At 71.1% G+C, this 214,054-nt stretch carries 182 protein-coding genes, 3 tRNA genes, 7 pseudogenes and 1 CRISPR repeat array; of the genes and pseudogenes, 103 read left to right on the forward strand and 89 right to left on the reverse strand.

What is annotated here, in order from left to right:
- Positions 1–57: 57 nt before the first annotated feature.
- Entirely contained in the window at positions 58–930 is an 873-nt protein-coding gene (locus V7E46_RS00005) for a class I SAM-dependent methyltransferase (protein ID WP_333766453.1), read from the reverse strand.
- 229 nt (positions 931–1,159) lie between these two features.
- On the opposite strand from V7E46_RS00005, the gene V7E46_RS00010 reads away from it, so the two are divergent.
- Entirely contained in the window at positions 1,160–4,480 is a 3,321-nt protein-coding gene (locus V7E46_RS00010; RefSeq protein WP_333766454.1) for a discoidin domain-containing protein, read from the forward strand.
- Between the two features lie 595 nt (positions 4,481–5,075).
- Here V7E46_RS00010 and dnaB read toward each other — a convergent pair.
- Positions 5,076–6,536: a replicative DNA helicase gene (gene dnaB / locus V7E46_RS00015; RefSeq protein WP_333766455.1), complete on the reverse strand. Its 1,461-nt coding sequence runs from the start codon at positions 6,534–6,536 to the stop codon at positions 5,076–5,078.
- A 536-nt stretch (positions 6,537–7,072) separates the two neighbouring features.
- On the opposite strand from dnaB, the pseudogene V7E46_RS00020 reads away from it, so the two are divergent.
- Positions 7,073–8,397 (forward strand): annotated as a pseudogene (locus V7E46_RS00020) (MATE family efflux transporter).
- A 123-nt stretch (positions 8,398–8,520) separates the two neighbouring features.
- Here the strand turns inward: V7E46_RS00020 and rplI are convergent.
- Genes rplI through rpsF form a run of 4 tightly spaced genes read right to left on the reverse strand, consistent with a single transcriptional unit; the run spans position 8,521 to position 10,227 of the window.
- Positions 8,521–8,970 (reverse strand): 50S ribosomal protein L9, encoded by a 450-nt coding sequence (gene rplI, locus V7E46_RS00025; protein WP_329176973.1) that lies wholly within the window; start codon positions 8,968–8,970, stop codon positions 8,521–8,523.
- Between the two features lie 18 nt (positions 8,971–8,988).
- Positions 8,989–9,225: a 30S ribosomal protein S18 gene (gene rpsR, locus V7E46_RS00030; RefSeq protein ID WP_031512678.1), complete on the reverse strand. Its 237-nt coding sequence runs from the start codon at positions 9,223–9,225 to the stop codon at positions 8,989–8,991.
- Positions 9,226–9,266: 41 nt separating this feature from the next.
- Positions 9,267–9,878 (reverse strand): single-stranded DNA-binding protein, encoded by a 612-nt coding sequence (locus tag V7E46_RS00035; protein ID WP_329176972.1) that lies wholly within the window; start codon positions 9,876–9,878, stop codon positions 9,267–9,269.
- Between the two features lie 58 nt (positions 9,879–9,936).
- Entirely contained in the window at positions 9,937–10,227 is a 291-nt protein-coding gene (gene rpsF, locus V7E46_RS00040) for a 30S ribosomal protein S6 (RefSeq protein ID WP_327289944.1), read from the reverse strand.
- 267 nt (positions 10,228–10,494) lie between these two features.
- On the opposite strand from rpsF, the gene V7E46_RS00045 reads away from it, so the two are divergent.
- The 3 genes from V7E46_RS00045 (at position 10,495) to V7E46_RS00055 (ending at position 13,180) form a co-directional block, all read left to right on the forward strand.
- Positions 10,495–10,803, forward strand: coding sequence for a hypothetical protein (locus V7E46_RS00045; RefSeq protein WP_329176968.1), 309 nt, complete (start codon positions 10,495–10,497; stop codon positions 10,801–10,803).
- Between the two features lie 130 nt (positions 10,804–10,933).
- Positions 10,934–12,073, forward strand: coding sequence for a lipid II:glycine glycyltransferase FemX (locus V7E46_RS00050; RefSeq protein ID WP_333766456.1), 1,140 nt, complete (start codon positions 10,934–10,936; stop codon positions 12,071–12,073).
- 66 nt (positions 12,074–12,139) lie between these two features.
- Positions 12,140–13,180, forward strand: a complete 1,041-nt coding sequence (locus V7E46_RS00055; RefSeq protein ID WP_329176963.1) for an alanine racemase — start codon at positions 12,140–12,142, stop codon at positions 13,178–13,180.
- Here the strand turns inward: V7E46_RS00055 and V7E46_RS00060 are convergent.
- Both V7E46_RS00060 and V7E46_RS00065 read right to left on the reverse strand, forming a co-directional pair.
- Entirely contained in the window at positions 13,168–14,682 is a 1,515-nt protein-coding gene (locus V7E46_RS00060; RefSeq protein WP_333766457.1) for a glycosyltransferase family 87 protein, read from the reverse strand. The genes V7E46_RS00055 and V7E46_RS00060 overlap by 13 nt on opposite strands.
- 90 nt (positions 14,683–14,772) lie before the next feature.
- Entirely contained in the window at positions 14,773–17,523 is a 2,751-nt protein-coding gene (locus tag V7E46_RS00065; RefSeq protein ID WP_333766458.1) for a transglycosylase domain-containing protein, read from the reverse strand.
- A 341-nt stretch (positions 17,524–17,864) separates the two neighbouring features.
- Here V7E46_RS00065 and V7E46_RS00070 point away from each other — a divergent pair, with 341 nt between their 5' ends.
- The 3 genes from V7E46_RS00070 to V7E46_RS00080 all read left to right on the forward strand — a co-directional run bounded on the left by V7E46_RS00070 (position 17,865) and on the right by V7E46_RS00080 (position 21,034).
- Entirely contained in the window at positions 17,865–18,509 is a 645-nt protein-coding gene (locus V7E46_RS00070) for a PadR family transcriptional regulator (RefSeq protein WP_333766459.1), read from the forward strand.
- 23 nt (positions 18,510–18,532) lie between these two features.
- Complete coding sequence (locus tag V7E46_RS00075) at positions 18,533–19,615, forward strand: inositol-3-phosphate synthase (protein WP_333766460.1); 1,083 nt, start codon at positions 18,533–18,535, stop codon at positions 19,613–19,615.
- 111 nt (positions 19,616–19,726) lie between these two features.
- A complete protein-coding gene (locus V7E46_RS00080; protein WP_333766461.1) occupies positions 19,727–21,034 on the forward strand; it encodes an MFS transporter in 1,308 nt (435 codons plus the stop codon).
- A 38-nt stretch (positions 21,035–21,072) separates the two neighbouring features.
- Here the strand turns inward: V7E46_RS00080 and V7E46_RS00085 are convergent, their stop codons facing one another.
- Positions 21,073–22,539 (reverse strand): CCA tRNA nucleotidyltransferase, encoded by a 1,467-nt coding sequence (locus V7E46_RS00085; RefSeq protein ID WP_333766462.1) that lies wholly within the window; start codon positions 22,537–22,539, stop codon positions 21,073–21,075.
- A 176-nt stretch (positions 22,540–22,715) separates the two neighbouring features.
- On the opposite strand from V7E46_RS00085, the gene V7E46_RS00090 reads away from it, so the two are divergent.
- The 7 genes from V7E46_RS00090 to trxA all read left to right on the forward strand — a co-directional run bounded on the left by V7E46_RS00090 (position 22,716) and on the right by trxA (position 32,705).
- Positions 22,716–25,067, forward strand: coding sequence for a DUF6049 family protein (locus V7E46_RS00090; RefSeq protein WP_333766463.1), 2,352 nt, complete (start codon positions 22,716–22,718; stop codon positions 25,065–25,067).
- A gap of 26 nt (positions 25,068–25,093) precedes the next feature.
- Positions 25,094–27,562, forward strand: a complete 2,469-nt coding sequence (murJ, locus tag V7E46_RS00095) for a murein biosynthesis integral membrane protein MurJ (protein ID WP_333766464.1) — start codon at positions 25,094–25,096, stop codon at positions 27,560–27,562.
- Positions 27,563–27,702: 140 nt separating this feature from the next.
- Positions 27,703–29,625: a serine/threonine protein kinase gene (locus V7E46_RS00100; RefSeq protein ID WP_333766465.1), complete on the forward strand. Its 1,923-nt coding sequence runs from the start codon at positions 27,703–27,705 to the stop codon at positions 29,623–29,625.
- Between the two features lie 43 nt (positions 29,626–29,668).
- Positions 29,669–30,343, forward strand: coding sequence for an RNA polymerase sigma factor SigM (sigM, locus tag V7E46_RS00105; RefSeq protein ID WP_333766466.1), 675 nt, complete (start codon positions 29,669–29,671; stop codon positions 30,341–30,343).
- Positions 30,340–31,236 (forward strand): anti-sigma factor family protein, encoded by an 897-nt coding sequence (locus V7E46_RS00110; RefSeq protein WP_333766467.1) that lies wholly within the window; start codon positions 30,340–30,342, stop codon positions 31,234–31,236. The genes sigM and V7E46_RS00110 overlap by 4 nt, the downstream gene beginning before the upstream one ends.
- 145 nt (positions 31,237–31,381) lie before the next feature.
- Positions 31,382–32,332: a thioredoxin-disulfide reductase gene (gene trxB / locus V7E46_RS00115; protein ID WP_329176940.1), complete on the forward strand. Its 951-nt coding sequence runs from the start codon at positions 31,382–31,384 to the stop codon at positions 32,330–32,332.
- Positions 32,333–32,375: 43 nt separating this feature from the next.
- Entirely contained in the window at positions 32,376–32,705 is a 330-nt protein-coding gene (gene trxA / locus V7E46_RS00120; RefSeq protein WP_329176938.1) for a thioredoxin, read from the forward strand.
- Positions 32,706–32,794: 89 nt separating this feature from the next.
- Here trxA and V7E46_RS00125 read toward each other — a convergent pair whose 3' ends face one another.
- The 9 genes from V7E46_RS00125 to rpmH all read right to left on the reverse strand — a co-directional run bounded on the left by V7E46_RS00125 (position 32,795) and on the right by rpmH (position 39,559).
- Positions 32,795–33,412: a GNAT family N-acetyltransferase gene (locus V7E46_RS00125; protein WP_333766468.1), complete on the reverse strand. Its 618-nt coding sequence runs from the start codon at positions 33,410–33,412 to the stop codon at positions 32,795–32,797.
- Between the two features lie 75 nt (positions 33,413–33,487).
- The gene (locus tag V7E46_RS00130) at positions 33,488–34,582 is read right to left on the reverse strand and encodes a ParB/RepB/Spo0J family partition protein (protein ID WP_333766469.1); all 1,095 of its coding nucleotides are present in this window, start codon (positions 34,580–34,582) and stop codon (positions 33,488–33,490) included.
- Positions 34,579–35,703, reverse strand: coding sequence for an AAA family ATPase (locus V7E46_RS00135; protein WP_329176934.1), 1,125 nt, complete (start codon positions 35,701–35,703; stop codon positions 34,579–34,581). The genes V7E46_RS00130 and V7E46_RS00135 overlap by 4 nt, the downstream gene beginning before the upstream one ends.
- Positions 35,704–35,938: 235 nt before the next feature.
- Positions 35,939–36,682: a 16S rRNA (guanine(527)-N(7))-methyltransferase RsmG gene (rsmG, locus tag V7E46_RS00140; RefSeq protein WP_333766470.1), complete on the reverse strand. Its 744-nt coding sequence runs from the start codon at positions 36,680–36,682 to the stop codon at positions 35,939–35,941.
- 223 nt (positions 36,683–36,905) lie between these two features.
- Entirely contained in the window at positions 36,906–37,424 is a 519-nt protein-coding gene (locus tag V7E46_RS00145) for a Jag family protein (protein ID WP_333766471.1), read from the reverse strand.
- A 15-nt stretch (positions 37,425–37,439) separates the two neighbouring features.
- Entirely contained in the window at positions 37,440–38,687 is a 1,248-nt protein-coding gene (gene yidC / locus V7E46_RS00150; RefSeq protein WP_443053911.1) for a membrane protein insertase YidC, read from the reverse strand.
- Between the two features lie 2 nt (positions 38,688–38,689).
- Positions 38,690–39,007 carry a membrane protein insertion efficiency factor YidD gene (gene yidD, locus V7E46_RS00155; RefSeq protein WP_167981854.1) on the reverse strand — a complete coding sequence of 106 codons (318 nt, stop codon included), beginning with the start codon at positions 39,005–39,007 and terminating at the stop codon, positions 38,690–38,692.
- Complete coding sequence (rnpA, locus tag V7E46_RS00160) at positions 39,004–39,402, reverse strand: ribonuclease P protein component (protein WP_329176928.1); 399 nt, start codon at positions 39,400–39,402, stop codon at positions 39,004–39,006. The genes yidD and rnpA overlap by 4 nt, the downstream gene beginning before the upstream one ends.
- 19 nt (positions 39,403–39,421) lie before the next feature.
- On the reverse strand, positions 39,422–39,559 hold the full coding sequence (rpmH, locus tag V7E46_RS00165; RefSeq protein WP_030354375.1) for a 50S ribosomal protein L34: 138 nt from the start codon (positions 39,557–39,559) through the stop codon (positions 39,422–39,424).
- 391 nt (positions 39,560–39,950) lie between these two features.
- On the opposite strand from rpmH, the gene dnaA reads away from it, so the two are divergent.
- From dnaA to V7E46_RS00225, 12 genes are all read left to right on the forward strand, one after another.
- On the forward strand, positions 39,951–41,777 hold the full coding sequence (dnaA, locus tag V7E46_RS00170; protein WP_333766472.1) for a chromosomal replication initiator protein DnaA: 1,827 nt from the start codon (positions 39,951–39,953) through the stop codon (positions 41,775–41,777).
- A gap of 733 nt (positions 41,778–42,510) precedes the next feature.
- Positions 42,511–43,641 carry a DNA polymerase III subunit beta gene (gene dnaN / locus V7E46_RS00175; protein WP_329176923.1) on the forward strand — a complete coding sequence of 377 codons (1,131 nt, stop codon included), beginning with the start codon at positions 42,511–42,513 and terminating at the stop codon, positions 43,639–43,641.
- A 124-nt stretch (positions 43,642–43,765) separates the two neighbouring features.
- On the forward strand, positions 43,766–44,644 hold the full coding sequence (gnd, locus tag V7E46_RS00180; RefSeq protein ID WP_333766473.1) for a phosphogluconate dehydrogenase (NAD(+)-dependent, decarboxylating): 879 nt from the start codon (positions 43,766–43,768) through the stop codon (positions 44,642–44,644).
- A 57-nt stretch (positions 44,645–44,701) separates the two neighbouring features.
- Positions 44,702–45,850 carry a DNA replication/repair protein RecF gene (gene recF / locus V7E46_RS00185; protein ID WP_333766474.1) on the forward strand — a complete coding sequence of 383 codons (1,149 nt, stop codon included), beginning with the start codon at positions 44,702–44,704 and terminating at the stop codon, positions 45,848–45,850.
- Positions 45,847–46,395, forward strand: coding sequence for a DUF721 domain-containing protein (locus V7E46_RS00190; RefSeq protein ID WP_333766475.1), 549 nt, complete (start codon positions 45,847–45,849; stop codon positions 46,393–46,395). Before recF ends, V7E46_RS00190 begins: the two co-directional genes overlap by 4 nt.
- Before the next feature lie 358 nt (positions 46,396–46,753).
- A complete protein-coding gene (gyrB, locus tag V7E46_RS00195) occupies positions 46,754–48,754 on the forward strand; it encodes a DNA topoisomerase (ATP-hydrolyzing) subunit B (protein WP_329182468.1) in 2,001 nt (666 codons plus the stop codon).
- A 43-nt stretch (positions 48,755–48,797) separates the two neighbouring features.
- Complete coding sequence (gene gyrA / locus V7E46_RS00200) at positions 48,798–51,482, forward strand: DNA gyrase subunit A (protein ID WP_333766476.1); 2,685 nt, start codon at positions 48,798–48,800, stop codon at positions 51,480–51,482.
- 3 nt (positions 51,483–51,485) lie between these two features.
- Positions 51,486–52,178 (forward strand): DUF3566 domain-containing protein, encoded by a 693-nt coding sequence (locus V7E46_RS00205; protein WP_333766477.1) that lies wholly within the window; start codon positions 51,486–51,488, stop codon positions 52,176–52,178.
- Between the two features lie 72 nt (positions 52,179–52,250).
- Positions 52,251–52,324, forward strand: a tRNA-Ile gene (locus tag V7E46_RS00210).
- Between the two features lie 206 nt (positions 52,325–52,530).
- Positions 52,531–52,671 (forward strand): DLW-39 family protein, encoded by a 141-nt coding sequence (locus tag V7E46_RS00215; protein WP_200804389.1) that lies wholly within the window; start codon positions 52,531–52,533, stop codon positions 52,669–52,671.
- Between the two features lie 182 nt (positions 52,672–52,853).
- Positions 52,854–54,824 carry a vWA domain-containing protein gene (locus tag V7E46_RS00220; protein WP_333766478.1) on the forward strand — a complete coding sequence of 657 codons (1,971 nt, stop codon included), beginning with the start codon at positions 52,854–52,856 and terminating at the stop codon, positions 54,822–54,824.
- Positions 54,821–56,257 carry a hypothetical protein gene (locus V7E46_RS00225; protein WP_333766479.1) on the forward strand — a complete coding sequence of 479 codons (1,437 nt, stop codon included), beginning with the start codon at positions 54,821–54,823 and terminating at the stop codon, positions 56,255–56,257. The genes V7E46_RS00220 and V7E46_RS00225 overlap by 4 nt, the downstream gene beginning before the upstream one ends.
- A 57-nt stretch (positions 56,258–56,314) precedes the next feature.
- Here the strand turns inward: V7E46_RS00225 and V7E46_RS00230 are convergent, their stop codons facing one another.
- Positions 56,315–57,625: a serine/threonine-protein kinase gene (locus tag V7E46_RS00230; RefSeq protein WP_333766480.1), complete on the reverse strand. Its 1,311-nt coding sequence runs from the start codon at positions 57,623–57,625 to the stop codon at positions 56,315–56,317.
- A gap of 32 nt (positions 57,626–57,657) precedes the next feature.
- Positions 57,658–58,212, reverse strand: a complete 555-nt coding sequence (locus tag V7E46_RS00235) for a DNA-binding protein (RefSeq protein ID WP_333766481.1) — start codon at positions 58,210–58,212, stop codon at positions 57,658–57,660.
- A gap of 100 nt (positions 58,213–58,312) precedes the next feature.
- Between V7E46_RS00235 and V7E46_RS00240 the strand changes: the two genes are divergently transcribed.
- From V7E46_RS00240 to V7E46_RS00260, 5 genes are all read left to right on the forward strand, one after another.
- Positions 58,313–58,385: transfer RNA gene (locus tag V7E46_RS00240), tRNA-Ala, on the forward strand.
- 222 nt (positions 58,386–58,607) lie between these two features.
- Complete coding sequence (locus V7E46_RS00245; RefSeq protein WP_333766482.1) at positions 58,608–59,819, forward strand: helix-turn-helix transcriptional regulator; 1,212 nt, start codon at positions 58,608–58,610, stop codon at positions 59,817–59,819.
- A gap of 268 nt (positions 59,820–60,087) precedes the next feature.
- A complete protein-coding gene (locus V7E46_RS00250) occupies positions 60,088–60,435 on the forward strand; it encodes an ATP-binding protein (RefSeq protein WP_333766483.1) in 348 nt (115 codons plus the stop codon).
- A complete protein-coding gene (locus tag V7E46_RS00255; RefSeq protein WP_333766484.1) occupies positions 60,432–61,178 on the forward strand; it encodes a helix-turn-helix domain-containing protein in 747 nt (248 codons plus the stop codon). Before V7E46_RS00250 ends, V7E46_RS00255 begins: the two co-directional genes overlap by 4 nt.
- A complete protein-coding gene (locus V7E46_RS00260) occupies positions 61,175–61,435 on the forward strand; it encodes a hypothetical protein (RefSeq protein WP_333766485.1) in 261 nt (86 codons plus the stop codon). Before V7E46_RS00255 ends, V7E46_RS00260 begins: the two co-directional genes overlap by 4 nt.
- Positions 61,436–61,483: 48 nt before the next feature.
- Here the strand turns inward: V7E46_RS00260 and V7E46_RS00265 are convergent.
- Positions 61,484–62,897 (reverse strand): annotated as a pseudogene (locus tag V7E46_RS00265) (tyrosine-type recombinase/integrase).
- A gap of 267 nt (positions 62,898–63,164) precedes the next feature.
- On the opposite strand from V7E46_RS00265, the gene V7E46_RS00270 reads away from it, so the two are divergent.
- The 3 genes from V7E46_RS00270 to V7E46_RS00280 all read left to right on the forward strand — a co-directional run bounded on the left by V7E46_RS00270 (position 63,165) and on the right by V7E46_RS00280 (position 66,200).
- Entirely contained in the window at positions 63,165–63,380 is a 216-nt protein-coding gene (locus V7E46_RS00270; RefSeq protein ID WP_333766486.1) for a helix-turn-helix transcriptional regulator, read from the forward strand.
- A 654-nt stretch (positions 63,381–64,034) separates the two neighbouring features.
- Positions 64,035–65,348 carry a DUF3631 domain-containing protein gene (locus V7E46_RS00275; protein WP_443053927.1) on the forward strand — a complete coding sequence of 438 codons (1,314 nt, stop codon included), beginning with the start codon at positions 64,035–64,037 and terminating at the stop codon, positions 65,346–65,348.
- A 468-nt stretch (positions 65,349–65,816) separates the two neighbouring features.
- A complete protein-coding gene (locus tag V7E46_RS00280; protein WP_333766487.1) occupies positions 65,817–66,200 on the forward strand; it encodes a hypothetical protein in 384 nt (127 codons plus the stop codon).
- Between the two features lie 334 nt (positions 66,201–66,534).
- On the opposite strand, the gene cas2 is transcribed toward V7E46_RS00280, so the two are convergent.
- From cas2 to V7E46_RS00335, 11 genes are all read right to left on the reverse strand, one after another.
- Positions 66,535–66,798 carry a CRISPR-associated endonuclease Cas2 gene (gene cas2 / locus V7E46_RS00285; RefSeq protein ID WP_333766589.1) on the reverse strand — a complete coding sequence of 88 codons (264 nt, stop codon included), beginning with the start codon at positions 66,796–66,798 and terminating at the stop codon, positions 66,535–66,537.
- Positions 66,799–66,804: 6 nt separating this feature from the next.
- Entirely contained in the window at positions 66,805–67,785 is a 981-nt protein-coding gene (gene cas1b / locus V7E46_RS00290; RefSeq protein WP_333766488.1) for a type I-B CRISPR-associated endonuclease Cas1b, read from the reverse strand.
- On the reverse strand, positions 67,785–68,306 hold the full coding sequence (locus V7E46_RS00295; protein ID WP_333766489.1) for a CRISPR-associated protein Cas4: 522 nt from the start codon (positions 68,304–68,306) through the stop codon (positions 67,785–67,787). The genes cas1b and V7E46_RS00295 overlap by 1 nt, the downstream gene beginning before the upstream one ends.
- Complete coding sequence (gene cas3 / locus V7E46_RS00300) at positions 68,303–70,726, reverse strand: CRISPR-associated helicase Cas3' (RefSeq protein WP_333766490.1); 2,424 nt, start codon at positions 70,724–70,726, stop codon at positions 68,303–68,305. The genes V7E46_RS00295 and cas3 overlap by 4 nt, the downstream gene beginning before the upstream one ends.
- Entirely contained in the window at positions 70,708–71,418 is a 711-nt protein-coding gene (gene cas5, locus V7E46_RS00305) for a CRISPR-associated protein Cas5 (RefSeq protein ID WP_333766491.1), read from the reverse strand. Before cas5 ends, cas3 begins: the two co-directional genes overlap by 19 nt.
- A gap of 5 nt (positions 71,419–71,423) precedes the next feature.
- The gene (gene cas7i / locus V7E46_RS00310; protein WP_333766492.1) at positions 71,424–72,482 is read right to left on the reverse strand and encodes a type I-B CRISPR-associated protein Cas7/Cst2/DevR; all 1,059 of its coding nucleotides are present in this window, start codon (positions 72,480–72,482) and stop codon (positions 71,424–71,426) included.
- Positions 72,482–73,879 carry a hypothetical protein gene (locus V7E46_RS00315; RefSeq protein WP_333766493.1) on the reverse strand — a complete coding sequence of 466 codons (1,398 nt, stop codon included), beginning with the start codon at positions 73,877–73,879 and terminating at the stop codon, positions 72,482–72,484. The genes cas7i and V7E46_RS00315 overlap by 1 nt, the downstream gene beginning before the upstream one ends.
- Positions 73,880–73,911: 32 nt before the next feature.
- On the reverse strand, positions 73,912–74,526 hold the full coding sequence (gene cas6 / locus V7E46_RS00320; RefSeq protein ID WP_333766494.1) for a CRISPR-associated endoribonuclease Cas6: 615 nt from the start codon (positions 74,524–74,526) through the stop codon (positions 73,912–73,914).
- Between the two features lie 467 nt (positions 74,527–74,993).
- Positions 74,994–75,609: direct repeats of the CRISPR family, unit length 29 nt; unit sequence GTCGTCATCAGCCCTGGAGGGCTCGCAAC.
- 395 nt (positions 75,610–76,004) lie between these two features.
- Positions 76,005–76,205, reverse strand: a complete 201-nt coding sequence (locus V7E46_RS00325; RefSeq protein ID WP_333766495.1) for a hypothetical protein — start codon at positions 76,203–76,205, stop codon at positions 76,005–76,007.
- A 77-nt stretch (positions 76,206–76,282) separates the two neighbouring features.
- On the reverse strand, positions 76,283–77,512 hold the full coding sequence (locus V7E46_RS00330) for an IS256 family transposase (protein ID WP_333766590.1): 1,230 nt from the start codon (positions 77,510–77,512) through the stop codon (positions 76,283–76,285).
- 428 nt (positions 77,513–77,940) lie between these two features.
- Complete coding sequence (locus V7E46_RS00335) at positions 77,941–78,846, reverse strand: 8-oxoguanine DNA glycosylase OGG fold protein (RefSeq protein ID WP_333766496.1); 906 nt, start codon at positions 78,844–78,846, stop codon at positions 77,941–77,943.
- Positions 78,847–79,116: 270 nt separating this feature from the next.
- Here V7E46_RS00335 and V7E46_RS00340 point away from each other — a divergent pair, with 270 nt between their 5' ends.
- Positions 79,117–80,391, forward strand: coding sequence for a DNA cytosine methyltransferase (locus V7E46_RS00340; RefSeq protein ID WP_333766497.1), 1,275 nt, complete (start codon positions 79,117–79,119; stop codon positions 80,389–80,391).
- Positions 80,392–80,436: 45 nt separating this feature from the next.
- On the opposite strand, the gene V7E46_RS00345 is transcribed toward V7E46_RS00340, so the two are convergent.
- Both V7E46_RS00345 and V7E46_RS00350 read right to left on the reverse strand, forming a co-directional pair.
- Positions 80,437–80,928 (reverse strand): very short patch repair endonuclease, encoded by a 492-nt coding sequence (locus tag V7E46_RS00345; protein WP_333766498.1) that lies wholly within the window; start codon positions 80,926–80,928, stop codon positions 80,437–80,439.
- On the reverse strand, positions 80,925–81,878 hold the full coding sequence (locus V7E46_RS00350; RefSeq protein ID WP_333766499.1) for a NaeI family type II restriction endonuclease: 954 nt from the start codon (positions 81,876–81,878) through the stop codon (positions 80,925–80,927). The genes V7E46_RS00345 and V7E46_RS00350 overlap by 4 nt, the downstream gene beginning before the upstream one ends.
- A 67-nt stretch (positions 81,879–81,945) precedes the next feature.
- Here V7E46_RS00350 and V7E46_RS00355 point away from each other — a divergent pair, with 67 nt between their 5' ends.
- Positions 81,946–82,134 (forward strand): AbrB/MazE/SpoVT family DNA-binding domain-containing protein, encoded by a 189-nt coding sequence (locus V7E46_RS00355; protein WP_333766500.1) that lies wholly within the window; start codon positions 81,946–81,948, stop codon positions 82,132–82,134.
- 21 nt (positions 82,135–82,155) lie between these two features.
- Here V7E46_RS00355 and V7E46_RS00360 read toward each other — a convergent pair whose 3' ends face one another.
- The 3 genes from V7E46_RS00360 to V7E46_RS00370 all read right to left on the reverse strand — a co-directional run bounded on the left by V7E46_RS00360 (position 82,156) and on the right by V7E46_RS00370 (position 86,134).
- Positions 82,156–83,862 carry a DEAD/DEAH box helicase gene (locus V7E46_RS00360; protein ID WP_443053929.1) on the reverse strand — a complete coding sequence of 569 codons (1,707 nt, stop codon included), beginning with the start codon at positions 83,860–83,862 and terminating at the stop codon, positions 82,156–82,158.
- A gap of 129 nt (positions 83,863–83,991) precedes the next feature.
- A complete protein-coding gene (locus V7E46_RS00365; protein ID WP_333766502.1) occupies positions 83,992–85,410 on the reverse strand; it encodes a transcriptional regulator in 1,419 nt (472 codons plus the stop codon).
- A gap of 40 nt (positions 85,411–85,450) precedes the next feature.
- Positions 85,451–86,134 carry a hypothetical protein gene (locus tag V7E46_RS00370; protein WP_333766503.1) on the reverse strand — a complete coding sequence of 228 codons (684 nt, stop codon included), beginning with the start codon at positions 86,132–86,134 and terminating at the stop codon, positions 85,451–85,453.
- A gap of 311 nt (positions 86,135–86,445) precedes the next feature.
- Between V7E46_RS00370 and V7E46_RS00375 the strand changes: the two genes are divergently transcribed.
- Positions 86,446–87,123 (forward strand): helix-turn-helix domain-containing protein, encoded by a 678-nt coding sequence (locus V7E46_RS00375; protein ID WP_333766504.1) that lies wholly within the window; start codon positions 86,446–86,448, stop codon positions 87,121–87,123.
- A gap of 1,068 nt (positions 87,124–88,191) precedes the next feature.
- Here the strand turns inward: V7E46_RS00375 and V7E46_RS00380 are convergent.
- Positions 88,192–88,548: a S1 RNA-binding domain-containing protein gene (locus tag V7E46_RS00380; RefSeq protein ID WP_333766505.1), complete on the reverse strand. Its 357-nt coding sequence runs from the start codon at positions 88,546–88,548 to the stop codon at positions 88,192–88,194.
- A 5-nt stretch (positions 88,549–88,553) separates the two neighbouring features.
- Positions 88,554–88,679: pseudogene (locus V7E46_RS00385) on the reverse strand (S1 RNA-binding domain-containing protein); the annotation flags it as partial.
- On the opposite strand from V7E46_RS00385, the pseudogene V7E46_RS33750 reads away from it, so the two are divergent.
- Positions 88,647–88,937, forward strand: a pseudogene (locus tag V7E46_RS33750) (8-oxoguanine DNA glycosylase OGG fold protein); the annotation flags it as partial. The pseudogenes V7E46_RS00385 and V7E46_RS33750 sit on opposite strands and share 33 nt — an antisense overlap.
- Before the next feature lie 377 nt (positions 88,938–89,314).
- Here V7E46_RS33750 and V7E46_RS00390 read toward each other — a convergent pair.
- The 4 genes from V7E46_RS00390 to V7E46_RS00405 form a co-directional block, all read right to left on the reverse strand.
- On the reverse strand, positions 89,315–90,130 hold the full coding sequence (locus V7E46_RS00390) for a DUF899 domain-containing protein (protein ID WP_333766506.1): 816 nt from the start codon (positions 90,128–90,130) through the stop codon (positions 89,315–89,317).
- A gap of 120 nt (positions 90,131–90,250) precedes the next feature.
- Positions 90,251–90,484, reverse strand: coding sequence for a hypothetical protein (locus V7E46_RS00395; protein WP_333766507.1), 234 nt, complete (start codon positions 90,482–90,484; stop codon positions 90,251–90,253).
- Positions 90,485–90,540: 56 nt separating this feature from the next.
- Positions 90,541–90,765: a tautomerase family protein gene (locus V7E46_RS00400; RefSeq protein ID WP_329176900.1), complete on the reverse strand. Its 225-nt coding sequence runs from the start codon at positions 90,763–90,765 to the stop codon at positions 90,541–90,543.
- Positions 90,753–94,646 carry an amino acid adenylation domain-containing protein gene (locus V7E46_RS00405; RefSeq protein WP_333766508.1) on the reverse strand — a complete coding sequence of 1,298 codons (3,894 nt, stop codon included), beginning with the start codon at positions 94,644–94,646 and terminating at the stop codon, positions 90,753–90,755. The genes V7E46_RS00400 and V7E46_RS00405 overlap by 13 nt, the downstream gene beginning before the upstream one ends.
- A gap of 229 nt (positions 94,647–94,875) precedes the next feature.
- Here V7E46_RS00405 and V7E46_RS00410 point away from each other — a divergent pair, with 229 nt between their 5' ends.
- From V7E46_RS00410 to V7E46_RS00435, 6 genes are read left to right on the forward strand one after another with little or no spacing between them, the layout of a single operon-like run.
- Positions 94,876–95,859, forward strand: coding sequence for a PLP-dependent cysteine synthase family protein (locus V7E46_RS00410; protein ID WP_333766510.1), 984 nt, complete (start codon positions 94,876–94,878; stop codon positions 95,857–95,859).
- Positions 95,856–96,500, forward strand: a complete 645-nt coding sequence (locus V7E46_RS00415) for a serine O-acetyltransferase (RefSeq protein WP_333766511.1) — start codon at positions 95,856–95,858, stop codon at positions 96,498–96,500. The genes V7E46_RS00410 and V7E46_RS00415 overlap by 4 nt, the downstream gene beginning before the upstream one ends.
- Positions 96,490–97,791, forward strand: coding sequence for an ATP-grasp domain-containing protein (locus V7E46_RS00420; protein WP_333766512.1), 1,302 nt, complete (start codon positions 96,490–96,492; stop codon positions 97,789–97,791). Before V7E46_RS00415 ends, V7E46_RS00420 begins: the two co-directional genes overlap by 11 nt.
- Complete coding sequence (locus tag V7E46_RS00425; RefSeq protein WP_333766513.1) at positions 97,788–99,116, forward strand: ATP-grasp domain-containing protein; 1,329 nt, start codon at positions 97,788–97,790, stop codon at positions 99,114–99,116. Before V7E46_RS00420 ends, V7E46_RS00425 begins: the two co-directional genes overlap by 4 nt.
- Positions 99,113–100,378 carry an MFS transporter gene (locus V7E46_RS00430; protein WP_333766514.1) on the forward strand — a complete coding sequence of 422 codons (1,266 nt, stop codon included), beginning with the start codon at positions 99,113–99,115 and terminating at the stop codon, positions 100,376–100,378. Before V7E46_RS00425 ends, V7E46_RS00430 begins: the two co-directional genes overlap by 4 nt.
- 5 nt (positions 100,379–100,383) lie before the next feature.
- Positions 100,384–101,055 (forward strand): TRM11 family SAM-dependent methyltransferase, encoded by a 672-nt coding sequence (locus V7E46_RS00435; RefSeq protein ID WP_333766515.1) that lies wholly within the window; start codon positions 100,384–100,386, stop codon positions 101,053–101,055.
- Here the strand turns inward: V7E46_RS00435 and V7E46_RS00440 are convergent.
- Both V7E46_RS00440 and V7E46_RS00445 read right to left on the reverse strand, forming a co-directional pair.
- Positions 100,988–101,947, reverse strand: coding sequence for a LuxR family transcriptional regulator (locus V7E46_RS00440; protein WP_333766516.1), 960 nt, complete (start codon positions 101,945–101,947; stop codon positions 100,988–100,990). The two genes, V7E46_RS00435 and V7E46_RS00440, sit on opposite strands and share 68 nt — an antisense overlap.
- An 889-nt stretch (positions 101,948–102,836) precedes the next feature.
- Complete coding sequence (locus tag V7E46_RS00445) at positions 102,837–103,481, reverse strand: FMN-dependent NADH-azoreductase (RefSeq protein WP_333766517.1); 645 nt, start codon at positions 103,479–103,481, stop codon at positions 102,837–102,839.
- An 85-nt stretch (positions 103,482–103,566) separates the two neighbouring features.
- Between V7E46_RS00445 and V7E46_RS00450 the strand changes: the two genes are divergently transcribed.
- Together V7E46_RS00450 and V7E46_RS00455 are read left to right on the forward strand one after the other, a co-directional pair.
- Positions 103,567–104,109, forward strand: coding sequence for a MarR family winged helix-turn-helix transcriptional regulator (locus V7E46_RS00450; protein WP_333766518.1), 543 nt, complete (start codon positions 103,567–103,569; stop codon positions 104,107–104,109).
- Between the two features lie 423 nt (positions 104,110–104,532).
- Positions 104,533–104,980 (forward strand): annotated as a pseudogene (locus tag V7E46_RS00455) (AfsR/SARP family transcriptional regulator).
- 295 nt (positions 104,981–105,275) lie between these two features.
- On the opposite strand, the gene V7E46_RS00460 reads toward V7E46_RS00455, so the two are convergent.
- On the reverse strand, positions 105,276–106,061 hold the full coding sequence (locus V7E46_RS00460) for a DUF5324 family protein (protein ID WP_333766519.1): 786 nt from the start codon (positions 106,059–106,061) through the stop codon (positions 105,276–105,278).
- 215 nt (positions 106,062–106,276) lie between these two features.
- Here V7E46_RS00460 and V7E46_RS00465 point away from each other — a divergent pair, with 215 nt between their 5' ends.
- Both V7E46_RS00465 and V7E46_RS00470 read left to right on the forward strand, forming a co-directional pair.
- A complete protein-coding gene (locus tag V7E46_RS00465) occupies positions 106,277–106,807 on the forward strand; it encodes a peptidylprolyl isomerase (RefSeq protein ID WP_329176882.1) in 531 nt (176 codons plus the stop codon).
- 92 nt (positions 106,808–106,899) lie between these two features.
- Entirely contained in the window at positions 106,900–107,754 is an 855-nt protein-coding gene (locus V7E46_RS00470; RefSeq protein WP_333766520.1) for a rhomboid family intramembrane serine protease, read from the forward strand.
- Positions 107,755–108,023: 269 nt separating this feature from the next.
- On the opposite strand, the gene crgA is transcribed toward V7E46_RS00470, so the two are convergent.
- Positions 108,024–108,278 carry a cell division protein CrgA gene (gene crgA / locus V7E46_RS00475; RefSeq protein WP_033175597.1) on the reverse strand — a complete coding sequence of 85 codons (255 nt, stop codon included), beginning with the start codon at positions 108,276–108,278 and terminating at the stop codon, positions 108,024–108,026.
- A 229-nt stretch (positions 108,279–108,507) separates the two neighbouring features.
- Between crgA and V7E46_RS00480 the strand changes: the two genes are divergently transcribed.
- The 5 genes from V7E46_RS00480 (at position 108,508) to V7E46_RS00500 (ending at position 112,372) form a co-directional block, all read left to right on the forward strand.
- Positions 108,508–109,221, forward strand: coding sequence for a DUF881 domain-containing protein (locus tag V7E46_RS00480; RefSeq protein WP_443053916.1), 714 nt, complete (start codon positions 108,508–108,510; stop codon positions 109,219–109,221).
- Positions 109,222–109,354: 133 nt separating this feature from the next.
- Entirely contained in the window at positions 109,355–109,531 is a 177-nt protein-coding gene (locus V7E46_RS00485) for a hypothetical protein (protein ID WP_329176879.1), read from the forward strand.
- A complete protein-coding gene (locus tag V7E46_RS00490) occupies positions 109,528–110,166 on the forward strand; it encodes an aminodeoxychorismate/anthranilate synthase component II (RefSeq protein WP_333766521.1) in 639 nt (212 codons plus the stop codon). The genes V7E46_RS00485 and V7E46_RS00490 overlap by 4 nt, the downstream gene beginning before the upstream one ends.
- Positions 110,163–111,515, forward strand: a complete 1,353-nt coding sequence (locus tag V7E46_RS00495) for a class E sortase (RefSeq protein ID WP_443053917.1) — start codon at positions 110,163–110,165, stop codon at positions 111,513–111,515. The genes V7E46_RS00490 and V7E46_RS00495 overlap by 4 nt, the downstream gene beginning before the upstream one ends.
- Before the next feature lie 152 nt (positions 111,516–111,667).
- Positions 111,668–112,372 (forward strand): class E sortase, encoded by a 705-nt coding sequence (locus V7E46_RS00500; RefSeq protein WP_333766592.1) that lies wholly within the window; start codon positions 111,668–111,670, stop codon positions 112,370–112,372.
- A gap of 37 nt (positions 112,373–112,409) precedes the next feature.
- Here V7E46_RS00500 and pknB read toward each other — a convergent pair whose 3' ends face one another.
- The 6 genes from pknB to V7E46_RS00530 form a co-directional block, all read right to left on the reverse strand.
- A complete protein-coding gene (gene pknB, locus V7E46_RS00505; protein ID WP_333766522.1) occupies positions 112,410–114,395 on the reverse strand; it encodes a Stk1 family PASTA domain-containing Ser/Thr kinase in 1,986 nt (661 codons plus the stop codon).
- A gap of 211 nt (positions 114,396–114,606) precedes the next feature.
- Positions 114,607–116,067 carry a peptidoglycan D,D-transpeptidase FtsI family protein gene (locus V7E46_RS00510; RefSeq protein WP_333766523.1) on the reverse strand — a complete coding sequence of 487 codons (1,461 nt, stop codon included), beginning with the start codon at positions 116,065–116,067 and terminating at the stop codon, positions 114,607–114,609.
- Positions 116,064–117,449: an FtsW/RodA/SpoVE family cell cycle protein gene (locus V7E46_RS00515; RefSeq protein ID WP_329176871.1), complete on the reverse strand. Its 1,386-nt coding sequence runs from the start codon at positions 117,447–117,449 to the stop codon at positions 116,064–116,066. Before V7E46_RS00515 ends, V7E46_RS00510 begins: the two co-directional genes overlap by 4 nt.
- A 22-nt stretch (positions 117,450–117,471) precedes the next feature.
- Positions 117,472–119,028: a Stp1/IreP family PP2C-type Ser/Thr phosphatase gene (locus tag V7E46_RS00520; RefSeq protein ID WP_333766593.1), complete on the reverse strand. Its 1,557-nt coding sequence runs from the start codon at positions 119,026–119,028 to the stop codon at positions 117,472–117,474.
- Between the two features lie 57 nt (positions 119,029–119,085).
- Entirely contained in the window at positions 119,086–119,610 is a 525-nt protein-coding gene (locus V7E46_RS00525) for an FHA domain-containing protein FhaB/FipA (RefSeq protein ID WP_329176869.1), read from the reverse strand.
- A 10-nt stretch (positions 119,611–119,620) separates the two neighbouring features.
- On the reverse strand, positions 119,621–120,571 hold the full coding sequence (locus V7E46_RS00530; RefSeq protein WP_333766524.1) for a DUF3662 and FHA domain-containing protein: 951 nt from the start codon (positions 120,569–120,571) through the stop codon (positions 119,621–119,623).
- Between the two features lie 423 nt (positions 120,572–120,994).
- On the opposite strand from V7E46_RS00530, the gene V7E46_RS00535 reads away from it, so the two are divergent.
- Both V7E46_RS00535 and V7E46_RS00540 read left to right on the forward strand, forming a co-directional pair.
- A tRNA-Leu gene (locus V7E46_RS00535) sits at positions 120,995–121,078 on the forward strand.
- A gap of 558 nt (positions 121,079–121,636) precedes the next feature.
- Positions 121,637–122,212, forward strand: coding sequence for a TerD family protein (locus V7E46_RS00540; protein ID WP_329176811.1), 576 nt, complete (start codon positions 121,637–121,639; stop codon positions 122,210–122,212).
- A gap of 126 nt (positions 122,213–122,338) precedes the next feature.
- Here the strand turns inward: V7E46_RS00540 and V7E46_RS00545 are convergent, their stop codons facing one another.
- Both V7E46_RS00545 and V7E46_RS00550 read right to left on the reverse strand, forming a co-directional pair.
- Entirely contained in the window at positions 122,339–122,773 is a 435-nt protein-coding gene (locus tag V7E46_RS00545) for a MarR family winged helix-turn-helix transcriptional regulator (RefSeq protein ID WP_333766525.1), read from the reverse strand.
- A gap of 83 nt (positions 122,774–122,856) precedes the next feature.
- Complete coding sequence (locus V7E46_RS00550; RefSeq protein WP_333766526.1) at positions 122,857–125,712, reverse strand: SpoIIE family protein phosphatase; 2,856 nt, start codon at positions 125,710–125,712, stop codon at positions 122,857–122,859.
- A gap of 156 nt (positions 125,713–125,868) precedes the next feature.
- On the opposite strand from V7E46_RS00550, the gene V7E46_RS00555 reads away from it, so the two are divergent.
- From V7E46_RS00555 to V7E46_RS00565, 3 genes are all read left to right on the forward strand, one after another.
- On the forward strand, positions 125,869–127,398 hold the full coding sequence (locus tag V7E46_RS00555; protein ID WP_333766527.1) for a DUF2252 domain-containing protein: 1,530 nt from the start codon (positions 125,869–125,871) through the stop codon (positions 127,396–127,398).
- Complete coding sequence (locus tag V7E46_RS00560; RefSeq protein ID WP_333766528.1) at positions 127,395–128,222, forward strand: hypothetical protein; 828 nt, start codon at positions 127,395–127,397, stop codon at positions 128,220–128,222. Before V7E46_RS00555 ends, V7E46_RS00560 begins: the two co-directional genes overlap by 4 nt.
- Before the next feature lie 103 nt (positions 128,223–128,325).
- A complete protein-coding gene (locus tag V7E46_RS00565; RefSeq protein WP_329176802.1) occupies positions 128,326–128,658 on the forward strand; it encodes a rhodanese-like domain-containing protein in 333 nt (110 codons plus the stop codon).
- Positions 128,659–128,706: 48 nt separating this feature from the next.
- Here V7E46_RS00565 and V7E46_RS00570 read toward each other — a convergent pair whose 3' ends face one another.
- Genes V7E46_RS00570 through paaA form a run of 5 tightly spaced genes read right to left on the reverse strand, consistent with a single transcriptional unit; the run spans position 128,707 to position 132,342 of the window.
- The gene (locus tag V7E46_RS00570) at positions 128,707–129,768 is read right to left on the reverse strand and encodes a 2Fe-2S iron-sulfur cluster-binding protein (protein WP_333766529.1); all 1,062 of its coding nucleotides are present in this window, start codon (positions 129,766–129,768) and stop codon (positions 128,707–128,709) included.
- Positions 129,769–130,293: a 1,2-phenylacetyl-CoA epoxidase subunit PaaD gene (gene paaD, locus V7E46_RS00575; protein ID WP_333766530.1), complete on the reverse strand. Its 525-nt coding sequence runs from the start codon at positions 130,291–130,293 to the stop codon at positions 129,769–129,771.
- Complete coding sequence (paaC, locus tag V7E46_RS00580; RefSeq protein WP_333766531.1) at positions 130,287–130,988, reverse strand: 1,2-phenylacetyl-CoA epoxidase subunit PaaC; 702 nt, start codon at positions 130,986–130,988, stop codon at positions 130,287–130,289. The genes paaD and paaC overlap by 7 nt, the downstream gene beginning before the upstream one ends.
- Positions 130,985–131,287 carry a 1,2-phenylacetyl-CoA epoxidase subunit PaaB gene (paaB, locus tag V7E46_RS00585; RefSeq protein ID WP_329176794.1) on the reverse strand — a complete coding sequence of 101 codons (303 nt, stop codon included), beginning with the start codon at positions 131,285–131,287 and terminating at the stop codon, positions 130,985–130,987. The genes paaC and paaB overlap by 4 nt, the downstream gene beginning before the upstream one ends.
- A complete protein-coding gene (paaA, locus tag V7E46_RS00590) occupies positions 131,284–132,342 on the reverse strand; it encodes a 1,2-phenylacetyl-CoA epoxidase subunit PaaA (protein WP_333766532.1) in 1,059 nt (352 codons plus the stop codon). Before paaA ends, paaB begins: the two co-directional genes overlap by 4 nt.
- A gap of 226 nt (positions 132,343–132,568) precedes the next feature.
- On the opposite strand from paaA, the gene V7E46_RS00595 reads away from it, so the two are divergent.
- Genes V7E46_RS00595 through V7E46_RS00605 form a run of 3 tightly spaced genes read left to right on the forward strand, consistent with a single transcriptional unit; the run spans position 132,569 to position 135,493 of the window.
- Positions 132,569–133,234 carry a DUF5819 family protein gene (locus V7E46_RS00595; RefSeq protein ID WP_333766533.1) on the forward strand — a complete coding sequence of 222 codons (666 nt, stop codon included), beginning with the start codon at positions 132,569–132,571 and terminating at the stop codon, positions 133,232–133,234.
- Positions 133,231–134,637, forward strand: a complete 1,407-nt coding sequence (locus tag V7E46_RS00600; RefSeq protein WP_443053918.1) for an HTTM domain-containing protein — start codon at positions 133,231–133,233, stop codon at positions 134,635–134,637. Before V7E46_RS00595 ends, V7E46_RS00600 begins: the two co-directional genes overlap by 4 nt.
- Positions 134,638–134,686: 49 nt before the next feature.
- Positions 134,687–135,493, forward strand: a complete 807-nt coding sequence (locus tag V7E46_RS00605; protein ID WP_333766534.1) for a TrmH family RNA methyltransferase — start codon at positions 134,687–134,689, stop codon at positions 135,491–135,493.
- Positions 135,494–135,516: 23 nt separating this feature from the next.
- Here the strand turns inward: V7E46_RS00605 and paaN are convergent, their stop codons facing one another.
- Positions 135,517–137,199 carry a phenylacetic acid degradation protein PaaN gene (paaN, locus tag V7E46_RS00610; protein WP_333766535.1) on the reverse strand — a complete coding sequence of 561 codons (1,683 nt, stop codon included), beginning with the start codon at positions 137,197–137,199 and terminating at the stop codon, positions 135,517–135,519.
- Positions 137,200–137,365: 166 nt separating this feature from the next.
- On the opposite strand from paaN, the gene V7E46_RS00615 reads away from it, so the two are divergent.
- Complete coding sequence (locus V7E46_RS00615) at positions 137,366–138,889, forward strand: 3-hydroxyacyl-CoA dehydrogenase (protein ID WP_333766536.1); 1,524 nt, start codon at positions 137,366–137,368, stop codon at positions 138,887–138,889.
- Complete coding sequence (locus V7E46_RS00620; RefSeq protein WP_333766537.1) at positions 138,886–139,473, forward strand: TetR/AcrR family transcriptional regulator; 588 nt, start codon at positions 138,886–138,888, stop codon at positions 139,471–139,473. Before V7E46_RS00615 ends, V7E46_RS00620 begins: the two co-directional genes overlap by 4 nt.
- A 210-nt stretch (positions 139,474–139,683) precedes the next feature.
- Here V7E46_RS00620 and V7E46_RS00625 read toward each other — a convergent pair whose 3' ends face one another.
- Entirely contained in the window at positions 139,684–140,166 is a 483-nt protein-coding gene (locus V7E46_RS00625; RefSeq protein ID WP_329176781.1) for an Lrp/AsnC family transcriptional regulator, read from the reverse strand.
- Positions 140,167–140,347: 181 nt separating this feature from the next.
- On the opposite strand from V7E46_RS00625, the gene pdhA (V7E46_RS00630) reads away from it, so the two are divergent.
- From pdhA (V7E46_RS00630) to V7E46_RS00655, 6 genes and pseudogenes are all read left to right on the forward strand, one after another.
- Positions 140,348–141,448: a pyruvate dehydrogenase (acetyl-transferring) E1 component subunit alpha gene (pdhA, locus tag V7E46_RS00630; RefSeq protein ID WP_333766538.1), complete on the forward strand. Its 1,101-nt coding sequence runs from the start codon at positions 140,348–140,350 to the stop codon at positions 141,446–141,448.
- A complete protein-coding gene (locus V7E46_RS00635; RefSeq protein ID WP_333766539.1) occupies positions 141,445–142,476 on the forward strand; it encodes an alpha-ketoacid dehydrogenase subunit beta in 1,032 nt (343 codons plus the stop codon). The genes pdhA (V7E46_RS00630) and V7E46_RS00635 overlap by 4 nt, the downstream gene beginning before the upstream one ends.
- On the forward strand, positions 142,476–143,939 hold the full coding sequence (locus V7E46_RS00640; protein WP_333766540.1) for a dihydrolipoamide acetyltransferase family protein: 1,464 nt from the start codon (positions 142,476–142,478) through the stop codon (positions 143,937–143,939). The genes V7E46_RS00635 and V7E46_RS00640 overlap by 1 nt, the downstream gene beginning before the upstream one ends.
- Positions 143,940–143,989: 50 nt before the next feature.
- Positions 143,990–144,894: pseudogene (locus tag V7E46_RS00645) on the forward strand (DUF6457 domain-containing protein).
- Positions 144,891–146,306 carry a molybdopterin molybdotransferase MoeA gene (locus tag V7E46_RS00650; RefSeq protein WP_333766541.1) on the forward strand — a complete coding sequence of 472 codons (1,416 nt, stop codon included), beginning with the start codon at positions 144,891–144,893 and terminating at the stop codon, positions 146,304–146,306. Before V7E46_RS00645 ends, V7E46_RS00650 begins: the two are co-directional and overlap by 4 nt.
- Entirely contained in the window at positions 146,303–147,394 is a 1,092-nt protein-coding gene (locus V7E46_RS00655) for a potassium channel family protein (RefSeq protein ID WP_333766542.1), read from the forward strand. Before V7E46_RS00650 ends, V7E46_RS00655 begins: the two co-directional genes overlap by 4 nt.
- A 17-nt stretch (positions 147,395–147,411) precedes the next feature.
- On the opposite strand, the gene V7E46_RS00660 is transcribed toward V7E46_RS00655, so the two are convergent.
- From V7E46_RS00660 to V7E46_RS00690, 7 genes are all read right to left on the reverse strand, one after another.
- Positions 147,412–148,005, reverse strand: a complete 594-nt coding sequence (locus tag V7E46_RS00660) for a GTP-binding protein (protein WP_329176770.1) — start codon at positions 148,003–148,005, stop codon at positions 147,412–147,414.
- A complete protein-coding gene (locus V7E46_RS00665; protein ID WP_333766543.1) occupies positions 147,986–148,333 on the reverse strand; it encodes a DUF742 domain-containing protein in 348 nt (115 codons plus the stop codon). Before V7E46_RS00665 ends, V7E46_RS00660 begins: the two co-directional genes overlap by 20 nt.
- Positions 148,334–148,352: 19 nt before the next feature.
- Entirely contained in the window at positions 148,353–148,781 is a 429-nt protein-coding gene (locus tag V7E46_RS00670) for a roadblock/LC7 domain-containing protein (protein ID WP_329176768.1), read from the reverse strand.
- Between the two features lie 14 nt (positions 148,782–148,795).
- Positions 148,796–151,561: a nitrate- and nitrite sensing domain-containing protein gene (locus V7E46_RS00675; protein ID WP_333766544.1), complete on the reverse strand. Its 2,766-nt coding sequence runs from the start codon at positions 151,559–151,561 to the stop codon at positions 148,796–148,798.
- A 237-nt stretch (positions 151,562–151,798) separates the two neighbouring features.
- Positions 151,799–152,983: an NAD(P)/FAD-dependent oxidoreductase gene (locus tag V7E46_RS00680; RefSeq protein WP_333766545.1), complete on the reverse strand. Its 1,185-nt coding sequence runs from the start codon at positions 152,981–152,983 to the stop codon at positions 151,799–151,801.
- A gap of 76 nt (positions 152,984–153,059) precedes the next feature.
- Positions 153,060–154,646, reverse strand: coding sequence for an amino acid adenylation domain-containing protein (locus tag V7E46_RS00685; RefSeq protein ID WP_333766546.1), 1,587 nt, complete (start codon positions 154,644–154,646; stop codon positions 153,060–153,062).
- Positions 154,643–156,583, reverse strand: coding sequence for a beta-ketoacyl synthase N-terminal-like domain-containing protein (locus tag V7E46_RS00690; protein WP_333766547.1), 1,941 nt, complete (start codon positions 156,581–156,583; stop codon positions 154,643–154,645). The genes V7E46_RS00685 and V7E46_RS00690 overlap by 4 nt, the downstream gene beginning before the upstream one ends.
- Before the next feature lie 848 nt (positions 156,584–157,431).
- On the opposite strand from V7E46_RS00690, the gene V7E46_RS00695 reads away from it, so the two are divergent.
- The 5 genes and pseudogenes from V7E46_RS00695 to V7E46_RS00715 all read left to right on the forward strand — a co-directional run bounded on the left by V7E46_RS00695 (position 157,432) and on the right by V7E46_RS00715 (position 162,497).
- Positions 157,432–158,466, forward strand: coding sequence for a GAF domain-containing protein (locus V7E46_RS00695; RefSeq protein ID WP_333766548.1), 1,035 nt, complete (start codon positions 157,432–157,434; stop codon positions 158,464–158,466).
- Between the two features lie 171 nt (positions 158,467–158,637).
- Complete coding sequence (locus V7E46_RS00700) at positions 158,638–159,603, forward strand: NAD(P)H-quinone oxidoreductase (protein ID WP_333766549.1); 966 nt, start codon at positions 158,638–158,640, stop codon at positions 159,601–159,603.
- Between the two features lie 766 nt (positions 159,604–160,369).
- Complete coding sequence (locus V7E46_RS00705) at positions 160,370–160,729, forward strand: hypothetical protein (protein ID WP_333766550.1); 360 nt, start codon at positions 160,370–160,372, stop codon at positions 160,727–160,729.
- 290 nt (positions 160,730–161,019) lie between these two features.
- A pseudogene (locus V7E46_RS00710) lies at positions 161,020–161,684 on the forward strand (PadR family transcriptional regulator).
- A gap of 252 nt (positions 161,685–161,936) precedes the next feature.
- On the forward strand, positions 161,937–162,497 hold the full coding sequence (locus V7E46_RS00715) for a bacterial proteasome activator family protein (protein ID WP_329176752.1): 561 nt from the start codon (positions 161,937–161,939) through the stop codon (positions 162,495–162,497).
- A 198-nt stretch (positions 162,498–162,695) separates the two neighbouring features.
- Here V7E46_RS00715 and V7E46_RS00720 read toward each other — a convergent pair whose 3' ends face one another.
- Positions 162,696–164,408 carry a protein kinase domain-containing protein gene (locus tag V7E46_RS00720; RefSeq protein WP_333766551.1) on the reverse strand — a complete coding sequence of 571 codons (1,713 nt, stop codon included), beginning with the start codon at positions 164,406–164,408 and terminating at the stop codon, positions 162,696–162,698.
- Between the two features lie 279 nt (positions 164,409–164,687).
- Between V7E46_RS00720 and V7E46_RS00725 the strand changes: the two genes are divergently transcribed.
- Complete coding sequence (locus V7E46_RS00725) at positions 164,688–166,280, forward strand: protein kinase domain-containing protein (RefSeq protein ID WP_333766552.1); 1,593 nt, start codon at positions 164,688–164,690, stop codon at positions 166,278–166,280.
- Positions 166,281–166,369: 89 nt separating this feature from the next.
- Here V7E46_RS00725 and V7E46_RS00730 read toward each other — a convergent pair whose 3' ends face one another.
- A complete protein-coding gene (locus tag V7E46_RS00730) occupies positions 166,370–167,404 on the reverse strand; it encodes a phosphotransferase (protein WP_333766553.1) in 1,035 nt (344 codons plus the stop codon).
- Positions 167,405–167,570: 166 nt separating this feature from the next.
- Positions 167,571–168,242 (reverse strand): response regulator transcription factor, encoded by a 672-nt coding sequence (locus V7E46_RS00735; protein ID WP_333766554.1) that lies wholly within the window; start codon positions 168,240–168,242, stop codon positions 167,571–167,573.
- Between the two features lie 416 nt (positions 168,243–168,658).
- On the opposite strand from V7E46_RS00735, the gene pdhA (V7E46_RS00740) reads away from it, so the two are divergent.
- The 7 genes from pdhA (V7E46_RS00740) (at position 168,659) to V7E46_RS00770 (ending at position 176,091) form a co-directional block, all read left to right on the forward strand.
- The gene (pdhA, locus tag V7E46_RS00740) at positions 168,659–169,834 is read left to right on the forward strand and encodes a pyruvate dehydrogenase (acetyl-transferring) E1 component subunit alpha (RefSeq protein ID WP_333766555.1); all 1,176 of its coding nucleotides are present in this window, start codon (positions 168,659–168,661) and stop codon (positions 169,832–169,834) included.
- A 2-nt stretch (positions 169,835–169,836) separates the two neighbouring features.
- A complete protein-coding gene (locus V7E46_RS00745) occupies positions 169,837–170,814 on the forward strand; it encodes an alpha-ketoacid dehydrogenase subunit beta (RefSeq protein WP_443053920.1) in 978 nt (325 codons plus the stop codon).
- A gap of 21 nt (positions 170,815–170,835) precedes the next feature.
- Positions 170,836–172,236, forward strand: a complete 1,401-nt coding sequence (locus tag V7E46_RS00750) for a dihydrolipoamide acetyltransferase family protein (RefSeq protein WP_333766595.1) — start codon at positions 170,836–170,838, stop codon at positions 172,234–172,236.
- Positions 172,237–172,507: 271 nt separating this feature from the next.
- The gene (locus tag V7E46_RS00755) at positions 172,508–172,702 is read left to right on the forward strand and encodes a hypothetical protein (RefSeq protein ID WP_329176734.1); all 195 of its coding nucleotides are present in this window, start codon (positions 172,508–172,510) and stop codon (positions 172,700–172,702) included.
- Between the two features lie 84 nt (positions 172,703–172,786).
- On the forward strand, positions 172,787–173,458 hold the full coding sequence (locus V7E46_RS00760; RefSeq protein ID WP_333766556.1) for a GntR family transcriptional regulator: 672 nt from the start codon (positions 172,787–172,789) through the stop codon (positions 173,456–173,458).
- Positions 173,455–174,768 carry an MFS transporter gene (locus tag V7E46_RS00765; RefSeq protein WP_333766557.1) on the forward strand — a complete coding sequence of 438 codons (1,314 nt, stop codon included), beginning with the start codon at positions 173,455–173,457 and terminating at the stop codon, positions 174,766–174,768. Before V7E46_RS00760 ends, V7E46_RS00765 begins: the two co-directional genes overlap by 4 nt.
- Before the next feature lie 93 nt (positions 174,769–174,861).
- A complete protein-coding gene (locus tag V7E46_RS00770) occupies positions 174,862–176,091 on the forward strand; it encodes a cytochrome P450 (protein ID WP_333766558.1) in 1,230 nt (409 codons plus the stop codon).
- 141 nt (positions 176,092–176,232) lie between these two features.
- Here V7E46_RS00770 and V7E46_RS00775 read toward each other — a convergent pair whose 3' ends face one another.
- The 6 genes from V7E46_RS00775 to V7E46_RS00800 form a co-directional block, all read right to left on the reverse strand.
- Complete coding sequence (locus V7E46_RS00775) at positions 176,233–177,408, reverse strand: cytochrome P450 (RefSeq protein ID WP_333766596.1); 1,176 nt, start codon at positions 177,406–177,408, stop codon at positions 176,233–176,235.
- 65 nt (positions 177,409–177,473) lie between these two features.
- Positions 177,474–178,097: a GTP-binding protein gene (locus V7E46_RS00780; RefSeq protein ID WP_443053922.1), complete on the reverse strand. Its 624-nt coding sequence runs from the start codon at positions 178,095–178,097 to the stop codon at positions 177,474–177,476.
- Complete coding sequence (locus tag V7E46_RS00785) at positions 178,078–178,455, reverse strand: DUF742 domain-containing protein (RefSeq protein ID WP_333766560.1); 378 nt, start codon at positions 178,453–178,455, stop codon at positions 178,078–178,080. Before V7E46_RS00785 ends, V7E46_RS00780 begins: the two co-directional genes overlap by 20 nt.
- Positions 178,452–178,919 carry a roadblock/LC7 domain-containing protein gene (locus V7E46_RS00790; protein ID WP_329176724.1) on the reverse strand — a complete coding sequence of 156 codons (468 nt, stop codon included), beginning with the start codon at positions 178,917–178,919 and terminating at the stop codon, positions 178,452–178,454. The genes V7E46_RS00785 and V7E46_RS00790 overlap by 4 nt, the downstream gene beginning before the upstream one ends.
- Entirely contained in the window at positions 178,916–180,622 is a 1,707-nt protein-coding gene (locus V7E46_RS00795) for an ATP-binding protein (RefSeq protein ID WP_333766561.1), read from the reverse strand. The genes V7E46_RS00790 and V7E46_RS00795 overlap by 4 nt, the downstream gene beginning before the upstream one ends.
- A 366-nt stretch (positions 180,623–180,988) precedes the next feature.
- A complete protein-coding gene (locus V7E46_RS00800) occupies positions 180,989–181,813 on the reverse strand; it encodes a maleylpyruvate isomerase family mycothiol-dependent enzyme (RefSeq protein WP_333766562.1) in 825 nt (274 codons plus the stop codon).
- 134 nt (positions 181,814–181,947) lie between these two features.
- Between V7E46_RS00800 and V7E46_RS00805 the strand changes: the two genes are divergently transcribed.
- Entirely contained in the window at positions 181,948–182,766 is an 819-nt protein-coding gene (locus tag V7E46_RS00805; RefSeq protein ID WP_333766597.1) for a carbon-nitrogen family hydrolase, read from the forward strand.
- On the opposite strand, the gene V7E46_RS00810 is transcribed toward V7E46_RS00805, so the two are convergent.
- Positions 182,753–183,235: an LURP-one-related/scramblase family protein gene (locus V7E46_RS00810; protein ID WP_333766563.1), complete on the reverse strand. Its 483-nt coding sequence runs from the start codon at positions 183,233–183,235 to the stop codon at positions 182,753–182,755. The genes V7E46_RS00805 and V7E46_RS00810 overlap by 14 nt on opposite strands.
- A gap of 40 nt (positions 183,236–183,275) precedes the next feature.
- Between V7E46_RS00810 and V7E46_RS00815 the strand changes: the two genes are divergently transcribed.
- Entirely contained in the window at positions 183,276–185,105 is a 1,830-nt protein-coding gene (locus V7E46_RS00815) for an NHL domain-containing thioredoxin family protein (RefSeq protein ID WP_333766564.1), read from the forward strand.
- Here V7E46_RS00815 and V7E46_RS00820 read toward each other — a convergent pair.
- From V7E46_RS00820 to V7E46_RS00830, 3 genes are all read right to left on the reverse strand, one after another.
- Positions 185,099–185,335: a hypothetical protein gene (locus tag V7E46_RS00820; RefSeq protein ID WP_329176717.1), complete on the reverse strand. Its 237-nt coding sequence runs from the start codon at positions 185,333–185,335 to the stop codon at positions 185,099–185,101. The genes V7E46_RS00815 and V7E46_RS00820 overlap by 7 nt on opposite strands.
- A 121-nt stretch (positions 185,336–185,456) precedes the next feature.
- Entirely contained in the window at positions 185,457–186,752 is a 1,296-nt protein-coding gene (locus V7E46_RS00825; RefSeq protein WP_333766565.1) for a M18 family aminopeptidase, read from the reverse strand.
- 79 nt (positions 186,753–186,831) lie between these two features.
- A complete protein-coding gene (locus tag V7E46_RS00830) occupies positions 186,832–188,658 on the reverse strand; it encodes an acyl-CoA dehydrogenase (RefSeq protein WP_333766566.1) in 1,827 nt (608 codons plus the stop codon).
- A gap of 172 nt (positions 188,659–188,830) precedes the next feature.
- Between V7E46_RS00830 and V7E46_RS00835 the strand changes: the two genes are divergently transcribed.
- The 6 genes from V7E46_RS00835 (at position 188,831) to V7E46_RS00860 (ending at position 193,996) form a co-directional block, all read left to right on the forward strand.
- A complete protein-coding gene (locus tag V7E46_RS00835) occupies positions 188,831–189,274 on the forward strand; it encodes an SseB family protein (protein WP_410169979.1) in 444 nt (147 codons plus the stop codon).
- Between the two features lie 191 nt (positions 189,275–189,465).
- Complete coding sequence (locus tag V7E46_RS00840; RefSeq protein ID WP_329176709.1) at positions 189,466–190,428, forward strand: pirin family protein; 963 nt, start codon at positions 189,466–189,468, stop codon at positions 190,426–190,428.
- Positions 190,429–190,661: 233 nt separating this feature from the next.
- Positions 190,662–191,126, forward strand: coding sequence for a hypothetical protein (locus tag V7E46_RS00845; protein WP_333766567.1), 465 nt, complete (start codon positions 190,662–190,664; stop codon positions 191,124–191,126).
- 15 nt (positions 191,127–191,141) lie between these two features.
- Positions 191,142–192,986, forward strand: coding sequence for an alpha/beta hydrolase (locus tag V7E46_RS00850; protein WP_333766568.1), 1,845 nt, complete (start codon positions 191,142–191,144; stop codon positions 192,984–192,986).
- 33 nt (positions 192,987–193,019) lie between these two features.
- Positions 193,020–193,472, forward strand: coding sequence for a hypothetical protein (locus tag V7E46_RS00855; RefSeq protein WP_333766569.1), 453 nt, complete (start codon positions 193,020–193,022; stop codon positions 193,470–193,472).
- The gene (locus V7E46_RS00860; protein ID WP_333766570.1) at positions 193,469–193,996 is read left to right on the forward strand and encodes a hypothetical protein; all 528 of its coding nucleotides are present in this window, start codon (positions 193,469–193,471) and stop codon (positions 193,994–193,996) included. Before V7E46_RS00855 ends, V7E46_RS00860 begins: the two co-directional genes overlap by 4 nt.
- 50 nt (positions 193,997–194,046) lie before the next feature.
- Here the strand turns inward: V7E46_RS00860 and V7E46_RS00865 are convergent, their stop codons facing one another.
- The 3 genes from V7E46_RS00865 to V7E46_RS00875 form a co-directional block, all read right to left on the reverse strand.
- Positions 194,047–195,360 (reverse strand): hypothetical protein, encoded by a 1,314-nt coding sequence (locus V7E46_RS00865; protein WP_333766571.1) that lies wholly within the window; start codon positions 195,358–195,360, stop codon positions 194,047–194,049.
- A 148-nt stretch (positions 195,361–195,508) separates the two neighbouring features.
- Entirely contained in the window at positions 195,509–195,700 is a 192-nt protein-coding gene (locus V7E46_RS00870) for a hypothetical protein (protein WP_333766572.1), read from the reverse strand.
- Between the two features lie 11 nt (positions 195,701–195,711).
- Complete coding sequence (locus V7E46_RS00875; protein ID WP_333766573.1) at positions 195,712–196,392, reverse strand: DUF5753 domain-containing protein; 681 nt, start codon at positions 196,390–196,392, stop codon at positions 195,712–195,714.
- Between the two features lie 236 nt (positions 196,393–196,628).
- Between V7E46_RS00875 and V7E46_RS00880 the strand changes: the two genes are divergently transcribed.
- Positions 196,629–197,018 carry a type II toxin-antitoxin system VapC family toxin gene (locus V7E46_RS00880; protein WP_333766574.1) on the forward strand — a complete coding sequence of 130 codons (390 nt, stop codon included), beginning with the start codon at positions 196,629–196,631 and terminating at the stop codon, positions 197,016–197,018.
- Positions 197,019–197,231: 213 nt separating this feature from the next.
- Here V7E46_RS00880 and V7E46_RS00885 read toward each other — a convergent pair whose 3' ends face one another.
- Entirely contained in the window at positions 197,232–199,283 is a 2,052-nt protein-coding gene (locus V7E46_RS00885) for an ATP-binding SpoIIE family protein phosphatase (RefSeq protein ID WP_333766575.1), read from the reverse strand.
- A 201-nt stretch (positions 199,284–199,484) separates the two neighbouring features.
- On the opposite strand from V7E46_RS00885, the gene aspS reads away from it, so the two are divergent.
- From aspS to V7E46_RS00900, 3 genes are all read left to right on the forward strand, one after another.
- Positions 199,485–201,239, forward strand: a complete 1,755-nt coding sequence (aspS, locus tag V7E46_RS00890) for an aspartate--tRNA ligase (protein ID WP_333766576.1) — start codon at positions 199,485–199,487, stop codon at positions 201,237–201,239.
- Positions 201,240–201,409: 170 nt separating this feature from the next.
- Positions 201,410–201,919, forward strand: a complete 510-nt coding sequence (locus tag V7E46_RS00895; protein ID WP_329176683.1) for a SigE family RNA polymerase sigma factor — start codon at positions 201,410–201,412, stop codon at positions 201,917–201,919.
- Complete coding sequence (locus V7E46_RS00900) at positions 201,912–202,691, forward strand: hypothetical protein (RefSeq protein WP_333766577.1); 780 nt, start codon at positions 201,912–201,914, stop codon at positions 202,689–202,691. Before V7E46_RS00895 ends, V7E46_RS00900 begins: the two co-directional genes overlap by 8 nt.
- Before the next feature lie 189 nt (positions 202,692–202,880).
- Here V7E46_RS00900 and metG read toward each other — a convergent pair whose 3' ends face one another.
- Entirely contained in the window at positions 202,881–204,611 is a 1,731-nt protein-coding gene (gene metG, locus V7E46_RS00905; protein ID WP_333766578.1) for a methionine--tRNA ligase, read from the reverse strand.
- 233 nt (positions 204,612–204,844) lie between these two features.
- On the opposite strand from metG, the gene V7E46_RS00910 reads away from it, so the two are divergent.
- Positions 204,845–205,087 (forward strand): DUF397 domain-containing protein, encoded by a 243-nt coding sequence (locus V7E46_RS00910; RefSeq protein ID WP_329176678.1) that lies wholly within the window; start codon positions 204,845–204,847, stop codon positions 205,085–205,087.
- A gap of 18 nt (positions 205,088–205,105) precedes the next feature.
- On the opposite strand, the gene V7E46_RS00915 is transcribed toward V7E46_RS00910, so the two are convergent.
- Positions 205,106–205,588 carry an ATP-binding protein gene (locus V7E46_RS00915; protein WP_333766579.1) on the reverse strand — a complete coding sequence of 161 codons (483 nt, stop codon included), beginning with the start codon at positions 205,586–205,588 and terminating at the stop codon, positions 205,106–205,108.
- 180 nt (positions 205,589–205,768) lie between these two features.
- On the opposite strand from V7E46_RS00915, the gene V7E46_RS00920 reads away from it, so the two are divergent.
- The 3 genes from V7E46_RS00920 to V7E46_RS00930 all read left to right on the forward strand — a co-directional run bounded on the left by V7E46_RS00920 (position 205,769) and on the right by V7E46_RS00930 (position 208,987).
- On the forward strand, positions 205,769–206,635 hold the full coding sequence (locus V7E46_RS00920) for a helix-turn-helix domain-containing protein (RefSeq protein WP_329176676.1): 867 nt from the start codon (positions 205,769–205,771) through the stop codon (positions 206,633–206,635).
- A 133-nt stretch (positions 206,636–206,768) separates the two neighbouring features.
- Positions 206,769–207,197: an anti-sigma factor antagonist gene (locus tag V7E46_RS00925; protein ID WP_333766580.1), complete on the forward strand. Its 429-nt coding sequence runs from the start codon at positions 206,769–206,771 to the stop codon at positions 207,195–207,197.
- Between the two features lie 209 nt (positions 207,198–207,406).
- Positions 207,407–208,987 (forward strand): LCP family protein, encoded by a 1,581-nt coding sequence (locus tag V7E46_RS00930; RefSeq protein ID WP_333766581.1) that lies wholly within the window; start codon positions 207,407–207,409, stop codon positions 208,985–208,987.
- 199 nt (positions 208,988–209,186) lie between these two features.
- Here V7E46_RS00930 and V7E46_RS00935 read toward each other — a convergent pair whose 3' ends face one another.
- Complete coding sequence (locus tag V7E46_RS00935) at positions 209,187–209,780, reverse strand: hypothetical protein (RefSeq protein ID WP_333766582.1); 594 nt, start codon at positions 209,778–209,780, stop codon at positions 209,187–209,189.
- Positions 209,781–210,075: 295 nt separating this feature from the next.
- Here V7E46_RS00935 and V7E46_RS00940 point away from each other — a divergent pair, with 295 nt between their 5' ends.
- From V7E46_RS00940 to V7E46_RS00955, 4 genes are all read left to right on the forward strand, one after another.
- Complete coding sequence (locus tag V7E46_RS00940; RefSeq protein ID WP_333766583.1) at positions 210,076–211,410, forward strand: efflux RND transporter periplasmic adaptor subunit; 1,335 nt, start codon at positions 210,076–210,078, stop codon at positions 211,408–211,410.
- Complete coding sequence (locus tag V7E46_RS00945; protein WP_333766584.1) at positions 211,407–212,318, forward strand: ABC transporter ATP-binding protein; 912 nt, start codon at positions 211,407–211,409, stop codon at positions 212,316–212,318. The genes V7E46_RS00940 and V7E46_RS00945 overlap by 4 nt, the downstream gene beginning before the upstream one ends.
- Positions 212,315–213,553 carry an ABC transporter permease gene (locus V7E46_RS00950; protein ID WP_333766585.1) on the forward strand — a complete coding sequence of 413 codons (1,239 nt, stop codon included), beginning with the start codon at positions 212,315–212,317 and terminating at the stop codon, positions 213,551–213,553. The genes V7E46_RS00945 and V7E46_RS00950 overlap by 4 nt, the downstream gene beginning before the upstream one ends.
- A 70-nt stretch (positions 213,554–213,623) precedes the next feature.
- On the forward strand, positions 213,624–214,054 hold a 431-nt coding region (locus V7E46_RS00955), incomplete at its 3' end, for a hypothetical protein (RefSeq protein ID WP_333766586.1).

The raw sequence follows: 214,054 nt of genomic DNA on the forward strand, positions 1-214,054 counted from the left end.
CCGCTGTCCACGGTCACCCGCACCCGCCCCCTCCGCCGTCGCCAGTCCGAGCGGGCGTCAGGCCCGCGCGTCATTACGGTAGTCGGCGGGGCCGAAGCGCACCGCCACGATCGACATCCGCATCGACCGCACCCCGGGCAGCAGATGCGAGACCGGGGCGATCGCGTACAGGCCGCGCCCACGCGGCAGCGGCAGGCTGCGGACTTCGGCGATCAGCGGCGAGGCGGTGGCGACCTTGCGGTATTCCCCGGTGTCCATGCCCCACTGCCAGCGCGGGGCGCGATAGCCGCCGGAGGTGTCCATGCCGCCGGCCTGGTTGCGGGCGACCATCGCCCGCGGGAGCGCGTCGAAGAGAAAGGACCCGCCGGGGAAGCGCTCCGCGCAGGCGGCGATCAGCCACCTGACCTCGCGCGGCGGCAGGTACATCAGCAGGCCCTGCGCGGTGACGAGCACATCCTGTGGCCGCGTGCCGGGGTCGATACCGTCCATCCAGCACAGGTCGAGTGCCGAGCAGGCGACAGTTCGGCGGCGCGGCGGGGCGTCGGGCAGCAGCTTCTCGCGTACCGCCACCGTCTCGGGCAGATCCACCGTCAGCCAGTGCGCCCGGCCGTCGTCCACCCGCCAGAACTGGGTCTCCAGGCCTTCGCCGAGTGCCACCACCGTGCCGCCGGGGTGGGCGGCGAGGAAGCGCCGCACCTCCCCGTCGAGACAGGCGATCCGCAGGGCGTGCCACTGGGCCATGCCGTCGCCGCCGAAGCGTTCGAAGGGGTAGTCGATCCGCTCGACCAGTTCCACCGCCCGGGGATCGTCCAGCAGCCGGCGACCGGGGCGGCCGGCCTCCACCGACCGCTGGTAGAGGTTCCACAGCAGCGTCTCGGGGACGCCCTCCAGTTCGACCGTGATCCGGCCCGCTTCCCTGTCCTCGTCCATCCCTCCAGGCTCCCATCCGGGTGGGCGCGTGTACGGGACGGGAGCGCTCCCAGGTCAACTGCCCGTCAAAGCAAGCGGTTTCACCGGGTGCTGCGTGTCAGAAAGGTTGACACCCTCCAAGGCCGGGCGTAGATATCACGACTGCCAGAGAGCGCTCTCAGCCCCCTGGCGGTTCCTCCTACCACCCCCCACACCCGCGAGTTGCATTCCGACACGTAGGAGAAGACACATGAGGGTCACCCCACAAGGGCTCTCCCTATCCCGTAAACGTTTCCGCCATTCACCGCAGGGTATTGTCCTGCTCGTCCTGGTCCTGATCGCCTCGGCGTATCTGTCGATCGTGGCGTCCTCATCCCGCGCGGCCACCCCGGTCCTGCTCTCCCAGGGCAAGCCGGCCACCGCCTCGTCCGTACAGGACGCCTTCACCGCCAACGCGGCGGTCGACGGCGACACCGGCACCCGCTGGTCCAGCGCCGCCACCGACCCGCAATGGCTCCAGGTCGACCTCGGCTCCAGCCAGCCGATCACCCAGGTGGTACTGAACTGGGAGGCCGCCTACGGCAAGGCCTTCCAGATCCAGGTCTCGGACAACGGTTCCACGTGGAACAGCATCTACTCCACAACCACCGGCACCGGTGGCGTCCAGACCCTGAGCGTCACCGGCACCGGCCGCTACGTCCGGATGTACGGCACGGCCCGCGCCACCCAGTGGGGCTACTCACTGTGGGAGTTCCAGGTCTACGGCGGCTCCGGTGGCGGCACCCCGCCCGCCTCCTGCGGTACGACCACGGCGGCGCTCGGCAAGCCCGCCACCGCGTCCTCGACCGAGAACGCCGGCACTCCCGCCTCGGCCGCCTTCGACGGCAACGCGGGCACCCGCTGGTCCAGCGCCGCCGCCGACCCGCAGTGGGTCCAGGTCGACCTCGGCTCCTCGCAGGCGCTCTGCGGCGCCCAACTGAGCTGGGAGACCGCGTACGCGAAGGCGTACCAGATCCAGGTCTCGGATAACGGTTCCACGTGGAACACCGTCTACTCCACGACCACCGGTCCGGGCGGGGTGGAGAACCTCTCCTTCAACGCCACCGGGCGCTATGTGCGGATGTACGGCACGGTCCGCGCCACCCAGTACGGCTACTCGCTGTGGGAGTTCACCCTGCTGACGGCCGGCGGTGGCGGCACCACTCCGCCGCCCGGGGGCGGTGACGGCAGCTGCCCTTGGGTCGGGTCCACCGCTCCGGTCTCCACCCGCGTCTCGCAGGTGATGGCGCAGATGACCACCGCGCAGAAGGTGTCGATCCTGCACGGCAACAACAACGCCTCGCCGTACATCGGCAACATCACCGGCATCCCGTCGCTGTGCATCCCGAACATCGGTCTGCAGGACGGCCCGCACGGCGTCGGTGACGGGCTCGGCGGTGTCACCCAGATGCCGTCCGCCAACGCCTCGGCGGCGACCTTCGACAACGCGCTGGAGCAGCAGTACGGCGCCGCGATCGGTGCGGAATTCGCGGGCAAGGGCGTGCAGGTGGCGCTCGGCCCGACGCTGAACATCGTCCGCGACCCGCGCTGGGGCCGGTCCTTCGAGACCTTCAGCGAGGACCCGTACCTCAACGGGCAGATGGCCACCGCCGACATCAAGGGCATCCAGAGCCAGGGTGTGATGGCCGAGATGAAGCACGTGGCCGTCTACAACATCGAGAACCCGGCCGGCACGGTCATCGTCGACAAGCGGACCATGCAGGAGCTGTATCTGCCGGCCTTCCAGGCGGCGGTCCAGCAGGGCTCGCCGGCCGCGGCGATGTGCGCGTACAGCATCGTGAACAACACGCCGGCCTGCCAGAACCCGGATCTGATGAACACCGGCCTGTACCAGCAGGCGAACTTCGGCGGCTTCATCACCAGTGACTGGGGCGGCACCCACTCGACGGTGGAGTCCGCCAACGCGGGCCTGACGGTGGAAATGCCCAACGGCTACTTCTACGCGGACTTCCTGGCCCAGGCCGTCGCCAGCGGCACCGTCAGCCAGACCACGCTCAACACGATGATCAGCCGGCTGCTCACGCAGTTCTTCGCCTTCGGGCTGTTCGACAAGGCGCCCAGCGGTTCGCGGGACGCCACCGTGACCACCCCGGCGCATGTCCAGGTCGCCCTGCAGGGCGCGGAGGAGGGCACCGTACTCCTCAAGAACAACGGCATCCTGCCGCTGTCCACCGCCACCACCCACTCGATCGCCGTGATCGGCTGGGACGGCGGCGCCGGTGTGCAGTCCATCGGCGGCGGCAGCGCCACGGTGACCAGCTCCGGCACGGTCTGGCCGATCACCGGCATCCAGAACCGGGTAGCGGGCACCGGCACCACCGTGCAGTACAACGACGCGACGAATCTGGACTCGGCCGTCACCCTGGCCCGCGGTTCCGACGTCGCGATCGTCTACGCCAGCGACAACTACGGAAACGAGGAGCACGACACCACCACACTGGACCTGCCCAACAACGGCGGCAGCCAGGTCAAGCAGAACGACATGATCGCCCAGGTGGCCGCGGCGAACCCGCACACCATCGTGGTCCTCAACAACAACTCGGCGATCAACATGCCGTGGCTGAACCAGGTCGCGGGCGTCTTCGAGGGCTTCTACCCGGGCCAGCAGATCGGCACGGCGATGGCGGCGCTGATCTTCGGCGACGTCAACCCGTCCGGCAAGCTGCCGGTCACCTTCCCGAAGTCGCTGGCCGACGTGCCCGCGAACACCGCGGCCCAGTGGCCCGGCACCAACGGGCAGGTGCAGTACAGCGAGGGCCTGAACGTCGGCTACCGGTGGTACGACGCCAAGAACATCGCACCGCTCTTCCCGTTCGGCTTCGGTCTGTCCTACACCACCTTCGGCTTCAGCAATCTCCAGGTCGGCGCGCTCAGCGGCGGCAACGCCACGGTGCACGTCACGGTGACCAACACCGGGACGCGGGCGGGCGCGGACGTCGCGCAGCTGTACGTCGGCGACCCGGCCTCCACCGGGGAGCCGGTGCACCAGCTGCGCGGCTACCAGCGCGTCACCCTCAATCCGGGCCAGTCGCAGACGCTGACCTTCACGGTCAGCACCCATGACCTGGCCTATTGGAACACCGGCAGCAACAACTGGACCACGACCGCGGGCAATTACCAGATCCTGCTGGGCGACTCCTCGCGCAGCCTGCCGCTGACCGGCACGCTCACCGTGCCGACCACGGTCAACGGCGCCGTCGCCGCGGCCATCGGCCCGAAGGCGGCCACCGCGAATTCCGCGGCGCCCGCCACCGCCACCGCCCTGTCCGTGCCCAACCCGTACGGCATGAGCAGCCCGGTGCACTCCGCCGTCGACTGGGCCTTCGACCCGGCCGACACCGCCGCGCACCGCACCTACACCGCGTCCGGCCTGCCGCCGGGCATCTCGCTCAGCACGAGCGGGCGCTTCACCGGCTCGGCGACCCGGGCCGGCAGCTACACGGTCACGGTCACCGTGAAGGACCAGGCCGGCGCCACCGGTTCCGCGACCTTCGTCTGGACCACCACCTGACCCTTCCTCTCCCCAGGAAAGGACACCCCCGGAGCCGCCCCGCGCGGCTCCGGGGGTGTGTCGTTCCGTCATCGGCGCCGGGAAGCCGGGAAGCAGGTGGGCTCGCCATGGGCCAGCAGGACCTCCATGGAGCCCATGGTGTCCGGGTGCCAGATCGCCCTTGAGGGCGTGGCCGACCAGGACCAGCGAGTCCCCGCGGGGAATGGCACCGGGCCGGATCACCATCAGGCGTCCGTTCCTCGGATCGAAGGACTGGACCGCTTCGAGGTCGGTGTTGTCGGTACGGACGTCGGCGGGGCAGGAGTCCGAGAGCCGCAGGACCACGGCAGGCACGCCCAGGCTGCGCAGCGCCGCCTGGAGTCCGGACAGCCGTGCGTCCATCACCTGGAGGGCGACCGTCCCGCCCTGTCCTTGGCTCGACCCCCGAAGCCGTTACACCCATCCCCCCACCGCCGCCCGCATGTCGGCGACCCCAAAGCCCGCCACTCCGCAAGAGCGACGGGCTGACCTGCACGTTCACGAATGCGGCACTCGTACCGCCGCTGTGCCATCACGGCTGAGACTGCGCCGGGGTTTTGAGCCCTGCGGATCGTGGTCAGGTCTGGGCCATGTCCACGAAGCGGGAGTAGTGGCCCTGGAAGGCCACAGTGATGGTGGCCGTGGGGCCGTTGCGGTGCTTGGCGACGATCAGGTCGGCCTCGCCCGCGCGGGGGGACTCCTTTTCGTAGGCGTCCTCGCGGTGGAGCAGGATCACCATGTCGGCGTCCTGCTCGATCGAGCCGGATTCGCGCAGGTCGGAGACCATCGGCTTCTTGTCGGTGCGCTGTTCGGGGCCACGGTTGAGCTGGGAGAGGGCGATGACCGGGACTTCCAGCTCCTTGGCCAGGAGCTTGAGGTTCCGGGACATGTCCGAGACCTCCTGCTGGCGGCTCTCGGGACGGCGGGAACCGCCGGACTGCATCAGCTGGAGGTAGTCGATGACGACCAGCCGCAGGTCGTTGCGCTGCTTGAGGCGGCGGCACTTGGCGCGGATCTCCATCATCGACAGGTTGGGCGAGTCGTCGATGTAGAGCGGCGCCTCGGTCACGTCGGACATCCGGCGGGCGACCTTGGTCCAGTCGTCGTCGGTCATCGTGCCCGAGCGCATGTGGTGCAGCGCGACCCGCGCCTCGGCGGACAGCAGGCGCATCGCGATCTCGTTGCGGCCCATTTCGAGCGAGAAGATCACGCTGGGCATCTTGTTCGCGATGGAGCACGTACGGGCGAAGTCCAGCGCGAGCGTGGACTTGCCCATCGCGGGGCGGGCCGCGATGACGATCATCTGGCCGGGGTGCAGGCCGTTGGTGAGCGAGTCCAGGTCGGTGAAGCCGGTGGGGACGCCGGACATCTGGCCGCTGCGGGACCCGATCGCCTCGATCTCGTCGAGGGCGCCCTCCATGATGTCGCCGAGCGGGAGGTAGTCCTCGGAGGTGCGCTGCTCGGTGACGGCGTAGATCTCGGCCTGGGCGTTGTTGACGATCTCGTCGACGTCGCCGTCGGCCGCGTATCCCATCTGCGTGATCCGGGTGCCGGCCTCGACCAGCCGGCGCAGCACCGCCCGTTCGTGGACGATCTCCGCGTAGTACTCGGCGTTGGCCGCGGTGGGTACGGCGTTGACGAGGGTGTGCAGGTAGGGGGCGCCGCCGACCCGGGCGATCTCACCGCGCTTGGTCAGTTCGGCGGCGGTGGTGATCGGGTCGGCGGGCTCACCGCGGGCGTAGAGGTCGAGGATCGCGGTGTAGATGGTCTCGTGGGCGGGGCGGTAGAAGTCGGCGCCCTTGAGGACCTCGACGACATCGGCGATGGCGTCCTTGGACAGCAGCATGCCGCCGAGCACGGACTGTTCGGCGTCGAGATCCTGCGGGGGGACCCGCTCGAAACCGCCGCCGCCCTCGGAGTAGCGGTTGTCGTCGGAAGCGGACTTCTTACGGAACGGGCTGACCCCCTGCGGCGGGCCCGGGCGGTCGTCCTGCGGGTGGTCGGGCCAGTGGTCGTCGGCGGGTTCGGGCTGGGTCACCCCCGCCACCTCCTCCCGTCCGACCGGTCCGGCCGGACCCCGCGTGCGTGCCACTCTTTCATGGCGCCGCTCCGATCCTGGATCCACCCGGCTGCGCTCGCGTCGCGTCGCGGGAGGCTCCACGGTAGGGCCAGCGGCGACCCAGACCAACCCGGTTATCCACAGGGGGTGTGGACGACGGCGGCATACCTGTGGAGAACTGCCCCCAACCTGTGTACAGGCCTTGGGACAGTGCTGTGGACAACCCGGAGCTCCCTACCAAAGAAGCCATCTGACCTGCACTTTCTTCGTCCATAGCCTGTGCAGGAGAAAAACTTTTCCCACCGGAACAAGATCGCGACAAACAACGCGGAGGAGATCACTCTACGCAGTCACCCGTAATAGTCTTCTGACCACTTCACCTCTTACTTGTGGACGATTAAGCTGTGCTTGTGAATCCCGTCGTCGAGCCGCCAGAAACGCAGGAACCCGGCGCCCGCGGCCCTGCTTCCGGCGGCGACCGCCGCCCGGCCGGACGGCGGCGCCACGACCGGGAGATCGTCGCCCTCGCGCTGCCCGCGTTCGGCGCGCTCGTCGCGGAGCCGCTCTTCGTGATGGTGGACAGCGCGGTCGTCGGCCACCTCGGCACCGCACAGCTCGCCGGGCTCGGTGTGGCCGCCGCACTGCTCACCACCGCGGTCAACATCTTCGTCTTCCTCGCCTATGCCACCACCGCCGCGGTGTCCCGCCGGGTCGGCGCGGGCGACCTGCCCGCCGCGCTGCGGCAGGGTGCGGACGGCATCTGGCTGGCACTGCTGCTCGGCGGCGTGGTGATCGCCGCCGTCCTGCCCGGCGCTCCCGCCCTCGCCGACCTCTTCGGCGCCTCCGGGACCGCGGCCCCCTACGCCACCACCTATCTGCGGATCGGTTCGCTCGGCATCCCCGCGATGCTGGTGGTGCTGGCCGCCACCGGTGTGCTGCGCGGCCTGCAGGACACCCGCACCCCGCTCGTGGTCGCGGTCGGCGGCTTCACCGCCAACGCGGGCCTGAACGCCGCCCTCGTCTACGGCGCCGGCCTCGGCCTCGCAGGCTCCGCCTGGGGCACCGTGATCGCGCAGAACGGCATGGCCGCGGTCTATCTGTGGGTGGTGGTCCGCGGCATCCGCCGGCAGACCGGGGCCGGGCCGAAAAAGGGCGCGGGGACGGCGACTGGTGGGCGGCGTTGCGCCCGGACGCCGCCGGGATACGCGCCTGCGCCCGCGCGGGCCTGCCACTGCTGGTACGTACGATCAGCCTGCGGGCCGTCCTGCTGATCGCCACCGCAGTCGCCGCCCGGCTCGGGGACACCGAGATCGCCGCGCACCAGATCACCCTCACCGTCTGGTCGCTGCTCGCCTTCGCCCTGGACGCCATCGCCATCGCCGGCCAGGCCATCATCGGCCGCTGTCTGGGCGCCGAGGACCCGGCGGGCGCCCGTGCCGCCTGCCGCCGGATGATCGAGTGGGGAGTGGCCTGCGGTGTCGTCCTCGGGCTGCTGGTGGTGCTGGCCCGGCCGCTGATCGGGCCGCTGTTCAGTTCCGACCCGGCCGTCCAGGACGCGCTGACCTCCGCCCTGCTGGTGGTGGCGGTCTCGCAACCGGTGTGCGGGGTGGTCTTCGTGCTCGACGGGGTGCTGATGGGCGCCGGGGACGGACCGTATCTCGCCTGGTCGATGCTGGTCACCCTGGCGGTCTTCGCCCCTGTCGCCTTCGCCGTACCGGCGCTGGGAGCGGGCCTGACCGCGCTGTGGTGGGCCATGGCGCTGATGATGCTCACCCGGCTCGCCGCCCTGGGCCTGCGCGCTCGCTCCGGCCGCTGGATCGTCACCGGCGCCGCCCGCTGAGCCGCGCCCCGGCCGCACAAAACCCCGGGACCCTTACCCGGACATGCGCGAGGGCCGGGCACCCCTATGAAGGAGGCACCCGGCCCTCGTGTTCCACGTGGAACATGCCGAGCAAAAGGGGCGTTACGCCGCCACGACCTCCAGGTCGAGGACAGCCTCGACCTCGGAGTGCAGCCGCACCGACACCCTGTGCGCACCGAGCGTCTTGATCGGGGCGCTGACCTCGACCCGGCGCTTGTCGACGACCGGACCGCCGGCGGCCTTGATCGCCGCGGCGATGTCGGCCGGGGTGATGGAGCCGAAGAGCCGGCCGGTGTCACCGGCGCGGGTGCTCAGCTTGACCTTGACGGACTGGAGCTGGGCCTTCACCACGTTCGCGTCTTCCAGCGAGTGGATCTCGCGGATGCGACGGGCACGGCGGATCTGCTCGACGTCCTTCTCGCCACCCTTGGTCCACGCGATGGCGAAGCCCCGCGGGATCAGGTAGTTGCGGGCGTAGCCCGGCTTGACGTCGACGATGTCGCCGGCGGCACCCAGGCCGCTGACCTCGTTGGTAAGGATGATCTTGGACATTATCTGGTCACCCTTTCCTTATCGAGCGGTCGACGTGTACGGCAGCAGCGCCATCTCACGGCTGTTCTTGACGGCCGTGGCGACGTCACGCTGGTGCTGCGTGCAGTTGCCGGTGACGCGACGGGCACGGATCTTGCCGCGGTCGGAAATGAACTTCCGCAGCATGTTCGTGTCCTTGTAGTCCACGTACACGGTCTTGTCCTTGCAGAACGCGCAGACCTTCTTCTTCGGCTTGCGCGGGGGCGGCTTCGCCATGGTGATTCTCCTATGCGATCAGGAAGTGTGTGAGGTCCGCCCTAGAAGGGCGGCTCGTCCGAGTAGCCGCCGCCGGACGAGCCGGAGCTTCCGCCCCAGCCGCCGCCACCCTGCCCGCCGCCCGCGGCGCCCGGCTGGCCGCCGCCTGCCGGTGCGCTGGTGGCCCAGGGGTCGTCGGCGGGAGCACCGCCGCCGCCCTGCTGGCCGCCGGGGCCGCCGCCCCAGCCGCCGCCACCTTGGCCGCCGCCCGCGCCGTAGCCACCCTGCTGGCCGCCACGACCGCCACCGCCGCTGGTCTTGGTGACCTTGGCCGTGGCGCTGCGGAGGCTGGCGCCGACTTCTTCGACGTCCAGCTCGTAGACCGTCCGCTTGACGCCCTCGCGGTCCTCGTACGACCGCTGCTTGAGCCGGCCCTGCACGATGACGCGCATGCCTCGCTGAAGCGACTCGGCGACGTTCTCCGCCGCCTGCCGCCAGACCGAGCAGGTCAGGAACAGGCTCTCGCCGTCCTTCCACTCATTGGTCTGCCGGTCGAAGGTGCGGGGAGTGGACGCGACGCGGAACTTCGCGACCGCCGCACCGGACGGGGTGAAGCGCAGCTCGGGGTCGTCGACAAGATTGCCGACGACCGTGATGACGGTCTCGCCTGCCATGGGGTGACCTCTCGACTGGCTTTGGGCTGTGCTGACTGACTGCTACTCGAAGTCCGGACTAGTGCAGTTCCGGACGAAGGACCTTGGTCCGCAGCACCGACTCGTTCAGGTTGAGCTGACGGTCCAGCTCCTTGACGACATCGGGCGAGGCCTTGAGGTCGACGACCGAGTAGATGCCCTCGGGCTTCTTGTTGATCTCATAGGCGAGACGACGACGGCCCCAGGTGTCGACCTTCTCCACACTGCCGCCGCCGTTGCGGACGACGGACAGGAAGGACTCGATCAGCGGGGAGACAGCGCGCTCCTCAAGATCGGGGTCGAGAATGAGCATGAGCTCGTAGTGACGCATAGGGAACCCACCTCCTTTGGACTCAGGCGGCCACGGCATTTCCGTGGCAGGAGGGTTTGTATCTGCGTCGCAACGGTAGCGCGGGCCACTGACAGCCGAAGAAATCTCGGACCGCCCGGTCGGACCCAGCGCAGACACCGGTGCAGACCGTACAGACTACCCGCCTCGGTCCCTCCGGTTGAAATCCGCCCCCTTATGACCGCAATCTGTACACATCGGGTGTGCGGCGCTCCACAGCACGCCACTTCTCCGTCACGGAGGTGCCCCATGGCACAGCACGCGGAACGGACCCACAACCTCACGTTCAACACCGACGGCCGGCCGCATCCCCTGGTCAATACGCTGGCGGCGGTCACCTTGGTGCTCGGCGGCATCGCGATCATCTCGTCGATCTTCAACAGCCTGCATCTGCTCAGCTCCTGGACGGGGCTGGCCGGCATCTTCACCGGCGGCTACGGCCAGTTCGTCTCGGCCACCACCCCCGAGCGCTTCGCTCTGGTCATCGGCCTCGGTATGGCCGCCGTCGGCTTCTTCATCGGGGTGGCGCACGGCGGGCTGTGGGGCGGGCTCTGGTAGCCGGAGCGGTGCGCGCGCCGGGCCTGTGGAAAGCGGCGCCGTTGTCCACAGGGCTGGTGGGGCCGCTCCTCCTGCACAGTAGGCTTCGGGCCAGATAAGCCCGCAGTCGTGAGCATGGGGAGCGCCCCGCATGAGCCTGACCTTGAGGACCATCAGCCGAGAGCAGCACCTGGCCTACATCCAGAGCCTGCCCGCGGCGAGCCACTGCCAGGTTCCGGCATGGGCCGACGTGAAGTCCGAGTGGCGGTCCGAGAGCCTCGGCTGGTTCGACGAGCGGCCCGGCCAGCCGGTCAAGGGCGGCCAGCTGGTCGGCGTCGGCCTGGTGCTCTACCGGCAGCTGCCCAAGCTCAAGCGGTATCTGGCGTATCTGCCCGAGGGCCCGGTCATCAACTGGTACGCGCCCAACCTGGACGAGTGGCTGCAGCCGATGCTGCGGCACCTCAAGCAGCAGGGCGCCTTCACCGTGAAGATGGGTCCGCCGGTGATAATCCGGCGGTGGGACGCCGGCACCATCAAGGCGGGCATCGCCGACCCCGACGTCAAGCGGCTGCGGGACATCGAGGCGGACTTCATCGAGCCGCGCGCCTTCGAGGTGGCCGAGCGGCTGCGCCGGATCGGCTGGCAGCAGGGCGAGGACGGCGGCGCCGGCTTCGGCGACGTGCAGCCGCGCTACGTCTACCAGGTGCCGCTGGAGAACCGCTCGCTCGACGACATCCTGAAGAATTTCAACCAGCTGTGGCGCCGCAACATCAAGAAGGCCGAGAAGGCCGGCGTCCAGGTCGTCCAGGGCGGTTACGACGACCTGCCGGTCTGGCAGCAGCTGTACGAGATCACCGCGGTGCGCGACCAGTTCCGGCCGCGCCCGCTGTCGTACTTCCAGCGCATGTGGACCAAGCTGAATGCCGAGGACCCCAACCGGATGCGGCTGTATCTGGCCGTGCACGAGGGCGAGGCGGTCGCCGCGGCCACCATGCTCACGGTCGGCCGGCACGTCTGGTATTCCTACGGCGCCTCCGCCAACCACAAGCGCGAGGTACGGCCGTCCAACGCCATGCAGTGGCGGATGCTGCGGGACGCGTACGCGATGGGCGCCAGCGTCTACGATCTGCGCGGCATCAGCGACTCGCTCGACGAGACCGACCACCTGTTCGGACTGATTCAGTTCAAGGTAGGCACCGGCGGGCAGGCTGCCGAATACTTGGGCGAGTGGGATTTCCCGCTCAACAAGGTGCTCCACAAGGCACTCGACATGTACATGTCGCGCCGCTGACCGGCCGACTCTCCCTCGGGACCGAAGTCCGGGGGGGCAACCCGATAGGAAGGTCCGGAAGAGGCCATGGCGCTCACCCTGTATGTCGACACCGCACGCTGGCGTGCCCACCAGCAGCAGGTGGCAGACCAGTTTCCCGGCATCGTCCCGGTCTGCAAGGGGAACGGCTACGGCTTCGGCCATGAGCGGCTGGCCGACGAGGCGACCCGGCTGCGGGCCGACATGCTCGCGGTGGGCACCACCTACGAAGCGGCGAGGATAAAGGACTACTTCGGCGGCGACATCCTCGTGCTGACTCCCTACCGGCTCGGCGAGGAGCCGGTGCCGCTGCCGGACCGGGCGATCCGCTCGGTCTCCTCTGTGGAGGGGGTGCGCGGCCTGGTCGGCGCCCGGGTCGTCATCGAGGTGATGAGCACGATGCGGCGGCACGGCGTGGCCGAGGAGGACCTCGGCAAGCTGCACACCGCGATCGACGACATCCGCCTGGAAGGCTTCGCGATCCACCTACCGCTGGACCGCACCGACGGCAGCGACGCGGTGGAGGAGGTCTTCGCCTGGATGGAGCGGCTGCGGGCCGCCAGGCTGCCGCTGCACACGATGTTCGTCAGCCACCTCAAGGCGACCGAGCAGGCCACCCTCCAGCAGCAGTTCCCGCAGACCAGGTTCCGGGCCAGGATCGGCACCCGGATGTGGCTCGGCGACCACGACGCGACCGAATACCGCGGCGCCGTCCTGGACGTGACCCGGATCGCCAAGGGCGAGCGGTACGGCTACCGGCAGGAGAAGGCGACGGAGAACGGCCACCTGGTGGTCGTGGCCGGCGGCACCTCGCACGGGGTCGGCCTGGAGGCGCCCAAGGCGCTGCACGGCCTGATGCCGCGGGCCAAGGGGGTGGCCCGCGCGGGCCTGGCCACCGTCAACCGCAATCTGTCGCCGTTCGTCTGGGCAGGCAAGCAGCGCTGGTTCGCCGAGCCGCCGCACATGCAGGTCTCGATCCTGTTCCTGCCGGGCGACGTGGCACCGCCCGCGGTCGGTGACGAGCTGGTGGCGCACCTGCGGCACACCACCACCCAGTTCGACCGGACCGTGGACCGTCAGGCGTCGTAGCGGGGCTCTTCCGGCAGTCCGGCGGGCGCGTCCGCCGGGCCGACCGAAGTGAGCTGCGGCGGGCCGTCCTCGGGGAAGAGGCCCAGGACAAAGCTGTCCTCGGCGCCGTCCAGGACCCCGCCCACCGGATCGTCCTCGCCGTCCTGCCGCAGCACGTCGTGCTCCGGCCGCATGATGTCGCGGATCACCATCCCGCTCAGGTAGAGCACGCCCAGCAGGTGCAGCGCGACCGCCAGGTGGTAGCCGTCGGCGGACAGGCCGTGGTGCTTGGTACCGCCGGTGACGTAGGCCAGCTGCATCCAGATCGCCAGGTAGTACAGCACCTCGGCGCCCTGCCAGATCAGCAGGTCGCGCCAGCGCGGCCGGGCGAGCACGGCCAGCGGCAGCAGCCACAGCACGTACTGCGGCGAGTAGACCTTGTTGCTCACGATGAGCGCGGCCACCACCAGGAAGGTGATCTGGCCGAGCCTCGGCCGCCGGGGCGCGTAGAAGGTGAGGGCGGCGATGCCGGCGCACAGCAGGATCAGCAGCGCGGCGACGTACGCGCTGACGCCGCTGAGCGGGTTGCCGGTGCGCTGCATGATGATCAGCCACACCGAGCCGTAGTCGACGCCCCTGGTGCGGCTGTAGTCGTAGAACTGCGCCCAGCCGGACCTGGCCAGCAGGATCACCGGCAGGTTGACCACCAGCCAGGCGCCCACCGCGCCGCCGAGCGCCGCCCCGTAGGCCCGCATCCTGCCCGCCCGCAGGCAGAGCAGGAACAGCGCGAGCAGCAGCAGGACGGGATAGAGCTTGGCGGCGGTGGCCAGGCCGATCAGCACACCGGCGGCCAGCGGGCGGCTGCGGGACCACAGCAGCAGGCCGACCGATGCCATGGCCACCGCGAAGAGGTCCCAGTTGATCGTCGCGGACAGCGCGAGCGCGGGGGACAGGGCGATGAACAGGCCGTCCCAGGGGCGCCGCCGGTTGGTGCGGGCCACCGCCACCACCAGCGCGATCGCGCAGAGCAGCAGCATGCCCGAGTTCACGATCCAGTAGATCTGTGCCCGGTGCTCCATGGTGCCGCCGTGCGGGGTCAGCCAGGAGGCGACCTCCATGAAGAGCCCGGTGAGGACCGGGTACTCCAGGTAGTGGAAGCCGCTGCCGCCGATCGACCCGGGGATGCGGTCGAAGTACGGCACCACGTCGGCGGCGAAACCGCGGTCGTGGTAGAGGTGCGGGATGTCGGAGTAGCAGGCGTGGATGTACTGCGGGTCGCCGGCCTGGAACCAGGCGCCGTTGTAGCAGGGCACCTTCTGCACCATGCCGAGCGCGAACATCGCGATGACGATCAGCACCATCACCCGCAGCGCGTTCCACCAGCGGTGGCCGCCGGCCTCGGCGTGTTTGCCGGCCGGGCCGCCGATGAGTTCGCTCGCCGTGGCGGCCAGTGAGTCCTCATCGGTGGGGCGCACCGGCGGCTCCTGCCGGTCGTCCTCTTCGCGATCGCGCACGCTCGTCATGCCGACATCCTGCCGTACCCGGCTGTGGGTACAGCAGACCCCGTGGCGGTCTTCATGTCAGCCGACGACCGCCACGGGGTGCTCGGGGGCTCAGTCCCCCTTGGTTCCGCCGCCCCCGCCGTTGCCGCGGCCGGGCGGGCCGCTCGTCGGCGGGCCGGTCGTCGGCGATGCCGGCGGACTCGTGTTGTTGCAGTCGGGGTTGAAGATCGTGCATCCGGGCGGGGTGGGCGGCCCGGTGGTGGTCGGCGGCGTCCAGGTCGGGGTGTCGGTGGGCGGGGTGTTCGTGGGCGGGCCGCTGGTGGGCGGTGCGGTCGTGGTAGGCGGCGGCGTCGTCATGGAGGGCGTCGGCGACGGGGCGCCGGACTCGTTGATCGTCTTGCCGTCACCGATCTTGCCCGGGGTCGGGAAGCCGGGGTCGGGCAGATTGCCGAGGGCGGCCTTCATGTAGTCGGTCCACATGGTCGCCGGGATGTCACCACCGTGGGTGGTGGAGTTCGGGCCGCCGGTGCCGGTCATCGGCAGCAGCTTCTTCGCCTTGGTGTCCTGCCGGAACATCACCACCGACGTCGACAGCTGCTGGGTGTAGCCGACGAACCACGCGGACCGGGTGCCGCCCGGGGTGTCGGTGGTGCCGGTCTTGCCGGCCGCGGTACGGCCGAGGGCCAGCGCGTTCTTACCCGTACCCTTCTTCACCACGTTCTGCAGCACCTTGGTGACGGTGTCCGCGACCTCGGGCCTCAGGGCCGGCGTGGTGGTGCGCTGCGGCTTTCGGAAGGACCTGTCGTCCTCACCGTTGTGGATCAGTTTGGTGACCGAGTAGGGCTCGACCGCGACACCGGACTTGGCGAAGGTGCCGTAGGCGTTGGCCATCCGGATCGCGCTGGGGGTCGAGGTGCCGATGGAGTACGAGGCGACCAGGGACCCCATGTAGTCCTTGAGCAGCCCCGCCTTGATGGCCGTGTCCTCGACCTTGTCCAGGCCGACGTCCTCGCCGAGCTGGACGAACGGGCTGTTGATGGACTGCTCCATCGCCTTGTTGAGAGTGACGTAGCCCCACTTGGTGCTGGACTCGTTCTTCTGCTTGAAGATGCTGTTGTCCTTGTTGAGCACCGGATTGCCGTTGTGATCCTTGATCGGGATCAGGTCGTCGGCGTTGTACTTGCTGTCCGGGGTGAGCGGTTTGTCGTGGCTGTAGTTGGTGCCGTAGGTCATCGCCGCGGCGAGCACGAACGGCTTGAACGTCGATCCGACGGGCACGCCCTTGGTGTCGGCGTTGTTGGTGAACTCGTTGTGGTCGTAGCCCGCGCCGCCGTAGATCGCCACGATCTTGCCGTCGCCGGGCACCACCGAGGCGGCGCCGAACTGGACGTTGGTGTCCGCGTCGCCGTCGAACTCGCTGTCGCTGCCGGTGTACCTATGGCCGGTGCCGGGCTTGATCTTCTGCGCCCGCACCTTCTCGACGGAGTCCTTCAGCTCGTTGACCTTGTCCTTCTCGAACGTGGTGTAGATCTGGTAGCCACCGCGGTCGAGGTCCGCCTGGGTGATCTTCGGGTCGGAGTGCGTGGTGACGAAGTTGTTCGCCGTGTCGACCAGATAGCCGATCTGGCCGTTCATGCCGGCCTGCGCCTTGAGGCCCTGCGGCATCGGGAATTTCGTGTACGTGGCCCGCTCGGCGGCCGTCATGTGGCCGAACCTGACCTCGTTGTCGAGGATCGACCCCCAGCGCTGCGTGACCCGCGCGGTGTTCGCCTCGGCGGTCGCGGACGAGTCGATGCTGGGGTTGCCGATGGGGTCGTAGTACGTCGGCCCCTTGAGCAGCGCGGCGAGCATGGCGCACTGGCTGGGGTTCAGGTTCTCGGCGTTGACGTTGTAGTACGTCTGCGCCGCCGCCTGGATACCGTACGCGCCGCGGCCGAAGTAGGAGGTGTTCAGGTAGCCCTTGATGATGTCGTTCTTGCTGACCTTCTCGCCGACCTTTATGGAGATGAACAGCTCTTTGAACTTACGGCTGACCGTCTGCGACTGGTCGAGCATCGTGTTCTTCACGTACTGCTGGGTGATCGTCGAGCCGCCCTGCGTCTCGCCGCCCTTGGCCATGTTGAACAGCGCCCGGCCGATGCCCATCGGGTCGACGCCCGAGTCGGTCTCGAAGGTCTTGTTCTCCGCCGAGATCACCGCGTAGCGCATCGCCTTGGGGATCTTCTCGTAGGGGATGTTCTGCCGGTTGACACTGCCGCCGCCGGTGACCATGCGGGAGCCGTCGGCCCAGTAGTAGACGTTGTTCTGGGCCAGGGCGGCCTTGTTCTCGTCCGGGATGTCCACCATGGCGTAGGCGATGCCGACGATGCCGACCAGGGTGCCGACGAAGCCGACGAAGATCGCGGTGACCTGGCGCCACGAGGGCATCCAGCGGCGCCAGCCCTCCTTGCCGAAGCGCGGGTAGTCGATGAACCGCTTCTTGGCGGGGCGCCGTCCGGGACCGCGCCCGCCGCGGCCCGCGGGGCCGCCGGTGCCGGGTCCCGCGGGGCCGCCGGGACCACCGGGGCCGCCGCCCGCGCCCCTGCGCCGCGCGCCGCGCCCCTGGGCGGCGCGGCGTGCCGCGGCTCTGCCCTGGTACGGCTCGCCGCCGCCGGAATCCGGGGCGGCCGGGGGCGGACCGCTGGGGGCGCCGCTCGGCGAACCGGCCGGCGTATCGCGTCCGCTCTCCGCGTCGGCGGGGGGACCGCCGGCGGCACGACGGCCGCCGGACGGCGGGGGCGTCGGCTGCTGTCCCCCGCGCCGGGCGGCAGCACGGCCGCCGGCAGGCGACTGCGGCGGCGGCTTGCGACGGTGCTCGCTCATGAACAGCTACTCCTCGACAGGCGGGATCGCCTGAAGGCATCGATGACAGTCCGGTCGGTCCCCCTGCGCGCGGCTGTGTCAGGCCGCACCGCACCAAGGATCAAGACGCGCGCCGACGGCGCGGGGTTCCCGGTGCTCTGCATGGCGAACAGAGTACGCACGGCCAAAAGACACATGATGCGAACGTTCATCACATAGCGGGCGGTTGACGCCCCACAGGTTTGGCGATGTGACGCCGGTCACGACCAGCCGCCTTGCATGATGTCTCGCGCCGTTCTATCGTCGCGATGTATCGACTCGATACATCGGATCGGAAGAAGCGTGAACGAGGGGACGAGGGATTGAGCAAGCGCTCCGGAATCCTCGAATTCGCGGTTCTCGGTCTGGTGCGCGAGTCACCGATGCATGGGTACGAGCTGCGCAAGCGGCTCAACACCTCGCTCGGGGTTTTCCGCGCCTTCAGTTACGGGAGCCTGTATCCCTGCCTGAAGACGCTGGTCACCCTGGGGTGGTTGATCGAGGAACCGGCGGTGGACAGCGATCCGCCCGCCACCCCCCTCGCCGGCCGCCGGGCGAAGATCGTCTACCGGCTGACAGCCGCGGGCAAGGAGCACTTCGAGGAGCTGCTGGCGCACTCGGGTCCCGACGCCTGGGAGGACGAGCACTTCGCCGCTCGTTTCGCCTTCTTCGGCCAGACGTCCAAGGACGTCAGGATGCGGGTGCTCGAAGGGCGGCGCAGCCGCCTGGAGGAGCGTCTGGAGAAGATGCGTGCCTCACTGGCCCGCACCCGCGAACGGCTCGACGACTACACGCTCGAGCTGCAGCGGCACGGCATGGAGTCGGTGGAGCGCGAGGTCCGCTGGCTCAACGAGCTGATCGAGACCGAGCGGGCCGGACGCGCGGAGCGCCCGGCCGACGAGCCGGACGACAACGACAACACCAACCAAGAGAACGGCGGCCGACCCGAAGCCCGGGGAACCGCGTGACGATTACACAGGGAGCAACGGGTATGGGTTCGGTTCGCGTAGCGATCATCGGTGTCGGCAACTGCGCCGCGTCGCTGGTACAGGGTGTCGAGTACTACAAGGACGCGGATGCGGACGCCCGGGTACCGGGTCTGATGCACGTCCAGTTCGGCGACTACCACGTCCGTGACATCGAGTTCGTTGCCGCCTTCGACGTCGACGCGAAGAAGGTCGGCCTCGACCTCGCGGACGCCATCGGTGCCAGCGAGAACAACACCATCAAGATCTGCGACGTGCCGCAGACCGGTGTGACCGTGCAGCGCGGCCACACCAACGACGGCCTGGGCAAGTACTACCGCGAGACGATCGAGGAGTCCTCCGAGGCCCCGGTCGACATCGTCCAGGTCCTCAAGGACACCAAGGCCGATGTGCTGGTCTGCTACCTGCCGGTCGGCTCCGAGACCGCGGCGAAGTACTACGCCCAGTGCGCCATCGACGCCAAGGTCGCCTTCGTCAACGCGCTGCCGGTCTTCATCGCCGGCACCAAGGAGTGGGCGGACAAGTTCACCGAGGCCGGTGTGCCGATCGTCGGTGACGACATCAAGTCCCAGGTGGGCGCCACCATCACGCACCGCGTGATGGCGAAGCTCTTCGAGGACCGCGGTGTGGTCCTCGAGCGCACCATGCAGCTGAACGTCGGCGGCAACATGGACTTCAAGAACATGCTGGAGCGCGAGCGGCTGGAGTCCAAGAAGATCTCCAAGACGCAGGCCGTCACCTCGCAGATCCCGGACCGCGACCTGGGCGCCAAGAACGTCCACATCGGCCCGTCGGACTACGTCCAGTGGCTCGACGACCGCAAGTGGGCGTACGTCCGCCTCGAGGGCCGCGCCTTCGGTGACGTTCCGCTGAACCTGGAGTACAAGCTGGAGGTCTGGGACTCCCCGAACTCCGCCGGTGTCATCATCGACGCGGTGCGTGCCGCGAAGATCGCCAAGGACCGCGGTATCGGCGGCCCGATCCTGTCGGCGTCCTCGTACTTCATGAAGTCCCCGCCGGTGCAGTACTTCGACGACGAGGCCCGCGAGAACGTGGAGAAGTTCATCCGCGGCGAGGTCGAGCGCTGAGACGCCGGCCCACCGTGCGGCAGTGAGAAGCTGACGCGCTGAAGGACCGATTGAGCGAGAAGGCCCCGGGTCGCATGCCCGGGGTCTTCTCGCTCGTGTGAGGCTGTGCGCATGGGCCTTCTGCACGATCTTCGCGTCCTGCTGCGGCTGCCGGACTTCCGCCGCCTGCTGGGCGTACGTCTGCTGTCCCAGCTCTCCGACGGCGTCTTCCAGGTCGCGCTGGCCGCCTACGTGGTCTTCTCGCCGGAGAAGCAGGCCTCCCCGGGCGCGGTCGCGTCCGCGATGGCCGTCCTGCTGCTGCCCTACTCGCTGCTGGGCCCCTTCACCGGTGTGCTGCTCGACCGCTGGCGGCGGCGCCAGGTGCTGCTGTACTGCAACCTGCTGCGGGCCGCGCTGTCCTGCGGCACCGCCGGGCTGATCCTGCTGCATGTGCCCGACTGGCTGTTCTACCTGTCCGCCCTGTCGGTGACCGCGGTCAACCGCTTCGTCCTGGCCGGGCTGTCCGCGGCGCTGCCCCGGGTGGTCGACCGGGACCGGCTCGTGACGGCCAACGCGCTCTCACCGACCGCGGGCACCCTCGCGGCCGCTCTGGGCGGCGGCGTCGCCTTCGTCGTGCACCTCTTCGCCGCCGAGGGGGCCGGCGCCAATGCCGCCACCGTGCTGCTCGGCGCCCTGCTCTACCTGTGCGCGGGCCTGACCGCGCTCACCCTGGGCCGCGATCTGCTGGGACCCGACCCGGACCGGGTCCGCCCGCAGTTCATGGCGGCGATCGCCGGCACCGCCCAGGGACTGCACGCGGGACTGCGGCATCTGCGGCGGCGCCCGGCAGCCGCCCACGCCCTGACCGCGATGACCGCGATGCGCTTCTGCTTCGGCGCGCTCACCGTGACGCTGCTGATGCTCTGCCGCTACGCCTGGTCCGACCCGGCCGACACCGACGCGGGCCTGGGCCTGCTGGGCGTGGCCCTGGGCCTGTCCGCGGCGGGCTTCCTCGTCGCGGCGCTCATCACTCCCTGGGCCACTGCCAGGATCGGGACCTCCGGCTGGATCACCGCCTGTTCGGGCGCCTCGGCGCTGATGCTGCCGCCGCTGGCGCTGTCCTTCGCCGTCGCCCCGATGATGCTGGCCGCCTTCGCCCTGGGGATTACCACCCAGGGCGCCAAGATCGCCACCGACACGGTCGTCCAGGCACAGGTGGACGACGCCTACCGCGGGCTGGTCTTCTCGCTCTACGACGTCGTCTTCAACGCGGCGTTCGTCGGCGCCGCGGCGGTCGCGGCACTGGTCCTGCCCGCCGACGGACGGTCGGCCGGGCTCATCGTGGTGCTGGCGCTGATCTACGCTGCCACGGCGGTCGGCATGCTCCGGGAGCGCGATGTTTCACGTGGAACATCGCGCGCGGGCACTCCGACCAGCTGATGCCGGGACCCGCGCGGTGCGATGTTCCACGTGGAACATCACCCGTCGGACCGGGCGGCCCACCACTCGCGCAGCGCCGTGATCGCGGCCTCCTCGCCCAGCGGGCCGTTCTCCAGCCGCAGCTCCAGCAGGTACTGGTACGCCGTGCCCACCGCCGGCCCCGGCGGAATGTCCAGCACCTTCATGATCTGGTTGCCGTCCAGGTCGGGCCGGATCGCGTCCAGCTCCTCCTGCTCCTGCAATTCGGCGATCCGCTGCTCCAGGCCGTCGTACGTCCGGGACAGCGCCGCCGCCTTGCGCTTGTTGCGGGTCGTGCAGTCCGACCGGGTGAGCTTGTGCAGCCGCTCCAGCAGCGGCCCGGCGTCCCGTACGTAGCGGCGCACGGCCGAGTCGGTCCATTCGCCGCTGCCGTAGCCGTGGAAGCGCAGGTGCAGCTCGACCAGCCGGGAGACGTCCTTCACCAGCTCGTTGGGATATTTGAGCTGGAGCATCCGCACCTTGGTCAGTTTCGCGCCGACCATCTCGTGGTGGTGGAAGGAGACCCGGCCGTCCGGCTCGAAGCGCCGGGTCTTCGGCTTGCCGATGTCGTGCAGCAGCGCGGCCAGCCGCAGCACCAGGTCGGGCCCCTCGGTCTCCAGGTCGATGGCCTGCTCCAGCACCGTCAGGGTGTGCTCGTAGACGTCCTTGTGCCGGAAGTGCTCGTCCCGCTCCAGCCGCAGCGCCGACAGTTCGGGCAGCACCCGGTCGGCGAGCCCGGTGTCGACCAGCAGCCGCAGACCCTTGCGCGGGTGGTCCGACAGGACCAGTTTGTTCAGCTCGTCCCGCACCCGCTCGGCCGAGACGATGTCGATCCGGTCGGCCATCGCGGTCATCGCCGCCACCACCTCGGGCGCGACCTCGAAGTCCAGCTGCGCGGCGAAGCGGGCCGCACGCAGCATCCGCAGCGGGTCGTCGGAGAAGGACGACTCGGGGGAGGCAGGTGTGCGCAGCATCCGGGCCGCGAGGTCGTCCAGGCCGCCGTAGGGGTCGATGAAGTCGTTCTCCGGCACCGCCACCGCCATCGAGTTCACCGTGAAGTCCCGGCGGACCAGGTCCTCCTCGATGGTGTCGCCGTAGGAGACCGCCGGCTTGCGCGAGGTCCGGTCGTACGCCTCACTGCGGTAGGTGGTCACCTCGATCTGGAAGCTGCGGGCTGTACCCTCGGCGTCCTCGGCCTTCTTCATGCCGCCGACCGTGCCGAAGGCGATGCCGACCTCCCACACCGAGTCCGCCCACGGCCGCAGGATCTTGAGCACCTGCTCGGGGCGGGCGTCGGTGGTGAAGTCCAGGTCATTGCCCAGTCGGCCCAGCAGCGTGTCCCGGACCGAACCGCCGACCAAAGCGAGTGCGAACCCGGCGGCGCGGAAGCGGTGGCCCAATTCCTCGGCAACGGGTTCGACCCGGAGAGGGGCCCGCCCGGCTCGCGGGGGCTGCGGGGTCTGAGCGGCATTGTTGGCATTCGGCACAACGCAAAAGGGTACGGGTCCGCGGGCCTCCCCCGCGCATCGGTTTCCCCGGTTGTACCAAGAGGCAGTCCGCAGCACTTCGACACAGCGCCGATCGTTAACATGCCAGCACGCACATCCGATGGACCACCGGCGACAGACGATCAGCAACACAGACGACGAGGACGGGCGAACGCGTGGGCGAGGCGGCACAGTCACCCGGGAAACCTCCGTCACCGGCGAGGCGGCGGGCAGTACGGGTCGTCGCGCTGGTGGCCGGTGCCACGCTGCTCACCGGGCTGCTGCAGGCCGCCGGGGCGGCCCCCTCACAGGCGGCGGCCGGCACCGGCTCCCGGACGGCCGCGGTGTCGGTGGACACGCTCACCCCGCGGATCCCGGTCAAGGGCGACACGGTCACGCTCACCGGCCGCCTCACCAACAACGGCAAGTCCGCCATCACCGGCGCCCATGTCGGCATCCGGGTGCCCTGGAACGGCGCGCTGCAGACCCGTAGCGCCATCAAGACCGCCGCGTCCCGCACCGGGTACAGCAATGCCGAGGACGGCGACGAGATCGACGGCCACACCAGCACGGTGCAGGACATCCCGGCCGGCGGCCACGCGCCCTTCAGTATCACCGTCCCGGTCGGCGCCCTCCACATGGACGACGCCGGTGTCTACCAGCTGGGCGTGACGCTGGACGGCCGGACGAAGGCCGACCCCACCACGCACGTCCTCGGCATCACGCGGACCTTCCTGCCGTGGTACGGCGACGAGGCGACCAGCGGCACCAAACAGACCAGGATCACCTATCTGTGGCCGCTCACCGACCGGTCGCACATCGCGCCGCGCGGCGACACCGACTCCCAGCAGAGCCCGATCTTCATGGACGACGAGCTGGCCTCCGAGCTGGCCTCCGGCGGCCGGCTGCGCGCGATGATCGACCTGGCCAGGAATCTCCCGGTGACCTGGATCGTCGACCCCGATCTGCTCGCCACCGTCGAATTCATGACCAAGGGCTACCGGGTCGCGGGTCCCGGCGGCGATGTCACCAAGACCACACCCGGCGTCGGCGCCGCCGCCGCCAGACAGTGGCTGAACGACCTGAAGACCGCGGTCGCCGGCGACCAGGTGATCGCGCTGCCCTTCGGCGACACCGACATCGCCTCGCTCGCGCACCACGGGCAGAGCGTGCCGGGGGCCCTCACCCACCTCAAGACCGGCACCACCCTCGGGCTGGGCACCACGCAGACCATCCTCGGCGGCAACCCGACCGCCGATGTGGCCTGGCCCGTCGACGGTGCCATCGACCCGTCCGTGGTGTCGGTGGCCCGCGCGGGCGGCGCCAAGCGGATCATCGCCCGCAGCGACACCTTCGCCGAGGGCGACGGTCTCAGCTACACCCCGAACGCGGCCCGGTCGATCGGCGGCGGCACGACTGCGGTGGTCAGCGACGCGACGCTGTCCACCGCCTTCACCGGCGACCTGGCCGACACGCAGAGGGCCGACCTCGCCGTGCAGAACTTCATCGCGCAGACCTTGATGATCACCCTGGAATCGCCGGAGAAGCAGCGCAGCGTCGTGGTCGCCCCGCAGCGGATGCCCACCGTCGCGCAGGCCTCGGCGATGGCCGAGGCGATCCACGACACCGCCGTCGCCCCCTGGGCCACCCCGCTGAGCTTCGACGACGCGGCCAAGGCGCACCCCGACGCGCATGCCAACCACAAGGTGCCGTCGAGCAGGGCCTATCCGGGCAGCCTTCGCAAGCAGGAGCTGCCCACGTCCGCCTTCCGGCAGATCCAGCAGACCCAGAACGGCCTGAACAACTTCGTGGTCATCCTCACCCGGCAGGACCGGGTCACCGTGCCCTTCGGGAACGCGGTGCTGCGGTCGATGTCCGACGGCTGGCGCGGCAACCCTTCGGGCGCGAAGGCCTACCGCGACGCGATCGGCTTCTACCTGCAGGACCTGATCGGCGCGGTCCACATCATCGAGAAGACCACGCTGACCCTGTCGGGCCGCAGCGGCACCATCCCGGTCACGGTGAAGAACGAGCTGGGCCAGCCGGTGAAGGGCCTCATTCTGCGGCTCACCTCGGGCGCCAGCATCCGGCTGGAGATCAAGGACCCCGACCAGCCGATCGCCATCGAGGGCGGCCACACCCGTACCCTGAAGTTCCAGACCAGCGCCAGCGCGAACGGCTCGGTCAGGATCACCGCGGCCCTCTACACCGACAACAAGACGGTGTACGGCAAATCCGTCGACTTCGCGGTCCACGTCAACAAGGTCACCGACCTGGTGATGCTGATCATCGGAGCCGGACTGCTCCTGCTGGTGCTGGCGGGCGTACGGATCTACCGTCAACGTAAACGGCGGACCGCCGAGGACGACGGCGGTGGCGACGATGAGGGCGGCGACGGCGGGAACGACGACGACGGCGACGAGGACGAGACCGACGGCATGGACCCCGGGCAGCCGGGTGACCCTGCCGCTGACACTGGGCAGGAAAGCCGGGAGCCGTCACCAACAGGTGAGAAGGTGGACGGGTAGCCGGCGGACAATAAGGTGGGGCACTGATGAACGCGCCGTATGACGGTGATCGCGACTCTGCGGGCCAGATGCCTCCCTCGCCCGAGCAGCGTCCGGCGCCTGCCGACCCCTATCTGCAGAACACGTATGCCTACGATCCGTATCAGCAGCAGGATCCGGCGCAGTGGCAGCAGCAGGCCGGCTACGAACAGCAGCCCTACCCCGACAACGCGGCGACGCAGTACATCGGCACGCCCGAACCGGCCCAGGCGCAGCAGGGCGAGGACTACGACGCCTACGCGCACCTCTTCCGCGACCAGCAGCAGGGCGGCCAGCAGGCCGGCTACCAGCAGCAGCAGTATTCCCAGCAGCCCGGCGGCTACCAGCAGCCGTACCCGCAGCAGGACGGCCACGGCCAGCAGACCGGCTATCCGCAGCAAGGGGGCTACCCGCCGCAGGGCGGGGGCTACCAGGGCGGCTATCCGCAGCAGGGCGGATACGGGGGCCAGGGCGGCTACCCGGTCTATCAGCACGTGCCGTCGGCCAACGAGACGACGGGATTCTCGCTGCCCGTCTACCAGGACCCGGGATACGGCCAGGACATCTACCAGGGCGAGCCGTACGCGGACCCGCACTACGCCGACTCCCAGTACGTCGACCCGCGCTATGCCGATCCGCGGTACGGCTACCCGTATCAGCAGCCCTACCAGGAGCCGTACCAGGAGCCCCAGCAGCAGCCGTATCCGCCGCAGGGGTACCAGCAGCCCGGGCAGCTGCCGCAAGGCGTCCAGCAAGGCGGTACGGCCACCACGGGCCCGCTCCGGCCGGCGCCGGCAGCCGCCACAGGCACCACCGCAGCTGTAGCGGCCGCGCCCGCCGCCCGCTCCGGCGGCATCCTGAAGTCCAGTGCCCTGATGGCGGCGGGAACCCTGGTGTCCCGCGTCACCGGCTTCGTCCGCACCCTGGTGATCGCCGCGGCGATCGGTGTGGCCACCCTCGGCGACTCCTACCAGGTCGCGAACGTGCTGCCGACGATGATCTACATCCTCACCATCGGCGGCGGCCTCAACTCGGTGTTCGTGCCCCAGCTGGTCCGCGCGATGAAGGACGACGACGACGGGGGCAGCGCCTACGCCAACCGGCTGCTGACGGTGGTGATGGTGGCTCTCGGCGGCATCGTCGCGGTCACCGTGCTCGCCGCGCCGCTGCTGGTCCGGCTGATGTCCGCGAAGATCGCCGACAACCCGGACACCTACGACGTGGCCATCGCTTTCGCCCGCTACTGCATGCCGACCATCTTCTTCATGGGCGTCCATGTGGTGATGGGCCAGGTGCTCAACGCGCGCGGCAAATTCGGCGCGATGATGTGGACGCCGGTGCTGAACAACATCGTGGTGATCTTCACCTTCGGGATGTTCATCTGGGTCTACGGCTCCTACGGGTCCACCCGGCTGGACGCCACCACGATCACCCCCGAGGGTGTCCGGCTGCTCGGCATCGGCACCCTGCTCGGCCTGGTCGTGCAGTCGCTGGCGATGCTGCCCTACCTGCGGGACGCGGGCTTCAAATTCCGGCCGCGCTTCGACTGGCGCGGCCACGGCCTGGGCAAGGCCGCCAAGCTGGCCAAGTGGACGTTCCTGTTCGTCCTCGCCAACCAGGCCGGCCTGATCGTGGTCACCCAGCTCGCCACCTGGGCGGGCGCCAACGCCGACAAGAGCGGCTACCAGGGCACCGGCATCACCGGCTACAACTACGCGCTGCTGCTCTGGCAGATGCCGCAGGCCATCATCACCGTCTCGGTGATGGCGGCGGTGCTGCCGCGGATCTCCCGGGCCGCCGCCGACGGCGACATGAACGCGGTCCGCGACGACATCTCCTACGGGCTGCGCACCTCGGCGGTCGCGATCGTGCCCGCCGCCTTCGCCTTCCTCGCCCTCGGCGTGCCGATGTGCGGTGTGCTCTACGCCGGCACCAACGAGGGCTCCGCCCGCAACATCGGCTTCATCCTGATGGCCTTCGGCGGCGGTCTGATCCCCTACTCCGTGCAGTACGTCGTCCTCCGCGGCTTCTACGCCTTCGAGGACACCCGCACTCCCTTCTACAACACCGTGATCGTGGCCACCGTCAATGCCGCGGCGTCCGCCCTGTGCTTCGTCGCGCTGCCCGCCCGCTGGGCCGTGGTCGGCATGGCCTTCTCCTACGGGCTGGCCTACGCGGTCGGCGTCGGGGTGGCCGTCAAGCGGCTGCGGGCCCGCCTGGGCGGCGACGTGGACGGCCGGCGGGTGGTCCGCACCTACGCCCGGCTGATCGGCGCGTGTATCCCGGCCGCCGCCCTCGCCGGGATCGCCGCTTACATCGTCAGCGGGAAGCTGGGCGGCGGGGTGACCGGGTCGCTGGCCTCGCTGGTGGTCGGCGGCGTCCTGCTGGGCGGAGTCTTCCTGGTCATCGCGAAGCGGATGCGGATCCAGGAGCTGAACGGCATGATCGGCATGGTCCGGGGGCGGCTCGGCCGCTGATCACGACTTCCGCCCACCCGTCGGCCGCCGCCGCGCAACCATCGCGGCCCGCCGCGTGTCGTGCATACAGCCGGACTGTGGGCACAATTGTCATCGGCTCGACGTGGGATCGCGCAATGGATGGGGAGGCAGGAACGACGGTGGCGGATCGGAGCACGGCGGCCGTCGGAGTGGCCGATGAGGGCGGCGAGGCACCGCCCGCAGCCCAGCAGGACGGCGCCACACCCGACGGCACGACGACGGACGACCAGGACAGCGGCACCGCCGGCGACGGCACCCCACCCCAGGACGCAGCGAACGGGACGAAGAGCACCGAAAAAGCCGCGGAGAAGACCGCGCAGACCCTCACCATCACCGCCGAGCCCCGGCCGGCGAAGCCTGAGAGCCCCGAGCCCGAAGCCTCCGCGTCCGAGACCCCCGCCACCGAACCGGCGAAGCCCGAGCGCTCGAAGCCCAGGGCCGCAAAGCCCGAGCGCTCGAAGCCTGAGCCCGCAAATCCCGGGTCCGCACAGCCGGAGCCCACCGAGCCGAAGCCCAAGTCCGCTCCCAGCGCGCCCGAGCTGCACAGCGGACACCGGCTGGCCCGGCGCTATCAGCTCGCGGAGTGCGTCACCCGGGTGGACGGATTCAGCAGCTGGCGTGCGGTGGACGAGAAGCTGCGCCGGGCCGTCGGCATCCACCTGCTGCCCGCGGACCACCCGCGGTCGCGCCAGGTGCTGGCCGCCGCCCGCTCGGCCGCGCTGCTCGGCGACCCGCGGTTCGTCCAGGTCCTCGACGCGGTCGAGGAGGACGACCTGGTCTATGTGATCCACGAGTGGCTGCCGGACGCCGTTTCGCTCGCCGACCTGCTGGCCGCGGGCCCGCTGGAGCCGCACGAGGCGTACCAGATGGCCAGCCAGGTCTCCCAGGGCATGGCCGCCGCCCACCGCGAAGGACTGGCACATCTGCGGCTGGACCCAGGCGCCGTGCTGCGGACCAGCTCCGGGCAGTACCGCATCCGCGGGCTGGCTGTCGCCGCCGCACTGCGCGGGCTGAACTCCGACCGGCCGCAGCGGCAGGACACCGAGGCGGTCGGCGCACTGCTCTACGCCGCCCTCACCCAGCGCTGGCCCTATGAGGAGGACGCCCACGGCCTCACCGGGCTGCCCAAGGGCGTCGGCCTGGTCGCGCCCGACCAGGTGAGGGCGGGCGTCCACCGCGGCATGTCCGACGTGGCGATGCGTGCGCTGGTCAACGACGGCGCGACGGCGTCCCGCGAGGAGTCGCCCTGCACCACCACGGAGGAGCTGGCCAAGGCCATCGCGGGCATTCCGCGGATCCGGCCGCCCGAGCACCCCGCACCGGTCTACCGGCAGCCCGCCTTCCAGCAGCAGCCGCAGCAGCCGAGCGGCTACTCCGTCGCGGGACCGGCCACCGGGCGGCTCACCGCTCCGCCGCCCGCACTGCCCGGCCGCACCGGCAGCGCGCTGAAATGGGCGGTCTCCGCGCTGCTGATCGTCGCGATCGGGCTGGGCAGCTGGCAGCTCGCCGACGCTCTGAAGTCCCGCGAGAACCATGCCCCGCGCAAGCCGTCCACCTCGCAGACCCCGAACAAGCAGCCGGCACCGGCACCCGTCGCCCCGCTGCGGATCGTCGACGTCAAGGACTTCGATCCGCTCGGTGACGGCAGTGAAACACCGTCGGACATCAAGAAGGTCGATGACGACGACCCCGGGACGTACTGGCAGACGAGCTGGTACGCGCGGGCCGACCTCGGCGGGCTCAAGCCCGGCGTGGGCGTGGTGCTCGACCTGGGCAGCCCCCGCCGCGTCAGCTCGGTCACCGTCGAAGTGCTCGGCGACACGGATCTCTCGCTGATGGCCGCGCCCTCCGGCACCAAGACCCGGCCGACCCGGCTGGAGGGCTTCAGCAAGGTCGCGTCGGGCTCCGGCGCACAGCACGTGACGCTCAAGCCCGCGGGACAGGTCACCAGCCGCTATCTGCTGGTCTGGCTGACCAAGCTCCCGAAGGACTCCGACGGCAGGTTCCGTGGCAAGATCTCGGAGATCAGCGTCATGGGCTGAAGCGGCCGGCACGGCTGAACGGAAGCGGACGGGGGAGTCTGGCTTGGAGCGCATACCGCTCGGCGATGCCGACGACGCCGACCTGCTCGCCCGCCATGTGGCGGGCGAGGCGGATGCCTTCGGCGAACTGGTCCGCAGGCACCGCGACCGGCTCTGGGCAGTCGCCCTTCGGACGCTGGGCGACCGCGAGGAGGCCGCTGACGCGGTGCAGGACGCGCTGGTGTCCGCCTTCCGGGCCGCACATACCTTTCGCGGCCAGTCGGCCGTCACCACCTGGCTGCACCGCATCACGGTGAACGCCTGCCTAGACCGGGCACGCCGGGCCGCCTCACGGCGCACCGCCGCGGTCGCCGACGAGGAGAATTTCGAGGCGCTCCTCGAACCGCACGAGTCGGCCGAGGCGCCCGCGGAGCGTGGTGAACTGCACCGTGAACTCATCGCGGCCCTGGCCACCCTGCCCGCCGAACAGCGGGCCGCACTGGTGCTGGTCGACATGCAGGGCTATCCGGTCGCGGAGGCCGCCGCGGTGCTCGCCGTACCGGAGGGCACGGTCAAAAGCCGCTGCGCCCGCGGCCGCGCCCGGCTGCTGCCCCTGCTCACGCATCTACGGGCCGGCGGCGGCGCCGATCGCGCCGGTCCGGGCGGCGGAAGGAACCGGACGGAGGGGACATCCGTCCCACCGGCAGGAACAGAACAGGGCGGAGGTGACCACCGATGACATCGACCACGGGCCAGAACCCGCATCCCGAGGTCATGGAGATCTCCGACCTGGCCGAAGGCATCCTGCCGGAGGACCGGGTGGCGGCGGTCCGCGCCCACGTGGAGTCCTGCGAGGAGTGCGGCGAGGTACTGGCGTCGCTCCAGGAGATCCGCGGACTGCTGGGCGCCCTGCCGGAGCCGGAGCCGATGCCCGCGGATGTCGCCGCGCGGATCGACGCGGCACTCGCTGCCGAGGCACGGCTCGACTCCGCGCTGCCGCGTGTTCCACGTGAAACATCGATCCCGGCGCAGGACAGCCGCGACTCGGCGAGTGTTCCACGTGGAACATCCGCGCCGGCTGGTCGGCCTTTCGCGCCCACCGGTCCCGGCCGAGGCCGCCGGCAGCGGCGCGCGCTGCTGATCGGCGCGGCCTCGGCAGCGGCCGTCCTCGCGCTGGGCGGGGCGGTCTACGAGCTGGCGTCCTCCGGCAGCACCCGCAGCATGAGCAGCGCCGACAGCGCCCAGCGGAAGACAAACTCCCAGGACGGCGGTGAGAACAGCGGAAGTTCCAGCGTGGTGGCCTCCGAGGTGGCCCGGCTACTCGGCGGAGCGGGCGGCAAGACCGGCCCCGGCGGGGTCACCTCCCCGATGCTGAGCACCAACGGGGACGCCAGGATCGCCGCGCCCGACGGCACCGTGACCTCTGTACCCGCCTGTGTGCTCCGGGCCACCGGACGGACCCAGCCACCGCTCGCCGCCGATCGGGAACTCTTCCAGGGCACCGACTCCTATCTTGTGGTGCTGCCGGATCCAAACGACAGCCACCGGGTAGACGCCTACGTGGTGACCGCCTCGTGCACGGCCGACGTCCCGGGCAGCGTGCTCTTCCAGGACAGCTTCCCGCGGAGCTGACCGGGCGTCCGCGAGGCACGCCAACGGTGTGCGTGGGGCGACGCACCGCCAGGGGAATGCCAGCCCCGTAGGATCCGTTAGGCACGACGAGAGTCCAGCCAGGACCGGACCCCCACAGCAGTCCGCAGAGACGAGGAAGACACCCGTGAGCGACGTCCGTAACGTGATCATCATCGGCTCGGGGCCCGCGGGCTACACCGCGGCGCTGTACACGGCACGCGCATCCCTCAGTCCGCTGGTCTTCGAGGGCTCGGTCACCGCCGGCGGTGCGCTGATGAACACCACCGAGGTGGAGAACTTCCCGGGCTTCCGGGACGGCATCATCGGCCCGGACCTGATGGACAACATGCGGGCCCAGGCGGAGCGGTTCGGCGCCGAGCTGATCCCGGACGACGTGGTCGCGGTCGACTTCAGCGGTGACATCAAGACCGTCACCGACTCGGCGGGCACCGTCCACCGGGCGAAGGCCGTCATCGTCACCACCGGGTCGCAGCACCGGAAGCTCAACCTGCCCAACGAGGACCAGCTCTCCGGCCGTGGTGTCTCCTGGTGCGCCACCTGTGACGGCTTCTTCTTCCGTGACCACGACATCGCCGTCATCGGCGGCGGCGACACCGCGATGGAGGAGGCGACCTTCCTCTCCCGGTTCGCCAAGTCCGTGAAGATCGTGCACCGCCGGGACAGCCTGCGGGCGTCCAAGGCGATGCAGGACCGCGCCCTCGCCGACCCGAAGATCTCCTTCGTCTGGGACAGCGAGGTGTCCGAGATCCATGGCGACGGCAAGCTCTCCGGACTGACCCTGCGCAACACCAAGACCGGAGAGACCTCGGAACTGCCCGTCAGCGGGCTGTTCATCGCCATCGGCCACGACCCCAGGACCGAGCTCTTCAAGGGCGTTCTCGACCTCGACGCGGAGGGATACCTCACCGTCCAGGCGCCAAGCACCCGTACCAGCCTCACCGGTGTCTTCGCCGCCGGCGACGTCGTGGATCACACCTACCGCCAGGCGATCACCGCGGCTGGCACCGGCTGCTCCGCCGCTCTGGACGCCGAACGCTACCTGGCGTCCCTCAGCGACGCCGAGAAGGCTGTCTGATCCCCTTCCCCCACCCGCACGTAACGAACCTGAGGAGACTGCCGTGGCCGGCAAGACCAAGCACGTGACCGACGCGACCTTCGCCGAGGAGGTCCTGGCCAGCGACAAGCCCGTACTGGTCGACTTCTGGGCCGAGTGGTGCGGCCCCTGCCGTCAGATCGCCCCGTCGCTGGAAGCCATCGCGGCGGAGCACGAGGACGACATCACCATCGTCAAGCTCAACATCGACGAGAACCCGGTGACCGCCGCGAAGTACGGCGTGATGTCCATCCCGACCCTCAACGTCTACAAGGGCGGCGAGGTCGTGAAGACGATCGTCGGTGCCAAGCCCAAGGCCGCGCTCGTCCGCGACCTGTCCGACTTCATCGGCTGAGTACGCACTGTTCCACGTGGAACACCGAAGGGCCGGCTTCCTCAGAGGGGAGCCGGCCTTTTCTGATGGTGGGCGGGAGCTCGGGTACGTCAGAGCGGGCGGAGGGCCGGCTCCTTCTGGACGGCCCCCAGCAGCCGGTCGATGGCCATCTCGACGTCCTCCTTCCAGGAGATCGTCGAGCGCAGTTCCAGCCGCAGCCGGGGATACCGTGGGTGCGGGCGGACCGTCTTGAAGCCGACGGCCAGCAGATGATCGGCCGGCAGCACACAGGAAGGCGCGGACCATTTGGCGTCGCCGAACGCCTCGATCGCCTTGAAGCCCCGCCGGACCAGGTCTTTGGCGACCGTCTGCACCAACACGCGTCCGATGCCCTGGCCCTGATAACCGGGCAGCACCCGGGCGGTCATCAGCTGCACGGCGTCCGCCGACACCGGGCTGGTCGGGAAGGCCAGTGACCGCGGCACATAGGCGGCAGGGGCGTAGAGCACGAATCCCGCGGGGACCTCGTCGACGTAGACCACCCGGCCGCAGGAGCCCCACTCCAGCAGCGCCGCAGAGATCCAGGCCTCCTTCTCCAGCTCGGGCTTGCCCGCCTGCACCGCGGCCTCACCGCTCACCGGGTCCAGCTCCCAGAAGACGCAGCGCCGGCAAGGTCGGGGAAGGTCCGGAAGGTTGTCCAGAGTGAGCGGTACAAGCCGACGACCCATGTGCCAAGGACCCCATTCCTGTGGCGGACTGAACTGCGATGGCACCCCGGTGTTCACCACCGGGGCGCCACGGTGTCACTCCTCGTCGTCCTCGGCCTCGTCGTCCAGCCGGTTCTCCAGTACCTTGCCCTCGCCCGGTGCCATCGCACCGAGGATCCGCTCCAGATCCTCTATCGAGGCGAACTCCACGACGATCTTGCCCCGTTTCTGGCCCAGGTCGACCTTCACCCGGGTGTCGAAACGGTCGGAGAGCCGGGTGGCGAGGTGGGACAGCGCCGGGGACACCCGGCGGCCCGCGCGCGGCGACGCCGACTTCCTGGCGTTCTTCGGCTCGCTGTTCATCAGCTTCACGATCTCTTCGACCGTGCGGACCGACAGTTCCTCGGCGACGATCCGGAGCGCCAGCTTGTCCTGGTCGTCGGTGTCCACCAGCGAGAGCAGCGCCCGGGCATGCCCGAAGGAGATCACCCCGGCGGCGACCCGGCGCTGCACCGGAGCCGACAGCTTGAGCAGCCGCAGGGTGTTGGAGACCTGCGAACGGGACCGGCCGATCCGGTCGGCCAGCTGCTCATGCGTGCAGGAGAAGTCCCGCAGCAACTGATCGTAGGCCGCCGCTTCCTCCAGCGGGTTCAGCTGCGCCCGGTGCAGATTCTCCAGGAGGGCGTCCAGCAGCAGCTTTTCGTCCTCGGTGGCCCGGACGATCGCCGGAATCCGCTCCAGGCCGGCCTCCCGGCAGGCCCGCCAGCGGCGTTCGCCCATGATCAGCTCGAAGCGGTCCGCGCTGATCTGCCGTACCACCACCGGCTGGAGCAGGCCGACCTCTTTGATGGAGGTGATCAGCTCGTTGAGCGCGTCCTCGTCGAACACCTCACGCGGCTGCCGCGGGTTGGGAGTGATCGCGTCGAGCTCCAGCTCGGCGAAATAGGCGCCTGCGACCGGAACTCGCGACGACGAGAGATCCGGTTCTGTTTCACGTGAAACAGGGATGTCCACCGTCTGTGGAGCCGACTCCGGCGGCCGGCGGTCGACCAGCCCCGCCACCTTGGCCGCCGCGACCCCGCGGTCCGGCACCAGGACCGGCGCGGTCCCCGACGTTGAACTGCTTCCCTGCGGCGCGGCCGGGATCAGCGCGCCGAGACCACGGCCGAGCCCTCTGCGTCGATCACTCACTGGATCCCCTCCGACATGCTGTGCGGGTGCTGCTCGTTGTGCTGTTCGCCCTGCGGCTGCGGATCGTACTCGACGGCCATCTCACCGGACGCGCCGCGCAGCGCCATCTCCCGGGCGGCCTCCAGATACGACAGCGCACCACTGGAGCCCGGGTCGTACGTCAATACGGTCTGGCCGTAGCTGGGCGCCTCGGAGATGCGTACCGACCGCGGGATGCTGGTGCGCAGCACCTCCTTGCCGAAGTGGGTGCGCACTTCCTCCGCCACCTGGGAGGCCAGCCGGGTCCTGCCGTCGTACATCGTCAGCAGGATGGTGGACACGTGCAGCTTCGGGTTGAGGTGGGCGCGGACCAGGTCCACGTTCTTCAACAACTGGCCCAGGCCCTCCAGCGCGTAATACTCGCACTGGATCGGGATGACCACCTCGGCGCCGGCCACCAGGGCGTTGACGGTGAGGAGGCCGAGCGAGGGCGGGCAGTCGATCAGGACATAGTCCAGCGGCTGCTCGTACGACTCGATGGCCCGCAGCAGCCGACTCTCCCGGGCCACCAGCGAGACCAGCTCGATCTCGGCGCCGGCCAGGTCGATGGTGGCCGGTGCACAGAACAGCCCCTCCACATCGACCACCGGCAGCACCACGTCGGACAACGGCTTGCTCTCCACCAGCACGTCGTAAATCGACGGCACCTCGGAGTGGTGGTCGATCCCCAGTGCCGTCGAGGCATTGCCCTGCGGGTCGAGGTCGATCACCAGCACGCGGGCGCCGTGCAGTGCCAGGGAAGCCGCCAGATTCACCGTGGTCGTGGTCTTGCCGACCCCGCCCTTCTGGTTGGCGACCACCATCACGCGGGTCTGTGCCGGCCTGGGCAATCCCTCGCCGGTGCGGTTCAGCGCCTCGACGGCCATCTGGGCAGCGCGGCCGATCGGGGTGTCATCCATGGGAGGCAATGTTTCACGTGAAACATCGCTCCCGAACCCCGGGGGCACGGAAAGTGGACCCCGGGCTGATTCAGCTGAGCGGGGACCGGGGACCGGGTCGGCCATCGGCCCCGCGATGTTGGCGTCGGACCGCAAGGACTCACTCTCCTCGACTTCAGGCTCGCTATGAGGAGAGCCTGCCATGCCCGAGGGGTGCTGAACCAGCGAGCCCCGGCCGGCTGTGGATAAATCCCGGTTATCCACAGCCGAATTGACCTTGGTCGGTTTGTTGGCGCGCGCCTCGGCCGCGGCGCGGCCACGGCTGAGGACTCCTGGCAGCAGTGAGCGACGTTTCACGTGGAACACGATGCGCCGCGCCACGCCGGTATTTCGGCAGACACTCCGTATTGTGACGTTTTGGCCGTTTCCGACCCACCGGTCAGCGGCGTCGGCGCCCCGCGCTGCTGCCGCCGCGCGGCGTCCGGCTGGCCCGGGCCGCCTTCGCCCGCCGGGTGGCCGCACGGACCCCGCCGGGGCTCTCCCCGACCAGTACCCGGACCACCGTGGACAGCGGATCGACCACGCCCTCGCCCACCTGGATCACCGAGGCGTTCACCGCGCCGAGCCGGCCGAGGGCGGCTCGGGCCGATTTCAGCTCTTCCTCGGCGGTGTCGCCCTTGAGTACCGCCATCTCACCGTGCGGGCGCAGCAGCGGCAGCCCCCAGCCGGCCAGCCGCTCCAGCGGCGCCACCGCACGAGCGGTCACCACGTCCACCGGTGGCAGCTTGCCCAGCATCTCCTCGGCGCGGCCACGGGCCACCGTCACGTTGTCCAGCCCGAGCAGCCGTACCACCTCCTCCAGGAAGGTCGTGCGGCGCAGCAGCGGTTCCAGCAGTGTGATCTCCAGGTCCGGCCGGGCCAGGGCCAGCGGGATGCCGGGCAGACCGGCGCCCGAGCCCACATCGCAGACCGACACGTCCTGGTCGATCACCTCGGAGAGCACCGCGCAGTTCAGCAGATGCCGCTCCCACAGCCGGGGCACCTCGCGCGGACCGATCAGACCGCGTTGCACCCCGGCATCCGCCAGCAGCTCGGCGTAGCGCAGCGCATCGGCGAACCGGTCGCCGAACACCGCCCCGGCCTGCTCGGGCGGCGCGGGAAGCTCCGCTGCTGCCTCCGTCACGGGACTGTCCTTTCCTCGGTTCTCGCACGAGCGTCGCCGCCCGCGCGTCCATCTCCGTGCTCTCGTGCTCTCGTGTTTTCGCGCTCTGGTGCCCTGGTGCTCTGGTGCTCTGGTGCTCGGTCATGTGCGCGGTTCGTGGTGCGCGTGCGTTCGTATCCAGGCTGACAAGCTTCGGCCCCGCCTGCGAGCAGACGGGGCCGATCGATCGCGGGTGAGCAGCCGGTCAGACCGGCAGGACGACCACCCGGCGCTGGGGCTCCTCGCCTTCGGATTCGCTGCGCAGCCCCGCAGCCGCCACCGCGTCGTGCACGACCTTGCGCTCGAACGGCGTCATCGGGTCCAGCTGCACCGGTTGCCCGGATTCCTTCGCCTCGGCCGCGGCCTCGGCGCCCAGCTGCGCCAGCTCGGCACGCTTGCGGGCCCGGAAGCCGGCGATGTCCAGCATCAGCCGGCTGCGCTCGCCGGTCTCCCGGTGCACCGCGAGCCGGGTCAGCTCCTGCAGCGCCTCCAGCACCTCGCCGTCCCGCCCGACGAGCTTGGTCAGCTCCCGGGTGGAGGTGTCGCCGATGATCGACACCGACGCACGCTCGCCCTCGACATCCATGTCGATGTCACCGTCGAGGTCGGCGATGTCCAGCAGCCCCTCCAGGTAGTCCGCCGCGATCTCGCCCTCCTGCTCCAGCCGGGTCAGAGTCGCGGACGAACCGCTGTCGGGTGCCGTGGTGGTGTTGACGTCGCTCACGCCTGGACTCTCCTCTTACTTCTTCTTCGACGACAGGTTGGTCGGCTTGGCCTTGGCTCCGCCGGGCTGCTTGCCCTGCGTGCCGCCGCCCTGCTTCTGACCGCCCGCCCTCGGGGCACCGGCCCGTGGCGCGCCACCACTACCCTTGCCGCCGCCGCCGGGCCTCGGAGCACCGCCCGACTTGGCGGCGCCCCCGGACTTCGGGGTGGCCGGCTTGGCACCGCCGGCGGCAGCCTTCGCCGTGTCCGGCGCGTCGGCCGTCTCGACGGCGTCCGGTCCTTCGGCGACGGAACTGCCAGAGCCGCCCGCCCGGGGCGAGCCGGGACCGCCCGCGGCGCCCGTGGAGCGCTTGGCCTTCGGCTGCCGCTTGGGCTGGGTGCGGTTGGCCCGGGCGACCTCGACCGCCTCCTTGGCGGCGACCTCTTCGGGCGCCTCGACCAGCTTGCCCTTGGCCCGCAGCCGCTCCTGGCGCTGCTGGAAGGCCAGGCTGCCGGGGGTGGGGTTGCGGTAGATCACGAACATCTGCTGGCCCATGGTCCACACGTTGGTGGTCAGCCAGTAGATGAGGACACCGACCGGGAAGTTGATGCCCATCACGGCGAAGATGACCGGGAAGACGTACATCAGCATCTTCTGCTGCTGCATGAACGGGGTCTTCACCGTCATGTCGACGTTCTTCGTCATGAGCTGGCGCTGCGTGTAGAACTGCGAGGCCGACATCATGAGGATCATGATGATGGTGACGAGGCGCACATCGGTGAGCGTGGCGCCCAGCGCCTGGACCTTCGTGGAACCGTCCAGGAACTTCGCCGCCAGTGGAGCGCCGAAGATGTGTGCGTTCTGCGCGCTGGTGACCAGGTCGGCGTGGATGACACCGACCTTGTGACCCTTGGCGATGTTGCTGAGCACGTGGTAGAGCGCGAAGAAGAACGGGGACTGCGCCAGAATCGGCAGGCACGAGGAGAGCGGGTTGGTGCCCGTCTCCTTGTACAGCTTCATCATCTCTTCGGACTGCTTCTGGCGGTCGTTCTTGTAGCGCTCCTGGATCGCCTTCATCTTCGGCTGGAGCGCCTGCATGTTCCGGGTGGACTTGATCTGCTTGACGAACAGCGGGATCAGGCAGATCCGGATCAGGACCACCAGCGAGACGATGGACAGACCCCACGCCCAGCCGCTGTCCTTGTCGAAGATCAGGCTGTAGAACGAGTGGAACTGGACGATGATCCACGACACTGCGTCGTATAGGGGGTTCAGGATCCCCACGGTCAGGCTCCTTGGGCGTGAGAGGGTCCGGTGGGCTCGGGCGTGACGGGCCCGTCGGAGCCGCCCCGCAGTGCGCGGCGCAGCAGTTCGTGCCATGGCGGCCGCTTACGCGGCGGGACATGGTCCACTCCGCCGGGCGACCAGGGGTTGCACCGGAGGATGCGCCACGCGGTAAGGGCGGTGCCCTTGATCGCGCCATGCCGGTCGATGGCGGTGTACCCGTAGTGGGAGCACGACGGGTAATACCGGCAGACCGGGCCGAGCAGTGGACTGATCGTCCACTGGTACAGCTTGATCAGTGCCAGCAGCGGGTATTTCATTGAGCCACCCTCCCCTCGGCGTCGCCATGGGTGTCACGGCCCAGCAGCCGCTGCAGTGCGGCGTCCAGGTCGAGGGCCAGCTGTGCATGGTCCGCGTTCCCGGCTCCGGGAAGCGCGCGTACCACTACCAGGCTACCGGGGGGCAGCAGCGACAGACGCGCCCGGACCAGATGACGCAATCTGCGCTTCACCTGATTCCGCTGCACCGAACCGCCGACCGCCTTGCTCACGACGAAACCCGCACGCGCCGGGGGAGTGCTCCCCCCCGGCACATGCGGGTCGGTGGCGTCTCGGCGCAGATGGACGACCAGCAGCGGGCGGCCCGCCCGGCGTCCACGGCGAACCGCCGTCGCGAAGTCCTGGCGCCGCCTCAGCCGATTCTCGGTGGGCAGCACGACATCAGACCTGTGGCAATCAGGCGGACAGGCGCGCGCGGCCCTTGCCGCGGCGGGTCGCGAGGATCGCGCGGCCGGCACGGGTCCGCATCCGCAGGCGGAAGCCGTGGGTCTTGGCGCGACGACGGTTGTTCGGCTGGAAGGTGCGCTTGCTCACTCGGGGGCTCCAGGAGAGATCGTGTCCGGCGGGGCGTCGCCTGGCTGTCACCGTGCGCCCACGAAAAGCTCGCGGACCAAACGGGTGCACCGCTTGACGATCTCCTGGCAGCGGTTCAGCGCTTCGGAAGACCCTCGCCCATCGGTAGGCAGGCGGCAGCAGCCATCGACAACTCGACCTCGATACGGTACGTGCGGCTAGGCCATCCGGTCAAACCCGACGGCGCGGCCCCGCCATTTGTACACAGCCTGTGGACAACGACTTGAACCGCGCAGGCCGCGCTGATTACCGTGGCTGAACTCCGTACTCTTCCCGACCCTGCCGAGGTCCACACGTCCGCAGGAGTTCGCCGCACCACCTACGCAACTATGCAACCGAGAGAGCGTGCCCTGTGGCTGACGTATCTGCCGATCTTGCCGCAGTGTGGCCGCAAGTGCTCCAGAAGCTCCTGATGGACAGCGAGGACCTCAAGCCCACCCACGCGGAGTGGCTCCGGCGCATCCAGCCGCTGGCGCTGGTGGCCGGGACCGCCGTGCTCTCGGCGCCGAACGAGTACGCCAAGAAGATCCTTGAGGGCCAGCAGCTCAAACAGCTGATCACGGATGTGCTCAGCCATGAGTTCGGTCACACCGTCGGGATCGCCATCGCCGTGGCCTCCGGCGGCGAGCAGGACCAGTCCGCGCCGCCCGCGCTGCCCGAGCAGCAGCAGGGCGGGGCCGACCCGTACGACGAGGCGCCGCGGATGCGCCGGGGCTACCAGGATCAGCCGGACGGCGGTACGGACGGCTGGCCGCCGCGTACGTCCGACGACGGATGGCAGCAGCCCGGGCTCGGCAACTGGGGGGTGCCCTCCGGCGGCGGATTCCAGGACCGCAGGCAGGACCCGTACCCCGAGGCCCGGGACGGCCGCGACAGCCGTGATCCGCGCGACCACCGGGACGACCGCGATCACCGCGACCCGCGCGGGGACCGGGACCGGGACCGCTACCGCAGCGACCGCCTCGACGGGGGCTACCCGGCCGTACCGCACCAGGGGCACCCCGGCGACCGGCCGTACGGACCCGGCCCCGGGGGCGGCTACCCGCCGCAGCAGGCGCAGCAGCCGGCCTCCCGCCCCGAGCGGTCGTCCGCGGTCCCCGGCGGCGCGGGAGGCGGCGGTACGGGCGGCAGCGGCGGGGCCGTGGAGCCCACCGCCCGCCTCAATCCGAAGTACCTCTTCGACACCTTCGTGATCGGCGCCTCCAACCGCTTCGCGCACGCCGCCGCGGTCGCGGTGGCCGAGGCGCCGGCCAAGGCGTACAACCCGCTGTTCATCTACGGCGAGTCCGGTCTGGGCAAGACGCACCTGCTGCACGCGATCGGGCACTACGCGCGGAGCCTCTACCCCGGCACCCGGGTCAGGTACGTCAGCTCGGAGGAATTCACCAACGAGTTCATCAACTCCATCCGGGACGGCAAGGCGGACGCGTTCCGCAAGCGGTACCGGGACATGGACATCCTGCTGGTCGACGACATCCAGTTCCTGGCGAGCAAGGAGTCGACGCAGGAGGAGTTCTTCCACACCTTCAACACGCTGCACAACGCCAACAAGCAGATCGTGCTGTCCTCGGACCGGCCGCCCAAGCAGTTGGTCACCCTGGAGGACCGGCTGCGCAACCGCTTCGAGTGGGGCCTGATCACCGACGTCCAGCCGCCCGAGCTGGAGACCCGGATCGCGATCCTGCGCAAGAAGGCCGTGCAGGAGCAGCTGAACGCGCCGCCCGAGGTGCTGGAATTCATCGCGTCCCGGATCTCCCGCAACATCCGGGAGCTGGAGGGCGCCCTGATCCGGGTCACCGCCTTCGCGAGCCTCAACCGGCAGCCGGTGGACCTGCAGCTCACCGAGATCGTGCTCAAGGACCTGATCCCGGGCGGCGAGGACTCGGTGCCGGAGATCAGCGGTACGGCGATCATGGCGGAGACCGCGGCCTACTTCGGGCTCGCGGTGGACGACCTGTCCGGCTCCTCGCGCAGCCGGGTGCTGGTCACCGCCCGGCAGATCGCCATGTATCTGTGCCGGGAGCTGACCGACCTGTCGCTGCCGAAGATCGGTGCCCTCTTCGGCGGCCGCGACCACACCACGGTGATGCACGCCGACCGGAAGATCCGCTCGCTGATGGCGGAACGGCGCTCGATCTACAACCAGGTGACCGAGCTGACCAACCGCATCAAGAGCTGACGCGCGCCGCCCCCTGTTCGATTACCCGCCGCCGCGGTCCTGTTGTCCACAGGACCGCGGCGATTTTGCTTTCCACACCCTGGGGACACCGGAGTTGTCCCGATACTCTCCACAGGCGGGGCGGCCGGCCCGGCGTCCGGGCAGCTCAGCGGGGTGTGGATATGTGGGTAACCGGCATCCACAGACTGTGGACAGACCGGTTGTCCACAGTGACCCCCGACCGGTTGTCCACCGCTCGCCCACAGGCCAGGGCCGGTTGTGCACAGCCCGGAGCCACTTCTCCACACCTTTGTCCACTGTTCGGCAACGAAATACGGTCCGTCCCCCCGGAGAGTGAAAGCCGTCACACCAACGTGGTGGATTGGCCTGGGGAGAACCTGGGTATTTCTGGGGATGGAGCTGGGGACAACCCCCGGTCACCTGTGCATGGGGTGTGCACAACTTTTCGCCGTCCACAGGGCACCCCGGTTGTCCACCGGCGCCGCCCACAGGCTCTGGGGATAAAAAACAGGGCCTGACCTGCGCGGGAACAGGTTATCCACGGTATCCACAACCCCTACTACTACGACTACACGTAGAGAAGGGGGAAACTGCTTCGAAGCGGGTCCTGTGCACAACTCGGCCCTCGCCGCCCGGCAGCCCGTGTCGCCGCTTGACGCCAAGCCGCTCCGACTGACAGTCCTGTGCGTCAGACTGTTCCCCGACAGCTGGCAACAAGCAGGAGGCGGTTCCGGTGAAGATCCGGGTGGAGCGCGACGTACTCGCCGAGGCAGTGGCTTGGGCAGCCCGCAGCCTTCCGGCCCGCCCCCCGGTGCCGGTGCTCGCCGGACTGCTGCTCAAGGCCGAGGACGGTCACCTGAGCCTGTCCGGGTTCGACTACGAGGTCTCGGCCCGGGTCGCCGTCGAGGCCGAGGTGGACGAGGAGGGCACCGTCCTGGTGTCCGGCCGGCTGCTCGCCGACATCTCCCGGGCGCTGCCCAACCGCCCGGTGGAGATCTCCACCGACGGCGTCCGTGTGACCGTCGTCTGCGGCAGCTCCCGCTTCACGCTGCACACCCTGCCGGTCGAGGAGTATCCGGCGCTGCCCGCGATGCCCGTCGTGTCCGGCACCGTCCCCGGTGAGGTCTTCGCCGCCGCCGCCAGCCAGGTCGCCATCGCGGCCGGCCGCGACGACACCCTGCCGGTGCTGACCGGTGTGCGGATCGAGATCGAGGGCGACACGGTGACGCTGGCCGCCACCGACCGCTACCGCTTCGCGGTCCGCGAATTCCTGTGGAAGCCCGAGCAGTCCGACATCTCCGCCGTCGCCCTGGTGCCCGCCAAGACCCTCCAGGACACCGCCAAGTCGCTCACCAGCGGGGACACGGTCTCCATCGCCCTGGCCGGCTCCGGCGCCGGCGAGGGCCTGATCGGCTTCGAGGGCGCCGGACGGCGTACGACGACCCGGCTGCTCGAAGGCGACCTGCCCAAGTACCGCACGCTCTTCCCGACCGAGTTCGCCTCCGTCGCGGTGATCGAGACCGCGCCCTTCGTCGAGGCGGTCAAGCGCGTCGCCCTGGTCGCCGAGCGCAACACCCCGGTGCGGCTGAGCTTCGAGCAGGGCGTGCTCACCCTGGAGGCCGGATCCAGCGACGACGCACAGGCTGTGGAGAGGGTCGACGCCAAGCTGGAGGGCGACGACATCTCGATCGCCTTCAACCCGACCTTCCTGCTGGACGGGCTGAGCGCGATCGACTCCCCCGCCGCGCAGCTGTCGTTCACTACCTCCACCAAGCCGGCGCTGCTCAGCGGCCGGGCGGCCGTCGATGCCGAGCCCGACGAGGCGTACAAGTACCTGATCATGCCGGTGCGGCTGTCAGGCTGAGCCCGCCCGCGGCGCCCGGCGCGGTCGACGTAGGCTCATCCTCAGGTCAGGTTCAGGGTCAGGCAGCAGCCGGCGTCCACCGCACACCCCGGGCGCCCGCGACGCTTCGAACGAAGGATGTGTGATGGAGCTCGGTCTCATCGGTCTCGGCAAGATGGGCGGCAACATGCGCGAGCGCATCCGCCGCGCAGGCCACACCGTCATCGGCTACGACCGCAACCCGGATCTCGCCGACGTCCACGGCCTCAAGGAGCTGGTGGACTCGCTCAAGGGGCCGCGTGTGGTGTGGGTGATGGTGCCGGCCGGCGCCGCGACCCAGTCCACCGTGGACGAGCTGGGCGAGCTGCTGTCCCCCGGCGACCTGGTGGTCGACGGCGGCAATTCCCGCTGGACGGACGACGAGAAGCACGCCGAGCAGCTGGCGGCCAAGGGCATCGGCTTCGTGGACTGCGGCGTCTCCGGCGGCGTCTGGGGCCTGGCCAACGGCTACGCGCTGATGTACGGCGGCAAGGACGAGGACGTCGCCAAGGCGCAGCCGATCTTCGACGCGCTCAAGCCCGAGGGCGACGGCGGCGCGGTCCACGCGGGCCGGGTCGGCGCGGGCCACTTCGCGAAGATGGTCCACAACGGCATCGAGTACGCGATGATGCAGGCCTATGCCGAGGGCTGGGAACTGCTCGAGGCGGTGGACTCGGTCACCGACGTCCGCGAGGTCTTCCGCTCCTGGAAGTCCGGTACGGTCATCCGCTCCTGGCTGCTCGACCTGGCCGTGGACGCCCTCGACAAGGACGAGCACCTGGGCGCCCTGCGCGGTTACGCCGACGACTCGGGCGAGGGCCGCTGGACGGTGGAGGCCGCGATCGACAACGCGGTGCCGCTGCCGGCGATCACCGCCTCGCTCTTCGCCCGTTTCGCCTCCCGCCAGGACGACTCGCCCCAGATGAAGATGATCGCCGCGCTCCGCAACGAATTCGGCGGCCACGCGGTCACTGCCGCCGAGTAGGCGGCCCGCACCACACAGCAAGCAGGGAGGTCGGCGCGGCGACGCGCCAAGCACGCGATGCACGTAGCGCACCTGTCGCTCGCCGACTTCCGCTCCTACGCCCGGGCCGAGGTCCCTCTCGACCCGGGCGTCACGGCTTTCGTGGGACCCAACGGCCAGGGCAAGACCAACCTGGTCGAGGCGGTCGGCTATCTGGCGACGCTGGGCAGCCACCGGGTGTCCTCCGATGCCCCGCTGGTCCGGGTCGGCGCCGACCGCGCTGTGGTACGCGCCCAGGTCGTGCAGGGCCCGCCGGCCGACGGTGAGCGCCGCCAGCTGCTGGAGCTGGAGATCAACCCGGGCCGCGCCAACCGGGCCAGGATCAACCGCTCCTCCCAGGTCCGCCCGCGCGACCTGCTCGGCATCGTCCGCAGTGTGCTGTTCGCGCCGGAGGACCTGGCGCTGGTCAAGGGCGACCCGGGTGAGCGCCGCCGCTTCCTCGACGAGCTGATCACCGCCCGCGCGCCCCGCCTGGCGGGTGTGCGCAGTGACTTCGAAAGAGTGCTCAAGCAGCGCAATACGCTGCTGAAAACCGCCGCGCTCGCCCGCAGGCACGGCGGCAAGGGAGCCGACCTGTCCACCCTGGATGTGTGGGACCAGCACCTGGCCAAGGTCGGCGCGGAACTGCTGGCCCACCGGCTCGACCTGGTGGCGGCGCTGCAGCCGCTGGCAGACAAGGCGTACGAGCAGCTGGCGCCCGGCGGTGGGCCGGTCGGCCTCGACTACCGCAGCTCGATCGGCGACGAGGCGATGGCGGGCGCCGGCAGCCGCGAGGAGCTCTTCCAGCGGCTGCTCGAAGCGCTCACCGCGGCCCGCAAGCAGGAGATCGAGCGCGGGGTGACCCTGGTCGGTCCGCACCGGGACGATCTGCTGCTCAAGCTCGGCCCGATGCCCGCGAAGGGCTACGCCAGCCACGGCGAGTCCTGGTCGTACGCGCTGGCGCTGCGGCTGGCCTCCTACGAGCTGCTGTGCGCGGACGGCGGCGAACCCGTACTCGTCCTGGACGACGTCTTCGCCGAGCTGGACACCAGGCGCCGGGAGCGGCTGGCGGAGCTGGTGGCGCCCGGCGAGCAGGTGCTGGTCACCGCGGCGGTGGACGACGACGTGCCGGGAGTTCTGCGCGGGGCGCGCTTCTCGGTGGAGGACGGGACGGTGGTTCGGCAGTGAGCGACACAGTGGGCGGCGGCGACGTGCCCCGGCAGCCCGCGCCTCCCGAGGCGTCGGGCGTGGACCTGGCGCGGGTGGCACTGCGGGCGGCCAAGGAGCAGGCCAGGGCCAGGGGCGCCGCGGCCGTACAGAAGCGGCAGGCCAGGCGGGGCGGGCTGCGCAGCGGCGCCCGGGCGGACGGCAGGGATCCGCTGCCGCTGGGCGCGGCCATCAACCGGCTGATCACCGAGCGCGGCTGGGAGGCGCCGGCCGCGGTCGGCGGGGTGATGGGCCGCTGGCCGCAGCTGGTCGGCCCCGAGGTCGCCCAGCACTGCTCGCCCGACCGCTACGACGAGGAGGCGCGGGTGCTGACCGTGCAGTGCGACTCCACGGCGTGGGCGACCCAGCTGCGGCTGCTGGCGCCGACCCTGGTGGCCAGGCTCAACGCCGACCTCGGCCACGGCACGGTGAAGCTGCTCAAGGTGCTCGGCCCGGCGGGACCGGCCCGCAACTACGGCAGGCTGCGGGCGCCCGGCAGCCGCGGACCCGGCGACACGTACGGCTGACCGGGCCCGTTCGCGCAGCTGAGCGAACCGCCGCGGGGCCGCCGCCGTGCGCACGGACGACCCATTTCGTACGCCCGCGCGAGCGCGGTGCCGCATGCCTGCTCAGCGTAGCCGGGCCTTGACAGCCGGAAGCCCTGGACGCCCGTGTGAGCGGTTTTGGAACCGGGGCCGCGTGTAGGGAGTCGGGCGGCGGCCGTTTTGGGCGGCACATGGGAAGGCAGGTACCGGCAAAGCCCCATTCATGTCGGCGCTACCGGTAGACTGGTGGACACAACCGCCCTCCCCTGGCATCGCGGCAGGGGTACCCCAGCGGAACATGTCGAAGACGCAGCCGATCCCGCCCCGCGGGACCCGGCTCGTGCTGTGCCAGAAAGGGCGCTTCGTGGCCGATTCCGGCAACCCCAACGAGAAGTCCAGCAAGTCCTACGACGCCAATGCGATCACCGTGCTCGAAGGCCTCGACGCGGTGCGCAAGCGGCCCGGTATGTACATCGGCTCGACCGGTGAACGCGGGCTGCACCATCTCGTGCAGGAGGTGGTCGACAACTCGGTCGACGAGGCGATGGCCGGCCACGCGGACACCATCGACGTGACGATCCTCGCCGACGGCGGCGTCAGGGTGGTGGACAACGGCCGCGGCATCCCGGTCGGCATGGTCGCCTCCGAGGGCAAGCCGGCCGTCGAGGTCGTCCTGACCGTACTGCACGCGGGCGGCAAGTTCGGCGGCGGCGGCTACGCGGTCTCCGGCGGTCTGCACGGCGTCGGCGTCTCGGTGGTCAACGCGCTGTCCACGCGCGTGGCCGTCGAGGTCCGTACCGAGGGCCACCGCTGGACGCAGGACTACAAGCTGGGGGTGCCGACCGCGCCGCTGGCGAAGAACGAGCCGGTCGAGGAGACCGGCACGTCGGTCACCTTCTGGGCCGACCCCGACATCTTCGAGACCACCGACTACTCCTTCGAGACGCTCTCGCGGCGCTTCCAGGAGATGGCGTTCCTGAACAAGGGGCTGCGGATCTCGCTGGTCGACGAGCGCGCCGACCACGTGGACGAGGAAGGCAAGCAGCTCGCCGTCTCGTACTACTACGAGGGCGGCCTGGTCGACTACGTGACGTACCTCAACTCGCGCAAGGGCGAGCTGATCCACCCCACCGTCATCGACATCGAGGCGGAGGACAAGGACCGGCTGCTCTCGGTCGAGGTGGCGATGCAGTGGAACAGCCAGTACAGCGAGGGCGTCTACAGCTTCGCCAACACCATCCACACCCATGAGGGCGGCACCCACGAAGAGGGCTTCCGCGCGGCGCTGACCACCCTGGTCAACAAGTACGCGCGCGAGAAGAAGCTGCTCCGTGAGAAGGACGACAACCTCAACGGCGAGGACATCCGCGAGGGTCTGACCGCGATCATCTCGGTCAAGCTCGGCGAACCGCAGTTCGAGGGCCAGACGAAGACCAAGCTGGGCAACACCGAGGCCAAGACGTTCGTCCAGAAGGTCGTGCACGAGCACCTGACCGACTGGCTGGACCGCAACCCCACCGAGGCCTCGGACATCATCCGCAAGTCGATCCAGGCGGCCACCGCCCGGGTCGCCGCCCGCAAGGCGCGCGACCTGACCCGCCGCAAGGGCCTGCTGGAGTCGGCGTCGCTGCCGGGCAAGCTCAGCGACTGCCAGTCCAACGACCCGACGAAGTGCGAGATCTTCATCGTCGAGGGCGACTCGGCCGGCGGCTCGGCGAAGTCCGGCCGCAATCCGCAGTATCAGGCGATCCTGCCGATCCGCGGCAAGATCCTGAACGTGGAGAAGGCCAGGATCGACAAGATCCTGCAGAACACCGAGATCCAGGCGCTGATCTCGGCCTTCGGCACCGGGGTCCACGAGGACTTCGACATCGCCAAACTGCGCTATCACAAGATCATCCTGATGGCGGACGCCGACGTCGACGGCCAGCACATCAACACCCTGCTGCTGACCTTCCTCTTCCGCTTCATGCGTCCGCTGGTCGAGGCCGGACACGTCTACCTGTCCCGCCCGCCGCTGTACAAGATCAAGTGGGGCCGCGACGACTTCGAATACGCCTACTCCGACCGTGAGCGCGACGCGCTGGTGGTGCTGGGCAAGCAGGGCGGCAAGCGGATCCGCGAGGACTCGATCCAGCGCTTCAAGGGCCTCGGCGAGATGAACGCGGAGGAGCTGCGGGTCACCACGATGGACATCGACCACCGGGTGCTCGGACAGGTCACGCTCGACGACGCGGCCCAGGCCGACAACCTGTTCTCGGTGCTGATGGGCGAGGACGTGGAAGCCCGCCGTTCGTTCATCCAGCGCAATGCCAAGGACGTCCGGTTCCTGGACATCTGAGTCGGCCCCCACTTTGGCCGTGTGAAAGGACAATCTGACAGCGATGGCCGACGAGACCCCCAACATCCCACCCGTGCCCGATGTCCCCGAGTCCGAGCGGGAACTGCGCAACGAGTCCGGCGGACTGCGTGTCGAGCCCGTCGGGCTCGAGACCGAGATGCAGCGCAGCTATCTCGACTACGCGATGTCCGTCATCGTCTCGCGCGCGCTGCCGGACGTGCGCGACGGCCTCAAGCCGGTCCACCGCCGGGTCCTGTTCGCGATGTACGACGGCGGCTACCGGCCCGAGAAGGGCTTCTACAAGTGCGCGCGCGTCGTCGGCGACGTCATGGGCACCTACCACCCGCACGGCGACTCCTCGATCTACGACGCGCTGGTCCGGCTGGCGCAGCCGTGGTCGATGCGGATGCCGCTGGTGGACTCGAACGGCAACTTCGGTTCACCGGGCAACGACCCGGCCGCGGCCATGCGGTACACCGAGTGCAAGATGATGCCGCTGTCCATGGAGATGGTCAGGGACATCGACGAGGAGACCGTCGACCTCCAGGACAATTACGACGGCCGCAACCAGGAGCCGACGGTCCTGCCGTCCCGCTTCCCGAACCTGCTGATCAACGGCTCGGCGGGCATCGCGGTCGGCATGGCCACCAACATCCCGCCGCACAATCTGCGCGAGGTCGCCGACGGCGCCCAGTGGTGCCTGGCCCATCCCGAGGCCTCCGCCGAGGAACTGCTCGACGCGCTCATGGAGCGCATCAAGGGCCCCGACTTCCCGACCGGCGCCCTGGTCGTCGGCCGCAGGGGCATCGAGGACGCCTACCGCACCGGCCGCGGCTCGATCACCATGCGGGCGATCGTCGCGGTCGAGGAGATCCAGAACCGGCAGTGCCTGGTCGTCACCGAGCTGCCGTACCAGACCAACCCCGACAACCTGGCGCAGAAGATCGCCGACCTGGTCAAGGACGGCAAGATCGGCGGCATCGCCGACGTCCGCGACGAGACCTCGTCGCGCACCGGCCAGCGGCTGGTGATCGTTCTCAAGCGGGACGCGGTCGCCAAGGTGGTGCTGAACAACCTCTACAAGCACACCGACCTGCAGACCAACTTCGGCGCCAACATGCTGGCCCTGGTCGACGGCGTGCCGCGCACCCTGTCGCTCGACGCCTTCATCCGCAACTGGGTGAACCACCAGGTCGAGGTCATCGTCCGGCGCACCCGCTTCCGGCTGCGCAAGGCCGAGGAGCGCGCCCACATCCTGCGCGGCCTGCTCAAGGCGCTCGACGCCATCGACGAGGTCATCGCGCTGATCCGGCGCAGCGACACCGTCGAGGTCGCGCGCGAGGGCCTGATGGGCCTGCTGGAGATCGACGAGATCCAGGCCAACGCGATCCTGGAGATGCAGCTCCGCCGGCTGGCCGCCCTGGAGCGGCAGAAGATCATCGCCGAGCACGACGAGCTGCAGGCGAAGATCAACGAGTACAACGCGATCCTCGCCTCGCCGGAGAAGCAGCGGCAGATCATCAGCGAGGAGCTGCAGGCCATCGTCGACAAGTTCGGCGACGACCGGCGCAGCAAGCTGGTGCCCTTCGACGGCGACATGTCCATCGAGGACCTGATCGCCGAGGAGGACATCGTCGTCACGATCAGCCGTGGCGGCTACGTCAAGCGCACCAAGACCGAGGACTACCGCTCGCAGAAGCGCGGCGGCAAGGGCGTACGCGGCACGAAGCTCAAGCAGGACGACATCGTCGACCACTTCTTCGTGACCACCACCCACCAGTGGCTGCTGTTCTTCACCAACAAGGGCCGGGTCTACCGCGCCAAGGCCTACGAGCTGCCGGACGCCGGACGGGACGCGCGCGGCCAGCACGTGGCCAATCTGCTGGCCTTCCAGCCCGACGAGCGGATCGCCCAGATCCTGGCCATCAAGGACTACCAGGCGGCGCCGTACCTGGTGCTGGCCACCAAGTCCGGCCTGGTGAAGAAGACCGCGCTCAAGGACTACGACTCCCCGCGGTCCGGCGGCGTGATCGCCATCAACCTGCGGGAGGCCGAAGGGGAGGCGGGCGGCGTCGCGGGATCGGACGAGCTGATCGGCGCCGAGCTGGTCTCGGCGCAGGACGATCTGCTGCTGGTCAGCCGCAAGGCCCAGTGCATCCGCTTCACCGCCTCGGACGACGCGCTGCGGCCGATGGGCCGGGCGACGTCCGGCGTGAAGGGCATGAGTTTCCGCGAAGGTGACGAACTGCTCTCCATGAACGTGGTCAGGACCGGTACGTTCGTCTTCACCGCCACCGACGGCGGTTATGCGAAACGCACCGCGGTGGACGAGTATCGGGTGCAGGGCCGCGGCGGACTCGGAATCAAGGCGGCCAAGATCGTGGAGGACCGGGGCTCGCTGGTCGGGGCGCTGGTGGTCGAGGAGACCGATGAGATCCTCGCCATCACACTGAGCGGCGGGGTGATCCGTACGCGGGTCAACGAGGTCAGGGAGACGGGCCGTGACACCATGGGCGTCCAGCTGATCAACCTCGGGAAGCGGGATGCCGTCGTCGGCATCGCGCGCAATGCCGAGGCGGAGGATGATCCGGAAGCGGCCGGCCTTGCCGGTGCCGAGGACGACGAGACCGCGCACGGCACCGAGCCCGTGCACGACAATGAGCACGACGACGAGCACGACATCTCGGCCGAGGGCGCGCAGCTCGCGGCCGGTGAACCGGAGGAGTAAGCCGTGAGTGGAGCCACGGGCGCCGCGGGTGGGGCCGGGAGGTCCGGGGGTGCCCGTGGCTCGGCCAACCTCAACGGCCCGGACGAGGGGGGATACGCCGTGACGGGCACCCGTCAACCGGCCCAGCCGCATCAGCCGCCGCAGGCCTACGCGCCACCGCCGCCCGGCACACCGCCGGCGCCGCCCGGTGGCGCGCCGACCGGCCATGGCGGCCGCGGCACACCGGGTGGCGGTGGCGGGACGGGTGGAGCCGGTGGAGCCGGTTCGCCGGCCTCGGCCGGGGTACGCCGGCCGCGCCCGGCGGCCCGTACGGCGCCGCGCACCCGCAAGGCGCGGCTGCGGATCGCCAAGGCCGATCCGTGGTCGGTGATGAAGGTCAGCTTCCTGCTGTCCATCGCGCTGGGCATCTGCACGATCGTGGCGGTGGCCGTGCTGTGGATGGTGCTGGACACCATCGGCGTCTTCAGCACCGTCGGGTCCACGATCAGCGAGGCCACCACCTCGGAGCAGGGCGGCAAGGGCGGCTTCGACCTGGTGTCGTTCCTGTCCCTGTCCCGCGTCATGATGATCACCACGGTGATCGCGGTCATCGACGTGGTGCTGGCCACGGCGCTGGCCACGCTGGGCGCCTTCATCTACAACCTGTCGGCGGGCTTCGTGGGCGGCGTCGAGCTGACGCTGGCCGAGGACGACTAGCCCCGCCGCCGGGGCCGCGCGTCACCGATTTTGGGACATGGCCCGCTGTGCGCTAATCTTTCGGTGCAGCGCGGGGCTATAGCTCAGACGGTTAGAGCGCTTCCCTGATAAGGAAGAGGCCCCAGGTTCAAGTCCTGGTAGCCCCACTCGCGCACGAGACCCCCGGTCGGACCGACCGGGGGTCTCGTCGTGTATCGGTCCGGGTATCGACGGTCCGTTCGGCTGACGCGGGTGTGGCGCGCGGAAAACAGGGGTAGGGCATGCCGACCTCAGGTCACCGTTCGGTATCGGCTGCTGTGTATAGTCGGGCGGGTCAGAAGCTGTCCCCACGCATGAAGGAGGAGGTCACGCGATGAAGAAGTTTCTCCTGGTCGCACTGGCCGCCGTCGCCGGGCTGTTCGTTTACCGACAGATTCAGGCGGACCGCGCCGAGCAGGACCTCTGGACGGAAGCCACTGACGCTGTCCCGGCGGGTTCGGGCGCGAACGTGTGAGACGGCGGCGCGGCGCCGGGAGGTGCCGCGACCGCCCCGATGTCCCGGCCGCACATCTGCGGCCGGGACTTTTGTTGTTGCAGGACCGTGACCGCAGCCGCTTGAGTTTGCGCCAGCAAATAATTTACTTTGCTTGAGCAAACCGCCACGCGTGAGCGCGGAAACGAGGGGGAAGTGGCGCCATGAGACGACGACCACCGCCGGGGCGGATCCTGCTGCCGGCCGCCGGACTGCTGCTGGCGGGAGTGACCGGAGCGACCCTGCTCGCGGGGGTGAGCCTGCTCACAGCTCCCGTGGCGTCGGCGGCGCCACCCGCCCTCGGGAGCCAGGACGGCAGCCTCATCATGGTGCTGGACTCCTCCGGCTCCATGGCCGGTCCCGACGGCTCGGGGCACACCCGGATCCAGTCGGCCCGCACCGCCGTCGGCTCGGTCGTGGACTCGCTCCCCGACGGCTACCCGACAGGACTGCGGGTCTACGGCGCAGGAAAGACCCACGGCTGCGACGACTCCTCGCTGGCCCAGCCCGTCACCGCACTGGACCGGGCCGCGATGAAGCAGGCGGTGGCCGCCGTACAGCCCAAGGGCGACACCCCCACCGCGCTCGCCCTCACCGGGGCCGCGGCGGATCTGCCGGCGCACGGGCGGCGGACGATCCTGCTGGTGTCCGACGGCGAGTCCAACTGCGGTGCGCCCGAGCCCTGCGAGGTCGCGGCCACGCTCGCGGGCGACGGCCTGAACCTGCGGATCGACACGGTCGGCTTCCAGGTCGAGGGCGCCGCACGCGACGAGCTGGAATGCATCGCCAAGGCGGGCCACGGCGCCTATTACGACGCCCCGGACGCCGCCGCTCTCGGCCGCCAGCTGGTGCGCGCCTCGCAACTGAGCGCCGACGCCTACCGCATGGCGGGCGACCCGGTGACCGGCGGGGCGACCCCGGCGAAAGCCGCGGCAATTGGCCCCGGCCAGTACACCGACACCGTCGGCCCCGGCGAGACCCGCTGGTATGCCGCCACCCTGGACGCGGCGAGCACCGCCGACCTGTCCGCGACGGCCGTCCCGCAGCCGGGCGTGCCGGTCGGCTACGGCGACGGCATCGAGCTCAAGCTGGCGGGGACCGGGACGTACGCGTACACCTGCGACTCGGACTCCGAGCGCTTCGGCCAGGACGAGGGCGCGATGACGCTGAGCGCCGCTGTGAGCCGGGTGCCCAGCCGCGACGGCAAGGACGACTGCGACAAGGCCGGCCGCTACCTCTTCTCGGTGCACCGCACCACCGCGGCGGCCTCGGACCGCAGCCGCTGGCCGGTCGAGCTGCGCTTCGACAAGGAGGCGCCGCTGCCCGCCGGTACGGTCGCCGCCGCCGCGCGGACCGACTACGGCACGGCGCCCGCGCCGCTGACCGGCACTCCGAAGGACCTGACCGGCGGTACCGGCTTCAACGACGCCGCGGCGGTGACCAAGGGCGTCTGGCGCGACCGGCTGCTGCCCGGCCAGACCCGCTACTACAAGGTGCATCTCGGCTGGGGCCAGCAGCTCACCTACGCGGCCGAATTCGCCAACGAGCCGGTGCTCGACGGCGCCTCGTCCGCCGCGTCGACCTTCGTGGCGACCACCGCCTACGCGCCCGGCCGGCTGCCGGTCGAGGACGCCTCCGGCGCGCGGGACAACCGCTCCTACACCGGCTCGCCCGTGTCGGTGGGGCTCGGCACCGTACCGGTGACCTGGACCAACCGCTGGGTGGACGACGGCGACGCGGCCACCGTGCACAGCGCGGGCGACTACTGGATCGCGGTCGGCCTCGGCCCGGACGCCGCCCAGTTGGCCAGGAACACCGCGGTCGGCGTGATCCTGCGGGTCAACGTCACCGGCACGGAATTGGCGGGGCCGCAGTACCGGGCGCCCGCGCTGGCGACCCACAGCGGCGCGGCACAGGGCGACGCGGCGAACGGCGGCACCAGGGGCGGCCAGGACGCGGCGGGCGGGCAGTCGGGCCACGGGAAGGACGTGGCGTCGTCCACGTCGTCCGGCGGCGGGCTGAGGAGCATGGATCTGGTGGCAGCGGGTACGGGCGGCGCCGTCGCGCTCGCCGGAATAGGCGTGGCGGGGCTGGTGCACCGCCTGCGGAGCCGTACGACAAGGGGTGGGGCATGAGACGGGACACTTCGATGCGGCGCGGCACATATGCCGCGGCGGCTGCACGGCGCGGTATATCCACCGCGGCCACCAAGCGCGGCGCCTCTGCTGCGGCGGGCGTCCTAGCGGCGCTGACCGCCCTCCAGGGGGTCCAGGGCGGGCCTGCCGCGGCCGACGACGGCACCCCTGCCGCGGGGCCCGGGGCGCCCGCGACCTGGCAGCCGCAGGGCACGGTGCTGGCGGGCGCGGCCACGACCGCGGACGCGCCCGCGATGAAGCCCGGCGTCACCTATCGCGACACCATCAAGGTCGGCGAGACCCGCATCTACGGCATCACGCTGGACGCCGCGTCCTCCGCCTATGCCTCCGCCTTCGCCCTCCCCGCGCCCGGCACCCGCGTGGCCTATGGCGACGGCATCGAGCTGAAGCTGCAGAGCGCCGACGGTTCCGACTGCGACAGCACCGACGCGCACTTCCGGGACGACGGCGCAGTCCGCCCGGTCGGCAGCGCGGTGGCCCGGCTGATCGGCGTCGACACCTCCTGCCAGGACGCCAACCAGTACACGCTGGCCGTGCACCGCACCAGCGCCGGCGCCTCCGACCCGGGCGCCTGGCCGCTGGAACTGCGCTACGTACTCGAACCGCCGCTCAAGGCCGGCGCCGCGGCCGGGCACGCGCCGGACGCCGGCACGGCATCGCCGACCCCGCTGACCAGCGGCACCCCGCGGCAGGCGACGGGCGGCACGTCGTTCGACACCGCGGCCCCGGTCAAGACCGGCATCTGGAAGGACAAGGTGCTGCCCGGCGAGACCCGCTTCTACAAGGTCCCGGTCGACTGGGGCCAGCAGGCGACCGTCTTCTCGGACTTCTCCAGCGCCCAGGTCACCGACAGCGCCGTCTACGTCGGCTCCGGGGTGCGGCTGACCGCCTACAGCCCGGTGCGCGAACTCATCGACGACGAGGCGCACTCGTACCTGGGCGCCCCGACCTCGGTGCACGAGCAGCTCGCGCCGGTCTCGTACGCCAACCGCGCGGCCGACGACACCGCGGTCTCCCGGGTGCGGTACGCGGGCTGGTACTACTTCGCCGTCACCGTGCACCCGGACGTGGCCAAGGCCGTCAGCGGCGCCGTGCCGGTGACGCTGCGGGTCGACGTCACGGGCGCGGCCCAGGACGCGCCCGCCTACGCCGGGGACCCGAAGGCCGCCGGGATCGGCGTCGACGCGCACGACGTGTCCGCGGCCGACGGGACGCCGCGGTCTGCCGCGTCCTCGTCGTCCGGCAACTCCGCGAGGCGGTTCCTGGGCTTCGCGGCGCTCGGCGCGGGCACGGTGCTGCTGCTGGCGCTTGCGGTCTGGTTCCTGACCGCGCCGCGCCGGGCGGCCACGCCCGACACCGTCACGCGGCAGCTGCCGCCGCAGTCCGGCTTCGGGCCGCCGCCGTCCTGGTGACGGCCTGACCGGCTCGGCCGCCGTCCCGTCACGACGACGCGACGGCGGCCGAACCGGTCAGCCGGAGGTCAGCGCGAGGATGCCGACCGCGAAGCAGATCGCGGCCAGCACGAGGACCGGGATCACCACTTTGGCGGGTGGTCCCGGTTTGTGCGTGCGGGCGGGCAGCGCGGGAGAGGCGGCCGGTCCTTGCGGCGCCGGCTGGAGGTGGGGCTGCGGCTGGGGCTGGGGCTGCGGGTGCGCGGCTGCCGGTGCCGACGTGGGCGTCGGTGCCGGTTCGGGCAGCGGGACGGGTCGGGCCGCCGCGGGGACCGGGACGTCGGTCCTGGTCGCCGGGTGCGGCGCGGGGGCCGGCAGCGGGTAGCCGTTCGTGGGGGACACGTAGCCGGGCTCGGGGGTCCGGCGCGGCGGTGCGGACGGCGCGGGCGGGTGTACTGCCGCGGATAGGGTCCCGGGTCCGCTGCGGTCTGTGCGGTCCGCCGCCGCCGTCAGGGGGCCGTGCGGGCCGAAGCCCTCGGGCAGCGGTCCGATCTGGTCGAAGATCTCCACCGGCTCCTCCCCCGGCGGCGGCTCCGGCAGCATCTCGACGGCGCCCGCCAGCGCCTTGCGCGCCCCTGTGGCGGTACGGAACCGGGCCCGCGGGTCCGGCTGCAGCAGGGCCCCGATGACCTGCCACAGCGACTCCGGCACCCCGGTGGGGGCCGGCGGCACGCCGTCGGCGAGGAAGCGCTGCGCGATGGCCCGGGCGTCCGGCTTCCGGCCGCCCAGCAGATAGAGGGCGACCAGGCCGACGGCGTAGAGGTCCGCGGGTACGTCCGGCTCCGCGCCCATCATCTGCTCCGGCGCGAAATACCCCGGCGTACCGACCACATAATCGGCCCCGGTCAGCCGCGGCTCACCCTTGCGCATGGCGATGCCGAAGTCCGACAGCCGTACGTGCGGGGTGCCGGTGCCGGTCGCCTCCAGCAGGATGTTGGCCGGCTTGATGTCCCGGTGGATGACGCCCTCGGCGTGCACCGCGTGCAGCCCGGACAGCAACTGGTCGACCAGGACGCACACATAGCGCGGCGGCAGCGGCCCGTAGTCGCCGATCAGGTGCGCCAGCGAGCCGCCGTGCACCAGGTCCATGGTGAACAGGACCTTGTCGTCATCGGCCGCCCAGCTCGCCGGGGCCAGCACATGCGGATGGTCGATACGCATCGCCTGTTCGCGGACGAAGCGCAGCAGGGCGTGGGCGTCTCTCTGCTGGAGGACCTTCGCCGCCACATAGCGGCGCCGCCGCTGGTCCCAGGCCCGCCAGACCGCGCCGGCACCGCCGCGCCCGATCGGGTCGACCAGCTCGTAACGGCCGGCGAAGACCTCACCCATGGCGTACCGCTCTCCCCCTGCTTGCTGTCCTGTCAGTCCCGGTGCGACTCGTAGTGGGCGACGGCCTCACTGGTGCGCCCGGCGCCGTACACACGAAGGAACTCTGCCAGGTGGGGATGGGTCGGCGCGAGGGAGTGGGCCGCCTGCTCGATCTCCTCGGCCGACGCGACCGACCGCAGCACCTCCTGGATGCCCCGCACCACCTGCCGCGGCGCAGCCCCGTCCGCGGCGACCGAATGCGTCGTCGTGCCGAGCACGGAGAAGCCCGCCGACTCGCGGATCTCGTCCATCCTGGCCGCGGCCTCCATCGCCCCTGTCCGCCCGTCCGCCACCTGCACGGACAGCTCCTGCAGCGCCTGGAGCCGCTGCACCACCGCCGGATTCCCGATCTTGGCCCGCTGCCCGCTCTTGAGCTGCGACAGCATCGGCGCGGACAGCCCGAGCACTGCCGCCAGCCGCGCCTGGTTGAGCCCCAGATCCCCGATCAGCCGCTGGAACAGTTCCCCCAGCGGCTCCCCGTACCACCCCCGCTGCAACTCCCTGGCCTCGACCGCCCGAGCCACGGCGTCCTGCCCCGAGCCGTCCATCACCGCTCCCCATTTGCGCCTGCGAATCCGCAAACCATCCTAGGCGGGCCGTATCCCGTTTCAGCCCACCCCACCCGACCCGGTACGCTGTTTCCGACGCGGGGCCTTAGCTCAGTTGGTAGAGCGCTGCCTTTGCAAGGCAGATGTCAGGAGTTCGAATCTCCTAGGCTCCACAAGGATTTACGCAGGTCAGCGGCCCTCTCGCCCGGTTCGGGTGAGGGGGCCGCCGACGTGCGGTACGCATTTAGTACACATGAGGCCGCGGTCCGTTCCCGGGGCCGTCGGCCCGGCGGCGGGCTCCCGCCCCGTGCGCCCGGCCCTGTCCGCTATGGCTATGGCTCTCTCCATGGTCAGGACGCACAAGTCGAGGACGAGCCAGGGCGTACGGTGATGGCGTGGCAAAGGAAGATCTGGGGCGGACGCTGCGGCGGTTGCGTCGCTTGGCCGATCTCACGCAGGAAGAGCTGGCAGAGCGTTCGAACGTCTCCGTGGACGTGATCCGTCAGCTCGAACAGGGACGGAAGCATTCCGCGCGGCTTCCGACTCTCCACGCGCTGGCCAACGGTCTGGGTGTGGAGCTGACCACGCTCCTCGGTGATCCGCCGGCCGTCGCCTCGGGCGAGACCGACGGACCGCGTTTCGTCGCCGTACGCCGTGCGCTCGTGCCTGTATTGTGGGGTCCGCCGCCGTCCCCCACCGGTCCGGACTTCTCCCTGAGCCGCCTGCGGGATCGGATCGCGGACGCGTGGACGCAGTATCACGCGGCCGAGTTCGACGCCGTGATGGAGGCCCTCCCTGCCCTGATCTCGCAAGCCCGTTCCGCCTCGGTCTCCGGTGGCGACGACGACCGTCAGGCCGGGTTCGCGGCGCTTGGCAAGGCATTGCAACTGGGTGGACACGTCGCCGTTCGCATGGGCAAGACGGACTTGGCGCTGACAAGTCTCGAGCGTGCGATAAGCGCTGCCGAGCAGTCCTCCGATCCGCTGCTCGTGCCGATGATCGTCAACTCGATGGCGTGGACCTACCAGCGGCAGGGCCGTTTGGAGGACGCACTGGGGATCGCGCTCGGGGCCGCCGGCCGCATGGAGAAAGCCGGTCACACGGCCACGGCCGACGGGCTCAAGGTGTGGGGCGCACTGACCATGAGCGCCGCCACGTCCGCCGCGAGAAGCGGCGACTACGACCGGGCGGAAGCGATGATGGAAACGGCCGAGAGGGAGGCCGCCCGGGTCTCCAAGCTGCCCGACGGCAGCGACAACCGCATGATCAGCGTCTTCAGCCCGTCGTCGGTTCGCATCGAACGCGTCCGCCTGGCAGTCCAGTACGGGCACGCAACCGACGCTTTGGCTCTGGCCAAGGGCATGCGCCTGTCCAAGGACACACCTCCCTCCTGGCGGACCTGGCTCCTCCTCGACGTCGCCCGAGCGCACTCGGACATCGGGGACGCGTCCGGGGCCGTCAAGACCCTGGAATCCCTGCGCCGCGTCGCGCCCACCTGGATGCAGCACCACACCTTGGCTGTCGCCATCGTGCGCGACCTGTGGGCGCTCCCCAACCACCCGTCGGGCCTGCGGTCGTTGGCGGAGTTCCTGGGCATCGCCGATTAGCGTCGCCAAAGTGGGACGCTCCGTCACTGTCATCGCACTCAGCGCTCCGTAAGTCTGGCTCGTAGGGCCCCGGCGACCTGGCTCGCGACTCCGGGGAATGGCCGACGCCGCGAAGGAGCGCTGACGTGAAGGATCTTGCCCGCCATCTGTTCGGTTACCGGGGTGCCGTGTGATGCCCCCTGTCGGGCCGCCTGCTCCGGCCGAGAGCCGTCCCTTTGTGGAGAGGGCGTGGCCGCCCGCGCCCCTGTCGCCTGGAAGGGCCCGGCAGTTGCTGGCCTGCCACCTGGTCGCCTGGGGTCTGCCGGGCCTGGTGGACACGGCCGGGCTGGTCGTCTCGGAGCTGGTGACCAACGCGTTGACCCACGGGTGCCCGGACGGACATGTGCTCCGCACGAAGTTCGAGCCGGTGGAGGGCGGTGTGCGGATTGAGGTGCACGACGCCGGGCCGGGCAAGCCCGAGCGCAGCGAGGCGCCGGCAGACGCGGAGTCCGGGCGCGGCCTCGACCTGGTCGACGTCCTTACCGGCGGGGACTGGGGAGTGAGCGACCGGAACGGTGTCGGCAAGACGGTGTGGGCAGTGTGCCTGAGTACGGGTGTTGCGGGGGCGGACGAATGACGTTTCCTGCCACCACGTCGGCGCCACGCCGGTGGGAGATCGTCGCCACCGACGGTCGGGCGGTATCGGGGCGACTGCCGTCGTGGGCGCAGGAGGACCCCAGCCGGACGGACGTCGATCCCGAGCGGTTGCAGATCGTGGTGGCCGACGTGGTCCACGAGGCGTCCTTCGGCGGCTATTGGGCGCGGGTGTGCCCCGCAGGCGTTGACCCCGGCCAGGACTCGGTGATCCTCGCCGCGCACCTCCAGCTCTCCCCGCACGCGGACGACGCGCAGGCGCGTGAACCGGCGGTCCATGTCCACCTCGCCCAGGATGTGTGGATCAAGGACCTCAGCCCCGACGCGGTCACGAACCTGGCGGAGACGCTCCACGACTTCGCCGACCTGCTCACCGGCCGGGTCGCGCCCGGTCTGGCCGCCGCTCGCGCCGAGTGGACGAACGGCCCCCGGACGGCGCCACCGATCCCGAACGCCGCTCGCCCGGGCCCAAGTTCCCGCAAGCGCCCCCGCAGGCTTCACCAGGAGCCCGAAGCGGTGACCTGGGCGCGTGAGAAAGCGGGACTGACCAAACGTGCCCTGGCCCAGTCGGTCGGCATCTCCGAGCAACTGATGAACGAAGTCGAATCAGGCTGGCGCAGTGCCACGCCCGCCAACCTCGCCAAGATCGCCCGAGCCCTCAACTGCCCCGTCGTCGTCCTGGAGCGTACACACGAGACGCACGCGCACGGCAGGACAACAGCATGACGGACGGGACGGCGGCGTACGCCGGACAACTGCGGAACCTGGAGGCGCAGGCCTTCCGTACGCGCAGTGCCCTCGCCGACTTCGGCGAGTTGCCGGCGGCCATGAACGAACGCCAGCACACAGCGACTGGAAGTATCGACCCCTACGCCAACGGCACCTCGGGAGACCGCACCGTCCGGCAGCGGCTCGACGCGATCGAACAGATGCTGTTCGTCCTCGCCCGTGCCCAGGGCGGCGACCCCACTGCCGCAGGTTGACCGCACCGAATCCCACCTCGCTGGCGTTTGATACACGTTCTCCACATCTCAGGTCGCAGCTTCTTCCAGGGCCGTCAGCTCGGCGGCGGCCTCCTGCGCCTTGCGTTCGGCCTTCTCCGCTTTGGCCCTTGCCTTGGCCAGGACGCGGGCGCGGCGTTTGTGCATCTTCTCGGAGACTTCGTCGAGGCGGTCGGGGAACAGGTGGCCGTAGACGTCCAGGGTCATGGTGGCGGACTTGTGGCCGAGCATGGTCTGGACGACGTTGATGTCGGCGCCGCTGGCGATGGCGAGCGAGGCGGCGGTGTGGCGGAGCTTGTGGGGGGTGACGCCGAGGTCGCGGAGGCCGGCCGCTGTGACGGCGGGGTCGAATACCCGGCGGACGAAGTTTGTTGCGCGCAGGGCGCCCCCCTGGGGGCCGGTGAAGAGGAGTTCGTCGGGGGCGCCCTGCGATGTGCGGCTCCAGTTCATCGACGAGGAAGGCGCTCAGGGGCACGGAGCGGCGCTCGTGGTTCTTGGGGGTGTCCAGGTAGAGCGTGCCGCGGTCGAGACCGAACGCCTCGGTGATGTGTGCGCGGCGGGTCGTGAGGTCGACACGGCCGACCTTGAGGGCGGAGGCTTCGCCCCAGCGCAGCCCGGTGTAGGCGAGCAGCAGGATGAAGGCGCGGTATTCGGCGGCGGCATCGGCGAGGGCTTCGACTTGGACCTCGTCCAGGTACACATGGTCGGCGGGCTTGATGGCGGGGAGCGGCACTCCGGTGGCCGGGTTGAAGGCGAGGCGGCGGGACTTGACGGCGAAGCCGAGGACGCGGCTGAGGACGACGTAGGTCTTGCGGATCGAGCGTGCCGCCTGCGGGCGTCCGTTGGTCGTCGTCCCCGCTGCCAGTTCGGTCAGCCATCCGGCGATGTCGTCGTACTGGATCCTGTCCACAGGCGTGGATCCCCACCTGGGGACAACGTGCGTATCGAGCGCGATCCGGTAGCGGGCCCGGCTGGAGCGCTTCAAGTGGAGCTGGCTCTCGAACCACGACTCGGCGACCACAGCGAACGGCACGCGGCCGGCGGCGGGATCGCGGTACGTACCGTCCCCGAGCCTGGCCTGGAGCTGGGAGCGGTAGTCCTCCGCCTTCACCTTGAGCGCGAGCGTCTTTGCCTTCGGTTTGCCGTCGGGTCCGTACCAGCGCACCCGCCACCTGCCGGGCGGGGTGCGACCGGCCTGCCTGGCCCTGGCGGCGCTCTGCCGGTAGTCGGCGTGGTCGGCACGGTCCTCTATCCAGACGCGTGCCATCAGGCACCGGCCGGGTGGCGCAGGGTTTTCCCTATGAACAAGTGGTGCTGCTCCTTTTGTCTTTGGTTCACGAGCTTGGTGTAGGTACCCGTCACTGGCTGCATTGAACATTTTTGCAGGGTGATTTTCTGTGGCGAGTGACCTCGGCCGCAGTGCTCGGAGTTTCCTCGCGACCATTTCATTGCTGTCGTTTTGTGGCGGCGTGTTCGGTGATAGCTTCCCGAGCTGGGGAGTCCTGGGTCGGCGTTGTGCCTGGTCGGTGAGTTGGAGTCCTGTACGTTACCTCTGGTCCGGCCGCCGGTCGGCATCCTTCACGATATTTCAGAGCCAAGTGCCGAATTATTTGGTCGGCGGCCTTTCTGCTTCTACGGTTGTGTCCTTCCCGGTCGCTCGTGGCCGGGTTCCGTGACGGCCGCCGGCCGGCGGAGGAGAAAGCGAGAAGGATTGCAGAAGGCGAAGAATGATGTCGCAGGGGTGCGGCGTGCGCTGGCGACTCCGGTGGAGGTGTCGGAGTACCTGGGTGTGCCGGTGGCCACGCTCTACCAGTGGCGGCACCGGGGCATCGGACCGAAGGTCCACAAGCTCGGGCGTCACCTGCGCTACCGCTGGACGGAGGTGGAGGCGTGGGTGGACCGGCAGGAGGTCGGAGAGGCGGCGTGAGCCTCGTCGGTGGGCGAGGTACGGCTTTCCTGCGGGTGCCCGGGGGCGACCGGCCCTTCGTGGGCCATTCGGCGAACGACCAGGTGGGACAGGCGGTTCAGCCCGCCTCCCCCCTTCGAGGAGTAGTGATGCATGCACGGTAGGACCCCAGGCGTCGAGGGCGTATCCCCGAAGCAGGCATGGCCGCCGGTTGCGGTACCGGGTGAGCCGGGATGCGTGACCAGCGGACCACTGGCCGAGGTGAGCGGACCGGTCCGCGAACCGTCCGTTGTCCGGCGGACCGCAGACAGAGCGGGCGAAGTGTCCGCCGGATCGGTCCGGGGGACCAGCGGTGACCGGTCCCCTGACGAGTCCGTCGGTCCCGCCGCGGACCGGACCATGAGCGGGCGGTCCGGGGACCAGCCCACCGGTGAATGGCCAGCGGGCGGACCGGACCGGGAGGCGGACCAGTCATGGTCCCCGCAGGCCAAGGCCCCCGGGACAGCGGACCAGGGTGGTCCGGCGCCCGAAGGCCCGACCGGAACTTCCGGTCAGCGGACCGGAAGCGGCGCCCCCGGCCGACCAGCGGGACCAGACCCCGCCTCGCCGGACCAGACGAGCGGACCAAGCGGACCGGACCGCGGACCGGCGGACCAAGTTGGCGGACCGGACGAGCTGCGGACCGGATCGGCGGACCAACGTCAGCCTGGTCCCGGAGCAGGGGACCAGGCTGACGCGGACCACCGGCTGGGTGAGGGTTCCGGACTGCTGGACGAACTCCGTTCCGCCGTAACCCGATACGTGGTCCCGCCGAGTGCGGAGGCGTTGGACGCGATCACGTTGTGGATCGCGGCGACGCATCTGCAGCCGGCGTGGCAGCACGCGCCGCGATTGGCAATCGTGGCGCCGACGAAGGCGTGCGGGAAGTCGCGACTGCTTGACGTGCTCCTGGAGACGGTCCATAGCCCGTTCATCACGGTGAACTCGTCGCCGTCGGCGATCTTCCGGTCGATCACCGAGAGACCGCCGACGCTGCTGGTGGACGAGGCCGACACGATCTTCGGCAGCGCCAAGGTGGCGGAGAAGAACGAGGAGATGCGCGGTCTGCTCAACGCCGGCCACCAGCGCAACCGCCCGACTACCCGTGTTACGGGGCCGGAGCACAGGCCGGTGAAGTTCCCGACGTTCGCGATGGCAGCGATCGCGGGGATCGGTGACCTGCCCGACACGATCATGGACCGGGCCGTCATCATCCGCATGCGCAAACGTCTGGAGACCGAGCACGTCGATGACTTCCGCACCCGCACCGCCATCCCGTTCCTGCACGCAGTGCGGGACCGGCTGGCGGACTGGCTGGCATCCCGGCTGGAGGAGGCGGCGGACCTGGTCCCGGCCATGCCGGTGCGGGACCGGACGGCCGATACGTGGGAGCCGCTGGTCGCGGTCGCCGACCTGGCAGGAGGTGCGTGGCCGCAGCGGGCACGCAACGCATGCCGGGTGATGGCCGAGCGGGAGAAGGGCAACGAGCAGGACCGGGGCGCCAAGGTCCGTATCCTGGCCGACATCCGATCCGCGTTCGCCTCCCAGGGGCACCCGGCGCTGCTGGCCACCGAGGAAATCCTGGAGACGCTGAACGCCGACCCCGAAGCCCCCTGGCACGAACAGGGGCCGACCGGACTGACTGCCCGCAAGCTCCAGATACTGCTGGCGGACTACGAGATCCACCCCGCCAACCGCCGCTTCACCGGCGGCATGCAGCGCCGCGGCTATGCGCGGGCGGACTTCACCGACGCCTGGAACCGCTACTGCCCCCAGCCCGAACCAGCCGCTGAACCCGAGCCGTCCCTTCCCGCCGCCCCCGCCGTCGAGGTGGCGCACGCGCCGGTGGTCCGTGCGGGCCGGCCTGTGCCGGTTGCCGGGCCGAGGCCAGCGGGTCCGGGTCGGCCGCTACCACTGCTGCCGACGCCAGGTACGGGTCCGCGCCGCTGACTGGCGGCCGACCCTCCTCGACCCGCATCACCCGTCCCGTCGCAGGTCAGCGCGGGACGGGTGGCCCGGCCGTGACGGGTCGACCCGTACCACGACCGTGACCCGTACCTGCCCTGACCAGCCCTGCAACGGGTGGGACACGTCGCTGACCGTCAACCCATCGGCCCGACCGAGACGAGCAAGATATAGCGAGAGCATTGCTCTCGCAGGCACCCGCGAGCGGGAGCAAGTTATCGGCGAAGCTACTCTTCGCCGCCGGCGAAGAGTAGCTTCGCCAGGTCCCGCCCCGGGGGTGGCGGGACCGGACCTCCAAAGGTCCCTGGGGCCGAGCGACATCTGACCGTCCCTGTGTCCCGCCAGCTCGCGAAGCGACCTTTCCCGTCGTCCGACCGACGCGATGCATCCGTCGCGCCACTCACCCCGTATCGCAAAGCGACTAGTTTTCAGTATCACTTCCTGAGGAGTTCCTTGCCCCTGTCCAACATCCGCCTCGACGTCGTCACCCTTCTGTGCGACGCGGACTTCCGTCGGCTCCCCGACACCAACAGGTGGTCCCACCTCGACGGCCGGCCCTTCACGAAGGCCGAGCAGACCCTCGCCTTCAGCGCCACCCGCGAGGAGTTCGAGATCGCTGCTGATCAGATCAACCGCGAATTCGACTACCGCCGCGAGTACGAGGAAGCCGTCGAGGCCCTGCCTCAGCTGCTGCTCCCTTACTTCGCCCAACTCCCGGACAGCTCCACGGTCAGCGACGTCCTCCCGCTGATGAGCGACCAGGACCGCGCCGAATACAACCGGCTCCGCGACATCCTCGCCCCCGACGGCTACCTCAACGCCCCGACCGACGAGTAGTACGCCGCTGCCTGCCGGGTGCCCTTGGACGCCCGGCAGGCGCGGGACCAACCCGCGACAACGAAATGCCCATGTAGGCGTAGCGAGCCCGCCAGGTTGATGACGACACGGACTGCGCTCGCGTCAGTCGATCCAGCTCTGAAGTTGCGAGCCCTCCAGGGCTGATGACGACGACGCCATTGCGCCTCCAGGCGCTCCGCGCGCTCACGTTGCGAGCCCTCCAGGGCTGATGACGACCCGAGGGTAAAATTGCAGGTCACAGGACCGGGCACTGCCGTATGCGAGCCCCCGTTTGCGGCAGCCGTCCGATACTGCATCACCACAGGTCAGAGCGTCACAGGATGTCACCTGGGCCGCCGAGGGAGACGCCGAGGGTTGCGGTTTCGATCATGTCGGGGGACCGGACAGTGTAGGTGACGATGCTGTCGTAGTCCGGCTCGATGACCGCCTTGAGGGCGGCCGTCAGCGCGCGGTACTGGGCCGCCGACAGCTCTCCCTGGAAGACGCTGCGCTGGGTCCAATGGAGATACTTGCGACAGGTCTTCAAAACCTTGGGGTTGCGTTCGACTGCCGTGTCGTAGACGAGGATGACGAAGATGGCCGGTCACCACCAGGGGTGGAACGGCTTGTAGGGCTTGTCCTCCAGGCACATGCGGACCAGTTTCAGGGCTTCCAGATGGATCAGTTCCTCGTAGCTGACCTTGCGCTTCAGCGTGCGGTGCTGGACTGTCGTGGACAGTTCCTCGCGGACGAGGGCGGCGACCTTTTTGCGGCCGTCTTTGCTGAGAGACGCCCGGCCGATGTCGGTCTCGAAGTCGCTGGGCCGTAGGGCCTTCTGGTGGGCGGTGCGCTTGAGGAGGCGTTCTGCGAAGAGGGGCTTGAAGGGCTCGGCCAGATCCAGGGCGAGGGTGTTGCGGCGGCGGTCGGTGTCGGCGTGGAGGAAGCCGATGGCCGGGTGCAGCGGGGTGCTGCGCAGGGCGGTGAGGACGCGGGCGTAGACGAGTGAGTTGAGGTAGCTGACGAAGGCGTTGCCGGCGTTCGTCGGCGGACGGCGTGTACGTCCGTTGAGCCGGAGCCAGGCGGGGAGTTGCGTGTCGAGGACCGCCCAGGCAGTACGGCGGAAGTTGCCCTCCTGGCCCATGATCGCGTCGCTGTCCTCGCAACCGGGCAGTGCGGTTCGCAGCGATTGCAGGGCCGGGTCGAGAAGGTCGGTGTCCAGTGCCCAGCGCAGGTTCTCCGCGGTGGTCAGGACGAGCGCGCGGCCGATCGCCGTGCGGCGCTCCGCGTTGCCCGTGATCTCGACCTGGCGGCGGACAACAGCAGCCGAGGCCATCGACTCGGCCGGGCTGAAGTGGCCCGCGTGGTTGCCGTAGTGGTCGAGAACGTGCAGAGACACATTGTTGCGGCTGAGCAGCGACAGGACGGAGGTGTTGACGTCGACGTGGTCGAAGGCGATCAGGTCGCGGATGTCGGTGATGGGAATGCGGACCGGACTGCCGTCGGGGCGCTCGACGCGGATGCTGTTATCCTCGCGCCGGATGCGGCAGGGTTCGGTCAGCCAGTAGGTGCGGCCGACTGCGGCCATCATTCTCCCCAGCAGTAGTCGAGGTAGGAACATCCGCGGCAGCCGGAGCGGAGCAACCGTGGTGGCGGTGAGGGAGCGGCGATGACGGCACGGGCATCGTCCTCGGCGGCCTCTGCGGCGATACGCGCCTCGTCGTCCCAGGCCACGTCGACGGTGCGGCGGACCAGCGGGTAGTGGACGATGCCGCCTCGGACGGCGATGCCTCTGCGTTCCAGCAGCAAGCAGTAGTGGCGGACCTGGGCGGAGTGGGCCGGCGCGGGAGCGCGGGAGGACTTGGTCTCGTGGACGACGGCGCCGGTTGTGACCCAGTCGATCTTGGCTTCGCCGAGGTCGACATCCCGGCGCCGGGCGAAGGTCGTCTCATCCACCACCTCGCCGAAGGCGACCAGATCGCTGCGCTGCTCGGGGCGATAGCCGCGGGCGTAGAGCCAGAGCTGTCGCGGGCAGTGGACCAGGTACTTGATGTGGACGCCACCGACCGCCGTCCCGTCATCCGCGGGGATGGGGTTCAGTTCGCTCACAGGATGGTCTCCTGCTGCTCTGGCGGTCGCAGGCCTAGCACGTTGTCGTACTCGCCGTCGATCAGATGAACCCGCAGGTGCTGGTCGTACGAGGCGTTGTAGGAGCGGAGCTGCCGATACCGCAGGGGGATGAGGAAGCCGGTGGCGAGCAGGAGATCACCGGTCCTGCGATTGGCAAGGGCGCGATATTCGTCGACGTCGTCGCGGTGCAGCACCTCGACGCTATCGAATTTCTCGCTGAGGGCCTTGGCGAACTCGCCCCGGTCGTGGAAAGGGTCGGTGAAGGTGAGGAATTCGGCGGTGAAGGCGTCTCGGGCCTCCCTCGCGCGGTCGGCCCACTCCCTGCCCCACACTGTGTCGTAAGCGAGGGTCAGCAGCAGGTTGATGTCCTGCTCGCTGAGGGTGTCGGTTCCGCTGGCCCCGAGTGCCTTGAGCGCGGACCAGGAGGCGGCGACCGCGCCCTCGTCGTAGGGTTTGTGGCCTTCGGTGCGGTGTACCCGGAATTCGACGGGCCCTTCGGGGTGGTGGCCGCGGCGGTTGACGCGGCCCGCGCGTTGGGCGATGGCCTCGATGGGCGCGTTCTCCACGGCGCCGCGGTCGAAGTCGAGTTGGAGGGAGACCTCCACGGTCTGGGTCGCGACGACGAGACCGCCGCGCCGCCCGTCCTCGTCCGGCCGGCGCTCGGGGTGGCGCAGCAGCAGCGCCCGTTCGATGGCGGCGCGGTCCCGGTTCTTGAAGCGGGAGTGGAGCAGCAGCGCCGCGTGCGGGTCGCCGTTGCCTGCGTCGTGGGCGTCGCCGGCGACCTGCTGGAAGAGCTCTTGGGCGGCGGTGACGCGGTTGGTGATGGCCAGGACGCTGTGGCCGTCGTGCAGCCAGCCGCGCAGCCGGTCGACGCTCGCGGGGGTGTCCAGCGGCTCGTCGTCCAGGACGAGGCGGTGCCGGACGGGGCTTGTGCCCTGTGGCGCCTGGTGCAGCGTGACGGGCTGCTCCACACTCTCCTGGATGATTCGGGTCATGACGTCGGAGAGGGTCGCGGACAGGACGGCGAAGCGGCTGCCGAGCCGCTCCCACAGCCGCATCGCCGCGCACAGCCGTCCGAAGGTGTCCGGATCGTAGGCGTGCAGCTCGTCCAGGACGAAGAGTGCGTTGGCCTGCTCGAGGAGGACGGAGGAGTAGGCGGGGCCGGCGATGGCGCCGCTGAGGAGCTGGTGGGGCGTCGCCACCCTGAGGCGCTGGGTGAACAGCCGCATCGCTCCCGCCTCCGCCCGGGCCTTGCGGGCCTGCGCGGCGGTGGGCTCGCTGTGGGGTGTTCCGGCGGCACAGTCGTCAGCGAGCGCCTCGGTGAGCAGGGTCTGGGCGACCGTGCCGTGCAGCAAGCCGATGTCGGCCCGCCGGTCACCCGGAGCCGGTACGAGGTCGTCGGCCAGGCGGCGACGGGTCGCGTTGAGCGAGGCCCGGTACGGCAGGGTCCACACCACGCGCGGCCGGCCGGGCATCGTGCGCAGCTGCGCCGCGGCCCAGGCGAGCCCGGCCTCGGTCTTGCCGCTGCCGGTCGGCGCCACGAGTACGAGGTGGCCGCCGGTGGCCGCGGATCGCCGTTGGTGGGGATAGGGCTCGTACGGCAGGCGTTCCAGGTAGTCGGGCAGCAGCGGCATGTGGGTCTGGAGGCTCTCGTGCGCGGACCCGGAGTGGTCGGCGAGGGTGAGCGCGCCCTGTGCCAGGACGGCGAGCAGGCCTTGGTGTGGCTTGGCGGGGTGCCGCCAGGTGTCCAGGAGTAGATCCAGCAGGTCGTGGGACCGTTGGGCCAGGGGCGGGGCGCCCGGCACGGTCGACGGCGGGTCCAGACCGAGGAAGCCGCTGAACCAGGCGAGCAGTTCGCGGTGCAGAAGACGTGGGACCTGCACGACGGCCTCGTCAGGGGCGGCTCCGGGCGTGGTGCCGAACGCCTCCTCCCATTTCGTCTTCTCGTTGTACTGCTGGGACAGCGCGGGCTTGCCTCCGTACCCCGAGGAGGAGGCGTGCAGGGCGCGGTGGTGCGTCGCCACCAGGGTGGCCACCATCAGGCGGTCCTCGGCGGTCCACCCGGCTGCCCCGGCGAGCAGGTCGACGTACGCGAGCGACAGCACTTCGTGCCGTTCGCCCCACGGCGTGCCGCCCGGTTCGACCTGGCGCTGGAACCCTTCCGCGATCTTGCCCGCGTCGTGAAGGAGGGCCGCCCGCCGGACCCTTGGCCAGAACGCCGGTTCGGTGGCCAGGATGCCCGCATGTGCCAGGCGTTCCTCGATCTGGGTCACTGCGTGGTGGACGGTGCGGGAATGGGTGGTGAGGCGTTCCCGGTCGTCCACCGGCCTGGACTTCGCTCGGATGTCGTCCAGCGAGGTCCGCCGCGGGGCGGCGGTGGTCACGGGGCCAGCAGCCACAAGGCTCTCCCCTTCTCGGCGCTCGGGAAAGTCCCGTCGTCGTAGTCGGCGTCGAGGTAGGCGTTGCGTACGGTGTGGGGGCCGGCCGGGATGTCGCACCACAAGTAGTCGGTCCAGGTTGAGGTCATCCGGTCGATCGACACCGACGCCGCCATCCTGTGGAGGAGTGCGGACGGCACGTCGTGACCGGAAGCCGGTGCCACAGCGTGTCCGACGGCGGCCTTTTCGACCCGCTCCAGACTGACCTGCACCCGGTTCTCGACGTGCAGGAGGTCCTGCGAGCGGCCCAGGCGCAGGGGCCAGCGTGGTCGCCGGAAGGCCCGTGCGATTCGGTCGCCCTCCTCGCCCGGCAGCCACACCGTCAGGTGTACGCCCGCCAGGAAGGGGCGGTTGCGAAGCGTTGTCCCCCCTTTGCCGGAACGCACTCTCCCGGACACGGCCGGGTTGAGGCCGGTCGCATCAATGGGGTGGTAGGTCTCGGCGTCCAGCCCGTCGCCTTCGGACCACGCGGCCATACCGAAGGCCAGCGGCTCGGCCGGCTCGCCCGTGGCGGCGGCGAGCAGGCCGCGTACGGTCGAGGGCGGCGGCACCGGAAGGCCCCGAGTGAGGCCGGGGAAGAACGGGTCGCGGAAGGAAGCCACGGGAGCGTAGAGCTCCAGCCGCCAGGCGGGCAGCGGTTCGTCGTGCGGCACGGCGTTCACCTGACGGGGTCGTCGAACCAGGCGTCGAGCGCCGGGGACTGCATCTCGGCCGCCAGGCCGCGCAGAATCGCGCGAGGGTGGTCGATGACGATGGTCTTCTCTGCGATTTCCTGCTTGCACTCTGCCTCGAATGCCTCGCGCAGGTCGTCGCGGAATCCGGGACGCCAACCGACGCGGACCGGTGCCTCCCATTCCCCGTCCCAGGCGGCGAGTTCCTTCCGTAGAACGTCACCGCGCACCCGCAGCCCCGTTTCCTCATCGCCGCCGATGACGTTGGCGAGAGGATTGATCCCGCCCTTGAAAGGCACCAGAACGATCACCGAGGGGACGCGGTCGCCGTAGTGCAGCGCCTGCTTGGCCCCTCCGCTGAGGTGCGCGAGTGATTCGAGCAGCAGCGCCGCCCGCCGCCTGCGCTCCTCGATCGGCAGCCGGACGGCGGCCTGCCCGCGGAACTCCGTGGCTGTGGCGCCCACTGCCGCTGCTTCGGCGACCTGGAGGGCCTGCTCCTTGGTCAGGTAGTTGGGCCGGCCCACACCGCCGGCATCCGGCAGCGTGAAGGTGCCGATCCGCGGCAGGTCGACAAGGAACGGGGCCGCGAGGTCGGCGCTGTAGAACTCATGCCCGTGCAGGACGGGTTCGCTCACCCCGCGGGACATCACACCGAAGTCCTCGGTGGGATAGACCGGGGCTACCGACAGCAGAGTGCCCAGCATGAACGGACTGTCGCGCAGCGTGGTCGCGGAGTCGTCCTTCTTCGCGCCTGCCCGCATGTAGCCGAACAGGTCGTCGTCCGCGTACGCGATCGGATCCGCCTCGGTGTTGGCCTTCTGCGCCCGATTCTGCGCCTTGCCCACACGGGTCACGGGAGAAGGCTTCGACCCCTGCTCCACCATGCCGTCCCGGATCCAGCGGCGTACCGCCTGAGCGGAGACGTACGGGTGCCGCCGACCGCGGACGTTCGCGTACTTCACCCGCACGGTCGTGTCCTCACTGCGGCCGTTGTTGGGGGCGCCCGCTTCCACCGCGATCAGCATCTTGCCTGCCAGGTACGCCATCAGGCCCCTCCGAAGTAGTAGTCGTCATCCGTGGCGAGGAGGGGCTGCTGCACCAGCTGTTCGACCTGCTCGCGCTCCTTCGGGTCCTCCGGCGGACTGCTGACCGCGATGCCGCGCTGATCGAGCATGCGCAGCACCTCCGCCGCCAGCAGCATCCGCTGCTCCCAGGCCCGGGGCCGCTGCTGAACGAAGGGCCGCCACGCATCGGGACCGACCCCCGCCGTGCGGCCGTCGAGCTTCAGACGGAAGCTCGCCTGGTAGAGCAGGCCGCCCAGCCGGTAACCACTGAGGCCGGCATTGCGGTACTCGGCCAGCCGGCCACGAGGGCTTCCGCTCCCGTGCTCGATCCAGTCGGTGATCAGAGTTGCCACCCCGGTCAGGTCCGGCTCCACGCCGTACACCTCTTTCTCGTATGCGAAGGCCAGCCGTGTCAGAGAGGCCCGGTCCTGTCGCGTCCAGCGCTCGGTGTCCCAGAGCAGGTGGTGGAGCTGCCGCAGCAGGGACCGTCCCCGCCCGTCCTCGGCCTCGAACAGCAGCCGGGCCGCCTCGCCCTGGCCGCTGACGGTCAACCGCCCGTCTTTCTCCCGCTGGGTGAGGGCCAGCTCCAACAGACGCCAGCCACGCCTCAGCGGCGCATTGCCGTCGACGGTCGCCAGAAACGCGGGAACCGCCCGGCGGGTACGTGTCACCCGCAGCCACGGCTCCTGGTTGTCGTTCTTGAAGCTCCACAGCGTCGTCGCCGACAAACCGGAGCCCACGGTGCGCAGCGCCCGTAGTGCCACCAGCTCCGGGCGCCCGCCCGCGCTCGAACCCGAGAATCCGGCGTGAATGATGCGCCGGGCACGCTTCACGTTCTGCGCGGCGAACTCCCTCTCGGCCTGCGGGCGCTCGCACGACAGCACCGTCGCCGATCCGGCCGTGACCCACGAGCCGTACGGAAGCGCCCACATCGCGATCCGGCAGCCACGGCAGACCGGCCAGCCACGGACCCCTGGCGGCAGGGTGTTGAGCGCCTTGTTGGTGTCGAACATGGGCAGGGTGGACTTGGCCCACACCGTCTTCGCGGGCGTTCCGCAGAAGGTGCACGGCATCGCTGTCCCCGTCGCCTCGTCCGGTACGAACATCACCGCCAGGGCTTCCCCCAAGACCGACCTGTCGCGGGTGCGGCCGGCATGGGTCACCTTAGAGTTCGGGTAGAGCGCGAAGAGGACTTTCCACCAGTCGTAGCGGGCGTCCGTCTTGTCAGCGACCGCCGCCCGTGCGGCGTCATCGCCGATGGTCCGTGCGACCTCGTCCAGGTCGGCGGTGGTCACCTCACCGGGATGTCTCCTGTCGGCCATCACGGCGACGGCCCACGCACCGGCGCGCTGCAGCGGATGACCCGTCGCGGTCAGCACGTCCAGCCGCTCCGTGACGGCGGCTCCGGCATTCACCTGATCCACCCGAACCCTTGAAGAGTGTCGAGGCCAAGACCCCAGGACCGGATCGCCTCCACGAAGCGGGGATCCGCGTCCAGTTCGACGCGCACCTGGGCGCCGATTCGAGGTGCTCCCCGTACCATGAAGCGGCGCCTGGGCCCAGCGTCCAGGACGCGCAGGCCGCTCGGCGCGGGCAGGCCGAGTACGTCGGCCTTGTGGGCGAGGTTGTGCACCAGCCGTTCGACGAAGTGCTCGTCGCCAGGGAGCAGGTCGCGGCCCTCATGGCGAATGACCACGGGAGTGGCCGTTGCCAACTCCGCTCCGCCGGCAGCTTTCGTCGGGACGCCGATGTCAACGGTGAATCCTCGTATCCGAAGGCATACGGGTCCCCACATGATCTCGGTCCGTGCCGCCAGAGCCGCTACCAACGCCGACGCGATCTCCGGCACCGGGGAACCGAACCACACCGAGCCCTCCTGGGAAGTGGTGTACACCCCCTTCTTGGGCCGCGCGCCTTTGAACTGCGGACTGGTCAGCCCGATCGGCTTGAGCGGGTGACCCCGCCAACCCTCGTCGTGCAATGACTGGGCCAAGGCCGCGTCGTGCTCGCCGAGCAGCGCGTACACGACTGCTCTCGCCGGACCGTGTACGTCCTCCCAGCGAAGGCTGGGAGCATCCGTGGTGACGTCCACCTTCACCCGCATGGCGGCCACCCGCCACTTGCGGGCGCAGACGCGAAAGAGCCGACTGCAACTGTCATGGGAGGCAGGGTAGTTGAGAGGAGGCGATGAGATGATAATTTCTTCATGTATGTCATGAAAGTAGCCACTATGCGGTAGAAGTTGCTCAGACGTAGGTGGCGCTCGGGATGGTGCGTGGATGCCCAGAAGCAAGCTAGCGATGACCACTGACACTCGGGTGTGGACTGTCACTGCCGCGCGCTCGTGTGCGACGCCCTCTGCACAGCCTCCACCTGTGGCCGGGCGCCCGGCAAAGCGCTTTGACCTGCGCAGATGCATTACTGCCGAGTCGCTGCGCAATCGCGTTGCGGACTGATCTCTGGACGCGCACTGACCTGCGGCTTTACCGTCGGGTCGTCATCAGCCCTGGAGGGCTCGCAACCGGACCGCCCAGCCGACTACGGGCTGAGCCTGCTGTCGTCATCAGCCCTGGAGGGCTCGCAACCTGCTGCGGCAGCTGTGGCTGCCGGTCGTCGACTTGTCGTCATCAGCCCTGGAGGGCTCGCAACGCCAGCAGCTCGACCAGGTGCAGGCCGCGCCCGCTCTCGTGTCGTCATCAGCCCTGGAAGGCTCGCAACAGCAGGGGTCCGGGCCGGGTAGCCCCCGGTACCGACAGTCGTCATCAGCCCTGGAGGGCTCGCAACCGGTCTCCATCACTGGCCCCCCGCCGGGTCGTACGCGTCGTCATCAGCCCTGGAGGGCTCGCAACCCGAAGTGAGGCGACTCGATGCCTGAGTGGGACGAGGTCGTCATCAGCCCTGGAGGGCTCGCAACGCGAAGGCGCTGTGCATTCGGGCGATGTCCTCGGAGGTCGTCATCAGCCCTGGAGGGCTCGCAACCGAAGGCGTTCCCCCACGTGCGGGCCTGTGACATCGGTCGTCATCAGCCCTGGAGGGCTCGCAACTGTCCGCGTGCGCGTTCGGCCAGCACCCGGGCCGGGGTCGTCATCAGCCCTGGAGGGCTCGCAACGGCAGCCTCGCGCGGCGGTCTGTTGGCACCCACCGCGGTCATTTGCCCTGGAGGGATTACCACCTGATCACTGTGCGGCCGGTGCCCGATACGTGGCAGCCGCCGGCGTCGACATGAGGATGCGAGCGTCAGCTTCGGGGGGGCTGAGTACGGATTCAGTACACATGCCTGATGAAAATCGCCATCAACAGTGGAAATTGGCGGAGGGAGTATCCCCAGCTCAGCAGCCATATGCGCCTATCCGCCCAGCTCACGACCCCACCCCTGGGGAATTTGCAAGGCAGATGTCAGGAGTTCGAATCTCCTAGGCTCCACAAGGATTTACGCAGGTCAGCGGCCTTCTCGCCCGGTTCGGGTGAGGGGGCCGCCGGCGTGCGGTACGCATATGGCACACATCAGGCCGCGGCCTGCTCCAGGGCTGCCAGTTCGGCTGCCGCGCGCTGGACCTTCCGCGCGGCCTTCTCGGCCTTCTCCTTGGCCTTGGCAAGGACGCGGGCGCGGCGCTTGTGCATCTTCTTTCTGACCTCGTCGAGGCGGTCGGGGAAGAGGTGGCCGTAGACGTCGAGGGTCATGGTGGCGGATTTGTGGCCGAGCATGGTCTGGACGACGTTGACGTCGGCGCCGCTGGCGATGGGGGTGTGTCCAGTTAACGGCTGATCTTGGTTGTTGGGGTTCAGTCGTTGGCCGGGGTGAGCCGGGCTTCGAAGGCGATCTGGAAGGCGTTCAGGGGTGCCTTCCAGCGCATCGTCCAGCGTTTGCGGCCCTTGCCGGTCGGGTCCAGGCTCATCAGTGCCATGTAGACGCATTTCAGAGCTGCGGCCTCGGTCGGGAAGTGCCCGCGTGCCCGAACGGCCTTGCGTATGCGGGCGTTGACGGGCTCGATGGCGTTCGTCGAGCAGATGACGGTGCGGATCTCGACGTCGAAGGAGAGGAAGGGCACGAACTCGGCCCAGGCGCTCTCCCACAGGCTGATGATCGCCGGGTACTTCTTCCCCCAGGCGTCCTGGAACTCTGAGGAGCGTTCGGCCGCAGCGCTCTCGCCCGACGCGGTGTAGACGGGCTTGAGCGCCTTGGCGGTCTTGTCCCAGTCCGCGCGCGAGGCGTATCGGAAGCTGTTGCGCAGGAGGTGGACGATGCACGTCTGCACAATCGTTCGGGGCCAGACCGTCTCGACCGCCTCGGGCAGCCCCTTCGGCCCGTCGCAGACCAGCATCAGCACGTCGTCCAGGCCGCGGTTCTTCAGCTCGGTGAACACCTGCAGCCAGTACTTCGCGCCCTCGCCGCCGTCGCCGGCCCAGATGCCCAGGATGTCCCGGGTGCCCTCGACGGTGACGGCCATGACGACGTAAACGGGCCGGTTGGCGACCTTCCCGTCCCTGACCTTCACGTTGACGGCGTCCACGAGCAAAACGGGATAGACGCGGTCGAGCGGTCGGTCCTGCCATTCGGCCATGCCGTCCATCACCTGGTCGGTGATGGTGGAGATGGTCTGCTTGGAGACCTCGGCGCCGTAGACCTCGGCCAGATGCGCGGAGATCTCCCCGTGGGTGAGGCCCTTCGCGGACAGCGACAGCACCATCTCGTCCACACCCGTCAGCCGACGCTGCCGCTTCTTGGCGATCTGCGGCTCGAAGCTGCCCTCCACATCCCGGGGCACTTTGACCTCGACCGGTCCGACATCCGTCAGCACGGTCTTCACCCTGGTGCCGTTGCGGCTGTTACCGCTGTTCCGGCCAGCTGCATCGTGCTTGTCATAGCCGAGGTGATCGGTGATCTCACCTTCCAGGGCGGACCCCAGCACCCGCCTGGCCAACTGCTGCAGCAGCCCGCCCGCACCGGTCAGCTGCACGCCCTCGCTCCGGGCCCGCTCGACCAGCATCGCGATCAACTGCTCGTCCGACATGGCCGCACCGGCCAACCCAGGCACGGACTCGTGCTCGATCGTCATCCCACTCACTTGGCGTCTCCATGATCAACAGATCGGCCGTTTATTAGACACTCCCCCACCTGGACCCTGTTCCTGGACGACTACGAACAGGTCTCGTCCTCACGCGGAGACGAACACTTCGACACCATGCGCACCCGCATCCGCACCCACCGCAAGTCCCCAGCAGTCCGCACCCTGGAACAGCGCGCCCGAGAAGTCGCAACCCGGAAGGGTATGGCGGCATAGCTCGCTACTGGCAGAAGACTTGAACCGACGTGGACCGGCTCTGATCCCACTGCCTGTGCGTGCGTCGACTCCGCTATCCGTCCGCTGGGCACTCGGCCGGCTGCCCTGGTGTCACGCTAAGGCCGCATGGTCCAAGCGGCGATAGCCGGGGACAGCGCTTACGCGGTGGGATTCCACCGGCCCTCGAAGAAGGCGAGTTCGAGGAGATCCGGACAAGCCGGGGGCCAGCCGATTCCTGCCGAGGCGAGTTGGCCACTCGCGGCAGTCATCCATCGCAGGTAGACGCCATAGCGATGCGGGGTCCACCCGCCGTCGCTCCAGATCCAGGCCGCCACCTTGGCGGCGGACTGCTCGCCCATCTGCTCGCCGATGCCAGCGGCGTGGGCGCGAAGCACTCGTGCCACCCGCATGTCCAGAATCAGTGGGGCGGTGGGCGGTACGGATCCGACCGCCGGGCCCAGGAAGTAGAGAAGCTTGGTGAAGAACGCCGGACCGAGGCCCTTTACCGCCCCTCGCAGGACGCTGTACGAGGCCACCGCGCCATTGCTTCTGAGTACCTCGGCCGCTTCGGCCAGGCGGTCGGCGACACCAGACTCCTTGACGATCTCAGCCAACCGATGAGGCCCGTAGCCAGTCCTGCCCTGCCCCCAGACGTATGAGGCCACCAGTGCCTCGACCCACTCTTCCCGCGCCAAGGCACCACGCACCGCCGAGACCGCCTGGCCCCGGCTCAAGAGGGCACTTCCTGTGCCGCTCCGATCAGCCAGGCTTCCGGGCCAGGGAGCGACCGCGGCCCAGCGAGAGGGGGTGTAGGGGACTGCGTGGCTCCCAGGGCCCTTTGCGTACTGGGCGCCGGCTCCTCTCAGCCACAGGCCGAGGGCCGCAACGGCGGAGTCCGGCAGCAGACGGGCTGCCATTTCGACATCAAGGACGTCGGCGAGCTGTTGGCGGTCCATCTGGTCTCCCCGGGATGTTCTTGCAGAGCATCCTGGCAGTTGACGCTCCAGAAAGGCGCCGCATCGCAGGGACCGTAGGCGCTCCGAGGCGCCTACAGGCGGCTTCATCGCAGGTCGGCGGCCTGGCGAACCCTCCTTTCGCTCCTCGAGGAGGCCGCATCCCTGGTTGAGGCCCGACCTCCAATTACACTGGCGTCCCGGAGTTCGTTCGCGGTCAGCTGTACTTCGCCGACCCGCTGGACTTGGCCGGAGACAAGCTGGGATGTTCGTCCGAAGAGAACGGATCGCTAGTACGTTCGAACCAATTCGGACGCGGCAGAGGGAGCACGGCGGGTCTCGGGCCCGCCAGCCCAGCGGTGTGCACGTGATGGAGGGCAAATGGCGGAGCTTCGTGTAGTTGAGATCTGTGCTGGGGCAGGAGGGCAGGCCCTAGGCCTGGAGCGTGCAGGTTTCGAGCACGAGCTGGCAGTGGAGCTGGACTCCAACGCTGTTAAGACGCTGCAACACAATCGGAAAGACTGGAAGGTCGCGGCAGGCGACGTCGCCGACCCGAAGGTCTGGCGTCCCGAGGACCACAAGGGCAAGACCGACCTCCTGGCCGGCGGCGTCCCCTGCCCGCCCTTCACCATCGCCGGCAAGCAGCTCGGGGCCACTGACGAGCGGGACCTCTTCGCCTGGGCGGTCAGTCAGGTCAAGACCGTGGAGCCCAAGGCCCTCCTTCTGGAGAACGTGCGCGGCCTCAGCGCCAACCGCTTCGCGGCGTACCGCCAGCACGTATTGGACGAGCTTCAGAGGTGCGGCTACGTGGCCTCATGGAGGCTGCTCCAGGCCTCCGACTTCGGCGTCCCGCAGCTGCGGCCCAGGTTCGTGCTGGTCGCGCTGAAGCGCGAGTACGCCGAATACTTCACCTGGCCGGAGCCGCTTGAGGGGGATAAGCCGACAGTGGGCGGAACCCTGGCGGGCATGATGGGCTCTGGCGGCTGGGAAGGCGCCGACGCATGGGCAGAGGGCGCTCTCGCCATTGCTCCGACGATCGTCGGCGGCTCGAAGAAGCACGGCGGCGCCGACCTCGGGCCTACCAGGGCCAAGGCCGCATGGAAGAAGCTGGGCGTGGACGCTATGGGCGTGGCCGATGCGCCGCCGAAGGCCGGATGGGTCGTGCCCGAAGGCAAGCCGGGACCGAAGCTGACGTGCGAGATGGTCGCCCGCATCCAAGGGTGGGAGGAGGGGGAGTGGGAGTTCACCGGCGGCAAGACCACCCGGTACCGGCAGATCGGCAACGCCTTCCCCCCGCCTGTGGCCGAAGCGGTCGGCCGGTCCATTTACCAGGCTCTGGAAAAGCAGGGCAAGCGGGTCGACCTTGTGGAAACCACTGAGGTGATCCACGACCCCGTCTACAAGCTGCTGCGCGGTGCCGAACGCCCGGTCGGCATGAGCCAGATCATCACGAAGCTCCAAAAGGGCGGGGTGGAGCTGAGCGAGCCCGAGGTGGAGCGCCATCTTGCCCACCTCGAGAGGGACTTCGTGATCGAGCGGGCGAAGCGCTCTGGCGGCACCTACGCCTACACCCTCGGCGAGTTCAAGGCCTTCGTCGGGCAGGAAAGCCACGAGCGGCACGAGCTGTTCGCCGTGAACAAGGCCAAGATCAGCTGAGCCGCGCTGGGCCGGGGCGCAGGCACAATGCCGGCCCCGGCCAGGTCACCGTCCGCTCCGGCGCTCCCGCGTCGCCTTGCGCTCGCTGACAGCCGCGACCACGGCCGCCGCGCACTCGCCCGCCGCCTCGTGTTCCCAGAAGCGCATGACCAGCCAGCCGGCGTCTTCCAAGCGCGCGTCGGTCTCGCGGTCGCGGCGCATATTGCCGCCGATCTTTTCCCGCCAGTAGTCGGGGTTGGTCTTCGGCGGCACAAAGTGCTGCTCACACCCGTGCCAGAAGCAACCGTCAACGAAGACCGCTATCCGGACGGGGCGGAACACCATGTCGGCGGTCCTGCGCATGCCGGGCAGCGGCTTGGCCGCGACGCGGTAGCGCAGGCCGGCCGCGTGGACCAGGGAGCGCAGGGCCAGCTCCGGGGCGGTGTCGCGAGCGCGGTTGCCCAGCATGCTGCGCCGGTTGGCGGCCGATGAGGCCCACGAGCCCTTCGGCGCAGTCCATGCGGCGCCTGCGTCGGCGTCGTCTGCTTTCGCGCTCATATCTCGGGCAGTTTCGGAACGGTCTCTTCGGGGTCCGACGGCAGTGCTCGTACCCACTGCTCTCCGTTCAATTCAATGTAGGGTGCGTCGCTGTTGTGTGCCTGCCGGCGGACGAGCCGCACACTCACCGAGTCCCCGGCCTGCGGGACGGGCAGACCCAGCAGACGCGCGATGTCGCCATGGCTCGTGTAGTGGCCGAGGATGACGATGCCGCGGGACTGAAGGCGCGAGCGGGAGCCGCCGTTGTAGCGGACCCGCTTCATGTAGTCCTCCTGCATGGCCACGGTGGCGACCACGGTCCGGCTGACGCGCTTCCCCTGGGCACGCAAGAAGAGCTCGTCGACCCGGCCCTGTCCCGACTTCTGGGCGAAGACCGAGTCCGCATCATCCGGCGAGAGCCCAAGCAGCATGTTCTCCTTGAGCGGGGCCTCACGGAAGAGCCAGCGGATGGCTTCCCGCCCTGCTCTGTTCAGGGTGGTCTTAGCATCGCGGTTTCCGCCCGTGTTGAGGCAGCCGGGAGCCGCTCGCACCAGACCGGCGGACCACCGCGCTTTGATGTCGCTGGCCCAGACAACGAGCAGCAGGTGCCCGACGGCTTCCGGGGGGATCATCCAGCCGCCCGGGGTCTGGGAGAACTTGCAGTCCACGTCGACCCCGGCGATGCGGTAATCCATGTCCACTCCGTCGCCGAAGCCGAATTCGCGCTGGAGATTGATCTCGACGAGGGTTCCCATATGGGCCTTCTCGGTCTTGTAGAGCTGCTCCCAGCGGAAGCGGCCGGTGTGCTGTCCGTCGAGGAGCATGTCGATGCTCCTGCGGATCGCACCGGCGAAGCGCGCTCCGTCCAGATCCTGCCGCAGGATCGCCGCCGCCACGGCTTCCAGCTCCGCATCCTGCTCAGGCTGCGGCCCCCACAGCGGGGCCTGTACCCCCTCAATGCCTTCATCCACAGCACGTGACCCTATCCGTCCCCGCTTCGCGGACAGGCACCGCGGCGGGCGTGGAACACTCGGTGCCATGATCCGCGAACCCGCTGAAACCGCTGTCGATGAAGACGGACGAGTCGCCTTGCCGCTTGGCCTCTTGGCCGAAGCGGGTCTCGATACGGGGTCCAGGCTGCTCGCCTTCAGCGACGGCGACGGCCGCATCGTGCTCCAGCGTGAGGCGGACGCAGTCGAGCACCTGTTGCACGACGGGACGCTCTGATCCGCGGATTGCGCGGCGGCGTCAGCTGCTCTCGGCTTCCGGTCCCCGGGCGTGGCGGAGCAGGGCCTGGAGGTCCGCTGCGTCCATGCCTGCGGCGAAGGCCGGCTCCTCTTCGAGGTCGCTGAGCATCTGCACGGAGGGGTCGTCCAGGATCCTGCCCATGAAGTCGAGCTTCTCGCCGAGGCGCATGGCGACAACCTCGTCCGCAGTCCCCTCTGACGCCAGGATGGTGATGCGGGTCACGGCGTCTGGGGCGAGTCCGAGCCGGTGGATGCGGTCGAGGCTCTGGAGGAAGCGCCCGGCCTGGAAGTCGCGGTCGATGAACACCGCGTCGTGGCAGACCTGGTGCAGGCTGATGCCCTCGCCGAGAGTGGCCGGATTGGAGACGAGGACCGCACAGTCCGCGTCCTCCCGGAAACGACGCAACTGTTCGTCCCTGTCAGGGGTCCCCCCGTGCACGACGGCTGGGCGGTAGTCCGCGAAGAGGCGCTCCAGCGTCGTGATGCTCCGCACGAAGCTTGCCCATACCAGCGTCTTGCGCCCTTCCGCGGCGTTGGCTGCCACGATCGCCAGCGCCTCCTGGTACTTGGGCGGCACCTCGTAGCTCGGCAGCTTCCGGAGGAGCGCCATGAGAGGGTCGCCATCGGGGACGGTGAGCGGCGGTACCCGGAGCGAGAGGGGCTCGTACTTGGTGGCGCCCGCAACGAGGAGGGCCGGACTGGTTGCGGCCATCAGCAGGCGGAGCACTGCCTTGCCCAAGGCTTGGAAGTCCGAGCGGCTGGACTCGGCGCGCGCGGTGAAGCGGCCGACCATCGCGTCGTAGATCTCGCGGTGCAGCGGGGGCATGGGCAGCATCCGCAGCCGCAGGTCGACGGGCGGGAGGCCGAGCTCCTGCTTGGTGGTGCGGGTGTAGAGCGGACTCAGGACGCGGCTGGCCTCGGCGAGGTCGCCGCCGTCGACTGCCTGGGTCACCACCCGGCGGCCATGGCCGGGCCAGACGAACGACAGCAGGTTCTCCAGGTCCTTCGCACCGTTCGGTGCCGGGGTACCCGTGAGGATGAGCCGGCGGGTGCTCAGCGGGCCGAGGGCCAGGCAGACGGCCCCGTACACGCCGGCGCCGCCGAGCTTCATGCGGTGGGCCTCGTCCAGGACCAGCATCGTGGGCACAGAGGCGAGCCAGTCCGCCAGTCCGAACTGGGAACGGCCGAGCCGCTCGTAGTTCACCAGGAGGACGTCGGCGGACTCGGGCATCCGGCTGCCGACCACCTGGACGTCCAGCGGCCGTTCGAAGCAGACACGGCTCTCGAACTGCCACGCCTCATAGGCGGACTTGGGGCTGACGACGAGCAGCCGGTCGACCTCGCCGCGCTCGCGGAGCGCGGCGAACACGGCCAGCGCTACCCGGGTCTTGCCGGCCCCCGGCACGCTGAAGTTCGCCCCGTGCCGCAGCGACAGCAGCCGGGCCGCGTCCCGCTGCTGGAAGGAGGTCAGACCGCCGCGCCATCCGTCGCCCAGCAGGCCGTCGAGGTCTTCCGGCGCGACGGCTTCCCCGTCGGTCCCGCCGTTGAGGAACCGCTCCGCGGTCTCGGCGGTGTCGAGCATCTCCTCGACCAGAGCCTGGAAGGGGCCGTCGAAGACGACACCCTCCGGGTCGGGCCATCCGGCGAGTGCTTCGAGGCCCGCGACGAACTCATCGACCGGGATCGCGGCGGTGAGCAGTTCGGTCATCCGGCCGCTGGGGAACCGGGACAGCAGCCGAGCGAGGTCCCCCTTGTGTTCCGGAACCGTCCGCAGCAGTGCCCGGGTCCGACTGATGTCGAACCCGAGGGCGAGGCTGGGAGCGGTGGTATCCGGCACTCACAGTCCTTCTTTGAGCAGTCCGAACAGCCAGGAGGTCTCGTCCCCGGGTTCGGGGATGGTGCGCTTGACCTCGACGGCGAGCTTACCCAGGCTCTTCCTGAGCTTGGCTACGGCGTCATCGAAGGCGTCCTCGTCGAGGCTGCGCGAGCTGCGGGACATGACCAGGTCGGTGACGCACTGGTCGATGTCCTGGCACGCGTCGGCCAGCCGGGCGGGAGCGGCCTGCTTGCGCTTGCGTACCCGGGCGTCCTTGCCGGCGAACTCGAGGGACTCCTCGAAGGCGTCCTTGTACGTCGCGAGGGTGTTCTGCGCCCGCACCCCGTCGCGGCTGCTGAGCGACACATCCGCAGAGCTGAGTGCACGGGCCTGGAGGAGCGCATCGGTCATCGCACGGGCCGAGGCCAGCCTGTCGGACGGTCCCTTCACCGACCGCGCCAGCCCGGGGATCTTCACCTCGCCTGCAGCCGGCGCCTTGGGCTGCAGGTCCTCCGGGAGCGCCTTCGCGAGGTAGCGGTCCTGGAAGTCGGACTCGATGAGCCGCACGTCGGTCTTGGAGAACCCCAGCGCGATAGCCGAGAGGCGGGACTCCAGCATAAGCTCCGCCTTGTCCGGATTGCTGGCGGCCTCCTTGGCGTACTTGCGGTGGAGCTCCCGAAGCTTCTCCGTGTGGTCCTCGAACGCGATGAGCGGGAGTGCCTTCCCGCTGGCCTCGCTCCTCTTGATCATTGTCCGGATGACGCTGAGGACCCACTGGTCCCGCCGGCACGCCTCTACGGTGCTGCGGAAGGCCGTCGCAATAGCCGACAGCGACGTTCCCTGCGCCGCCATCTCATCGATGGCGAGCAGCCGGTTGATGTACGAGTAGTCCCTGCGGTGGTCCTTGCGCAGCTGGAGCGAGAGCTCGACAGCGGCGATGTCGGACCAGTCGCACGACTCGGGCAGCACAGCGACGCGCATGGCGTGGGCCGGCCCGAACTCCTGCAGCAGGGCCGCGCGCCGGGTGTTGCCGTTGACGAGGATGCCGTCGCGGGTGATCAGGCCGGGGTCGTTCTGCCCGTAGTCCCGGAGGCTTTCAGCCAGGTGGACGAACTCGGGGTCCGGCCGGGAGGGGTCAGCCGGCAGCGCCTTGAGCAGGAGGTCGAGGTACTCCTGGCTCTCGTCGCTCCACGGCGCGGTATCCAGCAGCCCGTCCCGGTGCACGTCGTGGCTGCGCTGGGCACGGATGCGGTGCGTGGCGGGGTTGTAGTAGAGCTCCCCCACCTGCATTTCGATGACGTCGAAGTGGCCGGGCTTGCCGCGCCACTCGATCGTCAGGGTCTCGCGGGCCCCGTCGCCGTCAGCGAGTTCCTTCAACCGCCGTGCCACCTTCGCGCGGTTCTCCTCGGCGCGGGCGGGGCGCCCGTAGTCTTGCGTCACTGCACTCTCCCCCTGCTGGATATCTTGTTCGCCGTGCTGGTCAGAGCCCGAGCGCCGCACGTACTGCGGCGCGGGACTCCTCAGGCAGGGAGCGGTACTCGCCCCAGATCCGCTCGGCCCCGCTGAAGACCCGCTCATCTGCTTCGACCCAGCCGACGAGGGCACGGCGTTCTGCGGCAGGCAGCGCGTTGACGGCGCTCAGCACCTTCGTCAGATCTGCTACGAGTTCGCGGGCACCGAGGCGGCACCGCTGGCACTCGGTGACCAGCTCGGGCTCTTCGGCGCCATCCGCACGGCGAACCCGCCGGCGGGCGATGTCGAGTTGCGCCTGCTCATAGGTCCCCTCGTAGCGGGAGCCCGGAGTGATGCCGCACGAGCGGCACATGTTGCCATCGCGGGAGATGATCTCGCGCCGCCTGCCGGCTCCGATGGCGATCGTGCCGCGGGGCCGGGTCGCCTTTCCCGGCTCCCAGACGGGAATCCCCGGCTCCACGAACCGCTGTTCGACCGGATCGAGGCTCCCATCCTCTCTGTTCGTACTGATAGACCACCCGAAGTCCCGCAGATCGCGCATACGCCTGTCGACCTGTGAGACACCGGGGAATGCCTGGCGCAGCTCCTCCTTCGTGAAGACCTCGCCTTCACCGACGACGGTCACCAGCCAGAGGGCGACCCGCTTCATCGTTCCCAGGGAAGTGTCTTCCCACGAGGGGAGGTCGGACATTCGCACCACCGGATCTTCGGAAGTAGTTCAGGGGATGGCGGCTGGGAGGGCTGTCGCGTTGAGAGCCCACTGCCGCCAGGTTATTTATACCACGGTCACGGCGGGACATGGCAGCTCATATGTTCTAGTTGCGGTGCTTCGTGTGGGTATGTGTCCTTCCCTGCGGCGGTGTGCGCGACCACGATTCTTTACAGCGCGGTAGGGAATTCCTCCTTGTGACAGCTTTCCGAGGGCCCGCTGGCGGATGTACTGTCGATCCGCGTCGCCGTATGGCGGTCGCGCTCTCCCTCGCGCAAGGAGCCGGAGGTCCTGTGCCGCGTACGGTAAAAGTCGACATTGGCGGAGAGGCTGAGCGGAAATTCACCGCTGCCCTGAACGAGCTGTACTCCCTGTTCGCGCCGCTCACAATGGCATCGGTGGCGCGGCGGGTCGGCGTCTCCGAGCCTGCGGTCTCCCACTGGCTCCGCGGGCGGCGCGCTCCGCAAGAGCGGTCCCTCGCCCGCTTGCACTCCGAGGCGGTGAAGGTGGCGCTGACCACGGGGCGCGCCGTCCCTTACCGGCTTGACCAGTTGATCGACATGCGCCATGAAGTCTGCTGCGGCCCCTCGGCCTGCAAGGATCGACGCGCCGCCAGGTCGGCGTCGACGGAGGGGGACCGGCGCAACAGCGGATGTCCACCTGCCGGGAGCGAGGGGGACCGGCGCAACGCGCAGGCGCCATCGCTCCCGGCGGTCGGCAAGCGCTCGCCGACGGGGGAAGCTCTTGCGCTCCTCGCGGCTGGCAACCGGAATGAGGCATTCCAGCTTTTACGCCTCATGGGTATTTCTGCGCCGGTGGCGCAGATCCAGTCTGCTGTTGAAATGCTGTTGGAGCACGGCGACGAAGCTGCCGCGCGTATCCTCCTCGGGGGGATGGCGAGCCATCGGGGCGATGAGATGGTAGACATGGTGATCTTCGCATTCCATGCGCAGATGGAGGTGCAATCTTGACCCGCCCGATGGGCGGGCGGGTGTCATTCTGCGGGCTGATGGGCGTGTAACATCTTCTGCAATCCGCCGAAGTTTATTCGGCGGACCTGGAAGTTGTGAAGCCTTTGCGGCGCTTATTCGCCATGTGGTTTTTTCGCCGATACGTCCTTGAGTCAATGCGAGAAAGCAGGTCAGATACTGGTTCCCATCCAGGAGCCGCCGCCCTTCAAGGCTGCCGGCTCTATTCAGCTACGCCCGAGGAAGGGCCCGGCGGTCTGGTTTCTGAGGCCTAAGACCGGCCGGGCCCCCGAAGAACCCCATCAGACTGTTGCATCCCCGAGGAGTCCCTCGTGAGCAAGCGTAATCGTCCCCGCCCGCACATGTCGCGCAAGAGTGCGGGCCAGGGCCGCCGCGCCCGGCGGGCTAACCGTCCCGCCAACCGGGGCTCGGGCAAGCCGTCGGCCCGCTGTGGGCACTGTGCCCTGTCGGAACCCCGCAGTCCCCGGGTCTGGAAGGTCCTGTTGTCCTGGGTGGCCCGGGGTCTCGCTGATGCCGCGGCAAACCGCCTGTGGCGGTGGGCGGCCAACCTGGCCGTCTTCGTCGTGAGGCTGGCGATGCGCATCTTCTAGTGCGGCTGGTCGAAACCCCGCACTCTGGCGTTGTCGGCCAGCCGCGCAGGAGGAGTCATACGTAGTGGCACCCGGCCGCCGGCCCATTCCGCATCTGCGGTCCGGGCCGGCGGCCTCGTCTTCGCGGTCCGTCCGAGTGTGCAGTTGAACGGCAGCCGAGCAGGAGGATGCCCGGCGGACGGTCTTCCTGGGCACCCAACCCTCGGTCAGGCGGCACGCATTCAGCACACACGCCCCGCGAAGGCCCCCACCACCAGCGGAAACAAGGGAGGGGAGTTTTCCCAGTTCAGCGCGCTGCCTGCCGTATTCGCCCAGGTCACGAACCCGCACCGGGGGAATTTGCAAGGCAGATGTCAGGAGTTCGAATCTCCTAGGCTCCACAAGGATTTGTGCAGGTCAGCGGCCCTTCCCCCGATCCGGGCGGGAGGGCCGCTGGCGTCCGGTACGCATATGGCACACATCAGGCCGCGAGCTTGCTCCAGTGGTGCGGGCTGTGGACATACGCCCGCGACTCCCGCGCGGGTGGGATCTGGCGGCTGGAGAGGGCCAGCCTGTGCCCGGCGCTGTCGATGTCGGTGACGACGACCGCGGTCTCATCGCCGACCCGGACCGCGTCCTCCGGGGCTTCGTGGACCAATCCCTCGATCCCGTCAGCGACCGCGACGACGAAGCCGAACGTGACCAGCTTGGTGACCTGCCCCCCAGCATCTGGCCCACCACGATGCTGTCCGCGAAGGTGGGGAAGGGGTCCGGCTGCGTCGCACGCAGAGAGAGCCTTGCCTCTCCGTTCCACGTGTCGAACTGGAGGAACTCGCACGACACGCGCTGGCCGACCTGAACGACGTCCGAGGCCGAGTCGAAGCGGCGCCAGGACAGTTCGGGGTACGTGATGAAGCCGACGCCGGGGGAGACCGGCTGCGCGGGGCCTTCGTCCGGCGCGACGAACACGCCGAACGGCTCGATCGCCGCGACCGCCCTCGTGAGGCTTATTGGGCCTTAACCAATGACCAGCGGATTCGCTACCTGGGACCGGCCTTCCTCACCAAGGTGCTCCACTTCGCCGGCCGCGACGCGGGAGCCGACCCACAACCGGTCGTCCTGGACAGCGTGGTCACCCGCGCTCTGCGGGCGGGCGGTCAGGGCGTGGACGCCTCACGGCGGAGCAGCGGTTGGACCACACCTCAGTACGAGCAGTATCTGGCGGCAGTGCGCGCGCACGCCGAACTCCGCTCGGTTCTGCCGGACCAGGTCGAGGCGGCCCTGTTCGCCCGCGGCAAGGAAGTGTGGCCGGCCGCCGGGACGGCCTTCCCACCCTGCTCAAGAGGGGGAAGGCCGCTGAGACCGGCGAATGGGCAGCACACGTCAGGCGGTGGCTTGCTCCGACACGGCAAGTTCGGCTGCCGCCGGCGTCCGGTACGCATGGCGTACGCATCAGGCCGCGGGCGCGCTCCGCGGTGCCGAGCCCTTGGCCTGGGGGGAGCGCTCGGCGGTCGCTGCGGGCAGGTCCCAGGCCCTGTGCCTGCGACGGCCGGTCGCCCGGTGGCGCGCGGCGCCTTGGGGGACGGCGGGGTGGTGAGGGCGCGTCAGTGGTGGGGGCCGTGGCGGCCGAGGGTGTGCACGGGGGTCGCGCCGGGGCGGGTCCACTGCGGTACGGGGCGGCTGGTCGGGCCCCAGGTCGCGGCGCCGTCGGCGTCCGAGCGCCAGTACCAGCAGGCCTGGTGGCCCTTGGACGGGTGCTCCTTGCGGACATCGCCGATCACGGGCCGGCCCTCGGGGTTGTCCTCCCACGCCTCCCCGCGGCCGTACGGCGTCATGTCGAGCAGGGCGAGGGAACCGTTGACGGGCTCATTGCCGCGGCCGGTCGTGGAGTAGGTGAGGAACACGCGGTCGCCGTCGCGCAGGAAGGCGGCGAGGTGGCCCATCTGTCCGCCGATCGGCGCGGCCACGCCCCGCACCGAATACCAGGGCTGGGTGTAGCCCATGAACTCGACGTAGGCGGCCACCTCGTCCCACCGGCCCGAGGTCAGGACGGCAAAGGAGACGCCCCGGGCGTTGAGGTAGACGGCGTCCTTCGCGTGCCAGGCGGTGGTGGTGCAGCCCTCGCACTGCCCCTGGTGCGGCGCGCCGTCGTACCACATGTGCTGGTAGACCACGAGCTCGTCGCGCCCCTGGAACAGGTCGAGGAACGGGACCGGCCCGTCGGGTCCGACGACCTCGGCCGTCCCGTCGAGCTCGACCATCGGCAGCCGCCGCCGGGCCGCGGCGATCGCGTCGCCCTCACGGGTGTGCGCCTTCTCGCGGACCAGCAGCTCCTCGCGCGCTGCCTGCCAGGTGGCCAGGTCGACAACCGGCGGCGTGCCGGGGAGGTCGCTGCTCGCGTTGCCGGGCGTGGTCGTCATGGTGCCCTCCGTGGTGTCTCGTGCCGGGCAGCGTCGTACGACGCTCAGCAGGACAGACTCACGTCCCGGCCAAAACTCATCGCTGCGGAGGGCGCCCTCGGCCACGTCGGGCCGGCCCGCTCAGCCCCGCGCCCCAGGAGGAAGCACAGCCGGGGCCGACGGGGCTGTCGGGGTGCGGGCGACGGTGTCGCCGTGGTGGCGGCAGCGGTCTTTGACGACGTGCTGGGCTTCGTTCAGGCCAGGGCCGGAGCCGCGGTCGGCGTCGAAGACCGTGCGGACCGCCCGTATGAAGGCGTCCAGGAGCACGTACCCGTCGACCTGCTCGCGGACGCCGGCCGGCGGCCGCTCTCCCACCGCTCGTGCATGACCGTGTCCCCCGTGCTCCCCCGACCGGCCCCACGGACCCGGGATCAGTAGCCCGGCTGCTTCGCCAACTGCTCGCGGTGCGCGGCGATCTCGGGCTGGTAGACCTGGGCGTCCCAGTCCTCGGGGGCGACCGGCGTCAGGGCGATCGAGACCGCGCTCTCGCCGACCCCGAACGCCTCCTGGACGGCGGCCGTCAGCTGCTCCACCAGGCGGGCCTGCTGCTCGGCGGTGAGGGGCTTCGGGAAGTGCTGGATGGTCACGTGGGGCATGGGAGCTTCCTTGTCTGTTGTTCGGCCGGGTCCGCCTCCGGTCGTGGTGCGGCCCGCAGGAGCGCTTTGACCAGCTCGTCAACGCCCGGGTCGCGCAGCATCCCGTAGTGGCCGGCCTCCAGGTGGACGACGGCGGGCGGGGCGGCCGTGCGGCCCTGGACGCGTTCGATGAAGGAGGGTTCGTCGCCCTGGGCCCGGAAGACCGTGACGGGCGCCGAGACCCGGCGGGCGGCCGGATCGATGTGATCGTAGGTGAATCCGTAGGTGCGGCGGACGACGGTCACCACCCGGCGGATCAGCCCGGGGTCAAGCTGCGGGAACCGGCGGTCGATGAAGCGCGCGAAGCTCTCCGCGTCGGTGGTCTCGCGCAGGCACTCCTTCAGGACCGGGCCGCTCACCGTGCTGCCGAAGACGGAGAAGAGCAGGGTGGTGAAGACGGGATCGGCGAAGTCGGCCACCGCCGCCGCCTGCCCGGGGGCGCCCGCCACCCGCGGCGAGCCCGGTGCCAGCATGAACAGCTGCTCCACCCGCTCCCCCGACTGCTCCAGCTGCCACGCCGTCTCGAAGGCGACCCGCGCGCCGAAGGAGTAGCCCCACAGCGTGTACGGACCCGCCGGCTGGACCTGCCGCAGCGCCGCGACATCGGCGGCGGCCATCTCCTCGATGGTCGGGAACGGCGTCTCGCCCTCGTTGATCCCGTACGACTGGACACCGTAGAAAGGGCGTTCCCCGGGCGCGCGGGCCGCGAGCAGCCGCAGATTCATCGTGAAGCCGCCGAGCCCCGGCCAGCAGAAGACCGGCGGCCCGTCGCCCCCGGCCCGTAGCGGCGCCAGCCGGGAGGCGGTGGCGGCGGCCCGGGCGCTCACCGCCTCGGCCAGCTTCGCCACCGTGGGCGCCTCGAACAGCACTTGGGGCGGCAGGCCGCAGCCGAACGCCTCGTTGATCCGCTTGACCAGCGCGACCGCGATCAGCGAATTCCCGCCGAGCTGGAAGAAGTCGTCGTGCACGGAGACGGAGTCCCGCCGCATCGCCGTGCCCCACAGGGCGCACAACCGCGCCTCGACCCGGTTGCGCGGCTCCACCACCGGACGCGTGCGGGCCGCCGCCTCGGCCACGTACCCCTGGAGGGCCTTGGTGTCGAGCTTGCCGTTAGGGGTGTGCGGCAGCCGGGGCAGGACGAGGATCTGGCCGGGGAGCATGAATTCGGGCAGGGAGGAGGCCAGGTCCTCCCTGATCAGCTCCGCCGGACCCCTCATGTGCACCTGGTCCTCATACATGCCCTCGTGGCTGATCTGCTCCTCGCTGACCTTGCCGCCGACGAAGAAGTACGAGGGCCCGGTGCGCTGGCCCGCCTCCCGCAGGATCGCCGCCATGCGCCTCGCGGCGGGCAGGTCGTGGCCCGCGCGGGAGCTGTAACCCGCGGACATGAAGCCCAGGTTGGCGTTGTTCATCATCAGGCGCTGCAGCTCGCGGCCCAGCTCCAGATAGCTCATCCGCTCCCCGCGCTGCCCGGCCGCGGGGCCGACGAGGGTGATGCCGAAGCCGGACCGCTCGTAGACCGCCTGGTTGATGGCGATCACATGCCGCTTGAGGACCAGCTGGTCGCTGATCCTGTGCAGGCCGCCGTCCCGGTAGCGGTACTGGCCGCTGGGCAGTCCTGCCCCGCTGCCGGGGTGGAACTGCACGTAGATGTCGGGGGACTCCCGCGAGCGCGCCGCCGTCCAGGGCGCCAGCGCGAAGGAGCCCAGGTAGTAGTCGCCCTCGGCGCAGCCCAGCCGGCGCGGCAGGCCGCTGTCGTACGCCGCCTCGGCCAGCGCGAGGCCGTGGGCGGGCAGCACCTCGTCGAACAGGCCGGCCATGTGGCCGGCCTCGATCTCCAGGACCTCCTGGATGTTCTTCTTGTACACCGGCTCGATCGCCGATCTGCGGCCGATGAAGTGCACCCGCGCCCGGGGCTGTGCGGACGCCTCGGCGCCGTGGACCAGCACCAGTTCGTGGTCGACCGGGTGGTAGTAGTAGCAGCCCGCCGCCAGGCCCGCGATCCCGGCCAGCTCCAGGTACAGCTGCGTCGCGTAGAGCGAGCCGGGCGAGGCGTAGGCGTACTTCGGCAGCAGGCGCTCCCCGCTGAGGTGCTGGCCGAAGTTCCGCAGCAGGCCGCCGAGTTCGGGCAGCGTCAGTTCCTCGGGGCGGCGTGATCCGGCGCCTTGTGCCGTGCGCCCGAGCGCCGCGAGGACGTCCGCCGCCGCGAGCTGGTCGCCCTCGTAGAAGCGGTACGTCTTGCGCGCGAAGGCCCGGCGGCGCTGCTCGGGGCCGGCGGCGGCGCCGGGCAGGCGTACGGCGGGCCGGCCCGACAGGTCGGCCGCGTCCCGCACGCCCGGGTTCGACAGCTGGGCCTTGACCTGGAGCTTGGACGACTTCGACACATGGTGGTCCGCGTGCTCGCCCTGGTCCATCAACGCGGCCTCGCGCGGGCTCAGTTCGATGCACGCCACCAGGTGCTGGGCGCCGGTGCGCGGGTCGGTGCGCAGCAGCACGGCGGCGTTCCTGACCCAGTCGTGGGCCTCGATGGCCAGCCGTATCTCGTCCAGCTCGATACGGAAGCCGCGCAGCTTGACCTGGTTGTCGGCCCGGCCGGCGAACTGGGCGGTGCCGTCGGGATTGAAGTGGGCCAGGTCGCCGGTGCGGTAGAGCCGTTCGTGGCCGGGCTCGGACGCGCCCGCAGCGGTGTTCGGTGGGAAGCGCTCGGCGGTGAGCAGCGGCTGGTGCAGATAGCCGCGGGCCAACTGGATCCCGCTGATGTGCAGTTCACCGGTCGCGCCCGGCGGCACGGGACGGCCCTCGGCGTCCAGGATGTGATAGCGCAGGCCGGTCACGGGCGTGCCGATCGGCAGGGCGCCGGGGCCTTCGCCGAGGGTGGCGGGATCGACGGTGTGGGCCGAGGTGTTGATGGTGCACTCGGTCGGGCCGTAGAGGTTGACCAGGGCGGCCCCCGGCAGCGCCGAGGTCAACTGCCCGGCGAGCGAACGGGACAGCGCCTCGCCGCCGCTGAAGAGGTGGGTGAGCGAGGTGCAGCGGTCGAGCGCGTCGGTGTCGACCAGGGCCTGCAGCAGGGTCGGCACGCACTGGAGGGTCGTGACGCCGTGGCGGACGACGGCCTCGATCAGGCGGGTGGGATCCCGGTGGATGCCGCCCGACCCGACCACCACCCGGCTGCCGTACGCGGGCGCCAGGATCTCCCACTGGGCTGCGTCGAAGCTGACCGGGGTCTTCTGGAGCACGGTCGTGCCCGCGCCGAGCCCGAAGGAGTTTGCGAGCCAGCGCATCTGGTGCGCGATGGAGCGGTGCTCGATCGTCACGCCCTTGGGCCTGCCGGTGCTGCCCGAGGTGTAGATGACGTACGCCAGATCCGCCGGGCGCGGGCCGCCGGGCAGATCGGCGGATTCCTCGTCGGACCGGCCCTTGGTGAAGTCCACGACGTCGTCGAGGGTGATGACGACGGTTTCCGCGCCGAGGAACTCCGCGACCCGGTGGCGCAGCGATTCCTGGGTGAGGACGACGGCTAATCGGGCATCGCGCACAATATGGTGAATGCGCTCTTCCGGATAGTCGGGCGAGAGCGGAAGATAGGCGCCGCCGGAGCGCAGAACGCCCCAGGCACCGATCATCAGATCCAGCGAGGGTTCGACGAAGATCCCCACGCCCGCGTCCGCGCCGACGCCGAGGCGGTACAGGTAACGTGCCACGTCCGCGGCCTGGTCGGCCAGTTCGCGGAAGGTGAGCGACTCGCCCTCGTGGACCACGGCGATGTCGCCGGGGCGGGCGAGCGCCTGCGAATCCAGCAGTTCCGGCAGGCATGTTCCAGCGGCGTCCAGGCTCTTCATCAACGTACCCCCGTATTCGGATGGGGCCTCGACCTCGCGCTCGAACGTACGGATTCGCGCCGGGCCGCGCGCCGCGGGGGACCCCCGCAATCAGTGCAGTGCGGCAACCCGAACCATGGGCGGCGTGGCCATCGCGCACGCGGAGCGGCAGGTTTTGGGCGAGCACGTGCCCACCGCAGCGCACGGAAACCCGGGACGCGTGTCGAGCCGAAGTGATCCGGAGGGCCCCGTGACCGAACCAACCACCGGCCGTGTCGTCGGCTCGCTCGACGAACTCGTGGGCAATACGCCGATGCTGCGGCTGCGGCTGCCCGGGCTGCCCGCCGGCGCGCGCGTGCTGGCCAAGCTGGAGGCGGCCAACCCGCTGTCCAGCATCAAGGACCGGGCCGCCCTGTTCATGCTGCGCGCCGCCGAGGAATCGGGGGCGCTGCTGCCCGGCGGGACGGTCATCGAGTCCACCTCGGGCAACACCGGTATCGCGCTTGCCGCGCTGGCCGCCGCCCGCGGCTACGCCTGCCGGATCGTGCTGCCCGACAACGCCTCGCGGGAGCGCCTGCTGACCTTGCGGATGCTGGGCGCCGAGGTCGAGTTCACCGACCACACCCTCGGCTTCGCCGCCTGTGTGGAGCGGGCGGAGAAGCTGCACGCCGAGACCGACGGGTCCTGGTACGCGGGCCAGCACCTGAACGCGGACAACGTCCGCGCCCACTACGAGACGACCGGCCCGGAGATCTGGCGGGACACCGGCGGCCGGGTCGACCACCTGGTGTGCGGCGTCGGCACCGGCGGCACCCTGACCGGTATCGCGCACTACCTCAGGGAGCGCAATCCCCGGCTGAACGTCGTGGCGGTCGAGCCCGCGGGCTCGCCACTGCTGTCGGGCGGCGCGCCGGGACCGCACCGCATCCCCGGTCTGAACGGCGGATTCACCAGCCCGGTCACGGATGTCGCGGCCATCGACGAGGTGATCGTCGTCGCGGACGAGGACGCCGCGGCCACCACCCGCGCCATCGCAGCCGCCACCGGGCTGCTGGTCGGCGTCTCCTCGGGCGCCGCCGCCCACGGCTGCGTGGAATTGGCGCGCCGGCACGACCTGGCCGGGGCCACCGTCGCCACCGTCTTCCCCGACACCGGGGAGCGCTACCTCAGCTGGTGGCCCGACGCCGGGGAGAGCCCGGCCGCGGTCGGCGCGGCGCTGCGGCCGGCCGGATGAGCAGGGTGCGGGCCTCGCCCTCGCTGCGCCGGCGGATCGGGGAGACCCTCGATGTCATCGTGGCCCGCGACCCGTCGGTCCGGTCGCGCGCCGAGGCGCTGCTGCACCCGACCGTGCTGACCCTGCTGGGCTACCGCACCGGCAACTTCCTCTACCGGCACCGCCGTTACCTCATCGCCCGCCTGGTGTGCACCGCCACCAAGGTCCTCACCGGAGGCATCGACATCCACCCGGGCGCGCGGATCGGCCGGCGGTTCTTCGTCGACCACGGCAGCGGGGTGGTGGTCGGCGAGACCGCCGTGATCGGCGACGACGTATCGCTCTTCCACCAGGTCACGCTGGGCTCCTTCGGCTGGTGGCACGAGCAGGAGCACGCCCGGCGGGGCGCCCGCCGCCATCCCCGGCTCGGCAACGGCGTCACCGTCGGCGCGGGGGCGACCTTGCTCGGGCCGATCACCGTCAGCGACGATGCACTGATCGGTGCGATGTCCCTGGTGCTCAGCGATGTGGCCAAGGGGGTGCATGTACGCGCCCCGGAGGCGGTCGCCGGCCATGCGCCGGCCCTGGCACCTCAGGACAGCCCGCGCACGGAACCGCAGCCTCCACACCGGAACGGATCGGAACGCACCCATGAATCCTGAGCGTTCGCTGCTGCTCGTCGGCGCCACCGACGAAACAGTGGCCAAGGCCAAGCAGTTGGGCCTGTACGTCCTGCTGCTCCAGCACCCCACCAAGGTCAGCGCCGAGCAGGAACGCCTCGCCGACCTGCTGGAGGTGGTCGACTACACCCGCTGGGACCTGGTGGAGCCGATAGCCGAGCGGCTCCGGGACACCCCCGGTTTCGCCGCCGCCACCTCGATCACCGAGCCGGGCCTGGAGAACGCGGCCCGTATCAACGACCTGTTCGCCCTGGGCGGCACCGGCTACGAGGTCACCCGGCGCTTCCGCGACAAGGCGGCCATGCGCGAGCACCTGGCCGGGCTCGACCCCGACGCGGTCCGCGCCCGGCCGCTGCGCGGGCGCGCGGACCTGGACGCCTTCGGCGAGCGCGTCGGCTACCCCTTCATCGTCAAGCCGACCGACGCCACCGCCAGCATCGGGGTGCAGCGCCTCGACGGTCCCGCCGACGCCGACCGGGTCTGGGCCGAGGTGCGGCGGCTGTCGGGCACCAGGACCGACCGGGTCTCGACGCTGATGCTGCTCCAGGACTTCCTGATGGAGGAGTATCTCGACGGCCCCGAATACAGCGTGGAGTCCTTCAGTTCCGCCGGGCGCCATGTGGTCATCGCCGTCACCGAGAAATTCACCGACCCCGCGCACTTCGCCGAACTGGGGCACGCGGTTCCCGCCCGGCTCGGCGCGGCGGTCGAGGAGCGGGTACGCGCGGCCGTCACCGGCTTCCTCGACCGGCTCGGCGTCGGGGACGGCGTCTGCCACACCGAGGTGCGCGTCGGCGCCCGCGGCCCCCGCGTCGTCGAGAGCCAGAACCGGATCGCCGGCGACGCCATCACCGACCTGGTGCACAGCGTCTACGGCATCGACACCATCAAGCTCGCCCTCGGCGCGCCCTTCGGCCTGGCCGAGAAGCTGCCCGACCGGCCGGAGGCGCACGGCGGGGCCGCCGTACGGTCGGTGGTCGGCCGGCCGGGCGACACCGTGGAGTCGGTGGACGGTGTGGCCGAGGCGCAGGCGCTCGCCGACGTGCTCGCGGTACGTATCAGCGCCAAGCCCGGGGAGACGGTGCGCCCGCTGCGGGACAACTGGGACCGCCTCGGCCTGGTCGCGGTGACCGGCGAGGACACCACCGCGGCGATCCGGCGCGGCGCCGAGGTCATCGGCGGTGTGGTGCAGGTCAGGGTGAAGGACCCCGACGGCCGGCCGGGCCTGGCCGAGGCGGCGCCGGTCAGCGACCGGACGGTGATGCCGGCATGAGCGTCCTGATCCTGCACCGCAACGCCTTCGCCGCCTTCCCCTACCGCCGGTGGCTGGACGGCGACGCCCCCGGCCTGGACGGCGGTACGCCGTACGCCGGGGACATCGTCGTCCTCGCCGCCCGCGACAAGATCGAGCTGGCCGGCGAGGAGGTCCCGGGCGAGCGCGACCACGACGTCACCCGCCTCGAACTCTTCGACACCCTCGACGACGAGGCGGTGCCGGCCCGCGCGCTCGCCCTCGCCGAGGAGTACGGAGTCACGCACGTCATCGCCCACCACGAGGCGGACGTCGTCCTGGCCGCCCGGCTGCGCGAGCGCCTCGGCCTGGACGGGGCGTGGAGCGCCGACATCACGCCCTTCCGCGACAAGGCCCTGATGAAGCGGCTGGCCCGGCGGGCCGGTATCGAGGTCGCCCCGCACGCCGTCCCCGCCACCGCCGCCCAGGCCCGCGACTTCGCAGGCCTGCACAGCTTACCCGTGGTGCTCAAGGACCGGGCCGGCTACAACTCCATCGGCCTGCGGATCATCGCCGAACGCGACGAGCTGGAGCTGCGGCTCGCCGAGGCCTACCAGGACGGCGCGCGGGACGACCTGCTCATCGAGTCCTACGTGCCCGGGCGGATGTGCCACGTCGACGGGCTGGTGGTGGACGGCCGCACGGTGGCCGCCTGGCCGTCCCAGTACCAGTACGACCTGGCCTCCTTCGGGGCCGACCCCGGTCCGCGGGTGGACCTGACCCTGGACGTGGACGATCCGCTCACCCCGCGGCTGCTCGCACTGGCCGAGGAGACCCTGGTCGCGCTCAAGCCCGAGGGCTCCCGGCTGCGCACCCACGCCTTCCACGCGGAGGTCTTCCACACCCCCGACGACCGCCTGGTGCTGTGCGAGATCGCCGGCCGGTCGGGCGGCGCGAAGATCAGGGAGGTCTTCGAGACCCTCTTCGGAATCCAGCTCGCCGTGCAGGTGACCCGCGCGGAGGCCGGCCTCCCGCTGCCCGCGGTCGAGGGCGCCGCGGACGACGCGGGCCGCCTGCGGCCGCGCTGCATGTCGGGGCAGGTGCTCACGATGAAGCGGCCGGGACTGGTGCGCTCGCTGCCCGCCGTGCCCGACGAGGACTGGGTCAAGGGCTTCTGGCTCTTCGCCGAGGAGGGCCAGGTGATCGCCCCGGCCGCGGGCTCCGCCGACTTCCTCACCGCGGCGGTGGGTTCGGCCCCGACCCGTACCGAGTGCGAACGCCGGCTGCGCGCCCTGGGCGCCCGGGTCATCGCCGGGACGACGATCGTGGCGCCCACCGGGACCAGCGCCCTGGCGGAGGCGCGATGAGGCGGCGGCTGTCGTCCGTGCGCTCGACGTACATGCTGGGCATGGTCGTCGACGCGACCGGCAGCGGCATGTACGTCCCCCTGTCGCTGCTCTACTTCCACCACGTGACCGGTCTGTCGCTCACCCGGGTCGGTGTCATCGTGACGACCGCCTCGGTGATCGGCCTGGTCAGCAACCCGGTCGCCGGCATCCTCATCGACCGCTTCAGCGCCCGCGCCGTACTGGTGGGGGGATACGTGCTGCGCGCCGCGGCCTTCTGCACGTATCCGCTGGTCCACAACGGCGTGGTCATGTTCGCGGTGGTGCTGCCGGTCGCCCTCGGCGACACCTCCTACCCGCCGGCCATCCAGTCCTTCGTGGCGGAGATCGTGCGGGGCACCGAGCGGGACAAGCTGCTCGCCCTGCAGCGCAGCCTGCGCAATGCGGGGCTGGGCGTGGGCGGCCTGATCGCCGGCGCGGCCCTCGCCATCGGCGACTCCGGCTACTACGTCGTCGTGCTCGGGGCCGCCGCCGGCTATCTGCTGTCGGCCGGGCTGCTCAGCACGATCCGACCCAGTGCCCCGGCGCAGCCGGCCGGCGGCCGGGTCTCCCGCAAGGGCGGCTACCGGATGGTGGCGCGCAACCGCCCCTTCCTCGGCCTGACGCTGCTGAACATCCCGACGGCCTTCGGCTACATGGTGCTGTCGGTGGCCCTCCCGGTGTACCTCACCCGCAACCTGGACGCGCCCGTCTCGCTGGTGGGCTTCCTCTACGCGGTCAACACGGTCGGCATCGCGCTGTTCCAGATCCCGGTCAGCCGGGTCGTCGTCCGCTACCGCAGGACGCGTGCGGTGGCGCTCGGCGCGAGCATCTTCGCGCTGTCCTTCGGCACCTTCGCGGTGCTCGGCCGCCTGTCGACCGGGGCCGCGCTGGCCGTGGGGGTCTTCACCGCGACCGCCGCCTTCACCGTGGGCGAGCTGCTGCACGGCGCCACGGCCTCCGCGCTGGTGGCCCAGGCCGCGCCGGAGGAGACCCGCGGCCGTCATCTCGCGGTCTACCAGCTGTCGTGGGCGGTGCCCATCGCGCTCGCGCCGACGGTGCTCACCGGCCTGCTGTCGGTGTCGGCCACCGGGATGTGGCTGCTGCTGGCCGCGGCCACGGCGGCCTCCGCGCTGGGTGTGCTGCGCCTTGAGCGCACCCTGCCCGCCGCCGCGGTGCATCCGGTGCTGCCCGGGGCGGCACCGGCCCTGTCCACGACCGGATCGACCAGAAAGGTGGCGTGACCGCCATGGGGATGTCCAGCTGGCGCGTGCTCGGCGAAGAGGACCCCGAATTCACGGAGGAGGAGGTCGCGGGACAAAGCGGCCTGGTCAGCCAGCTGCGTCCGCTGATAGCGGAGTTGAGCAAGCCCGGCGACCTGGTGTTCGATCCGTTCGCGGGCTGGGGCACCACGCTGGTGGCCTGCGCGGCCGAGCGGCGGCTCGGGGTCGGCATCGAGATCAACCCGTCCCGGGCGGAGGAGGCGCGGCAGCGCGTCGCGCGCTATCCGGAGCAGCGCATGCTCTGCGGCGACGCCCGCAGGCCCCCGCTCGACCCGGACACCGTGGACCTGGTCCTGTGCGACCTGCCGTACTTCGGCACCGACCTGGACCTCGAATCGCCCGACCCGGGCCAGATGTACGCGCTGCGCGACTACGACGTCTATCTGGCGGCGCTCGACGAGATCTTCGCGGCCGTCGCCCGGGTGATGCGGCCGGGCGCCTACGCGGTGGTCGCCGTGCAGAACCGGCGGATCGCAGACCGGTTCGTCCCGCTGGCCTGGGATGCCTCGCGGGTGCTCGGCCGCCATCTGACCCTGGGGGACGAGCGCGTCCACCTGTACGACTGGCCGGTCAAGGACGAGGACGACCCGATGCGGACGAACCGTTCGCACGAGTATCTGCTGATGGCCCGGAAGTGACCCGGCCCAGCGCGTACACGTCCGTCCCGGGCGGGTAGTCCGGCAGGGGCTCGGCCGGTGCGGGGCGCGCGGCGGCGTACTCGCTGCGCGCCATCCGGTAGCCGAGCTGGAAGCGGTGCTGGGCGCCGTACTGCTCGCGCAGCGAGGCGATGTGCCCCTGCACGGACCGCAGGCTCATGCCGAGGCGGCGGGCGATCGCCTTGTCGGAGCGGCCCTCGACCAGCAGTGCCTTGATGGCCTGCCGCATGTCGGGCACGACCTCGCCGGCGGCGTCCGCGGCCCGCACCGGACGGAAGGGGAAGCGCTCGGCCCGTACCCAGGCCCGCTCGAAGACGTCGCTGAGGAAGGCGACGACGGCGCGGTCCTGGATCAGCGCGGCGCTGTGGCGGTGTTCGCCGCCGGGGATGAAGGCGACCTCGGCGTCGACGATGATCAGCCGGTCGAAGAACTCAGGGAGGGTGCGCACCTGCCCGCCGTACGCCAGGACCTGCTGCACGTACTTCTTAGCGGGCTCGGAGAAGCGGGCGCTGTGCTGGAAGAGCGTCCGCATGGCGACCCCGCGCGTCAGCGGGTCCCGGACCGCCGCCAGGGCCTCGTGCAGGGTGGCTCCGGGGCCGGGTCCGTCCGGCTGGGCCGTGAGGATCTCGTGCTTCGCGCGCCATAACGCCTCGTTGATCGCGTCCTGGACCGCTGCCTGGCCGTCGAGGTGGCGGATACGGCCGGACGCCTCGGCGGTCCCGGCGCCGGCGCCTTCGGCGAGGACGAGCTGGCCCGCGGTTTCGATGGCGTAGCGCTCAAGGCTGCTGAGGGTGTCGGCGATCCGGAGCAGGGACTGCAGCGGTAAGTTCGGAGGGGGCAGGGTCTCCGGCGTCGGTGTACTGCCTGCGCTCATGAAAATCTTCCTTTCCATGGACTCGACCTGGGCACGGCGCCAGGGCCGCTGGTGCGGGCGCGCCAGCGGCCGGTCGTGAGCCGGGCGCAGGAGAGCACGTCGGGAGTTCTTCCGGCTTCCGCGGGGCGTGCGGTGCCCACCGGGCTCGCGGCGCGGCAGGGCGCCGGCGCCCGGTGGCGGGCAGGCGGGACGGCGGTGCGGTCGGGACGGCCCGCCCGGGGGTGATCCGGCTAGCGGTGCGCGCCCGGCCGGCGGCCACCGGGCAATTGATCAGCGGTCGAATACCGGCGCCGGAGGAGATCGACTCGATCCTCGGGCCCTCGACGGCCTTTCACGGGCTTTGGTTCCGGCCGACATCGACGCACACGCATATGATTCCCCCGTTTCGCGAAACCCCGGCGCCCCCGCGGCCGACTGCTGTGCGGCGGCCAAATGCGGTCGGGCACCGTACCCGCAGGCCTCGCCCCTTCCAGATCCCTCGTGAACGTTCAAGAAGTCTGCAATACAAGTGACGAACACTCAAGGGATTCCGGATCACAACTCTGGGCCGCCCGGCGGAATGCGGGGCTCAGTGCCAGGTCGCGGCGGTCCTACGGCGGCGCGGGTCGCGGCGGGTGGCCGGGGGGCCGTCGGACAATTCAGGACGGTCCCTTGCGGCGGACACCCCGGCAAGGGATCTTGAAACGACGGCCGGATGACGGGCGGTGCGGACGGATTCAGGGCACATGCCCCGGTAAAGTCCCCGCCGGCGGCGAATCCGGCGGCGGGATTTCCCGCGGCCCGCGGCACGGTCATTTCTGCCGGGCCGCACGGGGAATTGCCTGTTCGTAGGCCCCTTCGCCCTGTGCGGGTGAAGGGGCCACGGGCTTTCCCGGGGTGCCGGGCCGGATCAGACGGGGGCGGCGGCCGGCCAGAGGGCGTCGATGGACTTCTCGGCGGCGGCGAGGCTCTCGTCGGCCAGCGGGATCAGGTCGGACATGGCCGGGTTGACCTTGGCCAGGGTCAGTTCCGCGGTGATGAAGCGCGGGGTCAGGCCGGTCAGGGCGACGCCGTGCGGCAGCCACTGCTCGGCGTGGTCCCAGCCCTCGCGGGGCGTGCCGGGGGCGTAGCCGCCACCGCGGGAGAGGAGAACGATGAAGTCGCGGCCGCCGAGCAGGCCCTCGCGGGTCTCCGGGTCGACGGACAGGCCGACGGCGATCAGGTGGTCGACCCAGGACTTCACGGCGCTGGGCGGGCCGAAGTTGTAGACGGGCAGGCCGAGCAGCACGGTGTCGGCCGCCAGCACCTCGCCGACGACCTCCTCGCTCAGCGCCCAGGCGGCGGCCTGCGCCGGGGTGCGGTCGGCGGCCGGCACGGATCCGGCGTGGGCGGTGCTCGCGACGACGTGCGGCAGCGGGTTCTCGCCCAGGTCGCGGTAGGTGACGGTGCCCTCGGGGTGGGCGGCGCGCCAGGCCGCGGCGGCGCGGGCGGTGAGCCGGCGGCTGGTCGAGTTGGCGCCCTGGATGCTGGAGTCTATGTGTAGCAGGTGAGGCATCTCATTGACCTTTCGTTATTGGTTTGCATAACACCAACGATTTATACCACGACATGTTTCCTGCGTGTCCGGATAGACTGGACGGATGGCCTCCCTGCCCGTGCTGAACCAGCCGCCGAGGCGGTCGGGCGCGCTGCTCGACAACCTGGCCCGGCGGATGCGCCTGCACGCCGAATCCGTGCTGGAGCCGCTCGGGCTGCGCCCGCGGCATCTCGTGACGCTGACCGTGCTGCGGGACCGCGAGGGAAGCACGCAGCAGGCGCTCGCGACGACGCTGATGATGGACCGGGCGACGGTGGTCGGACTGCTCAACGATCTTGAGGCGGACGCCCTCGTGGAGCGGCAGCGCTCGCCCGAGGACCGCAGGCGGCACATCGTGCGGCTGACCGACCGCGGCGCCACGCTGCTCGCGAGGGCGGAGTTCGCGCTCGCGGCGGTGGAGGACGAGGTGCTGTGCGCGCTGGACGACAAGCAGCGGGCCACTCTCTACGACCTGCTGCTGCTCGCCGCGTCCGGGACGGTGCCGGACTGCGGGGCCGCCGCGGTACAGGCGGCGCCCGACGAGGCCTGCGACCCGATGGCCCACGGGGCCTGCCTCCCCGCGCCGCAGCAGCCGGCGCGGGACTGACCCGGGCGGCCCGGACTCCCGGACCCGGCGCCCGGCGTGAGCCGATCGTGCGGCCCGCCTGTTCCCGGCGCCGGTGCGACACAATCGGGGCGTGGTGTTCGGCATCCTCGGCGCGACGCGGGCTCTGGGCACGGACGGCGCCGAGCTGGCGCTGGGCGGGCCGCGGCGGCGCGCGCTGCTCGCCCTGCTGCTGAACGCCGACCGGACGGTGAGCGGCGAGCGGCTGATCGACGGGCTCTACGGGGAGCATCTGCCGGCCGGGGCCGGCAACGCCGTGCAGTCCGTGCAGTCCCAGGTCGCCCGGCTGCGCCAGGTGCTGCCGGTGCGATCGAGGGGCACCCGGCGGGCTAACGGCTGGTCGTCGCCCCCGACCAGGTCGACGCGCACCGCTTCCAGCGGCTCGGCGCCGAGGGCCGCGAGGCCCTGCTCGGCGGTGAACCGGCGCCGGCCGCCCGGCTGCTGCGGGAGGCGCTGGCCCTGTGGCGCGGCCCCGCGCTGGGCGACGTCGGCGACGCCCCGTTCGCTGCCGCCCGGGTCGCACGCCTGGAGGAACTGCGGACCGGCGCCGTCGAGGACCGCGACGAGGCCGACCCCGCCCTCGGGCGGCACCGCTCGCTGGTCGCCGAACTCGGTGAGCTGGTGGCGGCCCACCCACTGCGGGAACGGCTCCGCGGCCAGCTGATGCGGGCGCTGTACGGCAGCGGGCGCCAGGGAGGCCCTGGCCGCGTACGAGGCGGCCCGGCGGGAACTGGCGGACTCTCTCGGCGCCGGCCCGGGGCCCGAACTCGCCGCCGTCCACCTGGCCGTCCTGCGGGGCGAGCCGATGGCGGGGCCGCGGGATGTTCCACGTGAAACCGGAACCGGCGGGTGATCCTGGTGGCGGGCGGCCGGCCTGACGGCACGCCAGGCCGGCGCGGCGCGCGAGTCGGTCAGCGGCGGCGTCGGGACCGGCCGGCACCTGCCGGGCGCCCTCGGGCGGCAGGTCGCCGACGCCGCCGGGCGGGCGTTCACCGGCAGCCTGCACACCACGACGCTGATCGGGGGGACGCTATTGGTGTTGGGCGCCGTCGCCGCGCTGATCACCCTCAGGGATGTGCCAGCGGTGCTGGGCGAGCCCGAGCCGGGCCCGGCGCCGGCGGCGGGCCGACCGGTGCGGGGCCGCGGGGTCAGTTGTCGTCGCGGCGCGGGTTGTCCTCCTCGTATCGGGTGGCCTCGACCTCGGGGTCGGAGCCGGGGGAGCCGTCGACGTGGTCGATGTGGGCGCCGTTGCCGTTCACCGAGGCGGGAGTGCCGTCCAGCGGGTCGACCACCGTCAGGGTGCTGGTGCTGCTGATCCGTTCGACGGCCTCGTCCGCGTCCGTCGGCTCGGTCGGCTCCACCAGCCAGTCGGGGTTGGCCTGCTTGCTCCACCAGCGCCAGGCCGCGAAGGCGGCGCCGCCGACCAGGCCGGCCACCACCACACCGCGGAAGACCCGGCCGGTGCGCTGCCGGCGGACCCGCCTGCGGACCAGCCGGTCGATGTCCGCGGCCGTCACCTGGCCGCGCAGCGCGTGCAGGGCGGCGGCGCCGCGCAGCACCGCCTCGTTGGTCACCGGCACCGCGACGGCCCGGGTCGCCGCGACCGCGGAACCCACCTTCGGCGCGGTGAAGTCGGCCGCCGTCCTGGCGGTGTCCCGGGTCCGCCGGGCGGCGGTCTCCACAGCTTCCGCGGCCTTCGGCGGCACGGCCGCCCACGCCTGGCCACGGGCCTGCCGCACCTGGGCGGCGAGCTTGGCGTCGTACGTCTGCTTGGCAAGCGCGCCGGCGTGCTGCGCGTACGTACCGGCCTGTTGTGCGTAACGCGCGGCCTCGTCCTTGGCCGTGCTCGCGTACGGCGCAGCGGCCTCCGCGGCATGCCGCACACTGTCCTTCGTGATGTCGGCCGCGTTGCGCACGCTGTCGATGCGGGTCACAGGAACCTCCTCCTCGGTGGCGTACGTTTTCCGCCTGTCCACCCGGTTTGAAATCATGCCCGGCCGCGCGACGCACGGCATGTGCGGACGGGCATACGGGTCACTCGGCCAGGCCGCCGCGCAGCCCGTTCTGACGGAGAACGGGGGAAGCCCGCACGCCTGCTCGGGGCGTGCAAGGATTTGGCCCTGTCAGCGAAGACTATGGAAGGTAGACCGTGGCCGAGCAGCTCTACGCCACCCTGAAGACGACCCACGGCGACATCGTGGTCCGGCTGCTGCCGAATCATGCGCCCAAGACGGTGGCCAACTTCGTCGGCCTCGCCGAGGGCACCCGCGAGTGGACCGATCCGCGGACCGGCAAGGCATCCCATGACAAGCTCTACGACGGTACGGTCTTCCACCGGGTCATCTCCGGCTTCATGATCCAGGGCGGCGACCCGCTGGGGAACGGAACCGGCGGCCCCGGTTACGAGTTCGCCGACGAGTTCCACCCGGACCTGGCCTTCGACAAGCCCTACCTGCTGGCGATGGCCAACGCGGGACCGGCCACCAACGGCTCGCAGTTCTTCATCACGGTCGCCCCCACCACCTGGCTGACCCGTAAGCACACCATCTTCGGCGAGGTCGCGGACGACGCCAGCAAGAAGGTGGTGGACGGGATCATCAACAGCCCCGCCAATCCGCGGACCGACCGGCCGCTTGAGGACGTCGTGATCGAATCGGTCGTCGTGGAGAAGCAGGCCTGACGTACCCTTCGGGAACATCGCGCCCCGCCCGCACGTCCAAGTGGGCGGGGCGCTCGCGCGTCTCGGAGCGCTGTGACCAGGGGAGTGCGTTCATGGACCAGGCGGTCTGCTGCTACCGGCATCCGGACCGGGAGACCGGCATACGCTGCACCCGGTGCGACAAGCCCATCTGCCCGGAGTGCATGGTCAGTGCCTCGGTCGGCTTCCAGTGCCCGGACTGCGTCCGGCAGGGGTCGGGGCACACGCCCCGGCCGCGGACGGTGGCCGGCGGGGTGGTGGCGCACGACCCGATCCTGATCACCAAGATCCTCATCGCGCTGAACGTCGCGGTCTTCGCGCTGGAGCTGGCGGTCGGCGACCGGGTGGTGCAGGACCTGAGCCTGTACGCGGCCTGCACCCCCAAGATGTTCGGCCCGCAGCACTGCGTCGGGGTCGCCGACGGCGAGTGGTACCGGGTGATCACCTCGGCCTTCCTGCACGACCGGGGAAACTACGGCCACATCGTCTTCAACATGCTGTCGCTGTGGTGGATCGGCGGCCCGCTGGAGCGGCTGCTCGGCCGCAGCCGCTACATCGTGATCTATCTGCTCTCCGCGCTGGCCGGCAGCGCCGCTGTGCTGCTGATCACACCGGACGCGCTGACGCTGGGCGCGTCCGGGGCGATCTTCGGACTGTTCGGCGCGACGGCGGTCTTCATGCGGCGGCTGCGCTACGACATGCGGCCGATCCTGATCCTGCTGGTGCTGAACATCGTGTTCAGCTTCACCTGGCCCAATGTCAGCTGGCAGGCGCACCTGGGCGGGCTGGTGGCGGGCACCGCGGTCGCCACGGCCATGGCGTACGCACCGCGGGAGCGGCGGGACGTCGTGCAGTGGGGGACGGCCGCCGGTGTGCTGGTGCTGACCGTGGTGCTCACGGTGATCGCTGTGGCGCAGGTCACGTCCTGAGGGCCGTGACCGCTGGCGTTGATCACACGTTATCCACAGCGGGTAGGGGATCCTGTGCAAGTTGTGCACAACCCGCGTGAACGCCTGTGCGGCTGGTCACTGATCCGGGTTGTCCCGGTTTTCCCGGCAAGATCAGTCCAGTTCGGTGTCCGGACAGCAAACGACCGGTGGCCGACGGTCCCGGCCACCGGTCGTACCGGCGTCAACCTCGTAGAGGTTATCCACAGATCTTCCGACCTTTTCCCCACTGTGGATAACTGTGTGGACAACTACTTCCACTGGGTCGAGACGACGAACCCGCCGGCGATGAAGCCGAAGCCCACCACGATGTTCCAGTTGCCGAACGCGTCCACCGGCAGGCTGCCCTGGGTGACGTAGAACAGCACGATCCAGGCGAGGCCGACGATGAAGAACGCCAGCATCAGCGGGGCCACCCAACTGCGGCCGCCCAGTTTTATGGCGGTGGCGGCCTTCGCCGGGGGCGGGGTGAAGTCGGCCTTCTTGCGGATCCGTGACTTCGGCACGAGGGAGTCTCCTGTCGATGCGCTGCGTAACCGCGCGGATGGTGCGGGGCGGTCCTGGCGGGTAATGGGGTGGCAGTCCGGTGCAGGCGAGGAGCACTGCCGCCGCCGGGCGTCCGTTAGCGTAGTGCTTCCTCAGGTTGTAAGGAGACAGCGTACGGTGGCGACGGATTCCGGTGGAAGCGCACCCACCCCCTCCCCACGTGCTGTCACCCGCACCGTAGCGCTGCGAGTGCTCAGTGCGGGAGTCTTCGCACTGGCAGGACTGATCTTCTGGATGAGTTTCGACACCGCCAAGGGCGTGGACATCCGCAGTGACGACCCGCTGCCGAAGCTCTCCGACACCATTCGCACCAAGAACACCCGTAATGGCCAACTGGAGAACCAGCTGACCGGCGTCCGGGACGACGTCGACCGGCTGACCCGGCAGGGCAGCGGCCTGAGCGCCGCCGAGCAGGCCGCGATCGACGCGCTGGCCAGGACGGCGGGCACCGACCCGCTCACCGGTCCCTCGATCGAGGTCACCCTCAACGACGCCCCGCCCAACGCCACCGCCCTGGTCCCCGGCGTCCCCGACCCGCAGCCCAACGACCTGGTGATCCACCAGCAGGACCTGCAGGCCGTCGTCAACGCGCTGTGGCAGGGCGGCGCCAAGGGCATCCGGGTGATGGACCAGCGGCTGATCTCCACCAGCGCGGTCCGCTGCGTCGGCAACACCCTCATCCTGCAGGGCCGCGTCTACTCGCCGCCGTACCGGATCACCGCCGTGGGTGACCAGGCGAAACTGCGGCAGGGGCTCAACAACAGCCCGGCGATCCAGAACTATCTGCAGTACGTGGCCGCGTACGGCCTCGGCTGGAAGGTCACCGCGGCCAAGTCCGTCACCCTTCCCGGCTACACCGGCTCGACCGTTCTCCACTATGCGCAGCCTGTGGGCCGGCCGTGAGAACCGGCCGGTCGGCGGCCTGCGGGAGGGCGGACGCCGACGTGAAGCCATGACGAAGCTTTGTCCGGCTACCAACCCACTCCGGGGGATCTCCCCTTACTCTGTTCCGGGGAGCCGGAAGGAAAGGGACCGCATGTACGGCTGGATCTGGCGGCATCTGCCGGGCAACGCATGGATGAGGGCGCTGACCGCCCTCGCGCTGGCCCTGATCGTCGTCTACGTCCTCTTCCAGTACGTGTTCCCGTGGGCGGAGCCGCTGCTGCCGTTCAATGACGTGACTGTCGACAATGGGATGGCCGCCGTCCGATGAGCGCACGCATTCTCGTGGTCGACAACTACGACAGCTTCGTCTTCAACCTCGTGCAGTACCTCTACCAGCTCGGCGCCGAGTGCGAGGTGCTGCGCAACGACGAGGTGCAGCCCGCGCACGCGCAGGACGGCTTCGACGGGGTGCTGCTCTCCCCCGGTCCCGGCACCCCGGAAGAGGCGGGGGTGTGCGTCGACATGGTGCGGCACTGCGCGTCGACGGCCGTGCCGGTCTTCGGCGTGTGCCTGGGGGTGCAGTCCATCGCGGTGGCCTACGGCGGCGTCGTCGACCGGGCGCCGGAGCTGCTGCACGGCAAGACCTCACTGGTGACCCACGAAGGCGTCGGCGTCTTCGCCGGGCTGCCGACCCCTTTCACCGCCACGCGTTACCACTCGCTCGCCGTGGAGGGCAGCACCCTTCCGGATGAGCTGCAGGTCACCGCGTGGACGGAGAACGGCATCATCATGGGGCTCCGGCACCGGGACGCGGCCGTCGAGGGTGTGCAGTTCCACCCCGAGTCGGTGCTCACCGAATGGGGGCACAAGATGCTGGCGAACTGGCTCGCCGAGTGCGGTGACGACGCCGCCCCGGGCCGCTCGCACGGACTCGCACCGGTCGTCGGGAGGGCGGGGGTGTGACCACGCTCCGCCCGGAGCGCCCCGCGGACGGCCCGATGTCGTACGAGGACACCGGGCAGTTCAAAGCTGTCGTGGAGCGGCTGGACGACCCCCTGAACGACCCGCTGCCCGGCCGCCCCCCGGCGGTGCGGGACGAACCGGAGCAGCCGCTCCCCGAGCCGGACTTCCCGGAGCCGGGTCTTCCCGCGCCGGACTTCACCGGGCCGGACTTCCCGGAGCCCGCCTTTCCCGCGCCGCCTCTTCCCGGGACGTCCGCCGCCGGGCCTGCGGCGGCTCCCCCGTGGGGCCGCGCCCCGGAGCGCGACGAGCCCGCGGCGCGCGTGCGGGAGGAGCCAGGGCCGCCCGTCGCGGAGCCGCCCTTCCCCGGGCCGCCCGTCGCCGATATGGCGCAGACCGCACGGATGCCCGTCGTGGTCGAGCCGGACCCGCCCGCGCAGGACGTCGGGCCGGACGCGGCCGTACCGCCGCCGCTCGCGCCGCCGGGGCCGCCGCCGGACGGGGGCAGGGCCGCCAGGCGCAAGGCCGCGCGGCAGGGCGGCGGTGGTGGTCACCGGGCCGGGGGGCGCGGGGCGAGCGGGCCCGCGCACGGCCCCGGTACGCCCCAGGAGGCGTCCTCAGCGCCGCTGAGCCGGGTGGAGGCCCGGCGGGCCGCCAAGGCCGCCAAGGACAGCCCCGCGGTCGTCGCGAGCCGGATCGTCGGCGAGCTGTTCATCACCACCGGCGTCCTGATGCTGCTCTTCGTCACCTATCAGCTGTGGTGGACCAACGTCCGCGCCCACCAGCAGGCCAACGGCGCCGCGAACAACCTCCGCCACCAGTGGGACAGCGCCTCCACCGACCCCGACCGGGTGCCCGGCACCTTCTCGCCCGGCCAGGGCTTCGCGATCATGTACATCCCCAAGCTGGACGTCAAGGCGCCCATCGCGCAGGGCATCTCGAAGCACAATGTGCTCGACAAGGGCATGATCGGCCACTACGACGGCGAGCTGAACACGGCGATGCCCTGGGACAAGACCGGCAACTTCGCGGTCGCCGCCCACCGCAACACCCACGGCGAGCCCTTCCGCTACATCAACCACCTGGTGGCCGGCGACAAGGTGGTGGTCGAGACGGCGAGCGACTACTACACCTACGAGGTCACCAGCGAGCTGCCCTCCACCCCGCCGTCCAACACCAGCGTGCTCAAGCCGATCCCGGTCGGCTCCGGCTTCACCGCGCCCGGCCGCTACCTCACCCTCACCACCTGCACGCCCGAATTCACCAGCACCAACCGGCTGATCGTGTGGGGCAAGCTGATCGAGGAACGGCCGCGCAGCAAGGGCAAGCCCGACGCGCTCGTCGGTGACTGACGGATCCGCCGAGCCCCCTGCCACCGCCACGAGGAGCGTCCCCCGACGTGCCATCAGACGTGTCATCAGACGTGCCGCTGCCCGACGTGCCACCGCCGGACGCGAAGCCGGACGCAGCGCCGAACGCGGATCCGGACGCGCAGCCGACCGGCGTGACGGCCGGCAGACCCGTCCGGCGGGGCGGCGCCGCCCGCGTCATCAGTGTCGTCGGCGAGCTGCTGATCACCGCCGGGGTCGTACTGGCCCTCTTCGTCGTCTACTCGCTGTGGTGGACCAACGTGGTGGCCGACCGGCACGCGGCCAGGGCCGCCGACAAGGTGCGCCGGCAGTGGTCGCAAGGGTCGCAGGGAGCGCCCGCGCGCGGCCTCGACACCAAGGACGGCATCGGCTTCCTGCACGTCCCGGCGATGGGCAGGAACTACGAGGTGCTGGTCAAGAAGGGCACCGCGACCGACGTGCTCAACGAGGGCGTCGCCGGCTACTACACCGACCCCACCCCCGCGGCCATGCCCTGGGATCCGGCCGGCAACTTCACCCTCGCCGCCCACCGCGACGGCCACGGCGCGAAGTTCCACAACATCAACAAGATCCACGACGGCGATCCGGTGGTCTTCGAGTCCAAGGACACCTGGTACGTCTACAAGGTCTACAAGGTCCTCGACCAGACCTCGAAGTACGACGTCGCCGTGGCCGACCAGGTCCCCAAGGAGTCCGGCCGGAACAAGCCGGGACGCTACATCACCCTGACGACCTGCACCCCGGTCTACACCTCGCGCTACCGCTACGTCGTGTGGGGCGAGCTGGTCCGCACCCAGAAGGTCGACGCGCAAAGAACGCCGCCGCCCGAACTGCGATAGTCCGGACGGCGGCGTTCACGGCGGGTGCCGTGCCGGGCTAGTGGCCTCCGCCACCGGGTCCTGTGGCGGTCTGCACCTGGATCTGCTGGCCCTGGGTCAGCGGGGAGCCCTGGGTCGGGTTGCTGGCGATGACCCACGCGTTGCCGTCCTCGGGGCCGCCGTTCACCACCACGATGGACAGGCCGAGGTTCATCCCGTTCAGCTGGTTGCGTACGTCGTTGAGCCGGTGGAACTGCACGTTGGGCATCGTCTGGCCCTGCGGCGGGTTCTGCGACTGATCGGGTCCTGTGGAGATGACCAGGTTGATCCGGTCGTCCTTGGCCGCCTTGCTGCCGCCCTGCGGGGTCTGGCTGATGACGGTGCCGGACGGGAAGTTCGGGTCCTGGGACGACTGCGAGGTCGTGTGGACGTTGGTGAAGCCGTCGTTGCTCAGCTGGTCCAGCGCGCCCTGCTTCGGGAAGCGGGTCAGGTCCGGGACGTCGATCTGCTCGGGCTGGACCGCGACCTTGAGGGTGATCACCGTGCCCTTGGGCTGCTTGGTGTCGGCCGCCGGGCTCTGGCTCAGGACGGTGTTCTCGTCCTTGGTGGTGGAGACCTGGTCCTCGCGCTTCACGGTGAAGCCGGCGCTGGTCAGCTCCTGCTGCGCCGCGTCATAGGTGTCGTTCTTCACGTCGGGCACCGCGATCGGTGCCGGGCCCTTCGACAGGACGACGGTGACCGTCTTGTTGGACGGGATCGCGGTGTCGGCGGCCGGGGTCTGCGTGCAGATCATGTCCTTCTCGACGCCCTCGCAGAAGGCGGGCGTGCCCTTGACCAGGGTGATGTCCACGTTCTGCGCGGTGGTCTGGGCCTCGGCGTAGGACTTGCTGACGAAGTTCGGCACCTTGGCGTCGGCTCCCGCGCCGCCGCCGTCGAAGACCGCCTTGCCCAGGAAGATCGCACCGACCAGCACCAGGACGCCGGCCACGACCAGCAGCACGGTGGACGTACTGCCGCCCTTCTTCTGCCGGCGGCGGTCGGGGCGGTCGTCGTAGCCGTAGCCGCCGTCGTCGTCGCGGGACGGCGGCAGCATCGAGGTGTGCGGGTCGGACTGCTGGGGCAGGGCGGTGGTGGGGGAGTTGTCGGCGTAACCGTGCGGGTAGCCGTAGCCCGCCGCGCCCATGGCGACGGCCGCGGCAACGGGCTGGCCGTCCAGCGCCGCCTCGACGTCGGCGCGCATCTCGTCGGCCGACTGGTAGCGGTAGTCCGGGTCCTTGGTCAGCGCCTTGAGGACGATGGCGTCCATCGCCGGGGTGACCTCGGGGTCGTAGACCGACGGCGGCTGCGGGTCCTCGCGTACGTGCTGGTAGGCCACCGCGACCGGGGAGTCGCCGATGAAGGGCGGGCGTACGGTCAGCAGCTCGTAGAGCAGGCAGCCGGCGGAGTACAGGTCGGAGCGGGCGTCGACCTGCTCGCCCTTGGCCTGCTCGGGCGACAGGTACTGCGCGGTGCCGATGACGGCCGCGGTCTGCGTCATGGTCATGCCGGAGTCGCCCATAGCGCGGGCGATGCCGAAGTCCATGACCTTGACCTGGCCCGTGCGGGTCAGCATCACGTTGGCCGGCTTGATGTCGCGGTGGACGATGCCCGCCCGGTGGCTGTACTCCAGCGCCTGGAGGATGCCGACGGTCATCTCCAGTGCCCGGTCGGGCAGCAGCTTGCGTCCGGAGTGCAGCAGCTCGCGCAGGGTGGAGCCGTCGACGTACTCCATCACGATGTACGGGATCGAGATGCCGTCGACGTAGTCCTCGCCGGTGTCGTAGACAGCGACGATCGAGGGGTGGTTGAGCGAGGCGGCCGACTGGGCCTCCCGGCGGAAGCGGGCTTGGAAGGACGGGTCGCGGGCAAGATCCACCCGCAGCGTCTTCACAGCGACGGTACGGCCGAGGCGGGTGTCGTGCGCGATATACACCTCGGCCATGCCACCGCGGCCGAGCACCGAGCCCAGCTCGTACCGGCCGCCGAGGCGACGCGGCTCTTCCATAGCTCTGCCCTCTCCTCAAACCCGTATCTTGACGTTCACGACCCGAATTTCCGCTAACCCATGCCCTGCGCCCGCACGGAGATACGGTACCGGGCGTTACCGGCCCGTTCGCGCCCCGGCCGTCCGCCGATACCCGACCGGTATGTGGCCGGGCGCCGGGGCGCGCGCGAGGGTCGTCCCGGCCGGCATTCGCGCCTCGACCATGTGCCGGTCACTTGTTCAGTACCGCTTCCATCACGCTCTGGGCGATCGGCGCCGCCAGACCGCCACCGCTGATGTCGTCGCGGTTGGCGGCGCCGTCCTCGACGACGACTGCCACGGCGACCGGCGAGCCCTGGTCGGTCATGGCGTAGGAGACGAACCAGGCGTACGGGGCCTTGTCATTGTTGATGCCGTGCTGCGCGGTGCCGGTCTTGCCGCCGACCCTGACCCCGGGAATCTTCGCGTTCTTGCCGGTGCCGTCGTTGACGACGGTCTCCATCATCGACTGGAGCTTCTGCGCGTTCTCCGGCGACAGCGGCTTGCTCAGCTCCTTGGGGTCGGTCTGCGAGATGGTGCTCAGGTTCGGCGCCACCAGCTTGTCGACCTCGTAGGGCTGCATCAGCACGCCGTTGTTGGCGATGGCCGAGGCGACCATGGCCATCTGGAGCGGGGTGGCCGCGGTGTCGAACTGGCCGATCGAGGACTGGGCGACCTGGTCCGGGCTCATCTTGGTGTCGAAGTTGCTCGCGTCCGCGCGGACCGGGATGAGCTGCTCCTTGTTGAAGCCGAACTTCTCCGCCTCGTCCACCATGCCCTTGAGTCCGACGTCGACGCCGAGCTTGCCGAAGACCGTGTTGCAGGACTGCCGCAGCGCGTTGCGCAGCGAGGTGTCCTTGCACTGGATGTGGCCCTCGTTCTTCAGCGGCACCGTGGTCCCCGGCAGGGTGTACGGGTCGGGCGACGTCGTCGAGGCGTCCACATCGGTCACCTTGCCGGACTCCAGCGCCGCAGCCGCCGTGACCAGCTTGAACGTCGAGCCGGGCGGGTAGGTCTGGCGCAGCGCCCGGTTCAGCGACGGGTCGTCCGGGTCGTTCTTCTTGTCCAGTGCGACCCAGTTCTTCTCGTCGGTGTTGGAGTAGCCCGCGATGCCCGACGGGTCGTACGACGGGGTGCTCGCCATGGCGAGGATCGCGCCGGTGCGCGGGTCCAGCGCGACGACCGCGCCCTTCTTGCCGCCGAGGCCCTTGAAGGCCGCCGTCTGCGCCTTGGCGTTCAGCGTGGTCACCACGTTGCCGCCCTGCCGCTGCTTGCCGGTGAGCAGGTCGATGGTGCGGTTGAAGAACAGCCGGTCGTCGTCGCCGGTGAGGAACTTGTCCTCGACGCCTTCCAGGAAGCTGGTGCCGTACGCCTGCGAGGCGTGGCCGGTGACCGGTGCCCACATCGGGCCGTCGGTGTAGGTGCGCTTGTACTTGAAGTCGCTGCCGTTGGTCTCGGTGTGGCCGGTGACGGCCTTGCCGTCCACGACGATGTCGCCGCGCGGCTGGGCGTACTGGTTGATCGCGACCCGGCGGTTGTGCGTGTCGTTGGACAGCTGGTCGGCCTGGACGAACTGCACGTAGTTGACCCGCAGCAGCAGGGCGAGGACGAGAAGACCGCAGAAGACCGCGACCCGTCGTAGCGGCTTGTTCACTGCGTACGCACCACCTGGGTCGCTTCGGCGTCGGGTGAGGGGGCGGGGCTCGGGGCCGGCCGCCGCGCGGTGTCGCTGATCCGCATCAGGATCGCGACCAGGGCCCAGTTGGCGATCACCGAGGAACCGCCCTGGGCCATGAACGGCATGGTCATACCGGTCAGCGGGATGAGCCCGGTCACACCGCCGGCCACCACGAAGACCTGTAGCGCGAAGGCGCCGGACAGGCCGATGGCCAGCAGCTTGCCGAACGGGTCGCGGGCGGCCAGCGCGGTCCGTATGCCGCGCTCGGTCAGCAGCCCGTAGAGCAGCAGGACGGCCATCAGGCCCGCCAGGCCCAGTTCCTCGCCGACGGTGGCGAGGATGTAGTCGCTCTTCGGCGCGATGCCGAGGATCAGCCGGGAGTACCCCTGGCCGAGCCCCGAACCGAAGATGCCGCCGGAGCCGAACGCGTACATCGCCTGCGCCGTCTCGGTGACGCCGCCGTTGGGGGCCAGCGCGAGCGGGTGCAGCCAGTTGTCGACGCGCTCCTTGACGTGGTGCTCGAAGGTGGACACGAAGACAGCGCCGCCCGCGCTGAGCAGCAGGCCGAAGACGATCCAGCTGGTCCGCTCGGTGGCCACGTAGAGCATGATCACGAAGAGGCCGAAGAACAGCAGCGAGGTGCCCAGGTCGGTCTCGAAGACCAGGATCAGCAGGCTGATGCCCCAGATGACCAGGATCGGGCCGAGGTCCCGGCCGCGCGGCAGGTACAGGCCCATGAAGCGGCGGCTGGCCAGCGCCAGCGCGTCCCGCTTGACCATCAGGTAGCCGGCGAAGAAGACGGTGATGACGATCTTCGCGAACTCACCCGGCTGGAGCGAGCCGATGCCGGGCAGCGTGACCCAGATCTTCGCGCCGTTCACCCCGGGGAAGAAGACCGGGGCGACCAGCAGCGCCAGGGCCAGCACCATCGAGATGTAGGTGTAGCGCTGCAGGATCCGGTGGTCCTTGAGGAAGACCAGGACGCCGATGAAGAGCAGCACGCCGACGGTGGACCACATCAGCTGCTTGGGCGCCATCGCGGCGCCCAGGCTCGGCTCCTGGTCGAGCCGCCAGATCAGCACCAGGCCGAGGCCGTTGAGCAGGGTGGCGATCGGCAGCATCAGCGGGTCGGCGTACGGGGCGAACTTGCGTACCAGCAGGTGGGCCACCGCGGCCAGCAGGCCGAGTCCGACACCGTAACCGAGCAGGCCCGCCGGGACCGAGCCGTTCTTGGCCAGGCCGACGTTCGCGTAGGCGAAGACCGGGATCAGGACGGCGAAGACGAGCAGGGCTAGCTCGGTGTTGCGGCGGTTGGGAGCGCCGATCGACGTGATGGTGGTGGTGTTGCTGGCGCTCATGACGAGCCGACCCCTCCTGGTGTTACGGCTGGCCCGACGTGCAGTTCGGGGCCAGCTTCTGCTCGTCCGGCGTCAGCGTCGGCGTCGGGGCGGTGGTCGGGGTGGTGCTCTTCTTCGGGGTGGACGCGTTCGTGCCGCCGACGGGGGTGCCGGCCGCGCCGCCCGTCGCCGACATCTGGCCCTCGGCCTTCTTCGCCGCCGCGGCGGTCTGGCCCGCGACCGCCTTGGCGTCGGCGACCTTCTTGCACACCGACGCCTGCCTGGCCAGCTCGTCGGCCTTGTCGTCGGCCTGGCCGAGGCTGCTGAGCGCGATGGTGCTCCTGACCTGGTCGCGCTGATACGACGGCAGGTACTTGAGTTCGATATCGGTGCGGTCCTTGTGCACCTTGGACAGGCTGAGCCAGGCCAGCTTCTGGTCGATGCCCCGGTAGACGGCGACATGGTCGCCCTTGGCGCCGACGTAGTACTGGGTCTGCGTCCAGGCGTACCCGCCGTAGAGGGCGCCGCCGACCACGGCGAGGACGGCGACACCGATCAGGGTGCGCCTGGGCCACTTGCGGGACTTGCCCGGCTTGCCGAGGTCGGCGTCGTCGTGGCCGCCGAAGCTGCCCAGCGGGGCGCCGGCGGCGCCCGGGACCGGGTCGCCGCTGCCGGGCGGCCCGAAGGCGCCGGGCGGTCCCGCCTGCTGCGGGGTACGGCCCAGCTCGGCCGCGCGGCCGGCCGGGGTCTGCAGGTGGCGGGCGTCGCTGAGCGGCAGCTGGGTGTCGGCGACCGCGCCGACCACCACGGGGGTGTCGTTGAGCTGGGCGGCCAGCGTGTCGCCGTCGTCGGTGTCCAGGACGTCGGCCACGATGCAGGTGATGTTGTCCGGGCCGCCGCCGCGCAGCGCGAGCTGGATCAGCTCCTGCACGGTCTCGTGCGGCGCCTGGTAGCCGGCCAGGGTGTCTTCCAGGGTCTGGTGGCTGACCACCCCCGACAGGCCGTCGGAGCAGATCAGATAGCGGTCGCCGACCCGGACCTCGCGGATGGACAGGTCGGGCTCGACCCGCTCGCCACTGCCCAGCGCGCGCATCAGCAGGGAGCGCTGCGGGTGGGTGGTGGCCTCCTCCTCGGTGATCCGGCCCTCGTCCACCAGCCGCTGCACCCAGGTGTGGTCCTGGGTGATCTGGGTGAGGACGCCGTCGCGCAGCAGGTACGCGCGCGAGTCGCCGACATGGACCAGGCCGAGCCGCTGGCCGGTCCACAGCAGGGCGGTCAGCGTGGTGCCCATGCCCTCCAGCTGCGGGTCCTCCTGGACCATCTGCAGCAGCTGGTCGTTGGCGCGCTGCACGGCGGTGCCCAGCGACGTGAGGATGTCGGAGCCGGGAATGTCGTCGTCAAGCGTGACGATGGTGGAGATCACCTCGGAGGAGGCGACCTCGCCGGCGGCCTGGCCGCCCATGCCGTCGGCGATCGCGAGCAGACGGGGGCCGGCGTAGCCGGAGTCCTCGTTCCCCTCGCGGATCATGCCCTTGTGCGAACCGGCGGCGAAACGCAGGCTCAGAGACATGCGCACCTCCCCCGTCGGCTCCGGGTACATCCGCACGCTGCCCACCCTCTCGCTCGCGCGTCGTGGCTCCGCTCGCCCATTGTGCGACTACTTCCGCAGCTCGATGACGGTCTTGCCGATGCGGATCGGCGCACCCAGCGGGACCGGGGTCGGCGTGGTCAGCCGGTTCCGGTCGAGATAGGTGCCGTTCGTGGATCCGAGATCCTCGACGATCCACTGTCCGTCGCGGTCCGGGTAGATCCTGGCATGCCGGCTGGACGCGTAGTCGTCATCGAGGACAATCGTCGAGTCATGTGCCCGGCCGAGCGTGATCGTCTGCCCCTGGAGCGCCACCGTGGTGCCCGCCAGCGACCCCTCGGTGACCACCAGCTTGGTGGGGGCGCCGCGGCGCTGGCGGTTGTTCTGCGCCGGCTGCTGCGCGCGCCGGTCCTGCGCCGCGGCCTGCTGGCGCTGCTGGGGCGGGCGGGCGCCGGCGTCGCCGCGGCGTCCGGCGCGCTGGGTCACCCGGGTCCCGAAAAGGTCGCTGCGGATGACTTGCACCGCGACGATCACGAACAGCCACAGAACGGCGAGGAAACCCAACCGCATGACCGTCAGGGTCAGCTCTGACATTGGCCCCGCTTCACCCTTCGGCTTGCCGATAGACGATGGTGGTGCTCCCGACAACGATGCGGGAGCCGTCGCGGAGCGTAGCGCGCTGGGTGTGCTGCCCGTCCACCACGATGCCGTTCGTCGATCCCAGGTCCTGCACCAGGGAGGGTGTGCCCACCCGGATCTCGCAGTGTTTGCGCGATACGCCCGGGTCGTCCACCCGGACGTCCGCCTCGGTGGAGCGGCCGAGGACCAGGGCGCCCCGGGTGATCTGGTGCCGGGTGCCGTTGATCTCGATCCAGCGCCGGGTGCCGGCCGCGGCGGAGCCCGCCGGGGCTCCGGTGCCGGGGAGCCGGGTGACCGGAGCGGGCGGCCGGCCGGCGCCGCCCGCGGGCGGCGGGGCGGCCGGCAGCGGCGGCACGGCGGCGGGACGCTGCGGTCCCGCGCCCGGCTGCTGTCCGCCGGCCGGCGGGAAGGGGGTGCGGGGCGGCGGCTGCTGGTAGCCCTGCGGGGACTGGGCGTGCGTCGCCTGCGGATACGGCGCCCGCTGGGCCGGCTGGCCGGGCGGGCCCTGCTGTCCCTGCGGGAACTGGGGCTGCTGCGATTCGCTGGAGGCGAGGGTGCGGCTGCGGACCCGGTACAGGCCGGTGTCGAGGTCGGCCGCCTGCTCCAGGTGCACCCTGATGCTGCCCATGAACGTGTAGCGCTGCTGCTTGGCGTAGTCGCGGACCATCCCGGCCAGCTCGTCGCCCAGCTGCACCGCGTACGGGCTCAGCCGCTCGAAGTCGGGGGTGCTCAGCTCCACGATGAAGTCATTGGGCACCACCGTGCGGTCCCGGTTCCAGATCGTGGCGTTGTTGTCGCACTCGCGCTGCAGCGCGCCCGCGATCTCGACGGGTTGCACCTCGCTCTTGAACACCTTGGCGAAGGTGCCGTTCACCATGCCTTCCAGCCGCTGCTCAAAGCGCTTCAGTACTCCCACGGGGCACCTCCCTCCTCGGGGCCTTCCACCGAGTCGAATCCGATACTGCTTACTGATCGTATCCACGCGCGGGAAAAACCTGTGGTTCCCCGAACGCCCTGGGCAGGGCAGTGTCAACCCTCACACCGGCCGCGCTTCCCCTCCCTCTGCCCAGAGCGATGGTAGATGCGACCTCGTGCCCAGTGCTCCCAGTGTCGCGCACCGTCGGCCACGCTCGCGCCGTCTCCCGCCATCCCGTCTGCCCCCATTCCGCCGCCTCTCCCGCCACCTCTCCCATCAGCCTCCCGCCAAGGTCCCGCCCGGGCCGAACAGATGTGATTCCACCCCGTACCCCGTGCTAATCTTCTGCATGTCGGAAGGCACTCCCACCTCACCGGACCGAACGGTCCAGCGGATGTGTGAGAATCGAACGGCAGCACCCATGCGCGGGTGGCGGAATAGGCAGACGCGCTGGATTCAGGTTCCAGTGCCCGAAAGGGCGTGGGGGTTCAACTCCCCCCTCGCGCACAGCGAAGCACCGTTGAAATGGTGCCCTTCACAAGTGACGGAAGTCGCTGGGGAGGGCACCATTTCGCGTTCCGGGACCAGCGTGTCGGTGGACGTCCGGCTCCGGTCGCCGCGCGGGTGCGGTCAGGCGGGACCGGCGCGGGCGCGGGCGGGGTAGCGCGCGGTGAAGAGGGCGGGGCGAGGTCCTGCCGAGGGTGTTCATCCTCGGGGTCCTCACTCCTCTGGAGGCGGTCACCTGCCTCAGTCCCGAAGCGGCCCGCGCCGCCGAGGGGCATGCCGGACTCGGCGGCTGGACGCCGCGGTCGGCTGGGGGGACGACCGCCTGTCGGTCTACGGGCGGCTCGCGCTCGAGTACGGCCTGCGGATGACCGCCATGCACGAGGAACGGGCGGGCTGGGCCCAAGAGCAGGTCGCCGAGCTGACCTGGCTCCCGCGGGAGTCCGCCGCGAAGGGTGGCAGCGCCGTGGGAACCGGGGCAGGGTGGTGTCCGTTGGAGCCATTGGGCAAAGGAATCGTCAAGTGGCGCGGCCCGCGCCGAACTGAGCAGGGAGATCCACCATGGGTGTCAGCCTCTCCAAGGGCGGCAATGTCTCACTGACGAAGGAGGCCCCCGGACTCACGGCGGTCACCGTCGGCCTGGGCTGGGACGTCCGCACGACCACCGGCACGGACTTCGACCTCGACGCGAGCGCTCTGCTGCTCGACGCGTCGGGCAAGGTCGTCTCGGACAAGCACTTCGTGTTCTTCAACAATCTCAAGAGCCCCGACGGCTCGGTCGAGCACACCGGTGACAACCTCACCGGTGAGGGCGAGGGCGACGACGAGGCCATCAAGGTGAACCTGGCCGGCGTGCCCGCCGAGGTGGACAAGGTCGTCTTCCCGGTCTCGATCTACGACGGCGAGACCCGGCAGCAGAGCTTCGGCCAGGTGCGCAACGCGTTCATCCGCGTGGTGAACCAGGCGGGCGGCGCCGAGATCGCCCGCTACGACCTGACCGAGGACGCCTCGACGGAGACCGCCATGGTCTTCGGCGAGCTGTACCGCAACGGGGCGGAGTGGAAGTTCCGGGCCGTCGGCCAGGGGTACGCCTCCGGGCTGCGCGGCATCGCCCAGGACTTCGGCGTCAACCTCTGACGTAGCGTCCGCGTCCGCGAGTCCCCGTCCGTCACCGTGCACGACGGCGGGCGGGGCCCGCGGGCCAGGTCGCGGGCGGGCTGGGCAGACTCAGCGGTCGGCTCACCGACGGTCCCCGCGCGGGGACTACGGATGGGCCGCGGCGTCCGCGTTGTAGCGGACCAGATAGCGGGCGAAGCGCTCCAGGTCCTCCGGGTCCCACGCGGCCAGCCGCACCTGGACGGACTCCTGCCTGCTGGCCCGGGCCGCGGCCAGGATCTCGGTCCCGCCCGGCGCCAGGTGCAGCACCTGCACCCGGTGGTCGGTGGCGTCCACCCGGCGCTCGATGAAGCCGAGCTTCTCCAGCGCGGCCACCTGCCGGCTGACCGTGGACTTGTCCAGCAGGTAGTGCGCGGCCAGATCGGTCGCCCGGCAGCCCTGCCGCTCCTCCAGATGCGCCAGGATCGTGTACGCCACCAGCGACAGTTCGGGGTGCACACGGGCCGCGGTGGCCCGCGCCCGGCGGGCGAACGCGGTCAGTTCCCGCTGGACGGTGTCCAGCGACGACTCCCGTGCGCTCATGACTGCGACTCCTCACACCGGTTCTCCGGGCGGCCGGGTCGCCGACCGCCTGCGGAAACGTTGTGTTGTAGAGTGCAACGATATCAGCTGGGCAGTGTGAGCTCGAACCACACCACCTTGCCCACGACCTTCCGGCTGGTTCCCCAGCGCCGCGCCATGTGCGACACCAGCGCAAGACCGCGCCCGCGTACGTCGCCGGCTTCCGCGCGCTGGAGCTGCGGCAGGTTGTGATTGTCGTCGCTGACCTCCACCAGCAGCTTGCCGACCCGCATCATCCGTAGCTCCACCTCGTAGGACGCGGCCCGGATCGCATTGGTGACCAGCTCGCTGACCAGCAGTTCCGCGGTGTCGCTCAGCCGGTGCAGGCCCCAGTCGGCGAGCTGCCGCCGGGTCACGTCGCGGGCCCGCGCCACCTCGCCGTGCTCCAGCCGCAGCCGCCACCGCGCCACGTCCTGCGGCGCGATGCCGTCGAAGCGCGCGACGAGCAGGGCGACGTCGTCACGCCGGTCCTCGGAGTGCACCCGGGCCAGGATCTGCGCGCAGACGTCCTCGGGAGTCTGCTGAGGCTCGATCACATGGGCGCACAGGGCGGCGAGTCCGGCATCTATGCCCTGGCCGCGCACCTCCACCAGGCCGTCGGTGCACAGCACCAGCCAGCTCCCGTCCGGCGCCGGGATCTCCACCGTCTCGAACGGCACCCCGCCGACGCCGATCGGCGCGCCGCCGGGAATCCGCAGCAGCTCGCCCCGCCCGTCGTGCCCGGCCAGCACCGGCGGGATATGGCCGGCGTTGGCGAGCGTCAGAGTGCGGCGGATCGGGTCGTAGACCGCGTAGACGCAGGTGGCGAGGTGGTCGGTGCCGAGCCGCTGGGCCAGGTCGTCCAAGTGCCGCAGCAGCTGGGCGGGCGGCAGGTCGAGCGCGGCCATGGTGATGACCGCGGTACGGAACTGGCCCATCACGGCCGCTGCCTGGAGCCCGTGCCCCATCACATCGCCGACGATCAGCGCGACCCGGCCGCCGGGCAGCCGGATCGCGTCGAACCAGTCGCCGCCGACCTGGGCCTGCCGGTCCCCCGGCATGTAGTGGTGGGCGACGCGGACCCCGGGGATGCGGGGCGGCCGGGTCGGCATCATCGAGCGCTGGAGGGTGGCGGCGGCGCGGGACTCCAGGCGGTGCAGCCGCGCGTTGTCCAGATGGACCGCGCCGCGGGCGGCGAGTTCGGCCGCGGTGACGGCGTCCCGGGTGTCGAAGGGGCGGTGGCCGGGGCTGCGCAGGAAGCAGATCCGGCCGAGCACCGTGCCGCGGGCGGTGAGCGGGGCGAGGATCAGCGAATGGCCGGCCAGCAGCCGGCCGAGCGCGGGCACCCCCAGGTCGGCGGCGACGTCGGCCGCCATCGCGGCGTCGACCACCGGCACGAGGACGGGGTCGCCGAGCCGGGGCATCGTGTCCTGGTTGGGCAGCGTGAGCAGTTCGCCCTCGGGCACCGCGCTCTCCCAGCCTGCCGAGGACTGGTCGATGATGGCGACCCGGCGGACCACGATCGTGTCGGCGGCCTTGTCGTCCTGGGGCGGCTCGGTGTCGGAGAAGAGCTGGTCCACGACGAGCACGGTGGCGATGTCCGCGAAGCGCGGCACCGTGACCGAGCACAGCTCGCGCGCGGTCGTGCGCAGGTCGAGGGTCGAGCCGACCACGGAGCCGGTCTCGCGCAGCAGCGACAGCTGTTCGTCCAGTGCGCTGCCGGGCAGCGGGTTGTGGGAGCCGCGGCCCGCGGCGGCCGACGCGGGATGCCCGGCCGGCGCGGCGGCGTACGCCCGGACCGGGGACGGCGGGGCGGCGGATGGGAAGGGGCCGACGGATCCTGAGGACGGGAACGGGACAGCGGTCAGGGCCGACGCGCTTGAACGGTCACCACCTCGGGTAGTCGAATAGTCACCAGGAGTGGCAGCTCCCTGAGGTGCGGGACGGTCGGCGGGGTCCGTGCCGGGGCCCGGGTCCGCGGCGGGGCCCGGCCGGGGGCCCGGCAGCAGTTCCCGGCGTACGGACCGGTCGACGCGGGCGGCAGCGGCGACCTGGGCGTAGTCCTGCGGGGTGACCGGCAGCCGGACGCTGCCCTCCACCTCCAGGGCGGGGTGGCCGAGCGGGGCGATCTGCCGCACGATGCGGTCCAGCCTGCCCGGGCTGACCCCGGGCAGTACGGTCCCGAGCCTGGCGGTCAGCGCGTGGCCCTGCGCCGGATCGGGGGCCGGGCACAGCACGGCGGCGATGGCGATGTCCTGCGGTCCCTCCGCGGTGTACGGCAGCATCCGGCCGCCCATCGCGATCCGCAGGCTGCCGGTGCGCAGCGGTCTGGCGTGCGCGGCGATCGCGAGCAGGCTGCGGCCGCCGGGCTCGGTGATCCGGTACGTCCACCACAGCACGTCCTTGACGGTGCCGTCCCGGTCGGTGGCCGCGAGGGCACCCGACCAGGCGGAAGTGGTGAGGTCGTCCAGGACGTCGAGGGTGTCCTGGCGGGCGGTGCCCGAAGCGCTGGGCGGCGCGCCCGCGGCGGCGCGGGTCGGGGTGAGCAGGCCCGAGGCGCGGTGGTTGAAGACCTGCTCCCACCGGTGGCCGAACAGCTCTTCCGCACCGCGGTTCCAGTACGAGATCCGGCCGTCCGGGTCGACGCACACCACCGCGAGGCGGAGCAGCGCGGTCATGCCGGTGCCGTCGACAGCGCCGCCGCCACCGACGGCGGGCGGGCTGCCGAAGGGGGCGGCGGCGCGCGGGCTTTCGGCACCGGGACAGCCGTCGCCGGCTGACGTGGTGCGGTGCGGCGGGCCGGCCTCCGGAGTCGGCCGGCCCGCGCCGGGCGCCTGCTCGCCGCGCCCTTCCTCGGGGGTGGGACAGTCCGTGTGATCGCTTGCGTCGGTGGCTGCGGGATGCCGGGGGATGTCGTCCAACGTCGTGCACCTGCGGTTCGCCGCTGAGTAGGGTCCTGAACTCAAGGCAAGCACGGATCGGTCCGCGGGGACGACCGATTAGCCGGATTAGCCCCCGCAGTGGGGAAATTGACGGGATGTCCGCTGACGCGGGCAATCGTGAGGGGGAGACGACCGGTGCACGCACGAGTGCCGCAGGTGGCGGGATTCGCCCGCTGGCCGCACGAGAATTCGGCGAAGCAGAGGGGGAAGGCGCTGCGCGAGCGGCTGCCGCGGACGGCGTTCGGCCGCCCCGGGGGATGGACCTGGCAGGACAGGGGCGGCTCCGCTTCCGGCACGGCCGCCGCGGTCGCCGCCGTCGAGGAGTCCAACGCGGGCCGAATACCCGAACTCATCCCGCTGCGGGTCGGGCGGATGGCGGCGAGCCCCTTCGCCTTCCTGCGCGGCTCGGCCGGGCTGATGGCCGCCGACCTCGCCGACAGCCCGGTGACCGGCATCGCCGCCCAGATCTGCGGTGACGCGCACGCTGCGAACTTCGGGCTCTACGGTGACGCCCGCGGCGGCCTGGTCATGGACATCAACGACTTCGACGAGACCGTCCGCGGCCCCTGGGAGTGGGACCTGCTGCGGCTCGCGACCTCGCTGGTGCTGGCCGGGCGGGAGGCCGGCGCGGCCGACGACATCTGCCGGGCGGCGGCGTACGACGCGGTGGGCGCGTACCGGCGGACCACGCGGCTGCTGGCGAAGCTCCCGGTGCACGAGGCGTGGAGCGCCATCGCCGACGAACAGCTGGTCGCGCACGCCGGGGCCCGCGACCTGGCCGGAACGCTGGACCAGGTGTCGGCGAAGGCCCGGCGCAACACCAGCGCGAAATTCGCGGCGCGCTCCACCGAGCCGATCGAGGGCGGCGCGCGGCGCTTCACCGACGCCCCGCCGGTGCTGCGGCGGATCCCGGACGCGGAGGCCGCGGCGGTGGCGGGCGCGCTGGACGGCTATCTTCGGACGGTCGGCGAGGACCGGCTGCCGCTGCTGGCGCGTTACGCCGTGCACGATGTCGCCTTCCGGGTGGTCGGCACGGGCAGCGTGGGCACCCGGTCGTACGTGGTGCTGCTGCTCGACCACCTGGGCGAGCCGCTGCTGCTCCAGGTCAAGGAGGCCCGCGCGTCGGCGCTGCCGGCCCACGCCGCCAAGGCCGGCTTCCCCGCCGAACCGGTGGACCACGAGGGCCGCAGGGTGGTGCTGGGCCAGAAGCGCATGCAGGTCGTCAGCGACTTCCTGCTCGGCTGGACCGAGGTGGACGGTGTGCCGTACCAGGTGCGGCAGTTCAGGAACCGCAAGGGGAGCGTGGACCCGGCGACGCTGCCGTCCGGGCTGCTCGACGACTACGGCCGGATGACGGGCGCGCTGCTGGCCAGGGCCCACGCGCACAGCGCGGATCCACGGCTGGTGACGGGCTACTGCGGCAAGAACGAGGAACTGGACGAGGCGATGGCGGCCTTCGCGGTGGCCTACGCCGACAGGACCGAGGCCGACCACGCCGATCTGCTGGCCGCGGTACGGGCCGGGCGGCTGCCCGCGGACTTCGAGGGCCGGCCGGAACCAGCTGGCCGGCCGAGGCCGGCGGCTCCCGGGCCGTACCAGGAGTGGGCCGCCTGCGGCCCGGTGATCGGCCCGATCTCCGGGACAGGGCCTAGGCTGTCCGGGTGACGAACACCTTCGGAACCGAGTCCGCCGCCGCGTCAGCCGCCGCCGCGGCGTCCGTTCCTGGTTCGCAGGAGCGGCTGGCGGCGGCGGTGCGCGCGGCCGAGCAGGCGCTGATCGAGTTCGAGATCGCCGTGGAGACCTTCCGGGTCGAGGTGGAGAATTTCTCCCGGCTGCACCACCAGCGGCTCGGCCCGATGTACGCGCGGCTGGACGAGCTGGACGCGCTGGTCGCGGAAGCCGTCGCCGCCCACAGCGGCGACCGGGCGGACATCGAGCGGGCCTGGGAGGCCCGCGCGCTGGTCATGCCCATGCCGGGGGTGGAGGAGCTGTTCGGCGGGCTGCTGGGCTCCGACGGCGTACGCCCGGTGGAGGACCCGAACCCGCCGCGCCGGGTCCGGCCCGGCAAGGAGGCCCAGCGGCTCTACCGCGAGCTGGCCCGCAAGGCGCACCCCGACCTCGCCCAGGACGACGAGGAGAAGGAGCGGCGCAGCGCCTTCATCTCCCGGGTCAACGAGGCCTATGCCTACGCCGACGAGGACGCGCTGCGTGCCCTGTCCGCCGAGTGGGACGCAGGGCCGGTGCTGCTGGCCGACCTGCCCGGCGAGGCCGAGGTGCTGTACGCCCGGCTGGAGTGGCTGGCCGACCGCAAGGAGAAGCTGTCGGCCATCGCCGCGGAGCTGGACGAGAGCGCGATCGGGCAGATGATGCGGCTCGCCCCGGACGACCCGGACGCGCTTCTCAACGAGATCGCCGAGCAGCTGCTCACCCAGGTCGCCCAGCGCGAGGCCAGGCTGGCGGAACTGGTCCGGGACACCTCGGGCGGTTGAGGTAGCTTTTGCCAGGTCGCCCGCGCGTCCCGCGGGCGTCGCAAGTCAGCGGTCCCGCCGGCGCGCGGACCGCGTACCCCGTGTCCCCAGGAGGCCGCGCCCGATGTTCCGTTCCCAGCTGCCCGCGGTGGACGCCACCGCCGTACCGGCCGACGCGGTCCTGCTCGACGTCCGGGAGAACGACGAGTGGGCCGCGGGGCATGCGGAAGGCGCGCTGCACATCCCGATGGGCGAGGTCGTCGCCCGGATCGGTGAGCTGCCCGAGGACGGGCTGATCCATGTCGTCTGCCGGGTCGGCGGCCGGTCCGCGCAGGTCACGCAGTACCTGATCGGCCAGGGCAGGGACGCCGTCAACGTCAGCGGCGGCATGCTCGACTGGGAGGCCGCCGGCCGCCCGGTCGTCACCGGCGACGGCGCAGACGGCTACGTCCTCTGAGTCCTCCGGCGTGACTGGCGGGTCCCTCCCGCCGGTCACGTTCGCCGGTCAGGCGTCGAAGTCGACCTCGACGACCGGTGTGACCGGGTGCGACTGGCAGGCCAGGACGTAGCCCGCCTCGGTCTCCTCGGGCTCCAGCGCGTAATTGCGGTCCATCCGCACCTCGCCCGACACCAGCCGGGTCCTGCACGTCCCGCACACCCCGCCCTTGCAGGCGTAAGGCGCGTCGGACCGGTTGCGCAGCACCGTCTCCAGCACGCTCTCGCCGTCCGCCGAGGCCCAGCTGCCGGCGCGGCCGTCCAGCGTGGCCCGGACCGTACCGCCGCCGGGTATCGGCGCCGTCGCGCGATCGCGGGTTGGCGCCTCGTCCACGTGGAAGATCTCCTGGTGGACCCGGGAGCGCGGCACGCCCAGCGCCCGCAGAGCCCGCTCGGCCGCACCGACCAGCCCCAGCGGCCCGCACAGATACCAGCCGTCGACCGCCGCGACCGGCAGCAGCGCGGGGAGCAGCAGCGCCAGCCGGTCCGCGTCGAGCCGCCCGGACGGCAGCCCCGCCTGCTGCTCCTCGCGGGACAGCGCGGGCACCAGCTGGAAGCGATCGGGCCAGCGGTCCTTCAGGTCGGCAACCTCGTCGAGGAACATCGTGGACGCGGCGGTGCGGTCGCTGCGCACCAGGCAGAAGGTCGCGCCCGGCTCGCGGTCGAGCACGCTGGCGATCTGGGAGAGCACCGGGGTGATCCCGCTGCCGCCGACGACTGCGGCGAAGCGGCCTTGCCGCGGCTCCAGCACGAACCGCCCGGCGGGCGTCATCACGTCAAGCACGTCCCCGGCGGCCAGCTCCTTGAGGGCGTAGCCGGAGAATTCCCCGGCCTCCACCAGGCGCACCCCCACCCGCAGCGTGCTCGGCCCCGGGCCCGGCGCGGCGGGGACCGGGTCGCACAGCGAATACGTGCGGCGGATCTCGGCGCCGTCCACCCGGCGGCGGACGGCGATGTGCTGGCCCGGCGCGTACCGGTACGCGGGCCGCAGCTCCTCGGGGACCTCGAAGGCGATGGTCACCGAGTCGTCGGTGAGCGGGCGGACCTCGGCCACCCGCAGCGGATGGAACATTCACACCTCCTTGAAGTGGTCGAACGGTTCGCGGCAGGACTCGCAGCGGCGCAGCGCCTTGCACGCGGTGGACGAGAAGCGGCTCAGCAGCACGGTGTCGGTGGAACCGCAGTGCGGGCAGCGCACCGCCAGATCCACGGCCACCGGCTGCGGCCGGCCGCCGGTGGCGGCCTTACGGGCGGCGCCCGCGCCGGGGCGGGGCGGCGCGACCCCGTGCTCGGCGAGCTTGCGACGGCCCTCGGGGCTGATCGCGTCGGTGGTCCAGGCCGGTGCGAGGACGGTCCGCACCGAGACCTCGGACATGCCGTGCTCGGTGAGCACCCTGGTGATGTCGGTGGCCATCGTGTCCAGGGCGGGGCATCCGGTCCAGGTCGGGGTCAGTTCCACCCGCACCCTGCCTGGTCCCGTGACCTCTATGCCGCGCAGCACGCCCAGCTCGGCGAGCGATATCACCGGCAGCTCCGGGTCCGGTACCTCGCCGACCAGCCGCAGCAGCTCCTCCTCCAGCGCGCTCGCGGTCACCATGTCGCCCCCGGGTGCGCGCGGTGCAGATACTGCATCTCGGCCAGCAGCCGTCCGAACGCCTCGGTATGGACGCCCTGCCGGCCCGCTCCCGCCGCCCACGGGGTGCGGTCCGCCCCCTGCGGCAGGTCGAGGGCGGCCCGCCGGACCGTGTCCGCGACCCGTGCGAGCCAGGGCGCGCGCAGGGCGGGCAGGTCCACTGCGAGTCCTTCGAGCGGTTCGAACAGCTCGCCGGTGTACCGCCACAGGTCCTCCAGGGCGCGCTGCATCCTGCGGTGGCTCTCCTCGGTGCCGTCGCCTAGCCGCAGCGTCCACTGCTCGGCGTGGTCGCGGTGGTAGGCCACCTCCTTGACCGCCTTGGCGGCCAGCGGCGCGAGGTCGCTGTCGCCGTCCGCGAGCGCGGCGTAGAGCAGCTCCTGGTAGACCGAGAAGTACAGCTGGCGGGCGATGGTGTCGGCGAAGTCGCCGTTGGGCCGCTCCACCAGCTGCACATTGCGGAATTCGTGCGGCTCGCGGCGGAAGGCCAGCTCGTCCTCGTCGCCGGTCAGCGAGAGCAGGGTGCGGGCCTGGCCGAGCAGGTCGAGGGCGATGTTGGTGAGGGCGACGTCCTCCTCCAGCACGGGGGCGTCCCCGGCCCACTCCCCCAGCCGCTGGGCCAGCACGAGCGCGTCGTCGCCGAGCGCGAGGGCGGCGGTCACAGGTGCTTCACCCCTTCCGGGATCGCGTAGAACGTCGGATGGCGGTAGGGCTTGTCGGCGGCGGGCTCGAAGAACGGGTCCTTCTCGTCGGGGGAGGAGGCGGTGACCGCGGTGGACGGCACCACCCAGATCGACACGCCTTCCGCCCGCCGGGTGTAGAGGTCCCGCGCATTGCGCAGGGCCATCTCGGCGTCGGGCGCGTGCAGGCTGCCCGCGTGGGTGTGGCTCAGTCCGCGCCGGCTGCGGACGAAGACCTCCCACAGCGGCCACTCGCCGCCCGGCTGCTGCTGCCCGCTCATACCTGTCCCTCCCGCTGTCCCGCGGCGCCGCTGTCCGCGGTGTGCCCGGTGGCGCTGTGCTTGGCGGCGTAGGCGGCGGCCGCGTCCCTGACCCAGGCGCCGTTCTCGTGGGCGGTGCGGCGGCGCTCCAGCCTTTCCCGGTTGCACGGCCCGTTGCCGCGCAGCACGTCCTGGAATTCGGCCCAGTCGATCGGACCGTGGTCGTACCCGCCGCGTGCCTCGTTCCACCGCAGGCCGGGGTCGGGGAGGGCCAGGCCGAGGACTTCGGCCTGCGGGACGCATATGTCCACGAAGCGCCGCCGCAGTTCGTCATTGGAATGGCGCTTGATGCGCCAGGCCATGGACTGGGCCGAGTGCGACGACTCGTCGTCCGGCGGGCCGAACATCATCAGCGAGGGCCACCACCAGCGATTCACCGCGTCCTGCGCCATCTCGTGCTGGGCGGGGGTGCCGCGGCTGAGGGTGAGCAGCAGTTCGTACCCCTGCCGCTGGTGGAAGGACTCCTCCTTGCAGATCCGCACCATCGCCCGGGCGTACGGGCCGTAGGAGCAGCGGCACAGCGGCACCTGGTTGGTGATCGCGGCGCCGTCGACCAGCCAGCCGATCGCGCCGACGTCGGCCCAGGTCAGGGTGGGGTAGTTGAAGATGGACGAATAGCGCTGGCGGCCGGCGTGCAGCTTGTCGAGCAGTTCGTCCCGGCTCACACCGAGGGTCTCGGCGGCGCTGTAGAGATACAGCCCATGCCCGGCCTCGTCCTGGACCTTGGCCATCAGGATCGCCTTGCGCCGCAGCGAGGGCGCCCGGGTGATCCAGTTGGCCTCGGGCTGCATGCCGATGATTTCCGAGTGGGCGTGCTGGGCCATCTGGCGGACGAGGGTGTCGCGGTAGGCGTCCGGCATCCAGTCCCGCGGTTCGATCCGCACCTCGTCGGCCACCGCCGCGTCGAAGGCCGCGGCCAGCGCCTCCTGGCCGGCCGCCGGTCCGCCGGACCGCGGTGTCCCGCCCAGTGCCGTCGTGTCCCTGGCGGTCGCCGTCGCCTGTGCCGTTGTCGTCATGCGGACCCCTCCTCTGCCCGGTCGAGCCGTCATCGGTCGACCGGACAACCGGCCGGCCTCACCAGCCGACCGACCGATCGTTCGGTCCATTCCATGGTCGGTGGCTCGCCGTGGGGGTGTCAAGCCATTCCGTCACCTGTGGATAACTCGGTAAGGTCACCGCCGGACCCCCGGGTGGGTAGCGTGCTGCCCGGCAGGCGTGCCCGGCGCGGAGAGCGGAGAGACGATGCAGTCAGTGCAGGGGGCATCGCCCCAGGTGGCGACGTTGTCGCTGCCCGCCCGAATAGCGGTGGCCGTGACCGTGGGCGTGGTCGCGGTGGGAGCGCTCCTCCATCTCGGCATGGTGTTCCTGCATGTCGCGCCGTCGAACACGCTCAGCAAACAGCACGCCACGGCGGTCAACGACTACATCTACCCGGAGTTCGAGCAGAACTGGAAGCTGTTCGCACCCGACCCGGTGCAGCAGAACAACCACGTGCAGGCCCGCGCGGAGGTCCGCAAGCCGGACGGCAGCACCCAGACCACCGGCTGGGTGGACATGACGGCGATCGACGTGGCGGACATGCGGCACAACCTGCTGCCCAGCCACACCGAGCAGAACGAGCTGCGCCGGGCCTGGAGCTACTACACCGACACGCACAACGACCAGAACCAGCCGACCGCGGGCAACGGCAGCGACCTGAGCAGCACGTATCTGCAGAACATCCTCGCGAAGCGCCTCGGCTCCACGCTCAACGGCGGCACGGTCGTCCGCATCCAGGCCAGAGCCGCCACCACCGCGGTCGCCAGGCCGTCCTGGAGCGGTGAGTCGATCGACACCACCACCCAATACCGGGAGCTGCCGTGGTGGACCGCCACCACCGCGCCGGCAGGGCAGGAGAAGACCTCGTGAGCGATTCCCGCACCCCGGCCGCGCACGCCGAGGACCCCGCCGACTCCACGGATACCGCCGGCGTGGCTGACGCAGCCGTCGGCAGCCACGCCCAGGGCGCCCTGCCGGCCGCCTCGCCCTTCGCCGGGCTCGGCCGCGCGCTCGACCGGGGCATGGCCCAGGGCCTGGCCAGGGTCACCGGCAGCGCCCTGGCCCCCTACCAGGTCGCGATCGTACGGATCGGCTTCGCGCTGACCTGGCTGGCCTTCCTGCTGCGGGAGTGGCCGCACCGCTCCGAGCTGTACGGCCCGGACAGCTCGTGGAGCTTCGGCCTGGCCAAGCGGCTCGTCGCCGGGAACCACGCCTTCACCGCGCTGCTGTGGAGCGACAGCCGCGGCTGGTTCGAGCTGGTCTACGCGGTGGCCGTCGTCAGCAGCGCCATGCTGCTGGTGGGCTGGCGCACCAGGACCGCTTCGGTGCTCTTCATGATCGGTGTGCTCTCGCTGCAGAACCGCAGCGTCTTCATGGGCGACGGCGGCGACAACGTCGTCCATCTGATGGCGATCTACCTGGTCTTCACCCGCTGCGGGCAGGTCTGGTCGCTCGACCGGCGCCTCGCGGCCCGTGCCGAGGCCAAGGCCGAGGCGCGGGCGGCCGCGGCGAGCGGGACCCACGCCGCCGACGACGGCCTGGCCGTCCGCAGCCCCGGCGTCGATCCGGCGGGGATCGCGCTGTGGACGCTGCTGGGCGCCGCCCTGGTGGTGGCCACCGCGATGGACAAGCTCAGCACCGAGTGGGAAGTGGCCCTGTGGGCGGGGCTGCTGATCCAGGCGCTGTGGTGGGCGGTACGGCGTTACGCGCCGGGTGAGCCGCGCACGGTGCTCGACATCATGACCAACGTGATCCACAACGGCGCCATGCTGGTGATCGTCGTGGAGGTCTGCCTGATCTACTCCACGGCCGGCTGGTACAAGATCCAGGGCAGCCGCTGGGAGGACGGCACCGCGCTCTACTATCCGCTGCACCTGGACGACTTCACCCCGTGGCCCGGCCTGTCGCACGCGCTGGCGGGCAATTCGCTGATGGTCATGCTGATCACCTACGGCACGGTCATGGTGCAGGTCGCCTTCCCCTTCACCCTCTTCAACCGCCGGGTGAAGAACGTGCTGCTGGTGGCGATGATGCTGGAGCACGCCTCGATCGCGATCGTGCTGGGCCTGCCCTTCTTCTCGCTGGCGATGATCGCCGCCGACGCCGTCTTCCTGCCCACCGGCTTCCTGCGCTGGCTGGGCGGGCGGATCGCACAGCTGCTGCGGGGGCCCAAGACACCGCCGAGGGCCCCGGCGGTGCCCGGGCAGCGGCCTGCGGACGGGAACGGCGGGCATCCCGCGGCAGGACCGCCGCCCACCGAGGCCCTGACCTGACCCGGCCCCGTACGCCGGCCTACGGCGAGCCCCGCCGTAGGCTGGCGCCATGAGCGACGAGCAGGCCGTACTCCGGCCGACCGGGGCGGGGTCAGCCCTACGGCGGTGGCACGAGCATGCCGCGGACCCGGACACGGTCGTGCTCGACGGCTTCCACGCCCTCAAGCACGCCCTGCGCTTCGGCGCCGACGTCCATGTGGCGGTCAGCAGTGACAAGGACGCCGTGCTGCGGCTCGCCGCCGACCTCGCACCCGACCTGACCGCGGACCTCGCGGAGCGCGTCACCGAGATCCCGGCCGCCGCACTGCGCGAACTGGTCACCCGCGTCCACCCCACCGCGGTGGCCGCGCTCGCCGCCCGGCCCGCACGGGACGGGGGTACGGCCGCGCTGGCCGCGCTGCCCCGGCGGGCGCCCGTCGTGGTCCTGGACCGCCCGCGCAACCTCGGCAATGTCGGGGCGGTGATCAGGCTCGCCGCCGGCTTCGGCGTCACCGGCGTCGTCACCACCGGTGACCTGGACCCCTGGCACCCCAACGCCGTACGGGCCGGCGCCGGGCTGCACTATGCGACGGCCGTGGAGCGTACGACCCCGGACGGGCTGCCGCCGGGGCCGCTGCACGTCCTCGACCCGGAGGGCGAGGACATCCGTGCCGCCGAGCTGCCGGACGACGCGCTGATCGTCTTCGGCTCGGAACGGCGCGGCGTGTCGGACGACCTGCGCGCCCGGGCCACGACACTGGTCTCGCTGCCGATGCGGCCCCAGGTGTCGAGCTACAACCTGGCCACCAGCGTCGGTATGACGCTCTATCACTGGTCGGCCACCTCCGGCTCCCCGCTGGTCCCCGGACGTCCCTGACCTGACCTCCCGCGGGGCGCCGGTCAGGCCGGCCGGCGCACCTCCACCGTCCGGAACCGGCCGGCGACGAAGGCCCCGTCGCACAGCGCCGCATTGGCCGCGGGATTGCCGCCGGAGCCGTGGAAGTCGGAGAAGGCGGCGGTCTGGTTGACGTACACCCCGCCGGTCAGATTGAGCGACAGCTGCGCACACTCCTCCAGGCAGACCTCCTCCAACTGTTCCGCCACCTCGGCCGAGACGGTGTAGCCGCCCACCGTCATGGCGCCGTGGTCGCGGATCGTCCGGCGCAGCAGCTCCAGCGCGGCGGCGGTGGAGTCGACGGCCACGGCGAAGGCGACCGGGCCGAAGCACTCGGCCATGAACGCCGCCTCCGCGTCCGGCTTGGCGGCGTCCAGCCTGACCAGTGCCGGGGTGCGGACGACCGCGTCGGGGAAGTCGGGATGGGCCACCTCGCGCGAGGCCAGCGCGACCTCGCCCATACCGGGGGCGGCGTCCAGCCGTGCCTTGACGTCCGGATTGACCAGTGCGCCGAGCAGGGCGTTGGCCCGGGTGTCGTCGCCGAGCAGCTGCTCCACCGCGGCGGCGAGGTCGGCGACCACCTCGTCGTACGTCCGCGGTCCGGCCTCCGTACCGATGCCGTCCCGGGGAATCAGCAGATTCTGCGGGGTGGTGCACATCTGGCCGCTGTACAGCGACAGGGAGAAGGCCAGGTTGGACAGCATGCCGCGGTAGTCGTCGGTGGAGTCCACCACCACCGTGTTGACCCCGGCCTTCTCGGTGAAGACCTGCGCCTGGCGGGCGTTGGCCTCCAGCCAGTCGCCGAAGGCGGTCGATCCGGTGTAGTCGACGATGCGGACCTCGGGGCGCACCGCAAGCGTCTTGGCCAGGCCCTCGCCCGGCCGGTCGACGGCGAGGCAGACCAGGTCGGGCGAGAAGCCCGCCTCGGCCAGGACGTCACGGGCCGCGCCGACGGTCAGCGCGAGCGGCAGTACGGCCCGCGGGTGCGGCTTGACCAGCACCGCATTGCCGGTGGCCAGCGACGCGAAGAGGCCCGGATAGCCGTTCCAGGTGGGGAAGGTGTTGCAGCCGATCACCAAGCCGATGCCGCGCGGCACGGCGGTGAAGGACTTCTGCAGATGCAGCGGATCCCGCTTGCCCTGCGGCTTCACCCATTCGGCGGTGCCAGGGGTGCGCATCTGCTCGGCGTACGCATACGCCACCGCCTCAAGGCCGCGGTCCTGCGCGTGCGGGCCGCCCGCCTGGAAGGCCATCGTGAAGGCCTGGCCCGAGGTGTGCATCACCGCGAGCGCGAACTCGTGCGTCCGCGCATTGATCCGGGCCAGGATCTCCAGGCACACCATGGCGCGTGCCTCGGGTCCCGCGTCCCGCCAGGCGGGCATCGCGGCCCGCATCACGGGCAGCAGCACATCGGGATCCGGGTGCGGATACTGCACGCCCAGCTCCTGGCCGTACGGCGAGCGCTCGTCGCCGGTCCACTCGTCGGTGCCCGGCTGCGCGGTCGCGAAGGCGAAGCGATGGCCGAGCTGCGCCTCGAAGGCGGCCCTGCCCTGGTCGGCATCGGGATACGCCTTGGGGTGCTCGGGGTAGGGCGACCAGTAGGCGCGCGTCCTGATGGTGTCCAGCGCCGTGTCGAGGGTGCCGCGATGGCGCTCGGCCAGAGACTGGGTGGAGAGATCGGCGGACAATGGGACCAACTCCTCGTCGAGCTGGGCTGCGTGGAGGGGACACCGCTAGATTAACCGAATGTTCGGTCGGGACAAGGGCGCAAAACCCGACCTGTGGAAAAGTCCGCCGGAGCCGCGCCAGGCCCGGCAGGAAACGGGCCAGCACCGGCGAGGAGTCGTGGACAGCGTGACCGCACTTGACCGCAACAGCACTGTGGCCGTCGTCGGCGTCGGCACCATGGGCCAGGGGATCGCGCAGGTCGCGCTGCTCGCCGGCCACCGGGTGCTGCTCCACGACGCCGTCCCCGGCCGCGCCCAGGTCGCGGCAGATGGCGTGGCGGGCCGCCTCGACCGGCTGGTCGCCAAGGGCCGGATCGGCGCGACCGACGTCAAGGACGCGCTGGCCCGGCTCATTCCCGCGGAGAGCAGCGCCGATCTGGCCGGGGCCGTGCTGGTCGTGGAGGCCGTCGTGGAGGACCTGGTCGTCAAGCAGGCGCTGTTCGCCGAGATGGAGGCGGTCGTCGGCGACGACTGCCTGCTGGCGACCAACACCTCCTCGCTGCCGGTGACCGCCGTCGCGGGCGCGCTGCGGCTGCCGGGGCGGCTGGTCGGCCTGCACTTCTTCAACCCGGCCCCGCTGCTGCCGCTGGTCGAGGTGGTCGCCGGTGCCGCCACCGACGCTTCGGCCGTCGCCACCGCCTGCGACACGGCCGAAGCCTGGGGCAAGACGCCGGTGCGCTGCACTGACACCCCCGGTTTCCTGGTCAACCGCATCGCCCGCCCCTTCTACGCCGAGGCCCTGCGGGTGTACGAGGAGCGCGCCGCCGATCCCGCGACCATCGACGCGGTCCTGCGTGAATGCGGCGGCTTCGCCATGGGTCCTTTCGAGCTGACCGACCTGATCGGCCAGGACGTCAACGAGGCGGTCACCCGGTCGGTCTGGGAGGCCTTCTTCCACGACCCGAAGTTCACCCCGTCGCTGGCCCAGCGCCGGCTGGTCGAGTCCGGGCGGCTCGGCCGCAAGACTGGCCGCGGCTGGTTCGACTACGCCCGGGACGCGGGCGGCGCGGGCACCGTGGGGCAACCGGCGCCGCACACCGCGGAGCCCGCCCTCGCGCCGCCGTACATCGTGGTGCGCGGCGACCTCGGGCCCGCGGAGGCGCTGCCCGGGCTCGCCCGCGAGGCCGGGATCGAGGTCCGTGAGGAGGAGCCGGCCGGGTCCGGCGTGATCGCGCTGCCCGACGGCACCCCGCTGCGGCTGGCCGACGGACACCCCATGCCCGAGCCGGGGATCCGCTTCGACCTCGCCCTGGACTACCGCACCGCCTCACGTATCGCCGTCGCGCCCTGCGACGGGGTGCATGCCGACGCCGTGGGCACGGCGGTGGGATTCTTCCAGGCGCTGGGCAAGGAGGTCAGCGTCGTCGGCGATGTGCCCGGTCTGATCGTGGCGCGGACGGTCGCGATGCTGGCCGATCTCGCGACCGACGCCGTCTCCCGGCAGATCGCCTCCGCCCAGGACGTCGACACTGCGATGCGGCTGGGCGTCAACTATCCGCTGGGTCCGCTGGAATGGTGCGAGCGGATTTCCGCGGCCTATGTGCGGGATCTCCTGGACGTGCTGCACCTGAGCTGTCCCACCGGACGCTACGCACCCTGCCGGGAGCTGAGGCGGCGTGCGGACGCGGCCGGAGGTGTGATCTCCTCATGACCATGCCGAAGCGCGACACCTATACGCCGGATTCGCTGCTCGCCGTGGCCGTGGAGGTCTTCAACGAGCGCGGCTACGACGGCACGTCCATGGAGGACCTCTCGCGCGCGGCGGGAATCTCGAAATCCTCGATCTACCACCATGTGCGGGGCAAGGAGGAATTGCTCAACAGGGCGGTGGGCCGGGCGCTCGACGGACTGTTCGGCATCCTCGACCAGCCCCTGGCCGGGGACGGTCCCGCGGTGCGGCGGCTGGAGTACGTCATCCGGCGCACGGCCGTCGTGCTCATGGACGAACTCCCCTACGTCACCCTGCTGCTGCGGGTGCGGGGGAACACCACGACCGAGCGGTGGGCGATGGAGCGCCGCAGGGAGTTCGACCAGCGGGTCGCGGAACTGCTGAAGTCGGCCGTGGCGGAGGGCGATCTGCGGGCGGACGTCGAGGTGAGGCTGGCCACCAGGCTGCTGTTCGGGATGATCAACTCGATAGTGGAGTGGTACCGCCCGGCGGCGAAGGGGGCGCTGGACCGCGAACAGGTCGCCGACGCCGTGGTGCGGCTGGCCTTCGACGGGCTGCGTGCGTAGAGCGCGTCCGCACCGGGCCCGCCGGCGCCCGTTTATTGGTCCAGACTACGGCTCCGACCGTCGATCACCGGCGCCATCCAGCCGTGTCCGCGGCCGACCGGTCGGCTGCCCGGGTCCAGGGTTCCGGCCGCCTGTCACCCGGACAGTCGAACCCGCACGGTGCGGCTGGTCGGCGCGTCCCGAAGCCGCGCACACCCGTCCGCACGCCGGTCAGTTCCCGACCACCAGGTCGGTCTCCTCGAAGACCAGCAGCGTCCGGCTGCTGAGCACTTCCTCGATCGACTGCAGCCGGGTGAGCACCAGCTCGCGCAGGCTGCGGTTGTCGACGGTGTGCACCAGGAGCAGTACGTCGAAATCGCCGCTCACCAGCGCGATGTGGACGACACCCGGAAGGGTGACAAGTTTCTCCCGCACCGTCCGCCAGGAATTCTGGACGATCTTGAGAGTGATGTACGCCGAGGCGCCGTGCCCCGCCCGCTCGTGGTCCACCCGGGCGGTGAAACCTCGGATCACCCCGTCGTCGATGAGCCGGTTGATCCGGGCGTAGGCGTTCGCCCGGGACACGTGCACCCGCTCGGCGACTGACCGTATCGAGGCCCTGCCGTCCTCCTGAAGCAGCCGCAGGATCGTGCGGTCTATCGGGTCCAGAGGTCGGACCGTCGGCTCCTCGTCGGCCATCTGTTCTCTCGCCATCCCCCGCAAGCTCCCTACCATGGACGTACTGGCTCCATCTCAGGCTGTGCAGAACCGTTTGTCCACAGGCGGAACCACCCCGTAGCCAAAATGCCTCCGGCGACCGAACAATCGGTAGGGAGAGCGGAACCCGCTCGCGCTACCGATTGCTCTGGTCACCGACCACAAGGAGGTGCTCGCGATGACCGTGCTGGACACCCCCGCCTGGCGGCCACGCGCCGACGCCGCGCCGCTGCTGCCCGATCCGGAGCCGTACCGGCTGCTCGGCACCCCCGCCGCCGCGGACCTGGACCCCGCGCTGCTCGGCAGGCTGTACGCGCAGCTTGTCCGCGGCCGCCGCTACAACCGGCAGGCCACCGCCCTGACCAAGCAGGGCCGGCTGGCCGTCTACCCGTCCAGCACCGGCCAGGAGGCCTGCGAGATCGCCGCCGCTCTCGCACTGCGGCCCGACGACTGGCTCTTCCCCAGCTACCGCGACACCCTCGCTGTCGTCGCCCGCGGGGTCGACCCCGTCGAGGCACTGACACTGCTGCGCGGCGACTGGCACACCGGCTACGATTCCCGCGAGCACCGGGTCGCACCGCTCAGCACCCCGCTGGCCACCCAGCTGCCGCACGCCGTCGGCCTCGCGCACGCCGCCCGGCTCAGCGGTGACGCGGTGGCCGCGCTCGCCATGGTCGGCGACGGCGGCACCAGCGAGGGCGACTTCCACGAGGCGCTCAATTTCGCGGCCGTCTGGCGCGCCCCCGTGGTCTTCCTGGTGCAGAACAACGGCTTCGCCATCTCCGTGCCCCTCGCCAAGCAGACCGCCGCTCCCACCCTCGCCCACAAGGCGGTCGGCTACGGCATGCCGGGGCGGCTGGTGGACGGCAACGACGTGGCGGCGGTGCACCAGGTGCTCACCGAGGCGCTGCGGCGGGCACGCGAAGGCGGCGGCCCCACCCTGGTCGAGGCCGTCACCTACCGGATCGACGCGCACACCAACGCCGACGACGCCACCCGCTACCGGGAGGAGTCCGAGGTCGCGGCCTGGCGGGCGCACGACCCCGTCGAGCTGCTGGAAAGGGAGCTGACGGGCCGCGGACTGCTGGACGACGCCGACCGGCAGCGCGCACTGGACGACGCCGAGACGATGGCGGCCGACCTGCGCGAGCGGATGCACGAGGACCCGCGGCTCGACCCGATGGAGCTGTTCGCCCACGTCTATGCCGAGCCGACACCGCAACTGCGGGCGCAGGCCGAGCAGTTGCGGGCCGAGATGGAAGCGGAGCGGCAGTCATGACCACCGCCGTCACGGCCGCGGACCGCGCCACCGCACCCACCCGCAAACCCGCGACCATGGCGCAGGCGCTCAACCAGGCGCTGCGCGACGCCCTCGCCGCCGACCCGGCGGTGCACGTGATGGGCGAGGACGTCGGCGCCCTGGGCGGCGTCTTCCGCATCACCGACGGGCTGACCAGGGATTTCGGCGAGGACCGCTGCACCGACACCCCGCTCGCCGAGGCCGGCATCCTCGGCGCCGCCGTCGGCATGGCGATGTACGGGCTGCGCCCGGTGGTGGAGATGCAGTTCGACGCCTTCGCCTATCCGGCGTTCGAGCAGCTGGTCAGCCATGTCGCGCGGATGCGGAACCGCACCCGCGGGGCGCTGCCGATGCCCCTCACCGTACGGATCCCCTACGGCGGCGGCATCGGCGGCGTCGAGCACCACAGCGACTCCTCGGAGGCGTACTACCTGCACACCCCCGGCCTGCACGTGGTCACCCCGGCGACCGTCGAGGACGCCTACGGGCTGCTGCGGGCGGCCATCTCCTCCGACGACCCGGTGATCTTCCTGGAGCCGAAGCGGCTGTACTGGTCGAAGGCCGACTGGTCGCCGCAGGAGCCGGCGGCCGTGGCGCCGATCGGGCGGGCCGTGGTGCGGCGAGCCGGGCGTACGGCGACGCTGATCACCTACGGCCCCTCGCTGCCGGTGTGCCTGGAGGCGGCGGAGGCGGCCACGGAGGAGGGCTGGGATCTGGGCGTGGTCGATCTGCGCAGCCTGGTGCCCTTCGACGAGGAGACGGTCGCCGCGGCCGTCCGCGGCACCGGGCGGGCGGTCGTCGTCCACGAGTCGTCGGGCTTCGGCGGCGCGGGCGCGGAAATAGCGGCGCGCATCACCGAACGCTGCTTCCACCATCTGGAAGCGCCCGTCCTGCGGGTCGCCGGATTCGACATCCCCTACCCCCCGCCGATGCTCGAACGGCACCATCTGCCAGGCGTGGACCGCATCCTCGACGCCGTCGGCCGACTGCAGTGGGAGGAGGACTGATGGCCGTCGTGCGCGAATTCACCCTTCCCGACCTCGGGGAAGGGCTCACCGAGGCAGAGATCGTCCGCTGGCTGGTGCAGGTCGGCGAGGTGGTCGCGGTCGACCAGCCGGTGGTCGAGATGGAGACGGCCAAGGCGGTCGTCGAAGTGCCGTGCCCCTATGGCGGGGTGGTGACCGCCCGCTTCGGCGAGGAGGGCGACTCCCTCGCGGTGGGCCGCCCGCTGGTCACCGTCGCGGTCGGATCCGCCGCCGACGGCGCGCCGCCGGCCTCCCCGGACGGCGGCAGCGGTGCCGCCGGCGCGAACGGGCAGGGCTCGGGCAATGTCCTGGTCGGATACGGCACCGGCGCCGCCGTCGCGCGACGCCGGCAGCGTGTCCGGGCGGCGCGCCCCGCGGGCGGCGGCCCGGCAGCCGACGGCGCCACAGCGCCCGGGGGCGGCACGCCCGTCAACGCCGGTACGGCGGCCAGCGGCGGTACGGCGTCCGGTTCCGGTGCGGCGGTCCGTCCCGGTACGGCAGCCGGCGGTGGTGCGGCGACCAGCAGGGGTACGGCGGCCGGCGACGGCCAGGCGGACCTCGACGCCGGGCCGGTGGCCGTCATCTCGCCGCTGGTCCGCAGGATCGCCCGGGAGCACGGCCTTGACCTGCGGCGGCTGGCCGGCAGCGGTCCCGAGGGGCTGATCCTGCGCTCCGACGTCGAGCGCGCTGTCGCCGCCCCGGCCCCGGCGGCCACCGCAGCGGCCCCGGCGCCGTCCGGAGCGGCGGCGCAGGACGGCGCCGAGCGGGTGCCGCTGCGCGGGATACGCCGGACCGTCGCGGAGAAGCTGGCCCGCAGCCGCCGGGAGATCCCCGACGCCACCTGCTGGGTGGACGCCGACGCCACCGAACTGCTCTCCGCCCGGGCGGCGATGAACGCCTCGGGCGAACGGCGGATCTCCGTGCTCGCGCTGCTGGCCCGGGTGGTGACGGCCGCCCTGGCGCGCTACCCGGACCTCAACTCCACCGTGGACATGGAGAAGTCGGAGATCGTACGGCTGCCCGCCGTGCACCTCGGCTTCGCGGCGCAGACCGAACGCGGCCTCGTGGTGCCCGTGCTGCGGGACGCGCACACCATGACCACGACGGCGCTCGCGGCCGGGATCTCCCGGCTCACCGAGGCGGCCAGGACCGGGTCGCTGACGCCCGCGGACCTGACCGGCGGGACGTTCACGCTGAACAACTACGGGGTCTTCGGGGTCGACGGCTCCACGCCGATCATCAACCACCCCGAGGCCGCCATGCTCGGCGTCGGCCGGATCGCCGCCAAGCCGTGGGTGCACAACGGCGAAGTGGCCGTACGGCAGGTGGTGCAGCTGTCGTTCACCTTCGACCACCGGGTGTGCGACGGCGGCACCGCGGGCGGATTCCTGCGGCTCGTGGCGGACTGCGTGGAGCAGCCCGCGGTGCTGCTCGCCGCAGTGTGAGCGGCGAACCCCCGGCCGAGCCCCGCGGCGGCCGGGGGATACTCGCGGGCATGACGACGAGCTACGACGCGGTGGTGCTGGCGGGCGGCGCGGCCAGGCGGCTGGGCGGTACCGACAAGCCCGCGCTCGCGGTCGGCGGCCGGATGCTGCTCGACCGGGTGCTCGCCGCGTGCGCGGCGGCCGACCGTACCGTCGTGGTCGGACCGCGCAGGCCGACCGCCCGGCCGGTGCGGTGGACCCGGGAGCAGCCCGCGGGCGGCGGCCCGCTGCCCGCACTCGCCGCGGGGCTCGCCGCGCTGACCGGCGGGGACCGCCCGGCGGCGGTCGTCGTCCTCGCCGCCGACCTGCCGTTCCTGACGGCACGCACGCTGACCGCGCTCACCGACGCGCTCACCGGCGCCGAAGCCTGCGAAGGCGTCCTGCTCACCGACCCCGCGGGACGCGACCAGCCGCTGGCGGCGGCCTACGCGGCGGAGCCGCTGCGCCGCGAGACCGCCCTGCTCAGAACCGAGCACGGCACCCTCGCCGGGCTGCCGCTGCGGCTGCTGACCGGGGAACTGTCGCTGCGCCGGATCGCCGACCCCACAGGCGAGGCCAGCTTCGACTGCGACACCTGGGACGACGTCGCCGTCGCCCGGGCACGGCTGGACGGGGAGTCCAAGGGGTGAGCCTGGGTGGCTTGCGGGGGCGGATCGGGGACGATGTGCGTGTGGTGGACGAATGGATCGCAGCAGTCAAGACCGAATTGGGCATCGACCTCGACGTGGACACCGGGGTCCTGCTCGATCTGGCACGTGATGCGGCACACGGGGTCGCTCGGCCGGCCGCGCCGCTGACCACCTTCCTAGTGGGATACGCGGCGGCGCAGGCGGGCGGCGGACCCGAGGCCGTACGGGAGGCGGCGCGGAAGGCCGCGGACCTGGCCCTGCGCTGGACGGAGGAGTCGGGCGGATGAGCGGCCCACGCGAGTACGGCCGTCCGGGCGCCGACGCCGCGGACCGGGCACTGGACGACGCCCTGGCGCTGGCCAACAGCCCCGGCGCCGGCGGCGCCTCCGCGCGCCCGTCCAGCACCGACCCCCTGGTCGTCGCCCTCGGGCACGAGCCCGGCGGCGCGGCCCCGGCCCGTACGCCCGCACCGGCCCGGCCCGCCGCAGACGCCGTCCCCTGGCCCGAGGCGCGGCGGATCGCGCGGCAGGTGGGCCGCAGGCTCGACGCGCGGGCGCTGCCGCTCGGCGAGGACGTCCTCGGCATGGCGCTGGCGCGCTCGCTGGTGGCGCTCACCGACCTGCCGTCGTTCGACTCCTCGGCCATGGACGGCTGGGCGGTGGCGGGCGAGGGGCCGTGGCGGCTGAAGGGCCAGGTGCTCGCCGGGCAGCAGCGCTCGGCCGACGCGCTGCTCGGCGGCCACGCCATCCGTATCGCCACCGGGGCCGTACTCCCGCCAGGCACCACCGCGGTGCTGCGCAGCGAGCACGGCGGCACCAGGAGCAGGACCGACGGCGAATGGCTGCACGTCCTGGCGCCGCACCCGGCTCCCCGCTCCGGCCAGGAGATACGGCGCAGGGGCCAGGAATGCCGCGGCGGCGACGAGCTGCTGCCCGCGGGCACGCTGGTGACCCCCGCGGTGCTGGGCCTGGCCGCCGCCGCGGGATACGACGAACTGACCGTCACCATGCGTCCCCGGGTGGAGATCCTGGTGCTCGGCGACGAACTGCTGGACCACGGGCCGCCGCGGGCCGGCCGGGTGCGTGACGCGCTCGGCCCGATGCTGCCGCCCTGGCTGCGCGGGCTCGGCGCGGATGTCACCGGTGTGCGGCGGCTGGTGGACGACGCGGGGGTGCTGCTCGCCGCCGTGGTGGGGAGCACCGCGGACCTGGTGGTGACCACCGGCGGCACGGCGGGCGGACCGGTCGACCACGTCCATCCGGTGCTGGCGAAGATCGGCGCGAAGCTGCTGGTCGACGGGGTGGCGGTACGGCCGGGGCACCCGATGCTGCTGGCCGGACTCCCCTCCGGCGGGCTGCTGGCCGGATTGCCGGGCAATCCGCTCGCTGCCGTCGCGGGGGTGCTCACCCTGGTGGATCCCGTGCTGCGCACCCTGTCCGGCCGGCCGGTGCCGGCGCCCTACGCCGCCCCGCTCACCGCGGACGTACCGGGGCACGCGGTCGACACCCGGCTGGTCCCGGTCGTCTTCGACGACGAATCTGCCGCCCGGCCGCTGCAATTCACCGGCCCCGCGATGCTCCGCGGACTGGCCGCAGCCGACGGCATGGCGGTGATCCCGCCGGGCGGCGCGAGAGCGGGCCAGGAGACGGCGGTCCTGGACACGGGCGCGCTCGCCCCGGCATGGGGGAGCGGCACATGACGCCACCAGGCGACGGCGAACCGCAGGACCCTCCGATCGACGATCCGTCACCGGCCGCGCCCAGAGGCTACAAAGTGGCCTTCCCGCGGCCCGCGGCCGGGCCGTTGGTGCAGGTCACACGGCGCGTGGTGCTGGCGCTCCTGGTGCTGGCCATCACCGTGGTGATCGTCTACGCCGACCGGGGCGGCTATCACGACAACGCCGACGATTCCGTGTCCTTCCTGGACTCCCTGTACTACTCCACGGTGACGCTGTCGACGACCGGCTACGGCGACATCGTCCCGTACAGCACCGGAGCGCGGCTGAGCAACACTCTCCTGGTGACGCCGCTGCGGGTGATCTTCCTGATCATCCTGGTCGGCACGACGCTCGAAGTGCTGACCGAGCGCACCAGGGAGCAGTTCCGCCTCACCCGTTGGAGAAGAACGTTGCACGATCATGTGGTCATCGTGGGATACGGCACCAAGGGCCGGTCGGCGGCGCGGACGCTGCTGGGGCGGGGTGTGCCGCCGGAGCGGATCGTGGTCGTCGACCCGAACCCGAAGGTGGTGCAGGGCGCGACCGAGGAGGGTTACGTGGCGGTCGCAGGCGACGCGACCCGCAGCGAGGTGCTGCGCAGGGCCGAGGCGCAGCGGGCCCGGCAGATCGTCATCGCCGCCCAGCGCGACGACACCGCGGTCCTGGTCACCCTGACCGCCCGGCAGCTCAACCGGCGGGCGCACATCGTGGCCTCGGTCCGCGAGGAGGAGAACGCCCCGCTGCTGCGCCAGTCAGGCGCCGACGCCGTCATCACCAGCTCGGGCGCCGCCGGACGGCTGCTCGGGCTGTCCGTGCTCAGCCCGAGCGTCGGCCAGGTGATGGACGACCTGATCACGTACGGCAGCGGTCTGGACCTCATCGAGCGGCCGGTCGCCGGGTCCGAGGTGGGCATGGCGCCGCGGGATGTCCGTGACCTGGTGGTGTCGGTGATACGCGACGCGCGGCTGCTGGACCACGACGATCCGGAAGCCGCGCCGCTGCGGGCCGCCGACCGGCTGATCGCGATCCGCCGCGCGACCGACGGGCCGGCCGCCGCACCGCTCGGCTGACCGGCGCGGCCGTACGGTCAGCGCCCGGGTGTCGCCAGCCGGGCTGCGGCCTGCGCGCGGGCCGCTTCGAGCACCGCGAGCAGCAGCGACTTGCTGGAGCTGCGTTCGCGGACGTCGCACAGCAGGACCGGGGTGTCGGGGCCCAGGTCGAGCGCGTTGCGCACCTGCTGGGCCGAGCAGTCGCGCTGCCCGTTGAAGCAGTTGACGCCCACCGCGAAGGGGATGTCGCGGGCTTCGAAGAAGTCGATCGAGGCGAACGACGCGTCGAGCCGGCGGGTGTCAGCGAGCACGATGGCCGCGAGCGCGCCGGTGGACAGGTCGTCCCACATGAACCAGAAGCGGTCCTGCCCGGGCGTACCGAACAGGTACAGCACCAGCTCGGGCGCGATGGTGATGCGGCCGAAGTCCATGGCGACGGTGGTCGAGGTCTTGCCCTCGACGCCCGACAGATCGTCCACGCCGAGGCTCGCCGTTGTCATGCGTTCCTCGGTCTCCAGCGGGGGCACCTCGCTGACCGAGCCCACCATGGTGGTCTTGCCGACGCCGAAACCGCCCGCGATGAGGATCTTGAGCGCGGTCGGCATGACCGGCTCAGAGCCGACGGATACCATTCATCACCCTTTCGATGAGTTCCACGCTCGGCCGGTCTTCCTGCCCGGGCGGCGCCTGGACCAGGATGAGCGAGGCGTTCAGCAGATCCCCGCAGAGGATCTTCACCACGCTCACCGGCAGGTCCATATGCGCGGCGATTTCGGCGATCGCCACCGCCCGGGTCCGGCACAGGTCGAGAATCTGGTTGGCCTCTGGCTCCAGATGGTCATGCTCGATTCCGTGCACGGACCGCGCGGCTACCAGCGTGATCAGTGTGAAGGTGTGCCGACTGTGCCGGGTGCGGCCGCCCGTGATGGCATAGGGCCGCAGATGACGTCCGGCCTCCACACCGTCGTGCCATCGGGGTTCACGCATCCTGTATGCGACCACCGGAGGTCTGCACGCGGGGTGCGGCACTCAGGTACGCGCCGACCTGCTTGACGAGCGTGCCCATCTCGAATGCCATCATCCCGACATCGACCCCTTCCGTGGCGATGGCCGCCAGTCTGGCGCCCCGTCCCGCGGCGGTGACGAAGAGGAAGGCCTTCTCCATCTGGATGACCGTCTGCTGGACCTCGCCGCCCTGGAAGTGGCGTGCCGCCCCGCGGGCGAGGCTGTGCATACCCGATCCGACCGCGGACAGATGCTCGGCGTCGTCCCGACGCAGGTCCTTCGACTTGCCGATGAGGAGACCGTCACCGGACAGCACGATGGCGCAGCGGATCTCTGGAATCCGGTCCACCAGCCCGTCGAGGAGCCAGTCCAGCTGAGGACCGGGTTGTACCTGCTCAGTCATTGCGTAACATTCCCTCACAGTTGGTTGGCACCCGAGCTCCTCGAATCCGGTCGTCCCTCCGTCGCGCCCGGCTCGTCGGTCTCGGACATCCTGGCCCGCTCCAGCCCCTGCTGAATGGCGATCATCGCGCGGGCCGACGCGTCAGGGGAAATGACGCCGTTGTCCCCCCCGCTGCCGTCCGGCCGGTCCTGTGTGTAAGCGGCCTCCCTGCGCAACTGCGTGGCGAGGCTCGCTCCCCTGGTCCGCTGGGGCAGGACCTGGGGGGTGGTCAGCGGGTGTTGTGCGTCCTGCGCAGGCACATTACCGGTGGGCATGGTGCCGGTGGGCACATTGCCGGTCGGAATGGGTCCCGTGGGTACGTTGCCGGTGGGCATGCCGTACCCGGCAGGCGGATTCCCGCCGGACGCGGCGGACACAGGCCGCCCCGTCCCGCCGGAATCGGTTCCGTAGTGCGCCGGGTGCTCCTGGGCGGGTGCCCATTCGGACGGGCCGGGCGCGGGTGAGGCGGGTTGATCCGAAGCGGCGGGCAACAGGCCGGGACCTCCGTATTCGGGGAAGCCGCTGTAGTCCGGGACACGGGTGTGCGTGAGGGGGTGGGCCTCGTTCTGCGGGATCACCCGGCCGCCGTCGGGCATGATGACGCCCGCGTTGCCGCTGCGCAGCCCCGCTCCGCCACTCGCCGCGCCGCCGCCCGTGCCCGCGGCGGGACCGCGGTCGGCGGCCACGAGCACGCCGCTGTCCAGGGCGGGGGCCGCGGGTCGCGGCGCCTCGGAGACCAGGTTGCGCGGTCCCTCGCCGGCCGCCGTGCTGACGGCGCTCGCGCCGGCCGCCGACCTGAGCTGGTCGAGGACCGGGGAGTCGACCTCTTCGAGCAGGGCCGCCGGCAGCAGGACGACGACGAGCGTGCCGCCGTAGACCGAGTCGCGCAGCTCGACCTTGATCCGGTGCCGCTCGGCGAGCCGGGCGACCACGAAGTGGCCCAGGCGCGGGTCCTCGCTGAGCGCCGTCATGTCCAGCCGGGGCGGATTGGCGAGCAGCTCGTTCGCGTGGTCCAGCAGTTCCTGCGGCATGCCGAGGCCGTGGTCCTCGATGTGGACGACCAGGCCCTTGCCCACCTTCGACGCGCTGACGAACACCTGGGTGTCGGGCGGCGAGAAGCTCGTACCGTTCTCGATGAGTTCGGCGAGCAGGTGGGTGACGTCCGCGACGGCCCGCCCGGCGAGGGCGAGCTGACGGTCGGCCGGCATGTTCTTGACCTTGACGCGGGTGTACGACTCCGTCTCCGCGACAGCGCTGCGCATCACGTCGATGATCGAGACCGGGGCGGTCATCTGGCGGCTCGGTGCGGCGCCGCTGAGGATGACCAGGCTCTCGGCGTGCCGGCGGACACGGGTCGCGAGGTGGTCGACCTTGAAGATGTCCTTGAGCAGGTCCGAGTCCTCGTGCTTGCGCTCGAGGTCGTCGAGCAGCGAGATCAGCCGGTGGATCAGGATCTGGGTACGCCGGATGAGCTGGGCGAAGACTTTCTCGGTGCCCTCGCGGCCCAGCGACTGCCTGATGACGGTGTCCGCGGCGACCCGGCCGAGCTGGTCGATGGCCCCGGCGATCCGCTCGATCTCGTCGGTCGCCTGATGGCTCTGCGGTGCCAGACTCGGCCGCGGGACGCGCTCGCCACTTTCTATTCGCGCCAGCAGCCGCGGCAGCCACACACCGGACAGCTCGTTGGTGCGCGCCTGGAGGTCGGAGAGCCGGCGCAGCGTCGAGCGGCGGGAGCGCAGCGCGAGCAGCACGCCGGCGGCGAGCGCGGCGAGGGTGGCGCCGGTGCCGATGAGCACCGCGATCAGCTGGTCGTTGGCGCCGTCCGAGGCGATGTCCGCGAGGTCGGCGAGCGAGTCGGAGCCCAGGCCCTGCAGGTCCGCGGTGAGCGCGTCGGCGGCGGTCGGCCACTCGGCGGCGAGCTGCGGCAGCGCCGTGCCCTGCCCGGTGGCCACCGCGTCCTCGATGCGGCTGACGGTGTTGGACTGCGCGTTGTCCGCGATGCGTGCGGCGGAGGTCGCGGCGCCGCCCGGCAGGTCGCCGATGGTCAGGTCGGTACGCAGCTGGCGCTGGATCGCGAGGTATTCGCCGAACTGGCCGCGGGCCGTGGCGGAGAGCTGGTGGGCGGGCAGCGCGGCGGACAGGACCGCGTCCTCGCGGGAGAGCATTTCGGTGATCTGTGCGACGGAGGCGGTGGCGGTCGCGCCGTGGACGAGGCGCCCGTCGTCACTGCGCGAGGCCGCGCTGACCAGGCCGATGCCGTTCGAGACGGTGTCGGTGAAGAACTGGAAGGCGTCGGTGGACGACAGGCTGTGGCCGTCGATGGCGCTGCGCCGCTCGGGCAGGAAGACCAGGGCGTCCCCGAGGGACTTGGACCAGCTCTGCAGGCCCGAGCTGTTCAGCCCGGAGGCCTTGCGGTACTTCTGTACCGCGGCGTCGGTCTTGGTGCGCGCGGCGTCGAGGTCCTTGCGGGCGGTGGAACTGCCGCCCGCCTGCCAGACCGCGGTGAGCCGGCGCTCGGTCTGCAGCCCGGAGACGACGTCCTGGGCGGGCCGGGCGACGGACGAGGTCCGGTCGGCGGCGGCGTGCAGGTCGATCTGCCGGCTGACGAGTCCGTCCGCCGTGTAGCCCCACAGCCCGCACAGGCAGACGGCGGGAACGACAAAGGGCAGGACGAACGAGGAACGGAGAGATCTGCGCGGGACGGAACGATGACGTGTCCGCCGGTCGCGGGTGCCTGGCATCTGATTCCTCGTACGGCAGCGGAACGCTGGTTCATTAAGGGACAGTTGCGAATTTGCCGGTCTTTCCTCCGGCGCGGCGACTTGACTCACCGTCAACGAAGTCGGCTACCGGGCTGACCCTATCAGGATCATGGCCTACCGTCAGCATCCGCCGGTGGCAACTGACAGGACGACGGTATCCTCCGACGGCCCCTCCCCGGCCGGCCCCCGCGCCCTCCCCGGTCACCGCCGGGAACGTCACAGAAGAGCGAGCAGCTTGGGCGTGTAGAGCGCTCCCACGGTGCCGATGCCGGCGACCATGTCGAAGTAGATCGAGGTCAGTTCGGGATCGGTCTGCACGGCCCGCAGCAGCGACAGGCGCTGCTCGTGGACTTCGAGGCGGGCAACGGCCAGGGTGGATTCGTAGCCGGGGGTCAAGGTCGCGTCCCGCTCCAGGGCGTAGTCGCGCAGCGCGGCGTCGAGCAGGGCGGGGTTGCCGCCGAGCCGGTCGGCCGTGTGGCGTACCAGCGACTCGGCCTGGAAGAAGGCGTCGCTGATGCCGCGGGCGGTGATCGAGTCCTTGTGGTGGCCGGCGTCGCCGACCAGCGCCCAGCCGGGACCCGCCGTCTGGCGGAAGTAGTTCTGCTGGTCGCCGGTGCCCCTGAGGCGTTCTGCCGGCTCCTTGCCGTCCATCCGGTCGTAGAGGGCGGGCGCGGTGGCCCTGACGTGCTCCAGGTACGCCCGTTGCGCGTCGGTGCGCACCCGCTCGAAGCGGTCCTGCGGGAAGTAGGCGAGGACCAGGGTCAGGCCGTCGTTCGTCGCCACGGCCGCGGTCCAGGTGGACGGGCCCTCGTACAGTTCGAGCCCGGCCGGCACGTCCTGCCAGTACGTGTAGTACGCGCAGGTCAGCCGCGGGTCCACCACGGTGTACGGGGCCTCCGCCAGGGTGGCGACCGCCGAGCGCATGCCGTCGGCGCCGATCACCAGGTGGGCGCGCTCGGTGAACGACCCCTGGCGGTGCCTGCCCTGCACGCCGACGACCCGGCCCGACGCGTCCCGCAGCAGGCCGGTCACCTGGCAGCGGTCGCGGTATTCGACGCCGGCCGCCACCGCCGCCTCGACCAGGATGGCGTCCAGCACATGGCGCCGGGGTGCGAACCCGGCCCGCTGGCCCTCCACTCCGCGCGCACAGCCCTCCAGCCGGACGTCGGCGAGTTCGTAGCGCGCGTGGTCCAGCGGCGGGCAGCCGGAGGCGCGGACGCGGTCCAGCAGGCCCCAGCGGGCGAGTGCGGCGACGCCCGGCTGGTGGATGAGGTGGGTGGACAGCGTGTCGGTGCCCGAGGGCGCCCTGTCCAGCAGGAGCACGCGATAGCCCGCGCGGGCGAGCAGCATGGCGGTGGGCGATCCGGCGCAGCGCGCGCCCACCACAATGGCGTCGAACATCAGGTGCCTCACAACAGATGTCGGGTCGGTGGGTGTCGTGGTGCTGTACCGCGGGGTACGGCCCGGCCGCCGGTGATCAGCGGGAGTGCCCGAATTCGCCGAGCAGGGCCTTGCGGTCGATCTTGCCGTTGTTGTTGAGCGGAAGGGTGTCGAGCACGGCGATTCTGCGCGGCAGCATGTACGGCGGCAACTGGCCGCCGAGATCCGCGTACAGCCGCTCCGGCTCGCAGCCGGTCCCGCAGACCGCGGCCGCCAGCTCCGGCTCGCCGTCGTCGGCGGTGGGCACCGCGAGGACGATCGCGTCGCGCACGCCGGGCTGGCGCCGCAATACGGCCTCGATCTCGCCGAGTTCGATCCGGTGGCCGCGGACCTTGACCTGGTGGTCGGTACGGCCCAGGTGGATCAGCAGGCCGTCGCGGACCGCGACCCGGTCGCCGGTGCGGTACCAGTGCTTGTCGGTCGGCGCACCTGTCGGGTCCGCGTACGCGGTCTCCCGTGCCGCGCCGTCGGCAGGGTGCGGGTCGGGTATCAGGAAGCGGCCGGCGTTGTTCGCCGGGTCCTGGTAGCCCGGGAAGCGCAGCGGGCCGCGGACGCACAGCTCGCCGTTGTCGCTCGGCCGGCCGTCCTCGTCCAGCAGTACGAAGTCCACGATCGGGTAGCAATTGCCGATCGGCGCGATGCCGTTGGGCGTCTCGGGCCAGGCGGCGGGGTCGTCGGGCATGCGGTAGGCGGTGCAGGAGATGGTGAGTTCCGTCGGGCCGTAGAGGACTTCCATCCGGCTCGCGGGCGCGGCCGTCCGCCATTGCGCGGCGGCGGCCAGCGGCAGCGGCTCACCGCCGAAGATGCTCCAGCGCAGCGTCGGCATGCTGCCCGGCTTGAGGGTGCCGAGCCGGGAGGCGAAGGAGATCAGCGACGGCACCGAGAACCAGTGCGTGAGCCGCAGGTTGTTGACGGTGCGCACCGGCGACAGCAGCTGGCTGCGCATCGGCACCACGAGGGTGCCGCCGCCGGCCCAGGCGACGAAGATGTCGTGCACCGAGCCGTCGAAGGTCAGCTCGAAGCTCTGCGACAGCCTGCTGCCGGGGCCGATGTCGTAGCGTCCGGCGACCTGGCCCAGGTAGGAGCAGATGTTGCTGTGCAGGATCGGCACACCCTTGGGGGCACCGGTCGAGCCGGAGGTGAAGATGATGTACGCGGTGTCGCCGGGGCCGGCCGGGGGGTACGGCAGTTCGGGCGCCGGCTCCAGGGCGAGGGCCGCCAGCTCCTCTGCGCCGACGGCGAGCACGGGTACGGCGGGGGGCGCCGTCCGTACGGCTTCCGCGCCCGCGGCGTCGGCCAGCACCAGCTCCAGCCGCGCCGACTCGACGATCTCGGCCGTACGCGCCGGGGGGTGCTCGGGGTTGAGGGGGACGACGGTGCCGCCGGCCCGCAGAATGCCGAGGTAGCCCGCATAGGCGGTCACCGAGCGGCCGACCAGCAGCCCGACGCGGCTCGGCGCGCTGCCGCCGGCCGCCGCGACCAGCCGGGCGGCGATCCGCTCGGCCAGATCGCGCAGTTCGCCGTACGTCAGGCGGTCCTCGCCGACTTCGAGCGCGACGACCTCGTGGCCGTGTTCGGCGGCCGAACGGGCGAACCACTCGTACATGGTCTGCGGGTCGCTCATCGGGCAGCCGCCTCCAGGGTCCGCGTCCACGCGCGCAGTTCGCCGACCGTACGCAGCCGGCCGAACTCGTCGGGGTCCACGTCCTGCTCGGACCGCTTGGCCAGCTCGACCAGGATGCGCAGCTTCGCCAGCGAGTCGATGCCTATCTCGGTGAGCGTCGAACCGTCGTCGAAGCCGGTGCGGGCGTGCTCGCGCAGCATCCACGCCGCCAGGTCGGCGTCACCGGTGTGCTGCTCCTCGCCGGGCCAGTAGCGCTTGGTCTGCCACGGGTAGTGCGGCAGCGGGACGAAGCGGCCCGGCTCCCCGAAGACCTCGGACCAATGCAGGTCCTCGCCCTTGCGGTAGCGGTCGGCCAGGCCGGACAGCGGCAGCCCGCCGATGCCCTGGAATCCGGTGAGCGCCTCGGCCATGTCCTCGTGGCTCGCGCCGACCACTGCCAGGCGGTGGGTGTGGTGCTGGCGGCGGGTGGCCGCGCTGAAGCAGATGTCACGCAGCGCGAAGGACGGGCCCCGTCCGCCGGGTCTGAGGTAGTCGGCGTACAGCCGGGCCAGGTCCTCCAGCGCGGCGGCGCTACGCGCGGAGAGCACGAGTACGTAAGGCACCCCGGGCATCGGCCCTGGGTGCGCGGGAGCGGTGTCGGCCTGGCGGACCACCACGTGGGCGTTGAGCGCGGACGAGCCCTGCCCGGAGATTCCGGCCACCACGGGACGGCCCAGATCGGGCAGCGCGTACAGCCGATCGGGCACCATCAGCGGCAGCGCGCCCCAGGCGACCCTGGGGTTGGGGGTGATGGCATGGAGGCTGGCGGGGACCTGGCGGTTCTCCAGGCAGAGCACCGCCTTGACCAGTCCCGCCAGACCGCCGGCCGCCTCGGCGTGCCCGATGTTGCTCTTGATCGAGCCGACCAGCAGCGGGCGTCCCGCCGGGCGTCCGGCGCCCAGCACCTCGCCGAGTGCGGTCAGCTCCAGCGGGTCGAGCGCGGGTGAGCCCGAGCCGTGCGCCTCGACGTAGTCCACGTCGGCGGGGTCGATCCGGGCGTCCTCGTACGCCCAGCGCAGCACTTCGAGCTGGCCGGCGAGCGAGGGGTTGAGCACGCTGTCGCTGGTGCGGCCGTCGTTGCCCACCGCGCTGCCGGCGATGACGGCGCGGACGCGGTCGCCGTCGGCGAGGGCGTCGGTGAGGCGCTTCAGCACGACGACGGCCACCGCGTCGCTGGGCGCGTGGCCGTCCGCGAAGGCGTCGCCGAACTTGCTGCGGCCGTCGGGCGACATGCCGCCGGCCTGGCTCATGACGACGCCCTCGTCCGGGCGGAGTGCGATGTTCACCCCGGCGGCCAGCGCCAACGGGCTCTCCCCGGCCCGCAGACTCTGCACCGCCTGATGCACCGCCACCAGCGAGGACGAGCAGGCCGTGTCGACGACGACGCTCGGCCCGCGCAGGTCGAAGACATGCGACACCCGGGCCGGCAGCAGCGAGCGGAAGTTGTTCAACTGGGCGGCGGTCGCGTTCTCCAGGCCCTGACGGAGGGTCAGCTCCAAGTAGTCGGCGCGGGCGTTGCCGACGAAGACGCTGGTCCTGCTGCCTGCGATCAGGTCGGGGCGCTGGCCGGCGTCCTCCAGGGCCTCCCAGGTCGTCATCAGCAGCAGCCGCTGCTGCGGGTCGAGTTCGACGGCCTCGGTCGGTGACATGCCGAAGAACTCGGCGTCGAAATCGGCGATGCCGTCGACGTAGCCCGCGCGGCGGCTGGCGAGCCGCCCCGGCTCCGGGGAACCGGCGTGCAGGGCGTCGGCGTCGTAACGGTCGAGGGGCGTCTCGCTGGTGGCGTCCACGCCGTCCCGCAGCAGGGTCCACAGCTCATCAGTCCCTGACGCACCGGGTAGTCGGCAGGCCATGCCGATCACCGCTATGGACCGTTCGTCCACGTCCGACCTGATCATGGAACAACTCCTTCGATACTTCGCCACTGTGCGTACGGGACGGCGCCGTTGAGCTTGCCGCATGGAATCGGAGTGGCCGCACCCGGCCTTGCGCCCTCTTGAGACGGCGACACCTGCAGACTTCTCCTGCCGTCCACCGGCACCGTCGTACCGCCGGACGGCCTGCTTCCGGGCGGTACGGGGGATCGGTTGCGGAGCGATCGGCACCGCACACCGTCGCCGCGCTGGTCGCTCGACGGGGCGGTGTCCATGTGCCGTCGTTCCTCACCGGATCGGTGGGCAGTCACCTCGCACGGGGCAATGTGGACACCCCGGTCGGAATGGATCTCGGCGTGAAATAGCGCATAATTCCATGGCTGTAGCAGCTCTGCCGCTGCGTGCAGAGGGATGCCCGCAGCTCGAACCGCACTTGCCCCACCCCACCGTGTCCTCTTTCGCAGGTACATCGGACAACATGGCACGCACGGGCCCCCATGCGACACATGCGTCGCACCCGCCTCCCCGTCAGCAGGCGCTCGAACTGGGGTTCGATTGCCTCACTGGTGGGCCAGGTCGCGCGTGGCAGCGTCGAGAACCGGCCCACCGCACGATTGTCATACGCATAATCGATTCTGCTCGATTGGCGCTTGAAGATTGGCGCGAAGTGATCGCCGAAGGTTGAAACCTGGAATTAGTTGGACAGACTTACGGGTTGGGCAGCTCGGAGGGGACCGCTGGCGGCAGGGCGGTCACGGGGTGCCAGGGGCGTGTACTCTCGGTGGTCGGCACATCACCGGCGAGACGCGTGATACGGCCAATTCCCGATCGGGCGATCCATGGGGGCCAGGGTTCTGCTTTCATCTGATCTCATGAATCCCTTGTCCTCCTCGGATCAGGCCAACATGGCCGGCGAGCAGCGGAAGCTGCGGCTACAGGTTCTCGGCCTCAACACCGTTGAAGCGGAAGCCACCTTCGACCGGGTCGCCCGGATCGCGGCCAGTCTGACCAAGTCGCCTCTCGCCATGGTCAACTTCATCAACGACGAGCGCCAGATGTTCCGCGGCATGTATGTGCCGCCGTCCTCGCCCGACGCGCCGATGACCGGGAGCGAGAGCAACGGCATCGTCTTCGACCTGAGCAGCGTCGCTCGCGAGGCGGGCAATGACTACGGCTTCTGCCCGCACGTCGTGGCCCAGGGTTCCCAACTCGCCCTTGACGACGTCTTCGACTACCCCCGTTTCAAGGGCAACCCTCTTGTCAACGACATGGGAGTGCGCTCCTACCTGGGCACTCCGCTGCGCGACAACACCGGCATGATCCTCGGCACCGTCTGCGTCGCCGACGTCAAGCCCCGCACCTGGGACCGCGAGCTGCGGGAGGGCATGCAGGAACTCACCGAAACCCTCCTGTCGGACTTCAAACTGCGCGACAGCCTCCTCGCCCAGCAGCAGGAGCTGTTTTCGGTCTTCGACGGAGCACCTTTCCCCATCATGCTCACCGAGGGCCCGCACCACCTCCTGCGCTACGCCAACGGCCGGCAGGGCTCGGCATTCGGCATGGTCCCGCAGTTCAGCCCGGGCCGGCACGTGCTGCCCACGCTGGAGGCCATCGGCGTCTTCAACGCCATGGACGATGCCTTCCGCACCGGCCAGGCCACCATGCTCAACCGGGCCTCGGTCGCGACCTACGACATGGGCCTCCCGCAGGACTTCAACTTCCTGTGCACCCCGGTGCGCACCTCCCCCAGCGCGCCCATCAGCGGTGTGCTGACCGTGGCCATGAACGACACCGGGCAGTCCTACCCCGGTTCCGACCAGCAGGCCTTCGCGGCCAACGTCCAGGAGCGCTTCGAGCGGCTCGGCGCCGGCGGCCTGCCCGGCGGCCCCGCTCCCGGCCACCACTGAACACCCGTGCCGCACACAACACCGCGTGGCGCCCCCGGCGGCGCGCACCGACGTCGTGACCACGGGCTCGGGCGGCGGACCCCCCGAGCCCTTCGCCCTGCGGCGGGCGCCCCGGCGCGGTGCACGCACGGCGTCACGGATCCGCCTGACCGCGTCCCGTAGGGTCGAGGCATGCGTGCGATCACGATTGCCGAACCGGGCGGCCCCGAGGCGCTGGTCCTCGCGGACGTCCCCGATCCCGTACCCGCCGAGGGCGAAGTGCTGGTCGAGGTCGCGGCCTCGGCCGTGAACCGCGCCGATGTCCTCCAGCGGCAGGGCCACTACGAGCCGCCGCCCGGCGCCTCCCGCTATCCCGGACTCGAATGCTCCGGACGGATCGCGGCCACCGGCCCAGGAGTCACCGGCTGGTCGGTCGGCGACGAGGTGTGCGCGCTGCTCTCCGGCGGCGGCTACGCCGAGCAGGTCGCCGTCCCCGTCGGCCAACTGCTCCCGCTTCCCGAGGGCGTCGACCTCGTGACGGCCGCCGCGCTGCCCGAAGTGGCTGCGACGGTGTGGTCCAACGTCTTCCAGGTCGCCCACCTCCGGCCCGGCGACACGCTGCTGGTGCACGGCGGCTCCAGCGGCATCGGCACGATGGCGATCCAGCTGGGCAAGGCGATCGGTGCGACGGTCGTGGCGACCGCGGGCAGTGCGCAGAAGCTGGCGGCCTGCCGTGATCTGGGCGCCGACGTCCTGATCAACTACCGCGAGCAGGACTTCGTCGAGGAACTGGGCCGCCCCGGTGCGGACGTCATCCTCGACGTGGTCGGTGCCGCCTACCTGGCCCGCAATATCGACGCCCTGGCGGTGAACGGCCGGCTCGTCGTCATCGGCATGCAGGGCGGGACGAAGGCCGAACTCAACCTCGGCACACTGCTCGCCAAGCGCGCCGCCGTCATCGCGACCAGTCTGCGGGCCCGGCCGCCGGAGGAGAAGACGGCGATCATCGCCGCCGTCCGCGAGCACGTCTGGCCGCTGATCGAGGCCGGCACCGTCCGTCCCATCGTGGACCGCGCACTTCCGCTGGCCTCGGCCGCCGACGCCCACCGCCTGATGGAGAGCAGCGAACACATCGGCAAGATCCTGCTCACGCTCTGACCACAGCCGGTCAGGGCCCTGGCGGCGCGCTGGGAGGCATCGAACCTCCCACGGCTTCCAATGAGGCTTTTTCGGACCGATCATTTTCAGCCAATGTGGCCGACTGGACGGTTTGCACGGGATCCTGCCCCTCGCCGGTTCGCCTCCCAGGTCGGGATGCCGGAAATGTCGCCTCATGTGACGCTGGGACCACCCAGGAACCGGCGGAGAGGCGATGCGCGTGCGGTGGGCATCCGGCAGGCGAGGCAGGCCGCGGGCCGCCGCGCAGCCGGGCCGGCCGGTCGCCGCCCCCACTGCTCGGGCGGTCGCTCCCGTACTCCTCGCGGCGGCACTCTTCACCCCGGCCGGCATCGCCCGGGCCACCGGGCCGCCGCCCGCCGTTCCGGCCGCGCCCGCGCCGCACGTGCCCGGAGGTGCGCCCGTGCCGGGCGGGGCGGCCGTTCTCGGCGCGGCCCGGCCGCCGCAACCCCCGCCAGGACGTGAACCGCGGCCGGGCGGTCCGCCACCCGGAGCCGGTGCCGTCCCGCCCCCCGCGGCCGACCGGCCAGGAAGACCCGCGGGATCCGTACCGCCGAGGCTGCCAGAGACCCCGCCAACCGTCCCTGCCGTACCCGCTCCACCCGCTACCACCGGCATGCCTGCCATGCCGCCCTCACCTCCTTCGTCCCATTCGCCTGCCTCCTCCCGGCCGCCCGCACGGAAGCCGGCCGGCCCCGACCGGTCGCCGGCGCCCGCCAGGACTCCCGATCACGATCACCCGGCGCCCGTGCCGTCCGCCTACACCGCCGCGCCGCTGCACCCGCCGGCGCACATGTCCCCGTCCCCGTCGCCGTCCCCGACCGCCGGGAGCGGACACCCCGCCGGGCGCGCCTACGAGCAGGGGCGCCCCGCACGCCACCACGGCCGCGACCACGGCGACCATGCGCCCTCGCTCGTGCTCGGCGTCGAGGAGTCGGGGCCGACCGCGGCCCCACCCGCACCCGCCGCCCCCGAGGCGGAACAGCAGGGGTCGGCCTCTTCCTACGGGCCCGGGCGGCGGGTACTCAGAGTGCTGCCGCTCGGTGCCGGAATGATGCTGGTCGGACTGGGGCTCGGCTTCCTCGGTCTGCGCCTGCGCCGCCTCTGATTGCTTCCCCGCACCGTCCCCACCTCCTTCCACCACTACTTCTCTATGCCTACCGGCACCCGCGCGCCTGCGCCCACGCCTGCCGTGCGCGTGAGCACCCGCGTCCGCACGCGAGACCATCAGCTTCGATTCTCCGTGACCGTGAGTCACCTTCCACGATCATGATTGCCCATCGCGGATCGTTCCGAACACCCGAAAGCAATCGACCACCCGTTCGAGTGAAGAGCTGTGCGAACCCGCCGACCGGCCATGCCCGGCGACCATACTGGGTATACGTACTCAGTATGTAGATCCGTCACGGCCTGCTGGCCCCCCTCGAACGGGGTCCGCGCTACGGCTACCAGCTGCGCACCGAGTTCGAGTCGCGCACCGGTTCCACCTGGCCGCTCAACGTCGGGCAGGTCTATACGACCGTCGCCCGGCTGAAGCGGGACGGCTTGGTCGTACCCGCAGGTGAGGACGGAGAAGGCCATGCCCTTTACGCCATCACCGAGGACGGCCGTGACGAGCTGAAGCAGTGGTTCGCCCCCCGGTCGACCGCGCCAACCCGCCGCGGAACGAACTGGCGATCAAGCTCGCGATGGCGGTCGGTTCGCCCGAGGCCGATGTGCGATCGGTCATCCAGGCCCAGCGCGCCCACACCATCCGGGTGATGCAGGACTGCACGCGGTTGAAGGGACAGGCGCTGCACGCCGCGTCCCGCCGGCCGGGTGTGTTCGACCCGGACGATGTGGCCTGGCAGCTGGCCCTGGACCAGCTGATCTTCCAGGCCGAGGCGGAAGCGCGCTGGCTCGACCACTGCGGGGCCAGGCTCGTGCGACTGGCCCCGCAGGCCGTGGCCGACAGCCACTCGGCCCCGGCATCCGGCCCGGCCGGCCCGGCCGACGCTGGAAAGAAGCGGGACCCCGCGCAGGACAGAGGGCTGCGCGGCGCCCTCAGACAGCCCCGGCGTTGACCTGCCGGCGTTGACCGATCGGAGCGGCTCGCACCCCGGCGGGCGATCGAGTCGGGCCGGGGCAACCCGGGCGTGCCGCATGTGCCGGTGGCCATCCCGTGGGGCGCTCTGGCGGCGCTGATCGTGCTGGTGCCGCTGGGCGCGGGGCTGCTGGCGGCGCTGGTCACCCGGTCCCGTCCCGAGCTCGGCAGGCGGGTCGGGGGATGAGGGGGCACGGACCCGGGCAGGACGGGTGTGCGGGACAATGGGCGTATGGAGATGCCGATGAACGAACGGTCGCCGGAGAGCTCGCAGAATCCACAGGTCCTGGTCGTCGGGCCGGACGGAATGGCCCTGGGGGGTGCGCCGGGCGGTGATGGCGAGGAGGGCCGCGAGATCCCGGTGACGGAGATGGTCGAGCAGCCGGCGAAGGTGATGCGGATCGGCAGCATGATCAAGCAGCTCCTGGAGGAAGTGCGGGCGGCACCTCTGGACGAGGCCAGCCGGGTACGGCTCAAGGAGATCCACACCAGCTCGGTGAAGGAGCTGGAGGCGGGCCTCGCGCCGGAGCTGGTGGCGGAGCTGGAGCGGCTGTCGCTGCCGTTCACGGACGAGAGCGTGCCGAGCGAGGCGGAGCTGCGGATCGCCCAGGCGCAGCTGGTGGGCTGGCTGGAAGGCCTCTTCCACGGGATCCAGACCGCGCTGTTCGCCCAGCAGATGGCGGCTCGCGCCCAGCTCGAGCAGATGCGGCGCGCACTGCCGCCGGGTGCGCTCGGCAGCGACGAGGAGCAGGAGGCCGGCCACCCGGGTTCGCGCTCGGGCCCGTACCTCTAAGCCGCCGCATCCGGCGGACGCGGGCACGGGCACGGGACGCCAGCTTCTCCCCGGCGGATGTGCCGCCGCCAGGTGGGCCGGGGCGGCTCGGGCTCGCGCTTCGGGCGGCCCGCAGAGCCCGGTCCGCGGAGTCCGGCCCGCTGAGCCGGCGGTGAATAGCCGGCCGGACGGCTCACCCGGCCAGGCCCGGAGGGACGATCAGCTGGCGCCCTTGCCCGTGGACACCCAGATGGTGACCTTCTGGCCGGACGTGATGTCGAAGTCGTCCAGTGACTTGGGAGTCTGGGCGGTGATCGTGCCCTTGCCCCACTGCTGCTCGTCCATGTCCTTGATCTCGTACGGCCAGTTGGCGGCCTTCATACAGGCCACGGCGGAGTCCACGTAGATCGAGGTGAAGTCGGGCATCGTCATGAGGTTGGGCTTGCCCGGGTTGATCAGCTCGTTGTGCGCCTTGGTGCACTCGGACGACTCGATGGTGCGGCTCTGGTCGCCCTGGACGACGCTGTCCGAGGCGGGCGTGGTCGGGGAGTCGGAAGCGGTGCTGGTGGCGGTCACGCTCGGGTCGCCGGTCGGGTCGGTCACCGGGTCGTCGCCGCCACCGCCGGACATCGCTATGACGATGGCTATGACGACCACGACGGCCAGCGCGGCGACGGCCGCACCCACGATCAGCGGGGTGTTCCGCTTGCGCCCGCCTCCGCCGCCGGGTCCCGCGCCGCCGCCGGGCGGCCTGCCGCCCATGTGCTGCTGCGGGACGGACCGCAGGGACGGCGGCGGTGCGCTCATGCCGTAGGCCGGGCTGGGCGGCGGGGTCCGGTGGCCGCCCTGCTGCGGATAGCCGTAGGCGGACGGCGGCGGGGTGGAGGGGCCGAAGCCGTGCGGTTGCGGGGTCGGCGCGTACGGGGTGTGGAGCTGCGGCGGCGGTGTCCGGAGCGGCCCCTGCGCGGACGGGAAGACGGAGGCCGCGACGCCTTCGCCGCGGTTGCCGGCCGCCGGGTCGCCGGAGATCAGCGGCATCGTGTTGCGGGTGGTGGCCGCGAGCACCCGGTCGCTCTCGTCGTGCATGGCGTCGGCGGTCGGGAAGCGCTCGGCCGGGTTCTTGCGCAGGGCGCGGGCGACCAGGGCGTCGATGGCCGGGGTGAGGGCGCGGTTGACGGAGGACGGCGTTGGGGGCGTCTCCTGCACATGCTGATACGCCATCGCCAGCGGTGAGTCGGCGTCGAAGGGCAGGCGGCCGGTGAGGAGTTCGAACAGCAGACAGCCGACCGAGTAGAGGTCGGAGCGCTCGTCGACGCCGCGCCCCAGGGCCTGTTCTGGCGACAGATACTGCGGAGTGCCGACGACCATGCCGGTCTGGGTCATCGAGGTGACCCCGGACTGCATGGCGCGCGCGATGCCGAAGTCCATCACCTTGACGGTGCCGCGCCGGGTGATCATCACATTGCCGGGCTTGATGTCCCGGTGGACCAGGCCCATTTCATGGCTGACCGCGAGCGCCGCGAGCACGTCGCCGACGATTTTCAGCGCCCGGTCGGCCGGCATCGCGCCGTGCTGGGCGACGTCGGCGGCCAGGACGTCGCCGAGCGGCTTGCCCTCGACGTACTCCATGACGATGTAGGGGACGACCTGACCGTCGATCGTGTCCTCGCCGGAGTCGAAGACCGAGACGATGTTGGTGTGGTTGAGCTTGGCGACGGACTGGGCCTCGCGGCGGAAGCGCTCGCGGAAGGACTGCTCGTGGCCGAGATTGGTATGGAGGGTCTTGACGGCGACCGGCCGGTCCAGCACGGTGTCATGTGCCAGGTGCACCGACGCCATCCCGCCCTGGCCGAGCAGATCGCGCAGCTGGTACCGCCCGCCGCCGACCGAGCGCCCCGTGTACCCGCCGCCCTGCGTGGCGTCCCCGCTCATCAGTACCGCTACCCCCATGAAGATCCAACGGGAAGACACACTCGTCCCCGGAGCTTTCCCGCCAAGTTTGGCCGATCGCGCGAGCACGTCAAGTTCGTTGACCATCTCGTCACCTGATGCGCATGGGGTGCGCACACAGCGCGGAAGTTTCCCGAGTATCCGGATCGGCCTGTCAAACAGGGGTAAGCGCCTGGACGGGGGCCGTGGAGGTCTGCCGAAAAGCGGTACGGTGGCGCACCAGACGAAGCACGAAGCGATGGCGAACGACGGCGAGGACTGATGGTCGACCCGAACGAGACGGCCGGCGGCACCGGAGCGCCCACCGGAGCGTCGGATGCCTCTGGCGAGTCCCGCGGCGAGTTCTCCGGCCAGTGGGGCGTGGGCTCCTTCGTCGGCGAGGGCCGTTACCGGCTGACCGGTCGGCTGGGCCGCGGCGGCATGGCCGAGGTGTTCGCGGCCGAGGACGTACGGCTGGGCCGGACCGTCGCGGTGAAGCTGCTGCGCAACGACCTGGCGGAGGACCCCGTCTCCAAGGCCCGCTTCACCAGGGAGGCGCAGGCCGTCGCGGGCCTGAACCACCACGCCGTCGTGGCCGTCTACGACTCGGGCGAGGACCGCACGCCGACCGGCACCGTCCCCTATATCGTGATGGAACTGGTCGAGGGCCACACGATCAAGGACCTGCTCAACGGCCCCACCCCGCCGCCGATCGACCAGGCGCTGCTGATCGTCTCGGGTGTGCTGGACGCGCTCGCGTACAGCCACCAGCACGGCATCGTGCACCGGGACATCAAACCGGCCAATGTGATCATCGCCACGGGCGGCGCGGTCAAGGTCATGGACTTCGGCATCGCCCGCGCCCTGCACGGCGCCGCCAGCACCATGACGCAGACCGGCATGGTCATGGGCACCCCGCAGTACCTGTCGCCCGAGCAGGCGCTCGGCAAGTCCGTGGACCACCGCAGCGACCTCTACGCCACCGGCTGCCTGCTCTACGAGCTGCTGGCGCTGCGCCCGCCCTTCACCGGTGAGACCCCGCTGTCGGTGGTCTACCAGCACGTCCAGGACGACCCGCGGGTCCCGTCGCAGGTCAGCGACCGGGTGCCGCCCGAGCTCGACGGCATGGTGCTGCGCGCGCTGGCCAAGCAGCCGGAGGACCGCTTCCAGAGCGCCGAGGAGATGCGCGGCGTCGTCGGCTACGCGCACCAGACGCTGACCCGGCAGGGCGGCTGGACCGGCGGCCTGTGGAACACCGGCGTGGTCACCGCGGTCCTCCCGCAGGCGTCGCGCCCCGGTGCGGCCGACGGCACGCGTCAGCCGGACGGGCGCAGCGGCAATACCGCGGAGCTGGGCCTGCCGCTGATCCCCGGCGTCGTCGGCAACGGCACGGGCAGCGCATACGAGGAGAGCGGTTACGACGGCGGGCGCGGCGCCGGCGGCGGCCCGGGCGGCAACCGCTGGCTCAAGCCGGTGCTCTTCGCGGTCGCCGCGGTGCTGGCCGTGGTGCTCGGCGTCTACCTGGCGACCAACAGCTCCGGCGGCGGCGACAATCCCGCCGACACCCCCCCGTCGTCCTCCGCGACGCAGGGGACCGGCACGCAGCCGACCGGCCAGCAGCCGACGGACGAGCCGACCGGCGACCCGACGGGCACCGGCGACGAGGGCACCGGGCCGACCACTCCGCCCTCGACCCCGGCGACCAGTGCGCCGCCGACGACCCCGGCCACCACCCCGGCGACCACGCCGGCCACGACGCCGCCGACCAAGGACACCCCGTCGTCGACGCCGACCAAGAGCACGCCGACGACCCCGACCGACCCGCCCACCGAGACCGGTGACCCGGTGGGGAGCATCGCGGGCTCGGACGGCTGACCCCGGGCCACCCCGCGAGAGCGCCGATCCCGGCTCCGCGCGAAAGCCCCGAGCCGTAAGCCGCCGCTCACCCCGGGAGGCTCACCCGCTCACCCCGCGAAGGCGTCGAGCACCGAGTCGTACTCCGCCGTCCACCACACGGCCAGCGCCGAGGCGGCGGGGAAGAGCGGGTCGGAACGGCGGTCGCGGCGCTCGTAGCGCCAGTGCAGCATCCAGAAGTCGTTCAGCCGCTCCCACCACACCCGGTGGACGGCGGCGGCGACCTCCCCCTCGCCGGCGCCCGACGCGTCCCGGTACGCCCGCGCGTAGGCCCGTACCTTGCGCAGGTCGAGGCGGCCGTGCTCGGGGTGGACGAAGAAGATCGCCGCGGCCCTGACCGCCTCCTCGGCGCGCGGCTGGACGCCGAGCCGGTCCCAGTCGACGATCGCGGCGGGTTCGTCACCCCGGTAGAGCAGGTTGAGCGGGTGGAAGTCGCCGTGCACCCAGCCCTGGACGCGGCCTTCCGGCGCCGGGTCGGGCGGGCGGCGGTGGGCGTGCCGCCTGAGCAGGTCGCCGCGCTCCAGCAGCCGGTGCTCGGCCAGGCCGTCGAAGTCGTCGTAGGGGCGGTGGGCGCGGACCAGGGCGAGCAGCCGCGCGATGTCGGCGTGCGTACGGGAGGGGTCGGCGCTGGGCTGCGGGCCCGCCGCTGGCGGCGGCTGGACGCGGGCCAGACCGGTGTGCACCCGGCCGAGCAGGGTGCCGAGCCGCCGGGACTGCCCGGCGGTCAGCTCCGTGCCCTCGCGGTGGGTGCCGTCGATCCACGGGAAGAGCGCGTAGCCGTCGCCGTCGAGCAGCGTCACCGTACGGCCGTCGGCGGCCGGGAGCGGGGCCGCGGCGGGCAGGCCGAGCCGGACCAGGCCCCGGGTGGCGCGGTGCTGGCGGACGATGAGCGCGGGTTCCGCGGTGTCGGCGGCGACGTACTGCTTGAGGAAGTAACGACCCCGGGTGGTGGTCACCTGCCACCCCCGGTTCAGCAGCCCCCTGGGGACGGCTTCGAAGGTCAGCGGCTCGCCCGCGTTCTCGTACCGACGCAGCAGGGCGGTCAGCGAAACCCGCTCGTGCGGCTTCGTCGCCGTGCCTGTCACGTGCCACAGAGTAGATCACCACGAGAGGCCGTCCGGGCGAGCTGGCGCGACCCCGCCCCGACCTGCTAGGGCCACCGTTAAGCCCCGGACCGGCACCTGTACGGCCCCGGACGGCCGGGCACCCCTGCGTCCCGGACGGCCACCTTCACGCCCAGGACCGTCGCCCTCACGCCCCCGGCGCGGACCCCGTGCCCAGCCGGGCCGCGTACGCCTCCGCCTGCGTGTGCCGCTCCATGCCCAGCTTCGCCAGCAGCACCGTGACGTACTTCCTGATGGACTTCTCGGTGAGCCCGGTGCGCTCGCCGATCTGCCCGTTGGTGAGCCCCTCCCCGATCAGCTCGAGCAGCCGCCGGTCCTGGTCGGTGAGGTCGGCCATCCGCTCCTCGTGCTCGCTGCGGGCGCCGCCCTCCTTGAGGCGGTCCAGCACCTGGGCGGTGGCGGCCGGGTCGAGCAGCGAGTGCCCGGCGGCCACCTCGCGCACCGCGCTGATCAGGTCGTCCCCGCGGATGACCTTGGGGACGTAGCCGGCCGCGCCCGCCATGACCGCGTCGAAGAGGGCTTCGTCGTCGGCGAAGGAGGTGAGCATCAGGCACTTCACCGACCGGTCCCGGGAGCGGATCTCCCGGCAGGCCTCGACGCCGCTGCCGTCCGGCAGCCGGACGTCGAGCACCGCGACGTCCGGGTGCGCGGCCGGCACCCGGTCCATCGCCTCGCCCGCGCTGGCCGCCTCGCCGACGACCTCGATCGACGGGTCGACCGACAGCAGCGCGCTCACTCCCCGGCGGACCGCTTCGTGGTCGTCCAGGAGGAATACCCGTATATGACCGTTTTCGCTCACATGCCAAGAGTCGCACCCAGCGCGCCGGTCTGCCTCCCGCGGCACCGGTGACCCCCGGGCGGCCCCTTACGTATGTCCGGCATCCGGGATACGGTGCCGTTGTCCCGGTGGCCTGCGACAACAGGCCGACCGCAGGCCGACACCGGCCGGGCCGCCCGCCCGGAAAGCGCCGCGCCCGCGCAGTTACTAGGAAATCCAAGCAAAACCGCAGGTCGGACGGCTTCGCGCGAATGCGGGACTTCTGGGTAACGTCTGTAGTTGCAGGCCTTCGCCGGGACACTGTCACGCCTGGCTCGGCCATGCCGCACACACCCCGTGCGTCCCGCCGGACCAGGTGCGCCGCCCCCCGAAACACGTGGGGGAGGCCCCATCCTGCTCCCCGGCAGATCCCGGGGGCCGGACAGACGGAGGACGAAGTGAGCGTGAAGAGCACTGCCGCCGGGGGTCCCCCCGCCAAGGGCAGGGGGCGGACGACCCGCGCAGCCGCCGCGAAGCGCCGTGGCGGCGAGCCCGGACTCGTACAGCTGCTGACTCCCGAGGGCGAGCGGGTCGAGCACGACGACTACGCGATCGACCTGACGCCGGAAGAGCTGCGCGGCCTGTACCGCGACATGGTGCTGACCCGCCGTTTCGACGCCGAGGCGATCACCTTGCAGCGCCAGGGGGAGCTGGGCCTGTGGGCCTCGCTGCTCGGCCAGGAGGCCGCGCAGATCGGCTCGGGACGGGCCACCCGCCCCGACGACTATGTCTTCCCGACGTACCGGGAGCACGGCGTGGCCTGGACGCGGGATGTGGACCCGCTGAATCTGCTGGGGATGTTCCGCGGCGTCAACCACGGCGGCTGGGACCCCAACGAGAACAACTTCCAGCTCTACACCATCGTGATCGGCTCGCAGACGCTGCACGCCACCGGTTACGCCATGGGCGTGGCCAAGGACGGCTCCGACGCGGCCGTCATCGCCTACTTCGGCGACGGCGCGTCCAGCCAGGGCGACGTCGCCGAGTCCTTCACCTTCGCCGCGGTCTACAACGCCCCCGTGGTCTTCTTCTGCCAGAACAACCAGTGGGCCATCTCCGAGCCGACCGAGAAGCAGTCCCGGGTGCCGATCTACCAGCGCGCCGCCGGCTTCGGCTTCCCCGGCGTCCGCGTCGACGGCAACGACGTGCTCGCGGTGCTCGCCGTCACCAGGGCCGCGCTCGACCACGCCCGCAGCGGGCAGGGGCCGATGCTGGTCGAGGCGTTCACGTACCGGATGGGCGCACACACCACGACCGACGACCCGACGCGCTACCGGCGCGACGAGGAGCGCGAGGAGTGGGCGTCCAAGGACCCCATCGCCCGGCTGAAGATCTACCTGGAGCGCGAGGGCCTCGCCGACGAGGCCTTCTACGCCGAGATCGACGCGGAGAGCGACGCGCTCGCCAAGCGGGTGCGCGAGGGCGTACGGAACATGCCGGACCCCGGCACCATGGCGATCTTCGAGAACGTCTACGCGGACGGCAGCGCACTCGTCGACGAGGAGCGGGCGCAGTTCGCCGAATACCAGGCGTCCTTCGAGACCGGGGACACGACCGCGGGAACGGGGCACTGATCATGACCCAGACGATGGCAGTGGCCAAGGCCCTCAACGAATCCCTGCGCAAGGCGCTGGAGAACGACCCCAAGGTCCTCATCATGGGTGAGGACGTCGGCAAGCTCGGCGGTGTCTTCCGTATCACCGACGGCCTCTACAAGGACTTCGGCGAGGGGCGCGTCATCGACACCCCGCTCGCCGAGTCGGGCATCGTCGGCACCGCGATCGGCCTGGCGCTGCGCGGCTACCGGCCGGTGGTGGAGATCCAGTTCGACGGTTTCGTCTTCCCTGCGTACGACCAGATCGTCACCCAGCTGGCCAAGATGCACGCCCGCGCGCTCGGCAAGATCAAGCTGCCGGTCGTCATCCGTATCCCCTACGGCGGCGGCATCGGCGCGGTCGAGCACCACAGCGAGTCGCCCGAGGCGCTGTTCGCGCACATCCCCGGGCTCAAGGTGGTCTCGCCCTCCAACGCCTCGGACGCGTACTGGATGCTCCAGCAGGCCATCGAGTGCGACGACCCGGTGATCTTCTTCGAACCCAAGCGGCGCTACTGGGACAAGGGCGAGGTCGACGTCTCCGCGCTGCCGGGCGCTCTGCACCGGGCGGTCGTGGCCCAGCAGGGCACGGACGTCACGCTCGCCGCGTACGGCCCGATGGTGAAGGTGTGCCTGGAGGCGGCTGCGGCCGCCGCGAACGAGGGCCGTAGCCTGGAGGTCGTGGACCTTCGCTCGCTCTCGCCGATCGACTTCGACACGATCCAGGCATCCGTGCAGCGGACCGGCCGCCTGGTCGTCGTGCACGAGGCGCCGGTCTTCTACGGCGCCGGTGCGGAGATCGCCGCCCGGATCACCGAGCGCTGCTTCTACCACCTTGAGGCGCCCGTGCTGCGGGTGGGCGGCTTCCACGCCCCCTACCCGCCGGCCCGCCTCGAGGAGGAGTACCTGCCGGGCCTGGACCGCGTACTCGACGCCGTCGACCGCGCGCTGGCGTTCTGAGGGAGAGGGGTTGTGACGACGATGACGCCACAGACCGTACAGGCACAGCGCTTCCGAGAATTCCGGATGCCCGACGTGGGCGAGGGCCTCACCGAGGCCGAGATCCTCAAGTGGTACGTGGCGGTGGGTGACACCGTCACCGACGGCCAGGTGATCTGCGAGGTCGAGACGGCGAAGGCGGCCGTCGAACTGCCCATCCCCTACGACGGGGTGGTCAGCGAGATCCGCTTCGACGAGGGCACGACGGTGGACGTCGGTACTGCGATCATCGTGGTGGACGCGGGTGCCGGCACGCGGGAGGACGACGTACCGCCGCCGGCCGCGCAGCCCGTTGCTCCGGCCGAGCCGGCTCCCGTTGCCGCGCCCGCGCCCGCCAAGCGGGAGGCGGTGCTGGTGGGTTACGGGGTCGCGCCGTCCTCGACCACCCGCCGCGCGCGCAGGCAGCCGGCGGGGCCGGCCGCGGTGAACGGCACGGCGGCGACTGCGGCTCCGGCTCCGCCTTCCGACGCGGCTGCGACCACGGGCACGCGTACGGCTGAGCGGCCGCTGGCGAAGCCGCCGGTGCGCAAGCTGGCCAAGGACCTCGGCATCGACCTGGCCACCGTCGTGCCCACCGGGCCGAACGGCGTGGTGACCCGCGACGACATCCGCGCGGCGGCGGCGCCCCCCGCGGCCCTCCCGCCGGCCGCGGCCCAGGGGGCTTCCGCCTTCGGCGCCGGTGAGCGGGAGACCCGCACCCCCATCAAGGGTGTGCGCAAGGCCACCGCCCAGGCGATGGTGGCCAGCGCCTTCACCGCCCCGCACGTGACGGAGTTCGTGACCTTCGACATCACCAGGACCATGAAGCTGGTCCAGGAGCTGAAGGAGGACCGCGCCTTCACCGGCCTCAAGGTCGGCCCACTGCTGCTGGTCGCCAAGGCACTGCTGATCGCGATCCGCCGCAATCCGCAGGTCAACTCCGCCTGGGACGAGGCCGCGCAGGAGATCGTCCACAAGTCCTACGTCAACCTGGGCATCGCCGCCGCCACCCCGCGCGGCCTGATCGTCCCCAACATCAAGGACGCGCAGGACAAGACGCTTCCCGAACTGGCGTCCGCCCTGGGTGACTTGGTCGCCACCGCCCGCGAGGGCAAGACCTCCCCCGCCGACATGCAGGCCGGCACGGTCACCATCACCAACGTCGGCGTCTTCGGCGTCGACACCGGCACGCCCATCCTGAACCCCGGCGAATCCGCGATCCTCGCCTTCGGCGCGGTCAAGCTCCAGCCCTGGGTCCACAAGGGCAAGGTCAAGCCGCGCCACGTCACGACCCTGGCCCTCTCCTTCGACCACCGCCTGGTCGACGGCGAACTCGGCTCCAAGGTCCTGGCGGACGTGGCCGCGATCCTGGAACAGCCCAAGCGCCTGATCACCTGGGCGTAACCCCTCCCACCCCGAGCGGGAGGCTCCCCCGGACCCCGTCCACGAGCCTCCCGCCCGCCGCGCCTCCAGCAGGAGAGGGCGGGCGTAGATTCCCCTCGCATACGCCGCACAGGTGGCGGTGTCCGCGGCGCACCGTGGCCGCGCGGGCGGGTCGCGCGGCAGGGGGCACTGCGGGCGTGTCCGGGCCGCTCTGAGCGGGCGGGCGGGTCTCCGGGGGATGTGGTGTGCGTGTTTACCGCACTTCGCGGGGGTTTTGTGCTGCTATCGGCGTATGGTCGTCTCTGTCTCCGTCGTCCTGCTGCTGTTCGTCATCGCGGCACTGCTGACGCACAACAAGCACCTCAAGGTCAGCCACGCCATCATCTGCGGGCTGCTCGGGTTCTGCCTGGCCGGGTCCGGTCTTGCGCCCACCATTCAGTCCACCGTTGCCTCGACCGCGGATCTGGTCAGTACGATCCGGCCGTGACGCCGGGGCCGGCGTGCGGGGCGGTGTCCGGATCGCGGGACGGTGTATCGGGCACCGAACTGTTGTATCTATGATGTGCGCATCATGGATGCGCCAACCGTCGCGACCCCGGTCGCCGTCAAGTCGCCGCCCGCCGCCGAGCGGGTCTATCTGCACGTCAAGAAAGGCGTGCTCGACCGCAGCTACGAAGGCGGGACGCTGCTGACCGAGGGCGACCTCGCCGACGCCGTCGGGGTGTCGCGCACCCCCGTGCGCGAGGCACTGCTGCGGCTCGAGGCGGAGGGGCTGCTCAAGCTCTATCCGAAGAAGGGCGCCCTGGTGCTGCCGGTCTCCGCGCAGGAGATCGCCGACGTCGTGGAGACCCGGCTGCTGGTCGAGCAGCACGCCGTCGCCAAGCTGGTGGGCGCGCTGCCCGACCGGCTGGTGGTCCGGCTCGAGGAGCTGCTGGCCGAGCAGCGCGAGCACGCGGCGGCCGGCGACCTGGCGGCCTTCGCGGCCACCGACCGCTGCTTCCACGCGGAGATCGTGCGCGCGGCCGGCAACCGCATCCTCGCCCAGCTCTACGACCAGCTCAGGGACCGCCAGTTGCGGATGGGGGTGGCCATGATGCACGCCGAGCCCAGCCGGGTCGCCAAGAACATCGCCGAGCACACCGAGATCCTGGACGCGCTGCGCCAGGGCAACGCCCGGCTGGCGGCGGCGGCCGTGCGCGGGCACCTGTCGCGGGTCAACACCCTGGCCCGGGGCGAGTCGTGACGGCCAGGACACTGCCGGGGGATCCGCCGGGCGGCCGGCGGGCCGTCCTGGTGTGGGGCGTCGGCACCCTGGTCTACCTGGTCGCGGTGGTGCACCGCACCAGCCTCGGTGTGGCCGGCATCGACGCCGCCGACCGCTTCCACATCGGCGCGTCCGCGCTCTCGTCGTTCTCGATCCTGCAAGTGCTGGTCTACGCCTGCATGCAGATACCCGTCGGCCTGATGGTGGACCGGCTCGGCACCAAGCGGGTGCTGATGCTGGGCGCGGTGCTCTTCACCAGCGGCCAGCTGGCCTTCGCGCTGTCGCACTCCTACGGCATGGCGCTGGCCGCCCGCGCGGTGCTGGGGTGCGGTGACGCGATGACCTTCGTGAGTGTGCTGCGGCTCGGCTCGCGCTGGTTCCCGGCCCGCCGCGGGCCGATGATCGCGCAGGGCGCCGCGCTGTTCGGGGTGGCCGGCAACCTGGTCTCGACCGTGGCCCTGTCCCGGCTGCTGCACTCGGCGGGCTGGACGCCGACCTTCCTGGGTACGGCGATCGGCGGCGCCTTCGTCCTGCTGCTGGTGGCGCTCTTCCTCAAGGACCACCCCGAGGGCTACGAGCCCGCGCCCGCGGAACACGCGGGACTCGCCTACGTGCGCCGGCAGATCGCCGCGTCCTGGGCCGAGCCCGGCACCCGGCTGGGGATGTGGACGCACTTCACCACGCAATTCTCCGGGATGGTCTTCCTGCTGCTGTGGGGCCTGCCCTACCTGGTCGAGGACCAGGGCCTGTCGCGCGGCACCGCGGGCAGCCTGCTGACCCTGGTGGTACTGGCCAACATGGTCTTCGGGACGCTCTTCGGCCAGCTGATCTCCCGCCACCACGGCGCCAGGATGCCGCTGACGCTGGGCGTGATCGCGGCGACGGCGGCGATCTGGGCGGTGGTGCTCGGCTGGCCCGGCGGGCAGGACCCGATGTGGCTGCTCGTGCTGCTGTGCGTGGTGCTGGGCGCCTGCGGCCCAGGCTCGATGATCGGCTTCGACTTCGCCCGCCCGGCCAACCCGCCCGAGCGCTTCGGTACGGCGTCCGGCATCGTCAACATCGGCGGCTTCACCGCGTCGATGCTCACCCTGCTGGCCGTCGGTGTGCTGCTGGACGCCAGCGGCGACAACTACCGGGTGGCCTGGAGCAGCATCTTCGTCCTCCAGGCCGTCGGCACCGTGCAGATACTGCGGCTGCGCCGGCACAGCGACCGCCTGGAGCGGGAACGGATCGCGGTCAGCCGGGTGGAGAGCCTCCACCGGTCGGCCGCCGCGGTGAGCGGGGAGTGACGCCGCGGACGCGCAGCGCTGTCGGCGCTATCCCCTTTTGGGTGTCAACTCGCTAATCTAACCGCTTAGTTGACGTCATCGCGAGGGAGCGCCATGAGCTCTGCGCACGCGGTACCCGATATCCTCTCGGCCGAATTCGCGGCCGACCCCTACAGCGCGTACCGGATCATGCGCGCGCAGCACCCGCTGATCCGGCACGAAGCCACCGGCAGCTACCTCGTATCGCGGTACGAGGATGTGGAACGGGCCTTCAAGGACCCGGTGTTCACCAGTGACAACTACGACTGGCAGATCGCCCCCGTGCACGGCAGGACCATCCTCCAGATGGACGGCAGGGAGCACTCCGTACGCCGGGCGCTGGTCGCCCCGGCCTTCCGCGGCCGGGAGTTGCAGGACAGATTCCTGCCGGTCATCGAGCGCAACGCGGCGGAACTGATCGACGGCTTCCGGGCGACGGGCCACGCGGACCTGGTCGCGGACTTCGCCACCCGCTTCCCGGTCAACGTCATCGTCGACATGCTAGGCCTGGACCGCTCCGACCACGACCGCTTCCACGACTGGTACACCGCGATCATCGCCTTCCTGGGCAACCTCAGCCAGGACGCCGACGTCATCGCCACCGGTCTGCGCACCCGCGCGGAGCTGGCCGCGTACATGATCCCGGTGATCCGGGAGCGGCGCGCGCACCCGGGGGACGATCTGCTCTCGACGCTGTGCACGGCGGAGATCGACGGTGTCGCGATGTCGGACGAGGACGTGAAGGCCTTCGTCAGCCTGCTGCTCGCGGCAGGCGGCGAGACCACCGACAAGGCGGTCGCCGGGGTCTTCCGCAATCTGCTGGCCAACCCCGACCAGCTCGCGGAGGTCCGCGCCGACCGCTCGCTGATACCGGCGGCCTTCGCCGAGACGCTGCGCTTCACCCCGCCGGTGCACATGATCATGCGGCAGCCGTCGCAGGACGTGACGCTCAGCGGCGGTACGGTGCCGGCCGGCGCCACGGTGACCTGCCTGATCGGCGCGGCCAACCGCGACCCGGCGCGCTACGCGGACCCGGACACGTACAACGTCCACCGCGCGGATCTGACCACCGCCAACGCCTTCTCGGCCGCCGCCGACCACCTGGCCTTCGCGCTCGGGCGGCACTTCTGCGTGGGCGCGCTGCTGGCCAAGACGGAGATCGAGGTGGGGATAGGGCAACTGCTGGACGCCATGCCCGATGTGGTCCCGGCCGACGGCGAACTGCCCCCCGAGAAGGGGGTTTTCACCCGGGGGCCGGGATCGCTGCCGGTGAGCTTCACGCCCGCGCGGCCGCTGGCGGCCTGACCCGGTCCCGTACGACCCGCAGGCCCCGTAGCGCCGGCAGGTCACGAACCACCGGCCGGGTACGACCGGCAGGTCCCGTACGACCGGCCCGTCGCGTCCCGCCGGCCGCGCTGGACCTGCCGGCCGCCTCGCCCCACGCGGTCACATCGCCGTGAACCGCACGGGCAGTTGCGCGGGACCCCGCATCCACACCGAGGGGCGCCACACCAGCCGCTCGGCCGGTACCGACAGCGCCAGGTCGGGCAGCCGGTCGAGCAGCACCTCCACCGCCGCCCGGGAGATCACCTCGGCCATCTCGGGGGCCGGGGCCGGGCAGCGGTGCTCGCCGTGGCTGAACGACAGATGCGCCTGGTTGCCGGTCGAGCCCGCGGTGAAGTCCGGGCGCACCTGCGGGTCGGTGTTGGCGGCGGCCAGGCCCAGCACCACGCAGTCGCCCTTGGCGATCCTGCGGCCGGCCAGCACGGTGTCCCGCGCCGCCCACCGGCCGACGAAATTCTGCGTCGGGGTGTCCGCCCACAGCACCTCGTTGAGCGCCTGGCCGACATTGCGCCGGCCGCCCGAGAGCGTCACCGCGAAACGGTCGTCGGTGAGCATCAGCCGCAGGGTGTTGCCGATCCAGTTGGACGTCGGCTGCTGGCCCGCCGCCATGATGGAGATCATGTCCTGGATGATCTCCTCGTCCGCGAGCCCCGCCGGGTGCAGCAGCATCCTGGTCGGCACATCGGGTCCCGGCGTCTCCCGGCCGCGGGCCAGCAGCATCGCCATCGTGGCGTGGATGCGCTGGTAGGCGTCCACCGCCCCGGCGCCGTCGTCCAGCGAGGCGACCATGTCCGCCTCAAGGGAGCCGGTCTCGTCGTCGTCCAGGCCGAACAGCCCGGCCACCACCCGCAGCGGCACCTGCCCGGCGTAGTCGGTCATCAGCTCGGCGTGCCCGGTGCCCGCGAAGCCGTCGATCAGCCGGTCGCCGACCGCCTCCGCGGCGATCCGCAGCTCGTACTGGTCGACCGCGCCCAGCACATCGGTGATCGCCCCGGACCGGCGCCGGTGCTCGGCGCCCTCGGTGAAGAGCACCGAGGGGGTGTGCATGACGTACGGCAGCAGCGGCCAGTCCGGCGGGATGCGGTCCCAGGCGTGCCAGCGGCGCGAATCGCGGGCGAAGATCTCCGGGTTGGCGGTGACGTAGTGCAACTCGCGGTAGCCCAGTACCAGCCAGGCCGGGATGTCGTCGTCCAGCAGCACCGGCGCCACCGGGCCGTGCGCGCTGCGCAGCCGCCGGTAGAGGTCGGCCGGGTCGGACTCGAAGTCCAACGAGTGCATGCGCACCGCGGGTTCGTCCGGCGCGTCGGCCGCGTCCGGTGTCACGGGGTGGTCCTGGTGGGTTGTCACGGCGTGGTCTCCCGGGCGTACGACAGGGTGTGCAGATGGTGGACGAGGGCGGTCAGCACCTCGACGCCGGAGTCGCGCTTGCGCGCGTCGCAGTCGATCAGCGGGACGCCGGGCGGCAGCGACAGGGCCTCCCGTAGCTGCTCCAGCGAGTGTTCCGGCTCCCCGAAGTTGTTGCGGGCCACGACGAAGGGCAGCCCGTGGTGTTCGAGGCGGTCGAGGGAGTACCAGCAGTCGGCGACATGGCGGGTGTCGACCAGCACGACGGCGCCCAGGGTGCCGGAGAACAGCCGGTCCCACAGGAACCAGAAGCGCTCCTGGCCCGGGGCGCCGAAGAGGTAGAGCACCATCTCGTCGTCCAGGGTGATCCGGCCGAAGTCGAAGGCGACGGTGGTGGTGGTCTTGGCGGCCGAGCTCTTCAGCTCGTCGACGCCCACACCCGCCTGCGTCATCGTCTCCTCGGTGCTCAGCGGGCGGATCTCGCTGACCGAGCCGACCAGGGTGGTCTTGCCCACCCCGAAGCCGCCCACCACGACGATCTTCAGACCCTCGGCGGCGGTGGCACGCAGCGGAGCCGCGGCTGCGGCGCGCACGGCGGCGGGCTCAGAGCTTCTGGAGGGCAAGGAGCACCTTCTTCAACGTCTCGCGGGGCGGCAGTTGGCGGCCGCGGCCCGCCGAGGACGGGTGGCGGGCGGTGATCAGGCCGGTGTCCAGCAGGTCGCAGAGCAGGATCTTGACCACGCCGACCGGCAGGCCCACGTACGACGACAGCTCCACGACGGCCATCGGCCGGCGGCACAGCTGCAGGATCCGGATGTGCTCGGACTGCATGCCGCGGGCCGGCTCGGCCTCGCTGACCACCAGGGTCACCAGGTCGAAGGAGTCCTCGTGGGTGCGGGACCTGCCGCCGGTGACGACGTAGAGCCGGTCCGGCTCACCGCTGTCCACCGGACCGCGGCCCGGATCCCGGCCCGGGGTCATGCCGGCTGCCTCCCGCCGGGCAGCCGTGCGGCCGGCAGGTCCGGTCGGCCGGCGGCCCCGCGCGGGTCGGTGCCGCGCGGATCGGCTCGCAGATAGGCGCCGATCTGCTCGACCAGCTCGTTCATGGTGTGCCCGACGATGCCGGGGTCGGCCTCGTCGTCGCCGACCACCGCCAGGTGCGCGCCCTCGCCCGCCTCCACGATGAAGAGGATGCCGCCGTGGAATTCGGTCATCGACTGCCGGACCCCGCCGCTGCCGTCGCCGAACTCCACCGAGGCGCCGTGCGCCAGGCTCTGGATGCCGGACGCGATGGCGGCGAGCTGGTCGGCCCGGTCGGCGGTCAGGCCCGACGACAGGCACAGCTTGAGCCCGTCCCTGGACAGCACCAGCGCGTGCCGGGCGCCCGGGGTCTTCGCCAGCAGATTCTCCAGCAGCCAGTCCAGGCTGCGGTCGGTCGTGGTCATCGATCGGTGTCCTGTCCTGTGTGCGGTTCTGCGGCGGCGGCCTGCCCGGCCTTCCGTGCCTGGTGCGGCAGCGGCGGTTCGGGCGGCTCGCCGAGCGCGGCTCGGCGGAAGGCACGGAAGCGCTCGCCGGACGTGGCCCGGGCCTGCGCGTCCCGCTCCAGGGCGGCCGGGGACGGCGGTTGCCCAGCGGCGGCGATGAGGCCCAGGTGCCCGGAGTCGGCCAGGGTGCGGCCCCTGGCCCGCTTGGGCAGCGGGACGGCCGGCGCCACGGCGGTCCGCGCGCCGCCGGCCCGTACGCCGTCCGTACGCTGCCGGTCGGTGCCGCGCTCCCGGTCGGTGCGCTCAGGGCCGGTACGCGCCCGGTCCGCGCCGCCCGGGCCCGTACGTGTCCCGTCCGTACGTCCCGCGTCCGTCAGCGCCCCGCGCGCGGGCAGGCCCGCCGGGGTGCGGTCGTACTGCCACAGGTCCTGCGCGGGCAGCGGCGGCCAGTCCTCGCGCGGCCGGGTGATCAGCTTCGGCGGGATCAGCACCACCACACCCGTACCGCCCCGCGACGACGGGCGGAAGGACACCGTCAGGCCGTACTTGCGGGCCAGGCAGCCCACCACCGCGAGCCCGAACCGGGTCCCCGACAGGTCCCGCAGGTCCAGCGGCGCCGCCGACACCAGCTTCTCGGCCCGCAGCAGCGTCGAGGGCGGCATCACCAGGCCGCCGTCCTCCACGGTGACGACGACCCCGGTGTGCGTCTCCTGGACGTAGACGTGCACCTCCTCGGTCGGCGGCGAGAAGGTGGTCGCGTTGTCCATGATCTCGGCGAGCGCGTGCATGACGCCCTCGGCCGCGTAACCGGCCACCGCCGCGGTGGAGGCGGAGTGCAGCCGCACCCGGCGGTAGGCGTTGATCCGGCCCAGCGCGCCGCGCAGGACGCTCTCCATCACGATCGGCCGGGTCCAGCGGCGGCCCGAGCGCGATCCGGTGATCACCGCGATGCTGTCGGCCATCCGGCCCGCCTGCGCGGTCTGGTGGTCCAGCAGCAGCAGATCGCCGAGCACGTCCTCGCCGTGCCGCATCTCCATGTCGCGCAGGTCGGCGAGCATGCTGGTGGACAGCGCCTGCACCCGGCTGGCGGTGTTCGCGCAGGCCGCCATCACCGCGGCCCTCATCCGCTCACTGGCGCCGACCTCGCCGACCACCGCCTCCAGCAGCCGCTGGTGGGCGGCGCCCGGCGAGCGCTCCAGCCTGGCCAGCACCGTCGGCGCCGACTTGCCGGAGCGCAGCTGCTCCACCGCCCGGGGCAGGATCACGTCGGTCAGCCGGTCGGCCTCCCGCTCCAGCGCCGTCGCCCGCGCGGTCTCGGCCGCCAGACCGGCCTGGAGCGCGGCCTGTTCCGCGACCGCGGCCCCGGCGGTCGCGGCCGCCAGGCCGGCCCGCGCGGCTTCCGCCGCGGCCTTGCCGGCCGTACGCGACCACAGGCCGGCGAGCGCGACGACCGCGCCCAGCAGCAGCGCCGTCGCACCGGCCAGCACGGCGACCGTGGCCCGGTCGGCGGCGCCGGTGCGCGACACCGCCCAGCCGCCGGCCACGGCGACCGAGAGCGCGGCGGCCACCGGCGGGCCGTGGACCAGCAGCGCCGGCGCCCAGCGGGGCGGGCCTGCGGACGAGGAAGGAGGCGGGAAGGGCGCGGGCTGCTGTGCGGCTGACATCGATGTGCTACCTCGTGGCGGTGGCCGACAGTCGGCCGCCTGCCGTGAGAAGTGGGGGCGATGGGGGCTACGGGTGAGGAGTGGCGGCGGAATGCGGAGCATCCCCCGGGACGCGAGAGTCGCGAGGATTGCCGCGCTGTGCACCTTACTCGCCGAAGTCCACCCAATAACACCGGTCTTGACGATCCGTCGGTTTTATGCAATGTGTTGGCGCCGCCCATGCCGAAGGCCACCGCCGACACCCGCGAAGGGTCAGCGCCGGCCCGCGCGAGGAGTCCGCGCCGACACATGCCGAAGGGCCGGCACCGACGGGTGGACCACCCGTCGGCACCGGCCCTTCGCGGGTCGGGCGGCCGTCTCGGCGCGTCAGCGCGTCACGGCGATGTTCTGCAGAATCGCGTCGGCCAGCGCCGGGTCGCCCTCGGTCTTGAGCCGGTCGGCGACCGCGGCGGGCCGCACCCGCCCGGTCAGCAGCCGCAGGAAGGTCTCCCAGTCCAGGACGAAGGTCACCGCCGGGCCGAGCGAGACCGCCGAGTCGACCGAGCCGCGGCCCTCCGCGTTGACCCGGACCGTCCGCATGAACTCCAGCGGCCCGTGCACGTCGAAGACCACCGCGGACCCGGGCTTGGCACCCGCGTCGTGCGCGACCAGCTTCGGCAGCGACCGCAGCACGTAGTCCCGGGAGAGCACGGCCGCGGCGGACGCCAGATTGCCGGGCCGGTCGAGCGCCCTGCGCAGGTCCTGCTCGTGCACCCATACGTCAAAGACGCGACTCCACAGCTGCTCCTCAAGGGTGATCTCGCCGCCGCCGATGGCGCGCACCTCCGCGTCCGGCTCCCGCGACTCGTTGCGCAGCTGCCGGGACCTGCGGATGATGGTGTAGTCCAGCTCCGAGGTCATCTCGGGGGCCGTGTGGTGGCGCCGGGTGTCGACCGGCACCTCCGTGTAGCGCGCGGTCTCGCTCGTGATGTGCCGCAGGTCGCTGGGAAGCGTGTGGATCGGGCGCGGATCACCGAGCAGTTCGCACTCGAAACCGATGATGTGGGACACGATGTCGCGCACCGACCAGTAGGGGCACTCCGTGCGGCGGTTCCACTCGCCCTCGGCCAGTGGGGACACCAGTTCGTTGATGGATTCTATGGAGTGGGTCCAGGCGTCGATGTACGGCTGGAGCTTGCTGTGGACGGTCACGGGACCCCTCGACGGATCGGTGCGCGGTCGTGGCGGTTGGCGCCTAAGTTACGCTGCGCGCGGGCGCCCACGCAGTGCTTTCGAGTGACGATGGTAGGCCCGGCTTGACGACCCAACGTATGGGCGGTGTCCAGGTGCGCGCAACGCTTGTCCAGATCGAGGTCGACCCGGCGGAGAGCGCCGGCGACCGGCGGAGCCGTGCGGCGGCCCTCGTCCGAGCCCAGGCGGGGGCGGATCTTGTCGTGCTGCCCGAATTGTGGACCGTCGGCGCCTTCGCCTCCGACGATTTCGCGGCCGGGGCCGAAAAGGCCGGCGGCGGACCCACCGCGGAGGCGATGAGCGCCGCCGCGCGGGACGCCGGGGTGTGGCTGCACGCCGGGTCGGTCGTCGAACGCGACCCGTGGCCCGACGGCCCGCTCTACAACACCTCGCTGCTCTTCGCGCCCGACGGCACCCTGCACGCCACGTACCGCAAGATCCACCGCTTCGGCTTCGACCGCGGTGAGGCCGTGGTCATGGCGGCCGGCGACCGGATCGTCACGGCCCGGCTGCCGCAGGCCGTGCTCGGCCTCGCGACCTGCTACGACCTGCGCTTTCCCGAGCAGTTCCGGCTGCTGGTGGACGCCGGAGCCGAAGTGGTCGTCCTCCCGGCCGGGTGGCCCGCCGCGCGGCTGGCGCACTGGCGGATCCTGGTGCAGGCCCGCGCCGTCGAGAACCAGGCGTACGTCCTGGCCTGCGGTACGGCCGGGACGCACGCCGGCGTCGAGCAGGCCGGGCACAGCATGGTCGTCGACCCGTGGGGGGCCGTCCTCGCCGAGGCGGGCCCCGGCGAGCAGGCCATCGGCTGCGACCTCGACCCCTCCCGGGTCGCCGCGACCCGCAGGGACTTCCCGGTCCTGCGCGACCGCGTCCTGGGGACGCCCCGGCCCCCCGGGGCGGCTACTCCTTCGTGACCAGGCGGTCGACGCAGACCGCCACCGCGATGAGCATCGCCGCGTCCGCGTCGGGCCGCTCGATGTCCACCGCGTACGCGTCCCGCACCGAGAACCAGCGGCGCGAGATGCGGGCCAGGCGCTCACCGTCGTACTCGATGTCGAATTCCTTTCCGATGAGGTCGCCGCGGATCTCCAGCTCCTCGCCCGAGGCCAGCTCGGCGCGGTAGACGTCGTGGAGGAGGGCGAGCCGCTTCTTGCGGACGGTGACCAGGACGTCGCCGCCCCGCTCGATGGTCATGGCGTCCCTGACGCTCACGAGCTTGCGGTGGATGACGGCCACGACAGCGCCGTCCGGGTCCTGCAGTTCCAGGGTCTCGCGGACCCGCAGCACCTTGCCGTCGACGTAGAAGGCGCGGCGGCCGTCCTCGTCCTCGATCCAGTAGTCGTCGCCGATGGCGAACATCTTCTCGTGCACCACGTATTTCATAGGGGAATGCCTACCCCCGGTGATGCTGTTGGATGGGGATATGACTGCACGTGCACGCGTCCGGGCGCCCGAGCTGACCGGCAAGGGCGGCTGGCTCAATACGGGCGGGGCCACCCCTACCCTCGCCGACCTGCGCGGATCCATCGTGATCCTGGACTTCTGGACCTTCTGCTGCGTGAACTGCCTGCACGTTCTCGATGAGCTGCGGGAGCTGGAGGAGCGGCACCGTGACACCGTGGTGATCGTCGGTGTGCACTCCCCGAAATTCGTGCACGAGGCGGAGCACCAGGCGGTGGTGGACGCCGTCGAGCGCTACGAGGTGCACCACCCGGTGCTGGACGACCCGGAGCTGGCCACCTGGCGGCAGTACGCGGTACGGGCGTGGCCCACGCTGGTGGTGATCGATCCGGAGGGCTACGTGGTCGCGCAGCACGCGGGCGAGGGCCACGCGCACGCGCTGGAGAAGCTGGTCGTGGAGCTGGAGGCCGAGCACGGCGCGAAGGGCACGCTGCGGCGCGGCGACGGGGTGTACGTACCGCCGGAGCCCGTCGCGACCGACCTGCGCTTCCCCGGCAAGATGCTGGCGCTGCCCGGGTCCGGGCACTACCTGGTGTCGGACTCGACGCGGCACGCACTGGTGGAGCTGGCGGCGGACGGCGAGAGCGTCGTACGCCGGATCGGCGCGGGTGAGCGCGGCTTCGCGGACGGGGACGCGGCGACCGCGCGCTTCAGCGAGCCGCAGGGCCTGGCGCTGCTGCCCGACGGCGGCGTCATCGTCGCCGACACCGTCAACCACGCGCTGCGGCACCTCGACCTGGAGAGCGGCCGGGTCACCACGGTCGCCGGCACGGGCCGCCAGTGGTGGCAGGGCTCGCCGGCCAGCGGCGACGCGCGCGAGGTGGACATGTCCTCACCGTGGGACGTGGCCTGGTTCGAGGACCGGCTGTGGATCGCCATGGCCGGCGTGCACCAGCTGTGGACGTACGACCCGGCGGCCGGCCGGGTCGAGGTCGCGGCGGGCACCACCAACGAGGGCCTGGTCGACGGCCGGGCCGCCGACGCGTGGTTCGCCCAGCCGTCGGGGCTCGCGGCGGCGGGGGACCGGCTGTGGATCGCGGACTCCGAGACGTCGGCGCTGCGCTGGGCGGAGCGCGCCGACGGCGGCGAGGGGTACGTCATCCGCACGGCCGTCGGCACCGGTCTTTTCGACTTCGGCCACCGCGACGGCCCCGCGGGGCAGGCGCTGCTCCAGCACCCGCTCGGCGTGACGGGCCTGCCGGACGGCTCGGTCGCGGTCAGTGACACGTACAACAACGCGCTGCGCCGGTACGACCCGGCGACAGGCGAGGTCAGCACGCTGGCCACCGACCTGCGCGAACCCTCGGACGCCGCGGTGGCGGACGGGGACATCGTGGTCGTCGAGTCGGCCCGTCACCGGCTGACCCGGTTGCACCTGCCCGAGGAGGCGGTACGCGTGGAGGCGGTCGCCCACCGCACGCAGCGGGCGGCCACCGATGTCGCCCCCGGGGCCTTCCGGCTCGACGTGGTCTTCTCCGCTCCCGCCGGGCAGAAGCTGGACGAGCGCTACGGGCCGTCCACCCGGCTGCTGGTCAGTGCCACCCCGCCGGAACTGCTGGCGGACGGCGCGGGCAAGGGCACCGACCTCTTCCGTGACCTGGTGCTCGACCCCTCCGTGCCGGAGGGGGTGCTGCACGTCTCGGCGATGGCCGCGTCCTGCGACGACGACCCCGCCAACGAGTTTCCGGCCTGCCATGTGCACCAGCAGGACTGGGGTGTGCCGGTCCGACTCACCGACGCCGGCGACACCCGCCTCGCACTGGTCCTCGCAGGGATGGACGCGGCTCAGTAGCGCCGGTCCGAGTAGTAGCGCTCCTCGACGACGGGCGGCACATCGCCGTTTGCCGTCGGGGGGATCCGGCGCCGCTTGAAGATGCTCACATAGGCCGCCATGCCGATGATGCCGACGGCCATCATGATCAGGCCGAGCAGGTCCATGTTGACGCCCTTGGCGTGCCAGTCCGTCGCGAAGGTGATGACCGCCCCTATGGCGATCAGGATGATGCAGCCACCGATACCCACAATGTCCGCCTCCAGAGGTGGAGTTCAGGCTCCTAGACACCGCCTACCCGGCATCTCCCGCCCAAACATCCCCTGGTGACGGACCGTTGGCCGCTCGCCCCTTACGCCCCGCCCGGCCGGGTCAGCCGGCCAGGAAGGCGGTCAGAGCGGTGGCGAGATACGCCGGGTCGTCGGCGCCGCACAGTTCGCGGGCCGAGTGCATGGACAGGATCGGCACCCCGATGTCGACCGTGGTGACGCCGGTGCGGGCCGCGGTGATCGGGCCGATCGTCGTGCCGCAGGGCATCGCGTTGCTGGACACGAAGTGCTGGAAGGGCACTCCGGCCCGCTCGCACGCGGCGGCGAACAGCGCCCGCCCTGACCCGTCGGTGGCGTAGCGCTGGTTGACGTTCGTCTTGAGGATCGGGCCGCCGTTGGCGTACGGGTGGTGCGTCGGGTCGTGCTTCTCGGCGTAGTTGGGGTGCACGGCGTGGCCGACGTCGGAGGAGACGCAGACGGTGCCGGCCAGTGCCCGCAGCCGGTCCTCGTAGCCGCCGCCGCGGGCGTGCACCGAGCGCTCCAGGACGTTGCCGAGCAGCGGCCCCTGGGCGCCGGTGTCGGACTGGCTGCCGTTCTCCTCGTGGTCGAAGGCGGCCAGCACCGGGATGGCGTCCAGGCCGCCGGCCTCGACGGCGGCGACGAGCGCGGCCGTACAGGCGTGCACGGACAGCAGGTTGTCCAGCCGGGGGGAGGCGAACAGCTCGCGGTCCCGGCCCAGGTACGCCGGGGGCTGCACGTCGTGCGTCATGAGGTCCCAGCCGGTGACGTCGTCCGGGTCGAGGCCGGCTTCGGCGGCCAGGAAGTCGATGAGGTCGCCGTCGTGGACCTCGCCGAGGCCCCACAGCGGCTGGAGGTGCCGCTGCCGGTCGAGGGCGAGCCCGTTGTCGTTGACGCCGCGGTCGAGGTGGACGGCGAGCTGGGCGACCCGCAGCAGCGGGCGGTCGACGTTGACCAGGGCGGTGGAGCCGCCGCGCAGCGACAGCCGGCCGGCCAGGCCCAGGTCGCGGTCGAGCCAGCTGTTGAGCAGCGGGCCGCCGTAGATCTCGACGGCGACCTGCCGCCAGCCGGCCGTACCCATGTCGGGCCGCGGCTTGACCCGCAGGTTGGGCGAGTCGGTGTGGGCGCCGACCACCCGGAAGGGGGTCTCGGGGCGCGCGTCCGCCGGCACGTACCAGGCGATGACGGCACCGCCGCGCAGGACGTACTTCCCGCCGCTCTCGCCGTCCCAGGCGTCGGTCTCGGCGACCTGGCGGAATCCGGCCTCCTCCAGCCGGGCCGCGACGGCGGCGACCGCGTGGTAGGGGGACGGTCCCGCCTGGACGAAGGCGGCCAGGTCGTCGGTGTGGGTGCGGTCGAAGGTGCGCGCTGACGGACTCATACCGGCCAGCATAGGAAACGCCGGGTGCCGCCACCGGCCAGGCGGCGGCACCCGGCGGCGAGCCGTGGCGGCGCCGCGGTCAGAACGCCTCTTCCGGCAGGTCCATCACGTCCAGCGTGACGGCCTCGGCCATCGCGCGCTGCACCCCGACGCCCGGCAGGATGTTCGTCGCGAAGAACTTGGCCGCGGCGACCTTGCCGGTGTAGAAGGCGGTGTCCTTGCGCGACGCCGACGGCAGCTTGTCCAGCGCCACACCCGCGCCCTTGAGCAGCAGGTAGGCCACGACGACGTCACCGGAGGCGAGCAGCAGCCGGGTGGTGTTGAGGCCGACCTTGTAGATCGAGCGGACGTCCTGCTCGGTGGCCGCGAGGTCGGTCAGCATGGTGCCGACGATGGCCTCCAGGTCGGCGGCGGCCTTCGCGAGCTGGTCGCGCGCGTCGGCCAGTTCCGCCCCGCCGGTGGCCTCGGCCAGGAACTTCTTGATCTCCTCGCTCAGCGCGGTCAGCGCCTGCCCCTGGTCGCGGACGATCTTCCGGAAGAAGTAGTCCTGGCCCTGGATCGCGGTGGTGCCCTCGTAGAGGGTGTCGATCTTGGCGTCCCTGATGTACTGCTCGACCGGGTATTCCTGGAGGTACCCCGAGCCGCCGTAGGTCTGGAGCGACTGGGCGAGCTGCTCGTAGGACTTCTCCGAGCCGTAGCCCTTGACGATCGGCAGCAGCAGGTCGTTGAGCCCGTGCAGCTGCTTGGCGTCGGCGCCGGTCGCCTCGGCGACCTGGATCGCGTCCTGGACGGAGGCGGTGTAGAGGACCAGTGCGCGCATGCCCTCGGCGTACGCCTTCTGCGTCATCAGCGAGCGGCGCACGTCGGGGTGGTGGGTGATGGTGACCTTGGGCGCGGCCTTGTCCATGAACTGCGCCAGGTCGGGGCCCTGCACGCGCTCCTTGGCGTACTCCAGCGCGTTGAGGTAGCCGGTGGACAGCGTCGCGATGGCCTTCGTGCCGACCATCATGCGGGCGAACTCGATGATCCGGAACATCTGCCGGATGCCGTCGTGCTTGTCGCCGATCAGCCAGCCCTTGGCGGGGTGCTGGTCGCCGAAGGTCATCTCGCAGGTGTTGGACGCCTTCAGGCCCATCTTGTGCTCGACGTTGGTGGCGTAGACGCCGTTGCGCGCGCCCAGCACGCCGGTCTCGTGGTCGAACTCGTACTTCGGCACCATGAACAGCGACAGGCCCTTGGTGCCGGGTCCTGCGCCCTCGGGGCGGGCCAGCACGTAGTGCAGGATGTTCTCGGACATGTCGTGCTCACCCGAGGTGATGAAGCGCTTGACGCCCTCGATGTGCCAGCTGCCGTCGTCCTGCCTGACGGCCCTGGTGCGGCCGGCGCCGACGTCCGAGCCCGCGTCGGGCTCGGTGAGGACCATGGTGGAGCCCCACTGCTTCTCGACCGCGAGCGCGGCGATCCTCTTCTGCTGCTCGGTGCCCTCCTCGTAGAGGATGCCCGCGAAGGCGGGGCCCGAGGAGTACATCCAGACCGCCGGGTTCGCGCCGAGCACCAGCTCGGCGTACGACCAGATCAGGGAGCGGGGCGCGGTCGTGCCGCCGATCTCCTCGGGCAGGCCGAGCCGCCAGTACTCGGCGTCCATGAAGGCCGCGTAGCTCTTCTTGAACGTGTCGGGGAGCGGTGCGGTGTTGGTGTCCGGGTCGAAGACCGGCGGGTTGCGGTCGGTGTCGGCGAAGGACTCGGCCAGCTCGTTCTCCGCCAGCCGGGTCAGCTCGGCCAGGACGTCCTTGGCCGTGTCGGCGTCCATGTCGGCGAACGGACCCGTGCCGTAGAGCTGATCGCGGCCGAGCACCTCGAAGAGGTTGAACTCGATGTCGCGGAGGTTCGACTTGTAGTGGCCCATGACGACGGCTCCGTATCGCTGCTGCTGTCACAAAAACGTACCCCCATGATGCTACCCGTCAGTAATAAGAAGCAACCCCCGGCGGCCGGATGTGACGGGTTCCTCGCCCCCGGGTGGCTGTTACTCGCCGTTCCTCGATGGGGGTGCGCGCTTCCCCGTTACGCTAGGGCCCGTGTACGGCTACGACCAGAGCGTGAATCCCGGCCCAGGGCCGGCTCCCGGTGGGGCCGCGCCCATGTCCGGCTATCCCGAGCCCTCGCCGCCGTCGCTGGCCGACGCCGTCCGCGCCTTCACCACGGGCTCGCTGTCGGCCGAGGACTTCCAGGCGATCTTCGCCACGTCCAAGGTGTACTGCCCGCGCGGCGAGAATCCCGGCTTCCTGGCGCTGCACGACACGCAGCAGCCGGTGATCCCGATGTTCAGCTCGCTCAAGGAGCTGCGGCGCTACGCGGGCAAGGAGTCCAAGTATTTCGTGATCACCGGCGCCGAGGTGCTCGACCTGCTGCCGACCGGCTACGGCTTCGTGCTCGACATCGACGGCCAGCACCGGATGGTCTTCGACGCCAAGGCCGTCGAGCAGATGGTGGACTTCACGATGCGCCGGATGTACGGCTGACCGTCCCGCTCCGGGGCTCGACCTGCTTGTTTCCGGGTTTTCCGGCATGGTCGCCGGCGTGGTCTCCGGCCTGCTCCCGGGTGTGGCCGCCAGGTTTTCCGCTCGCCGATCGGGTGAGGGAATGGTTACGCGTTGCGAGATGTTCAGAGTTCAACTACATTGGAACCGCAACGTCCACTAGGAGGCCCCCCATGCCCGCCGTGACCGTAGAGAACCCGCTGAGCCTGCCGCGCGTCACCGCACCCGCCGAAGCCCGGCCCCGCCCGGCGCTGGCCGTCAGCACCGCCCCCAGCGGCTTCGAGGGGGAGGGCTTCCCGGTCCGCCGCGCCTTCGCCGGCATCGACTACCGGCATCTCGACCCGTTCATCATGATGGACCAGATGGGTGAGGTGGATTACGCCGCGGGCGAGCCGAAGGGCACCCCCTGGCACCCGCACCGCGGCTTCGAGACCGTCACGTACATCATGGACGGCACCTTCATCCACCAGGACTCGCACGGCGGCGGCGGCACCATCACCAACGGCGACACCCAGTGGATGACCGCCGGGTCCGGGCTGCTGCACATCGAGACGCCGCCGGAGTCGCTGGTGCTCAGCGGCGGCCTCTTCCACGGCCTCCAGCTGTGGGTGAATCTCCCCAAGGCCGACAAGATGATGCCGCCGAAGTACCAGGACATCAGGGCCGGCGGCCTGAAGCTGCTCACCTCCGAGGACGGCGGCGCCCTCATCCGGCTGATCGCCGGCGACCTCGGCGGCCACGTCGGCCCCGGTTCCACGCACACGCCGATCACCATGACCCACGTGTCCCTCAACGCCGGAGCCTCGGTCACGCTCCCCTGGCGGGCCGACTTCAACGCCCTCGCCTACGGCCTGGCCGGCACCGGCTTCGCGGGCCCCCAGTCCCGCCCCTTCGCCATGGGCCAGGCCGTCGTCTTCGGCGCCGGCGACACCCTGACGGTGCGGGCCGCCGAGACGCAGGACTCCCGGTCGGCGAACTTCGAGTTCGTCCTGCTGGGCGGCCTCCCGATCCGCGAGCCGATGATGCAGTACGGCCCGTTCGTGATGAACACCCACGCGGAGCTGGCCCAGGCCTTCGACGATTTCCAGGCCGGCCGCCTGGGCACGGTCCCGGCGGATTCGCCCTACGGCCACTGAGGTCTGCCTCGGGCGCGCCGCCTCCCGCGCGCCGAGGCCCTCCCCCGGGCGCGGCCCTTCCGCGGTACGGCCGTGGGAGCTCTTCCCGGGGCGCGGGCCCGCGGCCGGCCGGCCGGGCAGAGCCCCTCGGTGACCTGAGTACGGCTACTCATGTCATACGAAGAGCAAAGCAAACTAGGGTGGCCCTGACGTTCCATCCGGGGTGATGGAGGATCAGGGAGGGGGCGGGTGCCATGTCGTTCGAAGCGGAATGGGCCCAGATCAAGCAGGAGGTGTCCGGCGGACCGGTGTTGACGCTGGCGCACGCCGACGCAGCCGGCGGCGGTGGCACACCGGACGCCACCGGCGGGGACGCGCGGCTGGCGTCGGACATGGCCGCGTGGAAGGCGGCGGCGCAGGGCGTGGGGACGCTGGCCGACAACCTGTCGAAGGCCGGCCTCAAGCTCTACGAGGCGCAGCAGGGCATGGACACCAGCGTCCAGTTCTCCGACTGCACCTTTCAGACGTTATCGGCCCAGGCCGAGCTCCACCCCACGTGGAGCGGCTACGTCTCAAGCCTGCTGACCAGGTGCGACGCGTTGAAGGGCCAGCTGACGGCCGCGGGGGCGGCCCTGTGCGTCAGCGACACGGCCACCAAGGCCGATTTCGACAAGCTGGACGACGGCTACAAGGACACACCCGCCGTCGGCGGTCAGTAGAAGGCGGGCTGACCGGTGGACGTACCAGCTCTCAAAGCGCTCAAGACCTCCCAGTTCGAAGGCCTGGCGGCCGGCTACCGCACGTTGAGCGACGCGGCCAGCCAGGGCAAGGACGACATCGAGAACAGCGTCAGCGCGAAGATGCGCGGCAAGCTGGCGGGCGTCGGCGCGGAAGCGGCGCACGTCCAACTCGGCCAGGTGGCACAGAACTTCCACTACATACAAGTGGAATGCGGCCTGATCAGCACGGCGTTGCGCGCGTTCGCCTCCGACATCGGCCCGGCCAAGAAGAAGTTCGACGCCGCCGTCGCGGACGCGGCGGCCCACAGGTTCACGGTGGGCGACGACGGTTCTGTCGGCTTCCCCGCCGGCGGCGAGGAGGACGGCAAGACGGTGGCGGGCGGTACGGCGACGAGCGCCGCGGACCCGACGGCCCGCGCGATCGCCCACCAGGCCGCAGGCGTCGACCCCAACCCGCACCACGCCGTCGCGCAGGACATCGCAGACCGGATCTTCGACGCGCTGAACGAGGCCACGGCCGTGGACGACAAGTGGGGCCCGCAGCTGCGCAAGCTCCGGGCCGACGACGACCTCACGGTCTCCGCCGCGGACTGGGCCGACGCCCAGCAGGACATGGCAGGCGTCGACAAGGACGCGGCGTCCTACCTCGGCCACCTCAAGCCGCCGCCCGCGCACGGCCGGGCCGCCGACAACGCGGCCTGGTGGAAGAGCCTGTCCCCGCAGGACCAGGCCGACTGTCTCGCGGCCTACCCCGGCAGGATCGGCGCCCTCGACGGCCTGCCCGCCGACGTCCGCGACGAGGCCAACCGCACGGTCCTCGCCGAGACCCGCGGCAATTACCAGCACCAACTGGACGCGATTCCGCCGCCGCCGAAGGAGTGGGCCGACATCGCGGATCCGTCCGGCAGGGGCGTGCACACCCCCGAGTGGACCGTGTGGAACGCGGAGTACGGCGACCAGTACAGCAAGCTGGACGGTGTGCGGGGCCGGTTGAAGGGGATGGACGCCATCCAGGCCCGTTTCGACGCCACCGGCACCGACGGCCTGCCCGAGGCGTATCTTCTCGGTTTCGACCCGGACGGAAAGGGCGACGGCAAGGCCATCGTGGCCAACGGGAATCCGGACACCGCCGATCACACGGCCATATACGTCCCGGGCACGGGGTCGAAGCTCGACAAGATCGGCGGCGACCTCAACCGGGGGGTGAACCTGTGGCAGGCGAGCCATCAGCTGGACCCCAACGCCAAGATCTCCACCATCACCTGGCTCGACTACAACGCCCCCGACACGATTCCGCAGGCCACCCAGGACTCGTACGCGCACGACGGCGCGCCGGCGCTGCGCGGCTTCATCGACGGCAATGCCGCGGCCCACGAAGCGGCCACCGGAGGCCGGGCGCACACCACGCTCATCGGCCACAGTTACGGCAGCACGCTCATCGGCGACACCGCCAAGTACACCTACCCCGACGACGGCTGGGCGGGCGACCCCATGCCCGTCGATGACGTGGTCGTGGCCGGCAGCCCCGGCATGCAGGCCGCGCACCCCGGCGACCTCGGCCTCGACCCCACGCACATGTGGGCGGAGGGAGCGGGCGGCAACGACCACATCGTCCGCGACGGCGGGCGCGCGATGGGGCTCGGCGGCGACGGGAACATCCCGACCGACAGGGCGTTCGGCGGCAACGTGATGCAGTCGGACGCCGGCGACCACAGCGCGTACTGGAACATGCACAACGGCAAGCCGTCGGTCAGCCTGCAGAACCAGGCCGACGTCATCGTGGGCCGCTACGGTGACGCCAAGCTCGTCTACGCGTCGCCGTACGGGAATCCGAGGTAGACGGACATCCGAGGCAATGGGGAAAGGAGCGACGTGTCCGACGACTTCGGGTACGAGCCGCGGGTCCGTCCCGCCGGCGAAGTGAAGGCGGAGGTCGCCGCGCTGTCCAGCGCCGTACTCGACATGGTGCGCATCAAGGGCAGGGTCACGGCGGGGGGGCCCATGGAACTGCCGTGGGACGAGGGGGCCGACCCCGACAGATTCCACACCATCACGCACCTGTGGTCGCTGTACGGAGTGGACAACGACGTGCTGGAGCGCGGAATGGCCGCACTCGCCGACCGGCTGCCCGAACGGGGCTGGACGGTGGCGAAGAACGGCCCGGACTCCAGCAGGAACAGCAATCAGGAGATCCTTGCCGTCCACATGGCGACGCGCGCCCAGCTCGAAGCCACCTGGATGAAGGGCCTCGACGGGCATGAGCCGCTGATCACCTTCAACGTCCACTCCCGCTTGTTCATCCCCGCAGAGGAGCCAGGCCTGTGACGCCGACCGCCATCGTGAACGGAGCACGCCGCGGCTGGCGGGTCGTGGCGTGCGCGAGCGTCCTCGTACTCGCCGCGGGATGCGGCGGCGGTGGCACCCCGGCGCGCGACGCCGGGGACGTCAGGAGCGAGGTCGCCGCGCAGGCCGGGGCGGTCGCGGACATGACCCACGTCACGGGGAAGACGACCGAGGGCGGCCCCCCGGACGGCAGTCCCACCGACACGTCGTGCGACGACGGCAGGGACGACAGCCCCGACCGCGAGATGCTGCAGATGTGGTCGCTGTACGGGGTGGACAACGCCACTCTGGGCAAGGCGATGACCAATCTCGCCGCGAACCTCCCCGAGCAGGGCTGGAAGGTGGTCAAGAACGCCCCGGACTCCAGCATGAACAAGAACCAGGAGATCCTCGCCGTCCACACCGCGACGAAAGCGCAGCTCGACGCCACCTGGCGGAAGGGCCTGGACAATCACGAGCCGCTGATCACCTTCAACGTGTACTCCCAGTGCTTCCGCGCCTCGTGACGTCGTAGGGACCGGAGGGCGGTCCTCGGCCGTCTCCGCCGGCCCTGCCGTCAGGAGTTGGGCAGGCGGCGGAAGCGGTCGTCGTCCTCGTAGCCGACCGCCGGGATGCCCAGCAGGCCGTCCACGCCGGGGAAGCCCTCGTCCACCTGGAACGGCGCTCCGTGCACCGACGCCTCCTGCGACGGGCCTGCGTACATGCCGGTGTGCGCGCTGCCCAGCTCCATGAGGTAGCCGCCGGCCGCCGACGGACGGCGCCGGTCGTTGGCGACGGCCTGGGTGGCGTAGGTGTTCATGGCGGCGATGCGCTCGAAGAGGGCGGTCGCCGACCTCGTGGGACGGCGGGCCGGGCGGCCGTCCAGGCCCTTGACCCGGATGCGGTGGGTCCGGGCGGCCTCCAGCACGGCTTCCAGCCCGGTGGCGCCGAGGTTCATGTTGCTGTCGTAGCGGGTGACGAACGCTTGCAGTCCTGGGCTCATCGCCCCGCCTGCGAGGTACGAGTCGACGTGCGACTGGTAACCGTCGTCCCGGATGCTCTCCAGGTAGAGGGTGCGCACACCGGCGGCCCGGATCTGCTCCATGTGCGTGCCCAGGAACTGCCAGACCCGCGCCCCGGAGTGGGCGCCGCCGATGGCCACGCCCTCGAACTGGTCCAGCAGCGCGCGCAGATCGCCCATCGCGTCCTCCGCGCCTGCGCCCTCCAGGGTGTCGTCCACGGCCTGGTGGCGCCGCTGCCGGTCCTCGGGTGTCTCCGCGTAGGCGTCGCGCGTGGCTCGCGCGTCGAGGCCGAGCTGTGTGTCGCGGGCGTCCTGGCGGTTCCAGTGGCCGCGCGTCCGCGGGTCGGCGCGGCCGATGCCCTCCACCACCGCGCCGCGCCCGGCCTCCCACGGAACGCCCGGCGCCAGCCTGCCGACGCCGCTCAGGCTGTAGTGGAGCGGCGAATCGGTCTCCTGGAGCGTCTGCGGGTCCGCGTCGATCTCCACGCGCTGCTTGTGGCTGGCGTCCCGGGTGGCCTGCGGCAGAGTCTGCCATTCGTCCGCCGTCAGCGCGTTCGGTGTGCGGTCGCCCGCCCGGGACTTGCGGGGACCCCGCACCCGCACCGCGGGACCCGGCGGGTGCTGGTGCAGTTCGTCCGGCTGCATGCGCTGGACCGCGGGGGCGGCGGGCGTGTGCCCGCGGTCCGCGGTGTGCGCGTGCCGCTGCTCCTCGATGATGCGGGACACCGCCGCGTTCCCGGCGAGGCGCTGGAGCCGCAGCATCGACTCGGCGGGCGCCCCGCCGCCGGACCGGGGCGCCCGCACGGCCTTCGCGGCCCCCGGGCGCTGCGGTCCCCTCGACTGCTCGCCACCGGCTTGCTGCGCACGCATGCGTACGTCCCTTCTGAGCATGAACTGGAACGTCCACTGTCACCGCTGCGCCCTGCCCGCCGGTACGTCCGGACGGGCACGCCCGGGTGCAGGCGCCTTGCCCTCGCCCGGGCGGACGTGGCCGGCGGGGGCTCCTGTCGTCGGCGGGTCAGAGCAGGTGGTCGGCCTTGCCGGCCTTGATGTCGGTGATGAGGGTGCGGAGGGCTTCGCGGGAGTCGGTGAGGTGGTGCTCTTCCTGGCCGTTGACGGCTATGTAGGCGTTGCCGTCCGCGTCGGTGCCGATGCGGAAGCAGTTGCTCGCGTCCTGGCAGAAGGGGGCTTCCCAGGTGATGTCGGGCACGGTGAACTCTCCTAGAGCTGGGATGCGATGGCGTGCATGAGATCGAGGCTCTCTTCCGGCGGAAGCGCGATGCGCTGCATCGCGTCGAGTTGCAGCCGGTACTTGCACAAGTGCGCCTCCGCGTGCAGGAACTCGCCGACTGTGGCGCGGTCCAGCAGAGCGGTGTCCAGGCGGGGTACTTGGCCGCGGGCGTACAGGATCGACTGCCCTGAGCCGGGGAACGCGCCTGCGGAGAAGGGGACGGCCTGGATGGTGACGTTGTCGCGGTCCGCGGTCTCCATGAGGTGGCCGAGCTGGTCCCGCAGTACGGCCCTTCCGCCCACCTCGGTCCGCAGCGCTCCTTCGTGGACGACCAGTACGTACGGCGGGGCGTCCGGCCGGTCGACTGTCCGGTGCCGCTGCACCCGGTGCGCGACCCTGGCCTCGAACTCGGTTGCCGGCAGCGGCGGGATAGCCGCCCGGAAGAGGGCGCGTGCGTACTCCTCGGTCTGGAACTGGCCGGGCATGTGCGTGATGGTGCTGACCCGCAGGCCCTGGGCGCGCCACTCCAGCTCGGCGATGTCGAGGAAGGTCGAGGGGAGTACGTCCCGGTATTCCTCCCACCAGCCGTGCACGCGGTCGCCGCACATGGCGACCAGCGCGTCGATCAGCGCCTGGTCGGTGCACTCGTAGGCGAAGGCGATCCGCCGCACCCGCTCCGGGCTGACGCCGTGGCGTCCCGCTTCCGTGCTGGTGATGACAGTCCGCTTGGTGTCGAGCAGGGCGGCTGCCTGCTCGGCAGCCCCGCGTCCTCGCGCAGTTTGCGCAGCTCCGCGCCCAGGCGCTGCTGGCGTGCGGTCGGGTTGCTTCTCGGCGGCATGGGCTTCCTCTCCTCCGGGCCCAGTCTGCCGTGCGGTCAGAAGTCCGGTCCAACAGGGCAGGAGTGATCGTGGTCGACGCCTCAGTCTTCGCCTTCGCCCTGCTCGACGAGGGCGGGACCGGCAGCCGGTGCCGGGCGGCGCTGGCCGCCGATGACCGGTGGATCGCTCCGGAGCACTGGAGCGTCGAGGCCCTGTCGGTCATCCGCGGGAATCTGCTCGGCGGCAAGATCTCGGCCGAGCACGCCGCGGAAGCGGTTTCGGCTCTCGGCCAGTGGGACCCCGAGGTCCCCCTCACGCGAGTCCTGTTGCCGCGTATGTGGGAACTGCGGGCGGACCTCACGGCGTACGACGCCGCCTATGTGGCCGCAGCCGAAGTGCACGGGTGCACGCTGCTCACGACCGACGGGCGCCTCGCCCGCGCGTCCGGCATCCACTGCGCCGTCGACGTCATGGACTGAAGTCCACCCGGCGCTACGGGTGCCGCGCACGCCGGGGGCGCCGGGTCTCCGATGGGGCCGGGTATGCGGGGGACCTCGGCCGGTATCCGGCGATCGCACCGCGGTTGCGGGTCAGGACAGCATGACCGGATGACACCGTTCTCGTGTCGCCGGTACGAGCCGGAATCCCGCGACGGTTCAGGGCGCACCCACCCGGCGGGGCCGGGCCGGGGGTCAGGAGGCGCCGCGGGGAGCGGATTCGTAGAGTTCGAACCAGGTGGACTTGCCGTCGCCGCGGGGGTCGACGCCCCACGCGTCGGCGAGCTCTTCCATCAGGAGCAGGCCGCGGCCCGAGGAGGCCATCTCGCCGGGGGAGCGGCGGTGGGGCATGTCGTCGGAGGCGTCGTCGACGTCGACGTGCAGGCGGCGGGTGCCGGGCATGCCGGTGACCTGGGCCAGCAGGACGGCGTCGCCGTCGGTGTGGACCAGCACGTTCGTGACGGCCTCCGAGACCAGCAGCACCGCGGACTCGACCTGTTCGGCGGACGCCCAGTCGTGCAGCAGGGCGCGGATGTCGTCGCGGCAGGAGCGGATCTGGCCCGGGTCGTCCTGGGAGACCGTGAGGATGGTGCGGCGCACCGGGACCGCGCAGGTCGGCCCGTCGGGGTCGCGGCGGAGCAGCACCAGCGCGATGTCGTCCTCGCGGCGGTCCGCGAGCGGCCCCGTGCTGTGGTGCGAGGCGGGGCCGTGGACGGCCCGGACCAGGGAGTCGGCGAGGACCTCCAGGTCGTTCGCGGGGCCGGCGGCCAGTGCCTGGGACAGCCGGCGCCAGCCGGTCTCCAGGTCGTGGCCGCCGGTCTCGATCAGGCCGTCGGTGCACAGCAGCAGCACTTCCCCGGACTCCAGGACCATCGTGGTGGTCGGGTAGTCCGAGTCCGGCTCGATGCCCAGCGGCAGCCCCACGGCGGTGCGCCGCACGATGGTGGTGCCGTCGCCGAGGCGTATCGCGGGCTCGGGGTGGCCGGCCCGCACCACGTCGAGGGTGCCGGTGAGCGGGTCGATCTCCACGTACAGGCAGGTCGCGAAGCGCACGTCCGCCTGGTGCTCCTCGCCGAGCCCGGCCAGGAAGCGGGAGGTGCGGGACAGCACCGCGTCGGGGCTGTGGCCCTCGGCCGCGTACGCCCGCAGCGCGATCCGCAGCTGGCCCATCAGGCCCGCCGCCTTCACGTCGTGGCCCTGGACGTCGCCGATGACGATGGCGGTGCGGCCCGAGGGCAGGTCGATCACGTCGTACCAGTCGCCGCCGACCTGGAGGCCGCCACCGGTCGGGACGTAGCGGGCGGCCACCGCCATACCGCTGACGCCGGGCTTGCGGGTGGGCAGCATCGTGCGCTGGAGGCCGTCGGTCAGCGCGCGCTCCGACTCGTGCAGGCCGGCCCTGGACAGCGCCTGGCCGAGCATCCGGGCCACGGTGGTGAGCACCGAGCGCTCGTCGGGGGTGAAGGCGACCGGCTCGCGGAAGGCCGCCAGCCAGGCGCCGGTCGTGGTCCCGGCGACCACCAGCGGCAGATACGCCCACGACACCCGCCCGTACCGCTTGACCAGCGGCCAGGCGGCGGGAAAGCGCTTCGCGTACGCCTCGGGCGTCGGCAGGTAGACCGCGCGGCCGGTGCGGGCCACCAGCGCGGCCGGATAGTCGGTGGACAGCGGCATGTCGAGCAGGGTGTTGTCGGCGATCTCCTGGCCGTGGTGGCCGATCATCGACAGCCGGTCGCCCTCCACGCTGAAGACGGCGAGCCCGTCGGGCGAGAAGCCGGGCATCGACAGGGTCGCCGCGACCCGCAGCACCTCGGTGGTGGAGTCGGCCTCGGCCAGCGCGCGGCCCGCGTCCAGCAGGAAGGCCTCCCTGGCCCGCTGCCAGTCCGTGGTGGTGGGAGCGCCTTCGCGCCGGGCGCTGTGCACCTCGTGCAGGGTGCCGCTGAGCAGCCTGCCGCGCGGCGCGACCCTGGTCCGCAGCGTGCGCAGCACCGTCCCGTCGTCGCCGACCACCCGCACCAGGGACTCCGCCACCGTGCCCTCGGAAGCGGCCAGCGACACCGCGGCGCTCAGCGACACGAAGTCCGCCGCGTGCAGGCAGGCCCGCACCGCGGTCGAGCGGTGCGTGGCGGCACCCCCCGACAGCCCGAGCAGGCGCGCCGCACAATCGTCCACCGTGACGGTGCCGGTGCCCTCGTCCCACTGCCACAGGCCCGAGCCCACGGCGGCGAGGACGTCCTCGGTGTGCATTGCCCCAGTTTACGGTTTTACGCAGGGTGTGAGGCAATGTGACCGCGCGTGCGCGAGGCGGGCACCAGGGTGCGCGGGGGCGGATCCGCGTGCGCGGCGCGGTCAGGCGGAGGGATACGCGGATGAGGAGGAAGCCCGGGCGCCGGTAGGCTGTGCGGGTTCCCCACCATCGCGACGACCTGACGACTTGGACGAACCACGATGCACCGGTACCGGTCACACACCTGCGGAGAGCTGCGCGCCACCGACGTCGGCACCGACGTCCGCCTGTCCGGCTGGCTGCACAATCGCCGTGACCTGGGCGGCATCCTCTTCGTCGACCTGCGCGACCACTACGGCTTCACACAGCTCGTGGTCCGCCCCGGCTCGCCCGTCTACGACGAGCTGAGCAGCCAGTCCAAGGAGTCCGTGGTCCGCGTCGACGGCCGCGTCCTGGCCCGCTCGGCGGAGAACGTCAACCCCGAGCTGCCGACCGGCGAGGTCGAGGTCGACGTGACCTCGCTCGAAGTGCTCGGCGCCGCCGACCCGCTGCCCTTCCCGGTCTTCCCCGAGGACAGCGCCAACGAGGAGATGCGGCTCACCAACCGCTTCCTCGACCTGCGCCGCCAGCGCATGCACCGCAACATCATGCTGCGCACCCAGGTCATCTCCTTCCTGCGCCGCGAGATGACCGCGCTCGGCTTCAACGAGATGGCCACCCCGATCCTGTCGGCGACCTCCCCCGAGGGCGCCCGCGACTTCCTGGTGCCCTCCCGCGTGCACGCCGGCCGGTTCTACGCGCTGCCGCAGGCCCCGCAGCAGTTCAAGCAGCTGCTGATGATCTCCGGCTTCGACCGCTACTTCCAGATCGCGCCCTGCTTCCGCGACGAGGACTCGCGCGCCGACCGCTCGCCCGGCGAGTTCTACCAGCTCGACGTCGAGATGAGCTTCGTCGAGCAGGAGGACGTCTTCGGCGTCATCGAGAAGGTGATGACCGACCTGTTCAACGAGCTGGGCGGCGGCCGTACGGTCACCTCGCCCTTCCCGCGGATCCCCTTCCGCGAGTCGATGCTCAAGTACGGCAACGACAAGCCGGACCTGCGCACCGCGCTCGAACTGGTCGACGTCACCGCGGTCTTCGCCGGCTCGGGCTTCAAGGCCTTCGCCGACAAGCACGTCCGCGCCCTGGCCGTGCACGGCACCGCGGAGCAGCCGCGCAAGTTCTTCGACCAGCTCGGCGAGTACGCGGTCTCGCTCGGCGCGAAGGGCCTGGCCTGGGTCCGGGTCGGCGAGGGCAACGCGCTCACCGGGCCGATCGCCAAGTTCCTCACCGAGGACGACGTGGCGGCCCTGCTCGACGCGGTCGGCGGCAAGCCGGGCACCGCGATCTTCTTCGGCGCCGGCGACTTCGACGAGGTCTCGAAGATCATGGGGCCGGTCCGGGTCGAGGCCGCGAAGCGCGCCGGGCAGTACGACGAGGGCGTCTTCCGCTTCTGCTGGATCGTGGACTTCCCGATGTTCGAGCGCAACGAGGACACGGGGGCGATCGAGTTCTCGCACAACCCGTTCTCGATGCCGCAGGGCGGCCTCGAAGCGCTGGAGACCAAGGACCCGCTGGACATCCTGGCGTGGCAGTACGACATCGTCTGCAACGGCATCGAGCTGTCGTCCGGCGCCATCCGGAACCACGAACCGGCCGTGATGTACAAGGCGTTCGAGATCGCCGGGTACTCCCAGGAGACCGTCGAGGCGGAATTCGGCGGGATGCTGCGCGCCTTCCACTTCGGCGCGCCGCCGCACGGCGGGATCGCCCCGGGCGTCGACCGGATGGTCATGCTGCTGGCGGACGAACCGAACATCCGCGAGACGATCGCCTTCCCGCTCAACCAGCACGCGCAGGACCTTCTGATGGGCGCGCCGTCGGAGGTCTCCGCGACCCGGCTGCGCGAGCTGCACATCCAGCTCCGCCAGAAGTAGCCCCCGCCCAGGCCCGCGCTCCCGGTTCCGCACCGGGGGCGCGGGTTTCCGCGTTCCCCGCGCCCCCATGGGGCACCCGCCGGCGCGGCGGCACCGCGGAACCCCTGTGTGCGCCCGGGGCAACCGGACAGGTGCCCGGGGGCGTTGTAGAGGTGTGGGGAGGACATTCGGTGGGCGAAGGCGGGTTCGAGCAGTTCGTCGCGGCACGCGGCCAACGGCTGTTGCGTGTCGCGTGGCTGCTCACCGGGGACGCCCACCTCGCCGAGGACCTGCTCCAGACGGTGCTGGCCAAGGTCTGGCCCAAGTGGCACCGGATCGCCGAGGAGAATCCGGAGGCGTACGTACGCCGCGCCCTGGTGCACACGCATGCCTCGTGGTGGCGCAGGCGGTGGCGCGGCGAGGTGCCGCACGGCGATGTGCCGGACCAGGCGCTGCCGCAGGACGCGTACGCCGGGGTGGACCTGGAGCAGGCGCTGGCCGCGGCGGTGCGCGCACTGCCCGTACGGCAGCGGGCCGTGGTGGTGCTGCGGTACTTCGAGGATCTGAGCGTGACCGAGACCGCGGAGGCGCTGAGGTGTTCGGAGGGCACGGTGAAGAGCCAGGCGGCGAAGGCCCTGCGGACGCTGCGCGGGCGGCTGCCGTCCGCGGTCACGGCGGACGGCGGTGACGGCCGTGACTGAACGGGACGGCCCCGAGCAGGAGTTGCGGATCCTGCTGGAGCGGGCGGTGCCGCAGCCGCCCGCCCCGCCGCAGCGTCTTGAGCGGGTGCGCGAGCGGGTCGGGCGGCGCCGGCGGCGGCGTACGGCCGCGGTCACCGGCAGCGCGGTGCTGGCCGCGGCGGCGGGACTGATGGCCGTACCCGGGCTGGTACGCCCGCAGGCCGGCGGCGCGGCGCCGGTGGTGGCGACCGGCGGACAGGCGGACAAGCGGCCCACCCCGTCCGCCGGTGTCACCGGTCAGCCCACCCCGGCGCCCGGTACGGCCGGCCCGCAGGCGTCGGACGGCGTGTACCGCCCGACCGGGATGGACGGGCTGCGGCTGTCGCTGCCGTCCGGCTGGCAGACCCTGCCGGACCCGGCCACCCGAAGCGTCTTCGTGTCCTCGCAGGCACTCGCGCTGCCCGAGAACGGCTGTGCGCACGCCCTGGACGACTTCTGCACCCCGCTGGCCCGGCGGCTGGGCAGGGGCGGGACGCTGGTCATGTTCCGCCTCGACGGCTCCCAGGACCAGGCGGACAAGCTCCAGCACTTCGGCGGCGAGGCCGGCGAGGTCGGCGAGGAGTTGCCCTACACGGCCTGCCGTACGGTCGGCGGCACACGGCAGTTGGGCACGTCCGTCGTCGGCGAGGCGGGGTCGAGCACCGTGGTGCGGGTGACGGCGTGCCTGGCGCAGCCCTCGTCGGCGCAACTGGCGCTGGCCGAGGACCTCTTGTCGACCGCGGACGTCGGATGAGAGTGCCCGGCGGCGCCAGTCCCGCGGGGATCGGCCGGCGGGGCGCGGTCCTCGGGCTGGCCGCCGCGGTGGTGGCGGCGTGCACCCCCGCCGGTACGGGCGCGCGGCCCTCGCGGCTGCCGGAGGAGGGTCCGCTGCGCCCGGTGCCGGCCGGGGAGGCGGCGGCGACCGGGCACGAGCAGCCGGAGGCTACGCAGCAGCGTCCGGGTCGCCGCCGAAACGCTCGACGTACGCCGCCAGATCGTCGTCGCTGATCTTCGCGAAGAGCACCGGCGGCACGGTGAAGGGCGTGCCCGCCGGTACCGCGTCCAGCGCGCGGGCCTGGTCGGCGCCGACCCAGCGGGCGTCATCGGCCGGCAGCGCGAAGGCGGACCGCATCGCGGCGGCCGAGGACGGGATGAACGGCTCGGAGACGACGGCGTAGAGGTGGATGAGGTTCATCGCGGTGCGCAGGGTGAGGGCGGCGCCGTCCTGGTCGGTCTTGATCTCCATCCAGGGGGCCTTCTCCTCCAGATAGGAGTTGCCCGCGCTCCACAGCGCGCGCAGCGACTGGGCCGCCTTGCGGAACTGCAGCGTCTCCATGTGGCCTTCGTACTCCGCGAGCAGCCCGGCGATCTGCTCGCCGAGCTTGGCCTCCGCGTCGCCCGCCGCCGCGCCGGCCGGCACGTCGTCGCCGAAGCGCTTGCGGGAGAAGGACAGGACCCGGTTGACGAAGTTGCCGAGGGTGTCGGCGAGGTCCTTGTTGACGCCGGCCGCGAACAGCTCCCAGGTGAAGGACGTGTCGTCGGACTCGGGCGCGTTGGCCATCAGGAAGTAGCGCCAGTAGTCGGCGGGCAGCAGGTCGAGAGCGACGTCGGTGAAGATGCCCCGGCGCTGGGAGGTGGAGAACTTGCCGCCGTAGTAGTTCAGCCAGTTGAAGGCCTTGACGAAGTCGACCTTCTTCCACGGCTCGCGGGTGCCCAGCTGGGTGGCGGGGAACATCACGGTGTGGAAGGGGACGTTGTCCTTGGCCATGAACTGCGTGTAGCGGACGGTGTCGTCGGCCTCGTACCACCACGACTGCCAGTCGCGCGACTCCCCCTCGGGGGCCGCGTCGGACCATTCCTTGGTGGAACCGATGTACTCGATCGGGGCGTCGAACCAGACATAGAAGACCTTGCCCTCCGCGGCCAGCTCCGGCCAGGTGTCGGCGGGCACCGGCACACCCCAGTCGAGATCGCGGGTGATCGCCCGGTCGTGCAGGCCTTCTGTGAGCCATTTGCGGGCGATCGAGGACGCCAGGGTCGGCCACTCGGCGCTGTTCGCGTCGATCCAGGCCTCGACCTCGGCCGCCAGCTCGGACTGGAGGAGGAAGAGGTGCTTGGTCTCCCTGACCTCCAGCGCGCTGCTTCCGCTGATCGCCGAGCGCGGTTCGATCAGGTCGGTGGGGTCGAGCACCCGGGTGCAGTTCTCGCACTGGTCGCCGCGCGCCTTGTCGTAACCGCAGTGCGGGCAGGTGCCGACGATGTAGCGGTCCGGCAGGAAGCGCTCGTCGGCCAGCGAGTAGACCTGGCGGATGGCACGCTCCTCGATGAAGCCGTTCTCGTGCAGGCGGCGGGCGAAGCGCTGGGTGATGTCGACGTTCTGCGCGGAGGAACTGCGGCCGAAGTGGTCGAAGGACAGCGCGAACCCGTCGTAGACGGCCTTCTGCGCGTCGTGCGCCTGGGCGCAGAAGACATCAACCGGAAGTCCGGCTTCCTTTGCGGCGAGTTCCGCCGGGGTGCCGTGTTCGTCGGTGGCGCAGATGTAGAGGACATCCTGTCCTCGCTGCCGCAGATAGCGGGCGTAGACATCGGCCGGGAGCATGGACCCCACCATGTTGCCCAGGTGCTTGATCCCGTTGATATAGGGCAGGGCGGAGGTGATGAGGTGACGAGCCATTGCAGGCTGCTCCCAATTCGTAGCGCGGAGTGAGGAATTCATCTACGGACCGTCAATCGTATCGGACCGTAGCCGGGTGACCTCCGCCGTATTCACATTCCGGACAGGTTCAGGTCAGAGGCGTCCCGAGGGTGACTCGGTGTGACTGCACGTGCACTTGCACGTGCACATGCACGTGCTCCGGCCACGAGTTATCATCTCCTGTACCACACGGCACTTTTGGGGAGTGGCTGATGCGCCGGACGCACAATGGAATGCCCGCAGAGGATCTTGCGGGTGTGGTCTGGCAGAAGAGCGGACACAGCAATGCCAATGGCACCTGTGTGGAGTTCGCCGCGCTGCCCGACGGCGGCGTCGCCGTACGCAATTCGCGCTTTCCGGACGGTCCCGCCTTGATTTACACCAGGGCCGAGATCGAATCGATGATCATCGGTGTGAAGGCGGGTGAGTTCGACCACCTGATGCCGGGGCCGTGACCCCCGCGCCGGCGCGCGCTAGCGGTGCTGGCCGGCCGGTGTCACCAGGAACAGCGCCCAGACGACCTTTCCCGTACCGCTCAGCGGGTGCCATCCCCAGTTCTCGCTGAAGGAGTCCACCAGGTGCAGCCCGCGGCCGGTCTCGGCCACGAAGTCGGGGTCCTTGGTGATCGGCGCCACCCCGCTGGGGTCGCGCACCGCGCACACTACCCGCGTAGTCCAGCGCACAAGGCTCAGCCTGACCGGCGCGCCGGGCGTGCCGACCGGCACCGCGTACCGCAGCGCGTTCGTCACCAACTCGGACGCCACCAGTTCCATGGAGTCGAGCAGCACGGACATGTCCCAGTGCTGGAGGGTGGCGCGGGTGAAGCGGCGCGCCTCGCGCACCGACTCAAGGGCGGCGGGCAGTTCGCATGTGGCGCCGTGGCCCGCCGCAAGCTGCTCGGGCGCGAGCACGCCTTGCAATAACGGGTCCAGCACAGGTGCGGCCTCTGCCTTCATGCGTGCCCCCGAAGTATCTGCACGGCACCATGCTCGGGGATCGGGACCAGGGGATGCAAGAGCGTCTGCACGTGCATCTGCAAGGAATTTATGCACGTGACGATCGAGAGTGACGGGACGGGTACTGCGCGCAAGCCATTAGTGGCAGACTGCTGATGAACCAAGGGCGGAGCGTGACTTATGAGCGCAGGGCAGCCGGGAGGCGGGTCCATCGTGCGACGGATGCTGCTCGGAGCGCAGCTGCGAAGGCTGCGTGAGTCGCGGGGGATCAGCAGGGAGGACGCCGGGTATTCCATCCGGGCCTCGGAATCGAAGATCAGCCGCATGGAGCTGGGCAGAGTCAGCTTCAAGGAGCGGGATGTCGCCGATCTGCTGACGCTGTACGGCGTCACCGAGGAGGGTGAACGGCTCGCCATGCTCGGACTCGTGAGAGAGGCAAACGCCGCAGGCTGGTGGCACGGATACGGCGAGGTGATGCCGACCTGGTTCCAGACGTACGTGGGTCTGGAGGAGTCGGCCGCGCTCATCCGCACGTTCGAGGTGCAGTTCGTGCACGGCCTGCTGCAGACGGAGGACTACATCAGGCAGGTGATCCGGCTCGGTCACCCTGAGGGAGCCGACGCCTGGGTCGAAAGACGAGTCGGCCTACGCCTGGAGCGGCAGAAGCTGCTCGTCTCGGAGCGGGCGCCGCACTTCGTCGCCGTGATGGACGAGGGTGCGCTGCGCCGCCCGTTCGGCACCCGGGAGGTCATGCGCGACCAGGTCCAGCACGTGCTGGAGGCCGCGGAGGCGCCCAACGTGGACGTCCGGATCCTGCCCTTCGCCACCGGCGGCCACGCGGCGGGGGGCGGCGCCTTCACCCTGCTGAGCTTCCCGGAGTCCGACCTGCCCGACCTGGTGTATCTGGAGCAGCTGACCGGCGCGCTCTACATCGACAAGCACGACGAGGTCGTGGAGTACGACAAGGCCATGACCGCGCTGGGGCGGCTCGCGCTGAGCCCGGCGGACTCCCTCGACTGGCTGAACGCGTTCAAGCGCGAATTGTGACTTTATGTGTATTTTCAACTGATATTCACCCGGCCGGGTGAATATCAGTTGTTTTTACCCCCGGCCGTCTCCCCGGCGGCACCGCGGCGCCGCTACGGTTACGCAGGGCGCGCCAGGGGGACGGGGGACGAGAGTGCACGAGGAGGTCAACGGCGACCGCGGTGGCGGTGGCCAGGAGGACGGGCCCGAGTTCGGCCGCCCGCTCGGCGATGTGGTGCCGGCGCCGACGCCGTACGCCCGTACGTACCGGCTCCGTGAGGCCACTGTCGTCGAGCTGGCCGGTGAGATCGACCTCGGCAGCGCGCACGGCGTCCACCCGCACCTCGACGCGGTCGTGATGTGGCCGCTGCCGCTGCTGGTGGTCTTCGACCTCGGGCCGCTGGAGTTCATCGACTGCTTCGGCCTCGCGCTGCTGGTGCGCGCCCGCCGCCGGGTGCTCGACCGCGGTGGCCGCACCGCGATGGTCTGCGCCCACCCGCAGACCCGCAAGCTGCTGGCGATGACCGGCCTGGACGCCGTCTTCCTCCCGGTGCTCACGCTGGACGAGGCGCTGCCGTCCTGAGCGCCCGCCGGCCCGCGTGCGGACGCGGTCACTCCATGCTGCCTGTGTGTCACCCACATGTCGACGCCGTACAGTGTCTCGCTGAACAACCAACCATCCTTCCCCGCCGCCGATGTGACCGGCGTCATACGGCAGGGCCGGGACAACTGATAAACGTTGGGGCTTCGTCGTGATGTGTGCTGGTGCCACCGGACCGAAGGTGTAAGGGAATGGGCGTTCGTGGGCGCAAGCCGGAACGTAAGCGCGGCCGCGGGATACGCAAGCACAACCGCAAGCGGTGGATCATCGCGATCTCGGTCTCGGTCGTGGTCCTGCTGGTCGGTGGTGCCGGCGCGATCTACCTCAAGCTCAACGCGAACATCGCGACGTTCGACTCCGCCGGCCTGAGCAAGAACCGCCCGGCCGAGGCCGACGCCGACGCCGACGGCAACAAGGCGGTCAACGTCCTGCTGATCGGCTCCGACACCCGCGCCGGCGACAACGGCAAGCTCGGCGGCTCCGCGTCAGGAGCGATCGGCCGCTCCGACACCACGATCCTGCTGCACGTCTACCCCGACCACAAACACGCGGTGGGCATCTCCATACCCCGCGACTCGCTGGTCGACATACCCCCCTGCCTGCTCCCGGACGGCAAGTGGTCGCTGGACCAGCCGTCGGCGATGTTCAACTCCGCCTTCTCCATGGGCAACACAGAGAAGGGCAATCCGGCCTGCACGCAGAACACCATAGAGAAGCTGTCCGGGCTGCGGGTGGACCACACCATGGTGGTCGACTTCGAGGGCTTCGCGTCCATGACCTCCGCCGTCCACGGCGTCGAGGTCTGCGTCCCGAACGACATCTACCAGGGCGACATGAACCCCAACCTCGGCCACAAGGGCAAGATCGTCCTCAAGGCCGGGATGCAGAACCTCCAGGGCCAGCAGGCGCTGGACTACGTCCGGGTCAGGCACGGCGTCGGCGACAACTCCGACGTCGGCCGCATGCTGCGGCAGCAGGCCTTCCTTTCCGCGCTGATCAGCAAGGTCAAGGGCCAGGGCATGGACCCCACGACGCTGCTGCCGCTGGCCAACGCGGCGACCAAGTCGCTCACCGTGGACCCGGGTCTGGGCAGCGCCGCGAAGCTGATGTCCTTCGGCCTGTCGCTCAAGGGCATCGACCTGAAGAACATCCAGTTCATCACCGCGCCCTGGAAGTACACCGGCGCCCGCATAGACCTGGTCCACCCCGACGTGGACGACCTGTTCGCCGAGCTGCGCGCCGACCGTACCCTCCAGGGCGTCAACGCCTCCGGCAAGACCGGCGCTCCCAAGCCGTCGCCCAGCGCGACGGTGGACGGCACCGGCATCATGGTCTCGGTCTACAACGGCACCACCACGGGCGGGCTCGCCGGCAAGGCCGCGGACATGCTGAAGGCCGACAACTTCAACGTGATGAACTCGACGAACGCCAAAACCAAGGACCACGCGGTGACCCGGATCGAGTACGGGCCCCGCGCCGGGGCCCACAACCACGCGGCCACGCTCGCCAAGCTGATACCCCCCCCGGAGCTGGTNCCCCCCCCCCCCCCCCCCGCCCCCCCCCCCCCCCCCCCCCCCCCCCCCCCCCCCCAAGACGCAGGCGGACACGGTCGCGAAGCTCTTCCCCGGCGCGGAGCTGGTCCAGCTCGACACGAGCGGGGTCAACGTGGTGCTCGGAGCGGATTACGCGGCTGTCGCCGCGAAGGGGGGGACGGCGTCCGCGACGCCGAAGCCGCTTCCCACCGACCTCAGCAAGCAGGCGCGGTCCGCTGACGCGGACCCGTGCTCCAAGCTGTCCTACGGGTGACCGCCCGCGCCCTGGGGTGAGTGCCACGTGCGGTGGCACATCGCACGTGCGGTGCGTTTCGGCCGGCCGCGCGGTTCCCCGCGCCGCAGCAGGCGGAACGCCACCGCGGGTGGCAGCCCCTCAGGGGCGGGGCCACCCGCGACGGCGGAGGTGGTCGTCAGCCGCTCAGCTCGCCGCGGGCGAAGTGCGCTGGGGGAGCAGGGGCTTGCACGTGTTGTAGGCCTGAGCCGTCTTCGGATCGGCGGTGTCGATCCCGCCGGACATCCCCCCGCGAGGGGACCGGCTCGCCCCGGGCGGCGCGGTCGGCAGCGTCACCCCGTGATCCTTGAGGCAGCTCGTGAACGCCTGGAAGGCACTGCTGTCGGCGCCGCCCCCGGCGCCCCCACCGCGGCCGTTGAACTGCGGCCGCAGCGACGCGCAGGCCTCCGCCGCCGCCTTCGTCTTCGGGTCGGCCGACGCCCCCGCGCCGCCGCCGAAGCCGGGGAAGCCCCCGCCGCCGCTGGGCCGCCCCGAGGGCCGGCCCGAGGGGCGCCCGGTCCCGGTGCGCGGCGCGAAGCTCGGCAGCTGCACCCCGTGCTGCGACAAACAGTCGCGATACGCCTCCATCGACCCGGACGCGGCCACCGTCGCCGACCCCGACGGCTTCGCGGACGAGGAGCCCGACGAGCCCGAGGAGCACGCGGCGAGCAGGAGCATTCCCGAGGCGAGGACGGCGACGGACGCGCCGGCCCGCTGTGCGGTGGTGGGGGTCCAGGTCATGGCCGGAGTCTCCTCGGGAGCGGTGGGGTCGGAGTCTGAACGGCCGCCCTACGTGTGCGCGCGGGGATGACGGTGGCCAACGCAGGGCGGCAGCCCATGACTGAACCGCACTCAGGTAGGCGCCGCCCGGGCGCCACCTGTGAGTTCCCGGGGAACAGACCGCCCACCGCCGCCCGGATCCGGCACGCCCGCGCCCGACTCGCGGCGTATCACCGTGAAGAAGGGCTTTGCGCTCCCAGGAAACCCGCAGTTTCCTCCCAGGGCTTCAAAGGCGTGGGACGCGAGGATGCGGGCCATGAAGGTGCTCCCACGGCGGCGCAGGGCCGCCCTGATCAACTCGGTGCTCGGCGTGGTCGTCCTCGCGGGCGCCGGCGGCGCCTACGCGGCCGTGCACGACGACGGCAGCACGTCCGGCGGCACCGGCAAGGCCCGGGTGGCGACCGTCACCAAGGGCACGGTGCTGGCCACGGTCTCCGGCTCCGGCACGCTCGCCTCCCCGAGCGACGCGGGGCTGAACTTCACCACCGGCGGCACGCTCACCCAGGTGAAGGTCAAGCCGGGTGACAAGGTCGAGAAGGGCCAGGTGCTGGCCAAGGTCGACGCCACCGACGCGAAGGCGACGCTCCAGCAGGACCAGGCCTCGCTGACCGCGGCCGAGGCGAATCTGACGAAGGTCGAGGCGGGCGAACTCCCGGCCTCCACCGGCAGTTCCGGCTCCTCCGGCCGCAACTCCACGCCCGCCCCGTCGCCGACCCCCACCGTCGACGCCGCCCAACTCGCACAGGCCCAAGCCCAGTTGACGCAGGCGCAGAACGCGGTGGACGCGGCTCAGCGCGCGGTCGACGGCACCACGCTCAAGGCCCCGGTGGCCGGCACGGTGGCCTCGGTGGCGGCGGCCAAGGGCGAGTCGGTGTCGGGCACGGGCGGCAGCAGTTCGGGCTCGGGTGCCGGCTCGGGCGGCAGCTCCGGCTCCGCGTCGTCCGGTTCCACGTCCTCCAGCGGTTCGCTCAGCGGCTTCATCGTGCTGACCAACCCGGCCGGCATGCAGGTGACCGCGGACTTCTCCGAGGCCGACTCGCTCAAGGTCAAGCCCGGCCAGGCCGCGACCGTCACGCTGAACGCCGAGTCCGGCACCGTCCTGGACGCCAAGGTGCTGTCGGTCAGTTCGCTCCCGGTGAGCAGCAGTTCGAGTTCCGGCTCCGGCTCCTCGGGCAGCGCCGTGCAGTACGCGGCCACGCTCCGGATCACCAGTGACACCTCGAACCTGCGGACCGGCCTGAGCGCCAGCATCCAGGTCACCACCGGCTCGGCCAGCGACGCGCTCAGCGTGCCGACCGCCGCGGTGACCGGCACCGGCGCCAACCGCTCGGTCCTGGTCGTCAACGCCGACGGGTCCACCACCCGTACCGCCGTGACGGTCGGTGTCGAGGGCGACAGCACCGACCAGATCAGCAGCGGCCTGACCGAGGGCCAGCAGGTGCAGATCCCGACGGTCGCCTCGACCGGCAGCAACGGCTTCCCGAGCGGCGCCTTCCCCGGCGGCCTCGGCGGCGGCACCGGCCGCTTCGGCGCGGCAGCCGGCGGTGCGGGCGGCAGCCTTCGCGGCGCCGGCGGCGGTGGCCGCGGATGAGGCTCGGCCTGGGCAGGACCGGCGCCCACCGCAGGGACACGGAAGAGGAACCGCCGCAGGACGACGGCCCCTGGGGACCGCCACCGGTCATCGAGGTGCGCTCGCTGCTCAAGACGTACGGCCACGGCGACGCGACCGTACGCGCCCTGGGCGGCCCGCCCGACCCGGCGACCGGTGTGTCGCCCGGCGTCGACCTGCTGGTCGAACAGGGCGACATGGTCGCGGTGATGGGCAGCTCGGGGTCCGGCAAGTCCACCCTGATGAACATCCTCGGCTGCCTCGACGTGCCGACCTCCGGGCGCTACCTGCTGGACGGCATCGACGTCGGCGGCCTCGACGAGCACCAGCTCTCCCTGGTGCGCAACCGCAAGATCGGCTTCGTGTTCCAGTCGTTCAACCTGGTGCCGCGCACCCCCGCGCTCGCGCAGGTCGAACTCCCGCTCGCCTACGCGGGGGTGAGGACCGCCGAGCGGCGGCGGCGCGCGCTGGCCGCACTCGCCCTGGTCGGCCTCGCCGACCGGGTCGACCACCGGCCCAACGAACTGTCCGGTGGGCAGCAGCAGCGGGTCGCGGTGGCCAGGGCGCTGGTCACCGCGCCCGCGATGCTGCTCGCCGACGAGCCGACCGGCAACCTGGACAGCCACAGCACGGAGGAAGTGCTCTCGATCGTGGACCGGCTCAACGCGTCGGGGCGCACCGTCGTCCTGATCACCCACGAGGACGAGGTCGCCCGGCACGCCAAGCGCGTCGTGCGGCTGGTCGACGGGCAGGTGGTCACCGACGTACGGCAGGCGCCGGTGGACGGGCCGCCGCCCGCGCTGCGCGACCCCGCGGTCTTCGCCTCGCACTCCCCGCAGGCCCAGGCGCAGGCGCAGGCGCTCAGCAGGGCCGGGGGTGCGTCCCGGTGAACCCCTTCGAGACGCTGCGCTTCGCGGTCGGCGGCCTGGCCGCCAACAAGGTGCGCTCCGCGCTGACCATGCTGGGCGTGCTGATCGGCGTCGCCGCCGTGATCATCCTGCTGGCGGTCGGCAACGGCTCCTCGCAGTCGGTCAAGGACTCCATCGAGAAGCTCGGCACCAACTCGCTCACCGTCTCCCCGGGTTCCGGCAGCGGCTTCGGCGGCGGCGCGGGCGGCGGGCGCGGCGGCAGCAGCGCGACCAGCACCAAACCGCTGACCGTGGACGACGCCCGCGCGCTGGCCGACCCGGCGTCTGCGCCGCACATCAAGTCGGTCGCCCCCGAGGTCACCACCTCGCAGACCGCGATCTACGAGGGCACCTCGCACACCGTCAGCCAGGTCGTCGGCACCTACCCGGCGTACTTCGAGGCGTCCAACAGCAAGGTGGACAAGGGCGACTACTTCTCCGCCGACGATGTGCTCAACTCCCGCAAGGTGGCGGTGATCGGCTCGACCACCGCCACCGACCTGTTCGGCACGGCGAGCCCGGTCGGCAAGAAGGTCGTCATCGGCGGCACCCCCTTCACAGTGGTCGGTGTGCTGGCCACCAAGGGCGGCACGGGCTTCCAGGACCCGGACGACACGGTGGTCGCCCCGCTGCGGACCGTGCAGAACGCCTTCACCGGCTTCGGCCCGGTCAGCCAGATCCTGGTCCAGGCGGCGTCCGCGGGCGCCACGACCCCCGCGCAGAACGAGATCACCACCGTGCTGATGGGCACCCACGGCATCAAGGACGCCAGCGCGCTGGACTTCCGGGTCAGCAGCCAGGAGTCACTGCTGAGCACCCAGTCCGACACCAACAAGACCTTCACGGTGCTGCTGGGCGCGGTCGCCGCGATCTCGCTGCTGGTCGGCGGGATCGGCATCACCAACATCATGCTGGTGACGGTGACCGAGCGGACCCGGGAGATCGGCATCCGCAAGGCGATCGGCGCGCCCAGGGGCGTCATCCTCGGGCAGTTCCTGGCCGAGTCGACGCTGCTGTCGCTGACCGGCGGCGGCCTGGGGGTCGTCGCGGGTCTGATCGGCTCGCACTTCAGGATCGTCGGCATCACACCGGTCGTCATACCGGCGTCGGTGTGGGGTGCCTTCGCCATCGCCGTGGCCATCGGCCTGTTCTTCGGCAGCTACCCGGCCAACCGGGCGGCGAGCCTGCGGCCCATCGAGGCCCTGCGGCACGAGTGACAGCACTGAGCCTTCACCGGGCTGCACAGACAGACAAGGCCGTACAGACAGACGAGAGGGAGAAGCCGAGATGGCGCGACGCCGTTCCGAGCTGGTCAGGACGGACGACTCCGGCACGGATCTGCTGCCGCTCGTCCCGGAGGAGGGCACCGGCGGGATCGAGATCCGGCGCGGTTCTGAAGTGATCGAGGGCGGCCACGGCGGGCCGCCCGCGCAGAGCCCCGAGGACGTACTGGCCGAGCCGCCGGACGCCCGTGACATCTCCGCCGAGCTGGCCGCGCCGCCGCGCCGCAAACTGCCGTGGCTGACGCTGCTGCTGTCGGCAGGGGTCGTCGCCGTGGCCGCCTTCACGGGCGGCGCGCTGGTCGAGAAGCACCACCTGGACGGCACGGCGTCCGCCCGCAACCCCTTCTCGTCCTTCACCGGGGCCCGGGGCGGTACGGGCACGGGCGCGGGTACGGCTGCCGGCCGCGGCTTCGGTGGCGCGGGCGGTACGGGGGC

Origin of the sequence: Streptomyces sp. IBSBF 2435 (genome assembly GCF_036815005.1) — a bacterium.
Classification (GTDB): Bacteria; Actinomycetota; Actinomycetes; order Streptomycetales; family Streptomycetaceae; genus Actinacidiphila.

Bases quoted from the DNA above. Each gene is read 5' to 3' on its own strand.
- V7E46_RS00725 (WP_333766552.1), top strand. From the start codon at position 164,688: ATGGTCGACCCGAACGAGACGGCCGGCGGCACCGGAGCGCCCACCGGA.
- V7E46_RS00035 (WP_329176972.1), bottom strand. From the start codon at position 9,878: ATGGCAGGCGAGACCGTCATCACGGTCGTCGGCAATCTTGTCGACGAC.
- V7E46_RS00750 (WP_333766595.1), top strand. From the start codon at position 170,836: ATGACGCCACAGACCGTACAGGCACAGCGCTTCCGAGAATTCCGGATG.
- V7E46_RS00490 (WP_333766521.1), top strand. From the start codon at position 109,528: ATGAGCGCACGCATTCTCGTGGTCGACAACTACGACAGCTTCGTCTTC.
- paaD (WP_333766530.1), bottom strand. From the start codon at position 130,293: ATGGTGACCGCGAGCGCGCTGGAGGAGGAGCTGCTGCGGCTGGTCGGC.
- rpsR (WP_031512678.1), bottom strand. From the start codon at position 9,225: ATGGCGAAGCCGCCCCCGCGCAAGCCGAAGAAGAAGGTCTGCGCGTTC.
- V7E46_RS00775 (WP_333766596.1), bottom strand. From the start codon at position 177,408: ATGCACTCGTTGGACTTCGAGTCCGACCCGGCCGACCTCTACCGGCGG.
- V7E46_RS00135 (WP_329176934.1), bottom strand. From the start codon at position 35,703: ATGGCAGGCTCTCCTCATAGCGAGCCTGAAGTCGAGGAGAGTGAGTCC.
- V7E46_RS00845 (WP_333766567.1), top strand. From the start codon at position 190,662: ATGTCGTTCGAAGCGGAATGGGCCCAGATCAAGCAGGAGGTGTCCGGC.
- V7E46_RS00370 (WP_333766503.1), bottom strand. From the start codon at position 86,134: ATGTCCGACCTCCCCTCGTGGGAAGACACTTCCCTGGGAACGATGAAG.
- V7E46_RS00755 (WP_329176734.1), top strand. From the start codon at position 172,508: ATGGTCGTCTCTGTCTCCGTCGTCCTGCTGCTGTTCGTCATCGCGGCA.
- V7E46_RS00010 (WP_333766454.1), top strand. From the start codon at position 1,160: ATGAGGGTCACCCCACAAGGGCTCTCCCTATCCCGTAAACGTTTCCGC.
- cas7i (WP_333766492.1), bottom strand. From the start codon at position 72,482: ATGGCGTACCTGGCAGGCAAGATGCTGATCGCGGTGGAAGCGGGCGCC.
- V7E46_RS00075 (WP_333766460.1), top strand. From the start codon at position 18,533: ATGGGTTCGGTTCGCGTAGCGATCATCGGTGTCGGCAACTGCGCCGCG.
- V7E46_RS00470 (WP_333766520.1), top strand. From the start codon at position 106,900: ATGGACCAGGCGGTCTGCTGCTACCGGCATCCGGACCGGGAGACCGGC.
- murJ (WP_333766464.1), top strand. From the start codon at position 25,094: ATGAACGCGCCGTATGACGGTGATCGCGACTCTGCGGGCCAGATGCCT.
- V7E46_RS00700 (WP_333766549.1), top strand. From the start codon at position 158,638: ATGCGTGCGATCACGATTGCCGAACCGGGCGGCCCCGAGGCGCTGGTC.
- V7E46_RS00810 (WP_333766563.1), bottom strand. From the start codon at position 183,235: ATGAAATACGTGGTGCACGAGAAGATGTTCGCCATCGGCGACGACTAC.
- rplI (WP_329176973.1), bottom strand. From the start codon at position 8,970: ATGTCCAAGATCATCCTTACCAACGAGGTCAGCGGCCTGGGTGCCGCC.
- V7E46_RS00565 (WP_329176802.1), top strand. From the start codon at position 128,326: ATGTTCCGTTCCCAGCTGCCCGCGGTGGACGCCACCGCCGTACCGGCC.
- V7E46_RS00685 (WP_333766546.1), bottom strand. From the start codon at position 154,646: ATGAGCGACCCGCAGACCATGTACGAGTGGTTCGCCCGTTCGGCCGCC.
- V7E46_RS00640 (WP_333766540.1), top strand. From the start codon at position 142,476: ATGGCCGTCGTGCGCGAATTCACCCTTCCCGACCTCGGGGAAGGGCTC.
- V7E46_RS00830 (WP_333766566.1), bottom strand. From the start codon at position 188,658: ATGGGCCACTACAAGTCGAACCTCCGCGACATCGAGTTCAACCTCTTC.
- V7E46_RS00335 (WP_333766496.1), bottom strand. From the start codon at position 78,846: ATGAAGCCGCCTGTAGGCGCCTCGGAGCGCCTACGGTCCCTGCGATGC.
- V7E46_RS00625 (WP_329176781.1), bottom strand. From the start codon at position 140,166: ATGGCGAGAGAACAGATGGCCGACGAGGAGCCGACGGTCCGACCTCTG.
- paaB (WP_329176794.1), bottom strand. From the start codon at position 131,287: ATGAGCGGGCAGCAGCAGCCGGGCGGCGAGTGGCCGCTGTGGGAGGTC.
- gyrA (WP_333766476.1), top strand. From the start codon at position 48,798: ATGGCCGACGAGACCCCCAACATCCCACCCGTGCCCGATGTCCCCGAG.
- V7E46_RS00655 (WP_333766542.1), top strand. From the start codon at position 146,303: ATGACGCCACCAGGCGACGGCGAACCGCAGGACCCTCCGATCGACGAT.
- V7E46_RS00340 (WP_333766497.1), top strand. From the start codon at position 79,117: ATGGCGGAGCTTCGTGTAGTTGAGATCTGTGCTGGGGCAGGAGGGCAG.
- V7E46_RS00255 (WP_333766484.1), top strand. From the start codon at position 60,432: ATGACGTTTCCTGCCACCACGTCGGCGCCACGCCGGTGGGAGATCGTC.
- V7E46_RS00920 (WP_329176676.1), top strand. From the start codon at position 205,769: ATGAGCGCAGGGCAGCCGGGAGGCGGGTCCATCGTGCGACGGATGCTG.
- V7E46_RS00840 (WP_329176709.1), top strand. From the start codon at position 189,466: ATGCCCGCCGTGACCGTAGAGAACCCGCTGAGCCTGCCGCGCGTCACC.
- V7E46_RS00230 (WP_333766480.1), bottom strand. From the start codon at position 57,625: ATGGGTGAGGTCTTCGCCGGCCGTTACGAGCTGGTCGACCCGATCGGG.
- V7E46_RS00760 (WP_333766556.1), top strand. From the start codon at position 172,787: ATGGATGCGCCAACCGTCGCGACCCCGGTCGCCGTCAAGTCGCCGCCC.
- V7E46_RS00815 (WP_333766564.1), top strand. From the start codon at position 183,276: ATGACTGCACGTGCACGCGTCCGGGCGCCCGAGCTGACCGGCAAGGGC.
- V7E46_RS00915 (WP_333766579.1), bottom strand. From the start codon at position 205,588: ATGAAGGCAGAGGCCGCACCTGTGCTGGACCCGTTATTGCAAGGCGTG.
- V7E46_RS00695 (WP_333766548.1), top strand. From the start codon at position 157,432: ATGAATCCCTTGTCCTCCTCGGATCAGGCCAACATGGCCGGCGAGCAG.
- V7E46_RS00865 (WP_333766571.1), bottom strand. From the start codon at position 195,360: ATGCGTGCGCAGCAAGCCGGTGGCGAGCAGTCGAGGGGACCGCAGCGC.
- yidD (WP_167981854.1), bottom strand. From the start codon at position 39,007: ATGAAATACCCGCTGCTGGCACTGATCAAGCTGTACCAGTGGACGATC.
- V7E46_RS00450 (WP_333766518.1), top strand. From the start codon at position 103,567: ATGGCCTCCCTGCCCGTGCTGAACCAGCCGCCGAGGCGGTCGGGCGCG.
- V7E46_RS00680 (WP_333766545.1), bottom strand. From the start codon at position 152,983: ATGTTCGACGCCATTGTGGTGGGCGCGCGCTGCGCCGGATCGCCCACC.
- V7E46_RS00440 (WP_333766516.1), bottom strand. From the start codon at position 101,947: ATGAGCGCAGGCAGTACACCGACGCCGGAGACCCTGCCCCCTCCGAAC.
- V7E46_RS00445 (WP_333766517.1), bottom strand. From the start codon at position 103,481: ATGCCTCACCTGCTACACATAGACTCCAGCATCCAGGGCGCCAACTCG.
- V7E46_RS00545 (WP_333766525.1), bottom strand. From the start codon at position 122,773: ATGAGCGCACGGGAGTCGTCGCTGGACACCGTCCAGCGGGAACTGACC.
- V7E46_RS00225 (WP_333766479.1), top strand. From the start codon at position 54,821: ATGAGACGGGACACTTCGATGCGGCGCGGCACATATGCCGCGGCGGCT.
- V7E46_RS00940 (WP_333766583.1), top strand. From the start codon at position 210,076: ATGAAGGTGCTCCCACGGCGGCGCAGGGCCGCCCTGATCAACTCGGTG.
- V7E46_RS00220 (WP_333766478.1), top strand. From the start codon at position 52,854: ATGAGACGACGACCACCGCCGGGGCGGATCCTGCTGCCGGCCGCCGGA.
- V7E46_RS00910 (WP_329176678.1), top strand. From the start codon at position 204,845: ATGCGCCGGACGCACAATGGAATGCCCGCAGAGGATCTTGCGGGTGTG.
- V7E46_RS00525 (WP_329176869.1), bottom strand. From the start codon at position 119,610: ATGTCAGAGCTGACCCTGACGGTCATGCGGTTGGGTTTCCTCGCCGTT.
- V7E46_RS00520 (WP_333766593.1), bottom strand. From the start codon at position 119,028: ATGTACCCGGAGCCGACGGGGGAGGTGCGCATGTCTCTGAGCCTGCGT.
- V7E46_RS00345 (WP_333766498.1), bottom strand. From the start codon at position 80,928: ATGAGCGCGAAAGCAGACGACGCCGACGCAGGCGCCGCATGGACTGCG.
- V7E46_RS00795 (WP_333766561.1), bottom strand. From the start codon at position 180,622: ATGTCAGCCGCACAGCAGCCCGCGCCCTTCCCGCCTCCTTCCTCGTCC.
- recF (WP_333766474.1), top strand. From the start codon at position 44,702: ATGCACGTAGCGCACCTGTCGCTCGCCGACTTCCGCTCCTACGCCCGG.
- V7E46_RS00400 (WP_329176900.1), bottom strand. From the start codon at position 90,765: ATGCCCCACGTGACCATCCAGCACTTCCCGAAGCCCCTCACCGCCGAG.
- V7E46_RS00415 (WP_333766511.1), top strand. From the start codon at position 95,856: ATGAGCAGGGTGCGGGCCTCGCCCTCGCTGCGCCGGCGGATCGGGGAG.
- V7E46_RS00570 (WP_333766529.1), bottom strand. From the start codon at position 129,768: ATGTTCCATCCGCTGCGGGTGGCCGAGGTCCGCCCGCTCACCGACGAC.
- V7E46_RS00770 (WP_333766558.1), top strand. From the start codon at position 174,862: ATGAGCTCTGCGCACGCGGTACCCGATATCCTCTCGGCCGAATTCGCG.
- V7E46_RS00540 (WP_329176811.1), top strand. From the start codon at position 121,637: ATGGGTGTCAGCCTCTCCAAGGGCGGCAATGTCTCACTGACGAAGGAG.
- aspS (WP_333766576.1), top strand. From the start codon at position 199,485: ATGCACCGGTACCGGTCACACACCTGCGGAGAGCTGCGCGCCACCGAC.
- V7E46_RS00420 (WP_333766512.1), top strand. From the start codon at position 96,490: ATGAATCCTGAGCGTTCGCTGCTGCTCGTCGGCGCCACCGACGAAACA.
- gnd (WP_333766473.1), top strand. From the start codon at position 43,766: ATGGAGCTCGGTCTCATCGGTCTCGGCAAGATGGGCGGCAACATGCGC.
- V7E46_RS00330 (WP_333766590.1), bottom strand. From the start codon at position 77,512: ATGTCGGACGAGCAGTTGATCGCGATGCTGGTCGAGCGGGCCCGGAGC.
- V7E46_RS00080 (WP_333766461.1), top strand. From the start codon at position 19,727: ATGGGCCTTCTGCACGATCTTCGCGTCCTGCTGCGGCTGCCGGACTTC.
- V7E46_RS00355 (WP_333766500.1), top strand. From the start codon at position 81,946: ATGATCCGCGAACCCGCTGAAACCGCTGTCGATGAAGACGGACGAGTC.
- V7E46_RS00515 (WP_329176871.1), bottom strand. From the start codon at position 117,449: ATGAGCGCCAGCAACACCACCACCATCACGTCGATCGGCGCTCCCAAC.
- V7E46_RS00690 (WP_333766547.1), bottom strand. From the start codon at position 156,583: ATGATCAGGTCGGACGTGGACGAACGGTCCATAGCGGTGATCGGCATG.
- V7E46_RS00235 (WP_333766481.1), bottom strand. From the start codon at position 58,212: ATGGACGGCTCGGGGCAGGACGCCGTGGCTCGGGCGGTCGAGGCCAGG.
- pknB (WP_333766522.1), bottom strand. From the start codon at position 114,395: ATGGAAGAGCCGCGTCGCCTCGGCGGCCGGTACGAGCTGGGCTCGGTG.
- V7E46_RS00325 (WP_333766495.1), bottom strand. From the start codon at position 76,205: ATGCTCGGCCACAAATCCGCCACCATGACCCTCGACGTCTACGGCCAC.
- V7E46_RS00060 (WP_333766457.1), bottom strand. From the start codon at position 14,682: ATGACGAGCGTGCGCGATCGCGAAGAGGACGACCGGCAGGAGCCGCCG.
- pdhA (WP_333766538.1), top strand. From the start codon at position 140,348: ATGACCGTGCTGGACACCCCCGCCTGGCGGCCACGCGCCGACGCCGCG.
- V7E46_RS00065 (WP_333766458.1), bottom strand. From the start codon at position 17,523: ATGAGCGAGCACCGTCGCAAGCCGCCGCCGCAGTCGCCTGCCGGCGGC.
- V7E46_RS00425 (WP_333766513.1), top strand. From the start codon at position 97,788: ATGAGCGTCCTGATCCTGCACCGCAACGCCTTCGCCGCCTTCCCCTAC.
- V7E46_RS00675 (WP_333766544.1), bottom strand. From the start codon at position 151,561: ATGCCAGGCACCCGCGACCGGCGGACACGTCATCGTTCCGTCCCGCGC.
- V7E46_RS00430 (WP_333766514.1), top strand. From the start codon at position 99,113: ATGAGGCGGCGGCTGTCGTCCGTGCGCTCGACGTACATGCTGGGCATG.
- V7E46_RS00005 (WP_333766453.1), bottom strand. From the start codon at position 930: ATGGACGAGGACAGGGAAGCGGGCCGGATCACGGTCGAACTGGAGGGC.
- V7E46_RS00125 (WP_333766468.1), bottom strand. From the start codon at position 33,412: ATGGGTCGTCGGCTTGTACCGCTCACTCTGGACAACCTTCCGGACCTT.
- V7E46_RS00670 (WP_329176768.1), bottom strand. From the start codon at position 148,781: ATGACTGAGCAGGTACAACCCGGTCCTCAGCTGGACTGGCTCCTCGAC.
- V7E46_RS00745 (WP_443053920.1), top strand. From the start codon at position 169,837: ATGACCCAGACGATGGCAGTGGCCAAGGCCCTCAACGAATCCCTGCGC.
- V7E46_RS00720 (WP_333766551.1), bottom strand. From the start codon at position 164,408: ATGAGCGGGGACGCCACGCAGGGCGGCGGGTACACGGGGCGCTCGGTC.
- V7E46_RS00605 (WP_333766534.1), top strand. From the start codon at position 134,687: ATGAGCGACGAGCAGGCCGTACTCCGGCCGACCGGGGCGGGGTCAGCC.
- V7E46_RS00215 (WP_200804389.1), top strand. From the start codon at position 52,531: ATGAAGAAGTTTCTCCTGGTCGCACTGGCCGCCGTCGCCGGGCTGTTC.
- V7E46_RS00790 (WP_329176724.1), bottom strand. From the start codon at position 178,919: ATGACCACGACCGACCGCAGCCTGGACTGGCTGCTGGAGAATCTGCTG.
- V7E46_RS00055 (WP_329176963.1), top strand. From the start codon at position 12,140: ATGGCGCTCACCCTGTATGTCGACACCGCACGCTGGCGTGCCCACCAG.
- V7E46_RS00405 (WP_333766508.1), bottom strand. From the start codon at position 94,646: ATGAAGAGCCTGGACGCCGCTGGAACATGCCTGCCGGAACTGCTGGAT.
- V7E46_RS00045 (WP_329176968.1), top strand. From the start codon at position 10,495: ATGGCACAGCACGCGGAACGGACCCACAACCTCACGTTCAACACCGAC.
- V7E46_RS00635 (WP_333766539.1), top strand. From the start codon at position 141,445: ATGACCACCGCCGTCACGGCCGCGGACCGCGCCACCGCACCCACCCGC.
- V7E46_RS00885 (WP_333766575.1), bottom strand. From the start codon at position 199,283: ATGCACACCGAGGACGTCCTCGCCGCCGTGGGCTCGGGCCTGTGGCAG.
- V7E46_RS00660 (WP_329176770.1), bottom strand. From the start codon at position 148,005: ATGGTATCCGTCGGCTCTGAGCCGGTCATGCCGACCGCGCTCAAGATC.
- V7E46_RS00050 (WP_333766456.1), top strand. From the start codon at position 10,934: ATGAGCCTGACCTTGAGGACCATCAGCCGAGAGCAGCACCTGGCCTAC.
- V7E46_RS00485 (WP_329176879.1), top strand. From the start codon at position 109,355: ATGTACGGCTGGATCTGGCGGCATCTGCCGGGCAACGCATGGATGAGG.
- rpsF (WP_327289944.1), bottom strand. From the start codon at position 10,227: ATGCGTCACTACGAGCTCATGCTCATTCTCGACCCCGATCTTGAGGAG.
- V7E46_RS00715 (WP_329176752.1), top strand. From the start codon at position 161,937: ATGGAGATGCCGATGAACGAACGGTCGCCGGAGAGCTCGCAGAATCCA.
- V7E46_RS00945 (WP_333766584.1), top strand. From the start codon at position 211,407: ATGAGGCTCGGCCTGGGCAGGACCGGCGCCCACCGCAGGGACACGGAA.
- V7E46_RS00595 (WP_333766533.1), top strand. From the start codon at position 132,569: ATGCAGTCAGTGCAGGGGGCATCGCCCCAGGTGGCGACGTTGTCGCTG.
- V7E46_RS00360 (WP_443053929.1), bottom strand. From the start codon at position 83,862: ATGACCGAACTGCTCACCGCCGCGATCCCGGTCGATGAGTTCGTCGCG.
- V7E46_RS00110 (WP_333766467.1), top strand. From the start codon at position 30,340: ATGACATCGACCACGGGCCAGAACCCGCATCCCGAGGTCATGGAGATC.
- V7E46_RS00435 (WP_333766515.1), top strand. From the start codon at position 100,384: ATGGGGATGTCCAGCTGGCGCGTGCTCGGCGAAGAGGACCCCGAATTC.
- V7E46_RS00260 (WP_333766485.1), top strand. From the start codon at position 61,175: ATGACGGACGGGACGGCGGCGTACGCCGGACAACTGCGGAACCTGGAG.
- V7E46_RS00390 (WP_333766506.1), bottom strand. From the start codon at position 90,130: ATGACGACCACGCCCGGCAACGCGAGCAGCGACCTCCCCGGCACGCCG.
- cas1b (WP_333766488.1), bottom strand. From the start codon at position 67,785: ATGGCCGCAGTCGGCCGCACCTACTGGCTGACCGAACCCTGCCGCATC.
- V7E46_RS00620 (WP_333766537.1), top strand. From the start codon at position 138,886: ATGACCATGCCGAAGCGCGACACCTATACGCCGGATTCGCTGCTCGCC.
- V7E46_RS00825 (WP_333766565.1), bottom strand. From the start codon at position 186,752: ATGAGTCCGTCAGCGCGCACCTTCGACCGCACCCACACCGACGACCTG.
- V7E46_RS00785 (WP_333766560.1), bottom strand. From the start codon at position 178,455: ATGACCCCGGGCCGGGATCCGGGCCGCGGTCCGGTGGACAGCGGTGAG.
- V7E46_RS00650 (WP_333766541.1), top strand. From the start codon at position 144,891: ATGAGCGGCCCACGCGAGTACGGCCGTCCGGGCGCCGACGCCGCGGAC.
- metG (WP_333766578.1), bottom strand. From the start codon at position 204,611: ATGGCTCGTCACCTCATCACCTCCGCCCTGCCCTATATCAACGGGATC.
- V7E46_RS00935 (WP_333766582.1), bottom strand. From the start codon at position 209,780: ATGACCTGGACCCCCACCACCGCACAGCGGGCCGGCGCGTCCGTCGCC.
- paaA (WP_333766532.1), bottom strand. From the start codon at position 132,342: ATGACGACAACGGCACAGGCGACGGCGACCGCCAGGGACACGACGGCA.